This window comes from Streptomyces sp. NPDC101181, from assembly GCF_044767975.1.
Lineage (GTDB): Bacteria > Actinomycetota > Actinomycetes > Streptomycetales > Streptomycetaceae > Streptomyces.
The window spans coordinates 137,245-332,787 of sequence record NZ_JBIWOX010000005.1 but is presented as its reverse complement, the minus strand read 5'-3'; the positions used below and the strand labels follow the sequence as shown (position 1 = coordinate 332,787).

Here is a 195,543-nt window from a genome sequence, read left to right as displayed (position 1 = left end):
AACCCCCCCCCCCCCCCCCCCCCCCCCCCCCCGTCGGGCGTGGGCGGGCGTGCGCCGCCCCCGGGGGGGGGGCGCCCGGGCGGGGGGGGCCCCCCCCCCCCCGGCCCCCCCCCCCCGCCCGCATTTCTCCGGGATGCGCCCGGCAGTTCGCCGGGATATCCGTCAGACGCGACGGTGGCGGCCGTAGTACTCACCGGTCGTGCGGTGGAAGTCCGCGTCACCGATGTGCTTGTCCTTGTCGAACTCCGGCGCTTCCTTGATCTGGTCCTTGGTCAGGTCGATGTAGACCTTCTTGTCGTCGTTGTCGACCCGGTTGACCGTGCCCGCCGGAAGCAGGACGTGCTTGCCGAAGATCCACACTCCGGTGTCGACCACCAGGTAGGACGAGGTCACGTCGTCGGAGTGCTTGTCGACCTTGCCGATGCTGCCGTCGGTCGCCTCGACCTTGTAGCCGATCAGGTCGGTGCCCACGGTGTGGCCGGCGGTCGGCTGGTAGCCCCAGAGGTTCTCGCTCATGATGTCTCCCTCGATTTCGCTAGAATGAAAAGATGTACAGAAACGTGCGTGAAAAGCATGAAGTTTTAGAGCGGTGTGCGAAAGAACGCCGACACCGAAGGGATGCGACCTTCCGGGCGGATCATTTTCTCTCAGCAACCGCTGACAGCCTCGTGCCCTCCACCACGCGGTACATGTCCGCGAAATCGGTTGTTTCTCCGGGCGATTAAGGGGAACTCGAAGCTCGTCGGGTCTGTCCGCGTTCCGATGGGACCGGGGCGCGGACAGACCTCGCGAGCACCCCCGCGCTCAGTGCCGCAGCGACCGCCCGAACCCGGCCGCCAGGGGCATCCGCAGCCCCAGCGGCGGTGGCGCGGCCAACGCGTCCGCGACCGGCCGGGCGTAGGACCGGGCGAAGAGCGACCCCCGTACGAAGTCGGCGGCCAGCGCGAGGACTTCGGACCGGTGCTGGCGCAGCGCGTGACCGTCGGAGTGCACCTCGAAGCGGCAGATGTCCTGGTGGGACTTCTTCGCCCGCTCGGCCAGCCGGTACGACAGCTCCGGGTCGGTGTGCTCGTCGTTGGTGCCGTGCACGATCAGCACCCGCCGCCCCGCCAGCTGCTTCACCGGCTCGGGGGAATCCGCCGACCCCTCCGGCAGCCAGGGGGCCATCGCCAGGACGGAGTTGACGGCCCCGTGCCCCGCCGCCCGCAGCGCCGCCCGGCCGCCCATCCCGTGACCGGCCAGGCACACCGGCACGTCCCCGTAGCGCCCCTGCACCTCGGTGGCGGCCCACACGGCGTCCTGGACGGGGTCCTCGGCGTCCGCGTTCCACCCCCGGTGGCGGTAGCGCACTACGTGCACCGCCAGGCCGTCGTCCTGCCCGGCGCGGGCCAGGGCGCGGGCGAGCGACAGCTGGGCGGCGTAGGACAGGGTGGAGGGGCGGCGGAGTGAGTCGGCCTCGCCGTCCGGGAGCAGCAGGACCACGCCGCTGACCTCGTTCGGTGCTCCGGCCGTCTGCACGGCCCGCCCCAGTCTGGGGGGTGTCAGGGGAAGTGCGCGCTGTCCCATGACAGAACAGTCTCAGAAGCGCAGATGTACTCCACTGGTCCTCCCGGTCACTGTTGCGCATCGGCGGCGGGCGCCGACGGGCGTTCTACGCGCGTAGGCGCTAGAGTGCGGAGATGACGAGCCAGACCCTCAACGTCCCTGATTCCGACCAGATCCGGCGCGCCCCCAAGGTGCTGCTCCACGACCACCTCGACGGCGGCCTGCGACCGGGCACGATCATCGAACTGGCCCGCGCGCAGGGGTACGACTCCCTCCCCGAGACCGAGGCCGACAAGCTCGGCGTCTGGTTCCGCGAGGCCGCCGACTCCGGCTCGCTGCCCCGGTATCTGGAGACCTTCGCCCACACCTGCGCCGTCATGCAGAGCCGTGACGCGCTGTTCCGGGTGGCCGCCGAGTGCGCCGAGGACCTCGCCGAGGACGGCGTCGTCTACGCCGAGATCCGCTACGCCCCCGAGCAGCACCTGGAGGGCGGGCTGACCCTCGAAGAGGTCGTCGAGGCTGTCAACGCGGGCTTCCGCGAGGGCGAGCGCATCGCCCGCGCCAACGGCCACCGCATCCGCGTCGGCGCCCTGCTCACCGCCATGCGGCACGCGGCCCGCGCGCTGGAGATCGCCGAGCTGGCCAACGGCTACCGCGACCAGGGCGTCGTCGGCTTCGACATCGCGGGCGCCGAGGCCGGGTTCCCGCCCACCCGCCACCTCGACGCGTTCGAGTACCTCAAGCGGGAGAACAACCACTTCACGATCCACGCGGGCGAGGCCTTCGGGCTGCCGTCGATCTGGCAGGCCCTCCAGTGGTGCGGCGCCGACCGGCTCGGCCACGGGGTCCGGATCATCGACGACATCGGGGTCGCCGACGACGGCTCGGTCACCCTGGGCCGCCTCGCCTCCTACGTACGGGACAAGCGCGTCCCCCTGGAGATGTGCCCGACCTCCAACCTCCAGACCGGGGCGGCCGCCTCGTACGCCGAGCACCCGATCGGGCTGCTGCGCAAGCTGCACTTCCGGATCACGGTGAACACGGACAACCGCCTGATGAGCGGGACGAGCATGAGCCGGGAGTTCGAGCATCTGACCGAAGCCTTCGGATACACGCTCGACGACATGCAGTGGTTCACCGTCAATGCGATGAAATCAGCTTTCATTCCTTTCGATGAACGTCTCGCGATGATCAATGACGTCGTCAAGCCCGGGTACGCGGAGCTGAAGTCCGAATGGCTCTTCCGTCAGACGGCTGTGACCAGCGGTTCTTCGGCCTCGGTCGGCTGACCGCGCTCGCTGTGGGAAAGGGCCCGGGAGCAGAATCCCGGCCCTTTCCCGCGTGTCGGGATGTTTGCGGCCGGGGCGGCGGGATGGCTAGTTTGCAGAGCCGCTCACATCCCCTTCCCCAAGGATGAAATCCCCATGAAGAAGTCTGCTGCCAAGACGCTCGGTGTCGCCGCTCTCGGTGCCGCTATCGCCGCCGTCGGCGCCGGTTCCGCCTCCGCGGCCGCCTCCCTGCCGCTCGACACCGCGGCCGGAGCCCTCCCCGTCTCGACCATGGCGCTGGACACCGTCGCGACCTCCGTCCAGAACGCCCCGGTCCAGGAGACCGTCGGCAAGGTCCTCGGCGGCGACGCCACCGACGCGGCCGCCCCGGTGACCGGCCTCCTCGGCGGACTGCCCACCCAGGGCCTCTCCGCCAACGGCATCCCGCTCGGCGGCTGATCCGCCACCCCCGCTCACGCCCGTGGGGCGCACACCCTGAGGATCCAGGGTGTGCGCCCCACGGCGCGTTCTCAGGCCCGCGGACGGCGCACGGTCACCACGCCGACGCCGACGAGGCGGACTTCTCCGTGGGCAGCAGCGCCCAGAGCGCCAGGTAGAGCAGGAACTGCGGGCCGGGCAGCAGGCAGGAGACGACGAAGATCACGCGCATCGTCCCGGCGGAGGTGCCGAAGCGGCGGGCGAGTCCCGCGCACACGCCGCCGATCATGCGGCCTTCGCTCGGGCGGACAAGTGCGGCCATGGTGGGCTCCTTCGCGAACCGTCGAGGTGGGGAGCGGGTGGATGTGCTCCCGATGTATCCAGAGTGCCCCCGGGACGACGGACAAGGCATCGCTCTACGGGGCGATGCCGACCCCGGTAATCGTCGGGGTCGCACCCTGAGGGGCCTCGTCCCTGAGACGGGTCTCCTGGTGGTACCGGGGAAGGTCCCGCACCCCCGGCAGCCCCCGGCGGCGCAGCCGGGCCCGGCACAGCGGCACCACCAGCAGATGGGCCAGCGCGATCCCGCCGGTGTTCAGCAGCACCGAATCGACGTCGACGACCTGACCGGGCACCCCGGTCTGCCCCAGTTCGATCGCGAGCGAGATCAGGGCCCCCGCGGTGACCGTACGCAGCAGCGAGACCCAGGGCGACACGAAGATCCGCCCCCCGGCCATCGGCAGCAGCACCCCCAGCGGAGCCAGCAGGAGCACCGCGCCCCCGATCCGGCGGACCGCCTCGGCCCGGCCGAGCGCGAGGTCCGCCCGGATTCCGGCGAACGGCTCGAAGTTCGCGGCCGCGATCCAGGGCACGTCCAGCGGGCGCAGCGTCAGCCACCCCACGAGCAGCAGATGGGCGAGGAGGAGAACGACCCCCGCCGCGCGGAAGTGGATGACGGTCTGACCGCCCGAACCTTGACGCACGACCACCAAGACGCCCCGGCCGGCGGGATCGGTTCCGTGACGTACCCGACAGCCCACGCGCACCGCTCGCCGGGCGGGCGGTCCGGGGGCCGCGTCAGTTCAGCCCGAGCGCGTCCGGGGTGGTCAGGTCCTGCGGGCGCGCCTTCGTCTGCGAGGTGCACAGATAGCCGCGCGGCGGGTACGTCCCCGGGCCGCCCAGGACCACCGAGCCGTCCGTGGGCAGCGCCCCGGCCTCCGCGTACGTGCACACCAGCTGGGCCAGCGCCTCCGCCGACAGGTCCTCGGGCTGGCTGCTGAGCCGCAGAGTGCCCGCCGGATCCCCGTCCCGCGCCGGGCCGACCACCAGACCCGCCGGGACCGCGGTGGAGAACCCGGCCCGCCGCTCGCTCTCGGGCGGCGCCTGCTGGACCTCCTCCAGCAGCGCCCGCGCCACCTCCAGCCGGTCGGAACCGGCGGCGCCCGCCGCCACCTCGCGGTCCACGGCCACCAGCTGCGAGGCGCACACCAGATACACCGGGGCGCTCACGCTATCCGGCGACCGGGTCGCCACGTCCGAGGCGGCCAGGCGGCACGGCACCCGCGAGGGCGCCCCGCCCGCGTCCACCGGCACCGATGTCGTCCGGATGCCGCAGCCGGAGACCAGCGCCGCCACGGCCAGTACGGCGGCCAGCGAGACCGCCGTACGCCGGGGGCCCCGTGGACCGGAGCGGCGCCGGCCCCGGCCGTACGTGCCCTCGCCGCGCCTCACGCCGCACCGCCTCCGTTCCCGTCCCGGTCCGCTGGGTCCGGGTCGCCGGTGTCGCTCCGCGTCAGCTTCTCCGCGTCGCGCGGCAGCCGCAGTTCGAAGACGGCCCCGCCGTCCGGGGAGTTCGCCGCCGTGATGTCGCCGCCGTGGATGTGCGCGTTCTCCATGGCGATGGAGAGCCCGAGCCCGCTGCCCTCCGACCGCGGCCGGGAGGCACTGGCCTTGTAGAACCGGTCGAACACGTGCGGCAGGACCTCCTCGGGGATACCAGGGCCGTGGTCCCGTACCTCGATGACCAGTTCGTCGCCCTCGGTGCGCACCCGCACCCCCACCGGCGACCCCCCGTGCTTGAGGGCGTTGCCGATCAGGTTGGCCAGGATCACGTCGAGCCTGCGCGGGTCGAGCCGGGCCATCGTGCCCCGCTCCGCGTCCAGGTCCACCGCGTCCAGCCAGGCGCGGGCGTCGATGCACGCGGTGACCTGGTCGGCGACGTCGACGTCGTCCAGCACCAGACGGGCCGTGCCCGCGTCGAAGCGGGTCACCTCCATGAGGTTCTCCACCAGGTCGTTCAGCCGCCGGGTCTCGCTGACCACCAGGTGCACGGCGGGCGCGATCATCGGGTCCAGGCTGTCCGCCTCGTCCTCCAGCACCTCCGCCACCGCGGTGATCGCGGTCAGCGGGGTGCGCAGCTCGTGCGACATGTCGGCGACGAACCGGCGGCTCGCCTCCTCCCGGGCGCTCATGTCCGCGACCTTCTTCTCCAGCGACCCGGCGGTCTTGTTGAACGTACGGGAGAGATCGGCCAGTTCGTCCGTGCCGGAGACCACCAGCCGGGTGTCGAGCTTGCCCTCGCCGAGCTTGCGGGCCGCGTCGCCGAGCCGCTGCACGGGCCGCAGCACCGTCGTCGCGGCGGCCTGCGCCAGCAGCGCCGAGCCGATCAGCGCGAGGGCGGTGGCGATCCCCAGCGACCAGGCCAGCGAATTGAGGTCCTGGCGCTCCTGGTCGAGGGACTTGAGCATGTACCCGGTCGGGCCGCCGCCGATGATCCGCGTACCGGCGACCAGGTAGGGCGTGCCCGCGATGCTCGTACGCTGCCAGAACAGGTGGTACTCGTGCTCGTTGTTCGACGTCAGCGGCTGCCTGCGGGCCACCTGGCTCTGCAACGACTCCGGCACGTCGGCCCGGGTGAAGGTGTCCAGGTCGGAGTAGCCGACGATCGGCTTGCCCCGCTCGCGCTCGTCCTCCAGCAGCACGCTGTAGCCGGGGCTGTCGCTGGCCATCCGCGCCGCGGCCCGCTGGAGGTCGTCCTTGGTGGGCCGTTCCGGCAGCGCCGCCGCGGTCTCCTGCATCTGCCGCCTGAAGTCGTCGAGCGCCGTCCCCTGCGTCCGGGTCAGCACGGCCTCGCGGTTGAGCCAGTACGCGATGCCCGACGCGGACACCGCGGCCACCAGCGCCACCAGTGCGAACACCACGACCAGGCGCAGCCGGAGACTGGTCCAGCGCAGCCCCGCCCGCAGGGACCGCTTGGCGGTCTCGGTCACTGAGGCGTGTCCAGCCGGTAGCCCACGCCCCGCACCGTACGGATCAGGGTCGGCGAGGACGGCACGTCCTCCACCTTCGCGCGCAGCCGCTGCACACAGGCGTCCACCAGCCGGGAGTCGCCCAGGTAGTCGTGTTCCCAGACCAGGCGCAGCAGCTGCTGCCGGGACAGGGCCTGGCCGGGGCGACGGCTCAGCTCCAGCAGGAGCCGCAGCTCGGTCGGCGTGAGCTGCAGATCCTCCCCGTCCTTGGTCACGGTCATGGCCGAGCGGTCGATCACCACGCTCCCGAAGGTCGCGGAGTCGGTCGACTCGCGCTCGCCGCGGCGCAGCACCGCCCGGATCCGGGCGTCCAGCACCCGGCCCTGCACGGGTTTGACCACGTAGTCGTCCGCGCCGGACTCCAGTCCCACCACGACGTCGATGTCGTCGCTGCGCGCGGTCAGCAGAATGATCGGCAGCTGGTCGGTGCGCCGGATCCGGCGGCACACCTCGAAACCGTCGATCCCGGGCAGCATCACATCCAGCACGACCAGGTCGGGCCGCTGCTCGCGCAGCAGCTCCAGGCCGTCCTCTCCCGTCGCCGCGGTGGCCACACGGTGGCCCTGGCGTGACAGCGAGAGTTCGAGGGCCGTGCGGATGGCGTCGTCGTCCTCGATCAGCAACAGGAAAGGCACGGACGTCATTCTGGCCCATGGTGGCGCTTCAGTTCGACCTGCGGTCCGGTCCTCTTCCCGGGGCACGGCCGCGACGGCCCCTGTGACAGGTCTGTGACAGTCGGGGGACAGCGCCATGAAACTGCCCCGGCAAGCTCTTGGGCACCGGGAACGAACGGACTCCACCGATAGGGGGCGCGGAATGAACGCACTGCACAGCACGAGCTCAAGCGCGGTTGTCACGCGTCTCCACGACATCGGGCGGGGTGCGGAGAAGTCCGGCGGCGGGCACGCACGGGGGTGTGTCCGGACCGCCGGGCGTCAGCATCTGCCGTCGCAGTCGACCGCGGAGCAGCCGCGTGCGGCGTACATGACGGTGGTTGACGCGCCCACCGGGAAGATCACGGGGGGCAACGGGGGAAGCGCGTACGGGGAGGCCACGGGGGATCGCACCACCCGGGCGGAGGACGCGGACGCCGAAGCGGCGTTCACGGCCTACGTCCAGGAGCGACGGGCCTCTCTGTACGCCACCGCCTACCACCTGACCGGCGACCGGTTCGAGGCCGAGGACCTGCTCCAGAGCGCCCTGTTCTCGACGTACCGGGCCTGGGACCGGATCAGCGACAAGGCGGCGGTCGGCGGCTATCTGCGCCGCACCATGACCAACCTGCACATCAGCGCCTGGCGCAGGCGCAAGCTGAACGAGTACCCGACCGAGGAGCTGCCGGAGACGGTGGGCGACACGGACGCGATGCGCGGCACGGAGCTGCGGGCGGTGCTGTGGCAGGCCCTCGCCCGACTGCCCGAACTCCAGCGCACGATGCTGGTCCTGCGCTACTACGAGGGCCGCACCGACCCGGAGATCGCGTCGATCCTCGACATCAGTGTCGGCACGGTGAAGTCGAGCATCTGGCGCTCCCTGCGCCGGCTGCGTGAGGACGAGGTCCTCAGCTTCGGACGTGACGAGCAGGAGTCCTTCGGCGAGCTGGTGGCCTGAGGCAGGGCCCTTCGCCTCGGGGGAGGCGGGGGCCGCGGGGGAAAACGGGGGAAGCACGGGGGAGCAGGAAAACGGGGACCGAGGGGGACCCGGGGGGAACACGGGGGAAGGCCCGTCGCTTCGGGGGAGGCGCGGGTCAGGGGGGAACACAGCGGGGTCGTACGGGCCGGGGGGTCCTGTACGGCCCCGCTGTCCGCGTGCGGTACACCCGCCCCGGCCGATCAGCTCCGCGCAATCCCGGCTGTCCGTGTGCCGTTCACCCCGGCATCTGGGTACGGGCCCGCTGTCCGTGTGCCGTTCACCCCGTCACCTCGGTACGGGCCCGCGCCCCACCGGCGTACGCCGGCACCGGCCCGCCGCCGCGGCGGCCAGCCTGCCCAGCGCCTCGTCCTTGCCGCAGGGGTGCGCCCCCAGCGCCGTCTGGCGGGCCACGATCCGACGTTCGGCCCGCATCAGCCGCCAGCCGCGCCGCAGCAGGAACGGCACCGGCTTGCGGCCCTCGCGCAAGTCCCGTGCCAGCCGCCGCCGGAACGTCGTGGAGGGGCGGCCGCGCAGACACAGGGCGTCCGCCAGCAGCCCCAGCTCCTGGCAGCGTTCGACGATGTCCGCCGCGAAGATGCCCTCGGCCACGAAGAGCGGCGAGCGCTCCAGGTGGAAGGTCTCGTGGCCGGTGCGGGAGCTGGTGGCGATGTCGTAGACGGGAACGTCCGTACGGCCGGTCCGGCACAGCTCGGCGACGGCCGCCACCGCCGCGTCCGCGTCCCAGGACGCCGCGGAGTCCCAGTCGATGTCCGCGGAGCCGGGCACGCGGGGCAGCGAGGGGTCGTCGTACTCCTTGTAGAAGTCGTCCAGGCGCAGCACGGGAAGGCCGGTGCGGGCGGCCAGGACGGACTTGCCGGAGCCGGAGGGGCCCGCGAGCAGCACGACGCGGGTCGGGATCGGTTGGGAACTCACAGGACAGAAGTGTGCGCCATTGACCCGCGCAGGCGACCACCCGGGCCCTTTGTTGGTATCGGGCATCCCACCTCAACTACTCTGCGCTTACAGACGATGACCCGAACAGGCTCGATCAGGTGGAAAACATGGCACTTCATGCACGTAAGCCCCAACGTCGCGTCCTGCTGCGCGCCGGTCTGACCGTCTCCGCGCTGGGGGCCGCCCTCGGGGCCGGGGCGGGCTCCGCGCAGGCCGTCTCGCTGCCCGCGCCCGCCGAGGTACCCGAGCAGGGCGTGTCCGCCCTCCAGGCGGTCGGGGAGACGGCCGGGCCCGCGGTGACCAGCGCGCTCGGGACCTCGCTGGCCAGCAGCGTCGCCCCGCTCACCGACCTCCAGCTGGACCCGCTGGCGAACACCGGCGTGGACCCGCTGGACAACGCCGTGGGCACCCAGATCGCCGACTTCAAGCCGGTGACCACCGCGATCGTCACCGACCCCGTCACCAGCGGCGGGGCGCTGAGCGATCTGCCGGTGGTGGGAACGGTGACCGGCCTCGTCACCGGCTGACCGGCACGGCCCCCGCGGCGAACGGGGCCGCGCCCACCACTCCGGCCGGTGGGGGCGGCCTCGTTCGCGTGTCCGAGCGGTGATCTAGTACGAGGAGCCCGCCGCGCCCAGCGCGCCCGTCGGGTGCCACACCGTCTTGGTCTCCAGGAACGCCGTCAGGCGGTCCGTGCCGGGGGAGGCCAGCCAGTCCGCGGAGCCCGACGCGCCGTCCGCCTCGCCGCTCCGCGGGCGCAGGACGCGCTTCAGGTTGTCGGCGGCCGCGATCTCCAGCTCCTTCGCCAACTCGGCGTCCGCGCCGGTCAGGTCGATCGCGTTGACGTCGCCGTGCGCGGCGAGCGGCGTGGCGATCTCCGCCGTCCCGCCCGACAGGATGTTGACCACACCGCCGGGGACGTCCGAGGTGGCCAGCACCTCGCCCAGCGACAGTGCGGGCAGCGGGGCGTCCGCCGAGGCGACGACGACGGCCGTGTTGCCGGTCGCGATGACCGGGGCGAGGACCGACACCAGCCCGAGGAGCGACGACTTCTGCGGCGCGAGGACCGCGACGACACCGGTCGGCTCGGGGGTGGAGAGGTTGAAGTACGGGCCCGCGACCGGGTTCGCCCCGCCCGCGATCTGGCCGATCTTGTCGGTCCAGCCCGCGTACCAGACCCAGCGGTCGACCGCCGCGTCCACCGCGGCCGCCGCCTTGGACCGGGACAGCCCCTCGGAGGCGGCGACCTCGCGGACGAACTGCTCCTTGCGTCCCTCCAGCATCTCCGCGACGCGGTAGAGGACCTGGCCGCGGTTGTACGCGGTCGCGCCCGACCAGCCGCCGAACGCCTTGCGCGCGGCGACGACCGCGTCACGGGCGTCCTTGCGGGAGGACCGCGGAGCGTTGGCGAGCCACTGGCCGCTGCCCGAGCCCGTGGCTGATGTCTTCGTCGTCACCTCGTACACCCGGCCGCTCTCGGAGCGGGGGAACTTGCCCCCGACGTACAGCTTGTAGGTCTTGAAGACGCCGAGGCGCCGCTCGGCCGAGCCGTTGCTTGCTTCGCGGTCAGACATCGAGGTACGCCTCCAGGCCGTGGCGGCCGCCCTCGCGGCCGTAGCCCGACTCCTTGTATCCGCCGAACGGCGACGTCGGGTCGAACTTGTTGAACGTGTTGGCCCAGACGACGCCCGCGCGGAGCTTGTTCGCCACCGCGAGGATGCGGGAGCCCTTCTCCGTCCAGATGCCCGCCGAGAGGCCGTACTGGCTGTTGTTGGCCTTGGCGACCGCCTCGTCCGGGGTGCGGAAGGTGAGGACGGACAGGACCGGGCCGAAGATCTCGTCGCGGGCCACCGTGTGCGCCTGGGTGACGTTCGTGAAGAGCGTCGGGGCGAACCAGTACCCGGAGGAGGGCAGTTCGCACGGGGCGCTCCAGCGCTCCGCGCCCTCCGCCTCGCCGGTCTCCACCAGGGCGGTGATCCGGGCCAGCTGCTCGGCGGAGTTGATCGCGCCGATGTCGGTGTTCTTGTCCAGCGGGTCGCCCAGGCGCAGCGTGGCCAGGCGGCGCTTCAGCGCGTCCAGCACCTCGTCCTGGACCGACTCCTGGACCAGCAGCCGGGAGCCCGCGCAGCAGACCTGGCCCTGGTTGAAGAAGATGCCGGTGACGATGCCCTCGACGGCCTGGTCGACCGGGGCGTCGTCGAAGACGATGTTGGCGCCCTTGCCGCCCAGCTCCAGGGTGACCTTCTTGTCCGTGCCCGCGACGGAGCGCGCGATGGCCTTGCCGACGGCGGTCGAACCGGTGAAGGCCACCTTGTCGACGTCCGGGTGCGTCACGAGCGCCTCGCCCGCGTCCCCGTAGCCCGTCAGGATGTTGACGACGCCCTTGGGAAGCCCGGCCTGGCGGCAGATGTCCGCGAAGAACAGCGCGCTCAGCGGGGTCGTCTCGGCGGGCTTCAGGACCACCGTGTTGCCGGTGGCGAGCGCCGGGGCGATCTTCCAGGCGAGCATCAGCAGCGGGAAGTTCCACGGGATGACCTGGCCGGCCACGCCGAGCGGACGGGGGTTCGCCCCGTATCCCGCGTGGTCCAGCTTGTCGGCCCAGCCCGCGTAGTAGAAGAAGTGCGCGGCCACCAGCGGGAGGTCCGCGTCGCGGGTCTCCCTGATCGGCTTGCCGTTGTCCAGGGTCTCCAGGACGGCCAGCTCGCGGCTGCGCTCCTGGACGATCCGGGCGATGCGGAACAGGTACTTGGCGCGCTCGGAGCCGGGCAGCGCCGACCACTTCCCGAACGCCTTGCGGGCCGCCTTCACCGCCCGCTCCACGTCCGCCGCGCCCGCCCGCGCGACCTCGGAGAGCACCTCCTCGGTGCTCGGCGAGACGGTCTTGAAGACCTTGCCGTCGGCGGCCTCGGTGAACTCACCGTCGATGAACAGCCCGTAGGACGGGGCGATGTCGACGACGGAACGGGACTCCGGCGCCGGTGCGTACTCGAATGCGGATGCCATGGCTTATCAGTCCACCGTCACGTAATCGGGGCCGGAGTAACGGCCGGTGCTGAGCTTCTGGCGCTGCATCAGCAGGTCGTTGAGGAGGCTGGAGGCGCCGAACCGGAACCAGTGCGGGTCCAGCCAGTCCTCGCCCGCGGTCTCGTTCACCAGGACCAGGAACTTCACCGCGTCCTTGGTGGTGCGGATGCCGCCGGCCGGCTTCACCCCGATCTGCACGCCGGTGGCCGCCCGGAAGTCCCGGACCGCCTCCAGCATCAGGAGGGTGTTGGCGGGGGTGGCGTTGGTGGCCACCTTGCCGGTCGAGGTCTTGATGAAGTCCGCGCCCGCGAGCATCCCGAGCCAGGAGGCCCGGCGGATGTTGTCGTACGTGGACAGCTCGCCGGTCTCGAAGATCACCTTGAGGCGGGCGGCCCCGCACTCGGCCTTGACGGCCACGATCTCCTCGTAGACCTTCAGGAACCGGCCGGAGAGGAACGCCCCCCGGTCGATCACCATGTCGATCTCGTCGGCCCCGGCCGCCACCGCGTCCCGGACGTCCGCCAGCTTGACGTCCAGCGGCGCGCGGCCCGCCGGGAAGGCGGTCGCCACGGACGCCACCTTCACGCCGGAACCGGCCAGCGCGGCGACGGCGGTGGCCGCCATGTCGGGGTAGACGCAGACGGCCGCGGTGCGCGGGGTCGTGCGGTCGGTCGGGTCGGGGTGGACGGCCTTGGCGGCGAGGGCCCGGACCTTGCCCGGGGTGTCCGCGCCTTCCAGCGTCGTGAGGTCGATCATCGAGATGGCGAGATCGATGGCGTACGCCTTGGCCGTCGTCTTGATCGACCGGGTGCCGAGGGCGGCGGCGCGCGCTTCGAGGCCGACGGCGTCGACGCCGGGCAGCCCGGACAGGAAGCGGCGCAGCGCACTGTCGGACGCGGTCGCGTCGGTGAATGCGGGAGCAGTGGTGGGCATGGTCACCAGATGAGCATATCTACGCGCGTAGCGACCTGTACAGGGGGCCGGACGATCCGGGCGATCCACCCCCGGCGTCCGGGCGCGGGCGGGCGCTCCGCCGGGCCGCGCGTCCATCGGGCAGAATCGGCCCCATGACGAGCCCCACACCCCCCGCAGAGCCGCCCCACGCCGAGCGGACCTACCGGTCCACGGCCGCGCTGGTCTGCGGGGTGCTGCTGCTCCTGCTGGTCGCCTGGATGGCCGGGGACGCCATGGTCCGGGGCGAGGGCCGGGTGCCGTGGCTGGCACTGGCCGCGCTGCTCCTCGTGGTGCCGCTGGTCGTCGCGTTCACCCTGCGGCCCGCGGTGTTCGCGGACGACGAGCGCATCCGCGTCCGCAACCCGTTCCGGACCGTCCTGCTGCCCTGGACGGAGGTTGCCGACGTCCGCGCCTCGTACTCCTCCGAGCTGATCGCCCAGGACGGCAGGAAGTACCAGCTGTGGTCCGTCCCCGTCTCCCTGCGCGCCCGCAAGCGCGCCGCCCGTACGGCGGCCCGCGCGGCGCACGACGACCCCTACGGCCGGACCTCGGTCAACGCCGACGTCCGCGACGCCGCCGGGCGCACCGCCTCCGCCGACCAGACCGTCCGCGATCTGCGGGACCTGGCCGAGAGCGCGGGCGGTACGACGCCGGAGGGGGCGGCCGCGGTCTCGGTGCGCTGGGCGTACGAGGTCATCGCCCCGGCCGCCGCGGGCGCGGTGCTGCTGGCGGTGCTGGTCGCGCTGGGCTGAGCGGCGGGCGACGGGAGCTGCCCGCCCCGTCACGCCGGAAGGGCCGGTACCCACCCGGGGATACCGGCCCTTCCCGCGTTCCGGTCCGCGCAGGGTTCTCGTCCGCGCAGGGTTCTCGTCGGCGTCGGGTTCCCGTCCGCGTCGCGAGGTGTACGCGCCGCGGGGTGTGCGCGGCGGTCAGATCCCCGCTGCCGCCGCCAGGTCCCGCTTGATCCCGGCGAGCAGCTCCGCCCCCCGCTCCCGCGCGGCGGGCAGCGAGGCGGCGTCGGCCACCGGGACGACCACCTCCAGGTAGCACTTCAGCTTCGGCTCGGTGCCGCTCGGGCGGACGATCACCCGGGCGCCCTCCAGCCGGTAGCGCAGCCCGTCGGTGGGCGGCAGCGCCTCCGAGCCCCGTGACAGGTCCTCGGCCGAGGTGACCGCGAGGCCCGCGAGGGCGGTCGGCGGCTGCTCCCGGAGCCGGGCCATGGCGTCCGCGATGACCCTCAGGTCCTCCACCCGCACCGAGAGCTGGTCGGTGGCGTGCAGCCCGTGCACCAGCGCCAGGTCGTCCAGCAGATCCAGCAGGGTGCGGCCCCGCTCCTTGAGCACCGAGGCCAGTTCGGCCACGAGCAGCGCGGCCGTGATGCCGTCCTTGTCGCGGACGCCCTCGGGGTCGACGCAGTAGCCGAGCGCCTCCTCGTAGCCGTAGCGCAGGCCGTCCACCCGGGCGATCCACTTGAAGCCCGTCAGCGTCTCCTCGTGGCCGATCCCCGCCTTCCCGGCGATCCGGCCGAGCAGGGAGGACGACACGATCGACTCCGCGAACACGCCGCTCACGCCCCGCTCCACCAGGTGCGCGGCGAGCAGCGCGCCCACCTCGTCGCCGCGCAGCATCCGCCAGCCGCCCTCCGCGGCGGGGTCGGGCACGGCGACGGCGCAGCGGTCCGCGTCCGGGTCGTTGGCGATGACCAGGTCCGGGGCGGCCCGGCGTGCGGTGGCGAACGCGAGATCCATCGCGCCGGGCTCCTCCGGGTTGGGGAAGGCCACGGTGGGGAACGCCGGGTCCGGCTCGGCCTGCTCGGCCACGAGCACCGGCGCGGGGAACCCGGCCCGCGCGAACGCGGCGGTCAGCACGGAGGTGCCGACGCCGTGCAGCGCGGTGTACACGACGCGTGCCGTACGGGGGCTGCCGGAGGCCAGGACCGCGTCCGTACGGGCGAGGTAGGCCTCCAGGACCTCCTCGCCCAGGGTCTCCCAGCCGTCCTCGGGGCGGACCACGCCCGCCAGCGGGCCGACCGCCTCGATGGCGGCCGCGATCTCGCCGTCGGCCGGGGGCACGATCTGCGAGCCGTCGCCGAGGTACACCTTGTAGCCGTTGTCGCGCGGCGGGTTGTGGCTGGCGGTCACCTCGACCCCGGCGACAGCCCCCAAGTGCCTTATGGCGTAGGCCAGTACGGGGGTGGGGAGCGGCCGGGGCAGGACGGCGGCGCGCAGCCCGGCCCCGGTCATGACAGCCGCGGTGTCGCGCGCGAAGTCGGCGGACTTGTAGCGGGCGTCGTACCCGATGACGACGAGGCCGCCGCCGTGCCCCTGGTCCCGGAGATAGGCCGCCAGGCCCGCCGCCGCGCGGATCACCACCGACCGGTTCATCCGCATCGGCCCCGCCCCCAGCTCACCGCGGAGCCCCGCCGTGCCGAACTGGAGGGTGCCCGCGAACCGGGCGGCCAGCTCGTCGGTGTCGCCCGCCTCGATGAGGGCGCCCAGCTCGTCGCGGGTCTCGGGGTCGGGGTCCTCGGCCAGCCAGTTACTGGCCTGCGCGATGAGGTCGTGCTGCACGGGGGCCGCCTTTCGGAGTGCGGAGTGCGGAGTGCGGGGTCGGGGCGGGGGCGAGGGACGGGGACGGGGCGGGACGGGCTGGGGCGGCACGGGCGGGTCGTACGGGCCGTTCGGACGGGGCGCCGTACGCACGGGGTGGGGCGGGGGCCCCGGGGTCAGATCCGCTCCAGCACCCGCGCCAGCAGGGCGCCCATCCGGGTCGCGGAGTCGCGGCCCGCCTGGAGGACCTCCTCGTGGTTGAGGGGTTCCCCGGAGAGGCCCGCCGCCAGGTTGGTGACGAGGGAGAGGCCCAGCACCTCGGCGCCCGCCTCGCGGGCCGCGATGGCCTCCAGGACCGTGGACATGCCCACCAGGTCGCCGCCGAGCACCCGGACCATGTTGATCTCGGCCGGGGTCTCGTAGTGCGGGCCGGGGAACTGGACGTACACGCCCTCTTCGAGGCTGGCGTCGATCTCCTTGCACAGCGCGCGCAGCCGCGGCGAGTACAGGTCGGTCAGGTCGACGAAGTTGGCGCCGATGATCGGGGAGGCGGCCGTCATGTTGATGTGGTCGCTGATCAGCACCGGCTGACCCGGACGCATGCCCTCGCGCAGGCCGCCGCAGCCGTTGGTCAGGACGACGGTCTTGCAGCCCGCGGCCACCGCCGTACGGACCCCGTGAGCGACGGCGGCGACGCCCCGGCCCTCGTAGAAGTGCGTGCGGCCGAGGAAGACCAGGGCGCGCTTCTCGCCGATTGTGTACGAGCGGACCGTGCCGCCGTGGCCCTCGACCGCCGGGGCCGGGAAGCCGGGCAGATCGGTGACGGGGAACTCGGCCTCCGGGGCGCCGAGCGCCTCGCCCGCGGGCGCCCAGCCGGAGCCCATGACCAGGGCGACGTCATGGGTCTCGGCGCCGGTCAGCTCGCGCAGGCGGGCGGCGGCCCCGGCGGCGGCCGCCTGCGGGTCGCCCTGGATGTTGTCCGGAATAACAGATGCGTTCACGCGGACGAGGGTAACCGCTGATTCCCTACGCGCGTAGATGACCTGGCGCAGAGGCTATCAGGGAGTCTTTGTGGCTTCGCACGAAAGAGGTCCGCCCGGAGCGCGAAGGAGATCCGCCCGGAGGCGGATACGCCCTGCTCAGCAGGGGCGCTTGCGCAGCTCCATCACGTAGTCGTGCGGGGCGCCCGCGGACTCGGCCGCGTCCGCGATCTCGCCCAGATACCGCGCCGAGGGCAGCCCGCCCTCGTAACCGTTCAGCACGTAGATCCAGGCCGGCTCCTCGCCGTCCAGGGTGTGCACCCGGATACGCATCCGGCGGTAGATGTCGAGACCGACGCCCTCCCAGCGGTCCATGGAGTCCTCGTCCATCGGGGCCAGGTCGTACAGCGCGACGAAGACCTGGGAGCGCGGCGCCTCCACCACGGTGGCCAGCGCCCCCTCCCAGCCCATCTGCTCCCCGCCGAAGGTCAGCCGCCAGCCGCTGAGCCAGCCGGTGCTGCGCATCGGGGAATGCGGGGCGCGGCGGGTCATCAGCCGCGCGTCGAGGTTGCCGGCGTACGCGGCGTAGAGCGACATGGGTCCGAGGGTACGGGAGGCGGGCGGGGGAGCGGCGGTTCCTGTGACGAAGGCCCCGGACGGGATGTCCGCCGTACGGGCCTCCGGTCCTCCGGGCGGGCCGTCGAACGTGATCGCCGAGCCGTACGGCGGCTCCGGCTCGTACGGTGCACGCCATGGTGCACGCCCGCGCGCCCGTATGGAGGGCCCCGGGGCGAAGCACCTTGGCGCGTGCGGAACAATGGAGTACGTACGGCATTCCCCCGGGGCGACCCCCCGGACCCCGGCCCGGGCGGCAGACGGCCGCGGGTTACCAATGCGAGGCGGACTTTTCGTGACCCGGATCGTGATCATCGGCGGCGGCCCCGGCGGCTACGAGGCGGCCCTGGTGGGCGCCCAGCTCGGCGCGGAGGTGACCGTCGTCGACTGCGACGGGCTCGGCGGGGCCTCGGTCCTCACCGACTGCGTGCCCTCCAAGACCCTGATCGCGACGGCCGAGGTGATGACCACCTTCGACTCCTCCTACGAGGAGCTGGGCATCATCGTCGCCGACGACACCCCGCACATCGAGCAGGCCGCCCGGGTCGTCGGCGTGGACCTCGGCAAGGTCAACCGCCGGGTCAAGCGCCTCGCGCTCGCCCAGTCGCACGACATCACCGCCTCCGTCACCCGCGCCGGGGCCCGCGTGATGCGCGGCCGGGGCCGGCTGGACGGGCTCCAGGCCGCCGACGGCTCCCGGCAGGTCGTCGTCACCGCCGCGGACGGCACCGAGCAGCGGCTGACCGCCGACGCCGTGCTGGTGGCGACCGGCGGCCACCCCCGGGAGATCCCGGACGCCCAGCCCGACGGCGAGCGCATCCTGAACTGGACCCAGGTCTACGACCTCGACGAACTGCCCGAGGAACTCATCGTCGTCGGCTCCGGTGTGACCGGCGCCGAGTTCGCCGGGGCCTATCAGGCGCTCGGCTCCCGCGTCACCCTCGTCTCCTCCCGCGACCGGGTGCTGCCGGGCGAGGACCCGGACGCGGCGGCCGTCCTGGAGGACGTCTTCCGCCGCCGCGGGATGAACGTCATGGCCCGCTCCCGCGCCCAGTCCGCCAAGCGCGTCGGCGACCGGGTCGAGGTGACACTGGCCGACGGCCGGGTCATCACCGGTTCGCACTGCCTCATGGCGGTCGGGGCCATCCCGAACACCGCGGGCATGGGCCTGGAGGAGGCCGGGGTCCGGCTCAAGGACTCCGGGCACATCCTCACCGACCGGGTCTCGCGCACCAGCGCTCCCGGCGTCTACGCGGCCGGGGACGTCACCGGGATCTTCGCGCTGGCCTCGGTCGCCGCGATGCAGGGCCGGATCGCGATGTACCACTTCCTCGGCGACGCGGTAGCCCCGCTGAACCTCAAGGCCGTCTCCGCCAACGTCTTCACCGACCCGGAGATCGCCACCGTCGGCTACAGCCAGGCCGACGTCGACGCGGGGAAGATCGAGGCCCGGGTCGTCAAGCTGCCCCTGCTGCGCAACCCGCGCGCCAAGATGCAGGGCATCCGCGACGGCTTCGTCAAGATCTTCTGCCGTCCCGGAACGGGGATCGTGGTGGGCGGCTGCGTGGTCGCGCCGCGCGCCAGTGAGCTGATCCACCCGATCTCGCTCGCGGTCGACAACAACCTGACCGTGGAGCAGATCGCGAACGCCTTCACCGTGTACCCGTCCCTGTCCGGATCGATCGCCGAAGTGGCCCGCCAGCTGCACACCCGCAAGCTCACGGACGAGGGCTGAGGGCCCGGCGAGCCGGACGATCCGCGTCAACCCCCGGCCGTCCGGGCGGTGCACCGACCCCTCCGGGACCACCGGGAACAACACCGGGGCCTCCTATACCACTTGGAGGCCCCGGTGAAGTACAACTTCTGTTATTCGGCGCAAACTGCTGAAAACCCACGAGCGGTCAGGTTACTGTCAGTTTCGTGTTCGCTGCAGAACGTCGTCAATTGATCCTCGAAATGGTGCGTGCCAACGGGGCGGTATCGCTCCGTGAGCTCGCCCGCGTCGTCCAGACCTCCGAAGTGACCGTACGGCGGGACGTGCGGGCGCTGGAGGCAGAAGGACTCCTCGACCGCCGGCACGGCGGTGCGGTCTTGCCGGGCGGTTTCACGCGGGAGTCCGGCTTCCCGCAGAAATCCCATCTCTCCACCGCGGAGAAGACGGCCATCGCCGACCTGGCGGCCGGACTGGTCGGCGAGGGCGAGGCCATCGTGGTCGGTGCCGGGACGACCACCCAGGAGCTGGCCCGCCGGCTCGCCCGGGTCCCCGGCCTGACCGTCGTCACCAACTCCCTGCTGGTCGCCCAGGCGTTGGCCCATGCCAACCGGGTCGAAGTCGTCATGACCGGCGGCACCCTGCGCGGGACCAACTACGCGCTGGTGGGCAGCGGGGCCGAGCAGTCCCTCCAGGGGCTGCGGGTCTCGCGGGCCTTCCTCTCCGGGAGCGGTCTCACGGCGGAGCGTGGCCTGTCCACCTCCAACATGCTCTCCGCCAGCGTCGACCGGGCACTCGTGCAGGCCGCCGCCGAGGTGGTGGTCCTGGCCGACCACACCAAGCTCGGCTCGGACACCATGTTCCAGACGGTGCCCACCGAGCTGATCACCCGCCTCGTCACGGACGAACCGCCCCACCACGACGAGCGGGCGGCCGCCGAGCTCCAGGCCCTGGCGGACCAGGGCGTGGAGATCACGGTCGCCGGTCCCGAGGGGGAGGTCTCCGGCGGGGAGGGGCACCCACCGGGGCGTCAGCCCCGCCGCGACATGCCGCTGCCCGGTCAGCGCCGCACCCAGAACGGCGGCCTCGGCCCGCAGTTGCGCAGCGCCTCCGCCCTGGCGGACGTGCCGGGCGAGCGGAGCGCCCGCGTGGCGGACCTGCGGCGGCGGTAGACGCCGGGGAGGGTGCGGGACCCGGGGCCTCAGGCCTGGGGAGGCGGTAGGGCCCGGGGCCTCAGGAGGTCCGGAGGCGGCGGTGAGGGTCCCGGGGTCCTAGGAGGTCCGGGGACGGCGGTGAGGGGCCCGGGGCCTCAGGGCCTCACTTCAGCCCTCGGAGCGTCAGCCGCAGCAGCCGGTCCGCCAGCTCCGGTTCGTCCGGGGACTGCTCGGCCGCCAGCGCGATGGCGTTCGTCAGCTGGAGCAGGTCGTCGATGGACACGTCGTCCCGTACGGACCCGCTCTCCTGGGCCCGGCGCAGCAGTCCCGCGCCCGCCTCGCGGAGCGGCAGATGGCACTGGGTCAGCGCCGACGTCTCGTCCCGGGAGGCCGACATGAGCGCGCGGGCCAGGCCCCGGTACTCACCCGCATGAGTGATGATCGCGCCCAGCCACTCCACCAGCGCCCGGCACGGGGCCTCCGCCGCCGCCAGCTCCCGGGAGCGGTCCAGGAGGGAGCGCAGGGCGTCCTGGAAGACCGCGTTCATCAGGGCGTCCCGGTTGGGGAAGTGCCGGTAGAGGGTGCCGATGCCCACGCCCGCGCGCCGGGCGACGTCCTCCAATGAGGCGTCCGTGCCGTGCTCGGCGAAGGACCTGCGGGCCTCGCCCACCAGCCGGTCGTGGTTCCGGCGCGCGTCCGCGCGCATCGGCCGGACCGACGGCCGCGCCGTGCTCGTTTCTCTCGGGATCGCCCCTGCCATGGCCTCCGCCCTCCCCGGTCCCCGGGACCGCTGTGGGGTCCAGGATGCCACTGCGCCGAGGGGCCCGGTCCGCGCCGTCACGGCGCGGACCGGGCCCCTCGGCACAGGCCGGTTCGTCAGTCCTTGATCTCGCAGATCAGGGCGCCGGAGGAGACGGAGCCGCCGACCTCGGCGGTGAGGCCCTTGACGGTGCCGGAGCGGTGGGCGTTGAGCGGCTGCTCCATCTTCATCGCCTCCAGGACGACGACGAGGTCGCCCTCCTTGACCTCCTGGCCCTCCTCGACCGCGACCTTCACGATCGTGCCCTGCATGGGCGAGGCGAGGGAGTCGCCGGAGGCGGCCGAGCCCGCCTTCTTGGCCGCGCGCCGCTTGGGCCTGGCCCCGGCCGCGAGGCCGGTACGGGCCAGGCTCATGCCCAGCGAGGACGGCAGGGAGACCTCCAAGCGCTTGCCGCCGACCTCGACGACGACGGTCTCCCGCCCGGCCTCGTCCTCCGCGTCCGCCTCGGCGGGAGCGGCGAAGGGCTTGATCTCGTTGACGAACTCGGTCTCGATCCACCGGGTGTGCACGGTGAACGGGTCCGAGGTGAAGGCGGGGTCGGTGACGGCGGCCCGGTGGAACGGGATCGCGGTGGCCATGCCCTCGACCTGGAACTCCGCCAGTGCGCGGGCGGCGCGCTGGAGCGCCTGCTCGCGGGTCGCGCCGGTGACGATCAGCTTGGCGAGGAGGGAGTCCCACGCCGGGCCGATGACCGAGCCGGACTCGACGCCCGCGTCCAGCCGGACCCCGGGGCCGGTCGGCGGGGAGAACAGCGTCACCGTGCCGGGGGCGGGGAGGAAATTGCGGCCCGGGTCCTCGCCGTTGATCCGGAACTCGAAGGAGTGCCCGCGCACGGCCGGGTCGCCGTAGCCCAGCTCCTCGCCGTCCGCGATGCGGAACATCTCGCGGACGAGGTCGATGCCGGTGACCTCCTCGGTGACCGGGTGCTCCACCTGGAGGCGGGTGTTGACCTCCAGGAAGGAGATCGTGCCGTCCAGGCCGACCAGGAACTCGACGGTGCCCGCGCCGACGTAACCGGCCTCCTTCAGGATCGCCTTGGACGCCGCGTACAGCTCGTCGTTCTGCGCCGGGGACAGGAAGGGGGCCGGGGCCTCCTCGACGAGCTTCTGGTGGCGGCGCTGGAGGGAGCAGTCACGGGTGGAGACGACGACCACGTTGCCGTGGGTGTCGGCCAGGCACTGGGTCTCCACGTGGCGCGGCTTGTCCAGGTAGCGCTCGACGAAGCACTCGCCCCGGCCGAACGCGGCGACCGCCTCGCGGACCGCGGAGTCGTACAGCTCCGGGATCTCCTCCAGCGTGCGGGCCACCTTCAGGCCGCGCCCGCCACCGCCGAAGGCGGCCTTGATCGCGATCGGCAGCCCGTTCTGCTCGGCGAACGCGACGACCTCGTCGGAGCCGGAGACCGGGTCCGGGGTGCCCGCGACGAGCGGGGCGCCCGCGCGCTGGGCGATGTGCCGGGCGGCGACCTTGTCGCCGAGGTCGCGGATGGCGGCGGGGGGCGGGCCGATCCAGGTCAGTCCGGCGTCCAGGACGGCCTGGGCGAACTCCGCGTTCTCCGACAGGAATCCGTAGCCGGGGTGGACCGCGTCCGCCCCGGAGTCCGCCGCGGCCTGGAGCACCTTGGCCATGTCCAGGTAGCTGGCGGCCGGGGTGTCACCGCCCAGGGCGAACGCCTCGTCGGCGGCCCGGACGTGCAGCGCGTCCCGGTCCGGCTCGGCGTAGACCGCGACACTCGCGATCCCCGCGTCCCGGCACGCCCGAGCAACGCGGACAGCGATTTCGCCACGGTTGGCGATGAGCACCTTGCGCACGATGACTCCCTCCTGGAAACAAGCTGAGTTTAGGGACTGCCGACACGGCCGTACGATGCGTCCCCATGGGTGAGCTTGCCCACACGGAGTGTGATCCGAGGCTTGCCCCCGTCATGAAATCCCTTGTGGCACCACGGTACGCCGGGATCGTCAACCGCACAGTAACCACCCGGTGTGGCCCAGGTCTCTGTCTTGAGGGTCAACGCCGGACGCCGATTCTTTGTGGACTCCCTACGAACGGCCGATGGATTCTTTGCGTGACGTGCGGGGCGGTCCGACCCCTTGTCCGAAGGAATACCGCTGAGTAGGGTCCGCGCTACGCACGTACCGGAGGTAACAGGGGTGGGACGCTGATGCGCAGGCCGGTGGCGATCATGACGGCACTCGTGCTGTTCGGGGAGGCGGTGGGCATCGTGCTCGTCAACGCCGTCCTGGCCACGGTGACCGAGAACCAGAACATGTCGCTCGCCGGTATGGACCCGCGGGCCATGTCCGCCGGCACCTGGGCGCTCGGCGGGGCCGGCGGGCTGCTCCTGGTGCTGTGCGGACTGACGGCCCTGCTGGCCGGGGTCCGGGACCGCTCGCCCGGCCGCGTCGGACGCGTCGCCCTGACCGGCTGCGCGGTCGTCCACGGCGTTCTCGGCGCGCTCACCGTCGGCCTGGTGGGCTGGTCCGCCTTCGCGTTCATGATGGCCGTACTGGCGCTGCTCGTCCTCACCCTGCTGTCCTACGGCCCCGGCCCCCGCGAGCCCGGCATGATCAGCGAGGCGCCCGCTGGACCCACAACTCCGTGACGGAGATGCCCAGTTCGCCGAGCAGGCGGCGCAGCAGCGGGAGCGAGAGGCCGATCACATTGCCGTGGTCGCCCTCGATGGAGTCGACGAACGGGGCCGAGCGGCCGTCCAGGGTGAACGCCCCCGCCACATGGAGCGGCTCGCCGGAGGCGACGTACGCGGCGACCTCGGCGTCGCTCGGTTCGCCGAACCGTACGACGGTGGACGCGGTCGCCGACGCCGTACGGCCGGAGGCGGTGTCGATGACGCTGTGGCCGGTCCGGAGGATGCCGGAGCGGCCGCGCATCGCCTTCCAGCGGGCGGTGGCCTCCTCGGCGTCGGCCGGCTTGCCGAGGGCCTCGCCGTCCAGCTCCAGCACCGAGTCGCAGCCGATGACCAGGGCGCCCGCCGTTCCGGGGCGCTCCGCGACGGCCGCCGCCTTGGCGCGGGCCAGCACGAGGGCCAGATCGGCGGGGGTCGGGGCGCTCAGCGCGTCCTCGTCCACCCCGCTGACGATCACCTCGGGGGCGAAACCGGCCTGGCGCAGCAGGCCCAGGCGGGCGGGGGAGGCGGAGGCGAGCACGAGACGGCGCTGGGGCGGCTGATCAGTCATGCCCGCCATCGTAGAAGGGGCGAGCGCGCCGGGGCGGCGGGTGCCAGGGGCAGCTGCCGGTTCAGTGAAGTGAGAGCGCGGGGGCCGGTTCAGCGGATGCCGAGCACGAACATCGCCAGCAGCATCGCCAGCGCCAGCAGCACGCCGGCTCTGCGCATCATCGCCTGGGCGTCGCGCAGTTCCTTCGGCGGCTGGTTCTCGGGGTCGGACCACAGCATGCGTCCGATCCTGCTGCGCCACGCCCCGCGGCGCCTGAGTACCCGTACTCAAGCCGCCCCCGCCCCCGGTCGCTCAGGCGGGCCAGTACGTCCGGGCCCAGGCCCGCGGGCCCGGACGGAGGCCGCCGGTACGGGCGATGCGGCCCGGGTCGGACCACTGCTGGGGCGGCAGCGGCGCGCGGGAGGAGACGGCGGACGCGGCGGCGGCGCGCGCCTGGACCACCGCGACGGCGGCGGCCAGCTCCTCCGGGGTGGGGTTGCCCCGTACGACCTTGATCATGGGCGGACCTCTCTGGGAACGGGCGGGCGGACCGGCGGCTACAGCGGGATGTTGCCGTGCTTCTTCGGAGGGAGGGATTCCCGCTTCGTACGGAGCTGACGCAGGCCCTTGACGATGTGGGCCCGGGTCTCGGACGGCATGATCACCGCGTCGACGTAGCCGCGCTCGGCCGCCACGTACGGGTTGAGCAGCGCGTCCTCGTAGTCCGCCATCAGCCCGGCGCGGGTCGCGTCCGGGTCCTCGGCGGCGGCGATCGTGCGCCGGTGCAGGATGTTCACCGCGCCCTGCGCGCCCATGACGGCGACCTGCGCGGTCGGCCAGGCGAGGTTCAGGTCGGCGCCCAGGTGCTTGGAGCCCATCACGTCGTACGCGCCGCCGAACGCCTTGCGGGTGATGACGGTGATCAGCGGGACCGTGGCCTCCGCGTAGGCGTAGATCAGCTTCGCGCCGCGCCGGATGATGCCGCCGTACTCCTGGTCCACGCCCGGCAGGAAGCCGGGCACGTCCACGAAGGTGAGCACGGGGACGTTGAACGCGTCGCAGGTGCGGACGAAGCGGGCCGCCTTCTCGCTCGCGTCGATGTCCAGGCAACCGGCGAACTGCATCGGCTGGTTGGCGACGATCCCGACCGGGTGGCCCTCGACCCGGCCGAAGCCGGTGATGATGTTCGGCGCGAACAGGGCCTGGGTCTCCAGGAACTCACCGTCGTCCAGGACGTGTTCGATCGCGGTGTGCATGTCGTACGGCTGGTTCGCCGAGTCCGGGATCAGCGTGTCCAGCTCCCGGTCCTCGTCGGTGGTGGCGAGGTCCGCCTCCTCGGGGAAGGCCGGGGCCTCGGAGAGGTTGTTCGAAGGGAGGTAGGAGAGCAGGGACTTGACGTACTCGATGGCGTCCTTCTCGTCCCCAGCCATGTGGTGCGCCACCCCGGAGGTGGTGTTGTGCGTACGGGCGCCGCCCAGCTCCTCGAAGCCCACGTCCTCGCCGGTGACCGTCTTGATGACGTCGGGGCCGGTGATGAACATGTGCGAGGTCTGGTCGACCATCACCGTGAAGTCGGTGATCGCGGGGGAGTAGACCGCGCCGCCCGCGCACGGGCCGACGATCAGCGAGATCTGCGGGACCACCCCGGAGGCGTGCACGTTGCGGCGGAAGATCTCGGCGAACAGGCCGAGCGCCACGACGCCTTCCTGGATGCGCGCCCCGCCGCCGTCGTTGATGCCGATCACCGGGCAGCCGGTCTTCAGCGCGAAGTCCATGACCTTGACGATCTTCTCGCCGTAGACCTCGCCCAGCGACCCGCCGAAGATCGTGAAGTCCTGGGAGTAGACGCAGACCGGACGGCCGTCGACCGTGCCGTAGCCGGTGACGACACCGTCGCCGTACGGGCGGTTCTTCTCGATGCCGAAGTTGGTGGAGCGGTGCCGGGCGAACTCGTCGAGCTCCACGAAGGAGCCCTCGTCCAGCAGCAGCCCGACCCGCTCACGGGCCGTCAGCTTGCCCTTGGCGTGCTGCTTCTCGACCGCGCGGGCCGACCCCGCGTGCGTCGCCTCGTCGATGCGGCGCGTCAGGTCCGCGAGCTTGCCCGCGGTGGTGTGGATGTCGATCTGCGGCTCGGACATCGGGGGGCGGCTCCCTGCCTGGTCACGGGGACGGGGGTCCGGCTGAGGTCACGGGGGGACGGGGCCGGTCGTCCGTACGGCTGGCTACTGACTCGTAGCGTATCGGCGCGCCTACGGTTCGGCAGTGCGTCCTTTGCCACACCTAGTCTGGCTTGCATGACACCACCGGATGCGCCACACAACCGCTGGTCGGACCTCGACCGGCCGCCCCTGAACCGGACCGCGCTGCGCCGCGGACTGCTGCGACCGGACGCGCTGTGGCGGGCGCTGGACGTCGTGGAGTCGACCGGGTCGACCAACACCGACCTCGCCGGGCGGGCCCGCGCCGGGACGGTGGAGGAGGGCACGGTGCTGGTGGCCGAGGAGCAGACCGCCGGGCGCGGCCGGCTGGAGCGGAGCTGGACCGCCCCCCCGCGCTCCGGACTGTTCCTCTCCGTGTACCTGGAGCCCGGTGACATCCCGATGGAGCGCTGGGGGTGGGTGCCGCTGCTGGCCGGGGTGGCCGCCGCGACCGGGCTGGCCAAGGCGGCGGGCGTCGACACCGCGCTGAAGTGGCCCAACGACCTGCTGGTCCAGGTGGCGGGCGAGGAGCGCAAGGCCGGCGGCATCCTCGCGGAGTTCGCCGGGGACGGCATCGTCGTCGGCCTCGGCGTCAACGTCTCGCTGCGCGCCGACGAGCTGCCCGCGCCCACCGCCGGGTCGCTGGCGCTCGCCGGAGCCGTCTCCACCGACCGCGAGACCCTGCTGCGGGCCGTGTTGCGCTCGCTGGAGCACTGGTACGGGGCGTGGAAGGCGGCCGACGGCGACGCGGCCGCGTCCGGACTCCAGGCCGCGTACGCCGCGGGCTGCGCGACGCTGGAGCGGACCGTACGGGCGGAGCTGCCGGGCCGGACGGCCCTGGTCGGGGAGGCCGTCGCCATCGACGGGGACGGGCGCCTGGTGCTCTCCACCGGGGAGGGGCTGCGGCAGCCGGTGTCGGCGGGCGACATCGTCCACCTCCGCGGCGCGGCGGGCGGGCTCACCTGAGGCCGGGGGCGCGCCCGGGGGACGGGCTCGCCCGGAGGCGTGCGGCTCGCCCGGGACGTACGGGAACGGGTGGTCCCTCGTCCGTCTCCCGGCCGGGCCGGGCCCGGCCGGAGAGCGCGAACGGGCGGGCCGCCGGTGTCACGCCGGGCCCACCCGTATCGGGTGACCGAGGACGTGAGCCAGGGCACACCTGCCGTATCGTTGAGGCGATCCAGCGACAGATCGGCAGGGCAGTGCGCAGGGAACGGGCAGGAGGCGGCTGGTGACCGTCGGCGACGCGACGTCCGGCGCGGGTGAGGAGCCCGGACCGGACTCCTCGGTCCACGCCACACCCCACCACGAGGTCGACCATACGGCCGAGCCGACCGACGACCCCCTCGCGATCCGGCTGGAATCGCTGATCCTGGGCGCGGACCGCCGCTACACGCCCTTCCAGGCGGCCCGGACCGCCGGGGTCTCCATGGACCTGGCCTCCCGCTTCTGGAGGGCCATGGGCTTCGCGGACATCGGCCAGGCCAAGGCGCTCACCGAGGCGGACGTCCTCGCCCTGCGGCGGCTCGCCGGTCTCGTCGAGGCGGGGCTGCTCAGCGAGCCGATGGCGATCCAGGTGGCCCGCTCCACCGGGCAGACCACCGCCCGGCTGGCGGAGTGGCAGATCGACTCGTTCCTGGAGGGGCTGACCGAGCCGCCCGAGCCCGGGATGACCCGCACCGAGGTCACGTATCCGCTGGTCGAGCTGTTGCTGCCGGAGCTCCAGGAGTTCCTGGTCTACGTGTGGCGGCGGCAGCTAGCCGCCGCCACCGGTCGGGTCGTGCAGGCCGCGGACGACGAGGAGATGGTCGACCGGCGGCTCGCCGTCGGCTTCGCGGACCTGGTCGGCTTCACCCGGCTGACCCGGCGCCTGGAGGAGGAGGAGCTGGGCGAGCTGGTCGAGTCCTTCGAGACCACCGCCGCCGACCTGGTCGCCGCGCACGGCGGGCGGCTCATCAAGACCCTCGGCGACGAGGTGCTCTTCGCCGCCGACGACTCCGGCACGGCCGCCGAGATAGCCCTCCGGCTGATCGAGGCGATGTCCCAGGACGAGACGATGCCCTCGCTCCGCGTCGGCATCGCCTTCGGCACGGTCACCACCCGCATGGGCGACGTCTTCGGCACCACGGTGAACCTCGCCAGCCGGCTCACCTCGATAGCTCCGAAGGACGCCGTCCTGGTCGACGGGGCGTTCGCCACGGAGCTGGTCCGGCACGGTCAGGCCCCGGAGTCCGAGGCGCAGGCCGCCGAGGCCGTCGCGGCCGCCGCCGAGCGGGCCCGGCTGGCCGAGAAGGAGGGCCGCGAGCCGGACGAGGAGCCGCCGCTGCCCACGTACCGCTTCGGGCTCCAGCCGATGTGGCAGCGCCCGGTGCGCGGGCTCGGCGTGGTCGAACCCTGGCTGCTGGCCCGGCGCGGCAAGCTGGGCTCCTGAGCCTGTCGGTGTGCCCGCCGCGCTGTCTAGGATTCTGGCGATAACGCTCGTTGACGTCGACCGGCGTCGTCGGCCGGGTTACCGGCCGCGGGCCGTCGTCGACCGACAGGGGTGCAGCCATGACCGTCACGTCCGATCAGTGGTACGGGGAGTTCGTCGTCGTACGGCGGCACGAGGGGCAGGAGTACGTCGCCGAGCTGGTACTCGACCGGCCGAAGGCCATGAACGCCGTCTCCACCGACATGGCCCGCTCCCTCGCCGCCGCCTGCGCGGCGCTCGGCGCCGACCGCGAGGTGCGGGCGGTCGTCCTCACCTCCAGCCACGAGCGGGCCTTCTGCGTCGGCGCGGACCTCAAGGAGCGCAACTCCTTCACCGACGCCGAGCTGGTACGCCAGCGGCCCACCGCCCGCGCCGCCTACACCGGGGTCCTGGAGCTGCCGATGCCCACGATCGCGGCCGTGCACGGCTTCGCCCTCGGCGGCGGCTTCGAACTGGCCCTCGCCTGTGACGTGATCGTCGCCGACGCCACCGCCGTGGTCGGACTGCCCGAGGTGTCCGTGGGCGTCATCCCCGGTGGCGGCGGTACGCAGCTGCTGCCGCGCCGGGTCGGGGCCGCGCGCGCCGCCGAGCTGGTCTTCACCGCCCGCCGGGTCGAGGCCGCCGAGGCCCGCGCGCTGGGGCTCGTCGACGACCTGGTGGAGGCGGGCCGGGACCGCGAGGAGGCCCTGGCGCTGGGCAGCCGGATCGCCGCCAACTCGCCGGTCGGGCTGCGCGCGGCCAAGAAGGCGCTCCGGCTGGGACATGGGCTCGACCTGCGGGCGGGTCTGGAGGTGGAGGACGCGGCCTGGCGGTCGGTGGCCTTCTCCGGCGACCGGGCGGAGGGCGTGGCCGCGTTCAACGAGAAGCGGCGGCCCGACTGGCCCGGGGAGTGAGCGACCGGGAGGGTTACGCAGAGTCAGATATTCCGGTGCGGGCGGCGCGAATCGTTGCGATTAGTTACGCAATGAACTGATCAAAAGTGAACAAAGTTACCTAAACTGGACGAATGGGTGGTGAGGATGCGCGACTGAGGGCCGTGGTTTCGCTGGCGCAGAACATGGCCGCGGCCTACACGCCGCGCGAATCGTGGCGGGCGGCTGCGCTGGGCGCCTGTGAGGCGCTGCACGGCAGCTTCGCCGCGCTCTCCGTCTGGGAGCGGGACCGGGGCAGGCTGCGGGTGCTGGTCAACGCCGGGCAGCGGGCCGAGGGGGAGGAGGAGTTCCCCGAGGAGGAGGCCTATCCGGTCCACCAGTTCCCGGAGATCACCGAGTTCCTGCACGAGCGCTGGGCGGGCGGCGGTGAGCCGGACGCCTGGGTGGAGACCGCCGACGGGCAGCCCGGCGCCGGGGGCCCGGCGCGCGGCGCCCGCCCCTACAGCCACCAGCGCGTCGCCGCGCTCCGGCGGCGCGGCCGTGGCTGCTGCGTCGTCGCGCCGATCGTGCTGCACGGCCGGGCCTGGGGCGAGCTGTACGTGGCGCGGCCCGCCGGGCGGCCCGTCTTCGACCGGGCCGACGCGGACTTCGCGACCGTCCTGGCCGCCGTCGTGGCCTCCGGGGTCGCCCAGACCGAGCGGCTGGAGGAGGTCCGCAAGCTGGCCTTCACCGACCCGCTCACCGGGCTCGCCAACCGCAGGGCCGTCGACATCCGGCTCGACGAGGCGGTCGAGCGGCACCGCGCCGACGACACCGTGGTCAGTCTGGTCGTCTGTGATCTCAACGGCCTCAAGGCGGTGAACGACACCCACGGCCACGCCGTCGGCGACCGCCTGCTGGAACGTTTCGGCTCGGTGCTCTCCCTCTGCGGGGCGCGCCTGCCGGACGCGTTGGCCGCCCGGCTCGGCGGCGACGAGTTCTGCCTGCTCGCCACCGGACCCTCGGCCGACGACGTGGTGGGCGTGGCCACCGAACTCTGCGACCGGGCCGCGGTGATCGATCTGGGCGAAGGGGTGGCCTGCGGGGTCGCGTCGACCGGGGACCCGATCGGCCAGGTGCGCTCGGCCCGGCGGCTCTTCCGGCTGGCGGACGCCGCGCAGTACCGCGCCAAGGCTGCCCGCTCGTCGATGCCGGTGGTGGCGGGGCGGGACGGCGAGGTCGTCCGGCTCGCCGACTCCCCGCCCGCCTCCGCCCACGACCGGCGCAGGCTGCGCGGCCACCGGCCGTCATGAGCGGAGCGGCCGCCTCCCGCGTGCGCCGTCTCCGACCCCGTACGCCCGTGGGGGAAGCGCGTTTCGCGGTAAGGGGTCCGGTGCCGGACCGCTATGGGCTGTCCCGTAATCCCTGGCGGGCGCACGACGACGGCTACGGCACCTCGCCGCGTTGTCGGAACGCCCGAATACATCCAGTATTCGGACGTCCCTCCGCCTTGCGATGCACCGCATCTGACGCCGCACGCTGATCCACCAGGGATTACGGGACAGCCCTTAGTGACATAGCGATGTTCAATCCGTACGCTGCTGAATATGGATATGCACACTGTCGTGGTGGGAACGTCCGGGACCACCGCCGAGGACGTGATCGCCGTGGCCCGCCACGGCGCCCGGGTGGAGCTGTCCGCCGCCGCCGTGGACGCGCTCGCCGCGTCCCGCCTCATCGTGGACGCGCTCGCCGCCAAGCCCGAGCCCGTCTACGGCGTCTCCACCGGCTTCGGCGCGCTCGCCAGCCGCCACATCAGCCACGAGCTGCGCGCCCAGCTCCAGCGCAACATCGTCCGCTCGCACGCGGCGGGCATGGGCCCCCGGGTGGAGCGCGAAGTGGTCCGCGCGCTGATGTTCCTCCGGCTCAAGACGCTCGCCTCCGGGCACACCGGCGTCCGCCCCGAGGTGGCGCAGGCCATGGCCGACCTGCTGAACGCGGGCGTCACGCCCGTCGTCCACGAGTACGGCTCCCTCGGCTGCTCCGGCGACCTCGCGCCCCTCTCGCACTGCGCGCTCACCCTGATGGGCGAGGGCGACGCGGAGGGCCCCGACGGCACGGTCCGCCCGGCGGGCGAGCTGCTCGCCGCGCACGGCATCGCCCCGGTCGAGCTGCGCGAGAAGGAGGGCCTGGCCCTCCTCAACGGCACCGACGGGATGCTCGGCATGCTGGTGATGGCCCTCGCGGACCTGCGCGGCCTCTACACCTCCGCCGACATCACCGCCGCCCTCTCCCTGGAGGCGCTGCTCGGCACCGACAGGGTCCTCGCCCCCGAACTGCACGCCATCCGCCCGCACCCCGGGCAGGGCGCCAGCGCGGACAACATGCTGCGGGTACTGGCCGGTTCGGGTCTCACCGGTCATCACCAGGACGACGCCCCCCGGGTCCAGGACGCCTACTCGGTGCGCTGCGCGCCCCAGGTCAACGGCGCCGGCCGGGACACCCTCGACTACGCGGCCGTGGTCGCGGGCCGCGAGCTGGCCTCGTCGGTCGACAACCCGGTGGTCCTGCCCGACGGCCGCGTCGAGTCCAACGGCAACTTCCACGGCGCGCCCGTCGCGTACGTCCTGGACTTCCTGGCGATCGTCGCAGCCGACCTCGGCTCGATCTGCGAACGCCGCACCGACCGCCTCCTCGACAAGCACCGCTCACACGGGCTGCCGCCGTTCCTGGCGGACGACGCCGGGGTCGACTCGGGTCTGATGATCGCCCAGTACACCCAGGCCGCCCTGGTCAGTGAGATGAAGCGGCTCGCCGTCCCGGCCTCCGCCGACTCGATCCCGTCCTCCGCGATGCAGGAGGACCACGTCTCCATGGGCTGGTCCGCCGCGCGCAAGCTCCGGACGGCCGTGGACAACCTGACCCGGATCGTCGCCGTCGAGCTGTACGCCGCGACCCGCGCGGTCGAACTGCGCGCCGCCGCCGGTCCGGCTCCCGCCCCCGCCTCGCAGGCCGCCGTTGCCGCGCTGCGGGCCGCCGGGGCGCAGGGACCGGGCCCGGACCGCTTCCTCGCCCCGGACCTGGCCGCCGCCGACGCGTTCGTCCGGGAGGGAGGCCTGGTCGCGGCCGTGGAGCCGGTCACGGGACCGCTGGCCTGAGCCGCTTTCCCGGGCCCACGCGACGGGCCCGGGGTGAGAGGTTCTGGGCGAGGGGGTCAGCGCGCCCGGCGCGGGCCGGAGCGGCGCACCGAGGAGGTGACGAAGCCCGCGCCGATGCCCAGCAGGGCGGTGCCGCCGATGAGGTACGGGGTGGTGTCCAGGCCCGGCCCGGTGGCCGCCAGACGCGGCCCGGAGCCGTCGTCGGCCGACCGGCCGTCGGCCTGGTCCGCGGCGGCGGGGGAGGGGGCGCCCGGGGTGTTCTCGACGGTGGCGTTGGCCGAGGGGACGAACCAGAGGGCGGCGAGCAGCGTACCCGCGGTGGTGGCGGTCAGCAGTGTTCGACGAGCGACGGACACAGATTCGATCCCCTTGTGACAACGGTGAGTTAGCCCCGTGGGTCGATGCTAAGCAAAGCAGCGGGTCGGAGGAAAGTCGCGGCCTCACCGCCCCTTACGCTCCGGCCATGAGCACTGATGAGACATCCAGGTTTGTTCGACTTCGCGTGGAGATGGTGCTGGAGATCACCGATCTCGACGCCCTGACCGGCACCGCCCTCGAATCCATCGCCGCCGAGTACGGGGAACCCCTCACGGAGGTCGCCGTGAGCGACCCCGACGAGCGGGGCGAGGAGCGGCGGATGCATGCGGAGGCCGCCGTCCGGGCAGACGGAGCAGAGGCGCTCGCGTCGCTGGTCGACCCCTTCGACCTGGTCGGCGAGGTGCCCGGGGTCGAGCTGGCCCAGGCCTCCTGGAGCAGCGAGAGCATCGACTACGACCCCGACGCGCAGGACTGGGACGACGACGCGGACGACGACGAGGAGGCGCTGTTCCTGCCGCTGGACGAGGGCGACGAGGAGGGCCCCGGCGGCGCGATCAAGCACAATGGGTAGAACGACGGCGAGGACGGTGAACCCGCACATCGGGTCCGACGTGTGAGAACACCGGCCCCGGACCCGCTCGGCGGCGGCCCGGGGCCACTCGGCGCGGCGGCACGGAATCAGCTCCCGGATACGGGAACCACCGCTGCCGCGGGCGCGTCGATGAGTGGTGTTCCCCACATCTTCCGTGGATGCGGAACGGAGCACCCGTTGCGGGTGTTCTTGGAACATCGACGGGAAGAGCCTCCTGGCGGTCCCGTCCGGGGATTTTTGGGGAATCGGCGACGATGGAGAAGCGTGTGATGACGGACAGCAAGCGGCGCAGGGGCCTCGCGGCCGTGTCCGCACTGCTCGGCGGCGTGCTGGTGCTCTCGGCCTGCACCGACGACGGCGGCGGCGAGAAGACGGGTGCCGGGAGTTCGGATTCCTCGCAGGCGCAGGAGGTCGACAAGGCGGCGGCCGCGGACGCCTCCGAGGCGCAGATAGCGATCCAGCCGAAGAACGGCGCGACCGACGCCAGCATCAACAACGCGGCGCAGGTCTCGGTCGAGAAGGGCAAGCTGACCGAGGTCGTCATGACCACCGCGGACGGCACCCCGGTCGAGGGCACCCTGTCGGCCGACGGGGCCACCTGGAAGCCCGCGGCCCAGCTGGAGCGGTCCACCACGTACAAGATCGACGCGACGGCGGAGGACGCGAAGGGCCGCAAGGCGCACGAGAACAGCTCCTTCACCACCGTCTCGCCCGACAACAGCTTCATCGGGAACTTCACCCCCGAGGACGGCTCCACGGTCGGCGTCGGGATGCCCGTCTCGATCAACTTCAACAAGGCGATCACGGACAAGAAGGCCGTCCTGGACGGCATCACCGTGACCTCCAGCAGCGGCCAGGAGGTCGTGGGCCACTGGTTCAGCGACCAGCGGCTGGACTTCCGCCCGCAGGACTACTGGCAGGGCGGCTCCACCGTCACGCTGAAGCTGGCCCTGGACGGCGTCGAGGGCGCGGACGGCGTGATCGGCGTCCAGCAGAAGACCGTGACCTTCAAGATCGGCCGCAACCAGGTCTCCACCGTCGACGCGAAGAGCAAGACGATGACGGTCACCCGCGACGGCAAGACGGTGAAGACGATCCCGATCTCCGCGGGCGCCCCCGAGAACCCCACGTACAACGGTCAGATGGTGATCTCCGAGAAGCACAAGGAGACCCGGATGAACGGTGCCACCGTCGGCTTCACCGATGACGACGGCAAGGGCGAGTACGACATCAAGGACGTGCCGCACGCCATGCGGCTGTCCACCTCGGGCACCTTCATCCACGGCAACTACTGGGGCAAGGGCATCTTCGGCAAGGCCAACACCAGCCACGGCTGCGTGGGCCTCGCCGACGTGAAGGGTGCCAACGACCCGAAGGCCCCGGGTGCCTGGTTCTACGACAACTCCATGGTCGGCGACGTGGTCATCGTCAAGAACTCCCCGGACAAGACCATCCAGCCGGACAACGGCCTCAACGGCTGGAACATGGACTGGGCCCAGTGGACGGCGGGCTCCCAGGCCTGATCCGGGCCCGCCGCCCGTCCGTCCCCGCTCCACCCCCGTCCCCGCGCGAAGGCGGCGGCCCCCGTACACCCCGGGGCCGCCGCCTTCGGCGTTTCGGCGTACGCGCCGGGGCGGCCCGGGGCCGGGAGACGGCTCGGCGCCGGGGTGGTCCGCCGGATCTCAGCCCGTCCGTCCCGCCACGGCCGCCCGGTAGTGCCGCAGGTCCCGGTGGAGCACCTGGCGGACCCCTGCCAGGTCCTCCAGGGGTTCGGCCGGGCAGCCCGCGGGGCGCTCCTGGGCGTGTGCCGCGGTGGAGGGGGACCGGAGCCGGTACCAGGGCTGGAGCGGCAGCCACAGCAGCCCGTACAGCCAGCGCACCACCAGGGGGCGGAAGCCGGGGCGTCCCGCGTCGGGCAGCCGTATCACCCGGACCCCCATGATCAGCTTCCCGGCGCTGGCCCGGACCGCCATGGTCAGCAGCACCTGGTTGGCGAACGACAGCGCGACCAACTGGGCCAGCAGCAGGGCGACTTCCTGGCCCGCCCGGCCGGAGTGCAGCGGTGAGCGCACCAGCAGCCCGACGACCAGCAGGCACAGATAACAGTCGAGGCCGACCGCCAGATAGCGGCGCAGGTCGCCCGTGCCCCGGGGAACGCGGGGCGGACGGGGAAACCCGAGGAACCCCGGGGAGGTGCGCGCGGGATGCGGATACCCGGGATGCTCCGGGCGCCACGGCTTGGTCATGGGGGCATCATGACTGATCGTCAAGAGGGGTGCCCCTGTTCCTGGCGGGTAACTCCCGTACCTCCGCGTTGTTTTACGGACAGATTGCTATCGGCGCGGTCCGCGCGCCTTCCACGTGGCCGGGCAGCCCGGTCCGCCGGAGGCGTATCGGCCCCGCCGATGCGGGACTTCGGGAGCTTGCATGGGCGACGTGTTGTGACGCGGGGCCCGGCGGCTCAGGGTGGGCGGTGCGAGCCGAGCAGAATCCGTGGAGGTGGGCCGTGGTCCAGGACGACCGAGAAGGCCGTTTCGTCGTGGTGGTCAACGACGAGGAGCAGTACTCGATCTGGGCGGAGGAGCGCGAGATGCCCGCCGGCTGGCGGGGTACGGGCTTCGCCGGGTCCCGGGAGGAGTGCCTGGCCCATGTGGACGAGGTCTGGGTCGACCAGCGGCCCCTGAGCGTCCGTCAGGCCGGCTGAGGAAGGTGACCGGCCCGGTGACCGTGCGCCGGGCCGGGGCGCACCCGGCCGGGGTGCGCCCGGTTGCCGTGCGCCGGGCCCGGGTGCGGCCGGCGGTCCGCTCCGGGTCAGGGGAGGTGGGGGAGCCAGCCCCGTTGGGCCGCGCGGACGCCCGCCTCGAATCTGCTGCGGGCCCCCAGCCGGTCCATGAGGCCCGTCGCGATGCGGCGGGCGGTGCGGTGCGAGACGCCGAGGCGTTTGGCTATGCCCTCGTCCGTGTGGCCCTCGGCGAGCAGCCGCAGGGCGGCGGCCTCCTGCCGGTCCAGGGCGCCGTCCTCGCGGCGGGGCTTCTCGCCCAGCGGGCGCGCCGCCTCCCACACCGTCTCGAACAGGGTGAGGAGAGCGGTGAGCATCCCCGTCCCGGGCTCGGCCGCCGTGATCACCATCGCGCCCCTGCTGCTGTCCCGGCTGTCGAGCGGGACCACCGCCGTCGACCGGTCCACGAGCGTCATCCGCAGCGGGAGTTCGGCCACCGTGCGGACCTCACCGCCCATCGCCGTGAGCCAGTCGGCGTGGGCCGCGCTGGCCGCGCAGTTGCGTACGCTCTCCAGATAGATCGTCCGCATCGTCACCCCGCGCCCCAGCAGCTTCTCGTTGAGCGGGCGCGAGGCGGCCATGTTCGCCGGGGTCTGCGCGCCCCCGGGGGCGAAGACCAGCACCTCCTGCCGGACCCGTTCGGTCAGCAGGGCCAGCCGGGTGCGGATCTGCGCCACGTCGTCCAGGTGCTCCACGCCGACCGGGCCCTCCGCCGGACGACGCCCGGCGTACTCCGATATCAGCTGGGAGGCCGCGGTCCGGGCGGCCGTGATGCGCTGCCGCTGGAGGGCGAACTCCGCCTGTCTTCGGGCCAGCAGGTAGTCCAGACCGAGTTCGGGGCTGACGGCCCTCGGCGGCTGCGCCGAGCCGGTGGCGGAGGGCTGGAGGAGGGACAGCTCCGCCAGCCGGTCCCAGGCGGCGCGGACGGCCTCCTCGGAGAGGTCCAGCCTGCGGGCGATCGCGCGGACGCCGTCGTGAGGGTGCTCCAGCATGGACCGGTACACGGCTTCGGTGTGCGTATCCAGCCCCAGCAATTCCAGCATCGCTCAGTTCCCCGTTCCGGCGGTATCGCTCCGTAACCTGCTGCTGCCCGGGGGGCGGCCCGCCGACGGGCCGGTCAGTGACGCCGGTGGCCCCTTCGGGCCATGGCCCGAAGCGCCCAACCGATTCCCTTCCCCCCAAGGTTCACCAGCCGCGATGCTACTTCGCGGCGGACGGGTCCGCCAGGAAACGCCGCTCAGCCGCACCGTTCCCCGTGCATCGCCTGCCGAAAGGACGCCGGTCATGACCCCTGCCCGTATCGCCAGGGCGGTCGCTCTCAGCGCGCTCACCACCGCGGCCCTGCTCGCACCCGCCGTCGTGCTCCCCGCCGCCGCGCCGTCCCTCTCCGCGTCCGCCGCCACGGTGGAGGGCGCCGCCTTTGCCGACGCGTCCCGGGCGGACATGGGCTGGCAGTGATCCCGTGGATCTGAGACAGCTGACCACCTTCCACCGTGTCGCGACGCTGCTGAGCTTCACCCGGGCCGCGTCCGAGCTGAAATACGCCCAGTCCAGCGTCACCGCCCAGGTCAAGGGGCTCGAAGTGGCCCTGGGCGTCGAGCTGTTCGAGCGGCTGCGGGGCGGCATCCGGCTCACCACCGCCGGGGAGCGGCTCGTCCCGTACGCGGAGCGCATCCTCTCCCTCGTCGACGAGGCCCGGGACGAGACCACCGGCTGGGCGGAGCCCTCCGGCGTGCTCACCATCGGGACGACGGAGAGCCTCACGTCCTACCGCATGCCGTCGGTGCTGGAGTTCTTCCACCACCGCTACCCGCTGCTCCAGCTCGCCCTGCGCACCAGCGAGAGCGCCCAGACCTGCGAGGCGCTGCGGCAGGGCGCGTACGACATGGGGTTCCTCATGGAGGCGCGGACGGAGCACCCGGGTGTGCGGACCGAGGTGCTGGGGCGGGAGCCGCTGGTCGCGGTCGCCGCCCCCGGCCACCGGCTCGCCCCGGTGCGCCACCTGAGCACCCGGGACCTGGGTGAGGCGGGCGTCCTCGCCCCCGAGGCGGGCTGCGGCTACCGGGAGATGCTGGAGGCCGAGCTGAACGCCGGTGCGGCGCGGCCGGTGCGGCTGCTGGAGTTCGGCAACACCGAGTCCGTCAAGCGCGGCCTCGCGGCCGGGCTCGGCGTCGGGGTGCTCCCCGAGATGGCGGTGTCCGACGCGGTCGCCGCCGGGACCCTGGCGGTCCTGGACTGGGCGCCGCCGTTCGAGGTGTACACCCAGATCGCCTGGCGCCGGGGCCGCCGCCTCACCCGGGAGATGCGGGTCTTCGCCGACCGCACGGCCCAGTTCATGGCCCAGGACCGGCCCCAGCCGCACCTGGTCGGCTGAGCCGGTCCCGGCCGCTCCCCGCGAGCCGTCACCGTGTCCCCGCCACGTCGTCGGCGTACCGGGGACACGGCGGTCACAGGTGCTCCCGGGCGATCAGCTCCTCCATGATCTGGAACGCGTTGAGCGCGGCGCCCACCCGCAGGTTGTCGGTGACCAGCCAGAGCAGGAAGGTGTTCGGGTTCCCGGGGGAGATCCTGATCCGGCCCAGATGCAGGTGGTTGGGGTCGCCGAGGGTGGCGGGGGTCAGGGCGTCCTCGTCCAGCCCGTCGTCGTGGACCGTCACCTCGGGCAGCGAACCCAGCAGCTTGCACAGCTCCGTGCGGTCCACCGGCCGCAGGCACTCCACCCACAGCGCCGCGGAGTGCCCGTTGACCACCGGCACCCGCACACAGGTCGCCGTCACGTCGAGGCCGGGCAGGTCCAGGATCTTGCGCGACTCCTGGAGCAGCTTGTGCTCCTGGAGCGTGAAGCCGTCGGCCAGCACCTGACCGATCCGCGGCACCACGTTGAAGGCCAGCGCGGGCGAGAACGCCTCGGCGGGCATCGGCGCCTGCGGGTCCTGGAGGGCGAGCCGCGAGGCCTCCTGAAGCTCCTCGATGCCGGAGTGGCCGCTGCCGGAGGCCGCCTGGTACGTACTCAGGGAGACCTGGCGCACCCCCCAGCGGCGCTCCACGTCCCGGACGACCCGGACCAGCGGGATCGTGACGGAGTTCGGGTTGGCGATCACCCCGGCCGCCGGGCGGCGGGCCAGCTCCGCCGCGTTCACCTGCGGTACGACCAGCGGCACGTCGGCGCTCATCCGGAAGGCGAAGGTGTTGTCGATCACCAGGGTCCCGTGGGCGACCGCGACGGGCACCCAGGCCCGGCTGACGGCGTGCCCGGCGGAGAAGAACGCCACGTCGGCGTCGCCGAAGTGGAACCCGGCCAGGTCCCCGACGCGGAACTCCCGGCCGCCGACCCGGACCGGGCGCCCCGCCGAGCGCGCCGACGCCAGCAGGTGCAGCGCCCGGTAGCGCAGCCCGCGGTCCTCGATGACGTCGAGCAGCGTCCCGCCCACCGCGCCGGTCGCGCCGACCACGGCGATCCGCGGGGCGCGGGGGTCGTCGACCAGAGGCATGGACATCGCCGATCACGTAGGGCCGTGGACGCCGGTCGCGTAGGCCGTGGAAGGGGGGTGAGGGGGCGTGGACGGGGGGGTGAGGGGGGCGGGGGCCGCCGGTCCCGGGCGGGGCCTTGTGGGCGGTGCGGACGGCCGGCGCCGGACCGGGGAGTCCGGGAGCACGCGGGGCGATCATCCCCCGGGCCGGACCGGCCCCGATCATCCCCCGGACCGCAACGGCCGACAATCGGCGGAACATGCGCATCCCCGATGGCTCCCATTGGTCCCACCGATCGCGCCGCCCGGCTCCGCCGGGCCGTCCGCCCCGGCCCCACCAGGCGATCCGCCGCGGTTCCCGCGGTCCGGCCCCCGCTGATCGGAATCCCCGAAGCCGACCATCGGAACTGCTCGTGTGACCGACATTGACCGAGAAGTTTCGTCTGGCGAAGGGTGGAGGGCGGAACGGGCCCGCGGGCACGGGAGTTCACCGGTCGTCGATCGAATGGGTGGGTTGATGCAGCAGGCCGTCAAGGTCGTCGGAATCGGCGGGTCCTCCCGGCCCGGCTCCACGGCGGAGCGGGCGCTCCGCGCGGTGCTGGCCGAGGCGGCCCGGCGGGGCGCCGACGTCACCCTGATCGGCGGAGCCGACCTGGTGCTGCCGCTCTACGATCCGCGCGCCGCGTCCACCGAGCCCGGGGCGCGCCGCATGCTCGCCGCGATCGCCGAGGCGGACGGGGTCGTGCTCGCCAGCCCGGTGTACCACGGGACGGTGTCGGGTCTCCTGAAGAACGCCCTGGACCACATCGAGCGGCTGCGGGACGACGACCGGCCCTATCTCACCGGGCGTGCGGTCGGCTGCCTGGCCGTGGGTCAGGGCTGGCAGGGCGCCGCGACCACCCTGGCCACCCTGCGGGACGTGGTCCACGCGCTCCGGGGCTGGCCCACGCCGCTGGGCGTGGCGCTCAACACCGCCACGGCGGGCTTCACCCCGGCCGGGGTCTGCGACCACCCGCACATCCAGGGGCAGTTGACCGAGATGGCCGCCCAGGTCGTGGAGTTCGCCGAGGCCCAGCGGGCCCTGCGGTCCGCCACCGGGCGGCCCTCGGCGCCGGTGACGGGGGCCGAGGGGTCCGCAGCGCCCGCGGAGTCCGCGGCACCGGCCGGGACCGTGGCGCCCGCGCAGTCCGCCGTGCCCGTCGCGTCCGTCCCGCCCGCGGAGGCCACCGTGCCCGCCGCGGCCGGGGAATCCGTCGCTCTGCGGGCGCGGTGACCATGGACACCGGGACGAACCCCTGGATCCGGTGCTTCCACCCGAAGCCCCGGGCCGCGCACACCCTGGTCTGCTTCCCGCACGCCGGCGGTTCGGCCAGCTACTACCACGGCCTCTCGGCGGCCCTGGACCCGGACGTGGAGATGCTGGTGATCCAGTACCCCGGCCGGGAGAACCGGCTGTTCGAGAAGCCCGTCGACGCGGTCGGCGCGCTGGCGGACGCCGTCGCCGACGCCCTGACCGCCCGGCTCGGCGAGGACCGGCGGCCGGTCCTGTTCGGGCACAGCATGGGGGCGGTCGTCGCCTTCGAGACCGGGCGGCGGCTGGAGCGTACGGGCGTCGCCGCGCCCCGGCACCTGGTGGTGTCCGCGTGTTCGGCGCCCTCGGACGGACCGGGGAGTGTGCGCCTGGTCGACGAGCAGCCCGACGCCGACGTGCTCGCCAGGATCATGGGGCTGGGCGGCACCGCCCACGGGGTCGGTGAGGACGCCGAGTTGCTCACCCTGGTGCTTCCGGCGATCCGGGCCGACCTGGCCGCCCTGGAGTCCTACCGGGCGGCGGACGGCGCGGCGGTCCACTGCCCCGTCACCGTGCTCGTCGCGGACGGCGACCCCGAAGTGCGCCCGGAACGGGCCGGGTTGTGGGGACGCCATGCCGCCTCCGGCGAACCCGAGGTGCACGTCTTCGAGGGCGATCACTTCTATCTGCGGGAGAGACCCGGGCGCTTTCTCGACCTGTTGCAGGAAACGGCGCGCACGTCTCACGCGGAGAGCTCACACGGATGACGGCCATGGGTTTCGTGGAAGAGGAGCTGGCCCAGATGTGGGCCGACCTCCTGGAGGTCACCGGTGCCCCGGTCGGCCTGGAGTCGCGGTTCGCCGGTCTCGGCGGCGGCGCGGACGAGGCGGGCCGGCTCGCCGCCCGGATCGACGAGGACCTCGGCGTACGGGTGGCGGCCGCCGAACTGCTGCGGGCGGACACGCTGGAGGGGATGGCCCGCCTGGTGCGGGACACCATGGGGCGGACCGCCGGCCGGTGCGACCCCGTCGGCGGAACGCTCGCCAGCCCCCTCGCGGCGGTCCGCGAGGAGCGGCCCCAGCTGTCGTTCGCCCAGCAGCGGCTGTGGTTCATGCAGCAGATCGACCCCGGCACCACCCTCTACAACGTGCCGACCGTGCTGCGGCTGCGCGGCACCCTGGACCGGGCCGCGCTCGGCCGGGCGCTGGACGCCCTGGTCGCCCGCCACGAGGTGCTGCGGACGACGTACGCGGCGCCCTCCGGCCGCCCCCACCAGGTGATCGCGGACCCGGCGCCCGGCGAACTGCCGTACACCGACCTGAGCGGCGCCGCCGACCCGGCGGGCGAGGCGGAGCGCGTCGCGGCCGATGAGGCGGCGCGCCCCTTCGACCTGGCCGCCGGGCCGCCGCTGCGGGCCCGGCTGGTGCGGGTGGCTCCGGACGACCACCGGCTGCTCGTGACCTTCCATCATGTCGCCGTCGACGGCTGGTCCGTGGAGATCCTCTTCCGCGAACTGGGGCAGCTGTACGGCGGCGAGCCGCCCGCCGAGGTGACCCTGCACTACGCCGAGTACGCCTCCTGGCAGCGCGACCGGCTCCGGGGCGAGACCCTGGACGCCCTGGTGGACCACTGGCGCCGGGCGCTGGGGGAGGACCCGAAGGCCCTCGCCGTACCCACCGACAAACCGCGCCCCGCCACGCGCGGTTTCCGGGGCGCGGTCGCGACGCGTGAATTGGGACCCGAACTCATAAGCGCGGTCAAGGAGTTCAGCCGCCGGGAGCGGGTCACCCCGTACATGACCCTGTTCGCCGCCCTGCACACCCTGCTCGCCGGGTGGTCCGGGGAGCGGGACATCACGGTCGGCACCCCGGTCGCCGGGCGGAACCGGCCCGAGTTGCAGGACCTGGTCGGCTGTCTGATGAACATGGTGCCGGTCCGGGTGCGGCTGGAGGACGACCTGGGCTTCCGCGAGCTGCTGACCCGGGTCCGTACGGCGGTGCTCGACGCCTCCGCCCACCAGGAGCTGCCCTTCGACAAGCTGGTCGAGGCGCTGGTCTCCCGGCGGGCCCGCGACTTCCTGCCGGTCTTCCGGGTGATGTTCAGCTTCCTCAAGGAGCAGCCCGAGCCGGTCTTCGCCGGGCTCGGCCGCTGCACGCTCGACCTCGCGGGCCCGCAGGACACCGCGAAGTACGACCTGAGCCTGTACGCGCAGGAGCGTGGCGCGGGGCTGGCGCTGACCCTTGAGTACGACACCGATCTGTTCGGCCCCGACACCCCGGCCGCACTGCTGGCCGCCTTCGAGCGGACGCTGGCGCAGGCGGTGGCCCGGCCCGGGATCCCGGTGGGCGAGCTGGGGGCGGCGGCCCGCTTCACCACCGGGTCCGCTCCCGCTCCCGCGCCCGGCCCGACGACCGGCTCCGAGTCCGGCCCGCCCGGCCCCGGCACCACGCCCCGCCCCGGCACCGCGTCCGGGCCCGCGTCCGGCACCGAGAGGAACCTCCACCGTGACCGCTGACCTCACGGCCACCCCCGCCACCGACCCCGGAGCGCGGACCATCGACGCGTGGTTCGCCCGGCAGGCGGCCGCCCGCGGTGACGCCGTCGCCGTGACCGGCGTCGACGGGCGGCTGACCTACCGCGAGCTGGACCGCGACGCCAACCGCCTCGCCCACCGGCTGCGGGACCTCGGCGTCGGACCGGAGACCACCGTCGCCGTCCGCGTCGAGCGCACCACGTCCCTGGTCACCGCGCTCCTCGCGGTGCTGAAGGCGGGCGGGGCGTACGTCCCGGTCGACCCGTCCGCCCCCGACGAGCGGCTGCGCTTCACGCTCGCCGACGCCGGGGCCGCCGTCCTCGTCACCGACCGGGCCGACCGGACCGGGGCCGCCCCGCACGTCCCGCACACCGTGCTGACCGGGCGCGGGGGCGACGACCTCTCCACGTACCCGGACACCGCGCCCCCGGCCCCCGGGACCGGCCCGAAGAGCCTCGCGTACGTCATCTACACCAGCGGTTCGACCGGCGTCCCCAAGGGCGTCATGGTCGAGCACCGCAACGTGACCGGCCTGCTCACCGGCGTCCGCGACCGGTTCGGCTTCGGGCCCGAGGACGTGTGGTCGCTGTGCGCCTCCGCCGCGTTCGACGTCTCCGTGTGGGAGATGTGGGGCGCGCTGCTGCACGGTGGCCGTCTCGTCGTCGTACCGGACGAGGTGCGCCGCTCCCCGCGGGAGCTGCACGCGCTGCTGCGCCGCGAGGGCGTCACCGTCCTGAACCAGACGCCCGCGGCCTTCCGTCAGCTCGTCCGTCACGAGGAGGAGAACTCCGGCCACGGGGAGGACCACCCCGGCGTGCCCGCCGAACTCGCCCTGCGGCTCGTGGTCTTCGCCGGGGAGAAGCTGCCGCCGGCGCTGCTGCGGCCGTGGGTCGCCCGGCACGGGGACGCGGTGCCCGCCCTGGTGAACATGTACGGGATCACCGAGACCACCGTCCACTCCACCTACCGCCGGATGACCGCGGCCGACCTGGACGGCGCGGCGGACAGCATGATCGGCGGCCCGGTCGGCGGGTGGAGCGCGGCCGTGCTCGGCCCGGACGGCACCCCGGTGCCCGAGGGCGGGGAGGGCGAGCTGTACGTGGGCGGGGCGGGCGTGGCCCGCGGCTACCTGGGGCGGCCCGCCCTCACCGCGGAACGCTTCCTGCCCGACCCGGACGCCGCCGTGCCCGGGGCCCGCCGCTACCGATCCGGCGACGGCGTACGGCGCGCCCCGGGCGGCGACCACGCCTACCTGGGGCGGCTGGACCTCCAGGTGAAGATCCGCGGCCACCGCGTGGAACTGGGGGAGATCGAGAACGCGCTCGGCCGCCACCCGGCAGTCCGGGACACCGCGGTCACCGTCGACGAGGACGCGGCGGGCGACCCGCGCCTGGTCGCCTACTGGACGGGCGCCCCCGGGACCCCGGTGGGCCCCTCCGAACTGCGCGAGCACCTGGCGCTGATCCTGCCCGCGTACATGCTGCCCAACGTGTACGTGGCCCTGGAGCGGCTGCCGTTGACCGGCAACGGCAAGGTCGACCGGCGGGCGCTGCCCGCCCCCGACGGCGAACGACCGGAGCTGGAGGCGGAGTTCGCCGCGCCCGCCACCGGCGTGGAGAAGACCGTCGCCGACATCTGGGCCGGGCTGCTGTCGGTGGACCGGGTGGGGCTCGACGACGACTTCTTCGAGCTGGGCGGCCACTCCATGCTCGCCACCCAGGCCGTCGCCCTCACCAGGGAACAGCTCGGAGTCCCGGTCACCCTGCGGCTGTTCTTCGACCTGCCGACGGTACGGGAGCTGGCGGGCGCCCTGGACGAACTGCTCGCCGCACAGCACGACACCGGCCACCGCACCGCACCGCACCCGCACGGGGAGAACGCATGAGCAACGAGACGGCTCCGCCACTGCCCGAACAGGCCGTGGCCATCATCGCCATGAGCGGCCGCTTCCCCGGCGCCGCCGATGTCGACGCGCTGTGGCGGCTGGTGGCGGCGGGCGAGGAGGGGCGCACCTCCTACACGGACGAGGAACTGGTCGCCTCCGGAGTGAGCGAACAGCTGCTCGACGACCCGGCGTACGTGAAGTCCGGCTTCCCGCTGGCGGGGTTCGACCGGTTCGACGCGGACTTCTTCGGCGTCACCCGGTCCGAGGCCGAACTCATGGACCCCCAGGCCCGGTTGCTCCTGGAGACGGCCTGGCAGGCGCTGGAGCGGGCCGGTTACCCGGCGCGGACCTTCCCGGGGCGGACCGGGGTGTTCGCCGGGACCTCCGGCAACGGCTACCTCCAGGAGCGCGTCGCCCCGCACGGCGCGTCCGGCGAGGGCCGGGTCTCCGACGAGATCCAGGTGGCCGTCGGCAACGACCCGGGGATGCTGGCGCTGCGCCTCTCCTACAAGCTGGGGCTGACCGGCCCCAGCTTCACCGTGCAGAGCGCCTGTTCCTCGTCGCTGGTCAGCGTCCACCTGGCCGTGCAGTCCCTGCTCAGCCGGGAGTCGGACCTGGCGCTGGCGGGCGGCGTCGCGGTGCGGGAGTTCGAGCCGCGCGGCTACCGCTACGAGGAGGGCGCGATCCTCTCCACGGACGGGCACTGCCGCCCCTTCGACGCGGACGCCTCCGGCACGGTCTCCGGCGACGGGGTGGCCTTGGTCGTCCTCAAGCGGCTGGAGGACGCGGTGGCCGACGGCGACCACGTCCACGCGGTGATCCGCGGCAGCGCGGTCAACAACGACGGCGCCGCGAAGATCGGCTTCACCGCCCCGTCCCCGCACGGCCAGGCCGAGGTGATCGCCGAGGCGCTCGCGGTCGCCGGCGTCGAACCCCGCACGGTCCAGTACGTCGAGGCGCACGGCACCGCGACCCCGCTCGGCGACCCGGTCGAGGTGCAGGCGCTCACCGAGGCGTTCCGGCCCGACGCCCCCGCCCGGTCGGTCCACCTGGGCTCGGTCAAGTCCAACGTCGGGCACCTGGACGCGGCGGCCGGGGTCACCGGTCTGATCAAGGCGGCCCTGGCGCTGGAGCACCGCTTCATCCCGCCGACCGCCCACTTCCGCGCCCCCAACCCCGCGCTGGGGCTCGACAAGGGGCCCTTCCAGGTCAGCGCCACGGGCCTGCCCTGGCCCGCGACCGAGCAGCCGCCGCGCGCCGGGGTGAGCGCCTTCGGCATCGGCGGCACCAACGCCCACGTCGTGCTGGAGGCCGCGCCCGCCCCGGCCCCCCGGCCGGCCGCGGACACGGACGCCTGGCAGGTGCTGCCGCTCTCCGCCCGCACCCCCGAAGCGCTCGACGCCGCCGCCGCCAGCCTCGCCTCCGCGCTCACCGGCGCCGAGCGCCCCGCCGCGCTCGCGGACGTCGCGTACACCCTTCAGGCCGGGCGCGCCGCTCTGCCGTACCGCCGCGCCGTCGTCGCGGACGGCCGGGCCGCCGCTGCCGCCGCGCTGGAGCGGGCCGCCTCCGCCGCCACCGCCGCGCCCGAAGAGGCGCCCGGCGTGGTGTTCGTCTTCCCCGGGCAGGGCGCCCAGTACGCCGGTATGGGCGCGGAGCTCTACCGCACCGAGCCGGTGTTCCGCGCGGCGCTCGACCGCTGTGCCGAACTGCTGCTGCCCGAATTGGGCTGGGACGTACGGGAGGTGGCCTTCGCCTCCGCGGAGACGGAGACGGTGGCGGATACGGAGGGGGAGAGGGCGGCGGCCCGGGAGCGGCTGCGCCGCACCCGCTACACCCAGCCCACCGTCTTCAGCCTCGACTACGCCGTCGCCCAGCTGCTGATGTCGTGGGGCGTGCGCCCCGACGCGATGACCGGGCACAGCCTCGGGGAACTCGTCGCGGCCTGTCTGGCAGGGGTGTTCCGCCTGGAGGACGCGCTGCGCTTCGTCGCCCGGCGGGCCGCCCTCATGCAGGACCTGGCGCCCGGCCGGATGCTGTCCGTCCTGCTGGACGAGGCCGCCCTGACCGAGGCCCTGGAGGGGCGCGCGACGATCGCCGCCGTCAACGCGCCCGCCTCCTGCGTCGTCGCCGGAACCCCCGAGGAGGTCGCCGAGGCCCGCCGGGTGCTGGAGGCGAAGGGCGTGTCCGTGAAGGAGCTGGAGACCTCCCACGCCTTCCACACCGCCCTGGTCGAACCGGCGCTGCCCGGCCTCGCCGAGGTGCTGCGCCCGATGCGGCTGAACCCGCCGCGCATCCCGTTCCTCTCCAACGTGACCGGAACCTGGATCACCGACGAGCAGGCCACCGACCCCGGCTACTGGGTCTCCCACACCCGCGCCCCCGTCCGCTTCTCCGACGGGATCACCGCCCTCGCCGAGCGCGGGGACGCCGTGGTCCTGGTCGAAGCCGGTCCGGGCAGCCAGCTCAGCGGTCTGGTCCGGATCCACCCGGAACCCCCGCCCGCCGTCACCCTCCTGCGCAGGCCGCGCGGCGAGGAGCCCGCCACCGAGGCCCGCACCGTCCGCGAGGGCCTGGCCGAGCTGTGGCGGCTCGGGGTGTCCGTCGACTGGGCCGCCCTGCACGGCGACCGGGCCCGCCGCCGGGTGCCGCTGCCCGCGTACCCCTTCGAGGGCCGCTCCTACCTGCTGCCGAAGCCGGATGCGGCGACCGGCGGCGGGGCCCTGCGGACCGACCCGAAGCGGTGGACCTACGCCCCCGTCTGGCACCCGGCGCCCCGCCCCCGGCCGGAGCCCGAGGAGACCCCGCTCAGCTGGCTGGTGCTCCAGGACGGCATCGGGCTCACCGACGCCGTGACCGCCGGACTGCGCGGCCGGGGCCACACCGTCACCACCGTACGGAAGGCCACGGCCTACGCCCGCACCTCCGCGCACGCCTTCGACGCCGACCCGGCCGACCCGGAGCACCTCACGCGGATCGTGGACGAACTGCGGCGGGCGGACTCCGTGCCCGACCGGGTGGTGCACGCCTGGTCCGTCACCGGGCCCGGCGACGACGAGCGGGCCGCGGCGGCCCGGTACACCACCGGACTGGACACCGGCTTCCACAGCCTCGTCTCCCTCGCCCAGGCGCTCGGCGGCACCGGCGAGGACCGGCCGGTCCGCGTCGACGTCCTCACCGACCGCCTCCAGGACGCGCACGGCACCGCCGTACTCCACCCCGAACGGGCCACCCTGTACGGGGCGGTGACCGTGCTGCCGCAGGAGTACACCTGGCTGAGCTGCCGCGGCATCGACGTCGTCGCGCCCGCCACCGACGCCGAACGCACGGTGCTCACCAAGCAGTTGGACGCCGAGCTGACCGGTCCGGGGCGGGAGCACCTGGTCGCCTACCGGGGTGCCCGGCGCCTCCTGCGCGGCTACGCCCCCGTGGAGCTGGAGCCCGTCCCCACCGGGCGGGCCTGGCGCGAGGGCGGCGGCTACCTGCTCACCGGGGCGTCCGGCGAGACCGGGCTGAACTTCGCCGAACAGCTCGCCGCGAGCGGCGCCCGCGCCGTACTCGTCGGCGAGGCGGACTTCCCCGCCGAGAACACCTGGAGCGCCTGGCTCGACGGCACCGCGGGCGACGACGAGAGAGTCCGCGCCCGGGTCGCCCGGCTCGCCGCCCTGCGCGCCGCCCACCCCGAGGCCGTCGTCTACCGCACCGCCGACCTGGCCGACCCCGGCCAGGCCCGCGGGACCGTCGAGGCGGCACGCACCACGCTCGGCGCGATCGACGGGGTGCTGCACCTCGCCGAGGTGCGGGGCTCCGGTCTGACGGCGCTCAAGACGCGGGCGGACTTCGACGCCGTCCTCGCCGCCCGGGTCAGGTCGACGCTGCTGCTCGACGAACTCCTCCACGACGACCCGCTCGACTTCTTCCTGACCTCCTCGGCCACCACCGGGATCGTCGGCGGCTTCGGCCAGGCCGAGAACTGCGCCGCCGCCGCCTTCCTCGACGCCTTCGCCCAGGCCGCCACCGCGGCGGGCCGCACCACGGTCACCGTCGACTGGTCCCAGTGGGACTGGGACGACTGGTTCGAGCAGCAGATGGCGGGGCTGCCCGAGGTGCGGGAGCTGTACGAGCGGCTGCGCCTCGCCCAGGGCATCCCGGCCGCCGACGGCCTGGCGCTGGCCCGCGCCGCGCTGTTCGGGGCGCTGCCCCAGGTGGTCGTCTCCCGGGCCGACTTCGCCGACGTACTGGCCGACCAGTCCGGTCTGACCGCCGCCTCCTTCACCGACTCGCTCGGCTCCGGCCGGGGGCGCGGTGACGACGACTGGGATCCGGCGACGGTCTGGCCGGACGACGAACTGGCCCAGGCCGTGGCCCGGGTGTGGCACGAGATGCTCGGTGTCTCCCCGATCGGGCCCGACGACGACTTCTACGACCTGGGCGGCAACTCGCTGTTCGCGATCCAGATCGTCGGGCGGCTGCGGCAGACCCACGGCGACTTCCCGATGAGCGCGGTCTTCGAGGCGCCGACCGTCCCGGGGCTCGCCGCCGCGATCCGCTCCCACCAGGCCGAGGCGATCGGCCTGGACGAGTTCGAGGCACTGCTGCGCGAGGTCGAGAGCCTCTCCGCTGGCGAGGCCGAGGCACAGCTGAAGGGTGACGAGCATGTCTGAGGAGACCGGGGCCGAGACCGGGGCCGGGGACGGGACCGAGGCCGCGCGCCGCATCCGGGAGCGGCTGTCCTCGCTCTCGCCCGAGCAGCGCGCCGTACTGGAGCGCAACCTGCGCGAGCGCAACGTGAAGGCGCCCGCCGCCGTGGACCCCGGCGCGGGGGAACGGACCGCCGCCCGGTCCACCGCCCCGCGCCGGCGGAAGCGGCCCGGCAGCACCATGGACTTCAGCCTGTTCTTCTTCTCCGGGGACGGCACCACCCAGGGCCCCGGGAAGTACCAGCTGCTCCTGGACAGCGCCCGGCACGCCGACACCAACGGCTTCGACGGGATCTGGGTGCCCGAACGCCACTTCGTGGACTTCGGCGGCCTCTACCCCAACCCCTCGCTGCTGGCCTCCGCCATCGCCGTCCTCACCGAGAACATCCAGATCAGGGCGGGCAGTTGTGTGCTGCCCCTGCACCACCCGGTGCGGGTCGCCGAGGAGTGGGCGGTCGTCGACAACCTGTCCGGCGGGCGGGCCGCGATCTCCGCCGCCTCCGGCTGGCACCCGGACGACTTCCTCCTCGCCCCCGGCGACGGACAGGCCCGCTACCCCCGCCGCAAGGACGAGATGTTCGCGTCCATCGACACCGTGCAGCGGCTGTGGGCGGGCGAGAGCGTCGACCTGCCGCGCGCCGACGGCACCTCGCAGACCGTACGCACCCTGCCGCGCCCCCTCCAGCCGAAGCTCCCGGTGTGGGTGTCGGCGCAGGGCAGCGTCGAGACGTTCGTCCGGGCCGGGGAGATCGGCGCCTACGTCCTGACCGGCCTGGTCGCCCAGCGCCCCGCCGACCTCCGGGACAAGACGGCCGCCTACCGCGAGGCGCTCGCCGGGGCCGGGCACGACCCCGCCCAGGGGCGGGTCACCGCGATGGTCCACACCTACCTCGGCTCCGACGAGAACGAGGCCAGGGAGACCGTCCGGGGACCGCTCACCGCGTACCTCAAGACCTTCCTGGAACAGCAGGACAGCTTCGGCAGCGAGTTCTCCAAGCTCAACGACGCCGAACGCGACGTCATGCTCGACGCCACCTTCGAGCGGTACTTCGACCAGCTGGCGCTGCTCGGAACCGTCGACAAGTGCGAGTCGCTGATCGAGGATCTGGTCGACATCGGGGTGGACGAGGTCGCCTGCCTGGTCGACTTCGGGCTCGACCCCGGCCAGGTGCTCAAGGGCCTGGACCACCTCACCGAACTCAAGGACCGCTACCGCCCGCGGGGCGCGGGCGAAGGAGAGCCGTCGTGACCGAACTAGCGGACCGGCTGGCCGGACTCACCCCCGCCCAGCGCGCCCTGCTCGACCGGCGTATGCGCGAACGCAGCACCGCCGCCGTCACCAACGCGCCGATCCCGCGCCGCACCCGCGGCGACCGGGTGCCGCTCACCGTGGACCAGGAACGCATCTGGCTCATCCACCAGTTCGACCCCGAGGACCCCGCGTACAACGTGTACTTCGCCTCCCGGCTGCACGGCGCGCTGGACACCGGGGCGCTCCAGCGCGCCGTGGACGCCTTCGTCCAGCGGCACGAGGCGATGCGCACCACCTTCGAGCAGGACGGCCACGCCCCCGTCCAGGTGATCCACCCCGCCATGGCGGTGCCGCTTCGCCACCAGGACCTGCGGTCCGTGCCCGGGGAGCGGCGCGAGCAGGAGATGACGCGGCTGGCCAACGAGGAGCTGCGGGCCCCCTTCGACCTGGTGCGGGGGCCGCTGCTGCGGATCGCCCTGCTGCGGATGGCCGACGAGGAGCACGTGCTCGTCGGCACGGTCGACCACCTGGTCTGGGACCGGGGCTCGATGGGCATCTTCAACGCCGAGATCGCCGAGCTGTACACGGCGTTCGCCACCGGCCGCGAACCGGACCTGCCGCCCGTCGCGGTGCACTACGCGGACTACTCCGAGTGGCAGCCGACGTGGCTGGAGGAGGAGGTCGCGCGCAAGCACCTGCCGTACTGGAAGAAGCAGCTGGCGGGCGCCGACCTCGTCCTGGAGCTGCCCACCGACCGGCCCCGCCCGCCGCTCCAGACGGCGAACGGCGCCCGCTACCAGTTCCCGCTGACCCCGGAGCTCACCCAGGCGGTCCGCGACCTCGCCAAGCGCGAGGACGTCACGGTCAACATCGCGCTGCTGGCGGCCTGGCAGCTGATCCTGCACCGGCTCACCGGCCAGCAGGACATCGTGGTCGGCACCACCTCCTCCACCCGGAGCAGGCCCGAGACCGAGCCGATGGTCGGCTACTTCCTCACCATGCTGCCGCTGCGCACCACGGTCCGGCCCGGCATGACCGTGACCGAACTCCTCCAGGCGACCCGCACCACGATGATGGGCGCCTTCGACCACCACGACATCCCCTTCGGGACGCTGCTGGACGAGCTGGACATCGACCGCGACCCGAGCCGTACGCCGATCTACCAGACGTCGTTCATCCTGGTGGACTTCCTCCACGAGGAGGAGACCTTGATGGCCGGGCTGCGGGTCGAGGAGCTGATGCTCGACAACGCCACCGCCAAGGACGACGTGCTGCTGGGCTTCTTCGACGACCCGGCGGTGGCGGACGACCACTTCCACGGGATGCTGGAGTACAACACCGACCTGTTCGACGAGAGCACCATGGCCCGCACGGCCCGGCAGATCACCCGGGTCCTGGAGCAGATGTGCCAGGACGCCGGGCACACCGTGCGCGACCTGTCGCTGCTCGGGCCCGACGAGGCGCACACCGTGCTGGTCGACTGGAACCGCACCGACCGGCCCCGCGAGGACGGCCTCTCCCTGGACATCCTGGTCCGCCGCCAGGCCGCGGCCACCCCGGACGCGGTCGCCGTCTCCTGCGACGACGAGCGGCTGACGTACGCCGAACTCCTGGAGCGTTCCGGCCGGCTGGCCTCCTACCTCCAGGGGCGGGGGGTGCGGCCCGAGACCGTCGTCGGGGTCTGCCTGGAGCGCTCGGTCGACCTGGTCACCGCGCTGCTGGGCGTCGTGCTGTCCGGCGGGGCGTACCTGCCGCTGGACCCGGGCTACCCGGCCGAGCGCCTCGCCACCATGACCGAGGACGCCGGCGCCGCCTTCCTGCTGACCCGCTCCGGCCTCCAGGAGCCGCCGGCCGGCTGCACCGGTGAGCGGATCCGCCTGGACACCGACGCGGCGGACATCGCCGCCGCCCCGGCCGTCCCGGCCGCGCCCGCCACGGGCGATGACCGGCTGGCGTACGTCATCTACACCTCCGGCTCCACCGGCCGCCCCAAGGGCGTCGAGGTCACCCACCGCAACCTCGCCAACCTGCTGCTGGCGATGGCCGCCGAGACGGGGCTCGGTCCCGGCGACACGCTCACCGCCGTCACCCCGGTCACCTTCGACATCGCGGGCCTGGAGCTGTACGCCCCGCTGATCAGCGGGGCCCGGGTGCACGTGGTGCGCAAGGAGGAGGCCGTCGACGGCCGCCGTCTCGCCGCCCTGCTGGAGCGGACCGGCGCCACCGTCATGCAGGCCACCCCCGCCACCTGGCAGCTGCTGGTGGAGGCCGGGTGGCGGGGCGACGGCTCGCTGCGGGTCCTGGTCGGCGGCGAGGCGCTGCCCCCGGCCCTCGCCGAACAGCTGGTCACCTCGGCGGGCCGCACCTGGAACGTCTACGGCCCCACCGAGACGACCATCTGGTCCACCGCCCACCGCCTGGACAGCGCCACCGGGCAGATCTCCATCGGCCGCCCCCTGGACAACACCCGGGTGTACGTCCTGGACGAGCGGATGCGCCCCGCCCCGGTCGGCGTCCCCGGCGACCTCTACCTGGGCGGTACGGGCGTGGCACGCGGCTACCGCGGCCGCCCCGCGCTCACCGCCGAACGCTTCGTCCCCGACCCGTTCGGCCCCACCCCCGGTGCCCGCCTCTACGCCACCGGCGACAAGGCCCGGCTCCGCGAGGACGGCACGCTCGTCTTCCTCGGCCGCGACGACGGCCAGGTCAAACTGCGCGGCTTCCGCATCGAACTGGGCGAGATCGAGGCCCGGTTGGCCGACCACCCGGCCGTCAGCCGCGCGGCCGCCCTGGTCCGCGAGGACCGGCCCGGCGACAAGCGGCTCACCGGCTACGTCGTCCCGGCGGACGCCGAGCACGGCGCCCCGTCCGCCGAGGAGCTGCGCGAGCACCTGCGCCGCTCGCTGCCCGACTACATGGTCCCCTCCGCGATCGTCGCCCTGGACGCGTTCCCGCTGAACACCAGCGGCAAGACCGACCGCCGCGCCCTGCCCGCACCGGTCGTCGAGCGGGACGCGGCCGGCTACGCCCCGCCGCGCGACGCGATCGAGCTGGAGGTCGCCCACCTCTGGGAGGACGTGCTCGGGGTGCGGCCGATCGGGCTGCACGACCGGTTCTTCGACCTGGGCGGCCACTCCCTGCTCGTGCTGCGGCTGATGGCCGAGATCGAGAGGAAGTTCGGACGGCAGCTGCCGATGGCCGCGATCTTCCGGGGCGCCACCGTGGAGCGGTTCGCCCGGATGCTCCGCGAGGGCTACCAGGACGAGGCGGCCGCCCACCTCGTGGAGATCGGCTCAGGCACCGGCGCCCCCGTCTTCTTCGCCCACCCGGCGGGCAGCGAGGTCGTCTGCTACATGCCCTTCGCCGGACTCCTGGCCGGGGCCGACCGCCCGCTGTACGCCCTGGCGTCGCCGCCGCCCGGCGAGGACGGGGCGCTGCCCTACGCGGACTTCGGCGCGCGCGCCGCCGCCTACGCCGACCTCATCCGCGAGGCCCAGCCCGAGGGGCCGTACACGGTGGCCGGCTGGTGCTACGGCGGGACCAACGCCTTCGCCGTGGCCGGGGAGCTGGAGCGGACCGGGGCCGAGGTGTCCGTCGTGATGATGGACGCCCACCCGCCCGCCGAGGTCCCCGAGGGCTCCGAGCCGGACCCCGCCGACATCGTCGAGGCCATCGCCGCCAACCTCCAGTGGGACTACGGCGACGCGCTGAAGTCCGCCGACGAGCTGCGGCGGATGACCGGGGAGGAGCACCTGGACTACCTCCTGGGCATCGCCCGCGCCTCCGGCTACCTGCCGCCGGACGCCGGACGCGAACAGGTCCGCGACATCCTCGACCTGTGGGTCGCCAACCTGCGGCTCGTGTGGAACTTCCGCCCGCTGCGGGTGAAGGGCCCGGTCACCCTGATCCGGGCCGCCGAGGAGGGCCACGACTCCACCGGGGCGTGGCGCGAGCTGACCACCGGAGACAACCTCGACGTCCGGGTGGTCGAGGGCAACCACTACACCATGATGCGCCATCCCCACATCGAGGGCGTCGCCACGATTCTGAACGAGGTGGTCGAGCGTGCTTGAGCTGCTCAAGGACCGTACGTACATCCGCTACTGGCTGGCCGTCGTGGCGTCCTTCCTCGGTGACGCCATCACCAAGATCACCCTGATCTACGTGGCGGCCACCGAGACGTCCGACCCGGTGCTGTACGTGTCCCTCGTGGTTATCGCCCAGCTGCTGCCCTCCGGCATCCTGGGGGCCTTCGTCGGCCCGCTGGCCGACCGCGTCCCCGCCCGGGTCCTCATGGTCGGCGCCGACATCGTCCGGGTGGGGCTGGTCCTCGCGATGATCCCGGCCCGCGACTCGCCGACCCTGCTGCTCGTGCTGATCCTGCTCACCGGCATCGCCAAGGCGTTCTTCGAGACGGCCCGCATCACCGCCATCCCGCTGATCGTTCGGGGCCACAACATCCCCACCGCGGTCGCGCTGTTCCAGTCGACCAACCACACCCTCAACCTGGTGGGACCCGCCCTCGGCGGGCTGCTGCTGGCGTTCGCCAGCGTCTCCGTCGTCTTCGTCATCGACGCGGTCACCTTCGTGGTCTCCGGCATCCTCCTGGCCAGCATGGCCGTGCTGCGCGAGGTCCCGGTGCCCGGTAAGGACAGCGGCCGCGAGTCGTACTGGAAGTCCCTGGCCACCGGAGTCTCCGGGGTGCTCGCCGTGCCGTCGCTGCGCTTCCTCGCCATCATCCTGGTGCCGGTGATGCTCGTCCTCGGACTGTTCACCACCAACCTCAACTCCCAGCTCCTCAACGTCTTCGACCTCTCCGCCTTCACCTTCGGCCTGGCGCAGGCGGCGTTCGGCGCGGGCTGTGTGATCGGGGCGCTGACCGGGCCGCCGCTGGTGCGCCGCTACTCCGACCGGGGGCTGCTCATCGGCTCGATCCTGCTGTTCGGGGTCTCCCTGCTGCTCCTCGCCCCGACCGGCTGGCTGCGGGACTCGCTGGGCCTGACCGTCGTCCTGGTCTGGTGCCTGGTGGCGGGGGTCGGATCCGGCCTCTTCCAGGTGCCGGTCGCCAACACCCTCATCAGCGACCTGCCCGAGGCGATGCGCGGACGCGGGGTCGGACTGCTCAACGCCCTGATGATCAACTTCACCATCCTCGGCGTGGTCCTGGGCGGTCTGGCCGCCGACCTGATCGGCATCGCCCAGTCGATCATCTGGGCGGGCGTCTTCCTGCTGCCCGCCGCCGTACTGCTCGCCGTCGCCTCGGCGCGCGGCGGGAAGAGGGACGGCGGGCGCGGCAGCGGCGACCCCGTCGGGACGGGGGCGGTGTCGTGACCACCGCCGAAGGGCATCTGCCGCTCACCCCCGCCCAGCGCAGACTGTGGGCCCTGGCCCAGCTCCGCCCCGGCGACCCGTTCTTCAGCGTCCCGTTCGCCGTCGGCATCGACGGACCGCTGGACCCCGCCGCGCTCGGCCGCGCCCTCGACGAACTGATCGCCCGTCACCCCGCGCTGCGCACCCGGATCGTGCGCGGCGCCGACGGCGAGCCCGCCGCCCACGTCGAAGCCCCCGCGCCACTGGAGCTGCCCGTCGTGGAGGCGGGTGAGGAATCGGCCGCCCTGGCCGAGGAGTTCGCCCGCGAGCCGTTCACCGTGGACGGCGGGCGGCTGCTGCGGGCCCGGCTGCTGCGGCTGGACGCCACCACCCACCGGCTGCTCGTCGGCGTCCACCACCTCGTCTTCGACGGGGCGTCCCTGGAGGTCTTCGCCGACGAACTGACCGCGCTCTACGACGCGTTCGCCCAGGGCAGGCCCTCCCCGCTGCCGGAGGCCGCCGTCGAGTACGGCGACTTCCTCGCCCGGCGCACCGAGCAGGACGAGCGAGCCGCCGCCACCAACCTCGCCTACTGGACCCGGCGCCTGGCGGGCGCGCCCGAGGTGCTTGAACTGCCCCTCGCCGGACCGCGCCCGGTGCGCGGCGGGCACGCGGGGCAGCGGCGTACGGCCGTCATCCCGCACGAGGTGGCCGAGCCGCTGCGGCGGCTCGCCCGGACCCGGCGGTGCAGCCTGTTCATGGTGCTCAAGGCCGCGTGCGACGTGGTGCTCAGCGGCTACGGCTCCACCGACGTGCTCACCGGCACGGCCGTCTCCGGCCGGGACACCACCCTCAGCGCCGGGCTCGTCGGCTACCTCACCCGGCCCGTGGTGCTGCGCGCCGACCTCTCCGGCGACCCGGAGTTCGGCGAGCTGCTGCGCGCGGTGCGCGGGGACCTGCTGGACGCGGTGGACCACGCCGACCTGCCCGTCGACGAGGTCCTGGACCGGCTCGGGGTCACCCGCGACCCGAGCCACCACCCGCTCTACCAGGTGATGTACACCCACCAGCCCGCCGCGCCCGTGCGCCGGGCGGCGGACGCGGTGTTCACCGTCGGGGAGCTGCGGCTGCCGACCACCAAGACCGACCTGGCCATCGACACCGTCGAGACGGACGAGGGGCTCCTCGCCCTCGTCGACTACCGCACCGCCCTCTTCGCGGACGCCACCGCCGAACAACTGCTGCTCCGGCTGCGCACGGTCCTGGAGCGCGTCGGCGCCGACCCGTCCGCCAGGGTCTCCGCGCTGCTGCGGCCCACCGCCGCCGAGCGGCGGCTGCTGACCCGGGAGTGGAACCCGGCGGCCGGGGCCGGGGTGCCGGAGGAGGTCCCGCACACCCTGGTCGCCGAGCAGACCGCGCGCACCCCGGACGCGGTCGCCGTGGCGCAGGGGGCGCGCACCTGGACCTACCGCGAACTCCACGACGCGGCGGGCCGGGTGGCGGCCCGGCTGCTGGCCGACGGCCTCGCACCGGAGGACCCGGTGGGCCTCTGCGCCCCCCGCTCCTTCGCCCTGGCCGCCGCCCAGCTCGGCGTCCTGCGGGCGGGCGGGGTGTGCGTACCCCTCGACCCGGAGCTGCCCGCCTTCCTGCTGCGGCTGGCCGTGGACGACGCGGGCGTGTCGAGCGTGCTGGCGGGCGAGGACGCCTTCTCGCTCTTCGACCACACCCACGTACGGGTGCGGGAGGTGGACGCACTGGCGGGGGAGCCGGGCGATCCCGTCCCGCCCGCCGCCCTGCCGCTCGTGCCGCCCGCCGGGGCCGCCTGGCTGCTGCGCACCTCCGGCGCCACCGGCGAACCGAAGGCGGTCCTCGCCGAGCACCGCAACCTCGCCTCCCGGCTCCGCTGGGCCCACCGGGAACTCCCGGACGGGGCACTGGACGCGGTGGCGCAGCTCAGCCCGCCCGACTCGCCCGGCGCGGTCCTGGAACTCCTCGCCCCGCTCACCCGGGGCGGCCGGGTCCTCGTCCCTGACGCCGCCGGTGCGCCTGCCCCCGGCACGGTCCACGCCACGCCCGCCGCCCTCGCCGGTCCGCTCGCCGAGGGACGCGGCGCCGGGGCGCCGGTGGTCCTCGCCGGGGGCGGAGTCCTCGTCCCGGCCGCCGTGCGCGCGCTCCACGCCGCCGGAGCGGACCGGGTCCTCCACCTGTACACCGCCGCCGAGACCGCGGGCCCCGCCATCGGCCGGTCCGCCGACCCGGACCCCGCGGACGGCGGCCCGGTGCCGCTGGGGCTCCCGGCCGACTGCACGGCGTACGTCCTGGACGGGCGCGGCGAGCTCCTCCCGCCGGGCGCGGTCGGCGAACTCCACATCGGCGGCGCGGCCGTCACCCGGGGCTACCCGAACGACGCGCGCCGCACCGCGGAGAGCTTCCGGCCCGACCCGTACGGCGAGCCGGGCGGGCGGCTGTTCGCCACCGGTGACCTGGTGCGCCACACCCCGGACGGGCAACTGGTCTTCGCCGGGCGGGCGGTGGAGCAGACCCGGGTGCGCGGGGTACGGGTGGCCGCCGCCGACATCGAGGCGGCGCTGCTGGCCCACCCCGGCGTCGTCCACGCCCACGTCACCGTGCGGGCCGCCGACGGCATCGACGCGGCGGTCACCGTGCGCCCGGAGGCGGCCCCGTCCGCCGGGGAACTCCGCTCCCATCTGCGCGAGTCGCTGCCGGGCCACTTCCAGCCCGCCCGCCTCGGCGTCCTGGAGCACATGCCGTGGCTGCCCGGCGGTCACCCGGACCCCCCGGCCGTGGCCCGCGCCCTGGACCGGGCGCTCGCCGAGGAGGCGCGGGAGCGCGCCGAGCGGCAGCGGACCCAGTCCCCGGCCGGGGAGGCCGAACAGCGCGTCGCCGCCGCCTGGCGTGAGGTGCTGGGCCGCCCGGTCGGCCCCGACGAGGGCTTCTTCGACGTGGGCGGCAACTCCCTGCTGCTGATCCGGCTCCGCGACCGGCTGCGGACCGCGCTGGGGCGCGAGGTCGAGGCCGTCGACCTCTTCCGGCACTCCACCGTGCGGGCCATGGCGGCCTTCCTCGGCGCGGACCCGGCACCGGACACCCCGGCGGCCCCCGCCGACGCCGCCGCCCAGGAACGCGGCCGGGCCCGCGCCGAGGCCCTGCGCGCCCGGACCCGGGGCCGCGCCCCGAGGCAGCCGCGATGACGACGGCGGCAGGACGCACGACCCGCACAGCACGCACCACGGGGGAGGACCTTCCGCACATGACGACCAGCACCACGCCCCGCCCGCCGGAACCCGCGCGGGCCCCGGACGGGCCCGTCCTCGGCCGGGGCTACGCCGAGGACCGGGAGGCCACCGTCGCCTTCCTCGCCCGGACCGAGGACGCGCTGCGCGCGGCGGGCCAGGACCGGGCGGCCACGGCCGGGACGCACACGGCGGCCCGCCGGGCCCGCAGGCGGTTCATGGAACACCACGCCGCCGCCCTCTACGCCGAACTGACCACCGGGTACCGGGAGTTCCTGCGGCTGGACGATCTCGCCGCCCGGACCCGCGAGCTGGTCCCCGGACTCGTACCGACCAAGAGCCAGGCCGAGGAGGAGCGGCGCAGGCCGCAGCGCGACAAGGAGGGCCGGGAGACCGACCACGGGATCTTCTTCTGGGGCCTGCTGCGGGACGACACGGCCGGACCGCACCTGATGGAGGCCATGCGCAGGCCGACCCCCAGGGCCTTGGCCGCACTGCCCGCCTTCCGGGCCACCGGCCGCGCCGACCTCGGGCTCGTCACCGTGGAGCGCCGGGGCGACACCGGGGAGGTCACGGTCGACAACGCCCGCTTCCTCAACGCCGAGGACGACCTGCTGGTCGCCGTCCTGGAGACGGCCGTCGACCTGGTGCTGCTCGACGACGCGGTCCGGGTCGGCGTGATGCGCGGGGCGCCCATGACCCACCCGCGCTACGCGGGGCGGCGGGTGTTCAGCGCGGGCATCAACCTCACCCGCCTCCACCAGGGCGAGATCTCCCTCATCGACTTCTTCCTCGACCGCGAACTCGGCTACATCAACAAGATCTTCCGCGGGCTGAGCGTCCCGGACACCGGCGCCGACTGGCTCGCGGAACCCGTCGAGAAGCCCTGGATCGCCGCCGTCGACACCTTCGCGATCGGCGGCGGCGCGCAGATCCTGCTCGTCTTCGACCGGGTGATCGCCGCCGACGACGCCTACGTCACCCTCCCCGCCCTGCGCGAGGGGATCATCCCGGGCGCGGCCAACCTCCGGCTGCCCCGGGCGGTCGGCAACCGGCTCGCCCGGCAGGCGATCTTCGCCGACCGGCGGATCGAGGCGGCCTCCCCCGAGGGGCGGCTGCTGTGCGACGAGACGGTCCCGGCCGGCCGGCTGACGGAGGCGGTCGCCGCGGCGGCGGCCGAACTGGCCAACCCGGCCGTCGTCAGCAACCGGCGGGTGCTGCACGCCCACGAGGAGCCCGAGGACGAGTTCCGGCGCTACATGGCGACGTACGCCGTGGAGCAGTGCCGCCGTCTCACCAGCGACGACCTGGTGGAGAACCTGGAACGCACCTGGATATCGAGGAAGCGATGACCCACGACACCCTTCCGGGCGCCCTGCCCAGCCGCACGATGTACCAGTGGTTCGAGCAGTCCGCCCTGCGGCTGCCGGACCAGCCCGCCCTGGAGGTCGGCGACACGGTCCTGACCTACGCCGAACTGCGCCGCCTCGCCCTCGTCCTGGCCGCCCGGATCGTGCGCAAGCACGGCGGGCCCCCGGAGAGGGTCGCCCTGGCCGCCGCCCGCTCGGTCGGCGCGTACGCCGGATACCTGGCGATCCAGCGGCTCGGCGCGGCCGTGGTCCCGCTCAACCCGGACCACCCCGCGCAGCGCAACCTGGACATCGCGCAGCGCGCCGGGGTCACCGTGGCGCTCGTCGGGGACCGGGCCACCGGCCTCTTCGGCGCGCTCCCCGAACGCCACCGGCCCACGGTGCTGGAGCTGGCCGACGACGAGCGCGCCGACCCCGCACTGCTGGAGGCGGCGCTCCAGGAGACGCTGCCGCCGGCCCCCGAGGACCTGGACCGCGAGGCGTACCTGCTGTTCACCTCGGGCTCCACCGGCCAGCCCAAGGGGGTGCCGATCCGCCACCGGCACTTCTCCCCGTACCTGGAACACAACATCCCGCGCTACGCGATCGGCCCCGGCAGCCGCCTCTCCCAGGTCTTCGGCCTCACCTTCGACGCGCACGCCTTCGACCTCTTCGCGACCTGGGGCGGCGGCGGCACCCTGGTGGTCCCCTCGGCGGCCGACCTCTACGCGCCGGTCGACTTCATCACCGCGCGGAAGCTGACCCACTGGTTCTCGGTGCCGTCGGTGATCCGCGAGGCCCAACGGCTCGGCACCCTCCCCCTGGGGCGCTGCACCACCCTCAGGTACAGCATGTTCGGGGCCGAGTCGGTCACCGTCCAGCACGTCGCGCTGTGGCGGGAAGTGGCCCCCCACTCCGAGATCCACAACATGTACGGCCCGACCGAGGTGGCCATCTGCTGCGCCGACCACCAGGTGGAGGGGGACCGTTCGGCCTGGGACGGGTTCACCGGCGGGACGGTCCCGATCGGCACGATGTACCCGGGCATGGAGGGCGTCCTGCTCGACGAGGACGGCCGCGAGGCCGGCGAGGGCGAGCTGTGCGTCCGGGGCCCGCAGCGGTTCGACGGCTACCTCGACCCGCGCGAGAACACCGGCCGCTTCCTCGGCTACGAGCACGGCGGCCCGGTCACCGTGTACGACGGCACCGGCCCCCTCACCGCCCGCCACTGGTACCGCACCGGCGACCGCGTCCGCCGCGAGAAGGGGCTCATGGTCCACTGCGGCCGCCTCGACCAGCAGGTCAAGATCCGCGGCCACCGGGTGGAGACCGGCGAGGTGGAGGCGGTCGTGCGCCGCCACCCCGCGGTGGCCGACGTCGCGGTGATCGCGCTGCCCACGGCGGACGGCGAGACGGAGCTCGTCGCCGCCTACGCGGGCCGGGAGGTGGACCCGGCCCGGTTCGACGCCTGGCTGCGCGACCAGATCCCGCTGCACATGGTGCCCGCCCGGCTCACCCGGCTGGAGGGTCTGCCGCTCAACGACAACGGAAAGACGGACCGCAACGCCCTGGCGCGGATCCTCGGCACCCCGGAGGGGTCATGACTGACACGGCAGCGGTGACGGACCTCGCATCCCGGCTGGCGTGGTGGCGGGAGCACCTCGCGGACCTGGAACCGCTGGAACTGCCCACCGACCGCCCGCGCCCGGCACTCCGCCCACCGGGCACCGCCCGCCACACCCGCACCGTGGAGCCCGGCACGGCGGAGGGTCTGCGCAAGGCCGCCGCCGGTTACGGCGCGCCGCTGCCGGTGCTGCTGCTCGCCGCCTACCAGCTGCTGCTGGGCCGCTGGAGCCGCCGCCGGGACGTGGCCGTCGGCGTCCCCCTGGCGGGACACCTCACCGTCGTACGGACCGACGTGGCGGCGGCGGCCTTCGGGGAGCTGGTGGACCGGGCCGCCGCGGCGCTCCGCGACGCACGGGCCCACCAGGGCACCCCCTTCCCGGAGCTGGCCGCCGCCCTCGCCCCGGACCCCGACCACAGCCACCACCCGCTGGTCCAGGCCCTGTTCGCGGCCTCCGACGACCCTCAGGCGCCCCTCGCCGGGGACTGCCCGCCGGACCTGGTCCTGGTCCACGAGGACGACGGGGCCGGGCTGCGCCTCCATCTCCGCCACAGCACCGCGCTCTTCGATGCGGCCACCGCCGAACGGTTCACCGCCAACCTCCTCACCCTGCTCACCGCCGTCACCGAGGACCCCGCGGCCGCACCCGGCGACCTCGACATCCTCGACGCGGCCGAGCGCCGACGCCTGCTCACCGCTTGGGGCACCCGCCCGGCCGCCTTCCCGGCCGGACCCCAGGTCGCCGCACTGGTGGCCGAGCAGGCGGCCCGTACCCCCGACGCGGTCGCCGTCGTCTTCGGCGGCGAGGAGATCACCTACGCCGCCCTCGACGCCCGCGCCGGTCGGCTCGCCCACCACCTGCGGTCGTTGGGGGCAGGCCCCGACGTCCCGGTCGGCGTCTGCCTGGAGCGCGGGCCGGAGCTGATCGTGTCGCTGCTCGCGGTGCTGACGGCGGGCGCGGCCTATGTCCCGCTCGACCCCGAACACCCCGTCGACCGGCTCGACTTCGTCCTCCGCGACACCGCCGCACCCATCGTCGTCACCCAGGAGTCCCTGCGCGGGCGGCTGACCGCCGAGGGCCGGACGCTGGTCGCCGTGGACACCGACCGGGAGACGATCGCCGCCGCCGAGGCCACCGCACCCGCGCCCCCGGCCGGGCCGGACCACCTCGCGTACGTCCTCTACACCTCCGGGTCCACCGGCACCCCCAAGGGCGTCGCCGTGACCCTCGGCTCGCTCACCGGCCTGCTGCACGGGATGCGGGAGATCTTCCCCGCCCCCACGAGCGACCGGGTGCTCTTCACCACCTCGGCGACCTTCGACATCGCGGCCGTGGAGATGTTCCTGCCGCTGGTCACCGGCGGCCGGATCATCGGCGCCGACCGGGAGCAGGTCCACACGCCCGCCGCCCTCGCCGCCCTCGTCGACCGGCACGACGTCACCCTCGTCCAGGCCACCCCGTCCGCCTGGCGCCCCCTCCTGGACGCCCTCGGCGACCGCCCCGAGCCGCGCGGGCTGACCGTCTTCACCGCCGGGGAGGCGCTCCCCGCCGACCTGGCCGCGCGGATGCTGCGCGCCGGACGCCGGGTCGTCAACGGCTACGGCCCCACCGAGATCACGGTCTACGCGACGACCGCCGAGATCCGCGACGCGTCCGGCCCGGTCCCGATCGGCCGCCCCACCCCCAACACCGAGGTGTACGTGGTGGACGGGACGGACCGGCCGGTGCCCGTGGGCGTACCGGGCGAACTCCTCATCGGGGGACGGGGCGTGGCCCGCGGCTACCTGGGCCGCCCGGACCTCACCGGGGAACGGTTCACCCCGCACCCCTTCCCTGCCCTCGCGGGGGACGAGGCCCGCGTCTACCGCACCGGGGACCTGGTGCGGTGGCTGCCGGACGGGAACCTGGAGTTCCTGGGGCGCCTGGACCACCAGGTCAAGGTCCGCGGCTTCCGCATCGAACCGGGCGAGATCGAGGCGGCGTTGCTGGCCCACCCGGACGTGGACGCCTGTGTGGTCGCCGTCCGCGAGGACGTCCCCGGCGCCCTCCCCGGCGAGAAGGCGCTCGTCGCGTACTGCGTGCCCGCCGCGGGCCGCACCCCCGGTACGGGCGACCTGCGCGCCTGGTGCGGGCGGGGGCTGCCCGGCTACATGGTGCCCGGCGCGTTCGTCCTCCTGGACAGGCTGCCCCTGACCACCAGCGGTAAGACCGACCGCTCCGCGCTGCCCGCCCCGGACGGCGAACGCACCGGCCTGGAAACCGCGTTCGTCGCCCCCCGCACCCCAGCCGAACGGGCCGTGGCCCGGGTCTGGGCGGACGCGCTGTGGGCCGACGAGGTCGGCGCCCACGACGACTTCTTCGAGCTGGGCGGCGACTCGCTGACCGCGACCCGGGCGGCGCTGCGGCTCCAGGAGGAGTTCGGCCTGGAGATCCCGGTCCGGACGCTGTTCACCTGCTCGACCGTCGAGGCGCTCGCCCGTGCCCTGACCACGGCGCGCCGCGCCGGTGGATTCCCCGCCCCCGGAACCGACCCCGGAAGTGAGGTCACCCCGTGAGTGACACGCCACTGCTGCTCGTCGTCTACGACACCGGGAGCCTCGCCCCGACCCGGCTGGCCGAGGCCGCCCGGGACCTCGGCTGCTCGCTGGTCTTCGTGACCGCCGGGACCGACCACGCCCGGGAGATGATCCCCACCCTGGAGACGGCCGGCTCCGTGGTGGACGCGGCGGGCCGCACCGAGGCGGAGCTGGTGGCCGAGCTGGGCGCGCTCGGCCCGGCGGGCATCATCACCTTCAGCGAGTTCCAGATCGGCCTGACCGTGCGGCTCGCCGCCGCGCTCGGCCTGCGCTACCACCGGCCCGCCGACGTGGACGCGATCACCCACAAGGACCTCCAGCGGCAGCGGTTCGCCGAGGCGGGCGTCGACAGCGTCCGCTTCCGTACGGTCACCGACGCCGGACAGGCCGACGAGGCGATCGCGCACGTCGGGCTGCCCGCCATCATCAAGCCGGTGATCGGCGCCTCCAGCCGCAACACCCAGGCCGTCACCACCCCCGAGGAGTGCCACGCGGCCCTCGCCGCGCTGTTCTCCGGCGACGACGGCCCCGCCGAGAGCGCCGTGATGCTGGAGGAGCTGCTGATCGGCCGCCCCACCCCGGCCCCCTGGGGCGACTACATCGCGGTCGACTGCGTCGCCGACGGCGACGACGTCCGCCCGGTCTTCGTGACCAGCAAGTTCGCCCTGGCCGCGCCCTTCCGGGAACGCGGCGGCTACGGCGGCCTCTCCGTCGTCCCGCGGGAGGAGGAGCGCGCGGTACGGGAGCTGGCGTGCCGGGCGGTCCGCGCCCTGAACATCCACGGCGTCGCCGACGTCGAGATCAAGCTGACCGCCGACGGCCCCCGGGTCATCGAGGTCAACGGCCGCCTCGGCGCCTGGGTCGACGACCTCGCCGTCCGCTCCGGCACCTCCGACCCGGCCTCCGTCGCCCTCGCCGCCGCGCTCGGCCTCCCGTACGAGACGCCCGGGATCAAGCGGGAGGGCCCGATCGCCTTCCACTACCTGATCGTGCCCCCCGCCGGGGCCCGGAAGGTCGCCGCCATCCGCAACGTCACCGCCCTGCGCCGCCTGCCCGGCGTGGACCGGGTCACCGTCCTCGCCGAACCGGGCGCCCCCGCCGACTGGCGGATCGGCGCCCGCGGCAACACGGCGGCCGTCACCGGCTCCGCCGCCACCCACCGGGAACTGGCCGCGACCGTCGCCGCCATCGAGAACGTGGACTGGATCACCTATGAGTGAGTTCGTCATCTTCGACCTGGACGGCGTCCTGGTCGACACCCAGGACGCCGAGAACGGCGGACTCGCTCATGTCGGCGAGCTGATGGGCCTGAGCCTGGACAAGGAGCGACGCGACGAGCTGTTCTCGGGCAAGAAGATGCAGGAGTGCCTCGATCTCATGGCCGAGATCACCGGCACCCCGCCGCCCGAGGGGGCCATGGCGCTCGCCCGCGCCAGGTGCGACGAGCTGATCGGCCCCCGGCTGGAGCCCATCGAGGGCACCGCCCACGCCCTGGAGCGGCTGAGCGCCGCCGGCACCGGGATGTGCGTCGCCTCCAACAGCCCGCCCGGGATCATGGCGGACCGCCTCGGCAAGGCGGGCGTCCTGCACCACTTCGAGGGCCGCCTGTTCTCCGCGTACGACATCGGGGTGTGGAAACCGGACCCGGGGCTGTTCCTGTGGGCGGCCGCCGAGTGCGGGGCCGCCGTGGCCGACTGCGTCGTCGTCGAGGACAGCCCGGTCGGCGTGGACGCCGGGCTCGGCGCCGGGATGCGGGTCCTCCAGTACACCGCCGACCCGGCCACCGGCCCGCACCGCGACGGGGTGCGCACCTTCGCCTCGCTGCGCGAACTGCCCGGCCTGATCCGCTCCGCGCACCACCTCACGGCCCCCGCCCGCTACGCCAGCGCCCACCCCGGAGGTACCGCATGAACCCGTCCCGCAGAATCATGGTCCTCGGAGCGGGCGACCTCGGCCGCCGCGTCTTCCACGAACTGGCCCACACCACCCGCGAGCGCCACGTCCAGCTCGTGGGCCGGGACGAGGAGGTGGCGCTGCGCGCGGCCAACCTCACCCGCTTCAGCGCCCTCCAGCGCGGGTTCACCCCCACGGTCGGCCACGCCTGTACGGACCTCACCGACGTGGCCCGCACCGCCGAGCGCATCGCGGCCTTCGCCCCCGACATCGTCTTCCTCGCCGCCAGCTACCAGTCCTGGTGGGTGATCTCCACCCTGGAGGCGGCCGCCTTCCAGCGCGTGTACGCCGCCAACTACGGCCCCTGGCTGCCGATGCACCTGGTCCCCGTGATGAAGGCCATGGAGGCCGTGCGGCTCTCCGGCACCGAGGCGCTGATCGTCAACGCCGCCTACCCGGACGCCGTGCACCCGGCGCTCGCCGCGGTCGGCCTCTCGCCCGACATCGGTATCGGCAACGTCGCCAACAACGTGCCCGGCATCACCGCGGCCGCCGCCGACGAGCTGGGCCGCTCCACCGCCGACGTGCAGGTGCGGCTCGTCGCCCACCACTACGTCTCGCACCGCCTCTCCCGCCACGGCGACAGCGGCCCGGCCGCCATGGGCCTCGGCATCCGGCTGGACGGCCGCGACGTGACGGCCGAACTGGACACCGCCGCGCTGCTGCGCCGCCTGCCCGCCCAGTACCGCCGCACCGGGGGCCTGGCGGGCCAGACCATGACGGCGGCCTCCGCCCTCAGCGTGCTGGAGCCGCTGGCCGACGGGCGGGACGCGGTGGTCCACGCGCCCGGCGTGGACGGGGCGCTGGGCGGCTGCCCGGTGGCGATCGAGTCCGGCAAGTTCCGCGTGCTGCTGCCGGACGGCATGACGGACGAACAGGCCCACGCGATCAACGTCTCGGGTCAGGCCCAGGACGGCATCCGGGAGATACGCGCGGACGGAACGGTCCTCTTCGAGCCCGCCTCGATGGCGGTGATGACCGAGGAACTGGGCTACGACTGCCCGGAGATGAGACTGTCGGAGGCGGAGGACCGGGCCCGCGAGATCGCCGAACGCTTCGCGGAGTACCGCACCCGCACGACAACCTGACACCCCGGCACCCCGGTCGGCGGCCCGGCACCCCTGGCGAACGCCCGACACCCCCGGTGAAGGGTCCGACCGACCCTGACGTACGCCGGACACCCGACGAGAGGAACTCGAACACCGTGAAGCTGCTGCTGCTCGGCGGAACGGGCTTCGGGGGCCGCGCGGTCGCCGAAGCCGCCCGCGACCGGGGCTGGGAGGTCACCGTCCTGCACCGGGGCGAGCACCCGCCCCCGCCCGGCGTCCGGGCCCTGCACGGCGACCGCACCGCCCCGGACGGCCTGGCCGCCCTCGCCACCGGCGAGTGGGACGCGGCCGTCGACACCTGGTCGGCCGCCCCCACGGTCGTCCGCGACGCGGCCCGCCTCCTCGCCGCCCGGACCGGCCGCTACGCGTTCGTCTCCAGCCGCTCCGTGTACGCCTGGCCCGCCCCGGCGGGGCTGGACGAGTTCGGCCCGCTCGCCGAGGGGGACCCGGACGCCGCGGCGAGCGACTTCGCGGCGGACAAGCGGGGCTCCGAGCTGGCCGTGCTCCGGGAGTTCGGCGAGGACCGCACCCTGCTCGTCCGCCCCGGCCTGATCCTCGGCCCGCACGAGACGCCCGGCCGCCTGACCTGGTGGCTGGACCGCGTGGCGCGGGGCGGCCGGGTGCTGGCCCCCGGCCCGCGCGACACCCCCATCCAGTACGTCGACGCCCGCGACCTCGCCGACTGGCTCCTGGACGCCCTGACGACGGGCCTGCACGGCCCGTACAACCTGGTCGGCCCCCCGGACCGGACGACGATGGGCGACCTGCTGGACGCCTGCGTCAGGGCCACCGGCTCCCCGGCCGAGCTGCGGTGGACCTCCCCGGAGGCCGTCGCGGCGGCGGGCCTGGAAGGCTGGAGCGACCTGCCCCTGTGGGCCCCGCCCGGCAGCGAACTCCACGCGGCCATCCACGCGGGCGACGTCACCCGCGCCCTCGCCACGGGCCTGCGCTGCCGCCCGCTCCAGGACACGGTCGCCGACACCTGGTCCTGGCGCCGCTCCCTGCCCGAGGGCACCACCCCGCCCCTGGCGGACGGCCTGTCCGCGGAGCGGGAGAAGGAGGTGCTGGCGGAGCTGGGGTGAAGGGGACGGGCGCGGCCCCGGTGCGCCGCCGCCCTGAGGGCGAAGCGCCTGCGGAGCGGGGACGCGCCCTGCCAGAATCGGGTCCACGCACGCCCCGGGGGGTATCGGGCGCGTGCTCCGACCTGTAGGGGGGTCCGTTCCATGACTGTCACACCCGCTGTCCCCGGCCAGCCGCCGAGCCGGAGCATCTACGACTGCGACGCGGCACACCGCAGCCCGCTGCGCTCCGACTACGAACGGGTCTTCGCCTCCGGCCTCATCGCGCTCGACACCAACGTCCTGCTCAATCTCTACCGTTCGAACGAGAGCACCCGCCGGGACACCCTCGCCGCCCTCGGCAAGCTCCGTGACCGCCTGTGGATCCCGCACCAGGTGATCACGGAGTTCTGGCGCAACCGCGAGTCGCCGACCGTGCGCCACCACCACGCGACCAAGGCCAGGGAGGCGGGCCGCGCGCTCGACAAGGCGGTGGACGCGGCCCGTTCGGCGGTGGCGACCTGGGTCAACGCCGTCCAGCTCAAGGACGACGAGGACGTCGGGCGGAGCACCGCGGAGGAACTGGCCGAGCTGACCGGGGCCGCCGAGCGGCTGAAGACGTTCATCGAGGCGCAGGCGGAGAGCGACGCGCTCACGGAGACCGCCACCACCCACACCGACCCGGTGCTCAAGGCCCTGGAGCCGCTGCTGCACGGCCGGATCGGCGAGCCGCTGTCGCTGGACGCCCACGACCGGGCGGTCAAGGAGGCCCAGGAGCGGGCCGAGGAGGAGATCCCGCCGGGATACGAGGACTTCCGTACCAAGGAACCCGAACTGGCCGCCGGTGACTACCTCGTGTGGACCCAGCTCATGGCGGAGGCCGGGCGCCGCGGGGAGGACGTCCTGCTCGTCACGGGTGACGTCAAGAAGGACTGGTGGACCCACCGCGGCTACGACATCCCGCCCCGCCCCCGCGCGGAACTCCTCCTGGAGATGCGGGACCGCGCCGGGGTGGAGCTCTACATGGTCACCCCGGGGGAGCTGCTGCGCTGGGCCAAGGAGCTGCTCGACCTGAAGGTGGACGACGGCTCGGTCCGTGACCTGGAGCAGCTGGGCGAGGTCTCGGCCGGCGAGGCGGCGGAGGACAGCGCCTGGACCGCGGAGGCCCTGGAGTTCTTCATGGACACGCTCCTGTCGCGCTACCCCTCCCGGGTCAAGGCGATCGTCGCCGCCGCGGCGAACGGCGGCTTCGTGGACCGGGAGACGGTGTACGCCCTGGCCGGATACGAACCGACCCGCAGTCTCCGCGGCTTCACCCAGCCGATCGGAACCCTCTCCCGCGACCTCCAGTCGCTCGGGGTGCTGACCGGCCGGGAGCCGTTCCTGCTCACCACCGTCTACGGGCACGCCATCGACCCGTCCTGGGCGAAGGGCTTCCGCATCCCCGACGAGGTGGTCCCGCTGATCCGCGACCTGTACGAGGACGACGACCCGGGGCCCGCGGAGACCGCTGCCACCGCCGGGAACGCCGCGCCCTAGCGGCGCCCCGGACGCATCAGGCCCCGGACGCATCCGGGGCCTGGACGGACCTGGGCCCGGCCGGACCGGGGCCCGGACGGCCGGGGCGGCCCGGTCAGCCCTCGGCCGGGGCCACGCCGATCGGGCAGGAGACGCCCGTGCCGCCGATCCCGCAGTAGCCGCCGGGGTTCTTGTCCAGGTACTGCTGGTGGTACGCCTCCGCGGGCCAGAACGGGCGGCCGTCGGCGGGCAGGATCTCCGTGGTGATCTCCCGGTGGCCCGAGGCCGTCAGGACCTTCTGGTAGGCCTCGCGGGAGGCGTCGGCGGCGGCCGCCTGGGCGGGGGAGTGGGTGTAGACCGCGGAGCGGTACTGGGTGCCCACGTCGTTGCCCTGGCGGAAGCCCTGGGTCGGGTTGTGCGACTCCCAGAACAGCTTCAGCAGCTGCTCGTAGGAGACGACCGCCGGGTCGAAGACCACGCGCACGGCCTCGGTGTGCCCGGTCAGGCCCGAGCAGGCCTCCTCGTACGTGGGGTTCTCCGTGTAGCCGCCCTGGTAGCCGACGAGCGTCGTCCAGACGCCCTCGGTCTGCCAGAACTTCCGCTCCGCGCCCCAGAAACAGCCGAGCGCGAAGTCCGCCACCTCCAGGCCCTCCGGATACGGCCCCACCAGCGGGTTGCCGAGGACGGTGTGGCGGGAGGGGACGGTGAACTCGGGCACGGGGCGGCCGCGCAGGGCCTGCTCCGGGGTGGGGAGCACGGGGGTGCGGTGGTTAAGGAACATGCTGGGCTCCTCCGGGGGCCGGGGTTCGCTGCGTACGACCGGGGGGTCGGGGTTCGTCTGCTTGGCGGCGCCACGTACAACGTCGGGGTTCGCCACGTACAACGTCGGGGTTCGTCACGGACGACGTCCGGGTTCGCCTCGTACAACAAAGCCGCCCGCGCGTGGATTCCGGGCGAGAGCGGGACGTCTCACTGCGGCAGCGTCGCCGGGGAGCCGCCGTTCGCCTCGTAGCCCGCCACCGCCAGCGCCCGGTAGACCGTGTACTGCGCGGCCGGGTCCTCCTCCGCCGTCCAGGGCAGGGCGCCGACGTGGCCGTCGACGCGGACCAGCTGGTGCATCGCCTCCGACCAGCGCTCCATGTGCACCAGGAACATCACCAGCAGATGCCGGACGTGGGCGAGCATCGGATCGCCCTCGCGGGCCGCGTGCACCGCGAACATCGCGCCCTCCACCGCCCGCGTCACCACCTGGCCGCGGTAGAAGCCCTGCACCAGGTTGACCTCCGGCAGGTGCTCGTACACCGCGAACAGCGGCAGCGCCGCCAGCAGCGAGCCCTGCGGGGCGCGGGCGGCGGCCGCCGTGGCGAAGGCGTCGGCGTCCTTGCGGGAGCCGTGCCACCGCTCGGAGTGGAAGTGCAGGGCCGCGATGTGCGCGCCCATGTGCGCCGGGGCCCGGTCGATGATCTTCGCCCACAGCTGGTCGAACTGCTCGGGGGTGTAGCCCAGCCCCCGGGCCACCGCCAGCTCCACGATGTACGGCACGGGGTCGCCGGGCGCCAGCAGGGCCGCCTCGCCGCTCACCGTACGGGCCTCCTCCAGGATGACCCGGAAGTCCTCGCTCCCCGCCGACGAGGAGCGCCACGCCTGCTGCACCAGGAACTCCGCGTGCACCGCCGCACCGCCCGCGTCCTTCGGGGACTCCGCGCGCCACTTCCGCAGCCACGCCCCGCCCTCGCCCGGCCGCCGCGCCAGCTCCAGCGAGGCCGCGCCCGCGAAGGCCTGGACGCGCTGCCAGCGCACCTCGCCCTCCTTCGGCGTCCCGGCCAGCAGCTGGGAGGCGGCCCGCCACTCCTGGGTCGCCTGCACGACGTCGAGCACGTCCAGGAGGTCCTGGTCGGGACCGGGCATCCGGACGTCCAGCTCCTCCTGGCGTGCGAAGCCGTAGGTGTCGGGGTCGGCGGCGTCCGGCGAGCCCGGTTCGACCTGGCGGATACCGCCGCGCCGGCGCATCGCCCAGGGGAGCACCACCGCGGCGAGCATGCACATCGCGAGCAGGAACAACAGAATCTCCATGCCCCCATTGTCCCCGCTGCCGCGAGTGGCCGGTAAGGGCCCTCGGGACGAACTACGCTCGGGGCCATGAGCGACCAGCACAGCTTCGAGACCCTCGCGATCCACGCGGGCAACACCGCCGATCCCCTCACCGGCGCCGTGGTCCCGCCCATCTACCAGGTGTCCACGTACAAGCAGGACGGTGTGGGCGGGCTGCGCGGCGGCTACGAGTACAGCCGCAGCGCCAACCCCACCCGGACCGCCCTGGAGGAGAACCTCGCGGCCCTGGAAGGCGGCCGCCGCGGTCTCGCCTTCGCCTCCGGTCTCGCCGCCGAGGACTGCCTCCTGCGGACGCTGCTGACCCCCGGCGACCACGTGGTCATCCCGAACGACGCCTACGGCGGCACGTTCCGGCTGTTCGCGAAGGTCGCCGCGCGCTGGGGCGTGGAGTTCTCGGTCGCCGACACCTCGGACGTGACGGCGGTACGGGCCGCGCTCACCCCGCGTACCAAGGCGGTCTGGGTGGAGACCCCGTCCAACCCGCTGCTCGGCATCACCGACATCGCCGCCGTCGCCCAGGTCGCCCGCCAGGCCGGGGCCCGCCTCGTCGTCGACAACACCTTCGCCTCGCCCTACCTCCAGCAGCCCCTGGCCCTCGGCGCGGACGTCGTCGTGCACTCCACCACCAAGTACATGGGCGGCCACTCCGACGTCGTCGGCGGCGCGCTGGTCACCGACGACCCGGAGCTGGCCGAGGAGCTGGCCTACCACCAGAACGCCATGGGCGCGGTCGCCGGTCCCTTCGACGCCTGGCTGGTGCTGCGCGGGATCAAGACGCTGGCCGTCCGCATGGACCGGCACACCGAGAACGCCACCAAGGTCGCCGACCTGCTGACCCGCCACCCCAAGGTCTCCCACGTCCTCTACCCGGGACTGCCCGAGCACCCCGGCCACGAGGTCGCCGCCAAGCAGATGAAGGCCTTCGGCGGCATGGTCTCCTTCCGCGTCGCGGGCGGCGAGGAGGCGGCGGTCGAGGTCTGCGACCGGGCGAAGCTGTTCACGCTGGGCGAGTCACTCGGTGGGGTGGAATCGCTGATCGAGCACCCCGGACGGATGACGCACGCCTCCGTCGCGGGCTCCCTCCTGGAGGTCCCCGCCGACCTGGTCCGCGTCTCCGTCGGCATCGAGAACGCCGACGACCTGATCGCCGACCTCACCCAGGCCCTGGGCTGACCGACGGACCGACTGCCCGGTCGGCCGGTCTGTCGGCCGACCGGCGAGGGGCCGGGCCCGCCCGCTCAAGGCACCCGGCCCCTCGCGGTCCGGCCGCGGACCGACGCCACCGGGCCCCCGACCCGGCGGGGCCGGGCCCACGTGCCGAGGCCCCGGCCCCTCAAGGCTCCCGCCTCTCACCACCGCTCCAGCGGCGGCGTCACCCGGGCCGGTTCCCGGTCCCACGGTTGTTCGGCCCCCGCCCACACCAGGAACACCGCGAGCGCCGCCGCCAGCAGCCAGCCCGTCGTACGGTGCACCGCCCGGCGCAGCCGCAGCCGCCGCCCGCCCCGCCGGGCGGCCCGCGCCGCCAGGTCCGGCGACAGCGCCGGATGCGGGCCGTCCAGCATCCGGCGCACCTGCTCCGTCCGGGAGTCCGGCCGCGGCGGCCGGTCGGTGTTCACGACGCCCTCCGCCGCGGGCCCACCGGCCCGGCGGAACCGCGCGACCCGGGTGAGCGCAGGGCCGCCACCGAGCGGGCGCACACCGCGCGGACCCGGTCGGCCGGGAGCCCGAGCAGCGCCGCCGTCTGCTCCTCGCCGACCTCCTCGTACACCCGCAGCACCAGCACCAGCCGCTCCACGGGCGTCAGCCGCCCCAGCACCCCGCCGCGCGAGCGGCGGTGGCGGCGGGCCTCCCGGGCGAACCGCAGGGCCAGCTCCCGGCGGGCCAGGTCGTAGGGGTCCCCGCCGCCCGCCCGGCTCCAGCCGGCGTACGTGCGCGCCAGCGCCGCGCACAGCAGCCGCTCGGCCCGTGCGTACGCGCCCGGCGGCTCGGGGGGCTCGGCGGTCAGCAGGGTCGCGGTGTGCAGCAGACGGCCGCCCGCGCCCGCCACGAAGGCCTCGAACTCCCGGGCGCGGAGCCGGTCCCGGTGCTCGGCCCGCTCGCTCATGTCCTCATCCGAGCCCCGGCGCACCGCCCGGGTCAAGAGTCTCGACAGCCTCGGCGGCACCGGACTCCGGGCCTACGGGTGGCGTCAGTCGGACTGCTGGGGCTGGTAGGCGGCCTGCCGGGCCGCGAGCGAGGCGTTGAACCGGGTCAGCAGGGTGCAGAAGGTGTCCCGCTCGTCCTGCGACCAGCCGTCCGTGACCTGCGACATCAGCTCACGCCGGGAGGCGCGCACCTCGTTGAGGCGGGCCTGTCCGCGCGGCGAGAGCTGGAGCACCACGGCCCGGCCGTCCTCCGGGTGCGAGGTCCGCTTGACCAGGCCGGTGTCGACGAGCGGGGCCACCTGCCGGGTCACCGTCGAGGAGTCGATACCCATCCCGGCCGCCAGCGCCTTGACGCCCATCGGGCCTTCCTTGTCCAGCCGGTTCAGCAGCAGATAGGCCGCCCGGTCCATGGAGTTGCGGACCTGGCCGACACCGCCGAGACGGGTCTGTTCGGCGCGGCGGGCGAAGACCGCCACCTGGTGCTGGAGCGAGTCCAGCAGGTGGTCGGGGCCCGGGTGTTCGGGGACGGCGCCCCCGGAAGGAGACGCAGCAGTCGTCATGTCCTGAGGGGGCATGGCCGGGGGCTCTCTTCATTGCGGTGTCGGATGGGTGGGGGACAGAGTACGCGGCCCCGGGGCAACGCGTACCAGTGCCGCACAAACCTGCGGACACCCCCGCAGGCCCCATGAGACACGTCCGCCGCGCCCCGTCCGAGCTGCGAGACTTGCCGCCATGAGCTTCCGCGCGACCGCCCCTCACCCGGCCCTGATCCTCGACGATGTCCGGGGCGCGCAGAAAATGCTGAGCGGCGTCGCACGGGTGACCGCCCTGGAGGGCAGCCGCCACCTCAGCGAGCTGGTCGGCGCCCCGGTCCACCTCAAGTGCGAGAACCTCCAGCGCACCGGCTCCTTCAAACTGCGCGGCGCGTACATCCGGATCTCCGGCCTCACCCCGGTGGAGCGGGCGGCCGGGGTGGTCGCCGCCAGCGCCGGGAACCACGCCCAGGGCGTCGCCCTCGCCTCCTCCCTCCTCGGCGTGCGCTCCACCGTCTTCATGCCGGTCGGCGCGCCCCTGCCGAAGGTCGCCGCGACCCGGGAGTACGGGGCCGAGGTGCGGCTGCACGGCCAGTTCGTCGACGAGACGCTCGCCGCCGCCCAGGAGTACGCGGACCGTACCGGTGCGGTCTTCATCCACCCCTTCGACCACCCCGACATCATCGCGGGCCAGGGCACCGTCGGGCTGGAGATCCTGGAGCAGTGCCCGGAGGTCCGCACCATCGTCGTCGGCCTCGGCGGCGGCGGTCTCGCGGCGGGCATCGCCGTCGCGGTGAAGGCGCTGCGCCCCGACGTCCGGATCGTCGGCGTCCAGGCCGAGGGGGCCGCCGCCTACCCGCCCTCGCTGGCCGCCGGGCACCCCGTCTCCCTCGACGCCCCGGCCACCATGGCCGACGGGATCAAGGTGGGCCGCCCCGGCGACGTGACGTACGGGCTGGTCGAGGAGTTGGTGGACGAGGTCCGCACGGTCACCGAGGACGAGCTGTCCAGCGCCCTGCTGCTCTGCCTGGAGCGGGCCAAGCTGGTCGTCGAGCCGGCCGGGGCCAGCCCGGTCGCCGCGCTGCTCAGCGACCCGGGGGCGTTCCGGGGCCCGGTGGTGGCCCTGCTGTCGGGCGGCAACGTGGACCCGCTGCTGATGCAGCGCGTCCTGCGGCACGGGATGTCCGCGGCGGGCCGCTACCTGAGCCTGCGGGTGCGGCTCACCGACCGTCCGGGCGCCCTGGCCGCGCTGCTCGCCGCGCTGACGGTGGCCGACGCGAACGTCCTCGACATCAGCCATGTGCGCACCGACCCGCGGCTGGGGCTGACCGAGGCGGAGGTCGACCTGTATCTGGAGACCAAGGGCCCGGAGCACTGCGCGGAGGTGGAGGCGGCGCTGCGGGCGGAGGGCTACCGGGTGATGGGCTGAGAGCCCGGCGCACACCGGCGGCCCACCAGGGCCCCTTCCCACCGGAGGCTCAGGGCCTCCTCCCGCCGGCCGCCCCGGGGCATGCTCCCCCCGGCCGTTCCGGGGGCTGCCCGCAGCGGCCGTTCCGGTCCCGTCGTCGATTCACCCGGTTGATTCACCCTGTTCATTCACCTTTATTCACCGCGCGGTGAAGCCCGGCGAATCCTAGGATCGCCTCATCAAGCCACGTACCGGCGAAGCCATCCGCGAACGACGGGGGAAACCTTTCATGCCAGGTGCGATCCATGCCGAGGGACTGGTGAAGTCCTTCGGCGACGTACGAGCCCTGGACGGCGTCGACCTCGACGTCCCCGAGGGCACCGTCCTCGGCCTGCTCGGCCCCAACGGGGCGGGCAAGACGACCGCCGTCCGGGTCCTGACCACCCTCCTGCGCCCCGACAGCGGCAGCGCGTCGGTGGCCGGGATCGACGTGCTGGCCAAGCCCAACGAGGTACGGCGCTCGATCGGGCTCTCCGGGCAGTTCGCCGCGGTCGACGAATACCTGACCGGCCGGGAGAACCTCCAGATGGTCGGGCAGCTCTACCAGATGAGCGGCCGGGCCGCGAAGGCCCGCGCGGGGGAACTGCTGGAGCGGTTCAACCTCGCCGACGCCGCCGACCGCACCGCCAAGACGTACTCCGGCGGGATGCGCCGCCGCCTGGACCTCGCGGCCGCCCTGGTCGTCTCGCCGCCGGTGATGTTCATGGACGAGCCGACGACCGGGCTCGACCCGCGCAACCGGCAGCAGCTGTGGGACGTCATCGAGGACCTGGTCGCGGGCGGTACGACGCTGCTGCTGACCACGCAGTACCTGGAGGAGGCCGACCGCCTCGCCCACGACATCTGCGTCATCGACCGGGGCAAGGTCATCGCCCGCGGCACCTCCGACGAGCTGAAGGCCCGCACCGGCGGCGAGCGCGTCGAGGTCGTCGTGCACCGCCCCGACGAGATCGAGGCCGCCCGGTCCGTGCTGACCTCCCTGGGCAAGGGCGAGGTCACCGTCGTCCAGCTCTCCCGCAAGCTCACCGTCCCGGTGAGCGGCGGGGCGAAGCTGCTGGCCGAGATCATCCGTGAACTGGACGCGCGAGGGGTGGAGATCGACGACATCGCCCTGCGCCGTCCCACCCTGGACGACGTCTTCCTCTCCCTCACCGGCCACGCGGCCGAGGCCGACGGCGCCGAGGACCACGACGACAAGGAGGACACCCGGTGAGCGTCACCGCCAAGGACGTCCCGGCGCTGGCCCCCCGCCCCGCCGGCGGTGTGGTCCAGTCCGTCCGGGACTCCCTCGTCGTCGCCAAGCGCAACCTCATCCGGATGACCAGGATTCCGGAGATGATCCTCTTCGGGGTCATCCAGCCGGTGATGTTCGTCGTCCTGTTCACCTACGTCTTCGGCGGCTCGATCAGCATTCCGGGGGCCGGGGTCAGCAAGGCGGCCTACACGGAGTTCCTGATGGCCGGGATCTTCGCGCAGACGGTCACCTTCGCCACGGCCGGCGCGGGCGCGGGCATCGCCGACGACATGCACAAGGGGCTCATCGACCGGTTCCGGTCGCTGCCGATGGCCCGCGGCGCCGTACTCACCGGCCGCACGCTGGCGGACCTGGTCCAGACGGCCATCACGCTGGCCGTACTGGCGGTCGTCGCCCTGATCGTCGGGTGGCGCACGCACGAGAACATCGGCAAGGTGCTCGCGGGCTTCGCCCTGCTCCTGCTGCTCGGCTACGCGTTCACCTGGATCGGCGCCCTGATCGGGCTCTCGGTGCGCACCCCGGAGGCGGCGACCTCGGGCGGACTGATCTGGCTCTTCCCGCTGACGTTCATCTCGAACGCGTTCGTGCCCGTCAACGGGATGCCGAAGTTCCTCCAGTACGTGGCCGAGTGGAACCCCTTCAGCGCCACGGTCCAGGCCGCGCGCGAACTGTTCGGCAACACGATCCCCGGCGGACCGAAGTCCGTGACGGGAGCCTGGCCGATGGAGCACCCCGTCTGGGCCTCGCTCATCTGGTCCGTGCTGATCATCCTGGTCTTCCGCACCCTCGCGGTGCGCAAGTACCGCAAGGCGAGCGGCTGAGCGGACCATCCGTACACGCGGGGGCCCCGCCCTTCAGGAAGGGCGGGGCCCCCGCGTGGTCACGTCGTGACGGGCCGGGCGTCAGCCCGTGTACGGCTTCGCCGCCAGGATCTTCACCGTGGCGGTCCTGCCGTTCGGCAGCTCGTACTCCGCGTTCTCACCGGTCCGCTTGCCGTTCACGCCGATGCCGAGCGGGGACTGCGGGGAGTACGTCTCGATCTCCGTACTGGCGTACTCACGGGAGGCGAGCAGGAAGGTCGTGGTGTCGTCCTCGTCGCCGTCGAAGGCGATCGTGACGACCATGCCGGGCTCGACCACACCGTCGTCGGCCGGTGCCTCGCCGACCTTCGCGTGCTCCAGGAGCTGGGTCAGCTGGCGGACCCGCAGCTCCATCTTGCCCTGCTCCTCCTTGGCCGCGTGGTACCCGCCGTTCTCCCGGAGGTCACCCTCCTCACGGGCCGCCGCGATCTTGACGGCGATCTCCGTGCGCGCGGGACCAGACAGGTGCTCCAGCTCGGCCTTGAGCTGGTTGTACGCCTCCTGCGTGAGCCAGGTGACGTTTTCGCTGGTCTGAGTCACAGGTGCTCCTCGTCGGTACTGGGATTGCTGGGATTGCCGGCTGACTGGACTGCCGGCACGTTCTGGGAAGTGCCGGGAAGACAAAGCAACGCCCTACCCTGAAGCATGTGCCTCTGCGGGTGGGCGAAACCACGAGCCTAACAATTCCGCAGGAAAAGGGGGAGAAGGTAACGGTCCCCACGCCCACGTGGCCCCTCGGGCCGGGCGTCTTCGCAGGTCAGCGCCGGTATGACCGGATCAGTTCGCCGGGCCGTCGTCGGCGGTGCACCCCATCGGCTCGACGGCGGTCGCCCGGGACCGCGTCACGACGCTGAACACCTCGTCGACCCGCTCCTCGGGCCCGTCGAAGCGGACCTCCTTGCGGCCCACCTCGGCGCCGTCCTCGCTCAGCGCCCGCACCACGCAGTAACCATGCCCCTCGCGGTCCTTGCGGACCTCCAGGTGGACGTCGGCGCGGGTGTCGGAGACGACCTTGAACTTGATCATCTCGCCGCTGATGCCCTGACCGCCCACGTAGTCGAAGCCGATCCAGCCGACCACGCCGAGCAGGGCCACGCCCAGGATCGATCCGACGATCTTCAGCTTGCGGTCCGCACGCTGGTCCGCGGTGCGGCCGTACCGCCCCTCGGGCGTCGTCTGGCGAACCGCCGTCATGATCGTTCCCTTCGGGTCGGGCATCGAGGAATTTTCCGGCCCCTCGGTCAGTCACTATAGAAGTCGTCCGCCCGCCGCCCGACCGCGCCCCATACCGACGTCGCGGGCCGGCACCTCGTCGACAGAGACCTTCTTCGACAGACACCGGACCGACCAGAGCGACCGAATGACTGAGGATCGAGCTTTGACTGAGCAGCTGCGACTGATGGCCGTTCACGCCCACCCCGACGACGAGTCGAGCAAGGGCGCGGCCACCATGGCCAAGTACGTGTCCGAGGGGGTGGACGTGCTGGTCGTGACCTGCACAGGCGGCGAGCGCGGCTCCATCCTCAACCCGAAGCTCCAGGGCGACGCGTACATCGAGAAGAACATCCACGAGGTGCGCAAGAAGGAGATGGACGAGGCCCGGGAGATCCTGGGCGTGAAGCAGGAGTGGCTCGGCTTCGTCGACTCCGGGCTGCCCGAGGGCGACCCGCTGCCGCCGCTGCCCGAGGGCTGCTTCGCCCTGGAGGACCCCGAGGTGGCCGCCGGGCGCCTGGTGGCGAAGATCCGCGCGTTCCGCCCGCAGGTCATCACCACGTACGACGAGAACGGGGGCTACCCGCACCCCGACCACATCATGACGCACACGATCTCGATGATCGCGTTCGACGGCGCGGCCGACGCGGAGAGGTTCCCCGAGGAGGAGTTCGGCCCCCTCTGGCAGCCGCAGAAGCTCTACTACAACCAGGGCTTCAACCGGCCGCGCACCGTAGCCCTGCACGAGGCGCTGCTCGCCCGGGGCATGGAGTCCCCCTACGGCGAGTGGCTGGAGCGGTGGAAGGAGTTCGAGCGCGTCGAACGCACCCTGACCACGCACGTTCCCTGCGACGAGTTCTTCGAGATCCGCGACAAGGCGCTGATCGCGCACGCCACCCAGATCGACCCCGAGGGCGGCTGGTTCCGGGTCCCGATGGAGATCCAGCGCGAGGTCTGGCCGACCGAGGAGTACGAGCTGGCGAAGTCCGTGGTCGATACCTCCCTCCCCGAGAGCGACCTCTTCGCGGGCATCCGCGACAATGCCTGATATGTACGCGACCCAGGCACTGACGCACCTCGTCCCGCTCGCCGCCGAAGAGCTCGACAAGAACAAGGTCACCCCCGGCGTCCTCGGCTTCCTCGTCTTCGCCGCGCTCGCCGTCGGCGTGTGGGCGCTGATGAAGTCGATGAACCGCCACATGGGCCGGGTGAACTTCGAGGAGGCCCCCGACCCGGACGCGGCGAAGCCCGCGACCACCGGGGACCGGGCGGCCACGCCCGGCAAGTAGCGCACCGGCCCCGCGCGCACGGACGGACGGCCCTACGGGAGGGGCGGGGTGCCCGGCGTCACCGCCGGACCCCCCGCTTCCGTACGGACGTCTCCCGCTTCCGTACGGACGTCCTTCGCTTCCGTACGGACGTCCCCGGGGCGTGCGCCACCGCGGGCGCGACCGGGACGGCACCGGACGCACATGCCCGGTGCGCACGTACCTGCGAGGTGCGTGCGCACCGGGGCGCGGCCCGTCACGAGCCCGCAGTCACCCCCGCGACCCCGGCCACGCCCATGATCTGGCCCGCCCGGCGGGTCGGGGTCAGGCCCAGGCGCCAGGCCTGCCAGCCGTCCTCCAGGTCGACGCCCCGCTCCAGTGCCACCGCGAACGCCGCCGCCGACTGCTCCAGCTTGGTGTCCCGGGCCGGGTGCCGGGCCTCGATCAGCTCGGCCAGCTCCTGCTGGGCGACCACCGTGCCCACCTCGCTGCCCCCGGGCGAGGCGTACGGCAGCAGCGTGCAGCGCAGGAAGCGGGTCCAGTCGCGGCCCCGCTCGTCCCCGTACGAGGTGAACAGCTCCTCCGCCTCACCGCACAGCTCCAGCGCCTGCGGGGCGCGCCCGTTGCCCGCGTCGATCACCGCCAGCTCCACGCACGCCCACGCCTGGCCGTAGGGCACCTTGATCCGCCGGAAATCGGCGCGCGCGTCCATGAGCAACTGCCGGGCGAACCCCGAGTTGCGCAGGTTCCCCGTCCGGGCGGCCCGCTGGTCCCGGGTCACCCGGCCCGAGTGGTGCCGGGCGCACGCCAGCCCGTAGACGTCCCGCATCCGGGAGAACATCGTCCGGGCCCGCTCCAGCTCGCGCACCGCCTGATCGGTGTTCCCGTCGTCCTCCCAGGCCTGGCCCAGGTAGTAGTGGGTCCACGCCTCGCCGCGCGCGTCCTCGTTGTCCCGGTGCCGCTCCAGGGCGTCGCCCAGCTGCTCCAGCGCGGCGGCCGGGTCGCCGTCCACCATCCTGGCCCGCGCCAGCTGGGTGATCGCCCACGCCTCGCCGCGCCCGTCACGGGTGCGGCCGTACAGCTCCAGGGCGGTGCTCAGCGCCTCCTCGCCGGTGGCCACCTCGCCGACGCGCAGCCGGACCTGGCCCAGCTGGAACTGCGTCCAGGCCTCACCGTGCAGGGACTCGCCCTCGCGGTGCAGCCGCAGCGCGTCGTCCAGCAGCGCCAGGGCCCGCGGCAGGTCGCCCCGGTCGCGCTCCACGGCGGCCAGCGCGTGCAGCGTCCAGGCGCGGTCCTCGGCCTGCGCCGGGGAGGACTGGAGGGCCAGCGCCTCACCGAGCCGGGTGGCGGCCTCGGTGAGATTGCCCTGGTGGTGCAGGGTGATCCCGAGCGAACACAGGGCCAGCGCCTCGCCCGCGTCGTTCTGCGCCTCGTGGTAGAGCCCGACGACGGAGGACAGCGTGGTGCGGGCCTTGTCCAGCTCGCCCAGCTGCCGGGCCGCGATGCCCGTACGCCACTGGACCGAGCGCTCCAGCAGCCCCTGGTCGACGGCCTGGGTCAGCTCGCTGATCTCGCCCAGCCGGTACAGGTCGCCGCGCAGCAGGCAGTAGTCGCACAGCGCGCCCAGCAGATGCAGCACCGTGCCCTGGTCGACGCCCTCCGCGTGCCGCAGCGCGGAGGTGATGAAGCTGGACTCGTCGTCCAGCCAGCGCAACGCCGAGTCCAGCGACCCGAACCCGTGCGAACCGAACTGACCGGCCCGCGTCGACATCTTCCCGTCGACCATGCGGATCACCGCGTCGGCCAGCTCCGCGTAGTTCGTCAGCAGCCGCTCCTGCGCCGCCGTCCGCTCCGCAGGCTCCTCCTCGTCCAGCAGCCGGGCCAGCGCGAAGGCCCGCACCAGGTCGTGCAGCCGGTAGCGCGACCCCCGTACGCGGGTGAGCAGCCCGGCCCGCGCCAGCACCGTCAGCAGCCGGTCCGCCTCCTGCTCGTCCGCGGCGAGCAGCGAGGCCGCCGCGGCCGCCCCCAGACTCGCCCGGCCGGCCAGCGCGAGCCGCCGCAGCAACCGCCGCGCCTGATCGCCCTGGTCGGTGTAGCGCAGCCACAACGCCCGCTCCACCGGGGCCACCGGCCCGTAGGCGCCGAGATCCTCCGCCAGCGTGAGGCGGCTACGGGCCCCGAGCGCGGAACCGGCCACCCGCAGCGCCAGCGGCAGCCCGCCGCACAGCTCCACGATCCGGTCCGTCGACGGGTAGTCGTACGGCCCGCTCTCCTCCTCCTCGGCCACCTCGCGCAGCAACTCCTCCGCGCCCGCCGCGTCCAGCGGTCCGACCGGCAGGTGGTGCACCCGGGCCGCCAGGTCATCGGGCAGCTCCAGCGGCTGACGGGCGGTGACGATCACCAGGCTGTCCGAACGCTCCGGCACCAGGGTGCGCACCTGCCCGGCGTCCGTCGCGTCGTCCAGCACGATCGTGACCGGGGTGCCGGTGAGGTGCTGGTGGTACAGCTCGGAGAGCCGCCGCACCTGCTGCTCGGGCGACGCGCCCTCCCGGAACAGCAACTGCTCGCGCGGCGCGCCCAGCCGGTTCAGCAGATGGAGCAGGGCGTCCCGGGTCGGCAGCGGGTCCTCCCCGGCCACCTCGCCCCGCAGATCGACCACGCACGCGCCCCGGAACTGGTCCTTGAGCGCATGGGCCGCCCGCACCGCGAGCGCCGTGCGCCCCGAGCCGGGCTCCCCGTGCAGAACGACGACGACGGGCCGGGTCTGCGTGGACGCGCGGGCCGCGTGCACCCACTGGGCGATCTGCGCCAGCTCCGCACGCCGCCCGGCGAACGGCCCCTCGGCCTGAGGGAGATGGCCGAAGGACTGCTCCAGCACCCCACGGGTCCGGGCCGCCGCGCTACGGTCGCCGCCCCGCAACTGCCGTACGACGGGGGCGTCCCGCTTCTTCGTGGTGCGGCTCTGCGGGGTCAGCATCCGCTGCTGGTCCAGATACGGGCGGATGCCCCGTACCTCCAGCGCGGTCAGCCACTGAAGCCTCAACTGCTCGGCCCCGCCCGGCTGTCCGGCCGCAGCGGCCCGGCGGTGGGCGGCGGGCCAGTGCGACGCGGTCACCTTCGCCACGGTCGTCGCCGCCCCGGCCGCCGCGACGACCGCGCCCGCGCCGAACGCCAGGCCCGTGCCCGCACCCAGCGCCACATCGGCGGTGAACGCCGCGGCCGCGGCGACTCCCGTCACCAGCAGGGGCGTTCCCAGCGCCTCCCGCGTGAAGCGCTCCGCCAGCGGACGCTCTCCCGCCGCCGCCGAGTCCAGCGCCCGGGTGTACGCGGCGTACTCCTCGTCCGCCCCCGCCGCCATGCTGTCCAACGCCGCCCGCGCCCGCGCCATCAGCGCCCCGGCATCCGCCCGCCCACCGGTGCGCCGCGCCTCCTCCTCCACGGCCCGCACCAACAGCCTCTCGGCTTCCGCGCGATGGCTGTCCCGCATATGTGTCCCCCTCCGGGAGCTGGTCCGTCCGACGACCCGAAGCGTCAGGCGCCAATGGTCAGCCTCAAGTGTCCTGCGTACAGCCCTCCGACGCGAGAGCGCTTCGCAAGGGCAGGGCCAAGAAGGGGCCTTGGTGGTGGGTCGGGCCGGTGCATGGCGCCCGCCGCGGCCACCCGCGCCGCCGCTGCCTCTGGCCGACCCGGCTGAGCTTCGCGGGGAATGCCGCACTACGGATAACTTCGTTATGCAGCAGCCCTGATGGCAGGGCAGCGGACCACCTCCGCTCGCGCGGAGAACCCCCAAGAGCGACATCGCCGACCTCCTCGAAGACCGGACCACCTCCGCTCGCGCGGAGAACCCGAGTCGGCCACGATGACCGCCCTGCGGAATGCGGACCACCTCCGCTCGCGCGGAGAACCCGAACCCGCCCTCGTGCCCTATGAGAACTTGCGGGACTACGGACCACCTCCGCTCGCGCGGAGAACCCACGGCGCCCCGTCCCCTACCCCAACCCCTTTTCGGTTCACCTCCGCTCGCGCGGAGAACCCCTCCTGGACGTCGTGATCCGGCCCGGCAGCGGCGGACCACCTCCGCTCGCGCGGAGAACCCTCGACCCGGCCGAGGCCCAGCGCCCCGGTGACCGGACCACCTCCGCTCGCGCGGAGAACCCCAGCCGGTGCTGAGGATGACCCGCCCGCTGACCGGACCACCTCCGCTCGCGCGGAGAGCCCGAGCGCACCTCCCCCGGCAACGCGCACCAGCACGGACCACCTCCGCTCGCGCGGAGAACCCCTGGCCGGGCTGGCGTCGGCGTCGATGAGTTGCGGACCACCTCCGCTCGCGCGGAGAACCCTCGCCCGGCCTGCCACCGGGGGCCTCCAGTGGCGGACCACCTCCGCTCGCGCGGAGAACCCACCTGCCGCCAGTCCGCGTCCTTGGGCATCTCCGGACCACCTCCGCTCGCGCGGAGAACCCGGGACCCGGTCACGCACGATGACGATCTTGGCCGGACCACCTCCGCTCGCGCGGAGAACCCTCGGTGCCGCGCTTGACGACCTCGTAGCCCCACGGACCACCTCCGCTCGCGCGGAGAACCCGACCAGGCAGAAGAGGAGGCGGTAGGGCATCCAGGTAGTCGCGACGGACCACCTCCGCTCGCGCGGAGAACCCCCGAGCTCGCGGACCAGGGCGCTGTACTCGCCCGGACCACCTCCGCTCGCGCGGAGAACCCGAGTAGGTCCTGGCCGAGGTCGGGATCAGCCGCGGACCACCTCCGCTCGCGCGGAGAACCCGGCATCTCACGTACCCGGACATGCGCCGCCGACGGACCACCTCCGCTCGCGCGGAGAACCCATGGGCGGCCTGTCGTCCCATGAGGCGATCTTCGGACCACCTCCGCTCGCGCGGAGAACCCGACCAGAGCGCGGGCGACGGGCTCTTCGGTCGCGGACCACCTCCGCTCGCGCGGAGAACCCTCTGTCTCCAGCGCTGTCTCCAGGCGGTCGCACGGACCACCTCCGCTCGCGCGGAGAACCCCCCACCTGCGCAGTGAGCCCGGCCGAAGACTCCGGACCACCTCCGCTCGCGCGGAGAACCCCCCGGGGTCGCGGGCTGAGCGGCGGCCCGCAGCGGACCACCTCCGCTCGCGCGGAGAACCCTCTTCCTGAGCTGCGACGTTATAGGGGCTTTGCCGTCCCTTTGCCGAGAGGTGTGCTCGGCCGCAGGTTGGTAGCGTGCATGAGATGCACTGTAGACCGCACTATCTCTGAGGGGGCAGGAGCGGCTGAGCGGCGGGTTCCCCACTGTCGGCCGATCGATCGTGCTGCCCGACGCTCAGCGTCGAACAGCCCCCTCGGCGCGCTGCCATCCGAATCCTTTCGAGGCAGGGAGCACGAGCTAGCTGTGCTGTGCCGGATAGCGCGATGCTCCACGTGGGTGAAAAGAGCAGCGCCACCACCCGGGACGAAGCGGCCCGGCAGCCAGCAGCCAGCCTCCGTTCACCGGCATCAGGTGGTACTGGCCTCTGTCTCGTCTCCGTCGTCGGGGCGGAAGGCGATGAGAGTGAGGCCGTCGAAGTCCTGGGGGATCCGGCGTCATTCTCCCGCCGTGTGAAGAGTGAACCCCTGTTCGGTCGGGGCGGGGTGGAGGAGGACGGCGGCTCCGGTGCCGATGGACGCGGTGACGACGGACCAGAGCTCGTTCCGAACGCGGGCGGAGAGGGTTCCGACGTAGAGGCCGGGAGTCGGTTCGATCATCCAGCGCGTGAGTGCACCGCGGACGTGGTCGGGAACGGCAGTGGTGGCGAGGACGGTCATGATGGGCAAGAGCTCTCCCTGATGCAGCAGTGACCGGGGTTCGGCGGGGGGAGGAGCTTGGTCACAGCAGGTCGGGGGCCGGATCGTCGCGAGGGGCAGCCGGGACGGGCGGATCTGCCTGGGGCCTGTCGATGTCCGTCGGAGATCTGTCGGCATCCCGGGCGTAGTTGACGCCCGCGGCGACGGAACCGCCGCTCGGGTCCCAGAGGTTGACCATGCGGACCGTGTGGCCGTCGGGGAGTGGCTCCGCCTCGTCCGGGGCGAGGAGGCTTTGGACGTCGGCGACGATGCGGGGCAGGAGTTTGTACAGGCGCAGCTGTTCACGGAAGCCGCGACGAGCAGCTGCCTCCGGATTGTGCTGGTCGTGCAGGGAGAAGGCGAGTGGGACGGTCAGCTCGGCCTTGTACAGGTCGGCGATGTCGTACACGAAGGCGAGTTGCGAGCCCTGGTGGACGTAGCCGAGGGCTGGGGAGCAACCGAGGGCGGTGAGGGCGGCGTGGACGATGCCGTAGAGGCAGGTACTGGCTGAGGAGAGCGCGAGGTTGACGGGGTCCTGGGAATCCCAGGAGTCCGGATCGTAGTTGCGGCGGAAGCGGCCGATGCGGTGTTGCTGGGCGAGAAGTTTGTACAGGGTCTTCATCCGCTGCCCCTCCAGCCCTCGGAGTTGCTGGAGCGTGATGGTCGCGGGGACGGCGGTCTAGAAGCGGGTGGTGTACATGCGGCGGGCCACATCGAGGCGCCGGTCGGGGTCGCTCCAGTGGTGAACCTGCTGTTCGAGCCAGCGAGTGGTGAGGGCGGACGGGACGGTGGAGGAGTAGCAGCGCACACCACCGGACCCGACGCAGACGACGGTGGTGCCGTGGCGGGCGAACGTGGCGAGAGCGGGCTGGGTGATGGAGGTGCCGGGGCCGAGCAGGACGCAGGAGAGTGCGGAGGTGGGGATGTAGACGCGCGTCGTCTCGTTGTCGACGGTGGTGGTCTCCGCGCAGACGCCGGTGTCGTCCTGAACGATGCGGACGACGTCGGCGTAGAGGAACGAGAGGGAGTCACCCACCCGCAGCAGCAGGGCGAGCGTGGGCGCGGTGATGCAGCGCCGGGCGGGCGGAGCGGGCATGGCGCGGTTACTCCTGTGGGCGACGGAAGGTGATCGCTTAAGGACCAGGCGGTGGAGCTTGTCCTAGACCCTGGCCTTCGACCACTCCGAGATACCGCCGGCGGACGGTCGCCCAGGACGGGCCGAACGACGCTGAGGGTAACCGCTGCCAGGTGAACCCGACGTAGCTACGAGGACGGTCACGGCCAGCACCTCCCGGTCGCCGTGTCGACGCCCTTGCCCTGCGGCCGCGACGCCGCCTCCGGCACCACCCGCTGGAACAGTTCCCACAACTCGTCCGGCACCAGCCGCTCAACGACCCCACCATGACTCACAGACCACCGAGTCCCCCAAATGCGTTGATTTCTTAGCATGATAGAAAATTGCCGCATCGGACAGGAAGCGTTTCCTCCAGTGGCTTTCCAGTGAAGCGAACTTGGCTGCAGTGATCGATTTTTAAATTTAAGCGTTCATCATCGATCAATCTACCTGTTCGGTGAGGTTTCGTAGTCAAGTCCAGTAGGCTTTTGAAATGGTCATCGATAGCGGGCTTCCTTTGGATGTGCCCACGCCCCGTCTCGTCCAAGTCACTCCAGGGATGGCGGAGATCCTACTGTCCCGAACAGTAGTAAATCGTCGCTTGGACTGGGGGCAAGTAGATTTCTTGGCTGATGCAATTATCCGCGAAGAGTGGCAGTTGACACATCAGGGAATTGCCCTCGATGGGCCTCTTGATACTGGATTTCTACTTGACGGACAGCACCGATTGAATGCCGTCATCAAGGCCGGCATTGCCGTGTGGATTTACGTCTTTGAAGGACTTCCGAGAACGGCTTTTCCTGTCCTGGATACCGGGAAGCGTCGAAGCGGCGTGGACACTCTTTCTTCGACCGGTGAGAAGTATCTCCCCGTGCTTTACTCCACTATTCGCCACGTTATTCTGTTTAAAAACATGCCAGATTCCTCATGGAGTGGCAATGCGGCTCGAATCGCGAACGGTCGGATTCTTGCAGCCTATAACGAGGATAGCGGAATGTATCGAGATGCAGTGGCGATGGGCCGTGAGATTTCTAAGCATGTATTTGCTAGTCAAACTGGAATGGCGGTAGGATATTTTGTCACGACTGAGGCGGCCCCTGCAGTGAAGGCGGAAAGTTGGATTGACGGACTAACCTCAGGTGCAAATCTTGAAGTTGGAGATCCGCGGCTTGCACTGACCAAGGTCCCTCATGTGAAGAAGAGGGGTGCCAAGCGTCGATATACCATGCGTGAGCAAGTGGCAATTTACATTAAAGCGTGGAATGCCTGGGTTCAGGAAGAGAAGGTCGAGAAACTGAATTTTAAGAAGACAGAGAACATGCCTATGCCCGTAGAAGAGAAGTTCGACCGATGAATCGATGGCGCGCACACTAGGAGCTCGTAACACGATCTTGTTGAAGTGTGCTGGTTGGCCGTAACCGGTGTGACGATTCGGCCGTTCGTGATGGTGTGAGCGCTCGGCCGTGGATCGTGGACGACGACTTGTGGGCGCTGATCGAGCCGTTGCTGCCGCCGTGGCCGGAGCGGTCGCCGGGGTCGCGGCCGTGTCGGACCGGCTCTGTCTGCAGGGCATCCTGTTCGTCCTCTACAACGACATAGCCTGGCAACTTCTGCCCCTGGATCTGGGGTTCGGCTCGGGGCAGACGTGCTGGCGGCGTCTGGACCGGTGGCAGAAGGCAGGAGTCTTCGACCAACTGCATCGGGTCCTGCTCGCTGAGCTCAACGCGGCCGGTGAGCTCGACTGGTCGCGGGCACGTGTGGACGGCTCCCACGTCCGGGCGAAAAAGGGGGTGGCGACAACGGTTCGTCGCCGGTCGACCGGCGACGAACCGGCAGCAAGCACCACTTGATCTGCGACGGACGCGGCACCCGCTCAAAGTCATCACGACCGCGGCGAACGTCAACGACGTCACCCGGACCCTCGCCCTGGTCGACGGCATCCCACCCGTCGCGGGCCGCCCTGGCCGGCCCCGCCGCCGACCAGACGCCCTGCTCGGCGACAAGGGCTACGACTCCAACCCGAACCGGAAGGCGCTGCGCGAGCGCCGGTTCCTGCCTGTCATCTCGCGCAAGGGATCACCCAACATCAAGAGCATCGGCAAGCTCCGCTACGTCGTCGAGCAGACCTTCGCCCTGCTCCACCAGTTCAAGCGGCTCGCCGTGCGCTGGGAACGCCGCACTGAACTCCACGACGCCTTCGTCTCCCTAGCCTGCAGCCTGATCTGCTACCGACGCCTCAAGAAGACTCGCACATGATCGTGTTACGAGCTCTAAGGTAGGCCAGCGCTGCTGCGGAATAGTGCGTCCCCTGACTCGTTCATTACGACCACAGGTCTGCTTAGAGACTTGGCCAAGCGTTCAATGAAAGCGCGTGACAAAAATGCGTTACCGTCTGTCGGGTGTCGGGCAGTAATACTCACCTCAGTATTTCCCCATGAGGACTTAGTTACCCGCCATCCGATTTTCGTAAATGATGCCAGGATGAACTCATCTTCACTGATGCGTCGGCTGCGCGACAGCTTTTCCTCTGCTTGATTCACTTCCCCTTCTAGGCTCACTCCACGATATTCTATTTTTCGAACCAGCAGTAGAATTTCCTCAAGCATCTCCGCCTCGGACCGTTCAGCTGGATTTCGCACACCTTCTGGGAGAGGCAATTTTTGGGCCTCCTGGAGGGCGCTTTCCAATTCGGGCCAACTTCGCGTGAATGATCGCTCAAGGCGATCCTCCGAAACCGTTCGCCCGGATGATGCCTTGTTCAGGTCGCCAATGAGCTTCCGGACGTCTTGCCGATTTCCCCCTACGGTTGCCTGGAACTTGGATAGCGGTCCGGTTAGGTCTGTAATCTTCATACCTATGAGGAACGGGGTGACATGTGCGATCTCAAATTGTTTTGCAAGTGCCCCTGCTTCGAAGTTGATCCACGTCGATGCCTTGTTCTCGGGAGTCACGCAAATAATCCCGAAATCCGTTGCGGCAAGTTCGTGGGCGAGCTCATCCATCCCCCTACCGCCTTTGGCGATATCTTGACTTGAGACCCATGGGTCAATCTCTTGGATAACATCCGGAAGCCAGTGCTTGAGGGCTTCGGCAACTTTCCTGGAGCGCTCTCCGGACCAACTTAAGAACACTTTCATCAAGGGCTCTTCTCTTCAGCAACTCACTGTCAAAGGGTCAGGCTGTCATGGGCGCCGGTTTGATTTTAGCAGTTCCTCTTGCTCGACTTTGAGCGTGATGTAAGATTCGCGCACGTACGATAGAAAACCGCTTCCCGGGTGACGGATCAACGTAGAATCGTTAACGGCAACGGTTTCCCAGTCGGCCAATAGGGCATCGTAGGTAGCTGCATGAGCGCAGAAGTCAAGTACTACTGACGGCATCTCTCTTTCAATAATGAGATCTCCGCGAGTGGTGACGATTTCTCTTATCTGTTGGGCCCTTGGGGCGAATACCGTCTTAACCCACACGTGCCAACGCGTCGACACCGACTCGGTCAGCGAGCGCTCTGGCGATTCATCCGGATCAAGTGGAAAGTATGTGCTGCGATATTCTTTCCATGCTCTTTCGTTAGTTTCCGCCAAAACGAGAAGCGGGCCGTATAGGTCTTTTAGCTGGCTGCTAACCCAATTGATCCTTTCCTTTCTGAGAGATCTGCGAACTTCACCTCGGTGATTCATCCAGAAGACCATGATCGCGATTGCGACACCGGCCCCAGCCGTCACGATTGATGCGTACATCCCTGTCCTCCATGGTGTGGTCCGCAGGATATCCATGTGAAGTCCATGCTAAACCTCTCCGCCAATAGGAGTATTGTAATGTTATTTGCATTTCTGGGGTTGGTGGGATTGGTTACTGTGGCCGATGGCCAATCTCTTCCAAGCGGCTGTCGGAATATGAAATGCCCAGATTTCTGTTGCCCGTGGACCCCTCGCCGGCCGCGTTGCTGGTGGCCCCCATGTGCCGTGCGGTGCTCCCTGGTACAGCGCCTGTGCTGTCCGGCCGCAGTCGACCGTCGGAGGATACGTTCATGTGCTGGTGGAGCTCGTCCGGATCCTGGCTGCCGCGCAGGCGACGTCCTTGCCGAGCGCCCACGATTATCTTGCTGCTTCCTGCAGTGATGCCTTCGGCCGTCATATGGGGTGCGCAAGTACGTGATCAGGGAGGCTGCGTAGGAATGAAGGTGGGTAATCTCGTCCGGTGGTGCGAGGCCGATGATCTCACCCTGAAAGTCAAGGTCGCTCGCACACGTCCTTACCCTCAAAGAGGCACGCTCCATGACTATGGGCGCTTCGGCGTGTAAAGCCCGGGAACTCCCATGAGCAGGGTGGAGTCTGCAAGAAGCCTGTCGAGGGCGGCCTGAGCCTCAGGGGCTGGCGGACGCAGGGGAGGGGCGTCGTCCGGGATTGCATAGGTGACAAGTACCGTGACCACCACGGTCCGGTCCGCCGTCAGTCGCGGCACCACCCTGAGGCGAGAAGCGCCGATGTAGACGTGAGGTCTTTCCCCTTTCAGGTGGTTCCGAGGTCGACAGTGACGGAGAACGGAGCGCCAGTCTTGATGGCGCCGGTGAACATCTCGCCGTCCCGGTAAGCCTTGGTGGCGGGGTCGAGGACGTAGGTGTAGACGATCGGGACCCCGGTGGCGGCCTGCTCGATGCGCCAGTAGAAGGGGATGCCGGCCTTGGCGTACTGGTCCACCTTCACGATCCGGTCGGTGGTCTCCGAGCCGGGCGACACGACCTCGACGACCAGGAGCACGTGTTCGGGGCGGGTGGGCGTGAGGTCGATGGTCTCTGCTCGGTAGACGATGACGTCAGGGCGGCGGTTGGTGAGGGGGACATCCTGAAGGCGGACGTCGAAGTCGGTGTCGGCGTTCCAGTCCGGGCCCGCAGCCGAGTCCAAGGCGTTGGCCAGGATGCGGGCCAGCCGGTTGTGGCGCTTGGAGGCGCTCGGGCTCACGACGACCATCCCGTCCACGATCTCGATGCCGGCGCACTGCTCCTCGGACCAGGAGTCGTACTGCTCCGCGCTGATCTGCGTGTGCATCCATGCGGGCGCCACCATCTCGGCGGTCATGGAGTACCTCCTTGGAGGATGCGGTGCTGCTCGACTCAGCGTACTGCCCGCTTCCAGTCGGACACCGGCTTTGGCCCGAGGCAGAGCCTTTAGCGTCCGCGGGATGGCCGGGGTGCAAAAGGGGCGATCCGCATTCACCACGTGACGGCGCATGAGTGCAAATCGGTCAAGTGGGGCGGGGGCTCGCGGGCTGAACCGGTAGGGCCGTGCCGACGTGAGAGGCTGTGCCGCATGAACCGGCTGGCTGGTGTGACCTCGCCTTATCTGCTTCAGCATGCTGATAATCCCGTCGACTGGTGGCCCTGGGAAGCGGAAGCCTTCGAGGAGGCCCGGCGGCGTGATGTGCCCGTTCTGCTGTCGGTCGGCTACTCCGCGTGCCACTGGTGCCACGTCATGGCTCACGAGTCGTTCGAGGACGAGGCCGTGGCCGCCTACCTCAACGAGCACTTCGTGCCCGTGAAGGTCGACCGGGAGGAGCGGCCCGACGTCGACGCCGTGTACATGGAGGCCGTTCAGGCGGCCACCGGGCACGGGGGGTGGCCGATGACCGTGTTTCTCACGCCGGATGCCGAGCCCTTCTACTTCGGGACCTACTTCCCGCCCGAGCCCCGGCACGGGTCGCCCTCCTTCCGGCAGGTGCTCGAAGGCGTGGTGACCGCGTGGGCCGACCGACGGGAGGAGGTCGGTGAGGTGGCCGGGCGGATCGTCGCCGATCTCGCGGGGCGGTCACTGGCCCATGGCGGGGACGGGGTGCCGGGGGAAGCGGAGGCCGCTCAGGCGCTCCTCGGGCTGACCCGGGAGTACGACGAGCAGCGGGGCGGGTTCGGGGGCGCGCCCAAGTTCCCGCCGTCCATGACGCTGGAGTTCCTGTTGCGGCACTACGCCCGCACGGGAGCGGAAGGCGCCCTCCAGATGGCCGCCGACACCTGTACGGCGATGGCCCGGGGCGGTATCTACGACCAGCTCGGCGGCGGGTTCGCCCGCTATTCCGTGGACCGCGAGTGGATCGTGCCGCACTTCGAGAAGATGCTGTACGACAACGCCCTGCTGTGCCGGGTCTACGCGCACCTGTGGCGCACCACCGGCTCCGACGAGGCCCGCCGCGTCGCCCTGGAGACCGCCGACTTCATGGTGCGGGAACTGCGGACAGCCGAGGGCGGCTTCGCCTCCGCGCTGGACGCCGACAGCGCTGACGCGACCGGCCGGCAGGTCGAGGGCGCCTACTACGTGTGGACGCCCGACCAGCTGCGCGAGGTGCTGGGGGAGGACGACGCGGCCTTCGCCGCCGCGTACTTCGGGGTCACCGAGAAGGGCACCTTCGAGGAGGGGGCCTCCGTGCTGCGGCTGCCGGGGGACACCGGGCCCGTCGACGCCGACCGGGTCGCGGACGTACGGGCCCGGCTGCTGGCCGCCCGTGAGCAGCGCCCGCGCCCGGGGCGGGACGACAAGGTGGTCGCCGCCTGGAACGGGCTCGCGATCGCCGCGCTCGCCGAGACCGGGGCGTACTTCGACCGGCCCGACCTGGTCGAGCGGGCCACCGAGGCCGCCGATCTGCTGGTCCGGGTCCACCTGGGCGAGGTGGCCCGGCTGACCCGTACCTCTCGGGACGGGCGGGCGGGCGCCAACGCCGGGGTGCTGGAGGACTACGGCGACGTCGCCGAGGGGTTCCTCGCGCTGGCGGCCGTCACCGGCGAGGGCGTCTGGCTGGAGTTCGCCGGGTTCCTGCTGGACATCGTGCTGGAGCAGTTCACGGGCGAGGGCGGGCAGTTGTACGACACCGCCCACGACGCCGAGCGGCTCATCCGGCGACCCCAGGACCCGACCGACAGCGCCACCCCCGCCGGGTGGACCGCCGCCGCCGGGGCGCTTCTCGGCTACGCCGCGTACACCGGGTCCGAGGCCCACCGCACCGCCGCCGAGGGCGCGCTCGGCGTGGTCAAGGCGCTCGGCCCGCGCGCCCCCCGGTTCATCGGCTGGGGGCTCGCCGTTGCCGAGGCGCTGCTCGACGGGCCCCGCGAGGTGGCCGTCGCCGGGCCGGTCGGCGGTGAGCTGCACCGTACGGCGCTGCTGGGCCGGGCCCCTGGCGCGGTCGTCGCCGCGGGCGAGTGGCCGGGCGGCGCAGGCGAGTTCCCGCTGCTGGCGGATCGGCCGCTGGTGGGCGGTGCGCCGACCGCGTACGTCTGCCGGCACTTCGTCTGCGACGCACCCACGACGGACGCGGCGGAACTGGCGGCGAAGCTGGGCGGGTGACGCCCGGGGACGGGGGCGGCTGAAACCTGGATCTACGCACGCAGACCGTCCCGCCCGGGGACGGGAGCGGGGCGGGCGAGACGACTTACGGACCAGACGGTCACGGCCGGGTGCGGGGCGCGTGCCGCCCGGGTGCGGAGACGGTCGCATCCAGGCGCGGGGCGCGTGCCGCCCGCGTACGGGAGTGGGGGCCGGTCGCCGCGTGCGACCTGCCCCCACTCCCGTGGCTCCCGTGACGCGCCCCTACCCGTGCTGGTACGCCACCAGCGAGATGCCCACGTAGTGCGCCACGAACGCCGCCAGCGTCAGCGAGTGGAACACCTCGTGGAAGCCGAACCAGCGCGGCGACGGGTTCGGCTTCTTGATGCCGTAGATCACGCCGCCCGCGCTGTAGAGCACCCCGCCGACGATGACGAGGACCAGCACCGCGATCCCGCCCGCCCGCATGAAGTCGGGCAGGAAGAAGACCGCCGCCCAGCCCATCGCGATGTAGCACGGGGTGTACAGCCAGCGCGGCGCGCCGACCCAGAAGACCCGGAAGGCGATGCCCGCCGCGGCGGCCGCCCACACCGCCCAGAGCAGCGGCCGGGCGGTGGACTGCGGCAGCAGGAGCAGGGTCAGCGGCGTGTAGGTGCCCGCGATGATCAGGAAGATGTTCGCGTGGTCCAGGCGGCGCAGCACCGCCTCGCCGCGCGGCCCCCAGGTGCCGCGGTGGTAGACCGCGCTGACCCCGAACAGCAGGCAGGCGCTGAGGGTGTAGACCGCGCAGGCGATCCGGCCCGTCGTGGTGTCGGTGAGCGCGATCAGGGTGATGCCTGCGATCAGCACCGCCGGGAACATTCCGGCGTGCAGCCAGCCGCGCATCCGCGGTTTCACCGGCGTGGGATCGAGAACGACGGGGCCTCGGGATACGGCGCTAGTGGCGGCGTCAGTCATGCTCGCATGCTACCTACGCCACCGTAGGTAACAGATATGGAGCGCATACGAGTGGCGATGCTCACGTGTGAGGCCCCCTGGACATATGGGCGGAACGGTCGGATGATCAAATGAGTGCAGTCGGCACCGGATGAGCGCCAGGGGAACGAAGGGTTCGAAGCATCCGGGTCGCAGCCCCCACGGGGCCTCCAGACAACTGACACCCTCACCGTAGGAGCGATCGTGGCGCGCGACATCGCGGCTCCCCTCACCGTCCCCACCCACCACCAGGAGTTGATCTCCTGGGTCGACGAGATCGCAGCCATCACCCAGCCGGACCGGGTGGTCTGGTGCGACGGTTCCGAGGCCGAGTACGAGCGCCTGTGCGGGGAGCTCGTCGCCCAGGGCACGTTCACCAAGCTGGACGAGACCAAGCGGCCCAACTCGTACTACGCCGCCTCCGACCCCACCGACGTCGCCCGCGTCGAGGACCGTACGTTCATCTGTTCCCGGGAGGAGAAGGACGCGGGGCCCACGAACCACTGGAAGGACCCCGCCGAGATGCGGGAGATCTTCACCGGACAGGACGGGATCTTCCGCGGCTCGATGCGCGGACGCACCCTGTACGTCGTGCCCTTCTGCATGGGGCCCGTCGGCTCGCCGCTCTCCGCGATCGGCGTCGAGATCACCGACTCCGCGTACGTCGCCGTCGCCATGCGCACCATGACCCGCATGGGCCAGGACGTCCTGGACGAGCTGGGTGGCGACGGCTTCTTCGTCAAGGCCGTCCACACCCTCGGAGCCCCCCTGGCCGAGGGCGAGCAGGACGTCCCCTGGCCCTGCAACTCCACCAAGTACATCTCGCACTTCCCCGAGGACCGCGAGATCTGGTCCTACGGCTCCGGCTACGGCGGCAACGCCCTGCTCGGCAAGAAGTGCTACGCCCTGCGCATCGCCTCCGTGATGGCCCGCGACGAGGGCTGGCTCGCCGAGCACATGCTGATCCTCAAGCTCACCCCGCCGGCCGGGGAGGCCGAGGGCCCCAAGTACATCGCGGCCGCCTTCCCGTCCGCCTGCGGCAAGACCAACCTCGCCATGCTGGAGCCGACCATCCCCGGCTGGACCGTGGAGACCATCGGCGACGACATCGCCTGGATGCGCTTCGGCGAGGACGGCCGCCTCTACGCGATCAACCCCGAGGCCGGGTTCTTCGGCGTCGCGCCCGGCACCGGCGAGCACACCAACGCCAACGCCATGAAGACCATGTGGGGCAACTCCGTCTTCACCAACGTCGCGCTCACCGACGACGGCGACGTGTGGTGGGAGGGCATGACCGAGGAGCGGCCCGCGCACCTCACCGACTGGAAGGGCAACGACTGGACCCCCGCGTCCGGCACGCCCGCCGCCCACCCCAACGCCCGCTTCACCGTCCCCGCCGGACAGTGCCCGATCATCGCGCCCGAGTGGGAGGACCCCCAGGGCGTGCCGATCTCCGCGATCCTCTTCGGCGGCCGTCGCGCCTCCGCCGTCCCGCTGGTCACCGAGTCCTTCGACTGGCAGCACGGCGTCTTCCTCGGAGCCAACGTCGCCTCCGAGAAGACCGCCGCCGCCGAGGGCAAGGTCGGTGAGCTGCGCCGCGACCCGTTCGCCATGCTGCCGTTCTGCGGCTACAACATGGGCGACTACATGAACCACTGGGTCAAGGTCGGCGCCGACAAGGACCAGGCGAAGCTGCCGAAGATCTACTACGTGAACTGGTTCCGCAAGAACGCGGCCGGCACGTTCGTGTGGCCCGGCTTCGGCGAGAACAGCCGCGTCCTGAAGTGGATCGTGGAGCGCCTGGACGGCAAGGCCGAGGGCGTCGAGACGCCGATCGGCGTCCTGCCCGCCAAGGGTGCGCTGGACACCGAAGGCCTGGACCTCTCCGAGGCCGACCTCGACTTCCTGCTCACCGTCGACAAGGAAGTCTGGCGCGAGGAGGCCGCCCTGGTCCCCGAGCACCTCAACACCTTCGGTGACCACACGCCCAAGGAGCTGTGGGACGAGTACCACGCGCTGGTCAAGCGCCTGGGCTGAGCCGCGCGGCGGGGGCGGGGGCAGGGGACGGGGTTGTCGCGAGCCGTGCGGCGGTGGGCGGGGCGCGGGCAGTGGTGCGCAGGGACGCCGCTCGAGTCGTACGCCGAGGTGTCGTCCGAGTCGTACGCCAGCACCCGCCCGCGCCATGCGGCCGGGGCGCCGCCCGCACTGTAAGCCGCGTGCCGCCCGCGCCGTGCGCGTACGCCCCCGCCTGCCACCCGCCCGTCCACCTGACTCCGCGGCCGGGTCCATCGGACACCGCCCTGACCTGTGGGGCCGACGACCCGCCGCGGTGCGGGGCTGCCGGAGACGACAGCCCCTGAGGGGTCCCCGACCAAGGATGCCCTCCCGGCCCCTGGAACCCCCTCATGGTTCCGGGGGCCGACCCTTTTCCGGCCCTCTTTCCCCTGCCCGTTTCCGCTGCGTGGACGGGACTTCGCGCCGATGACGCCCTGCCCGTGAGCCCGGCCGGCACGGCCCCCTACGCCGTGCCGCCCCGGTCCTCCAGATACCTCGTGTGCGACCGCTGGCGCAGCTCCTCCGCCTCCCGCAACGCGTCCACCAGCGCCTGTGCCTCCCCGTGCAGCAGCGACAGCTGCCGCTCCAGCTCCTCCTCCGGTGCCCGTGCGCCCGGCGCGAGCCGCGTCCACCACCGCGTCCGCAGATACGCGTCGACGGACTCCGGAACGTCCCGGCGCACCGCCCGCGCCAGGACGTGTACGGCCTCCGGGTCGTCCGCCAGCGCCTCGGACACCCAGCCGGGGGCCAGCAGCCCGTCCAGCAGGCCGGTCAGCTCGGTGAGCCGGTCCGCCGCGGCGGGCGGCAGGTCCACCTCGTCCAGGTACGCCCGCAGGGTTCCCAGACCGGCCCGCAGTTCGTCCAGCCGCGACGAGGGTTCCTCGAACTCCGGGGCGGGCGGGCGGCGCGGCGGGGCCAGCAGCGCGCCCGCCCCGTAGAGCCCGGCGACCACCACGGGCCAGTACGGGCCTGCGACCCCGGTGAAGGTCAGGACCAGTCCGCCGAGGGCCGCGGTGCACCCGGTCAGGTTCCGGGCCGACTCCAGATAGCCGAGAACCCGGGCCGCCGCGGATTTCCCCTCCGGCGGGCGCCTACTGGTAGCCACGGATCTCCTCGAACGCCCCGTCCAGCGAGCCGGGCCCCTCCTCCTTCGTCCCGTCGAAGAGCCGGCCACCGGTCAGCGCGGCGATCGCGTCCAGCTCCGAGCGGTCGGAGTCCCCGAACACGATCGGGAACACCGGGGTGACCTGCCGGGCCGCCGGGAGCGCCCGGTAGAACGCCGTGAACTCGGCCGCCGACCGGCCCGCCGTGTTCTCGCCGTCCGTCATCAGCACGATGGAGGTGAACGCGGACTCGGTGTCCGGGCCCAGGTGGTCGTAGGCGGCGGCCAGCGACGAGTAGATCGCCGTGTCCCCCTCGGCCGTCAGCGCCGCCGCGTCCGCCCGGATCGCCGCCGGGCCCGCCTTCGGGTCGGCCGGGTCGACGGTGTGGGTGCGGACCTGCTTGACGGCCGAACCGAACGGCAGCAGCGTGACCTGCTCACGCTGGCGGAAGTCGTCGGTCAGTCCGTTCAGCGCGGACTTCAGCTGGGCCAGCCGCCCGCCTCTCATCGACCCGGAGGTGTCCAGCACGTACACCGTCCGCGAGGGACGCCTCAGCCGGTGCTCGTACGAGGACAGCAGCCCGTCCGCGACCGATCGCGTGCCGGGGAAGGGCAGTTCGCGGCGCTGCTCGGGTGAGAGCGGGTCGGCGGGGCGCGCGGCGGCGACGACCGGGCGGCGCAGCGTCAGCGCGGTGATCTCCCGCTGCACCTCCGCAGACCGGAAGTGCTCGGCCAGGGTTCGCACCGCGTCCCGGGCCTCCGGTGCGGCGGCGGTGAGCGCGCTGAGCGGGTAGTCGGCCGTCACCACCCCGTCGCGGGGGCGGATCACCGTCAGCCCGGCGCCGCTGTCCCGGTTCAGCGACAGCAGCACCGACTCGTAGTTGATCAGCCCGTCCACGGTGGAGCGCCGGGCGTACGCGGAGGCCAGCCAGCCCGAGGACCCCGAGGTCAGCCGCTGCCCCGCGAAGAACTCCTTCAGCTTCGGCGCGGCCCTGCGGACATCGGCGTCGGTCAGCGCGGCCTGCGCGCCGGACAGCCCGGACGCCACCGAGATCAGCGCGGCGAAACCGGAGTTGGAGCGGTTCGGGTCGGTCATCCCGTACGTCAGGTCTCCGGCCGCGACCGCCCGGTGGACCTGCGCCCAGCTCACCGCCTCCGGGTCCCAGCCGAGCTTGCGCACCGTCGCGGGCCGCACCCCGAGGGCGACCGGGGAGGCCATCAGCGGGGTCTCGGAGGCGATCCGGCGGGCGGCCTCCGGGTCGAGCCGCAGATAGTCGTTGGACGACAGCCACACCGCGTCGAACGCCCCGTCCGCCTTCCCCGACGCCAGGTGCTCGACGGCATCCAGCGTGCCCGTCCAGGTGGGCCGCACGGTGATCCCGGTCGCCTCCCGGGCCTTGGCCAACAGCGGCTCCATGTCGCTGAGTTCACTGGAGGCCAGCACCCGGAGCGTGCCCGCCCGCGGCCGCCCGTCGTCGGCCCGGCCGCTGTCCGGGCCGGAGCTCCCCTCCGTGGTGCAGGCGGCGAGCGGGGTGAGCAGCACCGTGGCCAGCAGCGGAAGGAGCGTACGCCGGACCAGGAAGGAGCCCCCTCTCGCGCGGCGGCTCATGACCGGCCCCCGTCCAGCGCCCGGTCCGCGGCGCGACTGCGGTCCAACCGGGCTCCGGCCACCTGGAGTTCGGCGGTCAGCGACTCCACGGTGGCCGCCATGGTCTCGGTCGCCCGCGCCTTGTAGGTGTCGATGGCGTCGAGCGTCGCGTAGATCTGCCCGAACGCCTCCCGCAGGGTCTCCATGCCGACCGCCGGATCGGCCGCGATGCGCTGGATCTCCCCGTTCTGCGTGGCGAGCATCTCCGCGTTGCCCCGGATCAGGTCCTCGGTGGTGGAGCGCAGCACCCGCACCTGCTCGGTCACCTGGCGCTGGTTCTCCAGGGCCGATGACAGCATCACGGCGATCCGCAGCGCCGAGACGGTGGTGGTGGCCGCCCGGTCGACGCCCTTGATCAGCTCGTCGTTGTTGCGCCGCACCACGTCCATCGCCAGATACCCCTGGGCGCAGACCGCGATCTGGGTCAGCAGGTCCTGGTGCTTCTGCCGTACGGGGAAGAGGACGTCGGCCCGCAGCGCGTCGGCCCGCACCGGGTCGCCCGCCGTCTCCGCCTCCGCGATCCGCCGCTCCACGACCCCGTCGAGGGCCTCGGTGAGGACCGCGTACTCCTGCAACGTGCCCATGGTCTCCCACAGGCGGGTCCGCTCGGTGTGCAACGCGGCGTTGTCGCGGCGCAGTTCGTCCTGACCGCCGCGGAGCGAGCCGACGATCCGGTCCAGCGTGCCCTTGGCGGAGGCGTACGCGGCGACGTGGTCGCGCAGCCGTCGCCCGCCCGGCAGCCGGGACAGCAGCCGCCGTGCCCCACGCCCGGGGGTGTCACGCGGATCGAGGTCCTCCACCGTGCGGCGCAGCTCGACCAGCGAGCTCCCCACCCGGGCCGGGGCGTCGCCCTCGCCGGAGGCCAGCGAGCGGACGGTGCGCTCCAGCATCCGGTTGGACTGCTGGGCGGCGCCGCGGATGTCGCCCTGCCCGAGCGCGGCGATCTCCTCGACCCGCGCGCCGAACTCGGGCGAGCGGGCGTCCAGTTGGGCGAGCCCGTCGACGTACTCCTCGGCCCGCCGGAGCATGTCGTCCCGCACCGCGTCCCCGACCGGGACGAGCCCGGACGCCTGCCCGGCGCGGACGGGGGCCACGGGCTCCGGCGGGGTGAGCGTCAGCGGGGCGGCCGGTGGGCTGTAGGGGCGTCGGGGGTCCTGGGGCCCGGTGTTCTGGGACATGGTGGTGGTCTCCTGTGCGGCGGGTGCGGGTACGGGAGCTGCGGCGGGTGCGTTGCGCGGCGTGCGGGTGCGGGTGGTGCGCACCGGGGTGCGGGTGTGCGGCCCGGGGTCCTGGTGCGGATCCGGTCCACTTCCGGATCCGCCTGCCGTTCCGGGGCGCGGGGCGCGGGGCGGGGGAGTCCGGGGGTCGTCAGCCGCGGGCCCGCTGCGCCATCGAGCGCAGCACCTCCGCGGTGGGCACGGGCGCCTGACGTACGCCGGTCAGCCGCTGGTCGATGTAGGCGGTGTGGGCCGCGGTCGCCGCGCCGAACTCGGCCGCCGCGCCCTGGGGCCGGAAGCCGTGCCGTACCGCCAGCTTCCGCAGTTCGGGGTCGGTGGACAGCAGCTCGCCCAGCTCACGGCCCTCGTCGCTCAGGGGGACGAGGGTGTGGTCGCTGGAGACCGTGGTGTCCGGGTAGAGGACGACGAGATCGCCGATCTCCTGTCGCTGACTGCTCATCAGGAGTGCGGCCACCTGCGACTCGTAGACCAGGACGAGGGGGTTGCCCACCCCGCTGACGAAGTCGCGGAACGGCGCGTCGCTGCTGGTCTGCTGTGCGCCCTGCACCTGGACGAGCTTGCGCATCAGCGGCGCGGTGCGCTCCACGGCCCGCGCGTCGGTGGCGACCCGGCCGCCGTCGGCGACGTACGAGGCCGCGGCGAGGTAGAGGGCCCCGGAGTTGGACGCGACGGGGTCGGTGCTGGTGATGAACACCGTGCCGCTCAACTCGGCGTGTCCGGAGGCCCCTTCGAACTGCTGCCAGGTCCGGTCGTCCTGCGCCGCGGCCAGGTAGGGGTCCATGAGCAGGGTCCCCTGTGTGGTGAACTTCGAGCCGTTCTCGGCGCGCAGCCGGGCCAGTCCGTTGGCGGCGAGCACCTCGGCCGCGTTGCGGTGGGCCACCACGACGAGCGGGGAGTAGAAGGGGCGCAGCGGACCGCCCTGGACCCCGGCGCGCCGACGCAGCTCGTCGGCCGGGGCCTTGGAGCCGGGGAACGCGAAGTCGTAACCCGTCAGGGGCAGTCGGTCCATCGCCCAGGACCCGGAGGTCTCCGTCCGGACGGTGAACCCCTTGGCCGCGAGGGCCTTCACGGTGTCGGGGTCGGCGAAGAACTCGGCCTTCTCCGACCCGATCACTCCGCGAACGGTCCGGGCGGCCTTGCCGTCGTCCCCGCTGCCCCCGTTGTCGCGGCCCAAGGCGACCGCCCCGGCCACGCCGGCGATCAGGAGGACCGCCAGGACGATTCCCACGATGCGTCTCACCTGAGCAGCGTGCTCCCGGAAACCCACATTCCGGGCTGGGTCGGGTGTACGGGAGATGAAGGAGCCATCCCGGAATGCAACGGACCTGGAGGGGGCGGGCGACTCCAGGGTCCATGGCTCCCGGCGGCTCCGGGGGGTGTGGCACCAGCTGCGGGGGTGGTGAGCCACCGGCCCCGGGGGGTAGTGCGGCACCGGCCCAGGGGGGGCACCTGCCCAGGGGGCACCGGCCCCGAGGGGTTTGTGGCACCCGGTCCGCGCGCCCTCACGGCACGCGGACCGGGGCCGTCAGTGGGCGCCGACCAGCCGTTCCGCGGAAGCGTGGGCGTCGGCGGAGGCGGCGAGGGCCGCGGTGTGGGCGTCCATCCGCTCGGCGGAGAGGATGGCGGCGGTCGTGTCGGCGCGCGAGGCGGCCACCACCAGGGCGCGGCCAGCGAGGGCGTGGGCGCGGCGGTGGAGGTCGGCCGGGGACGCGTCGGTCAGCGCGGCGTGCCGGGCGGGCGGGGCGCCGCGCAGCCGGGCGACCTGCCCGGCGATGCGGTCGCCCGCCGGGGCGAGGCCCAGTTCGTCGGTGACCGCGAGGAGCGCGGCGAGATGTCCGGCGAGCTGGATGTCCAGCTCCTCCTCGCGGCTGCGGTGCGGAAAGTCCGCGTCGTCGGCAAGGGTGTGGACCGATGTGCTGCGGATCGGCTCGTACATGGATGGCCTCCCGATGGTGCGTGCACCCATCCTACCTTAGATCAAGTCTAAAGTTGTGAGTGGTCCGGGAGGGTGGTCGTCCTACGGCTGTCCGTAACCGTCCAGGAAGGTGCCGATCCTGGTCACCGCGTCGGTCAGGTCCTCGGCCGTCGGCAGGGTGACCAGCCGGAAGTGATCGGGCTCCGGCCAGTTGAATCCGGTGCCCTGCACGACCATGATCTTCTCGGCCCGCAGCAGGTCCAGGACCATCCGCCGGTCGTCCTTGATCTTGTAGACCTTGGGGTCGAGCCGGGGGAAGAGGTACAGCGCCCCCTTCGGCTTCACGCAGGTCACGCCGGGGATCGAGGTCAGCAGGTCGTACGCGGTGTCCCGCTGCTCCAGGATCCGGCCGCCCGGCAGCACCAGGTCCTCGATGGACTGCCGCCCGCCGAGCGCGGTGGCCACGGCGTGCTGCGAGGGCATGTTGGCGCACAGCCGCATGTTGGCGAGGATCGTCAGCCCCTCGATGTACGAGGTGGCGTGCGCCTTCGGGCCGCAGACCGCCAGCCAGCCGGAGCGGTAGCCCGCCACCCGGTAGTTCTTGGAGAGGCCGTTGAAGGTCAGCACCATCAGGTCGGGGGCGAGCGCGGCCGTCGGGGTGTGCGTGGCGCCGTCGTACAGGATCCGGTCGTAGATCTCGTCGGAGCACACGATGAGGTTGTGGCGGCGGGCGATCTCGGTGAGCCCGCGCAGCATCTCCTCGTCGTACACCGCGCCGGTGGGGTTGTTCGGGTTGATGATCACCAGGGCCTTGGTGCGGTCGGTGATCTTCCGCTCGATGTCGGCGAGGTCCGGCATCCAGTCGGCCTGTTCGTCGCAGCGGTAGTGCACGGCCGTCCCGCCCGCCAGGGAGACCGACGCGGTCCACAGCGGATAGTCCGGGGCCGGTACGAGCACCTCGTCGCCGTCGTCCAGCAGCGCCTGCATCGACATCTGGATCAGCTCGGAGACGCCGTTGCCCAGGTAGACGTCCTCGACGTCCAGGTCGATGCCCTTGGTCTGGTAGTGCTGCATCACCGCCCGGCGCGCGGACAGCAGGCCCTTCGCGTCGCCGTAGCCGTGCGCGCCCGCGAGGTTGCGCAGGATGTCCTCGAGGATCTCCGGCGGGCACTCGAACCCGAACGCGGCCGGGTTGCCCGTGTTGAGCTTGAGGATGCGGTGACCGGCCGCTTCCAGCCGCATCGCCTCCTCCAGTACGGGGCCCCGGATCTCGTAACAGACATTGGCGAGCTTCGTGGACTGGATGACCTGCATGTCCGCGAGCTTACGGCCGCGTTTCGGGAGGTGCGCGGGGATTGCCCCACCCGTACGCCCGCCGGACACCCGCACCGCCCCGCCCCGGCTTCCATCACGATGCCCGCCGCCGCCCCGGCCCCTGGGATCGCCCGGTCGCGACGGCGCTACGGCTTGGAATGGAGCGCGAGCCCCCCGGACGGGTGAGATACGCCACGCGGGTCCCTCGCGGCGGGGCCACGACCGTTCACCCCACTGGGGTCACTCGGGCAGCCGGGTGCCCTCCGGGAGGTGGACGCCGAAGTCGTCGGCCAGGACGCGCAGGGCCTCCGCGCCGTCCTTCAGCCGTCGCTCGGTGACCGTGCCGTCGTCGGCCGTCTCCACCAGGTCCAGCCCGGCCAGTGCCAGGTGGGAGCCGATCCGGGTGTGCTGCGCGTACACCGCCTGCCGGAACGGCGAGCGCGGATGCGTCGCGATGTGCCAGTTGATCACCTCGTAGTCCGGCGCCTCGAACGGTTCCAGGGTGAACGCGTACTGCGGCTCCCACGAGCCGCCCTTCTCCGCCTGGAGCTCCCACATCGGCAGCGGGCCGTCGTGCGCGGTGTGCACGAGGCGGTGGTGGCGCGGGGCGTCGGACAGCTCGGCGCCCGCCACCAGCTCGACCGGCTCCAGCAGCGCCCCGATCGACCCGAACCCGACGTCCACGAGGTACGGGTGCGGCTCACCGGGCACGTCCACCCGCATCAGCATGTGCGTGCGGGGCCGGATGTCGCCCGGCGCCGCGCCCAGCAGCACCCGGGCGGTCAGCGGGGTCACGGAGAAGCCCACCCGCTTCAGCACGGCGGAGAACAGGGTGTTGTGCTCGTAGCAGTACCCGCCGCGCCCGCCGCGGACCAGCTTCGCCTGGAGGTCGTCGAGCGCCAGCGACGGCGCGGAGCCGAGCACGGGGTCCAGGTTCTCGAACGGGATGCCCAGCAGATGGGCGCGTTGCAGGGAGCGCAGCACCTCCACCGTGGGCCGGGGGTTGCCGGTCCAGCTGATGCGGGCGAGGTAGGCGTCGAGGTCGAGTGTCATGCCCCGACCGTACGCAGCCGGAGCGCCGGAGCGGGGGCGGGCTCAGATGTTGCTCAACTTCGGTGAGGCGTCGGGCCGGCCGGGGAACGGTGGCCCTATGAGCCTTTTCCGCAAGCCCCAGCCCCTCGCCGTACTCGTCATCCGCGACGCCCCCGATGTCGTCGCCGAGCTCCGGAGCGCGCTGGAGAGCGCCGCGGAGGCCGAACGCCCCGGTCTGGAGCGGGCCCTCGTCCTCGCCGAGGAAGCCGCCGCGCGCCCGGACGGGGAACTGCGCGGTCACTGGGTGCGCCAGCGGCTCGCCGCGGCCGGGCACGAGGGGCCCGCGGACTCGGTGGAGGCCATCAAGGTCCTGCGCCAGGCCGAACCCGGTCTGAGCCTGCTCCAGGCCGTGACGTACGCGAAGGAGGCAGCGGGAAAGGGGGCCGGGGGGAGTGGAGTTGGGGGCCCGGGGGCCGGGGGAGAAGCGGCCTGACCCGGGCAGCACGGCCCCCGCCGCCTAGGGGTGTCTTCACAATGATCACGGTTGGTGGATCATGGTGTGGTGGTACGCCGCCATGAACTGTTCGACGCCGAGTGGGAGTTCGTCCGGCCGTTGCTGCCCGAGTCGGTGCGGGGGCGGAAGAGGCTGGACGATCGCAGGGTCCTGAACGGGATCGTGTGGAAGTTCCGGACCGGGACGGCCTGGCGGGATGTGCCCGGCCGCTACGGCCCGTGGGTCACTCTGCATACGCGTGTTCGCAGGTGGTCGGCGGACGGGACGTTCGGCCGGATGCTGCGGGCCGCTCAGGCGAAGGCGGATGTGGCGGGCGACATCGACTGGCTGGTGTCCGTCGACTCCACGATCGTCCGGGCGCACCAGCAGGCGGCCGGGGCCCGAAGAGGGGGCTTCGCGACCCGGCCCTCGGCCGGTCCAGGGGTGGTCTGACCAGCAAGGTCCACCTGGCCTGTGACGGCCGGGGCCGTCCGCTCCCTTTCGTCGTGACGGGTGGCAACTCCAACGACTGCATCGGTTCACCGCCGTGATGGACGCGATCAGGGCGCCCCGGATCGGGTCTGGCCTACGGCAACACCTTCAACAGCCTCAACAGTGTCGGCTGGAACGCCACCTCCGGTGCCGACTACCGGATCGAGGAGCCCACCGCCAACGGCGTGTCCATGCAGGGCCCCACCGGCACGGTCGGCGTCTTCGCCCGCTCCGGCTCGTCCCTCACCCCGGCCAAGGGCTACAAGCAGGACCTGACCGAGGCGTCGGACAAGAAGTCCTTCACCCTCACCAGCCGCCGCACCGGTGAGAAGAACACCTTCTCCCGCTCCGGCACCACCGGCGTCGCGCGCGTGTCGAAGGTGGAGGACAAGAACGGCAACGCCACCACCATCACCTACTCCGGCAACTTCACGTCGAAGATCACCTGGGCGTCCGGACGCACGCTGACGTTCACCAACGACGGCAAGCACATCACCAAGGCCGCGGACAACACGGGCCGGTCGATCAGCTACACCTACTCCGGTGATCTGATCAAGACGTTCATTGATACCGACGGCAAGACCTCCGTCTTCGACTACTAGACCTCGAACCGCCTCGCCAAGGTCACGACTGCCGAGGGCCGACAGACGAAGTTCACCTGGGACAGCGACCGGGTGGCCTCCGTCAGGGCTGTACAAGATGGGCGCCCGCTACTACGACCCCGCCCTCGGCCGCTTCACTCAAGCTGACCCGTCCGGTCAGGAACAGAACCCCTACCTCTACGCCGCAGGCGACCCCGTCAACCGCGTCGACCCCACAGGTCTCTACTCTGTTGACGATTTCACGTCGGACATAGGGTTTATCGGATCCGCAGCCACGATTGGCGGATTCGTAGGAGGCGGAATTGGTTCGATCATTCCCGGCGCTGGAACTGTCACCGGGACCCTGGTCGGCGGCCTGGCCGGAACCGGATTCGGTGTCGGATTCGTAGTCGGGTCTCGGCTCTGACCCCAGATGCACACCGTACGGAGGGGGGTACGCGGAACGCGCCTCCCTCTGTCAAGCCACTGAGGACTAAAATGGATAAAAGGCAACTATTCCTCCTGACTTCTGTCATATTCACCTTCCTGGCGATTGGGCTGGTTGTCGGAATTTCTGGAGCATCGCGGACCTCGGCACTTCTCATTTTTGTCATTGTCGCCGTCCCCCTCCTCTACTGGTTCCTCTCGCGCAAGGGCCCCAGCTGAAAGCGCATCGCTCCGTCGGGCCCAGGGGCTATGACCGCACGGCGACACTCGGGCGGCAACAGGCTGTAGAAACCGCGCACGATATGGCGGCAGACGACACAGGCTCGGCCGAGGGTCTCGGGAGGACGTGAGTCAGATGGACGCGCCGGTGCTCGACCACCCGATCGCGGTCGCGGTCCCGGAGGGCTCGGGCCAAAAGGTTCGGTGAGCCCCCCCGCGTCGCGCGACCCCGTACCCCCTGGCCGGAATTGACCCCTTGTGATGGCCGAACATCTGCGCAAACATGCGCATGTCAACAGCCGGAAGATCTCCGGTCCTTGGCATCACTGGAGGGGACCCCCACATGAACAAGCCTCTCGCCGGTGCGTTTCTCGCTGCCCTGCTCCTGGGGGCGGGCGTCGCGCCCGCCGTCGCAGCCGAGCCCGCACCGCAGCATCAGGCACGGGAAACCGTGGCCGCCGCCCCCGCCGCGAAGGCCGTGACCTTCGCCGGGACCGTCGCGCTCAGCAACTGTTCGGGCTCCGTGGTCCGTTCGCCCGACGCCGCCCCCACCGACCCCGCCCTCGTGCTCTCCAACGGGCACTGCCTGGAGTCCGGCTTCCCGGGCCCCGGCGAGGTCGTCGTCGACCAGCCGTCCAAACGGTCGTTCACCCTGCTCGACGCCTCGGGCGGCGGGGTCGGCACCCTCAAGGCGAGCAAGATCGCCTACGGGACCATGACCGACACCGACCTCTCGCTCTACGAGACCACCTCCACCTACCAGCAGATCGAGGACCGCTACGGCATCGAGGCGCTGGAGCTGGAGACCGCCCACCCGACGGCGGGCACCGCCATCACGGTCGCCTCCGGCTACTGGAAGCGCACCTACAGCTGCGACATCGACGGCTTCGTCCATCAGCTCAAGGAGGGCCGGTGGACCTGGAAGGACTCGGTCCGCTACACCCCGGAGTGCCGGACGATCGGCGGCACGTCCGGTTCGCCGGTGATCGACGACGCCACCGGCAAGGTGGTCGCCGTCAACAACACCGGTAACGAGAGCGGCCAGGAGTGCACGGACAACAACCCGTGCGAGGTCGACGAGAACGGCCAGGTGACCGTCCGTGAGGGCATCAACTACGCCCAGCAGACGTACACCATGGTCCCGTGCATCGGCGCGGGCAGCAAGATCGACCTGAACCGCGAGGGCTGCGCGCTCCCCAAGCCGTAGCCGCTTCCGCCCGGCAGGTGCGCCGACCGGCCCTGGCCACGGTCAGGACCGGTCGGCGCGCGCCGCGCCGATCCCGTCGAGCAGCACCCCGAGCCCCACCCGGAACGTTTCGCGCGCCTCCCGCTCCGGGAACGGCATCGCGTCGTCCGGGCCCGGCCCCGGATACGGTTCGGCCGGACCCTCCGCCTCCAGGCCGCTCACCGCCGGGAAGCGCTCCGCGAAGTCGGGGACCAGTTCCAGCAGGGCCGCCGAGCGCGCCGCCCACCACTCCTCGTCGGAGCTGCCGGTCGCCGCCGCGGCGAGCCTCGCGTCGGCCACCGCCTGCGCCGAACCCCGGACGAACGGGAACAGCGTTCCCACCAGGCGCCGCACCACCCCGGCCGGCAGGTCCGTCGCCCGCAGCAGGGTGAGCAGCGTGTCCAGCCCCGCGTACTCGTGCGGCCCCAGCACCGGCCGCGCCTGGGAGACCTGGAGTACCCAGGGGTGCCGGACGAAGAACTCCAGCACCTCCCCGGCCCAGGCGGTCAGCGCCTCTCGCCAGTCGCCCTTCTCCCCGTAGCGCGTGGGCAGTTCGGCGTGCACGGCGTCGTACATCAGGTCCAGCAGCTCGCTCTTGCCGGGAACGTAGGTGTAGAGCGCCATCGCCGTCCGCCCGAGCCGGTCGCCCACCGCGCGCATCGACAGGGCGGCCATCCCCTCCTCGTCCGCGAGCGCCACGGCCGCCGCCACGATCGCGTCCACGCTCAGCCCGGGTTTCGGACCCGGGCCGCCACGCGAGGCGGGCAGGGCGTCCGCGCGCCACAGCAGGGAGAGGGAGCGGCGCGGGTCGCCCTGTCCGGCGAAGACCACCACGTGCAACTCCTTACGGCGTAAAGTAATGTCTGCGAGGTAATTCATTACACCGTAAGGTATCGCTCGTCGTCCTGCGGAGAGTCGAGCGGAGAGAGGTCGGGTCGCCATGGGTCAGGCACTGCCGGTCACCTGGGTACGGGTCACGGACGTCGAGCGGATCACCCCCCGCACGGCCCGGGTCGGCTTCACCGCCGACGAACTGCCCGCCCTGCTGGAGGACCGCCCCGACCAGCAGATGAAGCTGTGCCTGCCGCGCGCCGGGCAGCGGACGCCGAGGCTGCCGGAGCGGCACGCCGAGGACCCCTACGGCATGCGCTGGTACGAGGCGTTCCTCGCGATCCCGGAGGCGGAGCGGCCCTGGATGCGCAGCTTCACCGTCCGCTCCTACGACCGTCAACGCAACGTGATGGCGGTGGACTTCGTGCTGCACGGCGACGGCGGCCCCGCCGCCCGTTGGGGCGCGGCCGCGAAGGCGGGGGACGTCCTCGGCATGGTCGGGCCGTCCTCCCTCTACGCCCGCCCGCTGCCCGCCGCCCGCCGGGTGCTGCTCGCCGGGGACGAGACGGCGCTCCCGGCGATCGCCACGGTGCTGGAGGCGCTGCCCGCCGGGGCCGGGGCCGTGGTGTTCGCCGAGGTCGCGGACGCGGCGGAGGAGCGGGAGCTGCCTTCCGCCGCCCACGGGGCCGAGGTCCACTGGGTGCACCGGGACCGGGGCGGCTCGCTGGTACAAGCCGTACGGGGGGCGGGCGCGGCGCTCGACGGGGTGGACGCGGCCTGGGTGGCGGGCGAGGCGTCCGCCGTGCGGGACCTCCGCCGCCACCTGGTCGAGGATCGTCAACTGCCCAAGTCCACGGTCGAGTTCAGCGGCTACTGGCGGCGCGCCCTCACCCAGGACGACGCCCCCACAAAAGAGGACCTCGCCTGGGCGGCGGAACGGGCCGCGGACGCCTCGTAACGGCGCCTTGTGGCGGGCCCCGGAGAAGCGGGAAGCCTTCAGGCCGCTCCTCCTGCTCCTGCTCCCGCTCCCCGGATCGCCCGGCCGGCCAGCACCGACGTCCGCTTGCCGTCTTCGATGACGAACCGGCCGTCGATCAGGACGTGCGGGATGCCCACCGGCAGGGTGCGCGGCGCCTCGAAGGTGGAGCCCGCCGCCACCGTGTCCGGGTCGAAGAGGACCAGGTCGGCGCGGTAGCCCTCGCGGACCAGGCCCCGGTCCGCCAGCCGCAGCCGGGCGGCCGGGCGGGAGGTCAGGTGGGCCACGCACTCCTCCAGTGAGAGGATGCCCAACTCCCGGGCGTACCGCCCCAGATACTGCGGGAACGTGCCGTAGGCCCTCGGGTGCGGCTTGTCGCCCTGGAGGATGCCGTCGCTGCCGCCGGTGTGCACCGGGTGGCGCATGATCTGCTGGACGTTCTCCTCGTGGCCCACGTGCTGGAGGATCGTCGTCCCGAGCCGGTCCTCGGTGAGCAGCCGCCGCGCGGTCACCCAGGGCTCCTCGCCCCGCAGCGCCGCCGACTCCGCCACCGTACGGCCCACGTACGCGCCCAGGTGCGGTGTGCTGACGCCGGAGATCTCGATGGTGTCCCATTCGATCGGCACCCCGTGGCAGCCGTCCGAGCCCATGACCTCCAGGTGGTGCCGGATCCTCTCGGCGCTCGACGGGTCCGCGAGCCGGGTCAGGACCGAGGCGGGGCCGCCCTCGCTCGCCCAACTGGGCAGCATCGCCACGAGCGTGGTGCACCCGGGGGTGTACGGGTAGGTGTCGAGCGAGATGTCGGCCCCGGCGGCGAGCGCACCGTCCAGCAGGGCCAGGAGGTCGGGCGCCCTGCCCTTGTTGACGCCGAAGTTCATGGTGGCGTGAGCGAGATGGAGGGCGCAGCCCGCGTTCCGGGTGAGCTGGACCATCTCCTCGTACGCCTCCAGCGCACCCGCCCCGTAACTGCGGTGGTGCGGGCAGTAGTAGCCGCCGTGGCGGGCCACCACCCGGCACAGCTCGGTCAGTTCGGCGTCGTCCGCGTACATCCCGGGGGTGTAGGTGAGCCCGGAGGACAGGCCGACCGCGCCCTCCCGCATCCCCTGGTCCACCAGCTCCCTCATCCGGGACAGTTCGGCGTCGGTGGCGGGCCGGTCGTCCCACCCGACCGCGTACATCCGGACCGTGCCCTGCGGGACGAGATAGGCGGCGTTCACCGCGATGCCCTGGCCGCCGAAGTTGCGGTCCAGGCGGTCCAGATAGCCGCCGACGGTGCGCCAGTCGAAGTCGATGTCGCTCCCGTCGCCGTTCCAGCCGGTGATGGAGCGGCGGACCTCGGCGAGCGTACGGTCGTCGGCCGGGGCGTACGACAGCCCGTCCTGGCCGAGCACTTCCAGCGTGACGCCCTGCGCCGCCTTCGCGCTGTGGTCCGGGTCGCGGAGCAGCGCCAGGTCGCTGTGGGCGTGCATGTCGATGAAGCCGGGGGAGAGCGCGAGACCGTCCGCGTCGACCGTCCGGGTGGCCGTGGGGCGGGGGCCGGGGGAGCCCTCCCGGTGGATCTCGGCTATCCGGCCGCCGTCGAGCGCCACATCGGCGCGGTAGGACGGCTCGCCGGTGCCGTCGACGACGAGCGCGTCACGCAGGACCAGGTCCATGGGTCACCATTCCGATCGAGGGGGATGCCGGGGCTCTTCTCCATGGCCGCGGCGCTCACCGATGTGCTGCGGCCTTCTTCACGTCTCGTCAAGCGGGCCGCGGCTCCGGAAGTTCCGGACGAACGTGCGGGGGAAGTTCTGGGAGAACGTGCGGAGGAAGTTCTGGGAGAACGTGCGGGGGAAGCTCTGCAAGAACGTACGGAGCAAGCCCTAGAAGAACGTGCGGAGGTAGTCGGAGACCGTGCCGTCCGCCTCGACCAGCGGGATCAGCTGCCACTTGTCGAAACTGGTGCAGGGGTGCGACAGGCCCATGCCGACCCAGTCGCCCACCTCCAGTTCCGCACCGTCCTGCGTCCGCACCCAGGTGTGCTGGTCGGAGAGGCCGGTGACGGTGATCCCGGTGGCGGGGCGCACCGAGCCGTCCCGGACCGAGCGGACCACCTGCGCCTCGGGCAGGTCCAGGTCGTAAGCCGCGTCCCGCTTCCCCGCGTTGAGGAACGCCTGCTCGCCGGAGGGCCGGGAGACCACCTGCGCCCAGAGCCGGAAGGCGGGCTCCAGGGCGCCCTCCTCGGGGACGCGGTTGAACGGGGTGAGGTGCTTGTAGTGCCCGTCGTCATGCGAGACGTACGCCCCGGAGCGCAGCAACTTCAGCGTGGGAAGGCTCAGTTCGGGGATCTCCGCGAAGACGTCCGCGACCGCGTCGAACCAGGCGCTGCCGCCCGCGCTGATCACGATCTCCCCGGCCCCGGCGAACCGCTGCTCGGCGTCGAAGCCGGCCGCCAGCGCGACGAGCCGCCGCAGCCAGGCCCGTACCCGCTCGGGGTCGGCGTCCGGGACCTCGCCCTCGTACCCGGCCACCCCCACCAGGCGCAGCGGCCCGGCCGCCGCCACCGCGTCGGCCACCGCCGCGCAGTCGGCCTCCGTCCGGGCCCCGGTGCGCGCGCCCTCGCCCGCGCCCAGCTCGACCACCACGTCCAGGGGGCGGGTGGCGCCCGCCGCGCTCAGGGCACGCGCCATCAGCTCGACCCCGCGTACGGAGTCCACGTAACAGACGAACCGGAACTCCGGGTCCCCGCTCAGCTCGCCCGCCAGCCAGCGCAGTGCCACCGGGTCGACCAGCTCGTTGGCGAGGAAGATCCGCTCGATGCCGTACGCCCGGTAGACCCGCGCCTGGTGCGGGACGGCGGCGGTGATGCCCCACGCGCCGCGCTTCAGCTGGTCCGCGAAGAGCTGCGGGGACATCGACGTCTTGCCGTGCGGGGCGAAGGCGAGGCCGTGGCGCTCCGCGTACGCCTCCAGCAGGGCGAGGTTGTGCTCGACGGACTCGGCGGACAGCGCGAGGACGGGGGTGGTGAACCCGCCGGTGAAGAGGTTGCGGCGCTCGGCGGCGAGGGCTGCCACGGTCAGCCCCTCCGCGTCCGGCGGCAGGGCCTTGAAGCGGTGGTCGACGCGCTCGTCGGCGAGTCCCGCCAGGGCGGATGCGGATGCGGATGCCGATGTGGAGCGGGCTGCGGCGGGTGACGCGCCCCGGGGTGCGGTGCGGGGGGTGGTGCTCGGTGCGGCGTGGTCGGCGGGGCGGTCGGCTGCCATGGGGGCTCCTCGAAGTTCGTTGCACCATATGCAACACCCATTGCGTATATCGCTCAACGCTGTCTAACATCCGAGCCGATGCCCGGTCAATGGTGACCACCGGCCCGCACGCCGATCAGCGAGGAGCTCTCCGTGTCCGGACCCGCAGCAGGGACGGCCAGCGCCGCCACGACCACCGATGTCGTCTGTCTCGGTGAGTCCATGGTGACGTTCCTGCCCTCGCAGCCCGGCCGCCTCGCCGACGTGCCCTCCTTCGGCCGCGGCATCGGCGGCGCCGAGTCCAACGTGGCCTGCGCACTCGCCGCCGCCGGGCACCGGGCGGCCTGGGTCGGCCGGGTCGGCGCGGACGGCTTCGGCGATCACCTGGTCGAGACGATCGCCGGGTACGGGGTCGACACCTCGGCGGTCCGCCGCGACCCCGACCGCCCCACCGGCATCTACTTCCGCACGGCCACCGACCGGGGCGCCGACACGCACGAGGTCGCCTACTACCGGGCCGGGTCGGCCGCCTCCGCGATGGCGCCGGACAACGTGCCCTACGAGGACCTGTTCGCGGGCCGCGTCCTGCACCTGTCCGGGATCACGGCCGCGCTCTCCGCGGACTGCCTGGCGCTGCTGCGGGACCTCACGGCGCCCCGCCCCGGCCGTCCGCTGGTCTCCTTCGACGTGAACCACCGGCCCCACCTGTGGCGGGGCGCCGATGCCGACGCCTCCGTGCTGCTGGAGCTGGCCCGCCGCGCCGACCTGGTCTTCGTCGGCGAGGACGAGGCGGAGGAGGCGTGGGGGATCGTCGGCGCGGACGCGGTCCGGGCGGCGCTGCCGGAACCCGCCGTGGTCGTCGTGAAGCGGGGCAGCGCGGGCGCGACGGTGTTCTCCGGCCCTCGCCCGACGGCGTTCACCCGCCCCCGCCCGACGGTGTCCTCCGGCCCCCGCCCCGCGGGCAACGCCCGAGCTGAGAATGCGGGCGACGCCGAGACGGCCACCCGGGACGAGATGGCCGAACGGAACGAGACGGCCGCCCGGGATGAGACGGCCGCCCGGGACGAGACGGCCGCCCGGGACGAGACGGCCACGGCAGGGGGCGCCACCGGGCCGGGGGACACCGTCACCCACGTCCCCGCCCTCCGCGTCGACGTGGTCGCCGCCGTCGGCGCCGGGGACGCCTTCGCCGCCGGGTTCCTCTCGGCCACCCTGCGCGGCCTGCCCGTACGCGACCGGGCCCGGCACGGGCACCTGATGGCCGCCGCCGTCCTCACCGTCCCCGGCGACCTCACCGACCCGCCCGCCCGCGCCCACGCCGACCGGCTCGCCGCTCTCGACGAGGACGCCTGGGGGACACTGCGACTCGGCCCCGGCTGGACCGCGGCCGACCGGGCCCCCCAGGAGGTACGTACGCCATGAGCCAGACCGTCGACCGGGCGCTGAGCATCCTGCCGCTGCTCGCCCAGGGACCCGCCGACCTCGGCCAGGTCGCCGAGCGCCTCGGCGTCCACAAGTCCACGGCGCTGCGCCTGCTCCGTACGCTCGACGAGCACGGCCTCGTCTACCGCCAGCAGGACCAGCGCTACCGCCTCGGCGCCCGGCTCTTCGCGCTCGCCCAGGAAGCCGTGGAGAACCTCGACGTCCGCGAGATCGCCCACCCCCATCTGGTCGCGCTGAACGACCGGTGCGGGCACACCGTCCACCTCGCGGTCTACGAGGAGCAGGAAGTCCTCTACATCGACAAGGTCGAGAGCCGCTACCCGGTCCGGATGTACTCCCGGATCGGCAAGCCCGTCGCCATCACCGTCGCCGCCGTCGCCAAACTGCTGCTGGCCGACCTCACCGAGTCCGAGCGGCGCGTCATCGCCGAGAAGCTCGACTACCCCCTGTACACGTCCCGTTCGACGCCCGACGCGGCCACCTTCCTCAAGGAGCTGGCCGTGGTGCGCGAACAGGGCTGGGCCACCGACCTCGGTGGCCACGAGGAGTCCATCAACTGCGTCGGCGCCCCCATCCGCGGCGCGGACGGCCGGGTCGTCGCGGCCATGTCCGTCTCCGCGCCCAACGTGGTCGTCACGGCGGAGGAACTCCTCACCCTGCTCCCGCTGGTCCGGCGCACCGCCGAGACCATCAGCCGGGAGTACTCCGGCACCAACCGACCCAAGAAAGCCTGATCAGCCATGACCGAGAAGACCGCCCTCACCCCCTCCACCCACACCACGCCGCCCGCGAAGTTCTCGCACGGCGTGAAGAAGGGGAACATCCTCCAGGTCGCCGGCCAGGTCGGCTTCCTCCCGGCCGTGGCGGGCCAGGCCCCCACCCCGGCCGGTCCCACCCTGCGCGAGCAGACCCTCCAGACCTTCGCCAACGTCAAGGCGATCCTGGAGGAGGGCGGCGCGAGCTGGGACGACGTGATGATGATGCGCGTCTACCTCACGGACGTGGACCACTTCGCGGAGATGAACGAGATCTACAACACCTACTTCGCCGAGCAGAACCTCAAGGAGGCCCCGTCGGCCCGCACGACGGTCTACGTCGGTCTGCCCAAGGGGCTGCTGATCGAGATCGACGCGCTCGCGGTGCTGAGCTGACGGTCCCCGCACCGCGTCGGACCGTCCGGCTTTCCCCTCACGGTGCTGAGCTGACGGTCCCCGCACCGCATCGGATCATCCCGCTCTCCCCTCCCTGATCCTTTGCTCCCCACGCAGAACCCCTCCCGCCGTACGCCGTTCGGCGCGGCACCCCGCTCCCCGGGGGCGCCGCGCCGCGCTACCCCCTGCCCTCCAGCACCACCGGAGTCCCCATGCTGCTCGCCGCAACCCCCTCGCCGGCCGAGACCCCACCGCACACCGGTGGACTGCTCCTCCTGATCGACGGCACCGCGGGCCTGCTGACCGTCGCCGCCCTGGGCATCGCCCTCCTGCTCCTCCTGATCATCAAGGTCAGGCTCCAGCCGTTCGTCGCCCTGCTCGCGGTCTCCATAGCCGTCGGCCTCGGCGCCGGGCTCTCGGTCACCGAACTCTTCGGCACCGTGCAGAAATCCGCCGCCGTCTCGGTCATCGAATCCGGCATGGGCGGCATCCTCGGCCATGTCGCGATCATCATCGGGCTGGGCACCATGCTCGGCGCGATCCTCGAAGTGTCCGGCGGGGCCGAGGTGCTGAGCGCCCGCCTGCTGAACGCCTTCGGCGAGAAGCGCGCCCCCCTCGCCATGGGGATGACCGGACTCGTCTTCGGCATCCCGGTCTTCTTCGACGTCGGCATCTTCGTCCTCGCGCCGATCGTCTACGCCGCCGCCAAGCGCTCCGGCAAATCGATCCTGCTCTACGCGATGCCGCTGCTGGCCGGCCTGTCGATGACCCACGCGTTCCTGCCGCCGCACCCGGGCCCGGTGGCCGCCGCCGGACTGTTCGACGTGTCGCTCGGCTGGGTCATCCTGATGGGCGTCGTCGTCGGCATCCCGTCCGTCATCGCCGCCTGGGTCTACTCCGCCTGGATCGGCAAGCGGGTCTTCGTCGACGTCCCGCAGGACATGCTGGAGGCCGCCGAGGAGGCCAAGGCCGCCGTCGCCGCCGAACAGCGCGCGGCGGGCGTCACCCCGCACGAGAAGCCGGTCCCGCTCCTCACGGTCCTCGCGATCATCGGCACCCCGCTGATCCTGATCCTCGCCGCGACGTTCTCCTCCATCGCGCTGGACCCCTCCACGCCCCGCTCGGTGATCGAGTTCTTCGGCAACCCGTTCGTGGCCCTGACGATCGCCCTGTTCCTCGCGTACTACCTGCTCGGCATCCGGCGCGGCTGGTCCCGCAAGTCCCTGGAGTCGGTCTCCACCTCCTCGCTCAAGCCCGTCGGCAACATCCTGCTGGTGGTCGGAGCCGGTGGCATCTTCGGCGCGGTCCTCAAGGGCAGCGGCATCGCGGACGCGCTCGCCGACACCTTCAACGACGTGGGACTGCCCGTCATCCTGCTCGCCTGGCTGATCTCGGTCGTCCTGCGCGTCGCCCAGGGCTCGGCCACCGTGGCGATCGTCACCACGGCCGGGATCGTGGTCCCCTTGGTTGAGGGCCAGGACTTCTCCCAGGCCCACCTCGCGCTGATCATCATGGCGATCTCGGCGGGCTCGATCTTCGCCTCGCACGTCAACGACGGCGGCTTCTGGATGGTGTCGAAGTACTTCGGCATCAGCGAGCGCGACACCCTGAAGTCGTGGACGGTCCTGGAGACGGTCCTGTCGGTCGCGGGCTTCGCGGTGGCGGCACTGCTGAGCCTGGTCATCTGAGAAAGCGCCGGAAAGCTGCCGGAACGGTCAGCCCCGTGACCCGGCAGTGAGGGCGGACGGGATCGGAGGTGAGGGTCGCGGTACGGCAGTGAGGCCGGTGACCCTGGAAGTGACCGTGGTAGTGCGGCAGGTGGGCCGGTGACCCCGGAAGCGACCGTGATAGTGCAGCAGTTGGGCCGGTGACCTCGGAAGTGAGCGCGGTGGTCCGCCGTCCCGCTCCCTGCCCCTCCCTCCCGATCCCGTCCGCCCCCTTGTGCCGCACCACCGATTGCGCTTCCTTGATCGGCATGGCGGAGACAAGCGCAACCACAGAGACAGGGGAGCCGGCCTCCCACCCCCGTAAGTCCAGTTGGACCTACATCGGCCCCGGGATCGTCGTCGCGGCGACCGGGGTCGGCGCCGGGGACCTGGTCGCCACGCTGATCGCGGGCAGCAAGTTCGGCTACACCCTGATGTGGGCCGCGGTCATCGGGTGCGTCGTCAAGATCTCGCTCGCCGAGGCCGCCGGGCGCTGGCACCTGGCGACCGGGCGCACCCTCTTCGACGGCTGGCGCAGCCTCGGCGCGTGGACCACGGTGTACTTCGCGATCTACGTCGTCGTCTGGGGCTTCATCTACGGGGCGACGGCCATGTCCTCCAGCGCCCTGCCCATCGTGGCGCTGTTCTCGGACGGGCCGGGGCTGAAGTTCTGGGCGATCGTGACGGGGCTGATCGGGCTCGTCTTCGTCTGGTTCAACCGGTACGCCGTCTTCGAGAAGGTCATGACGGTCCTCATCGGGATCATGTTCGTGGTGGTCGTGTACGTGGCCGTCCGCGTCGTCCCGGACGTCGGCGCCTCCTTCGCCGGGCTGCTGCCCGTGCTCCCGGACGGTTCGCTGCTCTACACCCTCGGGCTGATCGGCGGCGTCGGCGGCACGATCACCATGGCCGCGTACGGGTACTGGGTCAACGCCAAGGGGTGGAGCAACTCCTCGTGGATGAAGGTGATGCGGCTCGACAACCGGGTCGCCTACATCACCACCGGGGTCTTCGTCGTCGCGATGCTCATCGTGGGCGCCGAACTGCTGCACGCCTCGCAGGTCGCCCTCACGTCCGGGGACCGGGGGCTGATCGACCTGGGCAAGGTGCTGGAGGACCGGTTCGGCTCGGGCACCGCGAAGCTCTTCCTCGTGGGCTTCTTCGCCACCTCGTTCTCCTCGCTGATCGGGGTCTGGCACGGGGTGAGCCTGATGTTCGCCGACTTCGTGGAACGGTTCCGGGCCCCGGCGGACGGTGGGACGGAGCACGCCGGACCGGCCGTCACCGACCGCCAGCAGCGCTCGCTGCCGTTCCGCGTGTACCTCCTCTGGCTCACCTTCCCGCCGATGGTCCTGCTGTGGCTGGACGAGCCCTTCGGCCTGGTCATCGCCTACGGGGTGCTGGGCGCGTTCTTCATGCCCTTCCTCGCCCTGACCCTGCTCTGGCTCCTCAACTCCTGGCGTACGCCAAGGGAATGGCGCAACGGCTGGGTGAGCAACGGGATGCTGGCTCTCGCCGGGCTGCTGTTCGTCGTGCTGTGCGTCCAGCAGGTGCGGGAACTGCCGTGGTGAGTCCGGCCGGGTGAAACGCCGTAGCGCCGCCGGGGGAGCGGCGGCGCTACAGGTCTTCGGGGTGGATCGGTAGAGCGGTAGAGCGGTGGATCGGGTGGAGCGGTGGATCGGCGGCGCGCCGGGGTTACGGCAGGTTGCGGACGTGCGGGCCGACCGCCTTCGACCAGGCGAACCCGGCCGTCGCGTCCCAGTTCGTCGACCAGGTCATCGCGCCACGCAGCGACGGGTAGGTCTTCGAGGGCTTGAACGAACCGCAGCTGGTGCCCCGGGTCAGGCAGTCCAGGGCCGCGTTCACGACCGACGGGGCGACGTAACCGCTGCCCGCGCCCCGGGTGGAGGCGGGGACACCGATGCCGACCTGGGACGGGGCGAGGCCGTTCTCCAGCTGGATGCAGGCGAGCGCGGTGAGGAAGTCCACCGAACCCTGCGAGTACACCTTGCCGTCGCAGCCGAGCATCGAACCGCTGTTGTAGTACTGCATGTTGACGACGGTCAGGATGTCCTTGATGTTCAGCGCCGTCTTGAAGTACTCACCCGACGTCGACTGCATGTCGATCGTCTGCGGGGCCATCGTGATGACCAGCCCACTGCCCGCCTTCGCCGACAGCTGGCGCAGCGCCTTGCTCATGTAGGTGGCGTTGAGGCCGTTCTCCAGGTCGATGTCGACGCCGTTGAAGCCGTAGTCCTGCATCAGCGCGTACACCGAGTTGGCGAACTCGGTGGCGGAGGCGTCGTTGTCGACCCGGACCGTGCCCAGCTCGCCGCCGATCGAGATGATGACGTTCTTGCCCTGGGCCTGCTTGGTCTTTATGTCGGCCCGGAACTGGGCGTCGGTGTAACCGTTCAGACCGGCCGTGTCCAGGTTGAAGGTGACCCGGCCCGGCGTCGGCGTGGCGTCCGCGAAGGAGACCGCGATGATGTCGTAGTCCGCCGGGACGTCGGTGAGCTTCTGGACGGCGGCGCCGTTGTTGAAGTTCTGCCAGTAGCCGGTCACCGCGTGCTTGGGCACGGCGGGACCGGGGCCGGGGCCCGTGCCCGGCTTGGCCGTACGGGCGGTGATGGCGGCCGACTTGGCGGACTCCCCGGCCGCGTTGGTGGCGCTCACGGAGAACTGGTACGCGGTGTCCGCGGTCAGCCCGCTGACCGTCGCGGAGGTCCCGGTGGCCGTGGTGGCCTGGGTGCCGTTGCGGTAGACCTTGTAGCCGGTGGCGCCGGAGACGGCGTTCCAGGACAGGGCGACGGAGGTCGTGGTGGTGGCGCCCGCCGTCAGGCCCGCCGGGGTGGCCGGGACGGCCGGGGGCTCCTCACCGCCGCCCCCGCCGTCGGGGCCGGTGACCTCGATGTCGTCGGCGAAGTAGGCGGCCTGCCCGTACCAGCCGTGGGTGTAGACGGTCACCGAGGTGGTGTTGGCACCGGTGCGGAAGCTGGTGGACAGCTTGGTCCAGCTGGAGGAACCGGGGGTCCAGGTGGACGTGTCGGTCGTTCCGGTGCCGCTCACGCCGAGGTAGGCGTAACCGCCCTGCACCCAGGAGCTGAGCGCGTAGGTCGAGTTGGGCTTCACCTTGACGGTCTGCGAGCACTTGGCGTTGTCCTGGCCGGCCGGGGTGGCCTTGAGCGCGGACGTACCGCTGCGCACGGGGGAGGAGACCGTGGCGCCGCTGTTCGCGGAGCAGGACCAGTTGGCGAGCCCCGACTCGAAGCCCGCGTTCCTGGCGTTGTTGACGTCGGCGGCCTGGGCGGTGCTGACGAGACCGGTGACGGTCAGGGCGCCGGCCGCGACGACGGCCAGGGCGCCGTTGAGCACGGGACGGGAGTGACGTCGTCTGCGTCTGCTGCCTGCGGAGCGTTCCACTGGTGCCTCCGGGGGGAGTTGAGGAGTTGCGGTGATCCGGTGGTGCGGAGATGCGGTGACGCGGAGGTGCAGAGATGGCGAGGTGCGGAGGTGCGGTGACGCGAACGGACGGATGCGCGGAGATGAGGTGACGCGGACGTGCGGTGACGCGGAGATGCGAACGGACGGATGCGCGGTGACGCGGGTGGCCATCGCTTGGCGGATAAGCTGGTCCAGACCAATCGAGTTGTCAAGACCTCTGGCGGCCGTCGGGTTCCCTCCGGTCGTCGCCGGGCCTCGGAGCAGGCCCCGGGCGGGCCTTGAGGGGCCACGGAGTGTTCCGGTGCTCCTGGTGGGCTTTTTTGCCTGGTCGTGACCTTGGGGAGCGTCCTCCTCCCCTCCCGCACGGGTGATCTTGTGAAGGTCTCCGGACGGTGACGGAGGCGACCCGGCCCGGACGCCCGCGACGGGCCCGCTTCCCGGCTGACGTGCGCAGATGGGCGGGTGATCGATTCCCGGACGCGCGATTGAGTAACGCTCAGCGAGGGCAAGTCGGTTGGGTGAAATCGATTTCCTCCCCTTTGACACCCGAGAGCCGTACGAACCGTGTTCGGATGATGACGCACAGGTCTCCGATAACTGTTCTCTGCCTGGTGAGACGTGGCTAAAGTGCTGGGGCAGGAGCACGGAGCAGGAGCGATTGCGGCCGACGTCCCGACGTCGGCCGGAGCCGAAACGGGGAAGAGCGTGCCGACCGCGATAGCAGTGACGAGTGCCGATCTGGTGCTGCCGCCCACCGATCAGCAGACACCGACCGCGGCGCTCCTCCAGGCCCCCGACGCCCAGGCCCTGGAGCTCGCGATCGGCGACATGCACCTGCTGCTCGAACAGCACGGGTACGTGATCGCCGTCTACCCGGCGGGTATCCGCCCCGAGCACGAGCGGCGCCTCCACTCCATCCGCTCGGTCCTGGAGAGCGACCGGATCGCCCTGGTCAAGGTCGAGCTGCCACCCCTCGGTGTCGCCGTACTGGTGCGCCAGCTGCGGCAGTTGTCGATCTGCGACTTCAGTCCCGGGGTGGTCGCCTCCGCCGCCCGGCTGCTCTCGCACTACATCTACGCGGGCGCCCTCCTCAACTCCGTGGCCCGGCTCGACCGGGTGCCCGTCAGCCTCAAGAGCCACGCCAAGTCCTGGGTGCCCGGCTCGCAGTTCGCCGTGCTCGCCGGTCCCGAACCGCAACTGGTGAAAGTCGGCCCGGCCGCCGAACCCCTGGCCGGGCCCGCGTTCGACACCCACCTACTGCTGGCCCAGGGGAACCTTCCGCCGGACTGGGTGCGGGACACCCTCGCGCCCGCCTGGAAGGTCCAGGCCGTGCACGACACGGCGGTTCCGGCCGACTCGCCCCGATGGTGGGGAACGGGAAAGCTGGTGGAGTTCGCCGCCTACCTCCCCGACCTCTCCGTCCTCTACCAGCTGGTCTCCTCCGTACGCCGGGAGAAGTGCCACTGGTGCGCCATGGAACTCATCGGCGACCGCTGCGCCTTCTGTTCCGCACCGCTCGTGCCCCCGGAGAACCGGACGGGCTCCGGCGGTGTCCTCCACCATGGGGCCGACGCGTCAGCGGGCCCCTAGCCCCACCGCTCCCGCCCCGGGCCACCCGACCCGCGGTCTCCCCGCCTCCCGTCCCCGCCATTCCCGTCCCGCCATTCCCGTCCCCGCCCTCGGGCCGGGTCCCGCCCCGGCTCTCCCGCCGAAACCGCCCGCAGCACGTCCCGCTCCCCGCCCGTCTCCCCCTCCGAGGCTCTCCGCCTCCACGGTCAGCCTTCCGTCCCCCGTCCTCCACCTCCCGTCCGCTGCCCCACGCACCCGATTCGAACGAGGTTGTCCGGACCATGAACTCCCGCCAGCGCCGCGGCGTGATACTCCTGCTCCTGTCGGTCCTGTGTGCCTTCGCGGCCTTCGCCGGTGTGCTCTCGGTGATCAGCGACGTCAACTCGAAGGTCGGCCCCGAGGTGACCGCGTACCAGCTGAAGACCAACGTGGCTCCGTACACCGCCCTGAACAGCGGCCAGTTCGAGAAGATCTCGATGCCCAAGCGCTGGCTCTCGGAGAACGCCGTGACCGACCTGCGGGAGGTCGAGTCGAAGATCGCGGTCACCGAACTCCGCGAAGGCTCCCTCCTCCAGTCCGACATGATGGTGCGCAAACCCGAACTCCGCGCCGGTGAGCAGGAGATCGCCATCATGATCGACGCCTCCACCGGCGTCGCGGGCAAGATCACCCCGGGCGCCACGGTCAACATCTACGCCACCTTCGCCGGGGAGGAGCAGGGCGACAAGGCCCAGTCCAAGGTCATCGTGGCCAACGCCAAGGTGCTGGACGTCGGCAAGCTCACCGCCCTGGAGCCGGGCGCGAACGACCGGCGTACGCAGGCCACCGAGGCCGTGCCGATCACCTTCGCCCTGAGCACCCTCGACACCCAGCGCATCGCCTACGCCGAGTCCTTCGCGGAGCACGTACGCCTCGCGCTCGTCGCCCCCGGCAGCGACGGCACCATCCGTCCCGGCGACCGCACCTACACGCTCGACAAGGACAAGTGAGGACGGATGACCACCAGGATCCTCCCCGCCGTCGGTGACATCGACGCGGCGCGCTCCGTCACCACGCTGCTCAGCCAGCTGCCGGACGCCGAACCGGCCACCCCCGTCGGCGACTCCACCCAGCTGATCGACACCCTGGCCCGGCTGGCGGGCGAGGCGCTCGACGAGCTGCCCGAGGTGGTGGTGGTGCACGAGCGGATCGGCCCGGTCCCGGCCCTGGAGCTGATCCGGGAGGTATCCCTGCGGTTCCCCTCCGTCGGCGTCGTCATGATCACCACCGACGCGAGCCCCGGGCTCTTCGCCGCTGCGATGGACTCCGGCGCGCGCGGCCTGGTCGCCCTGCCGCTGAGCTACGACGAACTCGCCAACCGGGTCCAGGCGGCCGCCCAGTGGTCGACCGGGGTCCGCCGCCACCTCTCCTCCGGCAACGACGTCTTCACCGGCCCCGGCGGCACGGTCGTCACGGTCACCGGCGCCAAGGGCGGGGTCGGCGCGACCGTCGCGGCCATCCAGATCGCCCTGGCCGCCCAGGCGTCCGGCAACGCGGTGGCCCTGGTGGACATGGACCTCCAGACCGGGGACATCGCCTCGTTCCTCGACGTCCAGTTCCGGCGCTCCCTGGTCGACCTCGCCCAGATCTCCGACATCTCGCCCCGGGTGCTCGCCGACGCGGTGTTCTCCCACTCCACCGGACTGGCCCTGCTGCTCGCCCCCGGCGAGGGCGAACGCGGCGAGGAGGTCAGCGACCGCTCGGCCCGGCAGATCGTCAGCGCGCTCCGCTCCCGCTACGAGATCGTCGTCATCGACTGCGGCGGCCAGATGAACGGGGCCAACGCGGCGGCCGTCGAGATGGCGGACGTGGCCCTGCTGGTGACGACCCCCGACGTGGTCGCGGTGCGCGGCGCCAAACGCGTCGTACGGATGTGGGAACGGCTCCAGATCCGCAAGGCCGAGGAGACGGTCACCCTCGTCAACCGCTTCACCCGCAACACCGAGATCCAGCCGCCCCTGATCCAGAAGATCACCGGCACCCGGGTCGCCTCCGCGGCGGTGCCCGCGAACTTCAAGGAGCTCCAGTCCGCCGTCGACGCCGGGCGCCTGCACGAACTGGACGCCAAGAGCACCGTCAAGCAGGCGCTCTGGGGGCTCGCCGGGGAGCTGGGCATCGTCAAGGAGAAGGCGGCGGCGAAGAAGCCGGGCAGCGCCCTGGTCAAGCGGAACAGCGGCACGGCGAAGAACGACCGCGGCTCGATCGGACGGCCGCGCCGACGGCGGGGCGGACCCGCGGACTCCGAGGGGACACGTTGAGCGATGACCACCACCACAAGGACAGCGGACGAGGACAGCGGCATACGAGGAGGCCGCACGCCCCAGGCACCTCGGGCGAGACGGATGAGCCCTCGGACGACCCGGGAGACTCGGATGCACTGGGGGGCGGCGCGGCGGGATGACCGGGGCCAGACCGCCGTCGAGTTCCTGGGCATGACCCCCTTCATCATCCTGATCATGCTCGTGCTCTGGGAGTGCGCCCTGATCGGCTACACCTTCAGCCTCGCGGGCAACGCGGCGGACGTGGGCGCGCGCAAGGGGAGCGGTGCCGAGTTCGGGCAGGCGGCCGCCTGCGAGGCGGGCGCGACGAAGGACCTGCCGGACGCCTGGTCGAGCAAGGCCCAGGTCACGTGCGGCCCGAACGGCGACCTGTACGAGGCGAAGGTGCGGCTGAAGGTGCCGGTGCTGGTGCCCGGACTGTTCGACCTGGACACGCACATCACCGGCGAGGCCGGCTCGGCGAGGGAGAACTGAGCGATGACGACGACCACCATCCCGCACGCCACTTCCGCCCGCGCCCCCCGGCCTCACGCCCTCCGGCTTCACGCTCCCCGGCTTCGCGCTCCCCGGCTTGACGCTCCCCGGCTTCGCGCCGTCCGCCACCGTGGGCCGGGCGGACGCCGGGCCAGGGCCACGGCCCGGGACCGGGGCCAGGTCGCCATGGAGTACCTGGGCTTCCTTCCGCTGCTGCTCCTCGTGGCCCTGCTTGCCGTCCAGCTCGGGGTGGCCACGTACACCGTCAACCAGGCGGGTACGGCGGCCCGCGCCGGGGCCCGTACGGCTGCCAGCGATGACGCGCGCGGCACCGGGGAGTCGGCGGCCCGGGGCGCGGTCAGCGACTGGGTCAGGGGCAACGGGTTCGCGTACCGCGAGGGCGGCGGCAGCGACGTAACCGCCACGGTCAGCCTGGTGATCCCCTCCATCGTCCCCGGCCTGGGCGACTGGGAGGCGACCCGCAGTTCGACGATGCCGCGCGAGTAGCGCCAGGGGTCCGGGGACGAGGCCCCGCGAGGAGCACGAGAGGTAGGGGCATGACGCCCCGCGAAGACCGCCGAGGCAGGAGCACGAGAGGTACGAGGGGGCGAAGCCCCGGCAGGAGCACGACAGGTACGGGGGACGACGCCCCGCGAAGAGCGCCGAGGCGTGGCGTACGCCGACCGGACCAGCACCATCCGCGATACCGAGGAGAATGACGCAGATGAGCCTGCGGGCACGCATGACCGCTCCGGAGGAGCAGGGCGGGGCACGGGAGGACGGCCATCTGGTCGCCACCTACCGGGCCAAGCTGCTGGAGGAGATCGACCTCGCGGAGATGTCCTCGCTGGCCGCCGCCGACCGGCGGGCCCGGCTGGAGCGCGTCCTCGGCCACATCATCAGCCGCGAGGGCCCGGTCCTCTCCACGGTCGAGCGGTCCCAGCTGATCCGCCGGGTCGTGGACGAGGCGCTCGGCCTCGGCATCCTGGAACCGCTCCTGGAGGACGCGTCCATCACCGAGATCATGGTCAACGGCCCCGACCAGATCTTCGTCGAGCGCAACGGCAAGGTCGAACAGCTCCCCATGCGCTTCGGCTCCCACGAGCAGCTGATGCAGACCATCGAACGGATCGTGTCGACCGTCAACCGCCGGGTCGACGAGTCCAACCCGATGGTCGACGCCCGGCTGCCCAGCGGGGAGCGCGTCAACGTGATCATCCCGCCGCTGTCGCTGACCGGCGCGACGCTCACCATCCGCCGCTTCCCGCGCTCCTTCACCCTCCAGGAGATGATCGGCTTCGGTTCGCTGGACGAACATCTGCTGGTGCTGCTCGCCGGTCTCGTCCAGGCCAAGTTCAACATCATCGTCTCGGGCGCCACCGGCACCGGGAAGACGACCCTGCTCAACGCGCTCTCCGGGCTGATCCCCGACGCCGAACGCATCGTCACCATCGAGGATTCCGCCGAACTCCAGCTCCAGCAGAGCCACGTCATCCGGCTGGAGTCCCGTCCGGCGAACGTCGAGGGCAAGGGCCAGATCACCATCCGCGACCTGGTCCGCAACTCCCTGCGTATGCGCCCCGACCGGATCGTCGTCGGTGAGGTCCGCGGCGGCGAGTCCCTGGACATGCTCCAGGCCATGTCCACCGGTCACGACGGGTCGCTGGCCACCGTGCACGCCAACAGCGCCGAGGACGCGCTGATGAGGCTCCAGACCCTCGCGTCGATGTCCGAGGTCGAGATCCCCTTCGAGGCGCTGCACGACCAGATCAACAGCGCCGTCGACGTGATCGTGCAGCTCACCCGGCACGCCGACGGGGCCAGGAAGATCACCGAGATCGCCGTGATGGACTCGCACGGCCGCGACCCGTACCGCATCGTGACCGTCGCCCGGTTCAACGCCCGGCCGATGGCCCCCGACGGGCGCGTCCACGGGGAGTTCCAGTACCTCCCGCTGCCCCGCAGGATCGCCGACCGCCTCTACCTGGCGAGCCAGCCCGTCCCGCAGGCGTTCGGCGTCGCCGACAGCGCCGGACAACTCGCCACCCGAGAGGCCAACTAGGTACCGAGCCATGGACAACGTCAACCTCCCCCTGATCACCGTCGGCGTCACCCTGGTGGCGTGCGTGCTCGGCGTGATGGGCCTGCACGCCTACTCCGGCGGCAAGGCCGACCGCGACGCCCTCGTCGAACGCCTCTCGCACGTCGGGCAGATCCCCGAGACCGGCCGCGTCCGCCGCTTCAAGGGCCTGGACCGCAGACTGCGCTCCACCGCGCTCGGCCGGAGACTGGAGCTGAAGCTGGCCGCGACCGGGCTGGACGTCACCCCCGGTGAGTTCTTCGTCTACGCGCTCGTCGCGATGGCCGGACTGTGGATGATCGCCTCCTCCCTGCTCGCCGCGTTCTTCGGCCCGGTCGCGGCCCTGATCGGCCTGTGGGGTACCAACGCCTTCCTCAACTGGCAGCGCGGCAAGCGCACCGAGCGCTTCATCAACCAGCTCCCCGAGCTCTCCCGCATCCTCGCCAACGCCACCCAGGCGGGACTGGCCCTGCGCACGGCGCTCTCCATGGCCGCCGAGGAGCTGGAGGACCCGGCGGGCGAGGAACTGGCCCGAGTGGCGCGGCGGCTGGCGGTCGGCGAGTCCCTGGAGGACGCGCTGAGCGAACTGACCGACCGCCTGCCCTCGCGCGAACTGGTCGTGCTGGTCACGACGTTGGTCCTCTCCAACCGGGCGGGCGGTACGGTCGTCAGCTCGCTGCGCAACCTCACCGAGACCCTGGAGGAGCGCAAGGAGACCCGCCGCGAGGTCAAGACCCAGCTCTCCCAGGTCACGGTCACCGCCTACGCCGTACCGGCCTTCGGCGTCGGGGCGATGCTCCTGATGAACGCGGTCATGCCCGGCGCGCTCGACCGGATGACCGGCGCCTTCATCGGCCAGGCGGCGGTCGTCGTCGCCATCGTTCTGTACGCGATCGGGTTCCTGGTGATCCGCCGGCTGTCCCGTATCGACGTCTGACGCCGGCACGTGCAGGGGAAAGTGAAGGGGAAGGGGATGGACGCATGACCGATCTGCTGCTCGCCCTGGTCGTCGGCCTCGCCGTGTACGGGGCCATCCACGGCATACGCATGTACCGGGCGGACGCCAAGCTCCCCGGCGACCTCGCCATCGCCCTGGAGTCGGGCTCCTCGCGCACCGGCGCGGTCGGCTCCGGCATCGACCGCCTCGGTATCCGCTGGGCGCCCATGGTGCTGCGGATGATGGGCCCCAAGGCCGTCAACAAGAAGCGCCGTCAGATCGACCTGGCGGGCAACCCCGGCGGCCTCACCATCGACCGCTACGCGGCCCGCCGCGCCGTCTACGGGGCCCTCGGCCTTCTCGGCGCGTTCTCGATGCTGCTGCGCGGCCAGCTGTTCCTGGCCCTCCTGATGATCGCCTTCGGCCTGTTCTGGGTGGAGGCGGGCATCTGGTCGGCGATCCGGGTCCGCCGCGAGCACATCGAGCGGACGCTGCCGGACTTCCTGGACGTCCTCGCCGTCGTCGTCTCCGCGGGCCTCGGCTTCCGCCAGGCGCTGGACCGGGTCGCGGAGAAGTACGAGGGCCCGTGGTCCGACGAACTGCGCATCACCCTGCGCCAGATGGACATGGGCGTCAGCCGCCGCCAGGCCTTCGAGGAACTGCGCAGACGCAACGACTCCGAACAGGTCGCCATGTTCGTCACCACCCTCCAGCAGGGCGAGGAGCTGGGCGCCCCGATCGTCGAGACGCTCATCCAGATCGCCAACGACATGCGCCGCACGGACGCCCAGAACGCCCGCCGCAAGGCGGCCAAGGCGGTCCCGAAGGCGACGTTCGCGGTGACGTCGTTCCTGTTGCCCGGGACGCTCGTTCTCCTCACGGTGGGATTCGTGTACGGGGCCGACGTCGACTTCACGTTCCTCACGGGGGGCTGACATGGACGAGCCACCGGATGGGGACGAACACCCCCTGGCGCCGGGCGCCCCAGCCCCCTGAGCGACCGGCGTACGAAGGCCACCGGCGTACAAAGGCGACCGGCGTACGAGGGCCACCGGCGTACGAGGGCCACCGGCGTACGAAGGCCACCACGAGGGCCGTCGGCGTACGGAAGCCGGGGCCGCGGGACGGATGAGGGACACGGGTACGGGAGAGGAGACGGAGGTGACAGGCACATGGCATACCAACTGGGCAGCGCCCAGCCCGGACTGAGCGCGGAGCTGAACCGCCTCCACACCGGCACCCCGGCGCAACCCGACTTCTCCATCCAGGTCAACGCCCTCCAGGCGATGTGCCGCCAGGTGTTCGGCTTCCGGCTGGCGATGATCGCCATCGCGACCCCGTACGCCATCGGCCACACCGCCCCCGGCCTGCCCACCTGGTTCATCGGCGCGGCCGTGCTGGTCACCTTCATGGGCTCCTACGTCCTGTTCCGCGACTGGGAGCGCTTCGGCCCGGTCCTCCTGCGCCACCCCTGGCTGCTCGCCGTCGACGTGTCCTTCGGTGCGCTGCTGCTGATCACGGCGACACCCGAGTCGACCCTCGCCTACGTCACCGTCTGCACCCCGCTGCTGGCGGGCCTGGTCCAGGGCTGGCGCGGGGCGGCCGTCTTCGCGGCGCTCCAGGTGGTGATCGTCTTCGGCGTGTACGCGAGCGTCCCCAAGCTGGAGTCGAGCGGCGCGACGGCCCTCCTGCTGCCGGGCTTCTGCGTGCTGGCCGGGGCGGTCGGGGTCACCCTGCGCAACCTGCTCCTGCGGTTCGGGACGGCCACCCAGGCGCTCACCGAGACCCGGGCGCGGCTGGCGGTGAACGAGGCGGTGGAGGCCGAACGCACCCGTCTGGCCCGGGAGATGCACGACTCGGTCGCCAAGACCCTGCACGGCCTGGCGCTGGCCGCCGACGGTCTGGCGGGCTCGGCGGACCGAATGGACCCGCCCACCGTGAAACACCAGGCGGAACTGGTGGCCCGCGCCGCCCGCAGGGCCGCCGCCGAATCCCGCGAACTGCTCACGGACCTGCGCCGGGAACAGGGCCTGGAGGGCGGCGTGGACATCGTGGCGGAACTGGCCGCCCAGGCGAAGGACTTCACCGCCCGACACCCCGTCACGGCCACGTTCCGCCGCCTCTCCGAGGACATTCCCGTGCCGCCCGTCCCGCAGGCGGTCGCCCGCCACCTGCTGACCGTGGCCTCCGAGGCGCTGGAGAACGCCCACCGCCACGCGGCCCCGACGTACCTGATCGTCCTCGCGGGCGTGAAGGGCGACATGCTCCGCGTCAGCGTGTACGACGACGGCCGGGGCCTCCCCGCCGGGACGACGCTCGACACCCTGCGCCGGGCGGGCCACTTCGGCCTGGTCGGCATGGTGGAGAGGGCCGCGTCGATCGGGGCCCGCATCCGGATCGGCAGGGGGAAGGCGGAGAAGGGCACGGAGGTGCGCCTGGAACTCCCGCTGGCGGCACTGCCGGGCCCGGCGGGAGGAGCGCCGGAGCCCGGGGCCGCCTCCGGCGGCGGGAGGTTCGCCGACTGACCCCCCACCGACCTCGACCGACTCGGTCGACTCCGACCGACCTGTGCTCGAACTCAACCTTCCCTAAAGCGACTTCGACTCCGAGAGGAGGCAGCGGTATGCCGGAGAACGTCCCACCCGCACCGATCAGCCGAGACCCGGTACCTCCGATGCCCTCGGCGCCCCCGGCGGCCGACGCCCACGTCTCCCCGCCCGCCGCGCCGCCGCCGGCACCTGCCGCACCTTCCGTGCCCCCCGTCCCCGCAGGCCTCCCCGCCGGACCCGCCGCCCCCGCCGCCGAACGGCTCCGGGTGGTGGTCGCGGACGACAACCCGGTGGTCCGGGCGGGCCTGGGCGTCCTGCTCTCGGGCCGGGCGGACATCCAGGTGGTCGCGGAGGCGGCGGACGGCCGCGAGGCGTACGACAAGGCGCTCGAACACGGCCCCGACGTCATCCTGCTGGACGTCCGTATGCCCGGCGTGGACGGCATCTCGGCCCTGCCGCACCTGGTGGGCATCGCCCCCGTACTGATGCTGACGTACAGCAGGGAGAGCGAGATCGTCCACGAGGCGCTGCGGCTGGGGGCGGGCGGCTATCTGGTGCACGGTGAGTTCACGGCGGATCAGCTGGTCCAGGCGGTACGCGACACGAAGGACGGCCGCGCCAACTTCACGGCCACGGCGGCGGACGCCCTCCTGGCCCACATGCGCCACGGCGTGCCGCCCCACCGGCCGCCTCTCCCCGAGGGCCTGGGGTCGGCGGTGACGACGACACCGTCCGCGCCGCTCCCGCCCCCGTCCGAACCTTCACAAAGCCTTTCGCAACTGCAACCAGTTGTGGGACAGTCAGCTGTATCCGGGGGGTCGGTTCCCACCCCCAACAGGCTTCAGTACGGGCTGAGTTCGCGGGAGGTGGAGGTCATGGACCTGATTGCGTCCGGGATGAGTAATCAGCAGATCGCCGCCACCTGCTTCATCAGTGAGAAGACGGTCAAGAACCACATCAACCGCATCTTCACCAAGCTCCACAGCGCCACCCGCAGCGAGGCGATAGCCCACTGGCTCGGCACGGCGCCCAGGGACCCCGGGAGGCGCCATGCCTGACCGCCGCCGCGTCCTCCCGCCCCGCCCCGCGCGGGCCCAGGAGACCCTTTGGGCCCGGGAATGGGCCCACGGACCCTCTGCCGGACGGCCGCCGTCCCCCTATGTTTCTCCTGTCGCCAGCCGTACCGGCCAGGAGGAAGCCGGTACCGCTGGCGACACCGCAGAGATGTGCGAGTCGGCCGGCAACCGGTCGGCCGAACCAGGAGGGGCACACCATGTCGAACATCACCCTGAAGACCGCCGTCCGCGTCAACGGCTGGACCAACACCGCGGTCGCCGCGATCCAGAAGCGCGCGGCGGCGAAGGACCGGGGGCAGACGGCGTTCGAGTACCTGGGCATCATCCTGGTGGTCGTGGCGATCATCGGCGCGATCGTGGCCACCGGGATCGGTGGGGCGATCTCGGCGCGTATCAGCGGGCTGGTGAACTCGATCACCGCGAAGTGATCCGACCTCTCCGGCACGACCGTGGGCAGGCTTTCCCCATCTACGTGGTGATGGTGGCGGGCCTGCTCTTCCTTGCGTTCGCCTTCTTCGCCGTGGGCAAAGCCGCCGCCCTGCGCAACAGCTCACAGGGGGCCGCCGACGCCGCCGCCCTCGCCGCCGCGCAGGCTGCTCGGGAGGACATCGAGACCGGGTTCATCGCCGCCCTTCCCCTGGAGACGCTGGACCTCCTCCTGGAGAAGCCCTTCAACACCGCCCGCCCCTGCGCCGAGGCGCGGCGGCTCGCCAGTGCCAACGACAGCGATCGGCGTTCCTGCACAGCGGTCTACGCCTACCCGCGTTACGAGATCACCGTCGAGGTCGCGGGCCGTAAGCCGGTCGACTCCTCGGTCCTCCCCGGGTCCGAGGACAGGATCGCGGAGGCCAGGGCCACGGCTCTCGTCGAGTTCCGGTGCACGTGGAAGGCCATTGACGGCACCGGTGACGGCATCAAGGACCTGTACATCTTCACGTGCAGAAACGGCGCGGTGTTCGAGATCTCCACGAGCAGTCCACCGGACTGGTCCCGTGTGAGCAAGGATCTCTTCGACGTGCGGTTGATCGACAGATGACAGCGAACGACGAGTGAAGGAAGCGGACCATGAGCATGCGGCGGATCACGACGACCAGAGGGATGGCTGTTGTGACGGCAGCCGTGGCTGCCCTCGTTCTGGCCGGTTGCGGGGACGACGGCGGTAAGCAGGAGGATGCGCAGGAGTCCGCCACTCCCTCGGCGCCGGCCAGCTCCCCGGCGACGGACAAGGGACAGGGGCAGAAGGACACCGCCGCTGACGAAGGTGTCGACCCGGATGCCAACCTGGCGGAGCTGCGCGGACAGAACGGGCTGACGCTGGTGGTCAATCAGGTCGAGCGGGACAGCGGCGGGTTCGTCACCGTGCAGGGCGAGATCACGAACACCGGGGACAGCACGCAGAACACCTCCAACTGGGTGGGCCAGGAGTCGGCGCTCGTAGCGAAGAACCCCAACTCCGTGGCCGGTGCCACCCTGGTGGACAAGAAGGGGAAGAAGAACTACTACGTGTTGAGGGACACCGACGGCAGGTGCCTCTGCACGACCGCGCTGGTTCCTCTCTCGGCCGGTGAATCCGCAGCCGTGTTCATGCAGTTCCCGTCTCCGCCTCAGGAGACCACGGAAGTGGACTTCACCCTGCCCACCTTCGCCACCGCGTCACTCAAGATCTCCGGGTGAGGTCGACATGAACACCATGCCGCATCTCACCTCCCGCCGTCGTACCGGTCGCGTGATGGCCGTCGCGCTGTTGTTCGCGGGCACCACCGTCCTCGGAGTCTCCTCCTCGCACGCCGACGACGGACCCAGCGTCCCGCCGGGGACCGAGGCGTCGTCGGAGCCACCGGTGCCGATCGACGCCAACGACCCCGATCTGAAGATGCCCGACGGCGGCACCCTCGCTCCGGGCAGGGTCCTCGATATCGTCCAGGTGGTCGAGGACCAGGGCGGGGAGGAACGCCGCGAGGACAGCAACGCCGACATCAAGTTCGCCCTCCAGGCCGAGGTCCTCTTCGGCAAGGACAGCGCGAAGCTGGGTGCCGCCGCCAACGCGCGGATCGCGGGCATCGCGGAGGAGATCAAGAAGCAGAACGCGACCAAGGTCCGCGTCTTCGGCTTCACCGACAACCTCGGCTCCTCGGCCCACGGCGACGTCCTCTCCAAGCAGCGAGCCGATGCCGTGCACAAAGTCCTCTCGAAGCAGCTCGGCTCCTCGATCACGTACGAGATCCGGGGTTACGGCGAGCAGTACCCGATCGCCAGCAACAGCAACGAGGAGGGCCGGAAGAAGAACCGCCGCGTGGAGGTCTCTTTCCCGCGCGGAGAGGGCTCCTGACCCCAGGGGAGCCGGACCCCGGGGAAACCGGACCCCGGGGGATCCTGACCCGGTCTCCGCGCCCAGAAGCACGCCCCGGCGCGCACTCCCGGACGTGTCACCCGCACCCGCACCCGTCACCGCCCACCAGGCGGGTGCGGGTGCGGGTGCGGTGCGTCGCGCGCACCGGCATCCCGGGCCCCGGCCCCGCCGGGCCTACTTCACCGTGATCGACCCCACGAACGCGTCCAGGTCCTCCCCGCTCACCGCGTCCTTCACCGCGTTGAGGCGGACCACGAACGGCACGCCCCGGGAGTCCACCCCGGCCACCAGCACCCCCGTCATCGGGGTACCGGTGTTCGGGGTGTCCTCGCGGCCGTCCGCAGTGAAGTCGTAGTCGATCCTGCGGGCCTCACGGGCGCTGGAAGGGCCCGCCAGGCGGACGTCCTCCGTGGCCTTGCGGGTGGAGCCCAGGCCGATGCCCGCGCCCGCGGCGGCCGCCGCCCCGGCCGCGTCCCGTACCCCGGTCGCGAAGTCCAGCTGGACCGACACCATGCCGGTACGGATGCCCCGCTCCTCCTTGAGCGCGACCGCGGCGTTGCTCTTCGCGCGCTCGGCGGCCGGCTGCTCGGCGTACCCGTCGTTCTTCGGGTAGCCGACGCTGAGGCTCCTGGTGTCCAGCGTGGCCCAGCCCTCCGGCACCGCCGCCGCGTCCTCCCGGTCGCCGCCGCACCCGGTGAGCAGCAGGGACGCACCCAGAAGGGCCCCCACCACGGCCACACCACGCACCCGGCCCGCACGAGATCGGCCGCCACGCACCCGGCCCGCACCAGCCCTGGTCCCTGCCGCCCGCTTGACGGCCACTGCCCGATTCACGGCCACACCACGCACCCGGCCCGCCGCCACCGACCCAGCCACCCTCACCGTCGTCGCCGTCATCGTCCCCAGCACCCGCCCTCACGTCCCTCGGTCAGTTCGCGCAGTAGCTGTACGGAAGATACGCGCGCCGGTCGCCCTGCGGGGCCCCGAGGAACCGCGCGTCCGTCAGCGTCTCCTTCTTCTCCTCGGTGGACAGGGAGAAGCCGAGGCTCATCCCGAGCGAGATCTCGAACCCGAAGTCCTGGGCGTCGCTCTCGCCGAGATACCGCATCGTGCTCGACAGGCCGTCCTCGAACATCAGTCGCCGGAAAGGGTCGTTGCCCTCCGGCCGGGTGTCCATGCCCTGGTCGCCGAAGAGGTACTCGAACGGGGCGGTGTTGTTGCCGGAGCCGTCCAGCCACTGTTCGGCGATCGCCCGCCGGGACTCGGTGGCCGCGTCGGTGTCCTTGCCGAAGACGATCGAGTTCGTCACCACGTCGATGCCGCTCTCGCCCGAGGAGTCCGAGGTGCTGCCCTTGCCGCCCCGCTTGTCCCGCCCCGTCTCGCCGTTGTCGCCGCCCACTTCGACCTTGCCGGACGTCGGACCGCTCTCCACGGTCTGCGTCATGTCGATCCGGACGATCTTCCCGGTCTTCTGGTCGCGGGTGACGGTGATCGCGCCGGTGCGGCTCTGCTGCGCGCCCAGAGTTCCCTTCACCGGGCCCACGTTCCCCGTGGCCTTGCCTTCAAGGTCGAGCTTGGCGGTGTACGTGTACGACTCGTTGCCGTTCACGTCGTCCCTGGTGATCGTCACGTCGGGGGAGAACTTCGCCTTCCCGCCCAGTTTGACGCCGAGTTCGTCCTCGTCGCCGCCCTTGACGGACAGACCGCCGTCCGCGTACGCGTCGAGGCCGATGGTCGAGTAGGAGATCTTCTTGTCGCCGATCTTCCGCTCGATCTCCTCCTTCTTCTCGCCCCACTTCATCGCGGAGTACCAGTTGCCGCCGTAGGCTCCGCCGTGCTTCGTGGAGGTCTCCCACATCTTCATCTCCTCGATGTCGTCCCGCATCCGCTGAGCCTCTTCCTCGCTCTTGAAGATCCAGGTGTCACCGTTGGTGATCTTGATGCCGCCGCCGATGTCGATGTCCGCCTTGCCGAGGTTCCCGAGCTTCACCCCGGGCGTGCTGGCGGTGACCCCGGCGGAGGCCGCGTCGGTGAACGTCATGGAGACGATCTTGTCGTCGCCGTTCACCTGCCCGTCCCCGTTCACATCGGTGCTGGCCTGCGAGACCCGCTGCTGGAAGCCGTACTCCTCGCCCCACTCGAACCAGCCGATCTTGACCTTGCCGCCCGCCTTGTCGGAGACCGACGAGACCTGGCACATCTTCGGTTCGTAGTCGGCGTCCGTCTTCGGCCGCGCCTGCGGGTTCCCGTTGCCCCCGCCGCACGAGCCGCCGCCCGCCAGCGAGGTGACCGCGCACCGGATGCGCTCCCCGATCTGCCCGCCCACGCCGGCCATCGCCATGGCGCCGATCAGCATCACCACGAGGACGACGACGCCCAGGTACTCCATCGCCGTGGCGCCGGTGTCACGCCAGTTGTACGAGTACGGCGTCGGCGCGGGAGGCGTACGGGTGGCCCGTTCCTCCACCAGCCGGTCGACCGCCACCCCGGACGCGGCCCCCGCCGCCAGCGAGACCGCGGGCATCAGGACGCCCTCGATCCCCACGACGTCCCACGAGACGGAGAAGCCGTACAGCAGGCCCGCCAGCGGCACGGCGAGGGCGGCGAGGAGATAGGTCGGGCGGGAGGCCGCGCGGTACTCGTCGGGCAGGACCCGGACCGCCGCCAGCACCGTCAGCAGTGTCACGGCGAGCGCGGGCAGGTGGATCAGGGCCAGTCGCCAGCCGAAGGTCTCCAACCGGGCTTCACTGCCCAGGAGTTGCAGCGGAGCCTGACTGGTCAGGAACCCGGCGGCCAGATAGACGAACGCGCCCGCCACCCAGCTCCGCGTCAACGCGAAGAACCGGCCGCCGCTCTGCCGGTCGTGCGCGACGGAGCCACCGCCGCCACCGCCGCCACCCCTCACACCGCACCCTCTCCCTGAGCGTTGCACCCGTATCACCCGTCTCCGGGTGTCATTCCGTATCCGGCTGTATCTGGCTGTGTCCGGACCGGCGACCGAGTTCCGCGACCATGTCCCGGGCCCCGGGCCCCGGAGGCGAAACCCCGCGCGGGTTGTCCGACGGCCGAGAGCGTACGGGCGGCCGGCCGGGCCGACCCGGGTCCCCGGTCCCAAAGTTGGGCCCAAGTGCGTGACTCCGCAGGCGGGTTGACCAGGGGGTCCAGGGGCCCACGCCGCCCGGACTGGCGCTCCGTACGCTCGGAACGCTCGGTGGACGAGCCGGGGGCGCCGACCACGACCCGGCGATGACGCACGGCGAAGCGTGAGACGAAGCGCAGACGAAGCGCGCGAGAGCGGGGGTTCGATGAGTGCCGGGTTCTTCTCCTCGTACCACCTGGGCTGGACCTCGCTGGACGCCCGTACGCTGCTGGGCGACCTGGCGGCGGACGGGCTCCGCCCGGCTCACCCGGTGACCGGACGCATCGAACTCGTCAGGCTCGGCGGACTCGTCGGACTCGGTGGGCTCGATCCGTACTCCGCCGGGGCCCGTTCAGCCGTGACACGGGAGCAACTGCTGAGCGCTGCCGGACTCCAGCGCCTTCAGGAGGTCGGCTTCCGGCTGTGGGCGGGCCGGGATCTCAGCCTGCTGGTACGCGTCCGGCAGGCGCGGACCGGTGTCGTCGCCGTCGAGTTCTCCCTCGGGGACCTGCCCGCGCCGGAGCGGGAGCACGCGGTGCGGGCCATCCGGCGGACGGTCGGACGGGCCTCCGTGCTCTGCATCGGCTTCGTCGTCGACCGTAGCGGGGCGAGCGCCGCCACCGACTGGGACGCCGTCGTCATCGAAGGCACCGCCCCGCTCGGCGCCTGGCCCGACGCCCTCGCCGTACGCGACGGGACAGCGGCCCGCCACCCCCAGCTGTCGGCCATGGAGGCGGTGGAGATCTCGCCCTGGAAGGTGTTCGGCGGAGCGCTGTCCGGCGTGTGACGCTCGGCACCTTCCCCGGAACCCGTACGCCCGCCGGCGCCTCCCGCACCCTCGGGCCTGCCCCGGCCGGGCCACGCCCGCCCCGGCGCGCCCCCACCCGATCGGCGGCCGGTCGGCGGCCGGGAGTGTCCGGCATCGACGTCATAATCGGCCGTATGTCCGACAACCAGCTCCGCCCCCGGACGCCCGTCGCCCCCGCCCCCGCCCCGGCCCCTCGCCGCTCGGCTCCCGGGCCGCGGGCCGTCGCCGCGTTCCGGGCCGCCGCGCCCGCCCTCGCGGTCTACGCCGCCGTGCGGGCCCTGGGGCTGCTGACCCTCTGGGCGGCCGCCGAGGTCGTGGGCAAGGATCCCTGGGCTCGGCTCACCGGGCGCTGGGACTCCGTCTGGTACCAGCGGATCGCGGAGAACGGATACGGCTACACCACCACCCTCCCCGACGGCTCCCTCCACTCCGACCTCGCCTTCTTCCCGCTGCTCCCCGCCCTGGAGCGCGGCATCTTGGAGGTGACCCCGCTCACCCTCGGCGGCGCCGGACTCCTGGTCGCCTGGACGTCCGGGCTGCTCGCCGCCTGGGGTGTCTTCGCCGTGGGGACCCAGCTGCGCGGACGCCGTACGGGCGTGGTGCTGGCCGCGCTGTGGGGGGTGTATCCGACGGCGTTCGTCCAGTCGATGGCGTACACGGAGACGCTCTTCACCGCGCTGGCCGCCTGGGCGCTGTACGCCGTCCTGCGGGGGCGGTGGATCGTCGCGGGCGCCCTGTGCGTACTGGCGGGGCTCACCCGGCCCTCGGCGGCCGCCCTCGTCGCGGCCCTGGCGATCACCGCGGCCGTCACCCTCGTACGGGACCACCGCGCCGGAGGCGGCCTCCGTACGGTGCTCCGCCGCCGTGCCCGGATGCTCACGGGGGTGGCGCTCGCTCCGCTGGGCTGGCTGGCGTACGTCGTCTTCGTGGCCCTGCGGGAGGGCAGCCCGTTCGCGTACTTCGACGTCCAGGCGCAGTGGGGCAACAACATCGACGGCGGCCGCGCCCTCGCCTCCTTCATCGCCGGACTCCCGTGGCCCGCGGCCCTCGGCCTCTGCGGGGCGCTCGGTCTGCTCGGCTGGCTGGTCGTCCTGTGCGTACGGCAGCGGCAGCCGCTCCCGCTCCTCGTCTACACCATCGCGATCGTCGTCATCTCGCTGATCGGCGCGGGGTACTTCGGCTCCCGCCCGCGCCTGATGATGCCCGCGTTCCCGCTGCTCCTGCCGCCCGCGGCCGCCCTGGCGCGTCTCCGCACGACGGGACGACACCCGGCTGCCGCCCGTGCCGTCCCGGCCGTCGTCCTCACTGTGCTCGCCTGCGCGTCGGCGGGTTACGGCGCCTGGACCCTGCTCGGCGCGGGCCCGCCGTAACCCGACCCAGCCCAAGCGGCTGCCCCGGGGAAGGCTCGCGTCCGGACGTCCTACGCGGCGTCCGACGCCCGCAACTCCAGCCGTACGCCCGGCCGCACCCCCCAGCGCTCCATCGCCCCGGCCTCCGCCTCCACCACGTGCCGGGCCCGCGGCCGGGGCAGGCCCAGTCGGCCCGGTGGCATCGTGCGGACCGCCAGCACCGTCAACCTCCGGTCCAGGTAGGCCACATCGATGGGGAACCGCATCCGGAAGGTGTGCACGCTCCCGCACGGGGTGAGCAGCAACGCCCCGTCGATCCCGTCCCGCCCCAGCAGTCCCCGGGTGCGGGCCCGGTAGGAGGCCGCTATCCGCAGCGGCACCCGGCGGGACCCCGCGCCGGAGTCCGCGCCGACCGTGAGTGTTCCGTCCCCGTCCCGCCACGTCCTCGTCCACATGGGCACCGACCGTAGCCTCCGGGGACCGGACGTGGGGCCCGAACGGGCGGGCATGGGTCCCCGGGCCCAAGACCCGTGGCAGCGCGGGGGCTTAAGGTCGCCCCGTGGACGCCGCGCTGCTCGCCCTCGCCGCTGTCTGGGGTGCCGTCACCGGACTGCTGATCCCGCGTGCCGCCTACCGGTTCGCCGTCGAGCCCGAGGAGCCCTGGCGTACCGCGTGCCCGGCCGGTCATCCGCTCACCGGCCCGGCCCACGGCTGGCTCGGCCCGGCCCGCTGCACCCCCTGCGCCGCACCCGGCACGCACGCCGACACCGGCTCGGACACCGGGTCAGACACGCATACCGACACCGGCACGCACGCCGACACCGGCTCCGGCATCGGGCCCGGTTCCGACACGCACACCGGCCCCCGGTCCGGCGCCCGCGGTGACGCCGGACGGGCCCGCTTCGGCGCCGGCCCCCGGCCCCCGGGCGTCTACGCCCCCGGGGTCCTCACCCCCGTCGTCACCGTGCTCGTCTGCGTCGCGCTCGCCGCCGCCACCGGGGCCCGGCCCGAACTGATCGGGTGGCTGGCGCTGACCCCCGTCGCCGTGCTCCTCGCCGTCGTCGACCTGCGCGTCCACCGCCTCCCCGACCCGCTGACCCTGCCCCTGGCCGCCGCGGCCGTCGTCCTGCTCGGCGGGGCGGCCCTCCTCCCCGGACCCGGGGGCTCCTGGACCTCCGGACTCCTGGGCGGCCTGGCCCTCGGCGGCTTCTACCTGCTGCTCTTCCTGATCAACCCGAACGGCATGGGCTTCGGTGACGTGAAGCTCGCCCTCGCCCTGGGCGTGGCCCTCGGCTGGTACGGCTGGGCGGTGCTGTTCCTGGGCGGGTTCGCCGGGTTCCTGTTCGGGGCGGCGTACGGACTCGGGCTGGTGCTGCTGCGCCGGGCGGGGCGCAGGACCGGTATCCCGTTCGGCCCGTTCATGATCGCCGGAGCGCTGACCGGGGTGCTGCTCGGAGCCCTCGCGGCATGAGTGGCGTCCCTCCCGTGAAACGGGTTCGCCTCCCCGCGCGCCCACCTGGCACGATGCCCCTGTGCCCGAACCGCCGTCCGACCGTCTCCCGTTCTCGCCCGCATCACCCGCCTGCTGACCGGGACCGCAGGACGGTGGCGTGACCGGGAGCAGCGGCCCGGGACCGGCGTACGGTCAACCCGCCTACCACGGACGTCCGTTCACTCTTGCCCCGGAGGCAACGGGATCACCGGCACCGTCGTCCTATTCGACGGGAGGACGCCAGCGAAGCGAAGGAGCGGAAGCGGCCATGACCTTGGAGCGGGAAGACCGTGCGGCGCCGACCGGTCGCCCGCGGCACGGGAACGCCGACTGGCTCACCGGGGCCCGGATCACCGCCGTCCTTGGCGTCTACTACCGGCCCGAGGGCCGCGCGGGCGAGCCGGAGGCGGTGGAGTTCGTGATCGCGGAGGGCCAGTCCGTCCTGCTGACCTGCGTCTCCGACGGGACACTCCGCGTCACCCCCGGCGCCTGGCCGCGGCTGCCCGACTGGTGCGTACCGGCCAGCCAGTGGCAGCACGCCCAGCCCTCTGGTTTACCTGTCGTGCCGTACGGCGGAGCCTGGACGGTCGTGGGCACCCGGGAACACCGGAACACCAACGGTGAGGTGGTCCAGGCCGTGATCCGGTGCGCGGAAGGGGACTTCGCGGTCGAGGCCGGGGACACGCTGGTGATCCGCTTCGCCCAGCACTTCTGACGCACGCGGACCGACTCGTACGAGATGACCCACGCCGACCGCCCCGTACGCAGACGCAACTGGCTTGTCAGGAAAGGCATTCGCCGCCGCCCCGCATCCTTACGCGTGCGGCCCCACCGTCACCGGGCCCACCGTCAGCTCCGCCGTCCCCTCCATGACCGCGGCCACCCGGTCCACCTGCCGTTCCAACTCCCGCAGCCGGGCCGCCGACAGCCGCTTCAACGGCTCCACCGTCACCGCGATGCGGCGGCCCGAGCGGCGCTGGTGCCAGACCCCGGCGACCGTGCCGTCCACCAGCAGCACCGGATAGTTGCCGGCCTGCCCGCCCCCGAGCGCCCGCTCGTACGCCGGTCCGGGGAACAGCCGCTCGCGGGGCTGCGAGGCGATGGTGAACGCGTCGAAGTACGGGAGCAGCCGCGCCCCCCGCACCGGCTCGTCCGGGAACTCCGTATCGCCCGCGACCACCCAGGCCGCCCCCTCGTCCGCGAAGGGCACCTCCTCGATCGCCCCCGACGCCGCCAGCGCGGCGAACCGAGCGGTCGCCCAGCGCACCGGAGCGGCCAGCCACCGGGCGAAATGGGCGGGGGTGGCGGGCCCGTACGCGTACAGGTACCGCTCGATCAGCGCCGCGAGCGCCTCCGGGCCGGGCAGCGGGGTGCACCCGGGGTTGCCGTACGTCGTCTTGCGGTCCCGGTTCGGGGCGTAGGCGAGGACACCTCGGTGGCCCGCCAGGTGGAGGACCTGCCGCCAGCGCGGCCACATCGTCCTGAAGGCGGGCATCACCGGGTCCCCGGCCCACGGCCCGGTCCGCGCGACGACCTCGTCGGACAGTTCGTCGACGGTGAGTTCCGCCCCGGTCAGCACGTCCCCGATCGCCTCCACCTGGTCCGGGGTCATCCCGGCGTCCTTGGCGAAGAGATTCGGGCCTACCGGCAGGGCGGACAGCGCACCGGTCCACAGGGGCAGGTCGGCCAGCGGCAGCAGATGGACCGTCCCCCGCGGCCCGAACGTCTTCACCAGCGTCCGACCGCCCCGCTCGCTCCCGCCACCCGGCCCGCTCCGCTCCGCCCACAGCGCCGTGCGGACGTCCGCACGGGTCAGTCCGGCGCCGCGCAGCCCCACCGAGAGCTCGGCGGCCGACAGAACCTGGGCGTGGGCGCCGAGCATCGCGCCGACCACCTCCGCCGCGGAGGCGGCCCCGGAGGAAGCCGCGGAGACGTCGGCGGGGGCGGGAGCGGGAACGGGAACGGGAGCGGTCAGATGCTGGCGGGCCAGGCGCCGGGCGTTCGCCCGCGGCCAGGTCACGGTCGCGGTCACCCGGTGTCGTGGAGTCATTCCTCGAACGTAGGGCCCCTTCAGGTCAGTACCTGTCCGCAACCGGACGGCGAACGCCCTCGTGTCGCCCTCCTGGCGTTCTCATATCGAGCTCGCGGGGCCGTGCGGGCCCCCTTCGCCGGGACATCCGCCGTTTTCGGAGAGTGAGCAGGGAGTGGCGTGGCAAGCGGCATCACTTACGAAGGGTTATGGTGGAAACCCCCCCTCGGGCCGGTCCGTATCCCCCCCCACGGACCGGCCCGTTTTCTTTTCCCCCTCGCCGAGCTGCTTCGGGACTCCGCAGTCTCGGCGCTGCGGCCGCCCCGGCGCCCCGCGGTCCCGTGGCTCCGCCGCTCGCCCGCTCGGCTCATCGCCCCGGTTCACTCACCCGCTCACCTCAGCCGCGACCGGCCCAGATGTTCGTTCCCGCCGTGTCCACCGCGAAGGCGTCGATCTCCTTCAGCTCCTCGGCGGTCAGCTCCGGGCCCGCCAGCGCCGCGACGTTCTCCTCCAGCTGCTTCACGCTCGACGCCCCGATCAGCGCGGAGGTCATCCGGCTGTCGCGCAGCACCCAGGCGATGGCGAGCTGGGCGAGGGACTGGCCGCGGTTCTGCGCGATGTCGTTCAGGCCGCGCAGCCGGCGCAGCACCTCCTCCGAGAGGAGGTCCGGGTCGAGGGACTTGCCCTGGGTGGCGCGTGAACCCTCCGGGATGCCCTTGAGGTACTTGTTCGTGAGCAGGCCCTGGGCGAGCGGCACGAAGGAGATGCAGCCCATGCCCGCGCTCTCCAGGGTGTCGAGGAGGCCGTCGTCCTCGATCCAGCGGTTGATCATGGAGTAGGACGGCTGGTGGATCAGGGCGGGGACGCCCATCTCCCGCAGCAGCCGGGCGGCCTCGGCCGTCTGCTCCGCGGTGTAGGAGGAGACGCCCGCGTACAGCGCCTTGCCCTGCCGGACGGCGGACGCCAGGGCGCCCATCGTCTCCTCCAGCGGGGTGTCGGGGTCGAAGCGGTGCGAGTAGAAGATGTCGACGTATTCGAGGCCCATCCGTTCGAGGGAGGCGTCGAGCGAGGACAGCAGGTACTTACGGGAGCCCCACTCGCCGTACGGGCCGGGGTGCATCAGATATCCGGCCTTGGTGGAGATGACCAGTTCGTCGCGGTGCCGGGAAAAGTCCTGGGCGAACAGCTTGCCGAAGTTCAGCTCGGCCGAGCCGGGCGGGGGGCCGTAGTTGTTGGCCAGGTCGAAGTGGGTGACCCCGAGATCGAAGGCGCGGCGCAGGATGGCCCGCTGGGACTCCAGGGACCGGTCGTCGCCGAAGTTGTGCCACAGGCCGAGGGAGAGGGCGGGCAGCTTGAGGCCGCTGCGCCCGGTGCGGCGGTATTCCATGGAGTCGTAACGCGAGCCGGCGGGGCGATACCGCAGGTCGGGGGAGAGGTATTCAGTCACGTTTCCCTCCCTATCACGGAGTTGTGACAGACCGGGTTGGGCCCCCGTGACCCGCTCGCAGTAATGTGGCGGCTTCGGGAATGCCGGGCGGGCCCCGGGCCCGTACGGAACCGAGAGGACGAACGCAGTGAACTTCCGTGACCTGGTGTACAGGCTCTACGCGCGCCGGGTGGAAGGCCGCCTCGACCACGACCAGGTACCGAAGCACATCGGGGTCATCCTCGACGGCAACCGCCGGTGGGCGAAGGCCTCGGGCGGGTCGGCCGTGCAGGGCCACCAGGCGGGTGCGGACAAGATCTCCGAGCTGCTCGGCTGGTGCGACGAGACCGATGTCGAGGTCGTCACCCTCTGGATGCTGTCCACGGACAACTTCGACCGGCCCGAGCACGAGCTGAAGCCGCTGCTGCGCATCATCGAGAACACCGTGCGCAACCTCGCCGCGGACGGGCGCTGGCGGGTCCACCACGTCGGCACGCTCGACCTGCTCCCGCCGGAGACGCAGACGGTCCTCAAGGAGGCCCAGGAGTCGACGTCCGGTATCGACGGGATAATCGTCAATGTCGCCGTCGGTTACGGCGGCCGCCAGGAGATCGCGGACGCGGTGCGCTCCCTGCTGCTGGAGCACTCGGCGAAGGGCACGACCTTCGAGGAACTGGCCGAGGTCGTCTCCACCGACCTGATCTCCGAGCACCTCTACACCCGCGGCCAGCCCGACCCCGATCTGGTGATCCGGACCAGCGGTGAGCAGCGGCTCTCGGGCTTCATGCTCTGGCAGAGCGCCCATTCGGAGTACTACTTCTGCGAGGTTTTCTGGCCCGCTTTCCGCAAGGTCGACTTCCTGCGGGCGCTGCGCGACTATGCCGCCAGGCACCGGCGCTACGGGGCCTGAGCGGCCCCGGGCACGGTGGACACCACCCTCGGAGTCATCCGGCGTCCACCAGGACTTCTCCGCACCGTGCCCCGTACAGCTGCATGGCTTCGCGCCAGATAGGGAATACCCCTGGCAGGTCGACATCCGGTCATCAACCAGGCGGATGTCGTCACCAAGTGAGCGGCACCCAGTCCGCTCGCCCGGGAGGCCCTTTGCGCACGAAGGACCGTACACAGCGTCCGGCCGACGTGGAGGCCGTGGTCCGGCCCGCGCACAGGGGCCCGATCCCGGTCCGTCCTCTCCCTTCGGGAAGCTCCGCGACCGTTTGTCGCACTCCCCGACCTCGTCCGAGGGGGTACGTCCTTCCGTGGTGACCAGTGCCAAGCGCCGCATGCCCGACCGGCGCACATACGTTCTCGACACCAGCGTCCTGCTGGCCGATCCCGGTGCCATGTCCCGCTTCGACGAGCACGAAGTCGTGCTGCCGATCGTGGTCGTCACCGAGCTGGAGGCCAAGCGGCACCATCCCGAGCTCGGCTACTTCGCCCGGCAGGCCCTGCGGCTGCTGGACGACTTCCGGATCCGGTACGGCCGCCTGGACGCCCCGATCCCGCTCGGGGATCTGGGCGGGTCGCTCCGTGTCGAGCTGAACCACTCCGATCCCGGCGTCCTGCCCGCCGGCTACCGGTTGGGGGACAACGACTCACGGATCCTCGCGGTCGCGCGCAACCTCCAGGCCGAGGGGTACGACGTCACGGTCGTCTCCAAGGACCTGCCGCTGCGCATCAAGGCGTCCTCCGTCGGCCTCCTCGCCGAGGAGTACCGCGCGGAGCTGGCCATCACCGACTCCGGCTGGACCGGGATGAGCGAGCTGCCCCTCTCCGGGGAGCAGGTCGACCTGCTGTTCGCCGAGGAGACGCTGTACGTCCCCGAGGCCGCCGACCTGCCCGTCCACACCGGTCTGGTCCTCCAGTCCGAGCGCGGCAAGGCGCTGGGCCGGGTCACGGCCGAGGGCAACGTGCGCCTCGTGCGGGGCGACCGGGAGGCCTTCGGCATCCACGGCCGCAGCGCCGAGCAGCGGATCGCCCTGGACCTGCTGCTCGACCAGGAGGTCGGCATCGTCTCGCTCGGCGGCCGGGCCGGCACCGGCAAGTCGGCGCTGGCGCTCTGCGCGGGCCTGGAGGCGGTGCTGGAGCGTCAGCAGCACAAGAAGGTGATGGTCTTCCGCCCGCTGTACGCGGTCGGCGGCCAGGAGCTCGGCTATCTCCCCGGCAGCGAGGCCGAGAAGATGAGCCCCTGGGCGCAGGCGGTCTTCGACACGCTGTCGGCGGTCGCCGGACGTGAGGTCATCGAGGAGATCCTCGGGCGCGGGATGCTGGAGGTCCTGCCGCTGACCCACATCCGCGGCCGTTCGCTGCACGACGCGTTCGTGATCGTGGACGAGGCCCAGTCGCTCGAACGGAACGTCCTGCTGACCGTGTTGTCCCGGATCGGGGCGAATTCGCGTGTCGTGCTCACCCACGACGTCGCCCAGCGGGACAACCTCCGGGTCGGCCGGTACGACGGAGTCGTCGCCGTCGTCGAGAAGCTGAAGGGGCATCCGCTGTTCGCCCACGTCACGCTCACCCGTTCCGAGCGGTCGCGGATCGCCGCGCTGGTGACCGAAATGCTGGAGGAAGGTCAGATCTGACCCGCATGTCCCGTTGATGCCGCCCGGCGAGCCAAGCAGCTTAGCCGGGCGGCATCGTGCTGCGCCGTCATTTCCGCGAAACCGGTGGCCCAAACGAGGTGTGACCTTTCCCACGTGAGACAGAATTGCCTCCCGGCGCACCCGTCCGGCAGAGTCTTGCTTCCGTCAGGCCCCGCATACGGCACTTGGGCACCTCCAGAGGCGCCACGCACTACACAACTCCACATGTGACGCCCGTATGCCGCCCGCGAGTACCACGCGGCAGCTCCCTCAGGGGGGTTGCCCAACGGGCCCGTGCCTCCCGTGACCCACGCAGTAGGGAGGCCAGTGCCGGGGGCACGAACGCGCCCGCGAGGTCACCTGAGCGGACGATGCTGGAAGGACACCATGTGAGCCGGATCTCGGTCCGGGGGTTCGCTGTGGCATCCGCCACCGCGGTCACCACCGTAGGCGCCGTCGTTGGCGTTGCTTCGGGCGGCACTCCCGCCGCTGACGACAACAACTTCGAGGCGGCCGCAGCCGACACCACGCTGCTCGCAGACATCCCCGCCGGCCAGCAGGCCCAGGTGCAGACCGCCTCGCTGACGCAGCAGGCCGACGCCCAGGCCTCCGCCGCCGACGCCTCCGCCAAGAAGTCGGCCGAGGAGTCGGCCCGCCTCCAGGCCGCCAAGGACGCCAAGTCCAAGAAGCAGGCCGCCGAGGACCGGGCCGAGGCGGAGCGCAAGGCCGAGCGGGAGGCCAAGGAGAAGAAGGAGGCCGAGCGCGCCAGCCGGTCCTCCGTCCGCGACGCCTCCTCCTTCGCCGCGCAGGGCTCCTACAGCGTGGCCCAGGTCCAGGCGATGGCCCGTCAGATGGTCCCCGCCGACCAGTTCCAGTGCTTCAGCAACATCGTGAACCACGAGTCGACCTGGAACTACCGCGCGTCCAACCCCTCCTCCGGGGCGTACGGACTGATGCAGGCCCTGCCCGGCCACAAGATGTCCTCCGCGGGCGCCGACTGGCAGACCAACCCGGCCACCCAGATCAAGTGGGGCCTCAGCTACATGGACGGCCGCTACGGCTCCCCGTGCGGTGCCTGGTCCTTCTGGCAGGCCAACAACTGGTACTAGACCAGGAGCGCAGCCCCCGCCGGCCGCGACTCAACCTCGCGAGGCCCCTCACCGTCCACACGGTGAGGGGCCTCGCGCGTTGTACGGTCACTTTCCGGTGAAGCCGGAGCGCTGGGAAGCCGAGATGGGGGAAGGAAAGAGAGCATGTCAAAACTGCCGGGCTGGCTGGGCCGCTTCGGAACCGAACTGACGGAGCTGGGCGCGCGCCTGGACGAGCGTCGTGCGAGGGCCGCCGCCGACGACGAGCCCTTCACGGTGAAGGGGGCCGTCCCCGACGCCGATCACGAGCCGGGGCAGGTGCCCGCACCGCCCTCGTACGCCCCCACCGTCGCCGCCAAACCCGATCCGGTCGCGGCGCTGCCCTGGGGGATGCGGGTCGCCGCCGAGGTCGGCTGGCGCTTCCTGATCCTCGCCGGGACGCTCTGGGTGCTGATGCAGGTGATCACCGCGGTGGAGCTGGTGGTGCTCGCCTTCTCCGCCGCCCTGCTCGTCACCGCGATGCTCCAGCCCACCGTCGTGCGGCTCAAGCGGTTCGGGCTGCCGCACGGGCTCGCCACCGCCGTGACCGCCGTGCTCGGGTTCGTCATCATCGGCCTGGTCGCCTGGTTCGTGGTGTGGCAGGTGATGGACAACCTCGACACGCTCTCCGACCGGGTCCGTGACGGGATCGACGAGCTGAAGCGCTGGCTGCTGGACAGCCCCTTCCACGTCACCGAGTCGCAGATCAACGACATCGCCAAGAACCTCAGCGACACCATCGGAACCAACACCGAGGAGATCACCTCCGCCGGTCTCCAGGGCGTCACGGTGATGGTGGAGTTCCTCACCGGGCTGCTGCTGGCGATGTTCTCCACGCTCTTCCTGCTCTACGACGGCAGGCGCATCTGGGAGTGGTCGCTGAAGCTGGTGCCCGCCGCCGCTCGTCCCGGGGTCGCCGGGGCCGGACCGCGCGCCTGGCGCACCCTCACCGCCTACGTCCGGGGCACGGTCCTGGTCGCCCTGATCGACGCCATCTTCATCGGTCTCGGGCTCTACTTCCTCAACGTGCCGCTCGCGGTGCCGCTGGCCGTCTTCATCTTCCTGTTCGCCTTCATCCCGCTCGTCGGCGCGGTGGTCTCCGGGGCGCTGGCGGTGGTCGTCGCGCTGGTCACCGAGGGCGTGTGGACGGCGCTGTGGGCGCTGGTCGTGGTGCTGGCGGTCCAGCAGATCGAGGGCCACATCCTCCAGCCGTTCATCCTCGGCCGCGCGGTCCGGGTCCACCCGCTCGCGGTGGTCCTCGCGGTGGCCACGGGCGGCCTGGTCGCGGGGATCGGGGGTGCGGTGGTCGCCGTACCGCTGGTCGCCGTGACCAACACGGTGGTCGGCTATCTGCGCTCGTACGCGACCCCCGGGGGACCGGGCGGCGCCGGAGGGCGGCACGGCTCCACGGCCCTGTCGATGAACCCGGTGCCCGCGGGCTCGGCCGTCGGCGGGAGCACCGAGGCGGGGGGCGGAGAGCCGGGGCGGGGCGCGCCCGCGCCGGAGGCGCCCGTCGAGCGCGGGCCCGACGAGCGGCCGCCGCGGGAGTAGCGCGGGGCGGAGCGACGGGAAGAGCCCCGGGGACGGTCGGTCGTCCCCGGGGCTCTTCCGGTGCGTCAGGAGGGTGTCACTGCTCGGCGAGTACGGCCTCGGCGTCGAGGGTCACACCGACCGCCTGGATCACCGAGGCGATCTTGACGGCTTCCTGAACGGTCTCGCGGTCCACACCGGCCTTGCGCAGCACCTGCTCGTGCGAGTCGAGGCACTGGCCGCAGCCGTTGATCGCGGAGACGGCGAGCGACCACAGCTCGAAGTCGATCTTCTCCACGCCCGGGTTGCCGATGACGTTCATCCGCAGACCCGCGCGGAGCGTCCCGTACTCGGGGTCCGACAGCAGGTGCCGGGTGCGGTAGAAGACGTTGTTCATCGCCATGACGGCGGCGGCCGACTTCGCCGCGGTGTACGCCTCGGGGGAGAGGTTGGCCTTCGCCTCCGGCTCCAGCTCGCGCAGCACCTTCGGCGAGCGCGAGGCGATCGCACAGGCCAGCACGGTGCCCCACAGCTGCTGCTGGGGGAGCTCGCTGTTGCCGATGACCGAACCGAGGTTCAGCTTCAGGTCCTTGGCGAAGTCCGGTACGGCGGACTTGAGTTCGTCGAGAGCCATGTCCGTGTCAGCTCACTCGCCCGAGAGGAGCGCGACCGGGTCGAGGGTGTTCTCGCCCTTGGTCCAGTTGCACGGGCACAGCTCGTCGGTCTGGAGGGCGTCGAGGACCCGCAGGACCTCCTTGGGGTTACGGCCCACGGAACCGGCGGTCACCATCGTGAACTGGATCTCGTTGTTCTGGTCGACGATGAAGACGGCGCGCTGGGCGAAGCCGTCCTCGCCCTCGATGCCGAGGTCCCGCATGAGCTCGTGCCGGGAGTCGGCCAGCATCGGGAAGGGCAGGTCGGTCAGGTCCGGGTGGTCCTTGCGCCAGGCGTGGTGCACGAACTCGGAGTCACCGGAGAAGCCGAGGATCTGGGCGTCGCGGTCGGCGAACTCCTCGTTCAGCTTCCCGAAGGCGGCGATCTCCGTGGGGCAGACGAAGGTGAAGTCCTTCGGCCACGCGAAGACGATCTTCCACTTGCCCTCGTAGGTCTTGTGGTTGATCTGCTCGAACTCCTTGCCGCTCTCCAGCGAGACACAAGCGGTCAGGTCGAACTCGGGGAACTTGTCACCGACAGTGAGCACGCGCTCTCCTTGCAACGTCTGGAATTGCCCTTTTGGGGGTCTTCCTGAGGGTTGGACGGGTTCCACCTTGGCACAGAGTGCATTGATCACAGAAATAGCTACACTCGGTCCCGATGATCGGAGGTGCCTATCAGTGGCGCAGGAAGATCCGGGCCTACGCCCCAGGAAGTCCGGTAAGTCGCCCGGCAGGCAGCCCAGTCTGTCGCAGCTGCGCGCCTTCGCCGCCGTCGCGGAACATCTGCACTTCCGGGACGCGGCGGCAGCAATCGGGATGAGTCAGCCCGCCCTCTCGGGGGCCGTCTCCACCCTGGAGGAGGCACTGGGTGTCCAGCTCATCGAGCGTACGACGCGCAAGGTGCTGCTCTCGCCCGCGGGGGAGCGGCTGGCGCTGCGGGCCGGGGCGGTGCTGGACGCCCTCGCCGCGCTGATGGAGGAGGCCGAGGCGGTCCGGGCGCCGTTCACCGGGGTGCTCCGGCTCGGTGTGATCCCCACCGTCGCCCCCTACCTCCTGCCCACCGTGCTCCGCCTCGTCCACGACCGCTACCCGGACCTCGACCTCCAGGTCCACGAGGAGCAGACCTCCTCGGCTCTGGAGGGACTCGCGGCCGGACGGCTCGACCTGCTGCTGCTCGCCGTGCCGCTCGGGGCGCCCGGCGTCACCGAACTCCCGCTGTTCGACCAGGACTTCGTCCTGGTCATGGCCGAGGACCACGGGCTCGGCGGGCAGGCCGACATCCCGCGTGCCGCCCTGCGAGAGCTGCCGCTGCTCCTCCTGGACGAGGGGCACTGCCTGCGCGACCAGGCCCTGGACATCTGCCGCGAGGCGGGCCGCACCCGGGGCGCACCGGTGACCACGACCGCCGCCGGGCTCTCCACCCTGGTCCAGCTGGTCGCGGGCGGGCTCGGGGTGACGCTGCTGCCGCGCACCGCGGTGACGGTGGAGACCGGCCGCAACGCGGCCCTGTCCACCGGGTACTTCGCGGACCCGGCGCCCACCCGGCGGGTCGCGCTGGCCATGCGGACCGGGTCGGCGCGGGGCGGCGAGTTCGAGGAGCTGGCGGCCGCGCTGCGCGAGGCGATGGAGCCGCTGCCCGTCCGGGTGGTCCACCACCCGGACCAGGACTGAGACGGAAGCCTCCCGCCCCGACCGGGAGTTGGGCCGGGCGGAAGGCGCAGGCGGCCGGGGCGCGGTCGCCCGGGACCCGGCCGCGTACGCCCGGCCCGGGTCAGCCCCGGGTCACTCCGTGCGCAGGCCGTCCGGGCGCATCATGCGCCACAGCGGCGGCAGCGATGCCAGGGTGACCAGCGCGATCAGCGCACCGCCCGCCCCCGCCATCGGCCAGAACAGCCACCAGTCGGCGACCTGTTTCTCGATCATCCAGGCCAGCGTCGCCCCGAGCCCGAGGCCGCCCACGACCGCCGTCGCGAGACCGAGCACCACCGGCACGGCGGTCTGCCACAGCACCGACCAGCCGAGCGTGGCCCGCCGGGTGCCGAAGGCGACCAGCACGGACAGCAGCCGTCGGCGTTCCCGCAACTGCTCCAGCTGGGAGACCAGCATCGAGGCGGCGATCAGCAGCAGCACCACGGTCGCGCCCACCTGGAGGCCGGTGCGGATGCTCGCGTACTGCCGGTCGCGCTCCACCGAGTTCAGTGCGAAGAACTGCATCGCGGGGTCGATCCGGGCCGCCGTGTTGCGTACGTGCTCCGCGATGTCCGGCACGCTCTCGTCGACCCGGATCTGGGCGACGATCCGCGCGCCGGGCAGTTCACCCGCGTCGATCGCGCCGGTGGTGGCCATGATCCCCCAGTGCTCCTCGCCCATCGGGTCGCGGCGGCCCGGCACGGTCGGGGAGTCGGCGGGCAGCGTCCAGCGGAACGGCTCACGGCCCATGCCCTCGCCGATCTCGACGGCCTTGCCCTTGCGGGCCGTCCGGTCGACCCAGTCGGCCGTCTCCCGGTCGGCCGGGTGCACGACGAACGTGTCGCCGTCCTCGCAGGCGCCGATCCGGGCCAGTTCGCGCAGGGTGTCGCAGGTGCCCACGGTCAGCTCGGTGGTGGGCGGCACGTCGTCGGCGGCGAAGACGCCGGGCTTCGACGCGTACGCCTCCACCGAGCCGATCACCTTCTCCACCCCCGGGGTCGCCCGGAACTCCGCGATGGCCTCGGTGGCCGCCGCACCGGTGACGTCGTCGGAGGACGCGGCGAACTGGGCCCGCGAGGGGTCCTGGCCGGTCGCCCGCTCGAAGTCGGCGTTCATCGCGGCGAACAGCATCTGGAGCGCGATCGCCCCGGCCACCGCGACGGTGACCCCGCTGACCGCGCGGGAGGCCGCACCACTGCTCAACTGGAGCCTGCGGGTGGCGAGCTGCCAGGACACCGGACCGCCGCGCAGCCGGTTCACGCAGGCCTCCACCAGCCAGGGCAGCAGCAGGGCGAGCCCGACCAGCACCAGGACCGCGCCCAGCGCGATCGGGTACGGCTCGACCGGCTCGGTCTCCGCCACCCGGCCGGTCAGGCCGAGCACCCCGAGACCCAGCAGCGGCACCGGAAGCCGCCACCACAGCCGGCGGCCCCGCTCGCGCCCCCGGCGTACGACGCCGAGCGGTTCGATCACCACCGAGCGCATCGCCCCCAGGGTGACGAGCACGGCGGTCAGCGGCACCGCGACCACGACCAGCGCCGCCAGCCAGGGCGCGGGCACCAGGTCGGCCGGGAACGAGCTGAAGTCCCAGACCTCCACCGCACCGGCGAACCGCCGTGCCACCAGGAAGAACCCCGCCCCGGCGAGCAGCCCGAGCACCGAGCCGAACAGGGCCTCCCCGGCCGCGATCCGCCGGGTCGACCGGATGTCCGCGCCGACCAGGCGCAGGGCGGCCAGCCGCCGGTCGCGACGGTCCCCGCCGAAGCGGACCGCGGTGGCGATGAAGATCCCGACCGGCACCAGCAGCACGACGCAGACCATGACGAGCAGGACGATCAGCACCGGCTGGAGCGGTTCGCCCGGGATCTCCTTGCCGTATCCGGTGATCCGTTCCGCGCCCCTGGCCACCGTCAGGCTGTCGTCGCCCGCGTAGTAGAGGAGATCGTTGGGGGAGCGCAGGCCCGGGTCGCCGACGGTGCCGATGACCTCGTACGGCAGCCGCTCGCGCAGCAGTTCGCCGTCCGGGGAGTCCAGCAGCTCCCGCAGGGCGGGGGAGACCACCATCTCGCCCGCCGCGGGGAAGCGGGCGACGCCCGGCGCGCGGACCGGGTCGGGGCCCTCGGCGCGCACCAGCCGGCCGACGACGGTCCGCCCGCGGTACTCGGTGGTCGCGCTCAGCCCCAGCACCGAGCTGTCCGAGGCCACGTCCCGCGCCGCGGAGACGGGCGTCTCCCCCCGTGCCTGCTCGCGCTCGGCGCGCGCCTCGCGCATGTGGGGGACGGAGGAGGCGAGGAGCAGCAGGGTCACCCCGAGGCCGACGCCGACGGCGGTCAGCAGCGTACGGGTCCAGCCCTCGCGGCCGCCGCCGGCCGCGAACCGGATGCCGAGGCCGAGATCCCGCAGGGCGGTGGCGGTGCGGGCGGGCGGTGCGGGGCGCGGGGGCGGTGCGGACCGCTTCTCGTCGAGGAGGGTCATGCGGAGTGCTCCAGGTCGCGGGCCCGGCCGTCGCGTACGGTGACGTCGCGGTCGGAGTAGGCGGCGACCCGGGCCTCGTGGGTCACCAGGACCACCGCGGCGTTGGTGGAGCGGGCGGCCTGGGTGAGCAGTTCCATGACCCGCTCGCCGTTGAGGGAGTCCAGCGCGCCCGTCGGCTCGTCCGCGAAGATCACCTTCGGGGAGCCGGCCAGGGCGCGGGCCACGGCGACCCGCTGGCCCTGTCCGCCGGAGACCTCGCCGGGCCGCTTGGCGCCGAGGTCCTCGACCTCCAGCCGCTCCATCCACCGCAGGGCGGCACGCTCGGCGGCCTTGCGCTTCACACCGTCGAGCCGCAGCGGCAGGGCCACGTTCTCCAGGCAGGTGAGCTCGGGGACGAGCTGGCCGAACTGGAACACGAAGCCGAAGTCGCTGCGGCGCAGGGCGCTGCGCTCGGCGTCCGGCATCGCGGACAGCTCGCGGCCCGCGTAGGTGATGGTGCCGGAGTCGGGGGTGATGATCCCGGCCAGGCAGTGCAGCAGGGTGGACTTGCCGGAGCCGGAGGGGCCCATCACGGCCACGACCTCGCCGGGGTGGACGGAGAACGAGGCGCCGTCCAGGGCGGGCGTCGCTCCGTAGGTCTTGCGCAGGTCGCGCGCGGCCAGCAGGGAGCCTTCGGGGATCACGCGGTCACCGCCTTGGCGAGCTGACCGAGGCGGGCGGCGGTCAGTTCCAGCCAGCGCAGATCGGCTTCCAGATGGAACAGGGCGTGGTCGCAGATCAGCTGGTCGGCGAGGTCGCCCGCGCGCTTGCGGTCGGTGAGCACCCGCATCAGGCGCAGATGCTCCGAGCGCTGGGCGTCCAGCAGGTCGGCGGCGTCGCGACCGGTGAGGAGGGCGAGGACGACCTTGGTGTACAGGGTCGACTGGAGGTAGGGCTCCGGCTTCTCGGGCTGCGCGAGCCAGCGTGAGACGTCGGTGATCCCGGCGTCGGTGATGGCGTACCGCTTGCGCTCGGGCCCCCCTTCGCTCTCTATGCCGTCGACCTCGACGAGCCCGTTCTTCAGCAGCCGGGACATCGTGGAGTAGACCTGGCCGTAGTGCAGCGGGCGGTCCTGGCCGAACTTCTCGTCGAAGGTCCGCTTCAGGTCGTAGCCGTGCCGGGGGCCGGACTCCAGGAGCCCGAGGAGGGTGTGACCGATAGACATGCGGAGCACTGTACACCGTGTGTATACCTGCGGTGTATACGAGACCGAAAAGCGCCCCTGACCCGCGATCCCGGGTCAGGGGCGTGCTCCGGCGCTCGCCGGAATCCTGCTCGTGGAGTCTCCCCTCCGCGCCGCCTCAGGCGTCCGGACCCTTCGGGGCGGTCTCCTCCGGCGGGCTCTTCGGCGGCCGTCCCCGGCGGGGGATCGGCCGGGCCGCCCCGGGCAGCCGTCCCGCCTCGGCCAGCGCCCGCCGCAGCAGGAACTCGATCTGGGCGTTGGCGCTGCGCAGTTCGTCGGAGGCCCAGCGGGCCAGGGCGTCGTGCACGGCGGGGTCCAGCCGCAGCAGCATCTGCTTGCGCTGCTGCCGCGACCGGGCCGCGGGCGGCCGCCGGGGAGGCTCCTCGCCGTCCCCCGGGGGAGGCTCCTCGCCGGTCACTGGTAGAGGCTGCCCGTGTTGAGGACCGGCTGCGCCGCGCGGTCGCCGCACAGCACCACCATCAGATTGCTGACCATGGCCGCCTTCCGCTCGGAGTCCAGCTCCACGATGTCCTGCTCGGCGATCCGGATGAGGGCCATCTCGACCATGCCCACCGCGCCCTCCACGATCTGCTGACGGGCGGCGACGACCGCGCCCGCCTGCTGGCGCTGAAGCATCGCGGAGGCGATCTCGGGCGCGTACGCGAGGTGGCTGAAGCGCGACTCGATGATCCGGACGCCCGCCGCCTTCACCCGGGCGGTCAGCTCGACGGCCAGCTTCTCGGTGATCTCCTCGGCGTTGCCGCGCAGCGAGAGGCCGTCCTCCTCGTGGGCGTCGTAGGGGTACTCGATGGCGATGTGCCGGACGGCCGCCTCGGTCTGGGTGGCGACGAACTCCAGGAAGTCGTCGACCTCGAAGAGGGCTTGGGCGGTGTCCTCGACCTTCCAGACGACGATCGCGGCCAGTTCGATCGGGTTGCCGTAGGCGTCGTTGACCTTGAGGACGGCGGTCTCGTGGTTGCGGACCCGGGTGGAGATCTTCTGGCTGGTGGTGAACGGGTTGATCCAGCGCAGCCCGTCGGCGCGGATCGTGCCGACGTAGCGGCCGAAGAGCTGGATCACCCGGGCCTCGCCCGGAGCGACCATCTTCACACCGCTCATGCAGAAGAAGGAGGCGATCACCACGAACACCCCGACGACGAGGAGCGGGACGCCGACGCCGTTGTTCCCGTCCGCCCCGACCGCCCCGCCCACGACGGCGAGAGCGGCGCCCGCGATCACGCCGAGCACGGTCAGCAGCAGCCCCAGGCCACCGGCGATGGCGTGCGCCGGAACCTCTCTGACCTGCGGTTCGGGCATCTCGGGGGCGTCGACGGGAAGGTCGGTGGCCGGGCCGTCGGGGTGGTGGTCGTCGTGCTGTCCGGTCATGGGATCCCCCGTGTCGAGCGGTATCGCACCGCGTAATCAATGTGATTACACATTATCGGATCTCGCAACCTTGTCCAGCCCTCGGGAGTCGGTTCCCCCAGGTGCGGGTGCTGATTCTCACGTCCGTAAAAGACCGGATCGCCCGTCGTTCGTCCCGCCCGACGGTGTTAGCTGGCAGGTCGGTACGGACTGAGGAGACCGAGCGAGCGGGTCGAGCAGAGAAGCGGGAGCAACACAGCCATGGGTCGAGCGGACGCGCGGCGAGCCCAGGCGCGGGAGGCGCGCCGGGCCGCGAAGAGCGGCGGCATAAGCAGACTCTTCACGTGGAAGAAGCTGCTGGGCGCGTTCCTCGGGATCGTCCTGCTGGCGATGGGCGCCTTCGGCGCGCTCTACCTGTACGTGGACGTTCCGGCCGCCAACGCCATGGCCGAGCGGCAGAGCAACGTCTACAAGTACAGCGACGGCACCGTGCTCGCCCGGACCGGCAAGGGCGTCAACCGCCAGATCGTCGACCTGGACGAGGTGCCCAAGAAAGTTCAGCACGCCTTTGTCGCCGCCGAGAACAAGACCTTCTACAAGGACCAGGGCGTCGACATCAAAGGCACCGCCCGCGGCCTGTTCAACACCCTCAGCGGCAAGGGCAAGCAGGGCGGCTCGACCATCACCCAGCAGTACGTGAAGAACTACTACCTGACGCAGGACGCCACCGTGAGCCGCAAGCTCAAGGAGCTGGTGATCTCGCTCAAGGTCGACCAGAAGCAGTCCAAGGACGAGATCCTCGCCGGGTACATCAACACCGCCTACTACGGGCGCGGCGCCAGCGGCATACAGGCCGCGGCCCAGGCCTACTACGGCGTCGACGCCAAGGACCTGGACGTCGCCCAGGGCGCCTACCTCGCCTCCCTGCTCCAGGCCCCCAGCCAGTACGACTGGAACTCCGCCTCCGCCACGGGCAAGCGGCTGGTCAAGGAGCGCTGGGCCTACACCCTGCGCAACATGGTCGAGATGGAGTGGCTGACCGAGTCGGAGAAGGCGAAGCTGGAGTTCGCCGTCCCGCAGAAGCCCAAGCCCGCCGAGGGCATGGAGGGGCAGCGGGGCTATCTCGTCGAGGCCGCCAACAAGGAGCTGGCGAAGCAGGGCATCTCCGCCGAGGACCGCGAGGCGGGCGGCTGGACGTTCACCCTCTCCATCGACAAGAAGCGGCAGAAGGCGCTGGAGAAGGCGGTCGAGGACCAGCTGGAGTCCAAGCTCGACCGTAAGGGCAGCAAGATCGACGCGGGCGTCCAGGCGGGCGCCACCTCCGTCGACCCCAAGACCGGCGAGGTCGTCGCCATGTACGGCGGCGAGGACTACGTCAAGCACTACATCAACAACGCCACCCGGCAGGACTACCAGCCCGCCTCCACCTTCAAGCCGCTCGTGCTCGCCTCCGCCCTGGAGAACGAGTCCAAGACCCAGAACGGCCGGCTGATCGGGCTCAACACCATCTACGACGGCACCAGCAAGCGGCCCGTCGTCGGCAGCGACACCCCCTTCAATCCGCAGAACGAGGACGACCGCAGCTACGGCCCGATCTCCGTCCAGCGGGCGACGAACAGCTCGGTCAACGCCGTCTTCGCGCAGATGATCGTGGACGTGACGCCCGCCGCCGCCAAGGAGACCGCGCTCGCCCTCGGCGTACCGGACAAGAACTTCCCCGAGCGCCCCGCCGTCTCCCTCGGCACCATGAACGCCTCCACCTGGGACATGGCCGCCGCCTACGCCACCCTCGACAACCACGGCAAGAAGGTCACCCCGCACATCCTCAAGGCCGCCGAACACCGGGACCGCTCGGTGAAGCCCGCGGCCCCCAAGCGGGAACAGGTGATCAGCCGCGCCTCAGCCGACACCGTCACCAAGGCGCTCACCGGGGTCGTCGACGCCGGGTCCGGCAGCGCGGCCGACACCTCCGCCTACGACGCGGCGGGCAAGACCGGCACCTCCGAGGACAACAAGTCCGCCTGGTTCGCCGGGTACACCCCGGAGCTGACCACGGTCGTGGCCCTCTTCGGCGAGGGCGACGGCGGCCGCAAGCAGGTCTCCCTCACCGGTACGGCCAACTCCGGCCGCGCCAACGGCGGCGGCTTCCCGGCCCGGATCTGGGCGGACTACACCCTGGGCGCCCTCGGCGGCGGCTCGGACAAGACGTTCGACCTCCAGGACGTGGAGCGCGGCGAGGTGCCCCCGCCGCCCGCCCCGTCCGACACGCCTTCCGAGAAGCCCACCCCGTCCGAGAAGCCGACCCCGTCCGAGACCCCCTCGAAGACGCCGAGCGAGACGCCCAGCGAGACTCCGACCTCGCCCGCGCCGCCCACCACCAGCAGCCCGCCGCCCACCCCCTCCACGCCGCCCACCAGCCCGGAGTTCCCGCCCCTGCCCGGGGGCGGCGACGGCCAGCCGGGCGAGCGGCCCCAGGCCGGCGGAGCGGCCCCGCGGTGACCCCCCGGAAGGGACGTCGTGAATCTGCCTGACCAGCCTGACCTGTCTGATCTGCCTGACCTGCGGGCCAAGGCCGCCTCGCTCGCGGCCGGCATGGCCGCCGCCGGTCACAGCCCGGACAGCCAGCTGTCCCAGACCCGGCACCGGGCCGCGCTCGTGGCGGGCTGGGACATCGCGCCGGGCTCGGCCGTCCTCGAACTGGGCTGCGGCCAGGGCGACATGACCGCCGTCCTGGCCGAGGCGGCCGGACCCGGCGGGCGGGTGGTCGCCGTCGACGTGGCCGAGCCCTCCTACGGGACGCCGGTGACGCTCGGGGAGTCGGCGGCCCGGCTCGCGGCGGGCCCCCTCGGGCCGCGCATCGACTTCCGCTTCGGCACCGACGTCCTCGACCCGGCGGTGGACTTCCCCGAAGGCGCCTTCGACCACGTGGTGCTCGCGCACTGCTCCTGGTACTTCGCATCGCCCGGACAGCTGCGGGACACCCTCGCCCGGGTGCGGCCGTGGGCGCGGCGGCTGTGGTTCACCGAGTGGGACCTGACGCCCCGGTCCGGCGACCAACTGGCACACCTCCTCGCCGTGCTGATCCAGGGTCAGATCGAGGCGGCGGATCCGCGCGGCCGCGGCAACGTCCGCACGCCCTTCTCCCGTGAGGCGCTGCTGCGGCTCCTGCCCGGGACCGGCTGGAGTGCCGACGGCGGCGGGCCGGCCGACACCGGAGAGCTCCAGGACGGCGACTGGGAGATCGGCGCCTGCCTCGACCTGGCCGGAACACCGGAGTCTCTGGCCCCCCTGCCCGAGGCGATGCGGCAGCTCGTCCTGAGCCAGGTCGACGTTCTGCGGGCCGTCGCCGAGCCGCGCGGCAACCGGGCGCTCCCCGCGTACGTGGTCACCGCGCGCTGACGTACGCTCCACGGCGGCCCACCGGCCGCGGGCCGCGAGCCGTGAAGGGGTGCGGCGGGCCGACGGCGCCCGGCCGTGCCGGGGTGCCCCTACTGCCCCCGGGGCCCCATCTCGAACCAGACGACCTTCCCCGTCGACAGGCGCGTCGCACCCCACCGCCGGGCCAGTCGGTTGACCAGGAACAGGCCGCGGCCGCCCTCGTCGGTGTCCCGGGCCCGGCGCTGCCGGGGCAGCTGCGGGGAGTCGTCGCCGACCTCGCAGCGCAGCACGTCGGTGCGCAGCAGCCGAAGCGTCACCGGCCGCTCCGCGTACCGCACCGCGTTGGTGACGACCTCGCTGATCAGCAGCTCCACCTCGTCGGCCAGCTCACTCATGCCCCACCGGTCCAGCGCCCGCCGGGCCAGTCTGCGGGCCCGGCTCGGGGCCGCGTCCTCCGGCTCCAGGTACCAGTACGCCACGTCGCTCGGCGCGACCCCGACGAAGCGGGCGGCCAGCAGCGCGATGTCGTCGTCCCGGTCGCCCGGACCGAGCATGTCCAGCACGTCCTCGCAGAGCGCCTCCAGCGGCGGGGAGTGGTCGGGGCCGGTCAGCTGGGCGGTCGCCGCCAGGCGCTCCCGCAGCTGCTCGATGCCCGTCCACACGTCCCGCAGCCGTGACTCGACCAGACCGTCGGTGTAGAGCAGGAGCGTGGCGCCGGCGGGCGCGTCCAGCTCGACCGACTCGAAGTCGACGCCGCCCACCCCGATCGGGGCGTTCGCGGGTACCCGCAGCACCTCGGCCCGGCCGCCCAGGTGCAGCAGCACCGGCGGCGGGTGCCCGGCGTTGGCCACGGTGATCCGGTGCGCGACCGGGTCGTACACCGCGTACAGGCAGGTCGCCATGCGGTCGCTGCCGAGCCGCTGCGCCTGCTCGTCCAGGTGGTGCAGCACCTCCTGCGGCGGCAGGTCCAGCTGCGCCAGGGTCTGCGCCGTCGTGCGGAGCTGGCCCATGATCGCCGCCGAGGTCATGGAGTGGCCCATGACGTCGCCGACGACCAGCGCGACCCGGCTGCCCGGCAGTGGGATCGCGTCGTACCAGTCGCCGCCCACCCGGGCCGTCTCGGCCGCCGGGAGGTAGCGCGAGGCGAGCCGGACACCGGTGGGCTGGGGGAGCGAGTCGGGCAGCATCGTGCGCTGCAACTCGTCGGCGATGTAGGCCTCGCGCCCGTACAGCACGGCCTTGTCGATGCCGAGCGCGGTGTGCGTCGCCAGCTGCGCCGCGACCAGCAGGTCACTGGCCTCGAACGCGGACCGCTCGGTGCCGCGCACGAAGACCGCCGCCCCGATCACCCGCCGCCTGCCGCGCAGCGGGGCGAGGATCGCCCGGTGTCCGGTGGGGACGGTCCGGCCGGGGCCCAGCAGCTCGGGCAGGGCGGCGCGGGCCGCCGCGGAGTCGCCGAAGACCGGGCGCACCCCGCGCAGCACTTCCGCCAGCGCACCGCCCGCCCGGACCTCGCACAGCTCGGCCGCGGGCATCAGGTCGGCCTGCGGGTCGACGACGTTGCGCCGCAGCCGCTCGGTCTCCGAACCCGCCTCGCCCTCCTCGCTGCTCAGGCGCAGCCGGTCGCTGCGGCGCAGCCGCAGGATGAACGGGCTCACCGGGCGCTCGTCGCCGACGGGCAGCGGATCGCGCAGATAGACCAGGATCAGGTCGCAGAACGTCGGCACACTGGCCCGGCACAGGCCCAGGACGATCTCGTCCAGGTCCATGCCCCGGGCGATCCGCCGGGTGGCGGCGCCGATGAAGCGCAGCCGGTCGCCCTCGCGGCGGGTGGCCGCCTGCGCGTCGGCGACGGCGGCCGCTCCGGGACCGGAGGAGGGCGCGGCGGCCGGGCCCGGGATCCCGGCCGCGGCGGCGGCCGCGGCGGCGTCCTGCTGGCGGGGCCGGGTGCGCTCCTGCTGCCGGGCCGCGAGCGGCTGGCGGCCTTCGTGGGAGGTGGGATGCTCCGTCACGCGTGGGGTTCCGTCCGTCCGGGCCGGTTGTGTGAGGCAGGCGCCTCGTGGGGCGTCACTGTGCCCCGGTGAGCGCGGTGAGAACAACGGCTGTCACCGGATGCCCCCGCACGGGGGGCCGAAACCGTGTGCCCCGGAGATGGCCGGACAGCGATCCCTCCGGCGACGGCGCGGCGGACGGCGTGCATGTCTCCACCCCCTCGTGGTGGCCCTGCGGCCGCTCGGAAGGTCCGGGTCCGTGGCCCGTCCCCTCCGCACGGCCGGTGTGCTGACTTGTGGTCAGTTCCGGTGTGTCGTCCGCCGGTCGCGGCGTGCGGCCCGCCCGCGGTCCCGGTCCTGCCGTCCGGGCCGCCCGAGGGCCGCTTCCAGGGTCTCACGACGGCATAGCGGCGGGGGTGCGGTCCCAGTCATCCGGCAGCGGCGGCACCCGCCACCCCGGATCGGGCCGCCAGTGCTCCCAGCCGTCGCGGAACGGCGGGCCCCAGGCGGTGATCACCTCGACCGCCGCGCGGCCCGCCTCCCGGACCCGGGCCGCGGTCTCCCGGTCCATCAGGCCGACCCGCTGCGCCTGGGCGAACTCGTCCTCGTCGAGCCATTTCCAGCTGCGGTCGGGGTGCACGGAGATGTCGAGAAAGTGATCCTCGGAATCCACCCCTCCGGACCACCGGACGCGCGGCTCCTCCAGGTTCACGTACCAGTTGCGGAAGATCCACCCCCGGTCCCAGAACAGCCACACCGACCACGGGTCGCCGGGCCGGGCCAGCTTCAGCACCCCGGAGCCGAACCAGGTCGAGCGGGCCGTGGTGCGCGGCGCGGTGTAGCGGGTGGCCAGCGGCTCGGCGTGCACCTGCCCGCCGTCGGCCAGCACCGGCCGTACGCACTCGGTGCCGGGCGCCATCCAGACGGCGAGCAGGTCGTCGGTGTCCTGGACGACCGTCACCGGGCGGCAGATGTGGACGGGCGGGGCGTCGGATGCCCGGTGGGCCCGGCCGTTGTCGCGGTAGCGCCAGAGGATCTGGTCCCCCGGCGCCCAGCGTGCGCACTCTCCCGTACCTGTCATGAAGGGATCTTACGGAGCGCTCCCACCGGCCCGCTGCGACTCAGGTCACCCGGTGGGTCACGGACGGGTCATCCGCAGCACGTCCAGCGCCTCGTCGAGCTGTTCCAGCGTCAGGTCGCCCCGCTCCACATAGCCCGCGGCCAGGACGGTCTCGCGGATCGTGGTGCCGTCCTTCAGGGACCTCTTGGCGACCTTCGCGGCCTCCTCGTAGCCGATGTACCGGTTCAGCGGGGTCACCACGGACGGCGAGGACTCGGCGTAGGCGCGGGCCCGCTCCGCGTCGGCGGTGATGCCGTCGACCGTGCGGTCCGCGAGCAGCCGGGCGGCGTTGGCGAGCAGCCGTACGGACTCCAGCAGGTTCTTCGCGATGACCGGGAGCATCACGTTCAGCTCGAAGTTGCCCGCCGCGCCCGCCGTGGCGACCGTGGTGTCGTTGCCGGTGACCTGGGCGGCGACCATCAGGACCGCCTCCGGGATCACCGGGTTGACCTTGCCCGGCATGATCGAGGAGCCGGGCTGGAGGTCGGGCAGGGCGATCTCGGCGAGACCGGTGCGCGGCCCCGAGGCCATCCAGCGCAGGTCGTTGCAGATCTTCGTCAGCGAGACGGCGACGGTCCGCAGCTGCCCGGAGGTCTCCACCAGCCCGTCCCGCGCGCCCTGCGCCTCGAAGTGGTCGCGGGCCTCGGTCAGCGGCAGCCCGGTGGCACGGGCGACCTGCGCGATCACGGCCGCCGGGAAGCCCGGCGGGGTGTTGATGCCGGTGCCCACCGCCGTACCGCCCAGGGGCAGTTCGGCGAGCCGGGGCAGTGAGGCGCGCAGCCGCTCCACGCCGTAGCGGACCTGCGCGGCGTAGCCGCCGAACTCCTGGCCGAGGGTGACCGGGGTGGCGTCCATCAGATGGGTACGGCCCGCCTTGACGACCTCCGCGAATTCGGCCGATTTCCGCCCCAGGGAGTCCGCCAGGTGGTCCAGGGCCGGGATCAGGTCGGCGGTCACGGCGGCGGTCGCCGCGATGTGGATGGACGAGGGGAAGACGTCGTTGGAGGACTGCGAGGCGTTGACGTGGTCGTTGGGGTGCACCGGGCGGCCCAGCCGCTCGGAGGCGAGGGTGGCGATCACCTCGTTGGTGTTCATGTTCGAGGAGGTGCCCGAGCCCGTCTGGAAGACGTCGACCGGGAAGTGCTCGTCCCAGCGGCCCGCCGCGACCTCCTCCGCCGCCTCCTGGATCGCGGCCGCGACCTCCGGGTCCAGCACCTTCAGCTCGGCGTTGACCCGGGCGGCCGCGCCCTTGATCCGGGCCAGCGCCTCGATGTGCGCGCGCTCCAGGCGCTGCCCGGAGACGGGGAAGTTCTCCACCGCCCGCTGGGTCTGCGCACGCCACTTGGCGTGCGCGGGGACCTTCACCTCGCCCATCGAGTCGTGTTCGGTGCGGAACTCCTCGGCGCCTGACGTGTCAGCCATGTGTTCAAACCTCCTGAAAAAGATGAGCACTTCTCTTGTTCGGCGTATTCCCAAACCGCCTACCAACCAGTAAATACCGGTGGTAACCACTCACCGGGAGGCGCAATGACGCGCACCAGCACCAGACGTCCGGGGCCCGGGGGCCCTCGCCTGCTCCGCCGCACGCTCGCCGCCGCGCTCGCCCTCGCCGCGGCCGTCGGCGGCCTGGCGGCCGCCGGACCCGCGGGCGCGGCACAACCGGCCACCTCCTCCATCGCCTCCACCCCTCTCCCGCCCGCGCTGGAAGCCGTCCGGGCCGCCGAGGCCACCCGGCTGTACGGCAGCCCCGCCGAGCGGCCGCTCGCCGAACGCAGGACCGGCCTGATCTCGCTCGGCGACAGCGAGATCTCCGGCGAGGGCGTCGGCACCTACGAGCCCGGTACCGACGGGCCGGACAACTGGTGCCACCGCTCGCCGGACGCCGCCATCCACCGCACGGGCATCCCGGCGGACGTCACGTACAACGTCTCCTGCTCCGGCGCCCATACCGGGAACATCAGAATCGGCGGAAACAAGCAGTACGCCGACGAACTGGTTCAGAGCGACAGCCTCGCCATCAAGGCCCGCAACACCCGGATCACCATGATCGTGCTGGTCGCCGGGGCCAACGACGACCTCCAATTCGGCCCGGTCATGACCGACTGCGTCGTGCGCTACCTCACCCTCCAGGGCCCCTGCGAACCCACGTACGCCGGGGGCTGGCAGGCCCGCGTCGACGCCCTGGTCCCGAAGGTCGAGGCGACCGTCCGCGATCTGCGGACGGTGATGACCGGCGCCGGATACGCCGACGAGGACTACCGGCTCGTCCTGATGGGCTACCCGAGCCCGATCGGCCCCGACTTCCGTGACAACCCGAGGTTCCCCGGCAAGCTGATCTGCGGCGGACTCGGCTACGACTCCGACACCGCCTGGGGCCGCAACACCGCCGTACCCGCCTTCCAGGCGGGGATGCGCAGGGCCGCCGCGGCCACCGGGGCCGCCTACCTCGACAACTCCCGGCTCTTCCACGGCCACGAGGTGTGCGGCGAGGCCCCCTGGGCGCGCGGCCTCTTCATCGACCTGGGCAAGCCCGGACTGCCCGACGAGAACTCCGTACGGCAGTCCTTCCACCCCAACGCGGCGGGGCACGGGGCCTTCGCCTCCTGCCTGACCCAGATGTACGACTCCGGGCTGCGCGAGGCGAGCTGCGCCGACCCCGCGAGCACCGGGAGCCCGGTGCTCCAGCAGGGGGCCTGGGACGACCTGTTCACCCCGGTGAGGAACGAGGCGACCGGCAGCTGCCTCGACGTGCCGGGCTCGGTGACCCGTAACGGCACCGCGATCGGCGGCTGGGACTGCCACGGCGGGCGCAACCAGAACTGGTGGTACGACAGCGCTACCAGGACCCTGCGCACCGCCCTCAGCCACGACCGGTGCCTGGACGTGCCCGGCGCCCGCTACACCCCCGGTGCCACGCTCGTCGTGTGGAACTGCGCGGGCGAGGCCAACCAGCGCTTCGTCCGGCAGTCGGGCACCCTCCGCCCGGCCGCCGCGACCGGGCTGTGCCTGACGCTGGCGGGACCCAGGGACCCGCTCCGGCTCCGGACGTGCGACGGCAGCGCCCAGCAGCGTTTCGCGTAGGCCCGGTCGTCGCACGCCAGGCGGCTGGGTGATCACGGTCCCTGGTACGGGCCCCGGAGGGCGGGGGGGTCGCGGCGGTGCGGCCGCCCCCTCCTCACGCGCCGTCGGCCAGCGCCTCGGACAGGCCCCCCAGTGTCGGGGTCAGATACAGCTGGCGCAGCGGCACCTCGGGCAGCCCGCGCTCCCGGGCCAGGGTGCCGATGCGGATCGCGTACAGCGAATTGCCGCCCAGGTCCCAGAAGTTGTCGTCCCGCCCGACGCTCTCCACGCCCAGCACCTCCTGCCAGACGGCGGCGAGCGCGGCCGCCGGACCGGTCGCCCCCGGCCCCCCGGACGCCCCGCGCGGTGCCGCGGCCTGGGGCCGGTGCACCCCCGGCGCGGGCAGCCGGGCCGGGTCCAGCTTGCCGTTCGCGGTGAGCGGGAGGGACGGCAGGAGGGTCACCGTCGCGGGCACCATGTGCGCGGGCAGCAGCCGCGCCGCCCGCTCCCGTACGGGAGCGGGGTCCTCGCCCGCGCCCGGTGCCGGGACGACGTACGCGTCGATCCGCACCGCCGCCGCGTCCCCGTCCTCGCCGCCGGTCACGGTGACCGCCGCCGCCGACACCGCCGGGTCCTCCAGCAGGACGTGCCGGATCTCCCCGGGCTCGATCCGGAAGCCCCGTACCTTCACCTGGTCATCGATCCGGCCCAGGTGCTCCAGGCTCCCGTCGGGCAGCAGCCGTCCCAGGTCGCCGCTGCGGTAGATGCGGGCCCCCGCCGGGCCCAGGGGGTCGGGGACGAAACGTTCGGCGGTCAGCGCCGGGCGGCGCAGATAGCCCAGCGCCACCCCGGCCCCGCCCACGTGGATCTCCCCGGGAGCGCCCGGCGGCACGGGCCGGCCGCCCTCGTCGAGCACCCGCACCGACCAGCCGGGCAGCGGCCGCCCCACCGACCGGGAGCCGCCGAGGGCCTGACGTCTGGTCACGGTGGTGGCGGTGACGTGGACGGTCGTCTCGGTGATCCCGTACATGTTGACCAGGCGGCAGCGGTCCTCCGGATACCGGTCGAACCACTCCAGCAGCGGACGGGCGTCCAGCGGCTCACCGCCGAACACCACCAGCCTCAGCTCCAGTTGTGCGTCCGCACCCCGGTCGGCCGCCGCGAGCTGGGTGAACGCCGAGGGGGTCTGGCTCAGCACGCTGACCCGCTCCCGGACCAGCAGGGCGTGGAATTCCCGCGGGGAGCGGCTGGTCCAGTGGTCCACGACCACCAGTCGCCCGCCCGTCAGCAGCGCTCCCCAGATCTCCCACACCGAGAAGTCGAACGCCGCCGAGTGGAAGCAGGTCCAGGTGTCGTCGGGGCGGAGCCCGAAGTCCTCGCGTACGGCGTCCACCAGGGCGGTGACATTGGCGTGCGGGACGAGGACCCCCTTGGGGCGGCCGGTCGAGCCCGAGGTGTGGATCACGTAGGCGGGGGCCCCGGCCGCCGGCCGCTCCCCGGGGGCGGGCCTGGGCGGGTGACCGGTGAGACCGGCCGGGTCCTCGACGGTGAGCCGCAGCCCGGCGTCCTTCGCGGTCCGCTCGCGCCGGTCCGCCGGATGCTCCGGATCGAGCGGTACGTACACCGCGTCCGCCTTCAGCACGGCGAGCATCACCGCCACCAGGTCCGTGGAGCGGGGCAGGCAGAGCCCGACGAGGTCACCGGGGCGGACGCCGTGCGCGTACAGCCCGTCCGCCAACACCTCCGAGCGCGCGTCGAGTTCGGCGTACGAGAGGGTGACGGGTCCGCTGGTGAGCGCGGGGGCGCCGGGGCGGGCGGCGGCGTGCTCGGCGAAGACGGCGTCGATCCGGCGGGCGACGGGAGGCCCGGCGTGTACCGGTGCGCCGAGGACGCGTCGGGCGTCGCCCTCCGCCGGGCCGAGCGGATCGAGCGCCGCCAAGGGGGCGTCGGGAGACAGGTCCGCCAACTGCCGCCGTACCCGGTCGATCTGGTGCGCCGGAAAAGGCGGCGGGTCCGGCAGGGCGATGCCCTCGCCGGTCAAGACCAGCTCCAGCGGTGGCGGCCCGTCGTCCTCGGCCGGCCCGGCGGGCGCGGTGGCGAGCAGGTCCCCGACCGTACGGCCGGGGGAGAGGTCCGCCGTCAGCACCGCGTACCCGTCGAACGCGCCCAGCGCGTACGGCGGCCGCTCCCGCGCCGGTACGGGAACGGCGACCCGCACCGAGGCGGCGCCCGTGTACCGCCCGGCCGTCACCGCGAGGGCCCCGGCCAGGAGCCGGGCCGCCTCGTCCAGGCGCAGGTCCGGGGCGGCGGGCCCGTCGGCCGGGACGGCCGCCTCCGGGGCCGTCTCGCCCCGCAGCACCCGGGCGACGGTGTCCAGGGACCGGGCGTCCAGGGCGGCCGGGTCGGCGGTGAGGACGAGATCGGCGACGGGCCCCGCACCGCCCCGCCCGTCCGCGTAGCGCAGCAGCACCCCGCGCAGCCGGAGCCCCGGGGCGAGGGGGCGGCGCGCCTCGGCCGCACGGCGGCGGTCGGCCGGATCCGAGGCGGCCGGGGCGGGCACGGTCTCCGTCCACAGCCGGGGGCGGCGGCGGTCGCCGGGCCACCACAGGGCGGCGGCGGCCGTGAGAGCGGCGGCCAGCGCGTCGTCCGGGGTCGTGGACGGCAGGCGGACCGTCAGGGTGGTGGGGACCTGCGGCACGGGCTCAACTCCTCGGTGCGGAGGGGGAACAGGGGCAAGGCCCGGGGGCCTGGGGAGAGACCGGGGCCGGGCGCGGAGCCGCCCCGGCGTCAGCGGGCGGAGAAGCCGCCGTCCACGGCCACCACGCTGCCGGTCACCTGCCGGGACTCGTCCGAGGCCAGCCAGAGCGCCGCGTCCGCCACGTCCCCCGGCTCCACCAGGGCGTTCATCGGCTGGTCCCGGACGAAGGTCTCCTCGTGCTCGGCCACCGGCACCTCCAGCGAGCGGGCGATCTCCGCCAGCATCCGCCCCTCCATCGCCGCGTCGTCCCGCACCGAGCCCGGACACACCGCGTTGACCCGGACCTTGCGCGGCGCGTAGTCCAGGGCCACCGCCTTCGTCAGGCCGACCAGGCCGTGCTTGGCCGCGACGTACCCCGCGAAGTGCCGGTAGCCCACCAGCCCCGCCGTCGAGGCGATGTTGACGATCGAACCGGACCCCTGAGCCACCATCCGGCCGCCCACCGCGCGGATCGCCCGCCACGCGCCGCTCAGGTCCACATCGATCATCAGCTGCCACTCGGCCTCGCCGATCTCGTGCGCGGGACGGCCCGAAGGCGCCGCGATCCCCGCGTTGTTGACCAGCACGTCGATCCGGCCGAACCGTTCCTCCGCGTCGTCCGCCGCCGCCTCCAGTGCCACCAGGTCCCGGACGTCGGCCCGCCGGGTCAGCACGGCGGCCCCGGCCTCCCGGCAGAGCTCCGCGGTGTGCGCGAGCTGCGAGGCCGAGCCGAGCGGATACGGCACCCCGGGCAGCTCGCCCGGCACGTCCAGCAGCACCAGGTCGGCGCCCTCGCGGGCGAACCGCACCGCGCAGGCCCGGCCGAGACCGCGCGCCGCCCCGGTGATCAGCGCCGTCCGCCCGGCGAGCCGGACACCGCCCGGCGCGGCACCGGAGCCGGACGGCCGCCGCCCGTCGTCCCCGCCGCCGCTCACCGGCCGCGCACCGCACGCAGCTCGGCGGCCACCAGATCGAGCAGCGCGCCCGGCTGCTCGGTGAGATACATGTGCCCCCCGTCCAGCTCCGCCACGGTCAGCTCGCTGGTGGTCGCCCGGCCCCACTCGGCCGCCTGCGCCGCCCCCACCAGCGTGTCCTCCCGGCCCCGGACCGAGACCACCGGCACGCCCAACGGCCGTGCCGAGGACGGGACGTAGGACTCGTGCAGCTGGACGTCCGCCCGGAGCGTCGGCAGCAGCAGCTCCCGCATCTCCGGGACCGCGAGCGCCGGGTGGTCGTACCCGGCGAACGCCCGTACCCGCATCGCGAACTCCTCGTCCGGCAGCCCGCCCGCCCGGTCCGTGCGCGGCGTCCAGGGGCCGGGTGAGCCGCTCACCACGAGGGCGTCGAGCCGGGGGCCGCCGGGCGATCCCGCGATCCGGTGCGCCAGCTCGTACGCGAGGACCGCCCCCATGCTGTGGCCGAACAGCACCACCGGGCCGCCCGCCCCGCCCAGCTCCTCGGCCACCTGCGCGTACGCGTCCTCGACGGCCGGGGCCACCGAGGTGTACGCGGGCTCCGGGAAGCGCTTCTCCCGGCCCGGCAGGGAGAGAGGGAGAATCCGCAGACCCGCCGGGGCCACCGGCTGCCAGGGCGTGAAGAAGGAGGGACCCGCCCCGGCGAAGGGCAGGCAGATGAGGACGGTCTCGTCGTCGGCCACGGTCGTTCCTGTTCTCTTTCTCTCGGTCGAGCCCGGTGGACTGCGCGGGCCGGGCCGGGCCCGGAGCGATCAGTCCCCGACCATGATCGTGGTGAGGACCGCCGAGAGATAGCCCGGGTCGCGCACCCCGCACATCTCGCGCGCCGAGTGCATGGAGAGCCCCGGCACCCCCACGTCCACCGTGGTGACCCCGAGGCGCGCCGCGGTGATCGGCCCGATCGACGTGCCGCAGGGCATCGCGTTGTTGGAGACGAACGGCTGCCAGGGCGCCCCGGCCCGCTCGCACGCGGCCGCGAACGTCGCGATGCCCGTGGAGTCCGAGGCGTACCGCTGGTTGACGTTCACCTTCACGGCGGGGCCGCTGTTGGGCAGCGGACGGTGGTCGGGGTCGTGCCGCTCCGGGTAGTTGGGGTGCACGGCGTGCGCCATGTCGGCGGAGACGCAGAACGTGCCCGACAGCGCCCGCGACCAGTCCTCCTCGCCGCCGCCGCGCGCCGTCACCGAACGCGACAGGGTGCGCTCCAGCAGCGGGCTCTGGGCCCCGGTCTCGGAACCGCTGCCGACCTCCTCGTGGTCGAACGCGGCCAGCACCGGCACGTACGAGGGCTGGGAGGCTCCCGTCGCCGCGTCGACCAGCGCGGTCACCCCGGCGTGCACCGAGACCTGGTTGTCCAGCCGGGACGCGACCACGAACTCCCGGTCCAGGCCCAGGTATCCGGGCGGCTGGACGTCGTGCAGCATCAGGTCCCAGCCGAGCACGTCCGCCGGGTCCTCGTCGACCGAGGCTGCGACCCGGCGCAGCAGCTCGCCCTCGCGCGGGTCGCCCAGCGCCCAGACCGGGGCGAGGTGCCGCTGCCGGTCCAGGGCCAGACCGTCGTTGACCGACCGGTCCAGGTGGATCGCCAACTGCGGTACCCGCAGCAGGGGTTCGTCGATCTGCACCAGCCGGCCGCGCGGCACACCGCCGGAGCCGCGCAGCGCGAGCCGGCCGGAGACCCCCAGGTCCCGGTCCAGCCAGGTGTTCAGCGGGACCCCGCCGTAGATCTCCACGCCGATCTGCCGCCAGCCCGAACCCCCGCTGTCCGGTGCTGGTTTGACCCGAAGGTTCGGGGAGTCGGTGTGGGTGCCGACGATCCGGAACGGGGTGTGGGCGGGCGCGCCCTCGGGGACGTACCAGGCGATCAGCGCACCGGCGCGGCTGACGAAGCAGCCGCCCGTCGCCCCGGTCCAGTCGTCCGTTCCGCGCAGCTCCCTGAATCCGGCCTTCTCCAGGCGCTCGGCCGCGCTCGCCACCACGTGGTAGGGGGAGGGGCTGGCGGCGATGAAGGAGAGCAGGTCGTCGGTGTGGCTGCGGTGGGGGGCCGGAGTCATACGGTGTCCGCCTTTCCGGTGTTGCGCAGTGACTGCGAGGGGGGATGGGCGAGGAGCTCCCGCACCGGCCGGTCGGGCCGGGCGCAGAACTCCCCGAGCAGGGAGGTGTACGAGGAGAGGAGCGTGTGGGCGGTCTCGTGGTCCCACAGGTCGGTGGAGAATTCCAGGAACGTTCCATAACCCTTGGTGGCGTCCCGGCGCGGCGCAAGTCCGAAGCACAGCTCACTGCGGGAAAGCGGTGGTGCCAGATCGGCCACCTCGACCCGGAGCCCGGGAATCTCGATGTCGGTGTCCACGGAGTTCTGGAAGGCCAGGACGTGCGGCACCCGGTCGGGGACGCTGACCGCGCCCGCGTCCCGCATCGCCTGCATGATGAGCGCGGTGGGCAGCACGTGCGCCATGGCGCCCAGCGCCCCCTCGCCCGTGCGGACCGCCAGGTCCCCGCAGCTCTCGTCAAGATTGGCTGAATCCAGCCGTACGCGGACCATCACCGCGGTGGACGTCATCGCGACGAGCGACTCCGACGCGGTGCCCTCACGGTTGGCGTACGGCACGCCGAGCAGGGTGTCCGGCTCCCCGGACAGCCGGGTCAGGAACACCCCGAGAGCGGCCGCCGCGATCGCGAACGGGGTGGTGCCCCGGTCGGCCGCCAGCCGCTCCACGGCGGCTCGCACCGCACCGGAGACCTCCCCGCGCACGGTGTCCCCCTGCCCGCTCAGCTTCTGCGGGCGCGGCCGGTCGGTGGGGACGGGAGCGGCGGCCGGCACCCCGTCCAGGTAGCGGGCGCAGAACGCGGCCCGCTCCTTCTCGACCGCCGGATCGTGGTTCTCCCGCTGCCACCGCGCGTAGGCCGGTGCCTGGAGGTCCGGGGCGGGCAGCGTGTGCGGGACGCCCGCTGCGGCGGCCGGGTACAGCGCGGCGATCTCCGCCAGCAGCAGGGACAGCGACCAGCCGTCGACGCAGATGTGGTGCAGGACGAACATCAGCTCCCAGCGGTCCTCCTCGACCCGCAGCAGCCGGAGCCTGGGCCGCAGCGGCCGCCCCAGCTCGAAGGGGCCCGCCGCGTCCGCCCGGCACAGGGCGTCCGCCCGGGGGCGGCGCTCACCGGCGGGCAGCGCCCTCAGGTCCTCCACCGGCAGCGCCACCGGACCGGCCGCCACCACCTCCTGCCACCAGGGCCCGTCCGGCGCGTCCTCCTGCGTGAACCGGGTGCGCAGCGCGTCGTGCCGGGCGATCACCTCCGACACGGCGGACCGCAGGGCCGCCGGGTCGAGCGCCCCGGTGAACGTGATCCGCGTCGGGATGTTCCACACCGCGGGGTCGGGCGCGGCGTGGTGCCCGGCGATCATCCGGGCCTGCTGGTCGCTGACCGGGGCCCGGTCGGCCACGGCCTCCTCGGCGGGGCCCACCGGTTCGGCGGTTCCCGCCAGTTGACGGGTCATGGCCCGCAGGGTGGCCTCGGCGAAGAAGTCCGCCAGCGGGTAGTCGGCGCCGAGGGTGTCCCGGACCCGGTTCACCAGGCGGATCGCGGCGATGGAGTTGCCCCCCAGGTCGAAGAAGTTGCTGTCGTCGGCGAAGCCGCGCACGTCGAGCACGGACTCCCAGACCTCGCGGAGCAGGGCAGCGGGGCCGGACGCGTCGGCGGGTACGGGCGCGTCGGTCCCCGGGGCCGCCGTCACCGCGTCCAACTGCCTGTCCAGCTCGGCGAGATACGCCTTTGCCGTCCCCGCGTCGAACAGATCCGCGTCGTAGCGCAGCCTGAGCCGCAGGCTTCCGTCCGGCACCCGGGTGACCATCAGCGCCAGCTCCAGCGGCGCCGACTCCGTACCTGCCGCCACCGCCTCCGCGCGCAGCCCCGGCAGATCGATTCCGGCCAGCTCCGACCGGTCCAGATCGACCGAAACCGTCACCAGCGGGCGCGGGTTCCCGGGGGCCGGGTGGACGGCGGAGAGCAGCGCGTCCAGGTCCACCCCGCTGTGGGCCTCCGCCTCGAACAGCGCCCGGCCCGTCGCGCGCACGGCCTCCGGCAGCGGGGTGGTGTCCGTGGCGGTCAGCCGCAGCGGGAGCAGCGCCACGTGGAAGCCGACCGTGTCCGCCGTCTCCGGCCGCCGCCGCCCGAACGTCGTCCCGAGCAGGAACGCGTCCTGCCCCGCACGGCGTCGCAGCACCCGGTGCCAGGCCGTGCACAGGGTGGCGAACAGGGTCACGCCCTGCCGCCCGCTCCACTCCCGCAGCCGGTCCGCCCGCTCCCGCTCCACGGTCCGCGCGGCCGCCGCGCCGCGCCCGGCCACCCGTCGGCCGCGCGGCCGGTCCGTCGGCAGCACGAGGACGGGGGGTTTCTCGCCCAGGTGCGTACGCCACCACGCCAGGTCGGCCGGGTCGTGGGGCGGTTCGGCGGCCCCGAGGGTGGTGCCCGCGGGCCGCTCGAAGACCGGCGGGCGTCCGGCGTGGGCCGCGGTGTACAACTCCTGGAGACCGGCGGCGATCAGGGACGCGGAGTGCCCGTCGGTGACGATGTGGTGCAGCCCGAGGACCAGGACGTGGTCGTCGTCGGCCAGCCGCAGCAGCCGGGGCGTGAACAGCGGCCCCTCGGCCAGGTCGTAGGCGCGGGCGCTCTCCTCGGCGAGCAGCGTGCCGATCGCCTCCCCGGCGTCCTGCCCCCGGGCGTCGGTCACCGCCAGCGGGATGCGCAGCCCGTCCCGCACGACCTGGACGACCCCCGCCCCGCCGCGCCCGGCACCGCCCGGGGGCACGCGGCCCGCGCCGTCGCGGCTCCCGTTCTCCCGGGCCCGGCCGTCCACGGGCCCGCTCTCCCCGGCCCCGTCCTCCGGCCGGAACACCGTCCGCAGCCCCGCGTGCCGCTCGACCAGCCCGTCCACCGCCGTCCGCAGCGCCGCGAGGTCCAGCGGCCCCCGCAGCCGTACGGCCTGCGTCTCGTTGTACGCCGCCGGGTTGGCCATCAGCCGCGCGGCCAGCCACAGTCGCCGCTGCGCCGAGGTCGCGGGCGCGACCCTTTCCACCACGGTGTCCCGGTGCTCCTTGGCGGTCTCCCTGGGCTCCGCGCGCTCCTTGCTGGTCTCCCTGGGCTCCGTGGGCTCCGTGGTCTCCCGGGGCTCCGCGGACTCCGCGCGCTCCTTGGTCCGGCGGCGCAGTACGTCCAGGTGCTCCAGGCCCGACCGCAGCCGCTCCCGGTCCACCCCGAAGTCCACGAGGGCGGCGATCTCGTCCACCCCGGCCTCGCGCAGCGCGGCCACGAACGGGGCGACGCTGTCCGGCGTACCGATCAGCGCCCGCTGGTCGCAGTAGCGGTCGTACGCCCTGCGGAACAGGTAGTCCAGATCCTCCTCGCTCGCCGCCGCCACGTCCTCGCGCCCACGGCCCAGCGCGGTCGCCGCCGACCGCATCATCAGCGAGGAGCGCAGATACCGCACCATCGGCTCCAGCGCCTCGGCCCGCGCCGTGGCGTGGTCGTCCCCCAGGTAGGTGTGGACCAGCACCGTCACCCGCCCGGCGTCCGGGTCGAGGCCGCAGGCCGCCCGGGTGGTCCGGTAGTGGGCGATGTTCGCGGCCAGCTCGTCCACGCTCTGGCTCATCAGGTTGGTGACGACCCCGAGACCGCGCCGCGCCGCGTCCTCGTACGAGGCGTGCTGTCCGGAGGTGGCGAGGAAGAACGGCGGCTCCTCCTGCACCGGGCGGGGCCGGACGCGGATCTCGGCCTCCGCGCCCTCGCCGGTCGGCCGCCGCACCGCCTCGCCGCGCCACAGCCGCCGCACCTCCTCCAGGTGGTCGAAGGCGATGGCGCGCCGGTCGGCGAACCGGTCCGGGTGCAGCACGAAGTCCCGGGCGTGCCAGCCGGTGGCGCAGCCGATGCCGACCCGGCCGCCGGAGAGGTTGTCGACGACCGACCACTCCTCCGCGATCCGCAGCGGGTCGTGCAGCGGCAGCACCACCGAACCGGCGTTGATCCGGACGCGTTCCGTCTCCCGGGCCAGCGCGGCGGCGAGCACGGACGGGTTGGGGAAGATCCCGCCGAAGGAGTCGAAGTGCCGCTCGGGCAGCCAGACGGAGGAGAAGCCGCGCTCGTCGGCGAAGCGCGCGGTCGCGAAGACGGTGTCGTACGCCTCCGGCGTACCGGACGCGGACCCGGACCTGGACCCGGACCTGGACCCCTCCGGCGTACCGGATCCTTCCGCCGTACTGGACCCGGATCCTTCCGGCGTACCGGGGGCGGCGCTCTGCGGGTAGTCCCCGAAGAAGTAGACGCCGAAGTCCGGTGCCGGGCGCGGTGGCTGAGGCCGGGCGGTGGCGGGCGCGGGACGGGGGGACCGGGGTCGGGGGAAGAACCCGCCCGCGCGCAGTTCGCGCAGCGAACCCTCCACCGCCTCCGCCACCCGGTTCACGTCCTCCTCCGTGTGCGCGGTGGACAGGTAGAAGCTGCGCCACTCCCACACGTACACGCCGCGCAGTTGCAGGTGGTGGTAGAGCAACTCCAGGTCCGCGCGGTGCGTGAATCGGAACATCGACCCGAAGTGCGCCAGCTCCACCGGGAACTCCTCGTCCCGGAAGAAGGCGTTGAGCCGGTCGGCCAGCCGCTGCGTGCGGGTGTTCAGCCGCTCCTGGAGACCCGGGCCCTCCTCGGTGAGGTGGGTGAGCACCGCGCGCGCCGCCGCCATGGACAGCGGGTGCTGCATGTACGTCCCGCCGAAGAACGTGGTCTCCCTCGGGGGTCTGCTGGCATCCCCGTACCGCCAGAAGCCGCCGTCGACGCCGTCGAGCAGGTCCGCGCGCCCGGCGATCGCCCCGATCGGGAAGCCGCCGCCGAGCGCCTTGCCGTACGTGGCGAGGTCGGGCACCACGCCGAAGTGGTCCTGGGCGCCGCGCTGATGGGGGCGCAGCCCGGTCAGCATCTCGTCGAAGAGCAGCACGATGCCCCGGCGGGCGGTGAGTTCGCGCAGAGCGCGGACGAACTCCACCGGTCGCAGGCCCGGGTTGCGGCACTGCACGGGCTCCACGAGCACGGCCGCGACGCTGTCGCCCAGGGCCTCGATCGTCTCCAGGGACTCCCGCTCCCCGTACTCCAGCACGATCAGCTCCGCCACCGCGCTGTCCGGGATGCCCCGGGACACGGGCACCGCGTGCTGCCCGGGACGGCCGGGCCGGCCCAGCACGGAGTCGATGTGCCCGTGGTACGAGCCCCGGAACATGACGACCTTGTCGCGCCCGGTCGCGGCGCGGGCGAGCCGCACGGCCGCCGAGTTCGCCTCCGTACCCGAGGAGGCGAAGGCCACCCGCTCCATGCCGGTCAGCGCGGCGAGCAGGGCCGCGGTCTCCCCGGTGTCGGGGGAGCGCGGCCCGAAGCGCAGCCCGTCGGCGAGGTGGCGGCCCACGGCGTCGGTGACCGGCCCCGCCTCGTGGCCCAGCAGCAGCGCGCCGAACCCCATGGTGATGTCGGTGTACTCGTTGCCGTCCACGTCGGTGAGGCGGGAGCCCCGCGCCGAGCGGGCCGCGACCGGGTACAGCATCTCCTTGGTCGCGTCCCGGAACCCGACGACCGCCCGGCTGTCCGCCAGCACCGAACGGTGCTTCTGGGCCAGCTCCTTGGAGGTGCGGGTGCGCTCGGTGAACCGGCGGATCAACGACGCGGTGTGCGCGCGCTGCGCCGCGTCGGCACCCGCCCCGGCCATCCCGCCCGCCACGTCGACGACGAGCCGGGGGCCATGCGGGACGACCGGCGAGGCATCCGAGGGCCCGGCGGTTCCGGCGGGGCTGACGGTTCCGGTGGGGCTGAAGGTTCTGGCGGGGCTGACGGGTGACGCCGTCACAGGGCGGGCGGGCGACGCCGTCACGGCGCGGGCGGGCGAGGCGGCCCCGGATCCTGCGGTGTCCGCCCGGACCTCGCCGCGGTGCGCGGCCCGGACCTCGCCGTGCGCGTCACCGCTGGCCTCGCCGTGTGTGCCACCGCGGGCTGCGGCGAGCCGGGCGGTGAGGCCCCGGGAGAGTTCCGCCGCGCGAGCCACCGCCTCGGCGGACGCGTTCGTCGTCGTACTCATCGGGCGTCCGCCCGCGTGCCGTTCGCCGAGCCGGTCAGCAGGGCGACCGCGTCGGAGAGCTGGGTGATCATCGCGGCCTGGGTCTCGGCCAGTTGACGTATCTGCTCCCCGAGAGCGGCGACCTCGGCCCGGGTCGCGTACACCGGTTCGGCCGGGGAGGCCGTGGCGACGGGGGAGGGCGCGAAGGCGGGCGAGGGCACGGGCGCGACGGAGGAGGGGGCGGGGGACGACCCCACCGGTTCCGTCGGCGTCGGCGGCTCTCCGGAGGTTCGCCGTCCCGCTATCAAGGCGGCCGTCAGCCGGGGGGTGCCCGCCTCCTCCAGGATCTCCCGCATGCTGATCTCCGTGCCGAACTCACCCTCCAACTGCCGCACCATCCCGATGAGCTGAAGCGAGTCCGCGCCCATCCCGACGAAGGTGCGGTCCGCGCCGACCTCGCCCGGCCGCTGGCCGAGGTGACGCGCGGTCAGCTCCAGCACCCTGTCCAGCACATCGTCCGGTGCGGCCTGTTCGGTCATGCGGTCCTCCGTGGTGCGTGCGGATGGGAGAGAGGTCGCGCCGGACGGGCCGGGCGGCTCCGTGGGCCGGGCGAGCGGTACGTAGGGGACCGGGCCACTCCAGTGGGAGCGGCGGCGGAAGGGGTACGGGGGCAGCCGGACGCGCCTGCCGCCGCACCCGGCGAGCAGGGCGGCCCAGTCCACCGGGGCCCCGGCGCAGTGCAGCGCGGCCACCGCCCGCTCCTCGTCACGGGCCGGTACGCAGAGCGCGTCCGGCAGCGCCCGCCGCACCAGCCCGGTCAGCACGTCCGAGGGCCCCAGCTCCAGCAGCAGGGCCCCCTCGGGCGAGGCCCCGCCCAGCTGCTCCAGGACGGCGGCGAAGTCGGCCGTACGGCGGGCCTGCGCGACCAGGTACGCGGCGTCCGGCCGCCACCCGGCCGGGCGCGCCGTACCGTCGATCGCGTCGACGAAATTCACTCGCACAGGGCCGAGTTCCGTCTTCTCGGCGAGCAGTCCGAACTCCTCCAGCACCGGGTCGAGCAGCGCCGTGTGGAACGCCCGGTCCACCGCCAGCACCTCGAACGGCTCCCCCCGCGCCGCCAGCATCCCCCGCACCGCGCCCACCGCCTCCGGCCTCCCGCCCAGCACATGGTGGCGCGCCCCGTTGACCACGGCCAGCTCCACACCGGGGACGGCGGCCAGCAGTTGGCGCACCCGGGACCGGCCCACGAACGCGGCGACCATCGCGCCCGGAGCCGTCCGCTCCTGCATCAGCCGCCCGCGCGCGCAGAGCAGCCGCATCGCGTCGTCGGCGTCCAGCGCCCCGGCCACGCAGAGCGCCGCGTAGACGCCGACGCTGTGCCCGGCGACCCGCTCCGGGGTGAGCCCGAGCCGCTCCCACAGCCGGGCCTGGGCGAGTTGGAGGGCGAACAGGGCGGGCTGCGCGAACGCGGTGTCCCAGCGCGCGGGCCCCTGCCCGCCGACGACCCGGTCCAGGAAGTCGTCCCGGCCGGTCTCCTGCGCGTACACCCGGGCGCAGGACTCCAGCGTCCGGGCCACGACCGGGAAGCGGGCGGCGAGCGCGGCGCCCATGCCCGGGTGGCCGCCGCCCTGGCCGCTGAACAGGAACACCGGCTGCCGTACACCGTCCGCGACCCCGGTCGTGTACGCCTCGCCCGCCGGTGTCCCGGTGGTGCGCGGTTCGCCCGTGGGCGTCCCGGTCGTGTGCGCCTCGCCCGTCGGCGTCCCGATCGGGTGCGCCTCATCCGTCGCCGTCCCGGACAGGAACGCCTCCAGGCCCGCCACCGGGTCGGCCGTCGTCACGACCAGCCGGTGCGGCAGGAGCCGCCGCCCGAGCGCGGTGGTGGTCAGCAGATCGGCGGGGGCGGGGGCCTCGCCGTCCCTGAGCCGGTCCCGCAGCGCGGCGGCGCACGCCCGGAGCGTCTCTCCGTCCGCCGCCGAGAGCGGCAGCAGCGCGGGGGCGGGCAGCGGCGCGGCGGCGGGGGCGGGCAGCGGCGCGGGGGCCTGCTCCAGGATCACGTGGGCGTTCGTGCCGCCCATACCGATCGCGTGCACCCCGGCCCGCCGCACGCCCGCCAGCGGCCAGGGCGACTCCCGTACGGGCAGGACGAACGGGCTGTCCGCCACCGGGAGCGCCGGATTGGGCCGGGAGAAGTTGACCAGCGGCGGGACCACCCCGTGCCGCAGCACCTCCACGGCCTTGATCAGCCCCGCCAGCCCCGCCGCGCTGTCCAGATGGCCGATGGCGGGCTTCGTCGAGCCCAGCGCGCAGAAGCCGGTCCGGTCCGTGTGGCGGCGGAACGCCTCCGTCAGGGCGGCGAACTCGATCGGGTCGCCCTTGAGCGTGCCGGTGCCGTGCGCCTCCACATACCCGATCGACGCCGCGTCCACGTCCGCCGCGCGCAGCGCCCCGAGCACCGCGTCCCGCTGCCCGGCGATCCCGGGGGCCGCGAACCCCCCTTTGTCCGCACCGTCGTTGGTGACCGCCGAGCCCAGGATCACGGCGTGCACGGTGTCGCCGTCCGCCAGCGCCCGCTCCAGCGGCTTCAGCAGGACGGCGGCGGCCCCGTTGCCCCCGACCGTGCCGTCCGCGGACGCGTCGAAGGCCCGGACCGTGCCGGTGGGGGAGAGGGTGGACCCCTTCACCGGCACATGGCCGCTGACCTGCGGCAGATGCAGGGCCGCCGAGCCCACCAGCATCAGGTCCGCGTCCCCCGCGCGCAGCGCCTGGCAGGCCAGATGCACCGAGACCAGCGCGCTGGAGCAGGCCGTCGACACGGTGAGCGCGGGCCCGGTCAGCCCGAGCCGGAAGGCGGCCCGGGTGGCGGTGAAATCCGTGTAGTTGCCGACCTGGACCTGTTTGGCGGTCATCCAGTCGCCCGATCCCGCCTCGTCCGCGAGGTGCGTCGCGAGATAGCTGTGCAGCGAGTACAGGCGGTACCCGGAGCTGCCGTACACCCCGATCCGCATGCCGCCCCCGGAGCTGCCCCGGCCCGGACGACCGCCCTCGCGCCCGCCCGCGTGGTCCCCGCCGCGCCCGTCGCGGCTACCCGCGGGGCCGTCGGCGCTCCTGCCGGCCCCGCCCGCGTAGCCGCCGTCCTCCAGGGCGTGGAAGCAGCACTCCAGGAACAGGCGCTGCTGCGGGTCGGTGAGGTCGGCCTCCCGGCCGCTCATCCCGAAGAACCCGGCGTCGAAGCCGTCCACGTCCGCCAGCAGGGCGCTCGCCCCGCCGTACCCCGGCTGCTCGTACTCCGAGGCCGGGACCCCGGCCGCCGCGAACTCGGCCCCGGTGAACCGCCGTACCCGGCTGACCCCCGCCCGGATGTCGCGCCAGTAGGCCTCGGGGCTGTCAGCCCCGGGGAACCTCAGCGCCGTCCCGATCACCGCGATCCGGTCGTCCCTCAACTGCCTCTTCCTTTCGCAGCACCGCACGCCCCGCACGTCCCTCAGGCCCCTCGCGCTTCGTGGGCCCCTCCTGCTCCGTACGCCCCCCGTGCTCCGCCCGCCGTACCCCGGCCACCCGCACCAGGAACACGACGGCGACGACGATGGCGGCGCCGTGGGACCAGCCCACGACGGCCAGCGGGGAGAACCGGTCCAGGGCCGCCGCCACCAGGATCATGCCGACGCCGAAACCGAGGTTCTCGAAAGTGGCCGAAAGACCGAAGGCGTGGCCGCGCAAGGTGGCCGGAAGTGTCTGTAGGTGCGAGGTGTACGAGACCTCGGTCAGCCCGTCCGCGGCCCCCGCGATCAGCGCGATCACCGCCGTCACCGCGAGGGGGAGTCCGGCGAACGCCGCGATGAAGGCGGCCGACATCACCACCGTGCCGTAACCGAAACCGAGCGGACCCACCGTCCGCCCGGTGCGCTGCGTGTACCGCTGGATCACCTGCTGCGCCCCGATGTTGCCGAGCGCCCACACACACCAGAAGGCGCTGACGAACACGGCCGGGTTCGCGGAGTCCAGAGTGGTCGAGTAGATCGGCAGTGCCGCGTTGTGCGAGGACGAGCCGAACGCGTCCACCCCGCGCAGCGCCACCATCAGGCTCAGACCGGGCGCGGCGGCGAGCGCGAGGAACGCCACGGGCGTCCACCGCTTCCTCCCCGCCCCGCTCCTCTCCCCGTCCTTCGCCTCGACCTTCCCGCTGTTCCCGTCCTGCCCGCCGCTGTTCCCGTCCTGCCCGTCCCGCCCTTCCTGCCCGTCCTGCCCGGCGTCCCGGGCGGGTGCGGCCGCGCCCGTGGCCTCCGGTGTGGAGCCCGACCCCTTGCCGCCCGCGATCGGCAGCACCGCCACCGTGACCGCGCAGGCCACGAAGGTCGCCATGTCGATCAGGAACGCCGCGGTGTACCCGACGAGGGACACCACCACGCCCGCCGAGGCGAACCCCGCCACCATCGCCAGCGAACGGCCGGTGATCGACAGGGAGTTGGCCCAGGCCCGGCGGTCCTCGCCGACCATCTCCGGGATCGAACTGCGCAGCGCCACCATGAACAGCGTCCCGCACGCCCCGATCACCACCGACACGGCCATCAGCGCCCCGGTCAGCAGATGGTCGGGGGAGAGGATCAACAGCAGCATCACGCCGCCCTGGCCGACATTCGCCCACAGCATGATGCTTTTCGCGGTGAACCGGACGAGCAGGCCCCCGACGATCAGTCCGGCGACGAAACCGGAGGCGAGCCGCACCGCCATGAACAGCCCCATGGCCAGCGCCCGGCCCGTCGTCTCGTAGACGAAGAGATTGAGCGCCACCATATTCAGGAACGTGCCGTACGAGGACAGCGCATAGCCGCCCACGAGAAATCGGAAACGCCGCTCGGCGACCGCGGTGTCCTGGGTGTCCGGGGCGTCACCGCCCGTTCCGTCCGCCGTCGGTCCGTCCGTGCCGCCGATTCGAGATGTCACCCGCACATCCTCATCGAAGACCGGCGTTCGGCTTCGTCCTCCCGATTGCACAAAGGTAATCTGCACTCTTGTGAAGGACGATCATTCCCTCTCACCACGCTGTGATTGCCGTGAATCGCCATCGGACCGGTCCATACCGGAAAAACCCTGCGAGGCGGCGCTCGCGACCTATCGGCGTGCGCTGACGGAGGGCAGCCTTCCGGCCGGGGCGGTTCCGTCCTGTCTGCGCGCCCTGCATCTCCTGGTGCCCGACCGGGAGGCTCCCGGCCGTCTCGTTCCCGTACCCCCGGAGACGGCGTCCTTCGCCGCGCTCGCCCCGATCGAGGAAGTGATCGCCGAGCAGCACCGCACCCTGCGCTCCGCCCGCGCCACCCTCGCCGCCTTCGAGGGTCTGTACGCCGACGTGCGGCGCCAGGAGAGCCCCGCCCTCACCCGGCTCTCCGGGACGGCCGTCATCAGCAGGGCGCTGGACGCCGGCGTCAGCGGCTGCCGTACCGAGGTCCGCACCGCCCACCCCGGCGGCGGCCGCCCGGCCCACGCCCTGGAGGAGTCCCTCCCGCGCGACCTGGGCAACCTGCGCCGGGGTATCCGGCAGCGGACCCTCTACCAGCACACCGTCCGCTCGGACCGTGCCACGCTCGACTACATCGACCAGGTCACCGCCGAGGGCGCCGAGATCAGGACGCTGCCCGAGGTCGTCGACCGGTTCCTCGTCTTCGACCAGGACCTCGCCTTCGTCCCCTTCTCCGACGATCCGTACAGCGCGCTGCGCGTCCGGCATCCGTCCCTGGTCCGCTTCCTGGTACGGCACTTCGACGAGGCGTGGGCGCGCGCGGTCCCGGTCCGCCCCGAACGCGCCCCGCTGCGTACCCCGGTGGTCGTCTCCGACCTCCAACGGGCCATCCTCCAGGCCGTGGTGAGCGGCGAGACGGACGCCGCGATCGGCCGCCGCATCGGCCTGAGCCGCCGCAGCGTGGCCGAGCACATGCGGAGGATCTCCGAGCAGCTGGGCAGCACCAGCAGGGCCCAACTGGGCTATCTGGTCGCGACGTCGGGGCTGCTGGACGACTGAGGGCGGTACCGCGCGGAGAGGGGTGCCGGGGTCAGGCGAGACCCGGACCCCGCACCGGGATGCTGGTGAACGTCGGCGCCGGGGCGGGCTCGGTGAAGAAGTCGTTGCCCTTGTCGTCGACGACGACGAACGCGGGGAAGTCCTCGACCTCGATCCGCCACACCGCCTCCATGCCGAGCTCCTCGTACTCGACGACCTCGACCTTCTTGATGCAGTCCTGTGCGAGGCGGGCCGCCGGGCCGCCGATCGAGCCGAGGTAGAAGCCGCCGTGGGCGTCGCAGGCGTCGGTGACCTGTTTGCTGCGGTTGCCCTTGGCCAGCATCACCTTCGAGCCGCCCGCCGCCTGGAACTGCTCGACGTAGGAGTCCATCCGGCCCGCCGTCGTCGGCCCGAAGGACCCGGAGGCGTAGCCCTCGGGCGTCTTCGCCGGACCGGCGTAGTAGACCGGGTGGTCCTTGAGGTACTGCGGCATCTCCTCGCCCGCGTCCAGGCGCTCCTTGATCTTGGCGTGCGCGATGTCGCGCGCCACGACCAGCGGGCCGGTCAGCGAGAGCCGGGTCTTGACCGGGTACTTGGTCAGCTCGGCCAGCACCTCGTCCATCGGCCGGTTCAGGTCGATCTTCACGACGTCCCCGGCCTCGTCCAGGTGCTCGTCGGTGGTGTCGGGGAGGAAGCGCGCCGGGTCCTTCTCCAGCTGCTCCAGGAAGACGCCCTCGGCGGTGATCTTCGCGGTGGCCTGGCGGTCGGCCGAGCAGGAGACCGCGATGGCGACGGGCAGCGAGGCGCCGTGCCGGGGCAGGCGCACCACGCGCACGTCGTGGCAGAAGTACTTGCCGCCGAACTGCGCGCCGATCCCGATCTTCTGCGTCAGCTCGAAGACCTTCTCCTCCAACTCCTTGTCCCGGAAACCGTGCCCGGTGGGGGAGCCCTCGGCGGGCAGCTCGTCCAGGTAGTGAGCGGAGGCGTACTTGGCGGTCTTCAGCGCGAACTCCGCCGAGGTGCCGCCGACCACGATCGCCAGGTGGTACGGCGGGCAGGCCGCGGTGCCGAGCGAACGGATCTTCTCCTCCAGGAACGTCATCATGGAGGCCTCGTTGAGGACCGCCTTCGTCTCCTGGTAGAGGAAGGACTTGTTGGCCGAGCCGCCGCCCTTCGCCATGAACAGGAACTTGTACGCGCCGCCGTCGGTGGCGTACAGCTCGATCTGGGCCGGGAGGTTGGAACCGGTGTTCTTCTCGTCCCACATGGTCAGCGGGGCCATCTGCGAGTAGCGCAGGTTGAGCTTGGTGTACGCGTCGTAGATGCCGTGCGACAGGGCCTCCTCGTCGCCTCCCGCGGTCAGCACGTGCTGACCGCGCTTGCCCATGACGATCGCCGTCCCGGTGTCCTGGCACATCGGCAGGACGCCCGCGGCTGCGATGTTGGCGTTCTTCAGGAGGTCCAGGGCGACGAACTTGTCGTTGGAGGACGCCTCCGGGTCGTCGACGATCCGCCGCAGCTGCGCCAGGTGGGCCGGGCGCAGGTAGTGCGAGATGTCGTGCATCGCCTCGGCGGCGAGCGTGCGCAGCGCCTCCGGCTCGACCTTGAGGAACGTACGGCCGTCGGCCTCGAAGGTGGAGACACCCTCGGAGGTCACCAGACGGTAGGGCGTGGTGTCCTCTCCCAGGGGGAGCAGATCGGAGTACGCAAACTCTGCCATGACGGCCATTCCTCACTCGGCGACTTCGGCTGACCTCCCTCGGGCAGCGCGTCAACCAGGGTAGAACGCCACCACCGGGACGCCCTTGTGAGGTAAGGCTCACCTGGAAGGAACAGGCGCCGGACAGGACGGGCCCGCGCGGGACCCGGGCGCGCGGCGGTCGACGGACCTCGGCGCGCCCCGCCGGTCTCGGTCCGCCCTCCGGCGTCGGGGCCGTCGGGGCGCGCCGGTGAGTCGGGGCGCGCCGGTGAAGGGGTAGTCGCGATCTATCGCGTTTGGGTACCCTGGGGCGGTGGACCTGGAGAAGCAGCCCCAGCAGCAGCCCGCCGCACCGACGCCGCCGACGGCCCCGCCCGGTGACGGCATGCGCGCCTCCGACGCCGACCGCGACCGGATCGCGGACATCCTGCGGGAGGCGCTGGCCGAGGGCCGACTGACGGCGGACGAGCACGCGGAGCGGGTCGACCTGGTCTACCGGGCCAAGACCGTCGGCGAACTCCAGCCCCTGGTCCGCGATCTGCCCGCGGCCTCCGGCTCCACCGGCGAGCGCCCGCGCGCGTACGGCTACGGCCCCGAGGCCCCGGAAGGGCCCGCGGACAACCTCGTCGCGGTCTTCAGCAGCTCCGTCCGCAAGGGGCGTTGGCGAGTAGGCGGCCGGACGAACGCCTTCGCGCTCTTCGGCAGCGTCGAGATCGATCTGACGGAAGCGCTTTTCGGCCAACGCTTCACCGTCATCAACGCGACGTCCATCTTCGGCAGCGTCGAGGTGAGGGTCCCCGAGAACATCTCGCTGCGCGGCAACGGCACCGGTGTGTTCGGCGGCTTCGAGGTGAAGTCGCTCGAATCCCCGGACCCGGACGCGCCGGTCGTCGTCGTGAACGGCTATGCCGTGTTCGGGGCGGTGGAGGCGAAGCCGAAGCGGGGCAAGTTCGTCGCGGACCTCCAGCGGCGGCTGCGCAAACACCTCGGTCACTGAACGCGGCGCGCGGAGCCCGACGTTAACCGGCGTTAATCGGCCAGCGGGCCGCCGGGCGCATCGCTCTGTGTCGCCCGCCGGTGCCACTCCGTGCATAGGCGTACGTGCAGCGGGTAGGGAGAGGTGCATCGTCTCTCGCTCGCGAAGCCGTAGCCATCGTCAGGAGTAGACCGTGCTGCAACCGCCGCATCAGCCTCTGAAGGTCGCCGCCGTTCCGGCCCAGCGCACCCCCGCTCGGGAGGACGATGCGGGCCCCTGGCATTCGGACGCGGCCTGCCGCCGTGACGAGGCGGGCCTGTTCTTCGCCCCGTCGAAGGAGCCCACCGCCGCCCGGCTGGCCCGCGAGGAGTCCGCCAAGCGGGTCTGCGCCCGCTGTCCCGTCATGGTCGAGTGCCAGGAGCACGCGCTGATGCAGCCCGAGCCGTACGGGGTGTGGGGCGGGCTCACCGCCGCCGAACGCCGGGTGGCACTGGCCCGGCGGCGTCGGCGCGACATCGAGCTGACGGCCGCGTCGGCGGCCGAGCGCATAGCCGCCGCCGGCTGACGGACCGCACCGCGCACCGGAGCTCGCGGACCGCGCCGCGCCGGAGCGACAAGGCGCGGGTGAGGGGGTGCGGGGCGGAACGCCGCCCCGCACCCCCTCACTCCGTCTCCGCCCATCCGTCCGCCCCCGGCTCGCGCGCCCCGGGGGGAGCTCGCCTGCCGTCCGCCGCGTCCCGTCCGCAGCGTGCCGCGGTTACTTGGCGCGGTCGAAGTCGACGGCGCTGTAGGCGCGCAGCTTCGACAGCCGGTGGGTCGAGCTGATGCTCCGGATCGTGCCGGACTTCGACCGCATCACGATGGACTCCGTGGTCGCCGTCTCCGCGCGGTACCGCACACCGCGCATCAGCTCACCGTCGGTGATCCCCGTCGCCACGAAGAACACGTTGTCGCCGCTGACCAGGTCGTCGGTCGACAGCACCCGGTCCAGGTCGTGGCCCGCGTCCAGCGCCTTCTGCCGCTCCGCCTCGTCCTTGGGCCAGAGCTTGCCCTGGATGACGCCGCCGAGGCACTTTATGGCGCACGCCGAGATGATGCCCTCCGGCGTCCCGCCGATGCCCATCAGCAGGTCCACGCCGGTGCCCTCGCGGGCCGCCATGATCGAGCCCGCGACGTCGCCGTCGGAGATGAACTTGATCCGCGCGCCCGTCTCGCGGATCTCCTTGACGATGCCGTCATGGCGCGGCCGGTCGAGGACGACGACGGTGACGTCCTCGGGCGTGGAGTTCTTCGCGCGGGCGACGCGCCGGATGTTCACCGACACCGGGGCGTTGATGTCGACGAAGTCCGCCGCCTCGGGCCCCGTGACCAGCTTGTCCATGTAGAAGACCGCGGACGGGTCGAACATCGCGCCGCGGTCGGCGGCCGCCAGTACGGCGATGGCGTTCGGCATGCCCTTGGCGTTGAGCGTGGTGCCGTCGATCGGGTCGACGGCGATGTCGACCTCGGCGCCGGTGCCGTCGCCGACCCGCTCGCCGTTGAACAGCATGGGTGCCTCGTCCTTCTCGCCCTCACCGATGACGACCACGCCGTTCATCGAGACGGTCGAGACGAGGGTCCGCATGGCCTTCACGGCGGCGCCGTCGGCGCCGATCTTGTCGCCGCGGCCCACCCAGCGGCCCGCGGCCATGGCGGCGGCCTCGGTGACCCGGACCAGTTCCAGAGCCAGGTTGCGGTCGGGGGCCTCCGGGGAGACCTCCAGCTGGGACGGCAGATGATGCTCGGACATCGGAGCGCACCTTTCTGTACGGCGACGACCGGATATGAGGGTGCTGCGACTCTATCGGTAGGTCGACAAAATGAGCAGGGCGGGTCACGCATGAGCGCACGGTGGTGCCTCTTCCGCCGCAGCCGGGTTCGTCCCACCCAGCGGCCGGGCGTCCGCAGGCGCGTGCCACCATGGATGCCGTGGCAAGCAAGCGAGGCAAGCAGACGGCCAGGAACATGTTCCTGTCGACCGTGGTGACCGCCGCCTGTGCGGGCGTCATCTACATCTTCATCCCGCACGACGAGAACGCCGACCCGATCCGGGCCGTCGACTTCTCCGTCGAACTGGCGACGGTGCGCAACACCGCCCCCTACCCGGTGGCCGCGCCGGAGGGGCTGCCGGGCCCGTGGAAGGCCACTTCCGTGTCGTACGACGTCGCCGCGGGCAAGGCCTGGCACCTCGGCTTCCTCGACCCGGACCGCAGGTACGTCGCGGTCGAGCAGTCCACCGCCCCCACGCGCACCTACGTCGCCGAGGTCACCCACAAGGCCAAGGACACCGGGACCACCGAGACGATCGAGGGCCGCGAGTGGCAGGTCTGGGAGGGCCCCAAGTACGACGCTCTCGTAATGCCGGAGAAGGGGCACACCACCGTCGTCACCGGCTCGGCGCCGAAGGAGAGCCTGGTCGCGATGGTCACCGCGCTGAAGGCGGAGCCGCAGGCCGCGCCCTGAGCCGTACGCGTACGGAGGTACGTGAAGGGGCCCCGGGACACATCGTGTTCCGGGGCCCCTTCCGTGTGGCCCGGGGGCGCGCGGTGGTGCGACGGCTCGCGGTGCGCGCTCACGGTCCGCGCTCGTGGTCCAGGCTCGCGCGGCGCGCTCGCGGTACCGGCGCGCGGTGCGTGCTCAGACGGTGGTGACGACCTCGTCGAAGGACAGGCGCGGGCTGCGCGGGAACCAGGCGTCCTCGCCCGGCTTGCCGATGTTGACGACCATCAGCGGGGTGTGGTCGCCGTCCAGGAACTCCTTCTGGACGCCCGCGGCGTCGAAGCCGGTCATCGGGCCCGCGGCCAGACCGGCGGCCCGGACACCGATGATGAAGTAGCCGGCCTGGAGCGCGGCGTTCAGGCCGGCGGCGGACTCGCGGACCGGACGCTCGGCGAAGAAGAGGTCCTTGGCCTGCGGGAAGTGCGGGAGCAGCGCCGGGAGTTCCTCGTGGAACTCGTTGTCGGCGGCCAGGATCGCGACCAGGGGGGCGGTCGAGGTCTTCGGCTGGTTGCCCTCGGACATGTGCCGCACCAGGCGCTCGCGGGCCTCGGGCGAGCGGACCAGGACGACGCGCAGCGGCGACTGGTTGAAGGCGGTCGGGCCGAACTTGACCAGGTCGTAGATCGCCTGGACCTGCTCCTCGGTCACCGGCTCGTCGGTGAAGGTGTTGGCGGTGCGGGCCTCGCGGAAGAGGAGGTCCTGGGCGGCGGGGTCGAGAACGAGCGACATGGGGGGCATACCTTCCGGGTGGAGCAGGGTCGGGCGATACGTCGACCGTAAGCCAGAAGTAGATTAACTTTCAACTAAAGCACGACCGGAGTGATCCACTCCACAAGTCGAACGGCTTGTGCGAAAGGGCGCCCGTTCCCTGGCACGTATCCGGACCGGCCCGAATGGCCCCCGGGTGGCGGTACTCGCCCGCGTGCCCGGCCCGAACGGCCCGCCCCGTGCCCGTACTCGCTGCCGCCCCCCGGTGCACGTACGGGCCCCGCGCCTACTCCGTGTCCGTGTCCGCCTGGTCCCGGTCCGGGCTCGCCTCCGGGCGGGCGAGTGCCGCGTCGAGGCGGGCGCGGGCGCCCTCCAGCCAGCGGCGGCAGACCTTGGCCAGCTCCTCGCCCCGCTCCCAGAGGGCCAGCGACTCCTCCAGTGTCGTGCCGCCCGCCTCCAGTCGGCGGACGACCTCGATCAGCTCGTCCCGCGCCTGCTCGTACCCGAGCGTGCCCGTCGCGGCAGCCGCCGCCGTACCGTCACCGTCGTCCGTCGTCATGCCGTCCACCCTAGATTCGTCCTCATCCTGTGCGTTCCCGCGCTCCTGCGCTCCCGCTCTCCGTGGGGCCGCGTGCCCGAGGCCCTCACCCGTCCACCCGGACCGTGAACTCGCCCTCCGACACCCGCGCCCGCAGCGGCTCACCGGGGGCCCCGGCCTCCTCGGGGGAGCGCACCACATGGCCGTCGGGTCGCTGGAGCACCGCGTACCCCCGCTCCAGGGTGGCGGCCGGGGACAGCGAGACGACCCGGGCGAGGGTGTGGGCCAGCTCCGAGTCGGCCCGGTCCAGCAGATGGCCCAGCACCCGGCGCCCGCGCCCGGCGAGGGCGTCCACCTCCGCCTCGCGCTCGTCCACCAGCCGCTGGGGGTGCTCCATCGACGGGCGGCCCAGCGCGTGCGTGAGCCCCCGCTCCTCGCGGTCCAGCACCCCTCGTACGGTCCGCAGCGCCCGGTCCCGCAGCTGCTGCACGCGCTCCAGCTCCTCGCCCACGTCCGGGACGACCTTCTTGGCCGCGTCCGTGGGCGTGGAGGCGCGCAGGTCGGCCACCAGGTCCAGCAGCGGGGAGTCCGGCTCGTGGCCGATCGCGGAGACCACCGGCGTACGGCAGGCGGCCACAGCCCGGACCAGCTGCTCGTCGGAGAAGGGCAGCAGATCCTCCACGCTGCCGCCGCCCCGGGCCACGACGATCACGTCGACCTCGGGCAGCGCGTCCAGCTCCTCGACCGCCTGCACCACCTGGGCGACCGCGTTCACCCCCTGCACGGCGGTGTTGCGGACCTCGAAGCGCACGGCGGGCCAGCGGCGACGGGCGTTCTCCAGGACGTCCCGCTCGGCGGCGGAGGCCCGCCCGCAGACCAGCCCGATCAGCTGCGGGAGGAAGGGGAGCGGCTTCTTGCGGTCCAGCGCGAAGAGCCCCTCGGAGGCCAGCGACTTCTTCAGCTGCTCCAGCCGGACCAGCAGCTCGCCGATCCCGACCGGCCGTATGTCCGTGGCCCGCAGTGACAGCTGGCCCCGGGGCGCGTACCACTCGGGCTTCGCGAGGACCACGACGCGCGCGCCCTCGCTCACCACGTCGGCGATCCGGTCGAAGACCTGCCGGAAGCAGGTCACGCTGACCGAGATGTCGTGGGACGGGTCGCGCAGGGTCAGGAAGACCACCCCGGCCCCCGGCCGCCGGGACAGCTGGGTGATCTGCCCCTCCACCCAGATGGCGCCGAGCCGGTCGATCCACCCCCCGATGAGCCGTGACACCTCACCGACGGGCAGCGGCGCTTCCGCGGACGTGTTGAGAGCCATACGGGCGAGCGTATCGGCCGCCACCGACAACACCCGGACGTCGCGCCCGCCTCGTACGGCACGGATCCGGAAGGCACACGGCCCCGTACGACACGGAGTCGCGCCCCGCCCCGTACGGCACGGAGTCGCGCCCCGCCCCGTACGGCACGGAGTCGCGCCCCGCCCCGTACGGCACGGAGTCGCGCCCCGCCCCGTACGGCACGGAGTCGCGCCC

General features: G+C 72.6%; 158 protein-coding genes, 5 pseudogenes and 1 CRISPR repeat array. Of the genes and pseudogenes, 87 read left to right on the top strand and 76 right to left on the bottom strand.

Going from position 1 to position 195,543, the window contains the following annotated elements:
• Nucleotides 1–162: 162 nt before the first annotated feature.
• Complete coding sequence (locus ACIRRU_RS11225) at nt 163–516, bottom strand: PRC-barrel domain-containing protein (RefSeq protein WP_363202951.1); 354 nt, start codon at nt 514–516, stop codon at nt 163–165.
• A 288-nt stretch (nt 517–804) separates the two neighbouring features.
• Complete coding sequence (locus tag ACIRRU_RS11220; RefSeq protein WP_403678730.1) at nt 805–1,566, bottom strand: alpha/beta hydrolase; 762 nt, start codon at nt 1,564–1,566, stop codon at nt 805–807.
• Nucleotides 1,567–1,679: 113 nt separating this feature from the next.
• Between ACIRRU_RS11220 and ACIRRU_RS11215 the strand changes: the two genes are divergently transcribed.
• Both ACIRRU_RS11215 and ACIRRU_RS11210 read left to right on the top strand, forming a co-directional pair.
• Entirely contained in the window at nt 1,680–2,834 is a 1,155-nt protein-coding gene (locus ACIRRU_RS11215) for an adenosine deaminase (RefSeq protein WP_403678729.1), read from the top strand.
• A 135-nt stretch (nt 2,835–2,969) separates the two neighbouring features.
• The gene (locus ACIRRU_RS11210; RefSeq protein WP_403678727.1) at nt 2,970–3,272 is read left to right on the top strand and encodes a hypothetical protein; all 303 of its coding nucleotides are present in this window, start codon (nt 2,970–2,972) and stop codon (nt 3,270–3,272) included.
• Between the two features lie 94 nt (nt 3,273–3,366).
• Here ACIRRU_RS11210 and ACIRRU_RS11205 read toward each other — a convergent pair whose 3' ends face one another.
• The 5 genes from ACIRRU_RS11205 to afsQ1 all read right to left on the bottom strand — a co-directional run bounded on the left by ACIRRU_RS11205 (nt 3,367) and on the right by afsQ1 (nt 7,194).
• Nucleotides 3,367–3,573 carry a PspC domain-containing protein gene (locus ACIRRU_RS11205; RefSeq protein ID WP_363202947.1) on the bottom strand — a complete coding sequence of 69 codons (207 nt, stop codon included), beginning with the start codon at nt 3,571–3,573 and terminating at the stop codon, nt 3,367–3,369.
• A 94-nt stretch (nt 3,574–3,667) separates the two neighbouring features.
• On the bottom strand, nt 3,668–4,240 hold the full coding sequence (locus ACIRRU_RS11200; protein ID WP_403678724.1) for a VanZ family protein: 573 nt from the start codon (nt 4,238–4,240) through the stop codon (nt 3,668–3,670).
• Between the two features lie 88 nt (nt 4,241–4,328).
• Nucleotides 4,329–4,982: a hypothetical protein gene (locus ACIRRU_RS11195; protein ID WP_403678723.1), complete on the bottom strand. Its 654-nt coding sequence runs from the start codon at nt 4,980–4,982 to the stop codon at nt 4,329–4,331.
• Nucleotides 4,979–6,520 carry an ATP-binding protein gene (locus ACIRRU_RS11190; RefSeq protein WP_403678721.1) on the bottom strand — a complete coding sequence of 514 codons (1,542 nt, stop codon included), beginning with the start codon at nt 6,518–6,520 and terminating at the stop codon, nt 4,979–4,981. Before ACIRRU_RS11190 ends, ACIRRU_RS11195 begins: the two co-directional genes overlap by 4 nt.
• On the bottom strand, nt 6,517–7,194 hold the full coding sequence (afsQ1, locus tag ACIRRU_RS11185; RefSeq protein WP_363202963.1) for a two-component system response regulator AfsQ1: 678 nt from the start codon (nt 7,192–7,194) through the stop codon (nt 6,517–6,519). Before afsQ1 ends, ACIRRU_RS11190 begins: the two co-directional genes overlap by 4 nt.
• Before the next feature lie 181 nt (nt 7,195–7,375).
• Here afsQ1 and ACIRRU_RS11180 point away from each other — a divergent pair, with 181 nt between their 5' ends.
• A complete protein-coding gene (locus ACIRRU_RS11180; RefSeq protein ID WP_403678720.1) occupies nt 7,376–8,170 on the top strand; it encodes a SigE family RNA polymerase sigma factor in 795 nt (264 codons plus the stop codon).
• 306 nt (nt 8,171–8,476) lie between these two features.
• Here ACIRRU_RS11180 and ACIRRU_RS11175 read toward each other — a convergent pair whose 3' ends face one another.
• On the bottom strand, nt 8,477–9,190 hold the full coding sequence (locus tag ACIRRU_RS11175) for a uridine kinase (protein ID WP_403678718.1): 714 nt from the start codon (nt 9,188–9,190) through the stop codon (nt 8,477–8,479).
• A 62-nt stretch (nt 9,191–9,252) separates the two neighbouring features.
• Between ACIRRU_RS11175 and ACIRRU_RS11170 the strand changes: the two genes are divergently transcribed.
• Nucleotides 9,253–9,672, top strand: a complete 420-nt coding sequence (locus ACIRRU_RS11170; RefSeq protein ID WP_363202941.1) for a hypothetical protein — start codon at nt 9,253–9,255, stop codon at nt 9,670–9,672.
• Between the two features lie 84 nt (nt 9,673–9,756).
• Here ACIRRU_RS11170 and ACIRRU_RS11165 read toward each other — a convergent pair whose 3' ends face one another.
• Genes ACIRRU_RS11165 through deoC form a run of 3 tightly spaced genes read right to left on the bottom strand, consistent with a single transcriptional unit; the run spans nt 9,757 to nt 13,102 of the window.
• Nucleotides 9,757–10,719, bottom strand: a complete 963-nt coding sequence (locus ACIRRU_RS11165; RefSeq protein ID WP_403678716.1) for an aldehyde dehydrogenase family protein — start codon at nt 10,717–10,719, stop codon at nt 9,757–9,759.
• The gene (locus ACIRRU_RS11160; protein ID WP_363202939.1) at nt 10,712–12,148 is read right to left on the bottom strand and encodes an aldehyde dehydrogenase family protein; all 1,437 of its coding nucleotides are present in this window, start codon (nt 12,146–12,148) and stop codon (nt 10,712–10,714) included. Before ACIRRU_RS11160 ends, ACIRRU_RS11165 begins: the two co-directional genes overlap by 8 nt.
• Before the next feature lie 6 nt (nt 12,149–12,154).
• Nucleotides 12,155–13,102, bottom strand: a complete 948-nt coding sequence (gene deoC / locus ACIRRU_RS11155; protein WP_403678756.1) for a deoxyribose-phosphate aldolase — start codon at nt 13,100–13,102, stop codon at nt 12,155–12,157.
• Nucleotides 13,103–13,236: 134 nt separating this feature from the next.
• Between deoC and ACIRRU_RS11150 the strand changes: the two genes are divergently transcribed.
• On the top strand, nt 13,237–13,875 hold the full coding sequence (locus ACIRRU_RS11150; protein ID WP_403678714.1) for a PH domain-containing protein: 639 nt from the start codon (nt 13,237–13,239) through the stop codon (nt 13,873–13,875).
• 177 nt (nt 13,876–14,052) lie between these two features.
• On the opposite strand, the gene ACIRRU_RS11145 is transcribed toward ACIRRU_RS11150, so the two are convergent.
• From ACIRRU_RS11145 to ACIRRU_RS11135, 3 genes are all read right to left on the bottom strand, one after another.
• A complete protein-coding gene (locus tag ACIRRU_RS11145) occupies nt 14,053–15,693 on the bottom strand; it encodes a phospho-sugar mutase (protein WP_403678713.1) in 1,641 nt (546 codons plus the stop codon).
• A 155-nt stretch (nt 15,694–15,848) separates the two neighbouring features.
• On the bottom strand, nt 15,849–16,673 hold the full coding sequence (locus ACIRRU_RS11140) for a purine-nucleoside phosphorylase (protein WP_403678711.1): 825 nt from the start codon (nt 16,671–16,673) through the stop codon (nt 15,849–15,851).
• Nucleotides 16,674–16,811: 138 nt separating this feature from the next.
• The gene (locus ACIRRU_RS11135; RefSeq protein WP_199940314.1) at nt 16,812–17,249 is read right to left on the bottom strand and encodes a gamma-glutamylcyclotransferase; all 438 of its coding nucleotides are present in this window, start codon (nt 17,247–17,249) and stop codon (nt 16,812–16,814) included.
• Nucleotides 17,250–17,562: 313 nt separating this feature from the next.
• On the opposite strand from ACIRRU_RS11135, the gene ACIRRU_RS11130 reads away from it, so the two are divergent.
• Complete coding sequence (locus tag ACIRRU_RS11130; RefSeq protein WP_363202935.1) at nt 17,563–19,002, top strand: NAD(P)H-quinone dehydrogenase; 1,440 nt, start codon at nt 17,563–17,565, stop codon at nt 19,000–19,002.
• A 185-nt stretch (nt 19,003–19,187) separates the two neighbouring features.
• Nucleotides 19,188–20,150, top strand: coding sequence for a DeoR/GlpR family DNA-binding transcription regulator (locus tag ACIRRU_RS11125; RefSeq protein WP_403678709.1), 963 nt, complete (start codon nt 19,188–19,190; stop codon nt 20,148–20,150).
• A 145-nt stretch (nt 20,151–20,295) separates the two neighbouring features.
• Here ACIRRU_RS11125 and ACIRRU_RS11120 read toward each other — a convergent pair whose 3' ends face one another.
• On the bottom strand, nt 20,296–20,838 hold the full coding sequence (locus ACIRRU_RS11120) for a TetR/AcrR family transcriptional regulator (protein ID WP_403678707.1): 543 nt from the start codon (nt 20,836–20,838) through the stop codon (nt 20,296–20,298).
• Between the two features lie 170 nt (nt 20,839–21,008).
• Nucleotides 21,009–22,763: a biotin carboxylase N-terminal domain-containing protein gene (locus ACIRRU_RS11115; RefSeq protein ID WP_363202932.1), complete on the bottom strand. Its 1,755-nt coding sequence runs from the start codon at nt 22,761–22,763 to the stop codon at nt 21,009–21,011.
• Between the two features lie 353 nt (nt 22,764–23,116).
• Between ACIRRU_RS11115 and ACIRRU_RS11110 the strand changes: the two genes are divergently transcribed.
• Nucleotides 23,117–23,557: a hypothetical protein gene (locus ACIRRU_RS11110; protein WP_403678705.1), complete on the top strand. Its 441-nt coding sequence runs from the start codon at nt 23,117–23,119 to the stop codon at nt 23,555–23,557.
• Here the strand turns inward: ACIRRU_RS11110 and ACIRRU_RS11105 are convergent.
• The 4 genes from ACIRRU_RS11105 to ACIRRU_RS11090 form a co-directional block, all read right to left on the bottom strand.
• Entirely contained in the window at nt 23,523–24,158 is a 636-nt protein-coding gene (locus ACIRRU_RS11105) for a nucleoside triphosphate pyrophosphatase (RefSeq protein ID WP_403678704.1), read from the bottom strand. The genes ACIRRU_RS11110 and ACIRRU_RS11105 overlap by 35 nt on opposite strands.
• 80 nt (nt 24,159–24,238) lie before the next feature.
• The gene (gene mmpB, locus ACIRRU_RS11100) at nt 24,239–24,367 is read right to left on the bottom strand and encodes a morphogenic membrane protein MmpB (protein ID WP_403678702.1); all 129 of its coding nucleotides are present in this window, start codon (nt 24,365–24,367) and stop codon (nt 24,239–24,241) included.
• Nucleotides 24,368–24,440: 73 nt separating this feature from the next.
• Nucleotides 24,441–24,647: an acyl-CoA carboxylase epsilon subunit gene (locus tag ACIRRU_RS11095; RefSeq protein WP_363202928.1), complete on the bottom strand. Its 207-nt coding sequence runs from the start codon at nt 24,645–24,647 to the stop codon at nt 24,441–24,443.
• 38 nt (nt 24,648–24,685) lie between these two features.
• Nucleotides 24,686–26,266 (bottom strand): acyl-CoA carboxylase subunit beta, encoded by a 1,581-nt coding sequence (locus tag ACIRRU_RS11090; protein WP_403678700.1) that lies wholly within the window; start codon nt 26,264–26,266, stop codon nt 24,686–24,688.
• A 156-nt stretch (nt 26,267–26,422) separates the two neighbouring features.
• On the opposite strand from ACIRRU_RS11090, the gene ACIRRU_RS11085 reads away from it, so the two are divergent.
• The 5 genes from ACIRRU_RS11085 (at nt 26,423) to hutH (ending at nt 32,802) form a co-directional block, all read left to right on the top strand.
• Nucleotides 26,423–27,292, top strand: coding sequence for a biotin--[acetyl-CoA-carboxylase] ligase (locus ACIRRU_RS11085; protein WP_403678699.1), 870 nt, complete (start codon nt 26,423–26,425; stop codon nt 27,290–27,292).
• Nucleotides 27,293–27,554: 262 nt separating this feature from the next.
• Nucleotides 27,555–28,754 (top strand): adenylate/guanylate cyclase domain-containing protein, encoded by a 1,200-nt coding sequence (locus ACIRRU_RS11080; RefSeq protein WP_363202925.1) that lies wholly within the window; start codon nt 27,555–27,557, stop codon nt 28,752–28,754.
• A 119-nt stretch (nt 28,755–28,873) separates the two neighbouring features.
• Entirely contained in the window at nt 28,874–29,686 is an 813-nt protein-coding gene (locus ACIRRU_RS11075; protein ID WP_403678697.1) for an enoyl-CoA hydratase/isomerase family protein, read from the top strand.
• A gap of 113 nt (nt 29,687–29,799) precedes the next feature.
• Nucleotides 29,800–30,957, top strand: a complete 1,158-nt coding sequence (locus ACIRRU_RS11070; protein WP_403678695.1) for a diguanylate cyclase domain-containing protein — start codon at nt 29,800–29,802, stop codon at nt 30,955–30,957.
• A gap of 294 nt (nt 30,958–31,251) precedes the next feature.
• Nucleotides 31,252–32,802: a histidine ammonia-lyase gene (hutH, locus tag ACIRRU_RS11065; protein WP_403678693.1), complete on the top strand. Its 1,551-nt coding sequence runs from the start codon at nt 31,252–31,254 to the stop codon at nt 32,800–32,802.
• A gap of 56 nt (nt 32,803–32,858) precedes the next feature.
• Here hutH and ACIRRU_RS11060 read toward each other — a convergent pair whose 3' ends face one another.
• On the bottom strand, nt 32,859–33,158 hold the full coding sequence (locus ACIRRU_RS11060; protein ID WP_403678691.1) for a hypothetical protein: 300 nt from the start codon (nt 33,156–33,158) through the stop codon (nt 32,859–32,861).
• A gap of 107 nt (nt 33,159–33,265) precedes the next feature.
• Between ACIRRU_RS11060 and ACIRRU_RS11055 the strand changes: the two genes are divergently transcribed.
• Nucleotides 33,266–33,691, top strand: a complete 426-nt coding sequence (locus ACIRRU_RS11055; protein WP_403678689.1) for a hypothetical protein — start codon at nt 33,266–33,268, stop codon at nt 33,689–33,691.
• 275 nt (nt 33,692–33,966) lie between these two features.
• Entirely contained in the window at nt 33,967–35,235 is a 1,269-nt protein-coding gene (locus tag ACIRRU_RS11050) for an Ig-like domain-containing protein (RefSeq protein ID WP_403678687.1), read from the top strand.
• A gap of 159 nt (nt 35,236–35,394) precedes the next feature.
• On the opposite strand, the gene ACIRRU_RS11045 is transcribed toward ACIRRU_RS11050, so the two are convergent.
• The gene (locus ACIRRU_RS11045; protein WP_403678754.1) at nt 35,395–35,847 is read right to left on the bottom strand and encodes an RDD family protein; all 453 of its coding nucleotides are present in this window, start codon (nt 35,845–35,847) and stop codon (nt 35,395–35,397) included.
• Between the two features lie 371 nt (nt 35,848–36,218).
• Between ACIRRU_RS11045 and ACIRRU_RS11040 the strand changes: the two genes are divergently transcribed.
• On the top strand, nt 36,219–36,416 hold the full coding sequence (locus ACIRRU_RS11040) for an MbtH family protein (RefSeq protein WP_363202918.1): 198 nt from the start codon (nt 36,219–36,221) through the stop codon (nt 36,414–36,416).
• Between the two features lie 107 nt (nt 36,417–36,523).
• On the opposite strand, the gene ACIRRU_RS11035 is transcribed toward ACIRRU_RS11040, so the two are convergent.
• Nucleotides 36,524–37,534: a helix-turn-helix domain-containing protein gene (locus tag ACIRRU_RS11035; protein ID WP_403678685.1), complete on the bottom strand. Its 1,011-nt coding sequence runs from the start codon at nt 37,532–37,534 to the stop codon at nt 36,524–36,526.
• Between the two features lie 241 nt (nt 37,535–37,775).
• On the opposite strand from ACIRRU_RS11035, the gene ACIRRU_RS11030 reads away from it, so the two are divergent.
• Entirely contained in the window at nt 37,776–37,949 is a 174-nt protein-coding gene (locus tag ACIRRU_RS11030) for a hypothetical protein (protein ID WP_403678683.1), read from the top strand.
• Nucleotides 37,950–37,953: 4 nt separating this feature from the next.
• Nucleotides 37,954–38,865 (top strand): LysR family transcriptional regulator, encoded by a 912-nt coding sequence (locus tag ACIRRU_RS11025; RefSeq protein ID WP_363202915.1) that lies wholly within the window; start codon nt 37,954–37,956, stop codon nt 38,863–38,865.
• A 73-nt stretch (nt 38,866–38,938) separates the two neighbouring features.
• Here the strand turns inward: ACIRRU_RS11025 and ACIRRU_RS11020 are convergent, their stop codons facing one another.
• Nucleotides 38,939–39,988 carry an aspartate-semialdehyde dehydrogenase gene (locus ACIRRU_RS11020; RefSeq protein ID WP_403678682.1) on the bottom strand — a complete coding sequence of 350 codons (1,050 nt, stop codon included), beginning with the start codon at nt 39,986–39,988 and terminating at the stop codon, nt 38,939–38,941.
• Between the two features lie 490 nt (nt 39,989–40,478).
• Between ACIRRU_RS11020 and ACIRRU_RS11015 the strand changes: the two genes are divergently transcribed.
• The 17 genes from ACIRRU_RS11015 to ACIRRU_RS10935 all read left to right on the top strand — a co-directional run bounded on the left by ACIRRU_RS11015 (nt 40,479) and on the right by ACIRRU_RS10935 (nt 71,392).
• A complete protein-coding gene (locus ACIRRU_RS11015; protein ID WP_403678680.1) occupies nt 40,479–41,234 on the top strand; it encodes an NADPH-dependent FMN reductase in 756 nt (251 codons plus the stop codon).
• Between the two features lie 2 nt (nt 41,235–41,236).
• Nucleotides 41,237–42,019, top strand: coding sequence for a thioesterase II family protein (locus ACIRRU_RS11010; RefSeq protein ID WP_403678679.1), 783 nt, complete (start codon nt 41,237–41,239; stop codon nt 42,017–42,019).
• Nucleotides 42,020–42,024: 5 nt separating this feature from the next.
• Complete coding sequence (locus ACIRRU_RS11005; RefSeq protein WP_403678677.1) at nt 42,025–43,767, top strand: condensation domain-containing protein; 1,743 nt, start codon at nt 42,025–42,027, stop codon at nt 43,765–43,767.
• The gene (locus ACIRRU_RS11000; RefSeq protein ID WP_403678676.1) at nt 43,757–45,670 is read left to right on the top strand and encodes an amino acid adenylation domain-containing protein; all 1,914 of its coding nucleotides are present in this window, start codon (nt 43,757–43,759) and stop codon (nt 45,668–45,670) included. The genes ACIRRU_RS11005 and ACIRRU_RS11000 overlap by 11 nt, the downstream gene beginning before the upstream one ends.
• On the top strand, nt 45,667–50,331 hold the full coding sequence (locus ACIRRU_RS10995; RefSeq protein WP_403678674.1) for a beta-ketoacyl synthase N-terminal-like domain-containing protein: 4,665 nt from the start codon (nt 45,667–45,669) through the stop codon (nt 50,329–50,331). The genes ACIRRU_RS11000 and ACIRRU_RS10995 overlap by 4 nt, the downstream gene beginning before the upstream one ends.
• The gene (locus tag ACIRRU_RS10990; RefSeq protein ID WP_403678672.1) at nt 50,324–51,616 is read left to right on the top strand and encodes a MupA/Atu3671 family FMN-dependent luciferase-like monooxygenase; all 1,293 of its coding nucleotides are present in this window, start codon (nt 50,324–50,326) and stop codon (nt 51,614–51,616) included. Before ACIRRU_RS10995 ends, ACIRRU_RS10990 begins: the two co-directional genes overlap by 8 nt.
• Nucleotides 51,613–55,692, top strand: a complete 4,080-nt coding sequence (locus tag ACIRRU_RS10985) for an amino acid adenylation domain-containing protein (RefSeq protein WP_403678670.1) — start codon at nt 51,613–51,615, stop codon at nt 55,690–55,692. Before ACIRRU_RS10990 ends, ACIRRU_RS10985 begins: the two co-directional genes overlap by 4 nt.
• Nucleotides 55,685–56,950, top strand: coding sequence for an MFS transporter (locus tag ACIRRU_RS10980; protein ID WP_363202906.1), 1,266 nt, complete (start codon nt 55,685–55,687; stop codon nt 56,948–56,950). Before ACIRRU_RS10985 ends, ACIRRU_RS10980 begins: the two co-directional genes overlap by 8 nt.
• Nucleotides 56,947–60,141, top strand: coding sequence for a condensation domain-containing protein (locus tag ACIRRU_RS10975; protein WP_403678669.1), 3,195 nt, complete (start codon nt 56,947–56,949; stop codon nt 60,139–60,141). Before ACIRRU_RS10980 ends, ACIRRU_RS10975 begins: the two co-directional genes overlap by 4 nt.
• Nucleotides 60,142–60,200: 59 nt before the next feature.
• Nucleotides 60,201–61,535 carry an enoyl-CoA hydratase/isomerase family protein gene (locus tag ACIRRU_RS10970; protein WP_403678667.1) on the top strand — a complete coding sequence of 445 codons (1,335 nt, stop codon included), beginning with the start codon at nt 60,201–60,203 and terminating at the stop codon, nt 61,533–61,535.
• Nucleotides 61,532–63,136 carry an amino acid adenylation domain-containing protein gene (locus ACIRRU_RS10965; RefSeq protein WP_403678665.1) on the top strand — a complete coding sequence of 535 codons (1,605 nt, stop codon included), beginning with the start codon at nt 61,532–61,534 and terminating at the stop codon, nt 63,134–63,136. The genes ACIRRU_RS10970 and ACIRRU_RS10965 overlap by 4 nt, the downstream gene beginning before the upstream one ends.
• Entirely contained in the window at nt 63,133–65,712 is a 2,580-nt protein-coding gene (locus tag ACIRRU_RS10960; RefSeq protein WP_403678663.1) for an amino acid adenylation domain-containing protein, read from the top strand. The genes ACIRRU_RS10965 and ACIRRU_RS10960 overlap by 4 nt, the downstream gene beginning before the upstream one ends.
• A complete protein-coding gene (locus ACIRRU_RS10955) occupies nt 65,709–66,953 on the top strand; it encodes an acetyl-CoA carboxylase biotin carboxylase subunit family protein (protein WP_403678661.1) in 1,245 nt (414 codons plus the stop codon). The genes ACIRRU_RS10960 and ACIRRU_RS10955 overlap by 4 nt, the downstream gene beginning before the upstream one ends.
• On the top strand, nt 66,946–67,644 hold the full coding sequence (locus ACIRRU_RS10950) for an HAD family hydrolase (RefSeq protein WP_403678659.1): 699 nt from the start codon (nt 66,946–66,948) through the stop codon (nt 67,642–67,644). Before ACIRRU_RS10955 ends, ACIRRU_RS10950 begins: the two co-directional genes overlap by 8 nt.
• Nucleotides 67,641–68,774 (top strand): hypothetical protein, encoded by a 1,134-nt coding sequence (locus tag ACIRRU_RS10945; RefSeq protein WP_403678657.1) that lies wholly within the window; start codon nt 67,641–67,643, stop codon nt 68,772–68,774. Before ACIRRU_RS10950 ends, ACIRRU_RS10945 begins: the two co-directional genes overlap by 4 nt.
• A 116-nt stretch (nt 68,775–68,890) precedes the next feature.
• On the top strand, nt 68,891–69,877 hold the full coding sequence (locus tag ACIRRU_RS10940; RefSeq protein ID WP_403678655.1) for an NAD-dependent epimerase/dehydratase family protein: 987 nt from the start codon (nt 68,891–68,893) through the stop codon (nt 69,875–69,877).
• 141 nt (nt 69,878–70,018) lie between these two features.
• Nucleotides 70,019–71,392: a PIN-like domain-containing protein gene (locus ACIRRU_RS10935; RefSeq protein WP_403678653.1), complete on the top strand. Its 1,374-nt coding sequence runs from the start codon at nt 70,019–70,021 to the stop codon at nt 71,390–71,392.
• 94 nt (nt 71,393–71,486) lie between these two features.
• On the opposite strand, the gene msrA is transcribed toward ACIRRU_RS10935, so the two are convergent.
• Entirely contained in the window at nt 71,487–72,152 is a 666-nt protein-coding gene (msrA, locus tag ACIRRU_RS10930; protein WP_403678652.1) for a peptide-methionine (S)-S-oxide reductase MsrA, read from the bottom strand.
• A gap of 188 nt (nt 72,153–72,340) precedes the next feature.
• A complete protein-coding gene (locus ACIRRU_RS10925; RefSeq protein WP_403678650.1) occupies nt 72,341–73,444 on the bottom strand; it encodes a hypothetical protein in 1,104 nt (367 codons plus the stop codon).
• Nucleotides 73,445–73,510: 66 nt separating this feature from the next.
• On the opposite strand from ACIRRU_RS10925, the gene ACIRRU_RS10920 reads away from it, so the two are divergent.
• Complete coding sequence (locus tag ACIRRU_RS10920; protein WP_363202894.1) at nt 73,511–74,656, top strand: cystathionine gamma-synthase; 1,146 nt, start codon at nt 73,511–73,513, stop codon at nt 74,654–74,656.
• 176 nt (nt 74,657–74,832) lie between these two features.
• Here the strand turns inward: ACIRRU_RS10920 and ACIRRU_RS10915 are convergent, their stop codons facing one another.
• From ACIRRU_RS10915 to ACIRRU_RS10905, 3 genes are all read right to left on the bottom strand, one after another.
• Nucleotides 74,833–75,045, bottom strand: coding sequence for a hypothetical protein (locus ACIRRU_RS10915; protein WP_403678752.1), 213 nt, complete (start codon nt 75,043–75,045; stop codon nt 74,833–74,835).
• 50 nt (nt 75,046–75,095) lie between these two features.
• Nucleotides 75,096–75,587 carry a sigma factor-like helix-turn-helix DNA-binding protein gene (locus ACIRRU_RS10910; protein WP_403678648.1) on the bottom strand — a complete coding sequence of 164 codons (492 nt, stop codon included), beginning with the start codon at nt 75,585–75,587 and terminating at the stop codon, nt 75,096–75,098.
• An 84-nt stretch (nt 75,588–75,671) separates the two neighbouring features.
• Nucleotides 75,672–76,202, bottom strand: a complete 531-nt coding sequence (locus tag ACIRRU_RS10905; protein WP_403678646.1) for a MarR family winged helix-turn-helix transcriptional regulator — start codon at nt 76,200–76,202, stop codon at nt 75,672–75,674.
• Between the two features lie 157 nt (nt 76,203–76,359).
• Between ACIRRU_RS10905 and ilvA the strand changes: the two genes are divergently transcribed.
• The 3 genes from ilvA to ACIRRU_RS10890 all read left to right on the top strand — a co-directional run bounded on the left by ilvA (nt 76,360) and on the right by ACIRRU_RS10890 (nt 79,704).
• On the top strand, nt 76,360–77,589 hold the full coding sequence (gene ilvA, locus ACIRRU_RS10900) for a threonine ammonia-lyase (RefSeq protein WP_403678644.1): 1,230 nt from the start codon (nt 76,360–76,362) through the stop codon (nt 77,587–77,589).
• Between the two features lie 268 nt (nt 77,590–77,857).
• On the top strand, nt 77,858–78,841 hold the full coding sequence (locus ACIRRU_RS10895; RefSeq protein WP_403678643.1) for an ATP-binding cassette domain-containing protein: 984 nt from the start codon (nt 77,858–77,860) through the stop codon (nt 78,839–78,841).
• Nucleotides 78,838–79,704 (top strand): ABC transporter permease, encoded by an 867-nt coding sequence (locus ACIRRU_RS10890; protein WP_403678642.1) that lies wholly within the window; start codon nt 78,838–78,840, stop codon nt 79,702–79,704. Before ACIRRU_RS10895 ends, ACIRRU_RS10890 begins: the two co-directional genes overlap by 4 nt.
• Before the next feature lie 81 nt (nt 79,705–79,785).
• On the opposite strand, the gene greA is transcribed toward ACIRRU_RS10890, so the two are convergent.
• On the bottom strand, nt 79,786–80,283 hold the full coding sequence (gene greA, locus ACIRRU_RS10885; RefSeq protein WP_363202888.1) for a transcription elongation factor GreA: 498 nt from the start codon (nt 80,281–80,283) through the stop codon (nt 79,786–79,788).
• 237 nt (nt 80,284–80,520) lie between these two features.
• Entirely contained in the window at nt 80,521–80,937 is a 417-nt protein-coding gene (locus ACIRRU_RS10880; protein ID WP_403678750.1) for a DUF4307 domain-containing protein, read from the bottom strand.
• Between the two features lie 184 nt (nt 80,938–81,121).
• Here ACIRRU_RS10880 and mca point away from each other — a divergent pair, with 184 nt between their 5' ends.
• Together mca and ACIRRU_RS10870 are read left to right on the top strand one after the other, a co-directional pair.
• On the top strand, nt 81,122–82,003 hold the full coding sequence (gene mca, locus ACIRRU_RS10875; protein WP_363202887.1) for a mycothiol conjugate amidase Mca: 882 nt from the start codon (nt 81,122–81,124) through the stop codon (nt 82,001–82,003).
• 1 nt (nt 82,004) lies between these two features.
• Nucleotides 82,005–82,244 (top strand): hypothetical protein, encoded by a 240-nt coding sequence (locus ACIRRU_RS10870; RefSeq protein ID WP_363202886.1) that lies wholly within the window; start codon nt 82,005–82,007, stop codon nt 82,242–82,244.
• Nucleotides 82,245–82,479: 235 nt separating this feature from the next.
• On the opposite strand, the gene ACIRRU_RS10865 is transcribed toward ACIRRU_RS10870, so the two are convergent.
• The 3 genes and pseudogenes from ACIRRU_RS10865 to cas1e all read right to left on the bottom strand — a co-directional run bounded on the left by ACIRRU_RS10865 (nt 82,480) and on the right by cas1e (nt 89,139).
• Nucleotides 82,480–85,710: a tetratricopeptide repeat protein gene (locus ACIRRU_RS10865; RefSeq protein WP_403678639.1), complete on the bottom strand. Its 3,231-nt coding sequence runs from the start codon at nt 85,708–85,710 to the stop codon at nt 82,480–82,482.
• 270 nt (nt 85,711–85,980) lie between these two features.
• Nucleotides 85,981–87,368: direct repeats of the CRISPR family, unit length 29 nt; unit sequence CGGACCACCTCCGCTCGCGCGGAGAACCC.
• Between the two features lie 438 nt (nt 87,369–87,806).
• Nucleotides 87,807–88,034, bottom strand: a pseudogene (gene cas2e / locus ACIRRU_RS10860) (type I-E CRISPR-associated endoribonuclease Cas2e); the annotation flags it as partial.
• A gap of 52 nt (nt 88,035–88,086) precedes the next feature.
• A pseudogene (cas1e, locus tag ACIRRU_RS10855) lies at nt 88,087–89,139 on the bottom strand (type I-E CRISPR-associated endonuclease Cas1e).
• Between the two features lie 511 nt (nt 89,140–89,650).
• Here cas1e and ACIRRU_RS10850 point away from each other — a divergent pair.
• Both ACIRRU_RS10850 and ACIRRU_RS10845 read left to right on the top strand, forming a co-directional pair.
• A complete protein-coding gene (locus ACIRRU_RS10850) occupies nt 89,651–90,511 on the top strand; it encodes a hypothetical protein (RefSeq protein ID WP_403678637.1) in 861 nt (286 codons plus the stop codon).
• A 113-nt stretch (nt 90,512–90,624) separates the two neighbouring features.
• Nucleotides 90,625–91,413: pseudogene (locus tag ACIRRU_RS10845) on the top strand (IS5 family transposase).
• A gap of 14 nt (nt 91,414–91,427) precedes the next feature.
• Here the strand turns inward: ACIRRU_RS10845 and ACIRRU_RS10840 are convergent.
• From ACIRRU_RS10840 to ACIRRU_RS10830, 3 genes are all read right to left on the bottom strand, one after another.
• Nucleotides 91,428–92,294, bottom strand: coding sequence for a TIR domain-containing protein (locus ACIRRU_RS10840; protein ID WP_403678635.1), 867 nt, complete (start codon nt 92,292–92,294; stop codon nt 91,428–91,430).
• Nucleotides 92,295–92,339: 45 nt separating this feature from the next.
• The gene (locus ACIRRU_RS10835) at nt 92,340–92,894 is read right to left on the bottom strand and encodes a hypothetical protein (protein WP_403678633.1); all 555 of its coding nucleotides are present in this window, start codon (nt 92,892–92,894) and stop codon (nt 92,340–92,342) included.
• A 771-nt stretch (nt 92,895–93,665) separates the two neighbouring features.
• Nucleotides 93,666–94,232 carry a Uma2 family endonuclease gene (locus ACIRRU_RS10830; protein WP_403678632.1) on the bottom strand — a complete coding sequence of 189 codons (567 nt, stop codon included), beginning with the start codon at nt 94,230–94,232 and terminating at the stop codon, nt 93,666–93,668.
• A 231-nt stretch (nt 94,233–94,463) separates the two neighbouring features.
• On the opposite strand from ACIRRU_RS10830, the gene ACIRRU_RS10825 reads away from it, so the two are divergent.
• Nucleotides 94,464–96,482 carry a thioredoxin domain-containing protein gene (locus ACIRRU_RS10825; protein ID WP_403678630.1) on the top strand — a complete coding sequence of 673 codons (2,019 nt, stop codon included), beginning with the start codon at nt 94,464–94,466 and terminating at the stop codon, nt 96,480–96,482.
• Nucleotides 96,483–96,725: 243 nt separating this feature from the next.
• Here the strand turns inward: ACIRRU_RS10825 and ACIRRU_RS10820 are convergent, their stop codons facing one another.
• Nucleotides 96,726–97,418: a hemolysin III family protein gene (locus tag ACIRRU_RS10820; RefSeq protein ID WP_403678629.1), complete on the bottom strand. Its 693-nt coding sequence runs from the start codon at nt 97,416–97,418 to the stop codon at nt 96,726–96,728.
• A 222-nt stretch (nt 97,419–97,640) separates the two neighbouring features.
• Here ACIRRU_RS10820 and ACIRRU_RS10815 point away from each other — a divergent pair, with 222 nt between their 5' ends.
• Complete coding sequence (locus ACIRRU_RS10815) at nt 97,641–99,473, top strand: phosphoenolpyruvate carboxykinase (GTP) (RefSeq protein ID WP_403678627.1); 1,833 nt, start codon at nt 97,641–97,643, stop codon at nt 99,471–99,473.
• A 481-nt stretch (nt 99,474–99,954) separates the two neighbouring features.
• Here the strand turns inward: ACIRRU_RS10815 and ACIRRU_RS10810 are convergent, their stop codons facing one another.
• The 7 genes from ACIRRU_RS10810 to ACIRRU_RS10780 all read right to left on the bottom strand — a co-directional run bounded on the left by ACIRRU_RS10810 (nt 99,955) and on the right by ACIRRU_RS10780 (nt 107,761).
• A complete protein-coding gene (locus tag ACIRRU_RS10810) occupies nt 99,955–100,596 on the bottom strand; it encodes a hypothetical protein (protein ID WP_403678625.1) in 642 nt (213 codons plus the stop codon).
• Complete coding sequence (locus ACIRRU_RS10805) at nt 100,583–102,202, bottom strand: substrate-binding domain-containing protein (RefSeq protein ID WP_403678623.1); 1,620 nt, start codon at nt 102,200–102,202, stop codon at nt 100,583–100,585. The genes ACIRRU_RS10810 and ACIRRU_RS10805 overlap by 14 nt, the downstream gene beginning before the upstream one ends.
• On the bottom strand, nt 102,199–103,419 hold the full coding sequence (locus ACIRRU_RS10800; protein WP_403678621.1) for a toxic anion resistance protein: 1,221 nt from the start codon (nt 103,417–103,419) through the stop codon (nt 102,199–102,201). Before ACIRRU_RS10800 ends, ACIRRU_RS10805 begins: the two co-directional genes overlap by 4 nt.
• Nucleotides 103,420–103,609: 190 nt before the next feature.
• Nucleotides 103,610–104,746 carry a hypothetical protein gene (locus ACIRRU_RS10795; RefSeq protein WP_403678620.1) on the bottom strand — a complete coding sequence of 379 codons (1,137 nt, stop codon included), beginning with the start codon at nt 104,744–104,746 and terminating at the stop codon, nt 103,610–103,612.
• Between the two features lie 258 nt (nt 104,747–105,004).
• Nucleotides 105,005–105,415: a hypothetical protein gene (locus ACIRRU_RS10790; protein WP_403678618.1), complete on the bottom strand. Its 411-nt coding sequence runs from the start codon at nt 105,413–105,415 to the stop codon at nt 105,005–105,007.
• An 81-nt stretch (nt 105,416–105,496) separates the two neighbouring features.
• Nucleotides 105,497–106,708 (bottom strand): pyridoxal phosphate-dependent aminotransferase, encoded by a 1,212-nt coding sequence (locus ACIRRU_RS10785; protein WP_363202879.1) that lies wholly within the window; start codon nt 106,706–106,708, stop codon nt 105,497–105,499.
• Nucleotides 106,709–106,948: 240 nt separating this feature from the next.
• Nucleotides 106,949–107,761: an arylamine N-acetyltransferase gene (locus tag ACIRRU_RS10780; RefSeq protein WP_403678616.1), complete on the bottom strand. Its 813-nt coding sequence runs from the start codon at nt 107,759–107,761 to the stop codon at nt 106,949–106,951.
• A 97-nt stretch (nt 107,762–107,858) separates the two neighbouring features.
• On the opposite strand from ACIRRU_RS10780, the gene ACIRRU_RS10775 reads away from it, so the two are divergent.
• The 6 genes and pseudogenes from ACIRRU_RS10775 to ACIRRU_RS10750 all read left to right on the top strand — a co-directional run bounded on the left by ACIRRU_RS10775 (nt 107,859) and on the right by ACIRRU_RS10750 (nt 111,179).
• Nucleotides 107,859–108,233, top strand: a complete 375-nt coding sequence (locus ACIRRU_RS10775) for a hypothetical protein (protein WP_403678614.1) — start codon at nt 107,859–107,861, stop codon at nt 108,231–108,233.
• A 51-nt stretch (nt 108,234–108,284) separates the two neighbouring features.
• A pseudogene (locus tag ACIRRU_RS10770) lies at nt 108,285–108,819 on the top strand (IS5 family transposase); the annotation flags it as partial.
• 97 nt (nt 108,820–108,916) lie between these two features.
• Nucleotides 108,917–109,327, top strand: a complete 411-nt coding sequence (locus tag ACIRRU_RS10765) for a hypothetical protein (RefSeq protein WP_403678612.1) — start codon at nt 108,917–108,919, stop codon at nt 109,325–109,327.
• Nucleotides 109,328–109,336: 9 nt separating this feature from the next.
• Nucleotides 109,337–109,474 (top strand): annotated as a pseudogene (locus ACIRRU_RS10760) (hypothetical protein); the annotation flags it as partial.
• Complete coding sequence (locus ACIRRU_RS10755; protein WP_403678610.1) at nt 109,425–109,733, top strand: RHS repeat-associated core domain-containing protein; 309 nt, start codon at nt 109,425–109,427, stop codon at nt 109,731–109,733. The pseudogene ACIRRU_RS10760 and the gene ACIRRU_RS10755, both read left to right, overlap by 50 nt.
• A 582-nt stretch (nt 109,734–110,315) precedes the next feature.
• A complete protein-coding gene (locus tag ACIRRU_RS10750) occupies nt 110,316–111,179 on the top strand; it encodes a serine protease (RefSeq protein ID WP_403678608.1) in 864 nt (287 codons plus the stop codon).
• A 42-nt stretch (nt 111,180–111,221) separates the two neighbouring features.
• On the opposite strand, the gene ACIRRU_RS10745 is transcribed toward ACIRRU_RS10750, so the two are convergent.
• Nucleotides 111,222–112,031: a TetR/AcrR family transcriptional regulator gene (locus tag ACIRRU_RS10745; RefSeq protein WP_403678748.1), complete on the bottom strand. Its 810-nt coding sequence runs from the start codon at nt 112,029–112,031 to the stop codon at nt 111,222–111,224.
• Nucleotides 112,032–112,137: 106 nt separating this feature from the next.
• On the opposite strand from ACIRRU_RS10745, the gene ACIRRU_RS10740 reads away from it, so the two are divergent.
• Nucleotides 112,138–112,986 carry a siderophore-interacting protein gene (locus ACIRRU_RS10740; protein WP_403678606.1) on the top strand — a complete coding sequence of 283 codons (849 nt, stop codon included), beginning with the start codon at nt 112,138–112,140 and terminating at the stop codon, nt 112,984–112,986.
• Nucleotides 112,987–113,024: 38 nt separating this feature from the next.
• On the opposite strand, the gene ACIRRU_RS10735 is transcribed toward ACIRRU_RS10740, so the two are convergent.
• Nucleotides 113,025–114,659, bottom strand: a complete 1,635-nt coding sequence (locus ACIRRU_RS10735; protein WP_403678605.1) for an amidohydrolase family protein — start codon at nt 114,657–114,659, stop codon at nt 113,025–113,027.
• 210 nt (nt 114,660–114,869) lie between these two features.
• The gene (locus tag ACIRRU_RS10730) at nt 114,870–116,249 is read right to left on the bottom strand and encodes an alanine racemase (protein WP_403678603.1); all 1,380 of its coding nucleotides are present in this window, start codon (nt 116,247–116,249) and stop codon (nt 114,870–114,872) included.
• A 132-nt stretch (nt 116,250–116,381) separates the two neighbouring features.
• Here ACIRRU_RS10730 and ACIRRU_RS10725 point away from each other — a divergent pair, with 132 nt between their 5' ends.
• The 5 genes from ACIRRU_RS10725 to ACIRRU_RS10705 all read left to right on the top strand — a co-directional run bounded on the left by ACIRRU_RS10725 (nt 116,382) and on the right by ACIRRU_RS10705 (nt 122,099).
• The gene (locus tag ACIRRU_RS10725; protein WP_403678601.1) at nt 116,382–117,650 is read left to right on the top strand and encodes a sugar kinase; all 1,269 of its coding nucleotides are present in this window, start codon (nt 116,382–116,384) and stop codon (nt 117,648–117,650) included.
• A complete protein-coding gene (locus ACIRRU_RS10720) occupies nt 117,647–118,405 on the top strand; it encodes an IclR family transcriptional regulator (RefSeq protein ID WP_403678599.1) in 759 nt (252 codons plus the stop codon). Before ACIRRU_RS10725 ends, ACIRRU_RS10720 begins: the two co-directional genes overlap by 4 nt.
• 6 nt (nt 118,406–118,411) lie before the next feature.
• Complete coding sequence (locus ACIRRU_RS10715; protein ID WP_403678597.1) at nt 118,412–118,822, top strand: RidA family protein; 411 nt, start codon at nt 118,412–118,414, stop codon at nt 118,820–118,822.
• 212 nt (nt 118,823–119,034) lie between these two features.
• Complete coding sequence (locus ACIRRU_RS10710; RefSeq protein WP_403678595.1) at nt 119,035–120,510, top strand: GntP family permease; 1,476 nt, start codon at nt 119,035–119,037, stop codon at nt 120,508–120,510.
• 287 nt (nt 120,511–120,797) lie between these two features.
• On the top strand, nt 120,798–122,099 hold the full coding sequence (locus ACIRRU_RS10705; protein ID WP_403678593.1) for an Nramp family divalent metal transporter: 1,302 nt from the start codon (nt 120,798–120,800) through the stop codon (nt 122,097–122,099).
• A 124-nt stretch (nt 122,100–122,223) separates the two neighbouring features.
• On the opposite strand, the gene ACIRRU_RS10700 is transcribed toward ACIRRU_RS10705, so the two are convergent.
• A complete protein-coding gene (locus ACIRRU_RS10700; protein ID WP_403678591.1) occupies nt 122,224–123,951 on the bottom strand; it encodes a chitinase in 1,728 nt (575 codons plus the stop codon).
• 744 nt (nt 123,952–124,695) lie between these two features.
• Here ACIRRU_RS10700 and ACIRRU_RS10695 point away from each other — a divergent pair.
• The 14 genes from ACIRRU_RS10695 (at nt 124,696) to ACIRRU_RS10630 (ending at nt 137,304) form a co-directional block, all read left to right on the top strand.
• Nucleotides 124,696–125,562 (top strand): hypothetical protein, encoded by an 867-nt coding sequence (locus tag ACIRRU_RS10695; RefSeq protein ID WP_403678589.1) that lies wholly within the window; start codon nt 124,696–124,698, stop codon nt 125,560–125,562.
• Nucleotides 125,563–125,822: 260 nt separating this feature from the next.
• Nucleotides 125,823–126,530 carry a Flp pilus assembly protein CpaB gene (gene cpaB, locus ACIRRU_RS10690; RefSeq protein WP_403678587.1) on the top strand — a complete coding sequence of 236 codons (708 nt, stop codon included), beginning with the start codon at nt 125,823–125,825 and terminating at the stop codon, nt 126,528–126,530.
• 6 nt (nt 126,531–126,536) lie between these two features.
• Nucleotides 126,537–127,838 (top strand): AAA family ATPase, encoded by a 1,302-nt coding sequence (locus tag ACIRRU_RS10685; protein ID WP_363202863.1) that lies wholly within the window; start codon nt 126,537–126,539, stop codon nt 127,836–127,838.
• A 114-nt stretch (nt 127,839–127,952) separates the two neighbouring features.
• Nucleotides 127,953–128,333 carry a TadE/TadG family type IV pilus assembly protein gene (locus ACIRRU_RS10680; protein WP_403678585.1) on the top strand — a complete coding sequence of 127 codons (381 nt, stop codon included), beginning with the start codon at nt 127,953–127,955 and terminating at the stop codon, nt 128,331–128,333.
• Nucleotides 128,334–128,519: 186 nt separating this feature from the next.
• The gene (locus tag ACIRRU_RS10675; RefSeq protein ID WP_403678583.1) at nt 128,520–128,840 is read left to right on the top strand and encodes a TadE/TadG family type IV pilus assembly protein; all 321 of its coding nucleotides are present in this window, start codon (nt 128,520–128,522) and stop codon (nt 128,838–128,840) included.
• Nucleotides 128,841–129,057: 217 nt separating this feature from the next.
• Entirely contained in the window at nt 129,058–130,395 is a 1,338-nt protein-coding gene (locus ACIRRU_RS10670; protein WP_363202861.1) for a CpaF family protein, read from the top strand.
• 10 nt (nt 130,396–130,405) lie between these two features.
• Nucleotides 130,406–131,350: a type II secretion system F family protein gene (locus tag ACIRRU_RS10665; protein ID WP_403678581.1), complete on the top strand. Its 945-nt coding sequence runs from the start codon at nt 130,406–130,408 to the stop codon at nt 131,348–131,350.
• Between the two features lie 44 nt (nt 131,351–131,394).
• On the top strand, nt 131,395–132,285 hold the full coding sequence (locus ACIRRU_RS10660; RefSeq protein ID WP_363202859.1) for a DUF5936 domain-containing protein: 891 nt from the start codon (nt 131,395–131,397) through the stop codon (nt 132,283–132,285).
• A gap of 237 nt (nt 132,286–132,522) precedes the next feature.
• Entirely contained in the window at nt 132,523–133,875 is a 1,353-nt protein-coding gene (locus ACIRRU_RS10655; RefSeq protein WP_403678579.1) for a sensor histidine kinase, read from the top strand.
• 149 nt (nt 133,876–134,024) lie between these two features.
• On the top strand, nt 134,025–134,957 hold the full coding sequence (locus ACIRRU_RS10650) for a response regulator (protein ID WP_403678577.1): 933 nt from the start codon (nt 134,025–134,027) through the stop codon (nt 134,955–134,957).
• Between the two features lie 215 nt (nt 134,958–135,172).
• On the top strand, nt 135,173–135,403 hold the full coding sequence (locus ACIRRU_RS10645; protein WP_403678575.1) for a hypothetical protein: 231 nt from the start codon (nt 135,173–135,175) through the stop codon (nt 135,401–135,403).
• On the top strand, nt 135,403–136,011 hold the full coding sequence (locus ACIRRU_RS10640) for a pilus assembly protein TadG-related protein (RefSeq protein WP_403678746.1): 609 nt from the start codon (nt 135,403–135,405) through the stop codon (nt 136,009–136,011). The genes ACIRRU_RS10645 and ACIRRU_RS10640 overlap by 1 nt, the downstream gene beginning before the upstream one ends.
• 29 nt (nt 136,012–136,040) lie before the next feature.
• On the top strand, nt 136,041–136,649 hold the full coding sequence (locus tag ACIRRU_RS10635; RefSeq protein WP_403678573.1) for a hypothetical protein: 609 nt from the start codon (nt 136,041–136,043) through the stop codon (nt 136,647–136,649).
• A gap of 55 nt (nt 136,650–136,704) precedes the next feature.
• Complete coding sequence (locus ACIRRU_RS10630; RefSeq protein ID WP_403678744.1) at nt 136,705–137,304, top strand: OmpA family protein; 600 nt, start codon at nt 136,705–136,707, stop codon at nt 137,302–137,304.
• A gap of 195 nt (nt 137,305–137,499) precedes the next feature.
• On the opposite strand, the gene ACIRRU_RS10625 is transcribed toward ACIRRU_RS10630, so the two are convergent.
• Nucleotides 137,500–138,057, bottom strand: coding sequence for a hypothetical protein (locus tag ACIRRU_RS10625; RefSeq protein WP_403678571.1), 558 nt, complete (start codon nt 138,055–138,057; stop codon nt 137,500–137,502).
• Between the two features lie 196 nt (nt 138,058–138,253).
• Entirely contained in the window at nt 138,254–140,230 is a 1,977-nt protein-coding gene (locus ACIRRU_RS10620; RefSeq protein ID WP_403678569.1) for a hypothetical protein, read from the bottom strand.
• A gap of 400 nt (nt 140,231–140,630) precedes the next feature.
• Here ACIRRU_RS10620 and ACIRRU_RS10615 point away from each other — a divergent pair, with 400 nt between their 5' ends.
• Both ACIRRU_RS10615 and ACIRRU_RS10610 read left to right on the top strand, forming a co-directional pair.
• Nucleotides 140,631–141,251: a hypothetical protein gene (locus ACIRRU_RS10615; protein WP_403678567.1), complete on the top strand. Its 621-nt coding sequence runs from the start codon at nt 140,631–140,633 to the stop codon at nt 141,249–141,251.
• A gap of 155 nt (nt 141,252–141,406) precedes the next feature.
• On the top strand, nt 141,407–142,642 hold the full coding sequence (locus tag ACIRRU_RS10610; RefSeq protein WP_403678566.1) for a hypothetical protein: 1,236 nt from the start codon (nt 141,407–141,409) through the stop codon (nt 142,640–142,642).
• Nucleotides 142,643–142,692: 50 nt separating this feature from the next.
• Here ACIRRU_RS10610 and ACIRRU_RS10605 read toward each other — a convergent pair whose 3' ends face one another.
• The gene (locus tag ACIRRU_RS10605) at nt 142,693–143,076 is read right to left on the bottom strand and encodes a DUF192 domain-containing protein (RefSeq protein WP_403678564.1); all 384 of its coding nucleotides are present in this window, start codon (nt 143,074–143,076) and stop codon (nt 142,693–142,695) included.
• A 104-nt stretch (nt 143,077–143,180) separates the two neighbouring features.
• Between ACIRRU_RS10605 and ACIRRU_RS10600 the strand changes: the two genes are divergently transcribed.
• Complete coding sequence (locus tag ACIRRU_RS10600) at nt 143,181–144,092, top strand: prepilin peptidase (RefSeq protein ID WP_403678562.1); 912 nt, start codon at nt 143,181–143,183, stop codon at nt 144,090–144,092.
• Nucleotides 144,093–144,381: 289 nt separating this feature from the next.
• Nucleotides 144,382–144,828 (top strand): hypothetical protein, encoded by a 447-nt coding sequence (locus tag ACIRRU_RS10595; protein ID WP_363202846.1) that lies wholly within the window; start codon nt 144,382–144,384, stop codon nt 144,826–144,828.
• A 99-nt stretch (nt 144,829–144,927) separates the two neighbouring features.
• Here the strand turns inward: ACIRRU_RS10595 and ACIRRU_RS10590 are convergent, their stop codons facing one another.
• Nucleotides 144,928–146,163: a winged helix DNA-binding domain-containing protein gene (locus tag ACIRRU_RS10590; protein ID WP_403678560.1), complete on the bottom strand. Its 1,236-nt coding sequence runs from the start codon at nt 146,161–146,163 to the stop codon at nt 144,928–144,930.
• Nucleotides 146,164–146,539: 376 nt separating this feature from the next.
• Complete coding sequence (mgrA, locus tag ACIRRU_RS10585; RefSeq protein WP_403678558.1) at nt 146,540–147,589, bottom strand: L-glyceraldehyde 3-phosphate reductase; 1,050 nt, start codon at nt 147,587–147,589, stop codon at nt 146,540–146,542.
• A gap of 127 nt (nt 147,590–147,716) precedes the next feature.
• Here mgrA and ACIRRU_RS10580 point away from each other — a divergent pair, with 127 nt between their 5' ends.
• From ACIRRU_RS10580 to ACIRRU_RS10565, 4 genes are all read left to right on the top strand, one after another.
• Nucleotides 147,717–148,478: an isoprenyl transferase gene (locus ACIRRU_RS10580; RefSeq protein WP_363202844.1), complete on the top strand. Its 762-nt coding sequence runs from the start codon at nt 147,717–147,719 to the stop codon at nt 148,476–148,478.
• A 349-nt stretch (nt 148,479–148,827) separates the two neighbouring features.
• Complete coding sequence (locus ACIRRU_RS10575) at nt 148,828–150,150, top strand: PhoH family protein (protein ID WP_363202843.1); 1,323 nt, start codon at nt 148,828–148,830, stop codon at nt 150,148–150,150.
• A 389-nt stretch (nt 150,151–150,539) separates the two neighbouring features.
• Complete coding sequence (locus ACIRRU_RS10570) at nt 150,540–151,259, top strand: transglycosylase SLT domain-containing protein (protein ID WP_363202842.1); 720 nt, start codon at nt 150,540–150,542, stop codon at nt 151,257–151,259.
• Nucleotides 151,260–151,403: 144 nt separating this feature from the next.
• On the top strand, nt 151,404–152,828 hold the full coding sequence (locus ACIRRU_RS10565) for an AI-2E family transporter (RefSeq protein WP_403678557.1): 1,425 nt from the start codon (nt 151,404–151,406) through the stop codon (nt 152,826–152,828).
• A gap of 76 nt (nt 152,829–152,904) precedes the next feature.
• Here the strand turns inward: ACIRRU_RS10565 and ACIRRU_RS10560 are convergent, their stop codons facing one another.
• Together ACIRRU_RS10560 and ACIRRU_RS10555 are read right to left on the bottom strand one after the other, a co-directional pair.
• Nucleotides 152,905–153,441: an alkyl hydroperoxide reductase gene (locus tag ACIRRU_RS10560; RefSeq protein WP_363202840.1), complete on the bottom strand. Its 537-nt coding sequence runs from the start codon at nt 153,439–153,441 to the stop codon at nt 152,905–152,907.
• A 12-nt stretch (nt 153,442–153,453) separates the two neighbouring features.
• The gene (locus ACIRRU_RS10555; RefSeq protein ID WP_031123221.1) at nt 153,454–154,008 is read right to left on the bottom strand and encodes a peroxiredoxin; all 555 of its coding nucleotides are present in this window, start codon (nt 154,006–154,008) and stop codon (nt 153,454–153,456) included.
• A 133-nt stretch (nt 154,009–154,141) separates the two neighbouring features.
• Between ACIRRU_RS10555 and ACIRRU_RS10550 the strand changes: the two genes are divergently transcribed.
• A complete protein-coding gene (locus tag ACIRRU_RS10550) occupies nt 154,142–155,134 on the top strand; it encodes a hydrogen peroxide-inducible genes activator (RefSeq protein ID WP_403678556.1) in 993 nt (330 codons plus the stop codon).
• Between the two features lie 111 nt (nt 155,135–155,245).
• Here ACIRRU_RS10550 and ACIRRU_RS10545 read toward each other — a convergent pair whose 3' ends face one another.
• The 5 genes from ACIRRU_RS10545 to ACIRRU_RS10525 all read right to left on the bottom strand — a co-directional run bounded on the left by ACIRRU_RS10545 (nt 155,246) and on the right by ACIRRU_RS10525 (nt 160,235).
• Complete coding sequence (locus ACIRRU_RS10545; protein WP_403678554.1) at nt 155,246–157,627, bottom strand: ABC transporter permease; 2,382 nt, start codon at nt 157,625–157,627, stop codon at nt 155,246–155,248.
• Nucleotides 157,624–158,310 (bottom strand): ABC transporter ATP-binding protein, encoded by a 687-nt coding sequence (locus ACIRRU_RS10540; RefSeq protein WP_403678553.1) that lies wholly within the window; start codon nt 158,308–158,310, stop codon nt 157,624–157,626. Before ACIRRU_RS10540 ends, ACIRRU_RS10545 begins: the two co-directional genes overlap by 4 nt.
• Complete coding sequence (locus tag ACIRRU_RS10535) at nt 158,307–158,831, bottom strand: PadR family transcriptional regulator (protein ID WP_403678551.1); 525 nt, start codon at nt 158,829–158,831, stop codon at nt 158,307–158,309. Before ACIRRU_RS10535 ends, ACIRRU_RS10540 begins: the two co-directional genes overlap by 4 nt.
• Before the next feature lie 136 nt (nt 158,832–158,967).
• Nucleotides 158,968–159,267: a hypothetical protein gene (locus tag ACIRRU_RS10530; protein WP_403678550.1), complete on the bottom strand. Its 300-nt coding sequence runs from the start codon at nt 159,265–159,267 to the stop codon at nt 158,968–158,970.
• Nucleotides 159,264–160,235 (bottom strand): SPFH domain-containing protein, encoded by a 972-nt coding sequence (locus ACIRRU_RS10525; protein WP_403678549.1) that lies wholly within the window; start codon nt 160,233–160,235, stop codon nt 159,264–159,266. The genes ACIRRU_RS10530 and ACIRRU_RS10525 overlap by 4 nt, the downstream gene beginning before the upstream one ends.
• A gap of 240 nt (nt 160,236–160,475) precedes the next feature.
• Here ACIRRU_RS10525 and ACIRRU_RS10520 point away from each other — a divergent pair, with 240 nt between their 5' ends.
• The gene (locus ACIRRU_RS10520; protein WP_403678547.1) at nt 160,476–162,713 is read left to right on the top strand and encodes a transglycosylase domain-containing protein; all 2,238 of its coding nucleotides are present in this window, start codon (nt 160,476–160,478) and stop codon (nt 162,711–162,713) included.
• A 93-nt stretch (nt 162,714–162,806) separates the two neighbouring features.
• Nucleotides 162,807–163,613, top strand: a complete 807-nt coding sequence (locus ACIRRU_RS10515; RefSeq protein WP_403678743.1) for a class I SAM-dependent methyltransferase — start codon at nt 162,807–162,809, stop codon at nt 163,611–163,613.
• An 89-nt stretch (nt 163,614–163,702) separates the two neighbouring features.
• Here ACIRRU_RS10515 and ACIRRU_RS10510 read toward each other — a convergent pair whose 3' ends face one another.
• From ACIRRU_RS10510 to ACIRRU_RS10500, 3 genes are all read right to left on the bottom strand, one after another.
• Nucleotides 163,703–165,604 (bottom strand): SpoIIE family protein phosphatase, encoded by a 1,902-nt coding sequence (locus ACIRRU_RS10510; protein ID WP_403678545.1) that lies wholly within the window; start codon nt 165,602–165,604, stop codon nt 163,703–163,705.
• Between the two features lie 373 nt (nt 165,605–165,977).
• Nucleotides 165,978–166,664 (bottom strand): DUF402 domain-containing protein, encoded by a 687-nt coding sequence (locus ACIRRU_RS10505; RefSeq protein ID WP_363202832.1) that lies wholly within the window; start codon nt 166,662–166,664, stop codon nt 165,978–165,980.
• A 57-nt stretch (nt 166,665–166,721) separates the two neighbouring features.
• Nucleotides 166,722–168,125, bottom strand: coding sequence for a class II fumarate hydratase (locus ACIRRU_RS10500; RefSeq protein ID WP_403678543.1), 1,404 nt, complete (start codon nt 168,123–168,125; stop codon nt 166,722–166,724).
• 105 nt (nt 168,126–168,230) lie between these two features.
• Here ACIRRU_RS10500 and ACIRRU_RS10495 point away from each other — a divergent pair, with 105 nt between their 5' ends.
• A complete protein-coding gene (locus ACIRRU_RS10495) occupies nt 168,231–169,784 on the top strand; it encodes a ricin-type beta-trefoil lectin domain protein (protein WP_403678541.1) in 1,554 nt (517 codons plus the stop codon).
• Between the two features lie 94 nt (nt 169,785–169,878).
• Here ACIRRU_RS10495 and ACIRRU_RS10490 read toward each other — a convergent pair whose 3' ends face one another.
• The 7 genes from ACIRRU_RS10490 to ACIRRU_RS10460 form a co-directional block, all read right to left on the bottom strand.
• Nucleotides 169,879–172,461 (bottom strand): amino acid adenylation domain-containing protein, encoded by a 2,583-nt coding sequence (locus ACIRRU_RS10490; RefSeq protein ID WP_403678540.1) that lies wholly within the window; start codon nt 172,459–172,461, stop codon nt 169,879–169,881.
• 89 nt (nt 172,462–172,550) lie between these two features.
• Entirely contained in the window at nt 172,551–173,435 is an 885-nt protein-coding gene (locus ACIRRU_RS10485) for an SDR family oxidoreductase (protein WP_403678538.1), read from the bottom strand.
• Nucleotides 173,432–174,157 carry a thioesterase II family protein gene (locus ACIRRU_RS10480; RefSeq protein WP_403678536.1) on the bottom strand — a complete coding sequence of 242 codons (726 nt, stop codon included), beginning with the start codon at nt 174,155–174,157 and terminating at the stop codon, nt 173,432–173,434. The genes ACIRRU_RS10485 and ACIRRU_RS10480 overlap by 4 nt, the downstream gene beginning before the upstream one ends.
• Before the next feature lie 69 nt (nt 174,158–174,226).
• Complete coding sequence (locus ACIRRU_RS10475) at nt 174,227–175,528, bottom strand: M18 family aminopeptidase (RefSeq protein ID WP_403678534.1); 1,302 nt, start codon at nt 175,526–175,528, stop codon at nt 174,227–174,229.
• On the bottom strand, nt 175,525–181,578 hold the full coding sequence (locus ACIRRU_RS10470) for a MupA/Atu3671 family FMN-dependent luciferase-like monooxygenase (protein WP_403678532.1): 6,054 nt from the start codon (nt 181,576–181,578) through the stop codon (nt 175,525–175,527). The genes ACIRRU_RS10475 and ACIRRU_RS10470 overlap by 4 nt, the downstream gene beginning before the upstream one ends.
• Nucleotides 181,575–185,000: a type I polyketide synthase gene (locus ACIRRU_RS10465; protein ID WP_403678530.1), complete on the bottom strand. Its 3,426-nt coding sequence runs from the start codon at nt 184,998–185,000 to the stop codon at nt 181,575–181,577. Before ACIRRU_RS10465 ends, ACIRRU_RS10470 begins: the two co-directional genes overlap by 4 nt.
• Nucleotides 184,945–186,351, bottom strand: a complete 1,407-nt coding sequence (locus tag ACIRRU_RS10460; protein ID WP_403678742.1) for an MFS transporter — start codon at nt 186,349–186,351, stop codon at nt 184,945–184,947. Before ACIRRU_RS10460 ends, ACIRRU_RS10465 begins: the two co-directional genes overlap by 56 nt.
• A 220-nt stretch (nt 186,352–186,571) precedes the next feature.
• On the opposite strand from ACIRRU_RS10460, the gene ACIRRU_RS10455 reads away from it, so the two are divergent.
• Nucleotides 186,572–187,573, top strand: coding sequence for a LuxR C-terminal-related transcriptional regulator (locus ACIRRU_RS10455; protein ID WP_403678529.1), 1,002 nt, complete (start codon nt 186,572–186,574; stop codon nt 187,571–187,573).
• 31 nt (nt 187,574–187,604) lie between these two features.
• Here the strand turns inward: ACIRRU_RS10455 and ACIRRU_RS10450 are convergent, their stop codons facing one another.
• Nucleotides 187,605–189,272 carry a fumarate hydratase gene (locus ACIRRU_RS10450; protein ID WP_403678527.1) on the bottom strand — a complete coding sequence of 556 codons (1,668 nt, stop codon included), beginning with the start codon at nt 189,270–189,272 and terminating at the stop codon, nt 187,605–187,607.
• A 292-nt stretch (nt 189,273–189,564) separates the two neighbouring features.
• On the opposite strand from ACIRRU_RS10450, the gene ACIRRU_RS10445 reads away from it, so the two are divergent.
• Together ACIRRU_RS10445 and ACIRRU_RS10440 are read left to right on the top strand one after the other, a co-directional pair.
• Nucleotides 189,565–190,248, top strand: coding sequence for a DUF1707 domain-containing protein (locus ACIRRU_RS10445; protein ID WP_403678525.1), 684 nt, complete (start codon nt 189,565–189,567; stop codon nt 190,246–190,248).
• Nucleotides 190,249–190,420: 172 nt separating this feature from the next.
• Nucleotides 190,421–190,792 carry a WhiB family transcriptional regulator gene (locus ACIRRU_RS10440; RefSeq protein ID WP_363202821.1) on the top strand — a complete coding sequence of 124 codons (372 nt, stop codon included), beginning with the start codon at nt 190,421–190,423 and terminating at the stop codon, nt 190,790–190,792.
• A 192-nt stretch (nt 190,793–190,984) separates the two neighbouring features.
• On the opposite strand, the gene glpX is transcribed toward ACIRRU_RS10440, so the two are convergent.
• The gene (glpX, locus tag ACIRRU_RS10435) at nt 190,985–192,016 is read right to left on the bottom strand and encodes a class II fructose-bisphosphatase (RefSeq protein ID WP_403678523.1); all 1,032 of its coding nucleotides are present in this window, start codon (nt 192,014–192,016) and stop codon (nt 190,985–190,987) included.
• A 170-nt stretch (nt 192,017–192,186) separates the two neighbouring features.
• Between glpX and ACIRRU_RS10430 the strand changes: the two genes are divergently transcribed.
• Nucleotides 192,187–192,729, top strand: coding sequence for a DUF4245 domain-containing protein (locus ACIRRU_RS10430; RefSeq protein ID WP_403678521.1), 543 nt, complete (start codon nt 192,187–192,189; stop codon nt 192,727–192,729).
• Between the two features lie 174 nt (nt 192,730–192,903).
• On the opposite strand, the gene ACIRRU_RS10425 is transcribed toward ACIRRU_RS10430, so the two are convergent.
• The 3 genes from ACIRRU_RS10425 to xseA form a co-directional block, all read right to left on the bottom strand.
• Complete coding sequence (locus ACIRRU_RS10425; RefSeq protein WP_363202818.1) at nt 192,904–193,494, bottom strand: malonic semialdehyde reductase; 591 nt, start codon at nt 193,492–193,494, stop codon at nt 192,904–192,906.
• A 265-nt stretch (nt 193,495–193,759) separates the two neighbouring features.
• Nucleotides 193,760–194,032 (bottom strand): exodeoxyribonuclease VII small subunit, encoded by a 273-nt coding sequence (locus tag ACIRRU_RS10420; RefSeq protein WP_403678519.1) that lies wholly within the window; start codon nt 194,030–194,032, stop codon nt 193,760–193,762.
• An 85-nt stretch (nt 194,033–194,117) separates the two neighbouring features.
• Nucleotides 194,118–195,329 (bottom strand): exodeoxyribonuclease VII large subunit, encoded by a 1,212-nt coding sequence (gene xseA, locus ACIRRU_RS10415; protein WP_403678517.1) that lies wholly within the window; start codon nt 195,327–195,329, stop codon nt 194,118–194,120.
• Nucleotides 195,330–195,543: the final 214 nt, after the last annotated feature.

What these genes read in the sequence shown, in the direction of transcription:
- ACIRRU_RS10505 (WP_363202832.1), bottom strand. Translation starts at nt 166,664, where the DNA reads ATGACAGGTACGGGAGAGTGCGCACGCTGGGCGCCGGGGGACCAGATC.
- msrA (WP_403678652.1), bottom strand. Translation starts at nt 72,152, where the DNA reads ATGTTCCTTAACCACCGCACCCCCGTGCTCCCCACCCCGGAGCAGGCC.
- ACIRRU_RS10595 (WP_363202846.1), top strand. Translation starts at nt 144,382, where the DNA reads ATGACCTTGGAGCGGGAAGACCGTGCGGCGCCGACCGGTCGCCCGCGG.
- ACIRRU_RS10630 (WP_403678744.1), top strand. Translation starts at nt 136,705, where the DNA reads ATGGCCGTCGCGCTGTTGTTCGCGGGCACCACCGTCCTCGGAGTCTCC.
- ACIRRU_RS10730 (WP_403678603.1), bottom strand. Translation starts at nt 116,249, where the DNA reads ATGGCAGCCGACCGCCCCGCCGACCACGCCGCACCGAGCACCACCCCC.
- ACIRRU_RS10665 (WP_403678581.1), top strand. Translation starts at nt 130,406, where the DNA reads ATGGACAACGTCAACCTCCCCCTGATCACCGTCGGCGTCACCCTGGTG.
- ACIRRU_RS10430 (WP_403678521.1), top strand. Translation starts at nt 192,187, where the DNA reads ATGGATGCCGTGGCAAGCAAGCGAGGCAAGCAGACGGCCAGGAACATG.
- ACIRRU_RS10470 (WP_403678532.1), bottom strand. Translation starts at nt 181,578, where the DNA reads ATGAGTACGACGACGAACGCGTCCGCCGAGGCGGTGGCTCGCGCGGCG.
- ACIRRU_RS10425 (WP_363202818.1), bottom strand. Translation starts at nt 193,494, where the DNA reads ATGTCGCTCGTTCTCGACCCCGCCGCCCAGGACCTCCTCTTCCGCGAG.
- ACIRRU_RS10610 (WP_403678566.1), top strand. Translation starts at nt 141,407, where the DNA reads ATGTCCGACAACCAGCTCCGCCCCCGGACGCCCGTCGCCCCCGCCCCC.
- hutH (WP_403678693.1), top strand. Translation starts at nt 31,252, where the DNA reads ATGGATATGCACACTGTCGTGGTGGGAACGTCCGGGACCACCGCCGAG.
- xseA (WP_403678517.1), bottom strand. Translation starts at nt 195,329, where the DNA reads ATGGCTCTCAACACGTCCGCGGAAGCGCCGCTGCCCGTCGGTGAGGTG.
- ACIRRU_RS10450 (WP_403678527.1), bottom strand. Translation starts at nt 189,272, where the DNA reads ATGGCAGAGTTTGCGTACTCCGATCTGCTCCCCCTGGGAGAGGACACC.
- ACIRRU_RS10735 (WP_403678605.1), bottom strand. Translation starts at nt 114,659, where the DNA reads ATGGACCTGGTCCTGCGTGACGCGCTCGTCGTCGACGGCACCGGCGAG.
- ACIRRU_RS11005 (WP_403678677.1), top strand. Translation starts at nt 42,025, where the DNA reads ATGGGTTTCGTGGAAGAGGAGCTGGCCCAGATGTGGGCCGACCTCCTG.
- ACIRRU_RS10615 (WP_403678567.1), top strand. Translation starts at nt 140,631, where the DNA reads ATGAGTGCCGGGTTCTTCTCCTCGTACCACCTGGGCTGGACCTCGCTG.
- ACIRRU_RS10935 (WP_403678653.1), top strand. Translation starts at nt 70,019, where the DNA reads ATGACTGTCACACCCGCTGTCCCCGGCCAGCCGCCGAGCCGGAGCATC.
- ACIRRU_RS10800 (WP_403678621.1), bottom strand. Translation starts at nt 103,419, where the DNA reads ATGTCCCAGAACACCGGGCCCCAGGACCCCCGACGCCCCTACAGCCCA.
- ACIRRU_RS10750 (WP_403678608.1), top strand. Translation starts at nt 110,316, where the DNA reads ATGAACAAGCCTCTCGCCGGTGCGTTTCTCGCTGCCCTGCTCCTGGGG.
- ACIRRU_RS11215 (WP_403678729.1), top strand. Translation starts at nt 1,680, where the DNA reads ATGACGAGCCAGACCCTCAACGTCCCTGATTCCGACCAGATCCGGCGC.
- ACIRRU_RS10825 (WP_403678630.1), top strand. Translation starts at nt 94,464, where the DNA reads ATGAACCGGCTGGCTGGTGTGACCTCGCCTTATCTGCTTCAGCATGCT.
- ACIRRU_RS11010 (WP_403678679.1), top strand. Translation starts at nt 41,237, where the DNA reads ATGGACACCGGGACGAACCCCTGGATCCGGTGCTTCCACCCGAAGCCC.
- ACIRRU_RS10950 (WP_403678659.1), top strand. Translation starts at nt 66,946, where the DNA reads ATGAGTGAGTTCGTCATCTTCGACCTGGACGGCGTCCTGGTCGACACC.
- ACIRRU_RS10895 (WP_403678643.1), top strand. Translation starts at nt 77,858, where the DNA reads ATGCCAGGTGCGATCCATGCCGAGGGACTGGTGAAGTCCTTCGGCGAC.
- ACIRRU_RS11205 (WP_363202947.1), bottom strand. Translation starts at nt 3,573, where the DNA reads ATGGCCGCACTTGTCCGCCCGAGCGAAGGCCGCATGATCGGCGGCGTG.
- ACIRRU_RS10990 (WP_403678672.1), top strand. Translation starts at nt 50,324, where the DNA reads ATGTCTGAGGAGACCGGGGCCGAGACCGGGGCCGGGGACGGGACCGAG.
- ACIRRU_RS10720 (WP_403678599.1), top strand. Translation starts at nt 117,647, where the DNA reads ATGAGCCAGACCGTCGACCGGGCGCTGAGCATCCTGCCGCTGCTCGCC.
- ACIRRU_RS11095 (WP_363202928.1), bottom strand. Translation starts at nt 24,647, where the DNA reads ATGATCAAGGTCGTACGGGGCAACCCCACCCCGGAGGAGCTGGCCGCC.
- ACIRRU_RS11105 (WP_403678704.1), bottom strand. Translation starts at nt 24,158, where the DNA reads ATGGCGGGCATGACTGATCAGCCGCCCCAGCGCCGTCTCGTGCTCGCC.
- deoC (WP_403678756.1), bottom strand. Translation starts at nt 13,102, where the DNA reads ATGCCCACCACTGCTCCCGCATTCACCGACGCGACCGCGTCCGACAGT.
- ACIRRU_RS10870 (WP_363202886.1), top strand. Translation starts at nt 82,005, where the DNA reads ATGTACGCGACCCAGGCACTGACGCACCTCGTCCCGCTCGCCGCCGAA.
- ACIRRU_RS10780 (WP_403678616.1), bottom strand. Translation starts at nt 107,761, where the DNA reads ATGACACTCGACCTCGACGCCTACCTCGCCCGCATCAGCTGGACCGGC.
- ACIRRU_RS10740 (WP_403678606.1), top strand. Translation starts at nt 112,138, where the DNA reads ATGGGTCAGGCACTGCCGGTCACCTGGGTACGGGTCACGGACGTCGAG.
- ACIRRU_RS10905 (WP_403678646.1), bottom strand. Translation starts at nt 76,202, where the DNA reads ATGCCCCCTCAGGACATGACGACTGCTGCGTCTCCTTCCGGGGGCGCC.
- ACIRRU_RS10520 (WP_403678547.1), top strand. Translation starts at nt 160,476, where the DNA reads ATGGGTCGAGCGGACGCGCGGCGAGCCCAGGCGCGGGAGGCGCGCCGG.
- ACIRRU_RS10495 (WP_403678541.1), top strand. Translation starts at nt 168,231, where the DNA reads ATGACGCGCACCAGCACCAGACGTCCGGGGCCCGGGGGCCCTCGCCTG.
- ilvA (WP_403678644.1), top strand. Translation starts at nt 76,360, where the DNA reads ATGAGCTTCCGCGCGACCGCCCCTCACCCGGCCCTGATCCTCGACGAT.
- ACIRRU_RS11055 (WP_403678689.1), top strand. Translation starts at nt 33,266, where the DNA reads ATGAGCACTGATGAGACATCCAGGTTTGTTCGACTTCGCGTGGAGATG.
- ACIRRU_RS11070 (WP_403678695.1), top strand. Translation starts at nt 29,800, where the DNA reads ATGGGTGGTGAGGATGCGCGACTGAGGGCCGTGGTTTCGCTGGCGCAG.
- glpX (WP_403678523.1), bottom strand. Translation starts at nt 192,016, where the DNA reads ATGTCCGAGCATCATCTGCCGTCCCAGCTGGAGGTCTCCCCGGAGGCC.
- ACIRRU_RS10820 (WP_403678629.1), bottom strand. Translation starts at nt 97,418, where the DNA reads ATGACTGACGCCGCCACTAGCGCCGTATCCCGAGGCCCCGTCGTTCTC.
- ACIRRU_RS10755 (WP_403678610.1), top strand. Translation starts at nt 109,425, where the DNA reads ATGGGCGCCCGCTACTACGACCCCGCCCTCGGCCGCTTCACTCAAGCT.
- ACIRRU_RS11220 (WP_403678730.1), bottom strand. Translation starts at nt 1,566, where the DNA reads ATGGGACAGCGCGCACTTCCCCTGACACCCCCCAGACTGGGGCGGGCC.
- mmpB (WP_403678702.1), bottom strand. Translation starts at nt 24,367, where the DNA reads ATGCTGTGGTCCGACCCCGAGAACCAGCCGCCGAAGGAACTGCGCGAC.
- ACIRRU_RS10590 (WP_403678560.1), bottom strand. Translation starts at nt 146,163, where the DNA reads ATGACTCCACGACACCGGGTGACCGCGACCGTGACCTGGCCGCGGGCG.
- ACIRRU_RS11050 (WP_403678687.1), top strand. Translation starts at nt 33,967, where the DNA reads ATGGAGAAGCGTGTGATGACGGACAGCAAGCGGCGCAGGGGCCTCGCG.
- ACIRRU_RS11180 (WP_403678720.1), top strand. Translation starts at nt 7,376, where the DNA reads ATGAACGCACTGCACAGCACGAGCTCAAGCGCGGTTGTCACGCGTCTC.
- ACIRRU_RS10715 (WP_403678597.1), top strand. Translation starts at nt 118,412, where the DNA reads ATGACCGAGAAGACCGCCCTCACCCCCTCCACCCACACCACGCCGCCC.
- ACIRRU_RS10460 (WP_403678742.1), bottom strand. Translation starts at nt 186,351, where the DNA reads ATGGTGGCGCTCAATCTCTTCGTCTACGAGACGACGGGCCGGGCGCTG.
- ACIRRU_RS11170 (WP_363202941.1), top strand. Translation starts at nt 9,253, where the DNA reads ATGGCACTTCATGCACGTAAGCCCCAACGTCGCGTCCTGCTGCGCGCC.
- ACIRRU_RS10805 (WP_403678623.1), bottom strand. Translation starts at nt 102,202, where the DNA reads ATGAGCCGCCGCGCGAGAGGGGGCTCCTTCCTGGTCCGGCGTACGCTC.
- ACIRRU_RS10785 (WP_363202879.1), bottom strand. Translation starts at nt 106,708, where the DNA reads ATGCAGGTCATCCAGTCCACGAAGCTCGCCAATGTCTGTTACGAGATC.
- ACIRRU_RS10965 (WP_403678665.1), top strand. Translation starts at nt 61,532, where the DNA reads ATGACCCACGACACCCTTCCGGGCGCCCTGCCCAGCCGCACGATGTAC.
- ACIRRU_RS10830 (WP_403678632.1), bottom strand. Translation starts at nt 94,232, where the DNA reads ATGACCGCCGAGATGGTGGCGCCCGCATGGATGCACACGCAGATCAGC.
- ACIRRU_RS10420 (WP_403678519.1), bottom strand. Translation starts at nt 194,032, where the DNA reads ATGACGACGGACGACGGTGACGGTACGGCGGCGGCTGCCGCGACGGGC.
- ACIRRU_RS10525 (WP_403678549.1), bottom strand. Translation starts at nt 160,235, where the DNA reads ATGACCGGACAGCACGACGACCACCACCCCGACGGCCCGGCCACCGAC.
- cpaB (WP_403678587.1), top strand. Translation starts at nt 125,823, where the DNA reads ATGAACTCCCGCCAGCGCCGCGGCGTGATACTCCTGCTCCTGTCGGTC.
- ACIRRU_RS10565 (WP_403678557.1), top strand. Translation starts at nt 151,404, where the DNA reads ATGTCAAAACTGCCGGGCTGGCTGGGCCGCTTCGGAACCGAACTGACG.
- ACIRRU_RS11175 (WP_403678718.1), bottom strand. Translation starts at nt 9,190, where the DNA reads ATGCCCGATACCAACAAAGGGCCCGGGTGGTCGCCTGCGCGGGTCAAT.
- ACIRRU_RS10680 (WP_403678585.1), top strand. Translation starts at nt 127,953, where the DNA reads ATGCACTGGGGGGCGGCGCGGCGGGATGACCGGGGCCAGACCGCCGTC.
- ACIRRU_RS10920 (WP_363202894.1), top strand. Translation starts at nt 73,511, where the DNA reads ATGAGCGACCAGCACAGCTTCGAGACCCTCGCGATCCACGCGGGCAAC.
- ACIRRU_RS10915 (WP_403678752.1), bottom strand. Translation starts at nt 75,045, where the DNA reads ATGCTGGACGGCCCGCATCCGGCGCTGTCGCCGGACCTGGCGGCGCGG.
- ACIRRU_RS11090 (WP_403678700.1), bottom strand. Translation starts at nt 26,266, where the DNA reads ATGTCCGAGCCGCAGATCGACATCCACACCACCGCGGGCAAGCTCGCG.
- ACIRRU_RS10645 (WP_403678575.1), top strand. Translation starts at nt 135,173, where the DNA reads ATGTCGAACATCACCCTGAAGACCGCCGTCCGCGTCAACGGCTGGACC.
- ACIRRU_RS11015 (WP_403678680.1), top strand. Translation starts at nt 40,479, where the DNA reads ATGCAGCAGGCCGTCAAGGTCGTCGGAATCGGCGGGTCCTCCCGGCCC.
- ACIRRU_RS10655 (WP_403678579.1), top strand. Translation starts at nt 132,523, where the DNA reads ATGGCATACCAACTGGGCAGCGCCCAGCCCGGACTGAGCGCGGAGCTG.
- ACIRRU_RS11135 (WP_199940314.1), bottom strand. Translation starts at nt 17,249, where the DNA reads ATGTCGCTCTACGCCGCGTACGCCGGCAACCTCGACGCGCGGCTGATG.
- ACIRRU_RS11035 (WP_403678685.1), bottom strand. Translation starts at nt 37,534, where the DNA reads ATGCTGGAATTGCTGGGGCTGGATACGCACACCGAAGCCGTGTACCGG.
- ACIRRU_RS11165 (WP_403678716.1), bottom strand. Translation starts at nt 10,719, where the DNA reads ATGTCTGACCGCGAAGCAAGCAACGGCTCGGCCGAGCGGCGCCTCGGC.
- ACIRRU_RS10835 (WP_403678633.1), bottom strand. Translation starts at nt 92,894, where the DNA reads ATGTACGCATCAATCGTGACGGCTGGGGCCGGTGTCGCAATCGCGATC.
- ACIRRU_RS10910 (WP_403678648.1), bottom strand. Translation starts at nt 75,587, where the DNA reads ATGAGCGAGCGGGCCGAGCACCGGGACCGGCTCCGCGCCCGGGAGTTC.
- ACIRRU_RS10500 (WP_403678543.1), bottom strand. Translation starts at nt 168,125, where the DNA reads ATGGCTGACACGTCAGGCGCCGAGGAGTTCCGCACCGAACACGACTCG.
- ACIRRU_RS11225 (WP_363202951.1), bottom strand. Translation starts at nt 516, where the DNA reads ATGAGCGAGAACCTCTGGGGCTACCAGCCGACCGCCGGCCACACCGTG.
- ACIRRU_RS10960 (WP_403678663.1), top strand. Translation starts at nt 63,133, where the DNA reads ATGACTGACACGGCAGCGGTGACGGACCTCGCATCCCGGCTGGCGTGG.
- ACIRRU_RS10535 (WP_403678551.1), bottom strand. Translation starts at nt 158,831, where the DNA reads ATGTCTATCGGTCACACCCTCCTCGGGCTCCTGGAGTCCGGCCCCCGG.
- ACIRRU_RS10560 (WP_363202840.1), bottom strand. Translation starts at nt 153,441, where the DNA reads ATGGCTCTCGACGAACTCAAGTCCGCCGTACCGGACTTCGCCAAGGAC.
- ACIRRU_RS10765 (WP_403678612.1), top strand. Translation starts at nt 108,917, where the DNA reads ATGCAGGGCCCCACCGGCACGGTCGGCGTCTTCGCCCGCTCCGGCTCG.
- ACIRRU_RS11075 (WP_403678697.1), top strand. Translation starts at nt 28,874, where the DNA reads ATGACCGTCACGTCCGATCAGTGGTACGGGGAGTTCGTCGTCGTACGG.
- ACIRRU_RS10945 (WP_403678657.1), top strand. Translation starts at nt 67,641, where the DNA reads ATGAACCCGTCCCGCAGAATCATGGTCCTCGGAGCGGGCGACCTCGGC.
- ACIRRU_RS11085 (WP_403678699.1), top strand. Translation starts at nt 26,423, where the DNA reads ATGACACCACCGGATGCGCCACACAACCGCTGGTCGGACCTCGACCGG.
- ACIRRU_RS10880 (WP_403678750.1), bottom strand. Translation starts at nt 80,937, where the DNA reads ATGACGGCGGTTCGCCAGACGACGCCCGAGGGGCGGTACGGCCGCACC.
- ACIRRU_RS10705 (WP_403678593.1), top strand. Translation starts at nt 120,798, where the DNA reads ATGGCGGAGACAAGCGCAACCACAGAGACAGGGGAGCCGGCCTCCCAC.
- ACIRRU_RS11210 (WP_403678727.1), top strand. Translation starts at nt 2,970, where the DNA reads ATGAAGAAGTCTGCTGCCAAGACGCTCGGTGTCGCCGCTCTCGGTGCC.
- ACIRRU_RS10850 (WP_403678637.1), top strand. Translation starts at nt 89,651, where the DNA reads ATGGTCATCGATAGCGGGCTTCCTTTGGATGTGCCCACGCCCCGTCTC.
- ACIRRU_RS10605 (WP_403678564.1), bottom strand. Translation starts at nt 143,076, where the DNA reads ATGTGGACGAGGACGTGGCGGGACGGGGACGGAACACTCACGGTCGGC.
- ACIRRU_RS10710 (WP_403678595.1), top strand. Translation starts at nt 119,035, where the DNA reads ATGCTGCTCGCCGCAACCCCCTCGCCGGCCGAGACCCCACCGCACACC.
- ACIRRU_RS11160 (WP_363202939.1), bottom strand. Translation starts at nt 12,148, where the DNA reads ATGGCATCCGCATTCGAGTACGCACCGGCGCCGGAGTCCCGTTCCGTC.
- ACIRRU_RS10775 (WP_403678614.1), top strand. Translation starts at nt 107,859, where the DNA reads ATGAGCCTTTTCCGCAAGCCCCAGCCCCTCGCCGTACTCGTCATCCGC.
- ACIRRU_RS10650 (WP_403678577.1), top strand. Translation starts at nt 134,025, where the DNA reads ATGCCCTCGGCGCCCCCGGCGGCCGACGCCCACGTCTCCCCGCCCGCC.
- ACIRRU_RS11110 (WP_403678705.1), top strand. Translation starts at nt 23,117, where the DNA reads ATGCGCAGGCCGGTGGCGATCATGACGGCACTCGTGCTGTTCGGGGAG.
- ACIRRU_RS10670 (WP_363202861.1), top strand. Translation starts at nt 129,058, where the DNA reads ATGAGCCTGCGGGCACGCATGACCGCTCCGGAGGAGCAGGGCGGGGCA.
- ACIRRU_RS10635 (WP_403678573.1), top strand. Translation starts at nt 136,041, where the DNA reads ATGAGCATGCGGCGGATCACGACGACCAGAGGGATGGCTGTTGTGACG.
- ACIRRU_RS10840 (WP_403678635.1), bottom strand. Translation starts at nt 92,294, where the DNA reads ATGAAAGTGTTCTTAAGTTGGTCCGGAGAGCGCTCCAGGAAAGTTGCC.
- ACIRRU_RS11030 (WP_403678683.1), top strand. Translation starts at nt 37,776, where the DNA reads ATGACCCCTGCCCGTATCGCCAGGGCGGTCGCTCTCAGCGCGCTCACC.
- ACIRRU_RS11150 (WP_403678714.1), top strand. Translation starts at nt 13,237, where the DNA reads ATGACGAGCCCCACACCCCCCGCAGAGCCGCCCCACGCCGAGCGGACC.
- ACIRRU_RS11020 (WP_403678682.1), bottom strand. Translation starts at nt 39,988, where the DNA reads ATGTCCATGCCTCTGGTCGACGACCCCCGCGCCCCGCGGATCGCCGTG.
- ACIRRU_RS10865 (WP_403678639.1), bottom strand. Translation starts at nt 85,710, where the DNA reads ATGCGGGACAGCCATCGCGCGGAAGCCGAGAGGCTGTTGGTGCGGGCC.
- ACIRRU_RS10675 (WP_403678583.1), top strand. Translation starts at nt 128,520, where the DNA reads ATGGAGTACCTGGGCTTCCTTCCGCTGCTGCTCCTCGTGGCCCTGCTT.
- ACIRRU_RS10475 (WP_403678534.1), bottom strand. Translation starts at nt 175,528, where the DNA reads ATGACTCCGGCCCCCCACCGCAGCCACACCGACGACCTGCTCTCCTTC.
- ACIRRU_RS11120 (WP_403678707.1), bottom strand. Translation starts at nt 20,838, where the DNA reads ATGCGCGCGGACGCGCGCCGGAACCACGACCGGCTGGTGGGCGAGGCC.
- ACIRRU_RS10545 (WP_403678554.1), bottom strand. Translation starts at nt 157,627, where the DNA reads ATGACCCTCCTCGACGAGAAGCGGTCCGCACCGCCCCCGCGCCCCGCA.
- ACIRRU_RS10660 (WP_363202859.1), top strand. Translation starts at nt 131,395, where the DNA reads ATGACCGATCTGCTGCTCGCCCTGGTCGTCGGCCTCGCCGTGTACGGG.
- ACIRRU_RS10925 (WP_403678650.1), bottom strand. Translation starts at nt 73,444, where the DNA reads ATGGAGATTCTGTTGTTCCTGCTCGCGATGTGCATGCTCGCCGCGGTG.
- ACIRRU_RS10685 (WP_363202863.1), top strand. Translation starts at nt 126,537, where the DNA reads ATGACCACCAGGATCCTCCCCGCCGTCGGTGACATCGACGCGGCGCGC.
- ACIRRU_RS10970 (WP_403678667.1), top strand. Translation starts at nt 60,201, where the DNA reads ATGACGACCAGCACCACGCCCCGCCCGCCGGAACCCGCGCGGGCCCCG.
- ACIRRU_RS10790 (WP_403678618.1), bottom strand. Translation starts at nt 105,415, where the DNA reads ATGTACGAGCCGATCCGCAGCACATCGGTCCACACCCTTGCCGACGAC.
- ACIRRU_RS10515 (WP_403678743.1), top strand. Translation starts at nt 162,807, where the DNA reads ATGGCCGCCGCCGGTCACAGCCCGGACAGCCAGCTGTCCCAGACCCGG.
- ACIRRU_RS10995 (WP_403678674.1), top strand. Translation starts at nt 45,667, where the DNA reads ATGAGCAACGAGACGGCTCCGCCACTGCCCGAACAGGCCGTGGCCATC.